This window comes from Demequina pelophila (assembly GCF_000971175.1).
Classification (GTDB): Bacteria; Actinomycetota; Actinomycetes; order Actinomycetales; family Demequinaceae; genus Demequina; species Demequina pelophila.
In genome coordinates, this window is the sequence record NZ_BBLY01000001.1 from 685,731 (window position 1) to 910,600 (window position 224,870).

At 72.1% G+C, this 224,870-nt stretch carries 208 protein-coding genes, 3 tRNA genes, 1 other RNA gene and 2 pseudogenes (2 of these 214 cut by a window edge); 104 read left to right on the plus strand and 110 right to left on the minus strand.

Features of this window, described 5'->3' with window-relative positions; translation table 11 throughout:
• Together AOM03_RS03165 and AOM03_RS03170 are read right to left on the minus strand one after the other, a co-directional pair.
• On the minus strand, positions 1-803 hold the 5' portion of the coding sequence (locus AOM03_RS03165; RefSeq protein WP_062378209.1) for an RNA polymerase sigma factor. The gene continues 580 nt to the left of window position 1, outside the view; only the first 803 of its 1,383 coding nucleotides appear in the window; it begins with the start codon at positions 801-803; the stop codon falls past the left edge of the window.
• Between the two features lie 356 nt (positions 804-1,159).
• Entirely contained in the window at positions 1,160-2,155 is a 996-nt protein-coding gene (locus AOM03_RS03170) for a DUF4192 family protein (RefSeq protein WP_062378211.1), read from the minus strand.
• A 108-nt stretch (positions 2,156-2,263) separates the two neighbouring features.
• Between AOM03_RS03170 and AOM03_RS03175 the strand changes: the two genes are divergently transcribed.
• Entirely contained in the window at positions 2,264-3,388 is a 1,125-nt protein-coding gene (locus tag AOM03_RS03175; protein ID WP_062378213.1) for a polyprenyl synthetase family protein, read from the plus strand.
• Positions 3,389-3,476: 88 nt separating this feature from the next.
• Here the strand turns inward: AOM03_RS03175 and AOM03_RS03180 are convergent, their stop codons facing one another.
• Positions 3,477-3,827, minus strand: coding sequence for an Rv2175c family DNA-binding protein (locus tag AOM03_RS03180; RefSeq protein WP_062378216.1), 351 nt, complete (start codon positions 3,825-3,827; stop codon positions 3,477-3,479).
• Between the two features lie 132 nt (positions 3,828-3,959).
• On the opposite strand from AOM03_RS03180, the gene AOM03_RS03185 reads away from it, so the two are divergent.
• Together AOM03_RS03185 and pknB are read left to right on the plus strand one after the other, a co-directional pair.
• On the plus strand, positions 3,960-5,252 hold the full coding sequence (locus AOM03_RS03185) for a lytic transglycosylase (protein WP_227589866.1): 1,293 nt from the start codon (positions 3,960-3,962) through the stop codon (positions 5,250-5,252).
• Between the two features lie 52 nt (positions 5,253-5,304).
• On the plus strand, positions 5,305-7,266 hold the full coding sequence (gene pknB, locus AOM03_RS03190) for a Stk1 family PASTA domain-containing Ser/Thr kinase (protein WP_062378218.1): 1,962 nt from the start codon (positions 5,305-5,307) through the stop codon (positions 7,264-7,266).
• A gap of 259 nt (positions 7,267-7,525) precedes the next feature.
• On the opposite strand, the gene AOM03_RS03195 is transcribed toward pknB, so the two are convergent.
• The 4 genes from AOM03_RS03195 to AOM03_RS03210 all read right to left on the minus strand — a co-directional run bounded on the left by AOM03_RS03195 (position 7,526) and on the right by AOM03_RS03210 (position 11,896).
• Positions 7,526-8,914, minus strand: coding sequence for a class II 3-deoxy-7-phosphoheptulonate synthase (locus tag AOM03_RS03195; RefSeq protein WP_062379135.1), 1,389 nt, complete (start codon positions 8,912-8,914; stop codon positions 7,526-7,528).
• Positions 8,915-8,918: 4 nt separating this feature from the next.
• Positions 8,919-10,118: a pyrophosphate--fructose-6-phosphate 1-phosphotransferase gene (locus AOM03_RS03200; protein ID WP_062378220.1), complete on the minus strand. Its 1,200-nt coding sequence runs from the start codon at positions 10,116-10,118 to the stop codon at positions 8,919-8,921.
• 72 nt (positions 10,119-10,190) lie between these two features.
• Entirely contained in the window at positions 10,191-10,919 is a 729-nt protein-coding gene (locus AOM03_RS03205) for a lysophospholipid acyltransferase family protein (RefSeq protein WP_062378224.1), read from the minus strand.
• A gap of 14 nt (positions 10,920-10,933) precedes the next feature.
• On the minus strand, positions 10,934-11,896 hold the full coding sequence (locus AOM03_RS03210) for an ROK family glucokinase (RefSeq protein ID WP_062378227.1): 963 nt from the start codon (positions 11,894-11,896) through the stop codon (positions 10,934-10,936).
• A gap of 83 nt (positions 11,897-11,979) precedes the next feature.
• On the opposite strand from AOM03_RS03210, the gene AOM03_RS03215 reads away from it, so the two are divergent.
• Both AOM03_RS03215 and AOM03_RS03220 read left to right on the plus strand, forming a co-directional pair.
• Entirely contained in the window at positions 11,980-13,770 is a 1,791-nt protein-coding gene (locus AOM03_RS03215; protein WP_062378229.1) for an AMP-dependent synthetase/ligase, read from the plus strand.
• 222 nt (positions 13,771-13,992) lie between these two features.
• Entirely contained in the window at positions 13,993-14,493 is a 501-nt protein-coding gene (locus tag AOM03_RS03220; RefSeq protein ID WP_062378236.1) for a hypothetical protein, read from the plus strand.
• 89 nt (positions 14,494-14,582) lie between these two features.
• On the opposite strand, the gene AOM03_RS03225 is transcribed toward AOM03_RS03220, so the two are convergent.
• On the minus strand, positions 14,583-14,819 hold the full coding sequence (locus tag AOM03_RS03225) for a hypothetical protein (protein WP_062378238.1): 237 nt from the start codon (positions 14,817-14,819) through the stop codon (positions 14,583-14,585).
• A gap of 263 nt (positions 14,820-15,082) precedes the next feature.
• Between AOM03_RS03225 and AOM03_RS03230 the strand changes: the two genes are divergently transcribed.
• Positions 15,083-16,822: a DEDD exonuclease domain-containing protein gene (locus AOM03_RS03230; RefSeq protein ID WP_082092055.1), complete on the plus strand. Its 1,740-nt coding sequence runs from the start codon at positions 15,083-15,085 to the stop codon at positions 16,820-16,822.
• On the opposite strand, the gene trpD is transcribed toward AOM03_RS03230, so the two are convergent.
• Together trpD and AOM03_RS03240 are read right to left on the minus strand one after the other, a co-directional pair.
• Positions 16,819-17,877 carry an anthranilate phosphoribosyltransferase gene (gene trpD, locus AOM03_RS03235; RefSeq protein ID WP_062378240.1) on the minus strand — a complete coding sequence of 353 codons (1,059 nt, stop codon included), beginning with the start codon at positions 17,875-17,877 and terminating at the stop codon, positions 16,819-16,821. The genes AOM03_RS03230 and trpD overlap by 4 nt on opposite strands.
• A 4-nt stretch (positions 17,878-17,881) precedes the next feature.
• Positions 17,882-18,313, minus strand: a complete 432-nt coding sequence (locus AOM03_RS03240; protein ID WP_062378243.1) for a response regulator — start codon at positions 18,311-18,313, stop codon at positions 17,882-17,884.
• A 134-nt stretch (positions 18,314-18,447) separates the two neighbouring features.
• Here AOM03_RS03240 and ctaE point away from each other — a divergent pair, with 134 nt between their 5' ends.
• The 5 genes from ctaE to AOM03_RS03265 all read left to right on the plus strand — a co-directional run bounded on the left by ctaE (position 18,448) and on the right by AOM03_RS03265 (position 23,437).
• Positions 18,448-19,077 (plus strand): aa3-type cytochrome oxidase subunit III, encoded by a 630-nt coding sequence (gene ctaE, locus AOM03_RS03245; protein ID WP_062378245.1) that lies wholly within the window; start codon positions 18,448-18,450, stop codon positions 19,075-19,077.
• A 22-nt stretch (positions 19,078-19,099) separates the two neighbouring features.
• On the plus strand, positions 19,100-19,888 hold the full coding sequence (qcrC, locus tag AOM03_RS03250; protein WP_062378247.1) for a cytochrome bc1 complex diheme cytochrome c subunit: 789 nt from the start codon (positions 19,100-19,102) through the stop codon (positions 19,886-19,888).
• Complete coding sequence (gene qcrA, locus AOM03_RS03255; protein WP_062378249.1) at positions 19,885-20,958, plus strand: cytochrome bc1 complex Rieske iron-sulfur subunit; 1,074 nt, start codon at positions 19,885-19,887, stop codon at positions 20,956-20,958. The genes qcrC and qcrA overlap by 4 nt, the downstream gene beginning before the upstream one ends.
• Positions 20,958-22,577 carry a cytochrome bc1 complex cytochrome b subunit gene (gene qcrB / locus AOM03_RS03260; RefSeq protein WP_062378251.1) on the plus strand — a complete coding sequence of 540 codons (1,620 nt, stop codon included), beginning with the start codon at positions 20,958-20,960 and terminating at the stop codon, positions 22,575-22,577. Before qcrA ends, qcrB begins: the two co-directional genes overlap by 1 nt.
• A gap of 239 nt (positions 22,578-22,816) precedes the next feature.
• Positions 22,817-23,437, plus strand: coding sequence for a superoxide dismutase (locus tag AOM03_RS03265; RefSeq protein WP_062378253.1), 621 nt, complete (start codon positions 22,817-22,819; stop codon positions 23,435-23,437).
• A gap of 182 nt (positions 23,438-23,619) precedes the next feature.
• On the opposite strand, the gene AOM03_RS03270 is transcribed toward AOM03_RS03265, so the two are convergent.
• Genes AOM03_RS03270 through ctaC form a run of 3 tightly spaced genes read right to left on the minus strand, consistent with a single transcriptional unit; the run spans position 23,620 to position 26,621 of the window.
• The gene (locus AOM03_RS03270; RefSeq protein ID WP_062378255.1) at positions 23,620-24,021 is read right to left on the minus strand and encodes a cytochrome c oxidase subunit 4; all 402 of its coding nucleotides are present in this window, start codon (positions 24,019-24,021) and stop codon (positions 23,620-23,622) included.
• 12 nt (positions 24,022-24,033) lie between these two features.
• On the minus strand, positions 24,034-25,746 hold the full coding sequence (gene ctaD, locus AOM03_RS03275; protein WP_062378258.1) for an aa3-type cytochrome oxidase subunit I: 1,713 nt from the start codon (positions 25,744-25,746) through the stop codon (positions 24,034-24,036).
• Complete coding sequence (gene ctaC, locus AOM03_RS03280) at positions 25,746-26,621, minus strand: aa3-type cytochrome oxidase subunit II (protein ID WP_062378260.1); 876 nt, start codon at positions 26,619-26,621, stop codon at positions 25,746-25,748. Before ctaC ends, ctaD begins: the two co-directional genes overlap by 1 nt.
• A gap of 32 nt (positions 26,622-26,653) precedes the next feature.
• Between ctaC and AOM03_RS03285 the strand changes: the two genes are divergently transcribed.
• The gene (locus AOM03_RS03285; protein WP_227589867.1) at positions 26,654-27,784 is read left to right on the plus strand and encodes a cysteine desulfurase family protein; all 1,131 of its coding nucleotides are present in this window, start codon (positions 26,654-26,656) and stop codon (positions 27,782-27,784) included.
• Complete coding sequence (locus AOM03_RS03290; RefSeq protein WP_062378262.1) at positions 27,781-28,002, plus strand: sulfurtransferase TusA family protein; 222 nt, start codon at positions 27,781-27,783, stop codon at positions 28,000-28,002. Before AOM03_RS03285 ends, AOM03_RS03290 begins: the two co-directional genes overlap by 4 nt.
• A gap of 16 nt (positions 28,003-28,018) precedes the next feature.
• Here the strand turns inward: AOM03_RS03290 and erpA are convergent, their stop codons facing one another.
• Entirely contained in the window at positions 28,019-28,369 is a 351-nt protein-coding gene (gene erpA / locus AOM03_RS03295) for an iron-sulfur cluster insertion protein ErpA (RefSeq protein WP_062378264.1), read from the minus strand.
• A gap of 52 nt (positions 28,370-28,421) precedes the next feature.
• Positions 28,422-29,519, minus strand: a complete 1,098-nt coding sequence (locus AOM03_RS03300; RefSeq protein WP_062378271.1) for a glycerate kinase — start codon at positions 29,517-29,519, stop codon at positions 28,422-28,424.
• A 40-nt stretch (positions 29,520-29,559) separates the two neighbouring features.
• On the opposite strand from AOM03_RS03300, the gene nadA reads away from it, so the two are divergent.
• From nadA to AOM03_RS03320, 4 genes are all read left to right on the plus strand, one after another.
• Positions 29,560-30,765 (plus strand): quinolinate synthase NadA, encoded by a 1,206-nt coding sequence (gene nadA, locus AOM03_RS03305; RefSeq protein ID WP_062378273.1) that lies wholly within the window; start codon positions 29,560-29,562, stop codon positions 30,763-30,765.
• 37 nt (positions 30,766-30,802) lie between these two features.
• Positions 30,803-31,375, plus strand: coding sequence for a DUF3043 domain-containing protein (locus AOM03_RS03310; RefSeq protein WP_062378275.1), 573 nt, complete (start codon positions 30,803-30,805; stop codon positions 31,373-31,375).
• Between the two features lie 201 nt (positions 31,376-31,576).
• Entirely contained in the window at positions 31,577-32,590 is a 1,014-nt protein-coding gene (locus AOM03_RS03315; RefSeq protein WP_062378277.1) for an aldo/keto reductase family protein, read from the plus strand.
• A gap of 235 nt (positions 32,591-32,825) precedes the next feature.
• Entirely contained in the window at positions 32,826-34,262 is a 1,437-nt protein-coding gene (locus AOM03_RS03320; protein ID WP_062378279.1) for a leucyl aminopeptidase, read from the plus strand.
• A gap of 105 nt (positions 34,263-34,367) precedes the next feature.
• Here AOM03_RS03320 and AOM03_RS03325 read toward each other — a convergent pair whose 3' ends face one another.
• A complete protein-coding gene (locus AOM03_RS03325; RefSeq protein WP_062378281.1) occupies positions 34,368-34,697 on the minus strand; it encodes a hypothetical protein in 330 nt (109 codons plus the stop codon).
• 157 nt (positions 34,698-34,854) lie between these two features.
• Here AOM03_RS03325 and lpdA point away from each other — a divergent pair, with 157 nt between their 5' ends.
• The 3 genes from lpdA to AOM03_RS03340 are packed head-to-tail and all read left to right on the plus strand — an operon-like array spanning position 34,855 to position 38,929.
• Positions 34,855-36,240, plus strand: a complete 1,386-nt coding sequence (gene lpdA, locus AOM03_RS03330; protein WP_062378283.1) for a dihydrolipoyl dehydrogenase — start codon at positions 34,855-34,857, stop codon at positions 36,238-36,240.
• Positions 36,241-36,262: 22 nt separating this feature from the next.
• Complete coding sequence (gene sucB, locus AOM03_RS03335) at positions 36,263-38,035, plus strand: 2-oxoglutarate dehydrogenase, E2 component, dihydrolipoamide succinyltransferase (protein ID WP_062378285.1); 1,773 nt, start codon at positions 36,263-36,265, stop codon at positions 38,033-38,035.
• Positions 38,036-38,041: 6 nt separating this feature from the next.
• A complete protein-coding gene (locus tag AOM03_RS03340) occupies positions 38,042-38,929 on the plus strand; it encodes a TIGR01777 family oxidoreductase (RefSeq protein WP_062378287.1) in 888 nt (295 codons plus the stop codon).
• Positions 38,930-38,956: 27 nt separating this feature from the next.
• Here AOM03_RS03340 and AOM03_RS03345 read toward each other — a convergent pair whose 3' ends face one another.
• A complete protein-coding gene (locus AOM03_RS03345; RefSeq protein WP_062378289.1) occupies positions 38,957-40,435 on the minus strand; it encodes a serine/threonine-protein kinase in 1,479 nt (492 codons plus the stop codon).
• Positions 40,436-40,514: 79 nt separating this feature from the next.
• Entirely contained in the window at positions 40,515-42,704 is a 2,190-nt protein-coding gene (locus AOM03_RS03350) for an MMPL family transporter (RefSeq protein WP_062378291.1), read from the minus strand.
• 101 nt (positions 42,705-42,805) lie between these two features.
• On the opposite strand from AOM03_RS03350, the gene lipB reads away from it, so the two are divergent.
• The 3 genes from lipB (at position 42,806) to AOM03_RS03365 (ending at position 45,332) form a co-directional block, all read left to right on the plus strand.
• Positions 42,806-43,513 (plus strand): lipoyl(octanoyl) transferase LipB, encoded by a 708-nt coding sequence (gene lipB, locus AOM03_RS03355; protein WP_062378294.1) that lies wholly within the window; start codon positions 42,806-42,808, stop codon positions 43,511-43,513.
• Complete coding sequence (gene lipA, locus AOM03_RS03360; protein ID WP_082092057.1) at positions 43,510-44,568, plus strand: lipoyl synthase; 1,059 nt, start codon at positions 43,510-43,512, stop codon at positions 44,566-44,568. Before lipB ends, lipA begins: the two co-directional genes overlap by 4 nt.
• A gap of 62 nt (positions 44,569-44,630) precedes the next feature.
• Positions 44,631-45,332 (plus strand): DUF4191 domain-containing protein, encoded by a 702-nt coding sequence (locus AOM03_RS03365; protein ID WP_062378296.1) that lies wholly within the window; start codon positions 44,631-44,633, stop codon positions 45,330-45,332.
• A gap of 125 nt (positions 45,333-45,457) precedes the next feature.
• Here the strand turns inward: AOM03_RS03365 and AOM03_RS03370 are convergent, their stop codons facing one another.
• Complete coding sequence (locus tag AOM03_RS03370; RefSeq protein WP_062378298.1) at positions 45,458-45,919, minus strand: HAD-IA family hydrolase; 462 nt, start codon at positions 45,917-45,919, stop codon at positions 45,458-45,460.
• Complete coding sequence (locus AOM03_RS03375; protein ID WP_062378300.1) at positions 45,916-46,332, minus strand: RDD family protein; 417 nt, start codon at positions 46,330-46,332, stop codon at positions 45,916-45,918. Before AOM03_RS03375 ends, AOM03_RS03370 begins: the two co-directional genes overlap by 4 nt.
• Before the next feature lie 225 nt (positions 46,333-46,557).
• On the opposite strand from AOM03_RS03375, the gene glnA reads away from it, so the two are divergent.
• The 3 genes from glnA to AOM03_RS03390 all read left to right on the plus strand — a co-directional run bounded on the left by glnA (position 46,558) and on the right by AOM03_RS03390 (position 50,078).
• Positions 46,558-47,991: a type I glutamate--ammonia ligase gene (gene glnA / locus AOM03_RS03380; protein WP_062378302.1), complete on the plus strand. Its 1,434-nt coding sequence runs from the start codon at positions 46,558-46,560 to the stop codon at positions 47,989-47,991.
• A 125-nt stretch (positions 47,992-48,116) separates the two neighbouring features.
• Positions 48,117-49,010 (plus strand): formate/nitrite transporter family protein, encoded by an 894-nt coding sequence (locus tag AOM03_RS03385; protein ID WP_062378304.1) that lies wholly within the window; start codon positions 48,117-48,119, stop codon positions 49,008-49,010.
• Between the two features lie 102 nt (positions 49,011-49,112).
• Complete coding sequence (locus tag AOM03_RS03390) at positions 49,113-50,078, plus strand: LysR family transcriptional regulator (protein WP_062378306.1); 966 nt, start codon at positions 49,113-49,115, stop codon at positions 50,076-50,078.
• Between the two features lie 99 nt (positions 50,079-50,177).
• On the opposite strand, the gene AOM03_RS03395 is transcribed toward AOM03_RS03390, so the two are convergent.
• From AOM03_RS03395 to AOM03_RS03425, 7 genes are all read right to left on the minus strand, one after another.
• Positions 50,178-50,606, minus strand: a complete 429-nt coding sequence (locus tag AOM03_RS03395) for a nuclear transport factor 2 family protein (protein WP_062378307.1) — start codon at positions 50,604-50,606, stop codon at positions 50,178-50,180.
• Entirely contained in the window at positions 50,599-51,765 is a 1,167-nt protein-coding gene (locus tag AOM03_RS03400) for an alpha/beta hydrolase family protein (RefSeq protein WP_227589900.1), read from the minus strand. Before AOM03_RS03400 ends, AOM03_RS03395 begins: the two co-directional genes overlap by 8 nt.
• An 18-nt stretch (positions 51,766-51,783) precedes the next feature.
• The gene (locus AOM03_RS03405) at positions 51,784-52,572 is read right to left on the minus strand and encodes an SDR family NAD(P)-dependent oxidoreductase (protein WP_062378311.1); all 789 of its coding nucleotides are present in this window, start codon (positions 52,570-52,572) and stop codon (positions 51,784-51,786) included.
• Positions 52,572-53,006, minus strand: coding sequence for a VOC family protein (locus tag AOM03_RS03410; protein ID WP_062378313.1), 435 nt, complete (start codon positions 53,004-53,006; stop codon positions 52,572-52,574). The genes AOM03_RS03405 and AOM03_RS03410 overlap by 1 nt, the downstream gene beginning before the upstream one ends.
• The gene (locus tag AOM03_RS03415) at positions 53,003-53,581 is read right to left on the minus strand and encodes a cupin domain-containing protein (RefSeq protein ID WP_227589868.1); all 579 of its coding nucleotides are present in this window, start codon (positions 53,579-53,581) and stop codon (positions 53,003-53,005) included. Before AOM03_RS03415 ends, AOM03_RS03410 begins: the two co-directional genes overlap by 4 nt.
• On the minus strand, positions 53,578-54,693 hold the full coding sequence (locus AOM03_RS03420; RefSeq protein ID WP_062378317.1) for an FAD-dependent oxidoreductase: 1,116 nt from the start codon (positions 54,691-54,693) through the stop codon (positions 53,578-53,580). The genes AOM03_RS03415 and AOM03_RS03420 overlap by 4 nt, the downstream gene beginning before the upstream one ends.
• Positions 54,694-54,794: 101 nt before the next feature.
• Positions 54,795-55,730 (minus strand): LysR family transcriptional regulator, encoded by a 936-nt coding sequence (locus AOM03_RS03425; RefSeq protein WP_062378319.1) that lies wholly within the window; start codon positions 55,728-55,730, stop codon positions 54,795-54,797.
• A gap of 171 nt (positions 55,731-55,901) precedes the next feature.
• Between AOM03_RS03425 and AOM03_RS03430 the strand changes: the two genes are divergently transcribed.
• Complete coding sequence (locus AOM03_RS03430) at positions 55,902-56,855, plus strand: VOC family protein (RefSeq protein ID WP_227589869.1); 954 nt, start codon at positions 55,902-55,904, stop codon at positions 56,853-56,855.
• Between the two features lie 29 nt (positions 56,856-56,884).
• Entirely contained in the window at positions 56,885-58,102 is a 1,218-nt protein-coding gene (locus AOM03_RS03435; RefSeq protein ID WP_156157593.1) for a multidrug effflux MFS transporter, read from the plus strand.
• Between the two features lie 58 nt (positions 58,103-58,160).
• On the opposite strand, the gene AOM03_RS03440 is transcribed toward AOM03_RS03435, so the two are convergent.
• The gene (locus tag AOM03_RS03440; RefSeq protein WP_062378323.1) at positions 58,161-59,780 is read right to left on the minus strand and encodes an ABC transporter substrate-binding protein; all 1,620 of its coding nucleotides are present in this window, start codon (positions 59,778-59,780) and stop codon (positions 58,161-58,163) included.
• A 266-nt stretch (positions 59,781-60,046) separates the two neighbouring features.
• On the opposite strand from AOM03_RS03440, the gene AOM03_RS03445 reads away from it, so the two are divergent.
• From AOM03_RS03445 to AOM03_RS03490, 10 genes are all read left to right on the plus strand, one after another.
• Positions 60,047-60,988 carry an ABC transporter permease gene (locus AOM03_RS03445; protein ID WP_062378324.1) on the plus strand — a complete coding sequence of 314 codons (942 nt, stop codon included), beginning with the start codon at positions 60,047-60,049 and terminating at the stop codon, positions 60,986-60,988.
• Complete coding sequence (locus AOM03_RS03450) at positions 60,985-62,928, plus strand: dipeptide/oligopeptide/nickel ABC transporter permease/ATP-binding protein (protein WP_062378327.1); 1,944 nt, start codon at positions 60,985-60,987, stop codon at positions 62,926-62,928. Before AOM03_RS03445 ends, AOM03_RS03450 begins: the two co-directional genes overlap by 4 nt.
• Positions 62,925-63,752 carry an ATP-binding cassette domain-containing protein gene (locus tag AOM03_RS03455; protein WP_062378329.1) on the plus strand — a complete coding sequence of 276 codons (828 nt, stop codon included), beginning with the start codon at positions 62,925-62,927 and terminating at the stop codon, positions 63,750-63,752. The genes AOM03_RS03450 and AOM03_RS03455 overlap by 4 nt, the downstream gene beginning before the upstream one ends.
• Positions 63,749-64,423: a nuclear transport factor 2 family protein gene (locus AOM03_RS03460; protein ID WP_062378330.1), complete on the plus strand. Its 675-nt coding sequence runs from the start codon at positions 63,749-63,751 to the stop codon at positions 64,421-64,423. Before AOM03_RS03455 ends, AOM03_RS03460 begins: the two co-directional genes overlap by 4 nt.
• 9 nt (positions 64,424-64,432) lie before the next feature.
• A complete protein-coding gene (locus AOM03_RS03465; RefSeq protein ID WP_062378333.1) occupies positions 64,433-65,200 on the plus strand; it encodes an SDR family NAD(P)-dependent oxidoreductase in 768 nt (255 codons plus the stop codon).
• 108 nt (positions 65,201-65,308) lie between these two features.
• Complete coding sequence (locus AOM03_RS03470; protein ID WP_062378335.1) at positions 65,309-66,724, plus strand: FAD-binding oxidoreductase; 1,416 nt, start codon at positions 65,309-65,311, stop codon at positions 66,722-66,724.
• Positions 66,724-67,215: an RpiB/LacA/LacB family sugar-phosphate isomerase gene (locus AOM03_RS03475; protein ID WP_062378336.1), complete on the plus strand. Its 492-nt coding sequence runs from the start codon at positions 66,724-66,726 to the stop codon at positions 67,213-67,215. Before AOM03_RS03470 ends, AOM03_RS03475 begins: the two co-directional genes overlap by 1 nt.
• Positions 67,212-68,135, plus strand: coding sequence for an NADP-dependent oxidoreductase (locus tag AOM03_RS03480; protein ID WP_082092061.1), 924 nt, complete (start codon positions 67,212-67,214; stop codon positions 68,133-68,135). The genes AOM03_RS03475 and AOM03_RS03480 overlap by 4 nt, the downstream gene beginning before the upstream one ends.
• The gene (locus tag AOM03_RS03485) at positions 68,132-68,917 is read left to right on the plus strand and encodes an SDR family NAD(P)-dependent oxidoreductase (RefSeq protein WP_082092062.1); all 786 of its coding nucleotides are present in this window, start codon (positions 68,132-68,134) and stop codon (positions 68,915-68,917) included. The genes AOM03_RS03480 and AOM03_RS03485 overlap by 4 nt, the downstream gene beginning before the upstream one ends.
• 9 nt (positions 68,918-68,926) lie before the next feature.
• Positions 68,927-69,634, plus strand: a complete 708-nt coding sequence (locus AOM03_RS03490; protein ID WP_062378340.1) for an SDR family NAD(P)-dependent oxidoreductase — start codon at positions 68,927-68,929, stop codon at positions 69,632-69,634.
• A gap of 114 nt (positions 69,635-69,748) precedes the next feature.
• Here the strand turns inward: AOM03_RS03490 and AOM03_RS03495 are convergent, their stop codons facing one another.
• Complete coding sequence (locus AOM03_RS03495; RefSeq protein WP_156157594.1) at positions 69,749-71,704, minus strand: hypothetical protein; 1,956 nt, start codon at positions 71,702-71,704, stop codon at positions 69,749-69,751.
• 291 nt (positions 71,705-71,995) lie between these two features.
• On the opposite strand from AOM03_RS03495, the gene AOM03_RS03500 reads away from it, so the two are divergent.
• The 6 genes from AOM03_RS03500 (at position 71,996) to AOM03_RS03525 (ending at position 78,787) form a co-directional block, all read left to right on the plus strand.
• The gene (locus tag AOM03_RS03500) at positions 71,996-73,204 is read left to right on the plus strand and encodes a sugar ABC transporter substrate-binding protein (protein WP_062378342.1); all 1,209 of its coding nucleotides are present in this window, start codon (positions 71,996-71,998) and stop codon (positions 73,202-73,204) included.
• Positions 73,205-73,453: 249 nt separating this feature from the next.
• Positions 73,454-75,028, plus strand: coding sequence for a sugar ABC transporter ATP-binding protein (locus AOM03_RS03505; protein WP_062378344.1), 1,575 nt, complete (start codon positions 73,454-73,456; stop codon positions 75,026-75,028).
• Positions 75,025-76,065 (plus strand): ABC transporter permease, encoded by a 1,041-nt coding sequence (locus AOM03_RS03510; protein WP_062378346.1) that lies wholly within the window; start codon positions 75,025-75,027, stop codon positions 76,063-76,065. Before AOM03_RS03505 ends, AOM03_RS03510 begins: the two co-directional genes overlap by 4 nt.
• Positions 76,066-76,147: 82 nt before the next feature.
• Entirely contained in the window at positions 76,148-76,441 is a 294-nt protein-coding gene (locus tag AOM03_RS03515; RefSeq protein ID WP_062378349.1) for a putative quinol monooxygenase, read from the plus strand.
• 4 nt (positions 76,442-76,445) lie between these two features.
• Positions 76,446-77,393: a fumarylacetoacetate hydrolase family protein gene (locus tag AOM03_RS03520; RefSeq protein ID WP_062378351.1), complete on the plus strand. Its 948-nt coding sequence runs from the start codon at positions 76,446-76,448 to the stop codon at positions 77,391-77,393.
• Complete coding sequence (locus AOM03_RS03525; protein ID WP_062378352.1) at positions 77,390-78,787, plus strand: NAD-dependent succinate-semialdehyde dehydrogenase; 1,398 nt, start codon at positions 77,390-77,392, stop codon at positions 78,785-78,787. Before AOM03_RS03520 ends, AOM03_RS03525 begins: the two co-directional genes overlap by 4 nt.
• Before the next feature lie 10 nt (positions 78,788-78,797).
• On the opposite strand, the gene AOM03_RS03530 is transcribed toward AOM03_RS03525, so the two are convergent.
• The 5 genes from AOM03_RS03530 to AOM03_RS03550 all read right to left on the minus strand — a co-directional run bounded on the left by AOM03_RS03530 (position 78,798) and on the right by AOM03_RS03550 (position 84,070).
• Positions 78,798-79,973, minus strand: coding sequence for a bifunctional 2-methylcitrate synthase/citrate synthase (locus tag AOM03_RS03530; RefSeq protein WP_062378354.1), 1,176 nt, complete (start codon positions 79,971-79,973; stop codon positions 78,798-78,800).
• A gap of 66 nt (positions 79,974-80,039) precedes the next feature.
• Positions 80,040-80,942, minus strand: a complete 903-nt coding sequence (prpB, locus tag AOM03_RS03535) for a methylisocitrate lyase (protein ID WP_062378356.1) — start codon at positions 80,940-80,942, stop codon at positions 80,040-80,042.
• Positions 80,943-80,956: 14 nt separating this feature from the next.
• The gene (locus tag AOM03_RS03540) at positions 80,957-82,489 is read right to left on the minus strand and encodes an MmgE/PrpD family protein (RefSeq protein ID WP_062378358.1); all 1,533 of its coding nucleotides are present in this window, start codon (positions 82,487-82,489) and stop codon (positions 80,957-80,959) included.
• Entirely contained in the window at positions 82,486-83,274 is a 789-nt protein-coding gene (locus AOM03_RS03545; protein WP_369345438.1) for a GntR family transcriptional regulator, read from the minus strand. The genes AOM03_RS03540 and AOM03_RS03545 overlap by 4 nt, the downstream gene beginning before the upstream one ends.
• Before the next feature lie 109 nt (positions 83,275-83,383).
• On the minus strand, positions 83,384-84,070 hold the full coding sequence (locus AOM03_RS03550) for a GTP cyclohydrolase II (RefSeq protein ID WP_062378360.1): 687 nt from the start codon (positions 84,068-84,070) through the stop codon (positions 83,384-83,386).
• Between the two features lie 267 nt (positions 84,071-84,337).
• On the opposite strand from AOM03_RS03550, the gene AOM03_RS03555 reads away from it, so the two are divergent.
• The 4 genes from AOM03_RS03555 to AOM03_RS12370 all read left to right on the plus strand — a co-directional run bounded on the left by AOM03_RS03555 (position 84,338) and on the right by AOM03_RS12370 (position 89,662).
• Positions 84,338-86,044 carry a glycoside hydrolase family 13 protein gene (locus AOM03_RS03555; RefSeq protein ID WP_062378363.1) on the plus strand — a complete coding sequence of 569 codons (1,707 nt, stop codon included), beginning with the start codon at positions 84,338-84,340 and terminating at the stop codon, positions 86,042-86,044.
• A gap of 4 nt (positions 86,045-86,048) precedes the next feature.
• Complete coding sequence (locus tag AOM03_RS03560) at positions 86,049-87,095, plus strand: LacI family DNA-binding transcriptional regulator (protein WP_062379151.1); 1,047 nt, start codon at positions 86,049-86,051, stop codon at positions 87,093-87,095.
• A 78-nt stretch (positions 87,096-87,173) separates the two neighbouring features.
• Positions 87,174-88,244, plus strand: a complete 1,071-nt coding sequence (locus AOM03_RS03565; protein ID WP_082092066.1) for a phosphodiester glycosidase family protein — start codon at positions 87,174-87,176, stop codon at positions 88,242-88,244.
• Positions 88,245-88,246: 2 nt separating this feature from the next.
• On the plus strand, positions 88,247-89,662 hold the full coding sequence (locus AOM03_RS12370; RefSeq protein ID WP_156157595.1) for a glycosyltransferase family 2 protein: 1,416 nt from the start codon (positions 88,247-88,249) through the stop codon (positions 89,660-89,662).
• Positions 89,663-90,164: 502 nt separating this feature from the next.
• On the opposite strand, the gene AOM03_RS03585 is transcribed toward AOM03_RS12370, so the two are convergent.
• Together AOM03_RS03585 and AOM03_RS03590 are read right to left on the minus strand one after the other, a co-directional pair.
• Positions 90,165-93,224, minus strand: coding sequence for a bifunctional [glutamine synthetase] adenylyltransferase/[glutamine synthetase]-adenylyl-L-tyrosine phosphorylase (locus AOM03_RS03585; RefSeq protein ID WP_062378371.1), 3,060 nt, complete (start codon positions 93,222-93,224; stop codon positions 90,165-90,167).
• 10 nt (positions 93,225-93,234) lie between these two features.
• Positions 93,235-94,569: a glutamine synthetase family protein gene (locus tag AOM03_RS03590; protein WP_062378373.1), complete on the minus strand. Its 1,335-nt coding sequence runs from the start codon at positions 94,567-94,569 to the stop codon at positions 93,235-93,237.
• Positions 94,570-94,642: 73 nt separating this feature from the next.
• Between AOM03_RS03590 and AOM03_RS03595 the strand changes: the two genes are divergently transcribed.
• The 4 genes from AOM03_RS03595 to AOM03_RS03610 all read left to right on the plus strand — a co-directional run bounded on the left by AOM03_RS03595 (position 94,643) and on the right by AOM03_RS03610 (position 99,628).
• Entirely contained in the window at positions 94,643-96,289 is a 1,647-nt protein-coding gene (locus tag AOM03_RS03595) for an NAD+ synthase (RefSeq protein WP_062378375.1), read from the plus strand.
• A gap of 242 nt (positions 96,290-96,531) precedes the next feature.
• Positions 96,532-97,548, plus strand: a complete 1,017-nt coding sequence (locus AOM03_RS03600; RefSeq protein ID WP_062378377.1) for a bile acid:sodium symporter — start codon at positions 96,532-96,534, stop codon at positions 97,546-97,548.
• A gap of 10 nt (positions 97,549-97,558) precedes the next feature.
• A complete protein-coding gene (gene panB, locus AOM03_RS03605; protein ID WP_062378379.1) occupies positions 97,559-98,368 on the plus strand; it encodes a 3-methyl-2-oxobutanoate hydroxymethyltransferase in 810 nt (269 codons plus the stop codon).
• Between the two features lie 663 nt (positions 98,369-99,031).
• Positions 99,032-99,628 carry a type IV toxin-antitoxin system AbiEi family antitoxin gene (locus AOM03_RS03610; protein ID WP_156157596.1) on the plus strand — a complete coding sequence of 199 codons (597 nt, stop codon included), beginning with the start codon at positions 99,032-99,034 and terminating at the stop codon, positions 99,626-99,628.
• Here AOM03_RS03610 and AOM03_RS03615 read toward each other — a convergent pair.
• The 4 genes from AOM03_RS03615 to AOM03_RS03630 all read right to left on the minus strand — a co-directional run bounded on the left by AOM03_RS03615 (position 99,625) and on the right by AOM03_RS03630 (position 102,900).
• Positions 99,625-99,966, minus strand: a complete 342-nt coding sequence (locus AOM03_RS03615) for a hypothetical protein (RefSeq protein WP_156157597.1) — start codon at positions 99,964-99,966, stop codon at positions 99,625-99,627. The genes AOM03_RS03610 and AOM03_RS03615 overlap by 4 nt on opposite strands.
• Positions 99,963-101,375 carry a TFIIB-type zinc ribbon-containing protein gene (locus AOM03_RS03620; RefSeq protein ID WP_062378385.1) on the minus strand — a complete coding sequence of 471 codons (1,413 nt, stop codon included), beginning with the start codon at positions 101,373-101,375 and terminating at the stop codon, positions 99,963-99,965. The genes AOM03_RS03615 and AOM03_RS03620 overlap by 4 nt, the downstream gene beginning before the upstream one ends.
• Positions 101,376-101,377: 2 nt before the next feature.
• Positions 101,378-102,634, minus strand: a complete 1,257-nt coding sequence (locus AOM03_RS03625; RefSeq protein WP_062378387.1) for an SPFH domain-containing protein — start codon at positions 102,632-102,634, stop codon at positions 101,378-101,380.
• 86 nt (positions 102,635-102,720) lie between these two features.
• Positions 102,721-102,900, minus strand: a complete 180-nt coding sequence (locus AOM03_RS03630) for a hypothetical protein (protein ID WP_062378389.1) — start codon at positions 102,898-102,900, stop codon at positions 102,721-102,723.
• 96 nt (positions 102,901-102,996) lie between these two features.
• Between AOM03_RS03630 and map the strand changes: the two genes are divergently transcribed.
• The 3 genes from map to AOM03_RS03645 are packed head-to-tail and all read left to right on the plus strand — an operon-like array spanning position 102,997 to position 105,456.
• Entirely contained in the window at positions 102,997-103,878 is an 882-nt protein-coding gene (gene map, locus AOM03_RS03635) for a type I methionyl aminopeptidase (protein ID WP_062378391.1), read from the plus strand.
• Complete coding sequence (ppgK, locus tag AOM03_RS03640; protein ID WP_062378393.1) at positions 103,875-104,741, plus strand: polyphosphate--glucose phosphotransferase; 867 nt, start codon at positions 103,875-103,877, stop codon at positions 104,739-104,741. The genes map and ppgK overlap by 4 nt, the downstream gene beginning before the upstream one ends.
• Positions 104,742-104,766: 25 nt before the next feature.
• Positions 104,767-105,456, plus strand: coding sequence for a YitT family protein (locus tag AOM03_RS03645; RefSeq protein WP_227589870.1), 690 nt, complete (start codon positions 104,767-104,769; stop codon positions 105,454-105,456).
• A gap of 72 nt (positions 105,457-105,528) precedes the next feature.
• Here the strand turns inward: AOM03_RS03645 and AOM03_RS03650 are convergent, their stop codons facing one another.
• A complete protein-coding gene (locus AOM03_RS03650) occupies positions 105,529-106,911 on the minus strand; it encodes an O-antigen ligase family protein (protein WP_156157598.1) in 1,383 nt (460 codons plus the stop codon).
• Between the two features lie 129 nt (positions 106,912-107,040).
• Here AOM03_RS03650 and AOM03_RS03655 point away from each other — a divergent pair, with 129 nt between their 5' ends.
• Positions 107,041-108,015 carry an oxygenase MpaB family protein gene (locus AOM03_RS03655; RefSeq protein ID WP_369345439.1) on the plus strand — a complete coding sequence of 325 codons (975 nt, stop codon included), beginning with the start codon at positions 107,041-107,043 and terminating at the stop codon, positions 108,013-108,015.
• Here AOM03_RS03655 and AOM03_RS03660 read toward each other — a convergent pair.
• Positions 108,012-109,016, minus strand: a complete 1,005-nt coding sequence (locus tag AOM03_RS03660; RefSeq protein WP_062378397.1) for a bile acid:sodium symporter family protein — start codon at positions 109,014-109,016, stop codon at positions 108,012-108,014. The genes AOM03_RS03655 and AOM03_RS03660 overlap by 4 nt on opposite strands.
• A 79-nt stretch (positions 109,017-109,095) precedes the next feature.
• Here AOM03_RS03660 and AOM03_RS03665 point away from each other — a divergent pair, with 79 nt between their 5' ends.
• Positions 109,096-111,792 carry a cation-translocating P-type ATPase gene (locus tag AOM03_RS03665; RefSeq protein ID WP_082092069.1) on the plus strand — a complete coding sequence of 899 codons (2,697 nt, stop codon included), beginning with the start codon at positions 109,096-109,098 and terminating at the stop codon, positions 111,790-111,792.
• 29 nt (positions 111,793-111,821) lie between these two features.
• On the opposite strand, the gene AOM03_RS03670 is transcribed toward AOM03_RS03665, so the two are convergent.
• Both AOM03_RS03670 and AOM03_RS03675 read right to left on the minus strand, forming a co-directional pair.
• The gene (locus AOM03_RS03670) at positions 111,822-113,246 is read right to left on the minus strand and encodes an HNH endonuclease signature motif containing protein (RefSeq protein WP_062378399.1); all 1,425 of its coding nucleotides are present in this window, start codon (positions 113,244-113,246) and stop codon (positions 111,822-111,824) included.
• A gap of 112 nt (positions 113,247-113,358) precedes the next feature.
• Positions 113,359-114,597 carry an LCP family protein gene (locus AOM03_RS03675; protein WP_227589871.1) on the minus strand — a complete coding sequence of 413 codons (1,239 nt, stop codon included), beginning with the start codon at positions 114,595-114,597 and terminating at the stop codon, positions 113,359-113,361.
• A 262-nt stretch (positions 114,598-114,859) separates the two neighbouring features.
• Between AOM03_RS03675 and AOM03_RS03680 the strand changes: the two genes are divergently transcribed.
• Positions 114,860-115,057 (plus strand): hypothetical protein, encoded by a 198-nt coding sequence (locus AOM03_RS03680; RefSeq protein WP_062378401.1) that lies wholly within the window; start codon positions 114,860-114,862, stop codon positions 115,055-115,057.
• Between the two features lie 21 nt (positions 115,058-115,078).
• Here AOM03_RS03680 and AOM03_RS03685 read toward each other — a convergent pair whose 3' ends face one another.
• Entirely contained in the window at positions 115,079-116,089 is a 1,011-nt protein-coding gene (locus tag AOM03_RS03685) for a LacI family DNA-binding transcriptional regulator (protein WP_062378403.1), read from the minus strand.
• A gap of 296 nt (positions 116,090-116,385) precedes the next feature.
• Between AOM03_RS03685 and AOM03_RS03690 the strand changes: the two genes are divergently transcribed.
• From AOM03_RS03690 to AOM03_RS03730, 9 genes are all read left to right on the plus strand, one after another.
• The gene (locus AOM03_RS03690; protein WP_062378409.1) at positions 116,386-117,912 is read left to right on the plus strand and encodes a sugar ABC transporter ATP-binding protein; all 1,527 of its coding nucleotides are present in this window, start codon (positions 116,386-116,388) and stop codon (positions 117,910-117,912) included.
• Positions 117,909-118,943 (plus strand): ABC transporter permease, encoded by a 1,035-nt coding sequence (locus AOM03_RS03695; protein WP_062378411.1) that lies wholly within the window; start codon positions 117,909-117,911, stop codon positions 118,941-118,943. The genes AOM03_RS03690 and AOM03_RS03695 overlap by 4 nt, the downstream gene beginning before the upstream one ends.
• The gene (locus AOM03_RS03700; protein ID WP_062378413.1) at positions 118,936-119,985 is read left to right on the plus strand and encodes an ABC transporter permease; all 1,050 of its coding nucleotides are present in this window, start codon (positions 118,936-118,938) and stop codon (positions 119,983-119,985) included. Before AOM03_RS03695 ends, AOM03_RS03700 begins: the two co-directional genes overlap by 8 nt.
• Positions 119,986-120,050: 65 nt before the next feature.
• Complete coding sequence (gene rhaS, locus AOM03_RS03705; RefSeq protein ID WP_062378415.1) at positions 120,051-121,112, plus strand: rhamnose ABC transporter substrate-binding protein; 1,062 nt, start codon at positions 120,051-120,053, stop codon at positions 121,110-121,112.
• 178 nt (positions 121,113-121,290) lie between these two features.
• Positions 121,291-122,457: an L-rhamnose isomerase gene (rhaI, locus tag AOM03_RS03710; protein WP_156157599.1), complete on the plus strand. Its 1,167-nt coding sequence runs from the start codon at positions 121,291-121,293 to the stop codon at positions 122,455-122,457.
• Between the two features lie 3 nt (positions 122,458-122,460).
• Positions 122,461-122,811, plus strand: a complete 351-nt coding sequence (locus AOM03_RS03715) for an L-rhamnose mutarotase (protein ID WP_062378418.1) — start codon at positions 122,461-122,463, stop codon at positions 122,809-122,811.
• A gap of 57 nt (positions 122,812-122,868) precedes the next feature.
• Positions 122,869-124,914: a bifunctional rhamnulose-1-phosphate aldolase/short-chain dehydrogenase gene (locus AOM03_RS03720; protein ID WP_062378420.1), complete on the plus strand. Its 2,046-nt coding sequence runs from the start codon at positions 122,869-122,871 to the stop codon at positions 124,912-124,914.
• Entirely contained in the window at positions 124,911-126,347 is a 1,437-nt protein-coding gene (locus AOM03_RS03725; protein WP_062378422.1) for a rhamnulokinase, read from the plus strand. The genes AOM03_RS03720 and AOM03_RS03725 overlap by 4 nt, the downstream gene beginning before the upstream one ends.
• A gap of 7 nt (positions 126,348-126,354) precedes the next feature.
• Positions 126,355-127,620: an alpha-hydroxy acid oxidase gene (locus AOM03_RS03730; protein ID WP_062379162.1), complete on the plus strand. Its 1,266-nt coding sequence runs from the start codon at positions 126,355-126,357 to the stop codon at positions 127,618-127,620.
• 55 nt (positions 127,621-127,675) lie between these two features.
• Here the strand turns inward: AOM03_RS03730 and AOM03_RS03735 are convergent, their stop codons facing one another.
• From AOM03_RS03735 to AOM03_RS03755, 5 genes are all read right to left on the minus strand, one after another.
• Positions 127,676-128,713: a LacI family DNA-binding transcriptional regulator gene (locus AOM03_RS03735; RefSeq protein WP_227589872.1), complete on the minus strand. Its 1,038-nt coding sequence runs from the start codon at positions 128,711-128,713 to the stop codon at positions 127,676-127,678.
• Between the two features lie 10 nt (positions 128,714-128,723).
• The gene (locus AOM03_RS03740; protein ID WP_062378425.1) at positions 128,724-131,318 is read right to left on the minus strand and encodes a family 78 glycoside hydrolase catalytic domain; all 2,595 of its coding nucleotides are present in this window, start codon (positions 131,316-131,318) and stop codon (positions 128,724-128,726) included.
• Entirely contained in the window at positions 131,315-132,211 is an 897-nt protein-coding gene (locus AOM03_RS03745; RefSeq protein ID WP_062378427.1) for a carbohydrate ABC transporter permease, read from the minus strand. The genes AOM03_RS03740 and AOM03_RS03745 overlap by 4 nt, the downstream gene beginning before the upstream one ends.
• Positions 132,208-133,092, minus strand: coding sequence for a carbohydrate ABC transporter permease (locus tag AOM03_RS03750; protein WP_062378429.1), 885 nt, complete (start codon positions 133,090-133,092; stop codon positions 132,208-132,210). Before AOM03_RS03750 ends, AOM03_RS03745 begins: the two co-directional genes overlap by 4 nt.
• Positions 133,093-133,174: 82 nt before the next feature.
• Positions 133,175-134,518, minus strand: a complete 1,344-nt coding sequence (locus AOM03_RS03755; RefSeq protein WP_062378431.1) for an ABC transporter substrate-binding protein — start codon at positions 134,516-134,518, stop codon at positions 133,175-133,177.
• 499 nt (positions 134,519-135,017) lie between these two features.
• Between AOM03_RS03755 and AOM03_RS03760 the strand changes: the two genes are divergently transcribed.
• Positions 135,018-135,842: a class II aldolase/adducin family protein gene (locus AOM03_RS03760; RefSeq protein WP_227589873.1), complete on the plus strand. Its 825-nt coding sequence runs from the start codon at positions 135,018-135,020 to the stop codon at positions 135,840-135,842.
• Positions 135,843-135,913: 71 nt separating this feature from the next.
• Here AOM03_RS03760 and AOM03_RS03765 read toward each other — a convergent pair whose 3' ends face one another.
• The 6 genes from AOM03_RS03765 to AOM03_RS13125 form a co-directional block, all read right to left on the minus strand.
• On the minus strand, positions 135,914-136,561 hold the full coding sequence (locus AOM03_RS03765; protein WP_062378433.1) for an MBL fold metallo-hydrolase: 648 nt from the start codon (positions 136,559-136,561) through the stop codon (positions 135,914-135,916).
• Between the two features lie 184 nt (positions 136,562-136,745).
• The gene (gene fucO / locus AOM03_RS03770; RefSeq protein WP_062378435.1) at positions 136,746-137,912 is read right to left on the minus strand and encodes a lactaldehyde reductase; all 1,167 of its coding nucleotides are present in this window, start codon (positions 137,910-137,912) and stop codon (positions 136,746-136,748) included.
• Between the two features lie 382 nt (positions 137,913-138,294).
• On the minus strand, positions 138,295-139,713 hold the full coding sequence (locus tag AOM03_RS03775; RefSeq protein WP_062378437.1) for a S1C family serine protease: 1,419 nt from the start codon (positions 139,711-139,713) through the stop codon (positions 138,295-138,297).
• A 56-nt stretch (positions 139,714-139,769) separates the two neighbouring features.
• Complete coding sequence (locus AOM03_RS03780; protein ID WP_062378438.1) at positions 139,770-139,973, minus strand: hypothetical protein; 204 nt, start codon at positions 139,971-139,973, stop codon at positions 139,770-139,772.
• Between the two features lie 597 nt (positions 139,974-140,570).
• Entirely contained in the window at positions 140,571-142,181 is a 1,611-nt protein-coding gene (locus tag AOM03_RS03790; RefSeq protein ID WP_062378442.1) for an LPXTG cell wall anchor domain-containing protein, read from the minus strand.
• A gap of 219 nt (positions 142,182-142,400) precedes the next feature.
• Complete coding sequence (locus AOM03_RS13125; protein ID WP_082092073.1) at positions 142,401-142,604, minus strand: hypothetical protein; 204 nt, start codon at positions 142,602-142,604, stop codon at positions 142,401-142,403.
• On the opposite strand from AOM03_RS13125, the pseudogene AOM03_RS12950 reads away from it, so the two are divergent.
• Positions 142,553-142,861, plus strand: a pseudogene (locus AOM03_RS12950) (recombinase family protein); the annotation flags it as partial. The gene AOM03_RS13125 and the pseudogene AOM03_RS12950 sit on opposite strands and share 52 nt — an antisense overlap.
• On the opposite strand, the gene AOM03_RS03800 reads toward AOM03_RS12950, so the two are convergent.
• The 3 genes from AOM03_RS03800 to AOM03_RS03810 form a co-directional block, all read right to left on the minus strand.
• Positions 142,839-143,282 carry a hypothetical protein gene (locus AOM03_RS03800; protein ID WP_062378446.1) on the minus strand — a complete coding sequence of 148 codons (444 nt, stop codon included), beginning with the start codon at positions 143,280-143,282 and terminating at the stop codon, positions 142,839-142,841. The pseudogene AOM03_RS12950 and the gene AOM03_RS03800 sit on opposite strands and share 23 nt — an antisense overlap.
• 172 nt (positions 143,283-143,454) lie before the next feature.
• Complete coding sequence (locus AOM03_RS03805) at positions 143,455-144,249, minus strand: DUF4386 domain-containing protein (RefSeq protein ID WP_062378448.1); 795 nt, start codon at positions 144,247-144,249, stop codon at positions 143,455-143,457.
• A gap of 110 nt (positions 144,250-144,359) precedes the next feature.
• Entirely contained in the window at positions 144,360-145,343 is a 984-nt protein-coding gene (locus tag AOM03_RS03810) for an NAD(P)-dependent alcohol dehydrogenase (RefSeq protein ID WP_227589874.1), read from the minus strand.
• Positions 145,344-145,509: 166 nt separating this feature from the next.
• On the opposite strand from AOM03_RS03810, the gene AOM03_RS03815 reads away from it, so the two are divergent.
• A complete protein-coding gene (locus AOM03_RS03815; RefSeq protein ID WP_062378450.1) occupies positions 145,510-146,517 on the plus strand; it encodes an AraC family transcriptional regulator in 1,008 nt (335 codons plus the stop codon).
• Here AOM03_RS03815 and AOM03_RS03820 read toward each other — a convergent pair.
• Complete coding sequence (locus AOM03_RS03820) at positions 146,514-147,806, minus strand: cation:proton antiporter domain-containing protein (protein WP_062378452.1); 1,293 nt, start codon at positions 147,804-147,806, stop codon at positions 146,514-146,516. The two genes, AOM03_RS03815 and AOM03_RS03820, sit on opposite strands and share 4 nt — an antisense overlap.
• Positions 147,807-147,961: 155 nt before the next feature.
• On the opposite strand from AOM03_RS03820, the gene AOM03_RS03825 reads away from it, so the two are divergent.
• Both AOM03_RS03825 and AOM03_RS03830 read left to right on the plus strand, forming a co-directional pair.
• Positions 147,962-149,218 (plus strand): flavin-containing monooxygenase, encoded by a 1,257-nt coding sequence (locus AOM03_RS03825; RefSeq protein WP_062378454.1) that lies wholly within the window; start codon positions 147,962-147,964, stop codon positions 149,216-149,218.
• Between the two features lie 160 nt (positions 149,219-149,378).
• Positions 149,379-151,055 carry an MFS transporter gene (locus tag AOM03_RS03830; RefSeq protein WP_227589875.1) on the plus strand — a complete coding sequence of 559 codons (1,677 nt, stop codon included), beginning with the start codon at positions 149,379-149,381 and terminating at the stop codon, positions 151,053-151,055.
• Positions 151,056-151,081: 26 nt separating this feature from the next.
• Here the strand turns inward: AOM03_RS03830 and AOM03_RS03835 are convergent, their stop codons facing one another.
• Positions 151,082-151,528, minus strand: a complete 447-nt coding sequence (locus AOM03_RS03835; RefSeq protein ID WP_062378456.1) for a MarR family winged helix-turn-helix transcriptional regulator — start codon at positions 151,526-151,528, stop codon at positions 151,082-151,084.
• 97 nt (positions 151,529-151,625) lie between these two features.
• On the opposite strand from AOM03_RS03835, the gene AOM03_RS03840 reads away from it, so the two are divergent.
• From AOM03_RS03840 to AOM03_RS03860, 5 genes are all read left to right on the plus strand, one after another.
• Positions 151,626-152,510 carry an amidohydrolase family protein gene (locus AOM03_RS03840; protein ID WP_062378458.1) on the plus strand — a complete coding sequence of 295 codons (885 nt, stop codon included), beginning with the start codon at positions 151,626-151,628 and terminating at the stop codon, positions 152,508-152,510.
• A gap of 1 nt (position 152,511) precedes the next feature.
• The gene (locus AOM03_RS03845) at positions 152,512-153,702 is read left to right on the plus strand and encodes an acyl-CoA dehydrogenase family protein (protein WP_062378459.1); all 1,191 of its coding nucleotides are present in this window, start codon (positions 152,512-152,514) and stop codon (positions 153,700-153,702) included.
• Between the two features lie 85 nt (positions 153,703-153,787).
• Complete coding sequence (locus tag AOM03_RS03850) at positions 153,788-154,735, plus strand: SDR family oxidoreductase (RefSeq protein WP_062378460.1); 948 nt, start codon at positions 153,788-153,790, stop codon at positions 154,733-154,735.
• 26 nt (positions 154,736-154,761) lie between these two features.
• Positions 154,762-155,226, plus strand: a complete 465-nt coding sequence (locus tag AOM03_RS03855) for a MaoC family dehydratase (protein WP_062378461.1) — start codon at positions 154,762-154,764, stop codon at positions 155,224-155,226.
• Between the two features lie 61 nt (positions 155,227-155,287).
• The gene (locus AOM03_RS03860; RefSeq protein WP_062378462.1) at positions 155,288-156,829 is read left to right on the plus strand and encodes an acyl-CoA synthetase; all 1,542 of its coding nucleotides are present in this window, start codon (positions 155,288-155,290) and stop codon (positions 156,827-156,829) included.
• A gap of 83 nt (positions 156,830-156,912) precedes the next feature.
• Here the strand turns inward: AOM03_RS03860 and AOM03_RS03865 are convergent, their stop codons facing one another.
• Positions 156,913-157,869 carry a carotenoid biosynthesis protein gene (locus tag AOM03_RS03865; RefSeq protein WP_062378463.1) on the minus strand — a complete coding sequence of 319 codons (957 nt, stop codon included), beginning with the start codon at positions 157,867-157,869 and terminating at the stop codon, positions 156,913-156,915.
• A 66-nt stretch (positions 157,870-157,935) separates the two neighbouring features.
• Between AOM03_RS03865 and AOM03_RS03870 the strand changes: the two genes are divergently transcribed.
• The 3 genes from AOM03_RS03870 to AOM03_RS03880 all read left to right on the plus strand — a co-directional run bounded on the left by AOM03_RS03870 (position 157,936) and on the right by AOM03_RS03880 (position 159,429).
• Entirely contained in the window at positions 157,936-158,622 is a 687-nt protein-coding gene (locus AOM03_RS03870; RefSeq protein ID WP_062378464.1) for a TetR/AcrR family transcriptional regulator C-terminal domain-containing protein, read from the plus strand.
• Positions 158,623-158,821: 199 nt separating this feature from the next.
• Positions 158,822-159,121, plus strand: coding sequence for an AbrB/MazE/SpoVT family DNA-binding domain-containing protein (locus AOM03_RS03875; RefSeq protein ID WP_062378465.1), 300 nt, complete (start codon positions 158,822-158,824; stop codon positions 159,119-159,121).
• Positions 159,118-159,429 (plus strand): hypothetical protein, encoded by a 312-nt coding sequence (locus AOM03_RS03880; protein WP_062378466.1) that lies wholly within the window; start codon positions 159,118-159,120, stop codon positions 159,427-159,429. The genes AOM03_RS03875 and AOM03_RS03880 overlap by 4 nt, the downstream gene beginning before the upstream one ends.
• A 94-nt stretch (positions 159,430-159,523) precedes the next feature.
• Here AOM03_RS03880 and rnpB read toward each other — a convergent pair.
• The 3 genes from rnpB to AOM03_RS03895 all read right to left on the minus strand — a co-directional run bounded on the left by rnpB (position 159,524) and on the right by AOM03_RS03895 (position 162,502).
• Positions 159,524-159,890: RNase P RNA component class A (rnpB, locus tag AOM03_RS03885), an RNA gene on the minus strand.
• An 85-nt stretch (positions 159,891-159,975) separates the two neighbouring features.
• A complete protein-coding gene (locus tag AOM03_RS03890; RefSeq protein ID WP_082092078.1) occupies positions 159,976-160,620 on the minus strand; it encodes a PadR family transcriptional regulator in 645 nt (214 codons plus the stop codon).
• Between the two features lie 58 nt (positions 160,621-160,678).
• Entirely contained in the window at positions 160,679-162,502 is a 1,824-nt protein-coding gene (locus AOM03_RS03895) for a SulP family inorganic anion transporter (protein ID WP_082092079.1), read from the minus strand.
• Between the two features lie 27 nt (positions 162,503-162,529).
• Between AOM03_RS03895 and AOM03_RS03900 the strand changes: the two genes are divergently transcribed.
• Positions 162,530-163,330 carry a YaaA family protein gene (locus tag AOM03_RS03900; RefSeq protein WP_227589876.1) on the plus strand — a complete coding sequence of 267 codons (801 nt, stop codon included), beginning with the start codon at positions 162,530-162,532 and terminating at the stop codon, positions 163,328-163,330.
• A 147-nt stretch (positions 163,331-163,477) separates the two neighbouring features.
• Here the strand turns inward: AOM03_RS03900 and AOM03_RS12380 are convergent, their stop codons facing one another.
• The 3 genes from AOM03_RS12380 to AOM03_RS03910 form a co-directional block, all read right to left on the minus strand.
• The gene (locus tag AOM03_RS12380) at positions 163,478-164,044 is read right to left on the minus strand and encodes a hypothetical protein (protein ID WP_082092080.1); all 567 of its coding nucleotides are present in this window, start codon (positions 164,042-164,044) and stop codon (positions 163,478-163,480) included.
• Between the two features lie 197 nt (positions 164,045-164,241).
• Complete coding sequence (locus AOM03_RS03905) at positions 164,242-164,601, minus strand: DUF3817 domain-containing protein (RefSeq protein WP_174441927.1); 360 nt, start codon at positions 164,599-164,601, stop codon at positions 164,242-164,244.
• Positions 164,602-164,824: 223 nt separating this feature from the next.
• The gene (locus tag AOM03_RS03910; RefSeq protein ID WP_082092081.1) at positions 164,825-166,423 is read right to left on the minus strand and encodes a bifunctional phosphatase PAP2/diacylglycerol kinase family protein; all 1,599 of its coding nucleotides are present in this window, start codon (positions 166,421-166,423) and stop codon (positions 164,825-164,827) included.
• Positions 166,424-166,658: 235 nt separating this feature from the next.
• On the opposite strand from AOM03_RS03910, the gene AOM03_RS03915 reads away from it, so the two are divergent.
• Both AOM03_RS03915 and AOM03_RS03920 read left to right on the plus strand, forming a co-directional pair.
• The gene (locus AOM03_RS03915; RefSeq protein ID WP_062378469.1) at positions 166,659-167,240 is read left to right on the plus strand and encodes a TetR/AcrR family transcriptional regulator; all 582 of its coding nucleotides are present in this window, start codon (positions 166,659-166,661) and stop codon (positions 167,238-167,240) included.
• 53 nt (positions 167,241-167,293) lie between these two features.
• On the plus strand, positions 167,294-170,032 hold the full coding sequence (locus tag AOM03_RS03920) for a cation-translocating P-type ATPase (RefSeq protein WP_082092082.1): 2,739 nt from the start codon (positions 167,294-167,296) through the stop codon (positions 170,030-170,032).
• Positions 170,033-170,424: 392 nt separating this feature from the next.
• On the opposite strand, the gene AOM03_RS03925 is transcribed toward AOM03_RS03920, so the two are convergent.
• Genes AOM03_RS03925 through AOM03_RS03940 form a run of 4 tightly spaced genes read right to left on the minus strand, consistent with a single transcriptional unit; the run spans position 170,425 to position 174,295 of the window.
• The gene (locus tag AOM03_RS03925; protein WP_062378470.1) at positions 170,425-171,870 is read right to left on the minus strand and encodes a bifunctional RNase H/acid phosphatase; all 1,446 of its coding nucleotides are present in this window, start codon (positions 171,868-171,870) and stop codon (positions 170,425-170,427) included.
• Positions 171,867-172,604, minus strand: coding sequence for a zinc ribbon domain-containing protein (locus tag AOM03_RS03930; protein WP_062378471.1), 738 nt, complete (start codon positions 172,602-172,604; stop codon positions 171,867-171,869). Before AOM03_RS03930 ends, AOM03_RS03925 begins: the two co-directional genes overlap by 4 nt.
• Positions 172,605-172,620: 16 nt before the next feature.
• Complete coding sequence (locus AOM03_RS03935) at positions 172,621-173,433, minus strand: Nif3-like dinuclear metal center hexameric protein (RefSeq protein ID WP_062378472.1); 813 nt, start codon at positions 173,431-173,433, stop codon at positions 172,621-172,623.
• Between the two features lie 10 nt (positions 173,434-173,443).
• The gene (locus AOM03_RS03940; RefSeq protein WP_062378473.1) at positions 173,444-174,295 is read right to left on the minus strand and encodes a potassium channel family protein; all 852 of its coding nucleotides are present in this window, start codon (positions 174,293-174,295) and stop codon (positions 173,444-173,446) included.
• Positions 174,296-174,422: 127 nt separating this feature from the next.
• On the opposite strand from AOM03_RS03940, the gene AOM03_RS03945 reads away from it, so the two are divergent.
• Both AOM03_RS03945 and AOM03_RS03950 read left to right on the plus strand, forming a co-directional pair.
• Entirely contained in the window at positions 174,423-174,941 is a 519-nt protein-coding gene (locus AOM03_RS03945) for a hypothetical protein (protein WP_062378474.1), read from the plus strand.
• A gap of 1 nt (position 174,942) precedes the next feature.
• A complete protein-coding gene (locus AOM03_RS03950) occupies positions 174,943-175,398 on the plus strand; it encodes an HD domain-containing protein (protein WP_062378475.1) in 456 nt (151 codons plus the stop codon).
• 76 nt (positions 175,399-175,474) lie between these two features.
• Here AOM03_RS03950 and AOM03_RS03955 read toward each other — a convergent pair whose 3' ends face one another.
• On the minus strand, positions 175,475-175,711 hold the full coding sequence (locus tag AOM03_RS03955; protein ID WP_062378476.1) for a thioredoxin family protein: 237 nt from the start codon (positions 175,709-175,711) through the stop codon (positions 175,475-175,477).
• 37 nt (positions 175,712-175,748) lie between these two features.
• A complete protein-coding gene (locus AOM03_RS03960; protein ID WP_227589877.1) occupies positions 175,749-176,837 on the minus strand; it encodes a permease in 1,089 nt (362 codons plus the stop codon).
• An 83-nt stretch (positions 176,838-176,920) separates the two neighbouring features.
• Here AOM03_RS03960 and AOM03_RS03965 point away from each other — a divergent pair, with 83 nt between their 5' ends.
• Positions 176,921-177,286 (plus strand): ArsR/SmtB family transcription factor, encoded by a 366-nt coding sequence (locus AOM03_RS03965; RefSeq protein ID WP_062378477.1) that lies wholly within the window; start codon positions 176,921-176,923, stop codon positions 177,284-177,286.
• A 75-nt stretch (positions 177,287-177,361) separates the two neighbouring features.
• Here the strand turns inward: AOM03_RS03965 and AOM03_RS03970 are convergent, their stop codons facing one another.
• The 8 genes from AOM03_RS03970 to AOM03_RS04000 form a co-directional block, all read right to left on the minus strand.
• Positions 177,362-177,829 carry a GyrI-like domain-containing protein gene (locus AOM03_RS03970; protein ID WP_062378478.1) on the minus strand — a complete coding sequence of 156 codons (468 nt, stop codon included), beginning with the start codon at positions 177,827-177,829 and terminating at the stop codon, positions 177,362-177,364.
• 489 nt (positions 177,830-178,318) lie between these two features.
• The gene (locus AOM03_RS12640; protein ID WP_156157602.1) at positions 178,319-178,522 is read right to left on the minus strand and encodes a hypothetical protein; all 204 of its coding nucleotides are present in this window, start codon (positions 178,520-178,522) and stop codon (positions 178,319-178,321) included.
• 33 nt (positions 178,523-178,555) lie between these two features.
• Positions 178,556-178,966: a hypothetical protein gene (locus tag AOM03_RS03975; protein ID WP_062378479.1), complete on the minus strand. Its 411-nt coding sequence runs from the start codon at positions 178,964-178,966 to the stop codon at positions 178,556-178,558.
• 260 nt (positions 178,967-179,226) lie between these two features.
• Positions 179,227-179,300 (minus strand) — tRNA-Val (locus tag AOM03_RS03980).
• Between the two features lie 136 nt (positions 179,301-179,436).
• Positions 179,437-180,150, minus strand: a complete 714-nt coding sequence (locus tag AOM03_RS03985) for a hypothetical protein (RefSeq protein ID WP_062378480.1) — start codon at positions 180,148-180,150, stop codon at positions 179,437-179,439.
• On the minus strand, positions 180,147-180,788 hold the full coding sequence (locus AOM03_RS03990; protein ID WP_062378481.1) for a SatD family protein: 642 nt from the start codon (positions 180,786-180,788) through the stop codon (positions 180,147-180,149). Before AOM03_RS03990 ends, AOM03_RS03985 begins: the two co-directional genes overlap by 4 nt.
• A 181-nt stretch (positions 180,789-180,969) precedes the next feature.
• On the minus strand, positions 180,970-181,434 hold the full coding sequence (locus tag AOM03_RS03995; protein ID WP_369345440.1) for a peroxiredoxin: 465 nt from the start codon (positions 181,432-181,434) through the stop codon (positions 180,970-180,972).
• Positions 181,431-181,829 carry a DUF3052 domain-containing protein gene (locus AOM03_RS04000; RefSeq protein WP_062379183.1) on the minus strand — a complete coding sequence of 133 codons (399 nt, stop codon included), beginning with the start codon at positions 181,827-181,829 and terminating at the stop codon, positions 181,431-181,433. Before AOM03_RS04000 ends, AOM03_RS03995 begins: the two co-directional genes overlap by 4 nt.
• A 230-nt stretch (positions 181,830-182,059) precedes the next feature.
• Here AOM03_RS04000 and aceE point away from each other — a divergent pair, with 230 nt between their 5' ends.
• The gene (gene aceE, locus AOM03_RS04005) at positions 182,060-184,855 is read left to right on the plus strand and encodes a pyruvate dehydrogenase (acetyl-transferring), homodimeric type (RefSeq protein WP_082092085.1); all 2,796 of its coding nucleotides are present in this window, start codon (positions 182,060-182,062) and stop codon (positions 184,853-184,855) included.
• A gap of 69 nt (positions 184,856-184,924) precedes the next feature.
• On the opposite strand, the gene AOM03_RS04010 is transcribed toward aceE, so the two are convergent.
• Positions 184,925-186,118, minus strand: a complete 1,194-nt coding sequence (locus tag AOM03_RS04010) for a hypothetical protein (protein ID WP_062378484.1) — start codon at positions 186,116-186,118, stop codon at positions 184,925-184,927.
• 157 nt (positions 186,119-186,275) lie between these two features.
• On the opposite strand from AOM03_RS04010, the gene AOM03_RS04015 reads away from it, so the two are divergent.
• The 5 genes from AOM03_RS04015 (at position 186,276) to fabF (ending at position 191,029) form a co-directional block, all read left to right on the plus strand.
• On the plus strand, positions 186,276-187,445 hold the full coding sequence (locus tag AOM03_RS04015; RefSeq protein WP_062378485.1) for a PucR family transcriptional regulator: 1,170 nt from the start codon (positions 186,276-186,278) through the stop codon (positions 187,443-187,445).
• Positions 187,446-187,523: 78 nt separating this feature from the next.
• A complete protein-coding gene (locus tag AOM03_RS04020; protein WP_062378486.1) occupies positions 187,524-188,438 on the plus strand; it encodes an ACP S-malonyltransferase in 915 nt (304 codons plus the stop codon).
• Positions 188,435-189,436, plus strand: coding sequence for a beta-ketoacyl-ACP synthase III (locus AOM03_RS04025; protein ID WP_062378487.1), 1,002 nt, complete (start codon positions 188,435-188,437; stop codon positions 189,434-189,436). The genes AOM03_RS04020 and AOM03_RS04025 overlap by 4 nt, the downstream gene beginning before the upstream one ends.
• A gap of 83 nt (positions 189,437-189,519) precedes the next feature.
• A complete protein-coding gene (locus tag AOM03_RS04030) occupies positions 189,520-189,768 on the plus strand; it encodes an acyl carrier protein (protein ID WP_062378488.1) in 249 nt (82 codons plus the stop codon).
• Between the two features lie 28 nt (positions 189,769-189,796).
• On the plus strand, positions 189,797-191,029 hold the full coding sequence (gene fabF / locus AOM03_RS04035; protein ID WP_062378489.1) for a beta-ketoacyl-ACP synthase II: 1,233 nt from the start codon (positions 189,797-189,799) through the stop codon (positions 191,027-191,029).
• 126 nt (positions 191,030-191,155) lie between these two features.
• Here fabF and AOM03_RS12790 read toward each other — a convergent pair whose 3' ends face one another.
• Both AOM03_RS12790 and AOM03_RS04045 read right to left on the minus strand, forming a co-directional pair.
• On the minus strand, positions 191,156-191,722 hold the full coding sequence (locus tag AOM03_RS12790; RefSeq protein ID WP_062378490.1) for a TetR family transcriptional regulator: 567 nt from the start codon (positions 191,720-191,722) through the stop codon (positions 191,156-191,158).
• A 107-nt stretch (positions 191,723-191,829) separates the two neighbouring features.
• Complete coding sequence (locus AOM03_RS04045) at positions 191,830-192,327, minus strand: DUF3145 domain-containing protein (RefSeq protein ID WP_062378491.1); 498 nt, start codon at positions 192,325-192,327, stop codon at positions 191,830-191,832.
• Between the two features lie 141 nt (positions 192,328-192,468).
• Here AOM03_RS04045 and AOM03_RS04050 point away from each other — a divergent pair, with 141 nt between their 5' ends.
• Positions 192,469-193,173 (plus strand): NAD(P)H-hydrate epimerase, encoded by a 705-nt coding sequence (locus AOM03_RS04050; protein WP_062378492.1) that lies wholly within the window; start codon positions 192,469-192,471, stop codon positions 193,171-193,173.
• Between the two features lie 56 nt (positions 193,174-193,229).
• Here AOM03_RS04050 and def read toward each other — a convergent pair whose 3' ends face one another.
• A complete protein-coding gene (gene def, locus AOM03_RS04055) occupies positions 193,230-193,730 on the minus strand; it encodes a peptide deformylase (protein ID WP_062378493.1) in 501 nt (166 codons plus the stop codon).
• A 47-nt stretch (positions 193,731-193,777) separates the two neighbouring features.
• On the opposite strand from def, the gene AOM03_RS04060 reads away from it, so the two are divergent.
• Positions 193,778-194,335 (plus strand): GNAT family N-acetyltransferase, encoded by a 558-nt coding sequence (locus AOM03_RS04060; protein WP_062378494.1) that lies wholly within the window; start codon positions 193,778-193,780, stop codon positions 194,333-194,335.
• A gap of 30 nt (positions 194,336-194,365) precedes the next feature.
• A complete protein-coding gene (locus AOM03_RS04065; protein ID WP_062378495.1) occupies positions 194,366-195,223 on the plus strand; it encodes an NAD(P)H-hydrate dehydratase in 858 nt (285 codons plus the stop codon).
• A gap of 50 nt (positions 195,224-195,273) precedes the next feature.
• On the opposite strand, the gene AOM03_RS04070 is transcribed toward AOM03_RS04065, so the two are convergent.
• From AOM03_RS04070 to AOM03_RS04080, 3 genes are all read right to left on the minus strand, one after another.
• Positions 195,274-195,840, minus strand: a complete 567-nt coding sequence (locus AOM03_RS04070) for a hypothetical protein (protein ID WP_062378496.1) — start codon at positions 195,838-195,840, stop codon at positions 195,274-195,276.
• Positions 195,841-195,946: 106 nt separating this feature from the next.
• On the minus strand, positions 195,947-196,540 hold the full coding sequence (locus AOM03_RS04075; RefSeq protein WP_156157604.1) for a hypothetical protein: 594 nt from the start codon (positions 196,538-196,540) through the stop codon (positions 195,947-195,949).
• A gap of 130 nt (positions 196,541-196,670) precedes the next feature.
• A complete protein-coding gene (locus AOM03_RS04080) occupies positions 196,671-196,973 on the minus strand; it encodes a DUF1905 domain-containing protein (protein ID WP_062378498.1) in 303 nt (100 codons plus the stop codon).
• Positions 196,974-197,251: 278 nt separating this feature from the next.
• Here AOM03_RS04080 and AOM03_RS04085 point away from each other — a divergent pair, with 278 nt between their 5' ends.
• The 4 genes from AOM03_RS04085 to AOM03_RS04100 are packed head-to-tail and all read left to right on the plus strand — an operon-like array spanning position 197,252 to position 201,750.
• Complete coding sequence (locus AOM03_RS04085) at positions 197,252-197,896, plus strand: 2-oxoacid:acceptor oxidoreductase family protein (protein WP_062378499.1); 645 nt, start codon at positions 197,252-197,254, stop codon at positions 197,894-197,896.
• The gene (locus tag AOM03_RS04090; protein WP_062378500.1) at positions 197,889-199,118 is read left to right on the plus strand and encodes a pyruvate ferredoxin oxidoreductase; all 1,230 of its coding nucleotides are present in this window, start codon (positions 197,889-197,891) and stop codon (positions 199,116-199,118) included. Before AOM03_RS04085 ends, AOM03_RS04090 begins: the two co-directional genes overlap by 8 nt.
• A complete protein-coding gene (locus AOM03_RS04095; protein WP_062378501.1) occupies positions 199,115-200,110 on the plus strand; it encodes a thiamine pyrophosphate-dependent enzyme in 996 nt (331 codons plus the stop codon). Before AOM03_RS04090 ends, AOM03_RS04095 begins: the two co-directional genes overlap by 4 nt.
• Positions 200,107-201,750 (plus strand): NAD(P)-binding protein, encoded by a 1,644-nt coding sequence (locus tag AOM03_RS04100; RefSeq protein ID WP_062378502.1) that lies wholly within the window; start codon positions 200,107-200,109, stop codon positions 201,748-201,750. The genes AOM03_RS04095 and AOM03_RS04100 overlap by 4 nt, the downstream gene beginning before the upstream one ends.
• A 23-nt stretch (positions 201,751-201,773) precedes the next feature.
• Here the strand turns inward: AOM03_RS04100 and AOM03_RS04105 are convergent, their stop codons facing one another.
• The 13 genes and pseudogenes from AOM03_RS04105 to AOM03_RS04160 all read right to left on the minus strand — a co-directional run bounded on the left by AOM03_RS04105 (position 201,774) and on the right by AOM03_RS04160 (position 215,044).
• On the minus strand, positions 201,774-202,142 hold the full coding sequence (locus tag AOM03_RS04105; protein ID WP_062378503.1) for a type II toxin-antitoxin system death-on-curing family toxin: 369 nt from the start codon (positions 202,140-202,142) through the stop codon (positions 201,774-201,776).
• On the minus strand, positions 202,139-202,342 hold the full coding sequence (locus AOM03_RS04110; protein WP_062378504.1) for a CopG family transcriptional regulator: 204 nt from the start codon (positions 202,340-202,342) through the stop codon (positions 202,139-202,141). Before AOM03_RS04110 ends, AOM03_RS04105 begins: the two co-directional genes overlap by 4 nt.
• A gap of 127 nt (positions 202,343-202,469) precedes the next feature.
• Positions 202,470-203,678: a DNA polymerase IV gene (gene dinB / locus AOM03_RS04115; RefSeq protein ID WP_062378505.1), complete on the minus strand. Its 1,209-nt coding sequence runs from the start codon at positions 203,676-203,678 to the stop codon at positions 202,470-202,472.
• 260 nt (positions 203,679-203,938) lie between these two features.
• Complete coding sequence (locus AOM03_RS13075; protein WP_062378506.1) at positions 203,939-205,354, minus strand: Fic family protein; 1,416 nt, start codon at positions 205,352-205,354, stop codon at positions 203,939-203,941.
• A 580-nt stretch (positions 205,355-205,934) separates the two neighbouring features.
• On the minus strand, positions 205,935-207,506 hold the full coding sequence (locus AOM03_RS04125) for a glycoside hydrolase family 3 protein (RefSeq protein WP_062378507.1): 1,572 nt from the start codon (positions 207,504-207,506) through the stop codon (positions 205,935-205,937).
• An 83-nt stretch (positions 207,507-207,589) separates the two neighbouring features.
• A pseudogene (locus AOM03_RS13130) lies at positions 207,590-207,883 on the minus strand (glycoside hydrolase family 3 C-terminal domain-containing protein); the annotation flags it as partial.
• Entirely contained in the window at positions 207,884-208,147 is a 264-nt protein-coding gene (locus AOM03_RS04130; RefSeq protein ID WP_062378508.1) for a hypothetical protein, read from the minus strand.
• A gap of 69 nt (positions 208,148-208,216) precedes the next feature.
• A complete protein-coding gene (locus AOM03_RS04135) occupies positions 208,217-210,148 on the minus strand; it encodes a glycoside hydrolase family 127 protein (RefSeq protein ID WP_062378509.1) in 1,932 nt (643 codons plus the stop codon).
• A gap of 1 nt (position 210,149) precedes the next feature.
• Positions 210,150-210,911 (minus strand): carbohydrate ABC transporter permease, encoded by a 762-nt coding sequence (locus tag AOM03_RS04140; RefSeq protein WP_062379185.1) that lies wholly within the window; start codon positions 210,909-210,911, stop codon positions 210,150-210,152.
• Positions 210,912-211,041: 130 nt separating this feature from the next.
• The gene (locus AOM03_RS04145) at positions 211,042-211,998 is read right to left on the minus strand and encodes a carbohydrate ABC transporter permease (protein WP_062378510.1); all 957 of its coding nucleotides are present in this window, start codon (positions 211,996-211,998) and stop codon (positions 211,042-211,044) included.
• Between the two features lie 97 nt (positions 211,999-212,095).
• Complete coding sequence (locus tag AOM03_RS04150) at positions 212,096-213,397, minus strand: sugar ABC transporter substrate-binding protein (RefSeq protein WP_062378511.1); 1,302 nt, start codon at positions 213,395-213,397, stop codon at positions 212,096-212,098.
• A 37-nt stretch (positions 213,398-213,434) separates the two neighbouring features.
• On the minus strand, positions 213,435-214,475 hold the full coding sequence (locus AOM03_RS04155; protein WP_062378512.1) for a LacI family DNA-binding transcriptional regulator: 1,041 nt from the start codon (positions 214,473-214,475) through the stop codon (positions 213,435-213,437).
• A gap of 495 nt (positions 214,476-214,970) precedes the next feature.
• Positions 214,971-215,044: transfer RNA gene (locus AOM03_RS04160), tRNA-Ile, on the minus strand.
• Between the two features lie 115 nt (positions 215,045-215,159).
• Here AOM03_RS04160 and AOM03_RS04165 point away from each other — a divergent pair.
• A tRNA-Asn gene (locus tag AOM03_RS04165) sits at positions 215,160-215,235 on the plus strand.
• A gap of 79 nt (positions 215,236-215,314) precedes the next feature.
• Here the strand turns inward: AOM03_RS04165 and AOM03_RS04170 are convergent.
• The 7 genes from AOM03_RS04170 to dnaG form a co-directional block, all read right to left on the minus strand.
• On the minus strand, positions 215,315-215,755 hold the full coding sequence (locus AOM03_RS04170; RefSeq protein WP_062378513.1) for a hypothetical protein: 441 nt from the start codon (positions 215,753-215,755) through the stop codon (positions 215,315-215,317).
• A 47-nt stretch (positions 215,756-215,802) separates the two neighbouring features.
• Positions 215,803-216,243, minus strand: a complete 441-nt coding sequence (locus AOM03_RS04175) for a VOC family protein (protein ID WP_062378514.1) — start codon at positions 216,241-216,243, stop codon at positions 215,803-215,805.
• Between the two features lie 169 nt (positions 216,244-216,412).
• A complete protein-coding gene (phnE, locus tag AOM03_RS04180; RefSeq protein ID WP_062378515.1) occupies positions 216,413-217,297 on the minus strand; it encodes a phosphonate ABC transporter, permease protein PhnE in 885 nt (294 codons plus the stop codon).
• Positions 217,294-218,103, minus strand: a complete 810-nt coding sequence (phnE, locus tag AOM03_RS04185; RefSeq protein WP_062378516.1) for a phosphonate ABC transporter, permease protein PhnE — start codon at positions 218,101-218,103, stop codon at positions 217,294-217,296. Before phnE (AOM03_RS04185) ends, phnE (AOM03_RS04180) begins: the two co-directional genes overlap by 4 nt.
• Positions 218,100-218,867, minus strand: a complete 768-nt coding sequence (gene phnC, locus AOM03_RS04190) for a phosphonate ABC transporter ATP-binding protein (RefSeq protein ID WP_062378517.1) — start codon at positions 218,865-218,867, stop codon at positions 218,100-218,102. The genes phnE (AOM03_RS04185) and phnC overlap by 4 nt, the downstream gene beginning before the upstream one ends.
• A 69-nt stretch (positions 218,868-218,936) precedes the next feature.
• Entirely contained in the window at positions 218,937-219,980 is a 1,044-nt protein-coding gene (phnD, locus tag AOM03_RS04195; RefSeq protein ID WP_162197257.1) for a phosphate/phosphite/phosphonate ABC transporter substrate-binding protein, read from the minus strand.
• A 213-nt stretch (positions 219,981-220,193) separates the two neighbouring features.
• A complete protein-coding gene (gene dnaG, locus AOM03_RS04200) occupies positions 220,194-222,266 on the minus strand; it encodes a DNA primase (RefSeq protein ID WP_062378518.1) in 2,073 nt (690 codons plus the stop codon).
• A gap of 97 nt (positions 222,267-222,363) precedes the next feature.
• Here dnaG and AOM03_RS04205 point away from each other — a divergent pair, with 97 nt between their 5' ends.
• Genes AOM03_RS04205 through AOM03_RS04220 form a run of 4 tightly spaced genes read left to right on the plus strand, consistent with a single transcriptional unit; the run spans position 222,364 to position 224,691 of the window.
• Positions 222,364-222,831 carry a DUF6941 family protein gene (locus tag AOM03_RS04205; RefSeq protein ID WP_062378519.1) on the plus strand — a complete coding sequence of 156 codons (468 nt, stop codon included), beginning with the start codon at positions 222,364-222,366 and terminating at the stop codon, positions 222,829-222,831.
• Between the two features lie 34 nt (positions 222,832-222,865).
• Positions 222,866-223,255 carry a hypothetical protein gene (locus AOM03_RS04210; RefSeq protein WP_156157607.1) on the plus strand — a complete coding sequence of 130 codons (390 nt, stop codon included), beginning with the start codon at positions 222,866-222,868 and terminating at the stop codon, positions 223,253-223,255.
• The gene (locus tag AOM03_RS04215) at positions 223,252-223,683 is read left to right on the plus strand and encodes a hypothetical protein (RefSeq protein ID WP_082092091.1); all 432 of its coding nucleotides are present in this window, start codon (positions 223,252-223,254) and stop codon (positions 223,681-223,683) included. The genes AOM03_RS04210 and AOM03_RS04215 overlap by 4 nt, the downstream gene beginning before the upstream one ends.
• Positions 223,684-223,695: 12 nt before the next feature.
• Positions 223,696-224,691, plus strand: a complete 996-nt coding sequence (locus tag AOM03_RS04220; protein WP_062378521.1) for a DUF368 domain-containing protein — start codon at positions 223,696-223,698, stop codon at positions 224,689-224,691.
• On the opposite strand, the gene AOM03_RS04225 is transcribed toward AOM03_RS04220, so the two are convergent.
• Positions 224,667-224,870 carry the 3' portion of a deoxyguanosinetriphosphate triphosphohydrolase gene (locus AOM03_RS04225; protein ID WP_062378522.1) on the minus strand. The gene runs 1,086 nt beyond the window's last position, so 204 of the gene's 1,290 nt are visible here — the last part of the coding sequence; its start codon lies beyond the right edge, outside the window; its stop codon occupies positions 224,667-224,669. The two genes, AOM03_RS04220 and AOM03_RS04225, sit on opposite strands and share 25 nt — an antisense overlap.

Consider the following 224,870-nt stretch of genomic DNA (forward strand, 5'->3'; position numbering starts at 1 on the left):
TCGAACTTCTCGACCGCGCGAATGAGGCCCAGGTTGCCCTCCTGGATCAGGTCCAGGAAGAGCATGCCGCGGCCCGTGTAGCGCTTGGCGAGCGAGACGACCAGGCGCAGGTTCGCCTCGAGCAGGTGGTTCTTGGCGTGACGGCCGTCGTTCGCGATCCACTCGAGCTCGCGACGCAGCTTGGGGGCGATCTTCTCCTCACCCGAGAGCTTCTCCTCGGCGAACAGGCCCGCCTCGATGCGCTTGGCGAGGTCCACCTCCTGCTCGGCGTTCAGCAGCGCGACCTTACCGATCTGCTTGAGGTAGTCCTTGACCGGGTCGGCGGTGGCGCCGGCCGTCATCACCTGCTGGACCGGGGCATCGTCGTCGGACGAGCCGAGCACGAAGCCGCGGGCCTCGCCCTCCTCCTCGGGCTTACCGGACTTCGAGGACGCCTCATCGCCCGAGACCTCCTCGGCGCTGGGCTCGCGGTCGTCGTCGGCGGCCGCCTCGTCCGCGTCGTCGCCCTTCTTCGCGGAGGCCTTGGTGGCCTTCTTGGCGGCGGGCTTCTTCGCCGCAGGCTTCTTGGCGGCAGGCTTCTTGGGCGCGGCCTTGCGGGCCGGCGCGGTGGCGGTCGACTCGTCGGCGCCCGTCTCCGTCGACTCCTCGACGGCGTCGGTCTCGGCCTGCGCGGCCTTGGCCTTCGAGGCGGCCTTGCGCTTAGGGGCCGTGGTGGACGTGGATGCGGCTGCGGTAGACGTGGCCTGCTCCTTCAGGTTGGACGCGCCGATGCGCGGCGCGGAGGGCGGAGGGGGTTCGCTCATCGCGATGCCGGCGTGCCCGGTGTGAACGGACCCTCCGACGAGGCGATGATGCTGAAGCGACCCGGATTCCCTCTCGACCGGTCACGGAGTGGATGGTGAGCCTCCGCTGGCCGCCTCACGCAAATCCATTAGATTGTAGCGCCGAACCGCGACCGCGCAAGCCACGACACTCAGTGCACCGAGGCCGCAATGCGTCCGCGAGGCCCGACCCCCTCAGAACGCGGCGGACCGGTCCACTGTTCCCACCCGGCGTCGCGCGCATGCCGGACCCCAGGACCGCCCGGCTCCGCTCCGGCCGCCCCCGAGGACCCGTCACCGTCCCCACGCCGGGCGCGCATCGGGCGCACCCGGATGCGTCAGGAATCCGCCGGCGCCGAGTCCACCAGGGCGGTGACCAGCGCCGCCAGCCGGTAGTCCGGGTCCGCGGCGAGCGCCTCGGCGCACCATCCCAACGCGTCCTCGGGCGCGCCCTCCCACCAGGCGAGCACCCCGAGCATCGCGGCCGCCGGTGCATACCGATCCACCGTGGCGTGGGCGAGGATTCCGTGGAGCAGCGCCGTCGCGCGGTGCGTCCGGGCAGGACGAGGCGGCCTGGCCGGCCGCAGACCGGTGCCGAGCGCCGCTCCCACGGCCTCGGAGTCGGTGCCGGCCAGCGCATCCGCCACCGCGCGATCGGCCCCCGGCACCAGGGCGAGCAGCACGGCATCCCTCACGCGCACGTCCGCGATGCCGGCGGCGAGCCGCCCCAGCGCGGGCGCATCGGCCGGGGCATCTCCGTCGAGTGCCGCGACCCACTCCGCCAAGGATTCGTCCCGCCAGCTGGCGAGCGTTCCGCGCCTGCCCTGCCACCGCCGCGCCGCACGACCCGCCCGGCGCCGATCCTCCTGCGGAGCACGGGCCACGCCCCGGAGCCGACCCGCGCGGCGCATCCGCACGACGCCCTCGGGTCGTTCCTCCGGGATCGCCCGCCCGGCGGGCGGACAGCAGTCGGCGGCGCGGCAGCCGGGCGCGAAGTACGTGCGCCCCGCCACCGCCCACCGCGACACCTCCCCGACCGTCTCGAGCAGCGCATCCGCAACCGTGTCGAGGGCCGGACAGCCCCGGCGGACGTCGTCGTCCGTGTAGCACAGCGCGACCGCCTGACGCGTGGTCTCGCGGGCCGCCTGCGCCGCGATCGAGCGGGCGATGTCGGGCCCGTGCGGGCCGAGCACCTCGACCCTGTCGACCCGCATGACCGCGGCGAGCATCCCACCGGGCCTCAGGAGCACCACGACGACGCTCTCCTCGGGCACGAAGCCCAACAGGGTCGGCACGCTGGCGACGAGTTCTCCGGGACCGGTGATGGCTGGCATGGAGCCAGGCTCGCGCCGGGACGGCGGAGGGACGATGCGGCGACGGCCGTTCGTGGGATGGGCGCCTCGATGCACGGCCTGGGGACATCGCCCCGTAGCCTGGCCCGCATGACCGCCCGCCGCGACGACGCCCCCGAGACCAGGCCCGACGACGCCCCCGAGACCAGGCCCGACGACAGCCCCGCGACGACACTCGACGGCCGCCTCACGGCAGCTCTCGACCGCGCCCACCGCGCCATGGGCCCCGCGGGCGCCGCCGCAGACGACCTGCACCGGCACCTGGCCGCGTCGTCGGCGGGGGGCAAGGCCTTCCGCGCCCGCCTGCTCCTCGCGACGTTCGACGCCTGCGTCGCGGCGGACCCGGGCCCCGAGCCGGAGGCGGACCGCTCCCGCGCGCTCGACCTGGCCGCGGCGCTCGAGCTGTTCCAGACCTCGGCGCTCATCCACGACGACGTGCTCGACGGCTCCGACACGCGCCGCGGCAGGCCCGCCGCGCATCGGGCCTTCGAGGCCGAGCACCGCCACGGCGGCTTCACCGGCGACGCCAAGGACTACGGGCGCGCGGGCGCCATCCTCGCGGGCGACGCCGGACTCATCGCCGCCCTCGCGACGGCCGGCGCGGACCGCGTGGGCCCCCGCGCCGCGGCCCTGTTCGTGGAGATGGCGCTCGTCGTGACCGCGGGGCAGCACCTGGACATGCGGGTCGCGGTCGAGCCGTGGGGCGACGCCGACCAGCTCGAGGCCGGGATCATGCGCGTGATGCTGTCCAAGACCGCCTCCTACACGGCCGAGATGCCGCTCGCCATGGGTGCGGCGGCCGCCGGAGCCGACGGCGCCACGATCGACGCGCTGCGCGCCGCCGGGCGGCCCCTGGGCGTGGCGTTCCAGCTGCGCGACGACCTGCTGGGGGTCCTGGGCTCGCCGGAGGAGACCGGGAAGCCCGTGGGCGACGACCTCCGCGAGGGCAAGCGCACCCTGGCGGTGCACCACGTTGTCGCCCACGGCACCGAGAGCGAGCGCGCGGCGCTCCTCGCCGTGCTCGGACGCCACGACGCCTCGGACGACCAGATCGCCGCGGCGGTCCAGGCGCTGCGGGACGCGGGCGCCGTCGACGCGGTCGAGGCCCGGATCGAGGCGCTCGCCGGCGAGGCCCGCGAGGCCCTCGTCGCGGCGCTCGCGCACCCCGAGGGCGTGCTCGCCATGGTCGACGCCGCGACCCGCCGCCGCACCTGACGGCCAGGCCGCGTCACCCCCAGGCACCGTCTCGACGGACGATGCGCGGACGGGCCCTCCCTTGGGCCTCGCCGGAGGCGGGCGAGGGTTAGAGCAGCGCCTGGGCGAGACGTCGCACGTGCGCGCGGCGACCCTCGCACAGCGCGCCGAGCGGCGAGGTGCCCAGCTCCTCCTCGTGCGCCATCAGCCAGTCGGCGGCCTCCTCGTCGGCGAAGCCCGCGTCGCGCAGCAGCGTGAGCGTGCCGCGCAGGGTGGCGACCACCTCGGGGCCGTCCTCGCCTTCGACGATGGTGGCGGCCGGGATCTGGAGCGTGCTGCGCTCGCCGCGCCGCACGGCGAAGAGATACCCCTCGCGCAGGAGCTCGCGCACGTGGCTGGCGGTGGTGCCCAGGCGCTCCGCGTAGTCGGGAACGGTGAGCCAAGTGTCGTCGACGGTCATGGGACCAGGGTACAAACGCCCTCCCCTGGCCCGATGCCAGGCGGCGTGCCCTTGCCACGAGGGGCGCGCTCCCGTAGGTTCACAACTGCCCCACCTGTCACACCAGCCCCAGACGCCCCACCTGGAGACCCGATGACCGCGACCGTCCCTCCCCCGCGCCACGCCTCGGGCCCCCTCGTGCCCCTGGCCACCGCCGAGTTCCCCCGGCCCGACACCGCGGCGATCCGCTCCGCGGCCGTCCTCGCCGCATGCGCCGCCTCGTTCACCGTCGCGCCCGCCGCCATGGCGGACGCCGAGCACAGGATCGCGCCCGGAGACACCGTCTCCGCGCTGGCCCACCGCTACGGGAGCTCCGTCTCCGCGATCGTCGCCGCCAACGGACTCGACGCGCGCGCCACGATCTACGCGGGCCGCACCCTCACGATCCCGACCGGCGACGCGGCCGCGAGCCCGAACTCCGCCTCGACGTCGAACCCGGCCGCCGCATCGTCCGCCGCCCAGGCGACCACCGCATCGTCCTCCGCGACCCACACCGTCGCCCCGGGCGACACCGTGTGGGCGCTCGCGCGCCGCTACGACACCACGGTCACGGCGATCGTCGAGGCCAACGGCCTCGACTCGCGCGCCCTCATCCGGGTGGGGCAACGACTCACCCTGCCGGGGGCGGCGGCCACCTCCGCGCCCGCGCAGCCGGCGGACACGACCACCGCGACGGCGACCACGGCCACCCAGGCCACCGCGGCCACCCAGTCCACCTACACCGTCCGCGCGGGCGACACCCTCTCGGGGATCGCGGCGCGCCACGGGACCACCGTCGCCGCGCTCGCCGCGGCGAACGGCATCGACAACCCGGGCCTCATCCGCATCGGTCAGCGGATCGCCCTGTCCGGCGCGGCCGGCACCGCCGGCGCCTCCTCCACGGGGACCTCCTCCACGCCGCTGGTCGGCGACACCTTCCTGGGACGCACGTACCCGTCCGACGTGGTCGCCGCGGCCAACGTCAACAAGGCCGCGCTCCTCGCCAAGGAGGTGCCGTCCCGCGCCGCGATGCGCGAGATGATCGCGTCGACCGCCCGCGCCCACGGCGTCGACCCGGCGCTCGCGCTCGCGGTCGCGTATCAGGAGTCGGGCTTCAACATGCGCGCGGTCTCCCCGGCCAACGCGATCGGCGTGATGCAGGTGATCCCGTCGTCCGGCGAGTGGGCCTCCGGCATGGCCGGGCGCAGCCTCGACCTGCTCGAACCGCGCGACAACGTGCTCGCGGGAGTCCTCATCCTGCGCTCCCTCACCCGCACGTTCGACTCCGTGGACGATGCACTGGGCGGGTACTACCAGGGCGCCACCGCCGTGAAGAGGCACGGGCTCTATCCCGGCACGGTGACATATGTCGCATCCGTGAAGGCGCTCATGGGGCGTTTCCGCTGACGCGCGCGGCGGCGAGCCTGCGCAGCCGCGTCGCACGCCTAGAATGACACCCGTGGCGAACACGATCACGGATCCGCTCCTCGGCCGCGTCATCGACGGCCGCTACGAGGTGCGCGAGCGCGTCGCCGCCGGCGGCATGGCGACCGTGTATCTCGCCTTCGACCGCCGCCTTGAGCGCGACGTCGCACTCAAGGTGATGCACCGCCACCTCGAGATCGACCCCAACTCCGCGGAGATCGTGCGCCGCTTCCGCCGCGAGGCCAAGTCCGCGGCCCGCCTCACGCACCCGGGCATCGTGCACGTCTACGACCAGGGCGTCGACGACGACGTCTCCTACCTCACGATGGAGTACGTCGCGGGCGAGAACCTGCGCGAGCGCATGGCCCACGAGGGCACGCTCTCGCTCGGCGAGGCGCTCGCGACCGCGGAGCAGGTGCTCGACGCCCTCGCCTCCGCGCACCGCCAGGGCCTGGTCCACCAGGACGTCAAGCCGGAGAACGTCCTCATCGACGCCGAGGGCCGTCCGCGCGTCGCGGACTTCGGCCTTGCACGCGCCGTCACGGAGGTCACCTCGACCACCGCCGGCACCATCATGGGCACGGTCGCCTACCTGGGTCCCGAGCTCATCACCACGGGCGTCTCCGACGCGCGCACCGACGTCTACGCGGTGGGCGTCCTGCTGTACGAGATGGTCACGGGCCGCCAGCCCTTCACCGGCGCCACCGCGCTGGACGTCGCGGGCAAGCACGTCCACGAGTCCGTGCCCGCCCCGTCCTCCCACGTCGCGTGGCTGCCTCCGGAGGTCGACGCGCTCGTCGCCCACATGACCGCGCGCGACCCCGGCGCGCGGCCCGCCGACGCGGCCGCCGCCGTCGCGCTGGTCCGCCAGGCGCGCGAACTCATCGACGACCCGACGCTCGACCGTCGCGCGGACCCGCCGTCCGGCTCGATCCCGGCGCGCGCGGCCCAGGACGACGACGCGACCGCCGTCCTCAGCCCCACGCCCGCGGGCTCGACCGTGGCCCTGCCCATCGGGCTGGGCCACCCCTTCCCCGCCGTCGGGACGGACGTCGCCGTCGACGCGGACGACGATCCCGACGCTCAGGAGCCGCCCCAGCAGCGCAACCGCGCCGGCTGGTGGGTCGCGGCCGTCGTGGTCGCGCTCATCGCGATCGGCGCCGGAACGCTGTGGTGGTACAACGCGATCGGCCCCGGTGCCTACACCACCGTGCCCCCGCTCGAGCAGGAGAAGGTGGCGGACGCGGAGACCATCCTGCGCGCCGCCGACCTCGAGTTCACCGTCGAGCAGGTCAACGACGACGACGTGCCCGAGGGCGTGGTCATCAGCTCGGAGCCGCGCGCCCAGGCCCGCGTGCTCAACGGCACCGAGGTCACCCTGTACGTCTCGGACGGACCGCTCATGCTGGTCATCCCCGACGTGGTGGGCGAGCAGCGCGGCGACGCCGAGTCGGAGATCACCGAGACCGGCTTCCCGTTGGGCGAGGCCGTCGAGGAGTACTCGGACACGGTTCCCCAGGGCGAGGTCATGTCCGTCGAGCCCGCCGCCGGCACCGAGATCGAGCACTACACCGAGGTCACGCTCACGTATTCCGGAGGCCCGGCCCCCATCACCTTCCCCGACGTGACCGGCATGGTCGAGGAGGAGGCCCTCGCGGCCCTCGACGAGCACGCCCTGGTGGTCACCATCGAGCGCGCACGCACCGAGGAGGCGGAGGAGGGCGTCGTCTTCGCCCAGAGCCCCGACGGCGGCACGGACGGCCTGCGCCTCGACGCCATCACCATCACCGTCTCCGAAGGACCGCCGCTGGTCACCGTCGGCGACTACGTGGGCCAGCCCTACGACGAAGCCGTCGCGGCAGCGGAGGCCGCGGGCCTCGAGGTCTCCGTCCACGGCAAGTGGCCGTGGTCGAGCCGCGACATCATCATCGACCAGTCGGTCACGCCGGGTGCGCGCGTCGAGAAGGGCGAGGGCATCACCCTCCAGTACAACTGACGGGCGCCGCTCCCCCGTCCACGTCCTGACAGGGGACGATGCCCTGGCCGGGTCCGTGCATCGTCCCTGGTCGGGGCGGGGAGACTCCCGCCCGTGGACCGTGGCCCGTCGCGTCCGCGGCGGCCGCGGCGACCGCGACGGATCCACCACCTTCACCGCGCGACCCTTGCGCCCGTCAACGCAGAGCGCCCCGCCCGGAATCCGGGCGGGGCGCTCTTGACGGTCTCGAGCCGTCGCTCGTGCTAGCGAGTGGACTCGCTCATGCGAGCTCGACGGGCTCCTGACGGCGACGCTCGTCGACCCAGTGGGCCAGCAGGTCCGCGACCTGGAAGGCCATCTCCAGCGACTGCTGGTGGTTGAGGCGCGGGTCCACCTTGGTCTCGTAACGACGGGCCAGGCCCTCGTCGTCGATCTCCTCGGTGCCGCCCATGACCTCGGACACGTCGTCCCCGGTGAGCTCGACGTGCAGCCCGCCCGGGACGGTGCCCAGCGCGCGGTGCACCTCGAAGAAGCCGGCGACCTCGTCGAGGATGGTGTCGAAGCGTCGGGTCTTGTAGCCCGAGTCCGAGGTGAACGTGTTGCCGTGCATCGGGTCCGTCAGCCACGTGACCGCGGCTCCAGCGTCCCGCACGCCCTCGACGATCGGGGGCAGCGCGTCGCGCACCTTGTCCGCCCCCATCCGCGCCACGAAGGTGAGGCGGCCCGGGATGTTGTCGGGGTTGAGGCGCTCGGCGAGGGCGAGGGCGTCGGCCGCCGTGGCGGTCGGGCCCAGCTTCACCGCGAGCGGGTTGTGCACGCGCGACAGGAACTCGACGTGCGCGCCGTCGAGCTGACGGGTGCGCTCGCCGATCCACAGCAGGTGCGCGGAGCAGTCGTACGCGAGCCCGGAGCGCGAGTCGATCCGGGTGAGGCCCCGCTCGTAGTCGAGCAGCAGCGCCTCGTGGCTCGAGAACAGCTCCACCGTGCGCAGCGCGTCGAAGTCGCCACCGGCGGCCGCCATGAAGCGCACCGCCCGGTCGATCTCCGCCGCCGTCTGCTCGTACTTCGCGTAGGCCGGATTGGCGGCGAAGCCCTTGTTCCACTGGTGGACGCGGCGCAGGTCCGCGAAACCACCCTGCGTGAACGCGCGGATGAGGTTGAGCGTCGAGGCCGACACGTTGTACGCGTCGATGAGGCGGTTCGGGTCCGGGATCCGCTCCTCCTCCGTGAAGCCCGAGGAGTTGACGATGTCGCCCCGGTAGACCGGCAGGGTGACGCCGTCGCGGGTCTCCGTGTCGGCCGACCGAGGCTTCGCGTACTGCCCCGCCATGCGGCCGATCTTCACCACCGGCGTCGAGGCGCCGTAGGTGAGGATGACGGCCATCTGGAGGATGGTCTTGATCTTGTTCCGGATCCGGTCCGCGGTCGCCTCCGCGAAGATCTCCGCGCAGTCGCCGCCCTGGAGCACGAACGCCTCCCCGCGGGACGCGGCGGCCAGCTGCTCGCGCAGCTGGTCCGCCTCGCCCGCGAACACGAGCGGCGGCACCTGGGTGAGCCGCTCGGTGGCGCGGTGCAGCGCCTCAGGGTCCGGCCAGGCGGGCTGCTGGAGGGCAACCTTGTCCCGGTAGGAGTCGACTCCCGCCGCCTCGAGGGCGGCCTTGGAGGTCATCACGTCAGGCCTGCCCGATCTCCTCGAGGGTGCGGACGTACCAGTCGGTGGTGGTGTCGAACGGCTTGTGGCCCGCGATGCGCGGGAACGGGATCGCCTTGAGGCGGTCGCCGTCCTCCTCGTCGTGGCCGATGACGCCGGCCTCGCCGCGCAGCGCGCACTCGACCGCGTAGTCCGTCATCGACTTGATGAGGCGCAGGTCCTGCTCGTTCGCGGCCGCGGCGCGCGAGTAGTAGCCCGACTTCTGGACCATGACCTTCTCCGCGCCCAGGCGCTCCGCGAACTGCTTCGCGAACCACTGGCCGGGGTTGATGGTGTCCAGCTTGACGTGGCCGAAGGGGTCGCGCTCGACGGTGCCGCCGGCCTCCTCGATCTCCGCGATGATCTCCGGCACGCCGGCCCCCTCGGAGAGGAAGATGTTGACGTTGCCCACCTCGTCCATGACGGTCTTGAGGCGCGCGGCCTCGGCGTCGAGGTCGATCTTGCCCTCGGGCACGTAGACGGCGTGGATGTCCCAGCGCTCCTTGGTGAGGCCGATGCCCGGGAGGAACTCGCGGGTGTCGAGCCACTCGCGGTACTTCATCGCGGCGGCGGCGGTGAGCCAGCCGCAGGCACGGCCCATGACCTCGTGGATGATGAGCATGCGCGGGCCCGAGCGGTGCTCGCCGATGATGTTGCGGCCGAAGTTGGCGGCGTGCTCCGCGGCGGTCCACGCGCCGAGCGACTGGCGGATCGGCACCACGTCGTTGTCGATGGTCTTGGGCAGACCCACGACGGTGAGGCCGTAGTCGTTCTCCGCGAGGTACGCGGCGAGGTCCGCGGCGGTGGTGTTGGTGTCGTCGCCACCGATGGTGTGCAGGACGTCGACGCCGTCCGCCTTGAGCTGCTCGGCCGCGACCTTCAGCGGGTCCTGGCCCTCCTCGACGAGGCCGCGCTTGACGCAGTCGGCCGCGTTGGTGAGCTTGACGCGCGAGTTGCCGATGGGCGAGCCGCCGTAGCCGTGCAGCAGCGCGGCCTTCTTGCGGACCTCGTCCGTGATCTCGATCTTCTTGCCGAGCAGCAGGCCCCAGTAGCCGTGCTCGTAGGCGATGATCTCGATCTCGGGAGCGATCTCGGAGTAGCGCTCGATGAGACCGCCGACGGCGGAGGACAGGCAGGGGGCAAAGCCTCCCGCGGTCAGAAGGGCAACGCGGCGAACCGACATGACGGACCTTTCGTTACGGGCTTGGGATCGTGGGACATTCTAGGCGCGCGCTCGCACGCGCCGGTGGCGGGGCTAGGCCTGATCCGCCGGGGGGTTCTCGTTCTGCTTCTGCTGCTGCTTGAGCTCGCGCTTGAGCTGGGCGGCGTCCCGGTCGACGTAGGTCTGCCCGGACACCGCGGCGATGCCGCGCATGATGCGGTCGGTGGCCTCGCGCAGCGCGTTGCGGTCCTCCTGCATGCCGGCGAAGTCCGCCAGGTCGATCGCGGGACCGATGCGGGCACCGATCGGGTGCCGGGACGGCACCTTCTGGCCGATGGGCTGCGCGATGTGCGTGTCGATCATGCCCACCGGGATGACCGGGCAGCCGGCCTCGACCGCGAGCCGGGCGACGCCGGTCTTGCCGCGGTACAGGTGGCCGTCGGGGCTGCGGGTGCCCTCGGGGTAGATCCCCAGGAGCTGGCCGCCGCGGATCACCTCGAGGCCCGTCTGCAGCGCCGCCTCGGAGGCGCGACCGCCGCCGCGGTGGACCGGGATGGTGCCCACGCCCGCCATGAAGGAGCGCGTCGCCCAGCCCTTGATGCCCTTGCCGGTGAAGTACTCGGACTTGCCCAGGAAGACGACCTTGCGCTTGATCACGAGCGGGAGGAACACCGAGTCCGAGAAGGACAGGTGGTTCGACGCGAGGATCGCTCCCCCGGTCTCCGGGATGTTCTCCGCGCCCTCGACCCACGGCCGGTAGTACGCCTTGATGCCGGGGCCGAGCAGCACGTTCTTGACGAGCCAGTACTTGGTGTCGCTCATGAGGTCCTCGAGGGCTAGCGGCCCGCGGACGCGATGCGGGCCAGGTCCGCGGCGCCCACGATACCCGCGTCGTTGCCCATGCGCGCCGCCGTGATCGGCACGATCGGGCGGTGGCCGCGCGCGGGCAGGTTCTCGACGTAGGCCTCGCGGGCCGGCTCGAGCAGCAGGTCGCCGGCCTCGACGACGCCGCCGCCGATAACGAAGAGCTCGGGGTCGATGGCCGCCGCCATGGAGGCCGCGCCCTCGCCGATCCACCGGCCCAGCTCGCTCAGCAGCTCGATGCCCAGCTCGTCGCCGCCCACCGCGGCCTCGGTCACGTGCGGTCCGGCGATGTCCGCCGCGTTGCCGCCGGCGAGCTCGAGGAGCTTCGCGGCGCGCACCTCGCGCTCGACCGCGGCGCGGCGGGCCTCGCGGGTGAGCGCCGAGCCGGACGCGTACTGCTCCCAGCAGCCGCGCAGCCCGCAGCCGCAGGGGTGGCCGCCGGGGACCACGCGCAGGTGGCCCAGCTCCGCGGCGAAGCCGAAGCCGCCGCGGACCATCTTGCCGTCGATGACGAGCGCGGCGCCCAGGCCCGTGCCGATGGTCAGCATGACCATGTGCTTGACGTCCGCGGCCGCGCCGAAGGCGAACTCGGCCCAGCCGGCCGCGTTCGCGTCGTTCTCCACGACCACCGCGATGTCGTCGCGGCCGATGAGTTCGCGCACCTTCCAGGCCAGCGGGTAGTCGCGCCACGCGATGTTGGGCGCGAACAGGACGTTCTCCTGATCCGAGGAGACGAAGCCCGCCGCCGCGACGCCCACCGCGTGGAACTCGTGGTCCACGGAGAGCTCGGCCACCGCATCGGCGATCGCCTGGTCGATACTCGCAGGGTCCTGGGGCTTGGTCTTGCGCTTGGTCTTCGCGACGATCGCGCCGCCCTCGTCGACCACACCGACCGCAATCTTCGTGCCGCCGATATCTACGCCGATAGCGTGCATTCTCTGTTGCCTTCCGAAGTCTCTGGGGAACCCGGACAAGGCTATCTTGTGAAAAGTCCCATGATCTGCCACCGGAGTCACACATGAGCACCCCTCAGGGCGAGCCCACGGCCCGCAACATCGTCGACCTCATCACCCAGCGCTGGCGACAGCGCGCGGACCGCACCGTGATGCGCTACACCGACGCGCACGACACGTGGATCGACGTCACCGGCGCGGAGGCGCTCGCGCGCGTCACCGCCGTCGCGAAGGGACTCATCGCGCGCGGCGTCGAGCCGGGCCAGGCCGTGGGCATCATGGCACGCACCCGCGTCGAGTGGACCATCCTCGACGTCGCCATCTGGACGGTGGGCGCCCTGCCCGTCCCCATCTACGACACCTCGTCCGCCTCGCAGGTCGACTGGATCACGTCGGACGCGGACATCGCGCTGCTCTTCGTCGAGACCGCCCACCACGCCGAGCTCGCCCGCTCGGTCGCGGCCGACTCGGAGAGCCCCCTCGCGCACATCGAGGTCATCGACGACGGCGCGCTGGAGGATCTCGAGGCCGCCGGTCGCGGCATCCCGGACTCGCTGATCACCGAGCGCTCGGCGCTCGCCACGCTCGACGACCCCGCGACCATCGTCTACACCTCCGGCACCACCGGCCGCCCCAAGGGCGCGACCCTCACACACGGCAACTTCGTCCGCCACACCGCCGGCATCCAGCGCGAGCTCGAGGACGTGCTGATGTTCGAGGGCGCGAGCACCGTGCTGTTCCTCACCCTGGCGCACTCGCTCGCGCGGCTGGTCGAGGTGGTGCTGCTCGCCTCCGGCACCGTGATCGGCTACTGCCCCGACGCCAAGAAGCTGGTGCCGCTGCTGGGCACCTTCAAGCCCACCCTGCTGCTCGCCGTGCCGCGTGTGTTCGAGAAGGTCTACAACTCCGCCGAGCAGAAGGCGGCCGCGGGCGGCAAGGTGAAGATCTTCCGCTGGGCCGCGAAGCAGGCGATCGACTACTCGCGCGCCCTCGACACCGCCGCGGGCCCGTCCGGCGCCCTGAAGCTGCGCCACCGCATCGCCGACAAGCTGGTGCTGTCGAAGATCCGCGAGGTGCTCGGCGGCCAGGCCCGCCACGCGATCTCCGGCTCGGCGCCGCTGGGCGAGCGCCTGGGCCACTTCTACCGCGGCCTCGGGGTCATCGTGCTCGAGGGCTACGGGCTCACCGAGGTGACCGCCGCCTCGCACGTCAACCGTGTGTCGCGGTCGAAGATCGGGTCCGTCGGACCCGCGCTGCCCGGCTTCGAGGTGCGCGTCGCCGACGACGGCGAGATCCTCATGCGCGGCGACATGCTCTTCTCCGGCTACCACCGGAACGCGGAGGCCACCGCCGAGGCCGTCGTCGACGGCTGGTTCCACACCGGGGACATCGGCCACCAGGACGAGGACGGATACCTCTACATCACGGGCCGCAAGAAGGAGATCATCGTCACCGCCGGCGGCAAGAACGTCGCACCGGCGGTGCTCGAGGACCGCCTGCGCGGCTACCCGCTGGTCAGCCAGTCCGTGGTCGTGGGCGATGGCAAGCCGTACATCGGCGCGCTGCTCACCCTCGACGCGGAGGCGCTCCCCGGCTGGCTCCAGGGGCACGGACTGCCGGAGATGACCCCGGCCGAGGCCGCACGGAACGAGACCGTCCGCCAGCACCTCGACCGCGCCGTCGAGCGCGCCAACGGCGCCGTGTCCCGCGCCGAGTCGATCCGCCGCTGGGAGATCCTCGACGACGACTTCACCGTGGACAACGGCTACCTGACCCCGTCGCTCAAGCTCAAGCGATCGCTGGTGCTCAAGGACTTCGCGGGCGACATCGAGCAGCTCTACGCGCGGGAGCGCTGAGCCGCCCGACCCCTTTTGCGGATCCTTTGCCTCAGCCGAGGCATTCCGGGGCCCTTTCTGTGCCGAATCTTTGACACGGCACAGAAGGGGCCCCGCTTCTGTGCCGATCGTCCGGTCATTGTTGCGTCGGGTCGCGCGTTCGGGCCGGCGGGACCCACGGCCCTGCCCGGACCGACGGGCCTCGGCTCATACTTGCACGTCCACATCTGTGAGGAGACCTTCATGACCACCACGCGCTTCGCCGGCATCGTCGTCGGGCTCGCCGCCATCGCCCTTCCGCTGACCGCCTGCTCCGCGGGCAACGCCGCCTCCGATACCGACGCCGTCTCGCCGGCCGCGGTCGAGTCCGTCGCCACCACCGCCGCCGAGCGCACCGACCTCGCCGGCTGCGGCGCCATGTTCGACGAGGCCGACGGCGGCGCGCTCGCCGACCGCGCCGGCGAGATCGCCGAGCAGCTCATGGCCGCCGGCTCGATCGACCAGGTCGACGCGGACCTCGCCGCCGAGGCCGAGTCCGTCCACGACGAGCTCAACGCCGCCTACGGCGCCGCGCCCTACGGCTCGGACGTCGCCGAGGCGATCTTCAAGGTCATGTCGCTGCCGCGCCAGCTGGTCCAGCCGCTCGCCTCGGCGGGCGAGGACGCCGCGTTCGACGACTCCTCCGCCGTCCAGGGCGCCGAGGACCTCGCCGCCGCGTGCGACGCCGCGGGCTACTCGGCCTGACGCTCCCCTTCCGACGCCCCGTCCCGCATCCTGCGGGGCGGGGCGTCGTGCATCCCGGGCGACCCGCGCATCGTCCGCGGGAAGGGGGGCTATCCCGCCCGGCGTCGGGCGCGCTCCGCCGGAGGGGCGTCCCCTCCCCCGCCCTGGACGAGCCGCAGGGGCGGCACCAGGCCGCCGTCGGCGAGCGCGGCCAGCGCGCCGGCCTGCGCATCGTCGACCTCGACCGGCGCGCGGTCGGATGGCCTGACCTCGATGGTGAGGAAGGAGACGATGCAGTCTCCGCACTCGCGTCCGCGCATCTCACAGGTGTTGCAGTCGATCAGCATGGCACTGCCCTCCAGGGAAGAGTGGTCCGCGTCGACTCCGCGGACAGGCGTCGGGAGGCAGCGTCGCGCGCCATGCGCTCCGAGCCGTCGATCACCATGCCTCCGACGCTAGGGAGGGGGTCCGACACTCGCGCCCGACGCTCGATCCCGACGGTCAACCCCGGACCCCGGCACCCCCGCCGCCACCCGCCCGCCGGCCCGTGCCGCGCCGCCGCTACGAGGACCGATGCTCCGGTGTCGGAGGGCTGACGTACCTTCGTTGAGTGACCAGCCCCGCCTCGACCGTCGAAGAGCTCCTGCACCGCCAGGGCGCCCTCGAGGACTTCGGCGAGCCGCTGGCGGCCACCACGTTCGTCACGGTCGACCTCGAGACCACGGGCACCAGCCCCGCCTCCTCTCAGATCACGGAGATCGGGGCCGTGAAGACGCGTGGCGGCGAGGTGATCGGCGAGTTCCAGACGCTGGTGGATCCGGGCTCGCCCATCCCGCCCATGATCGTGGCGCTCACGGGCATCACGGACGCCATGGTGGTCGCCGCGCCGCGCATCGACGCCGTCCTCCCCGCCTTCCTCGAGTTCCTGGGCGACGCGGTGGTGGTCGCGCACAACGCCCCGTTCGACGTGGGCTTCCTCAAGACGGCCTGCCGCACGCACGGGTACGCGTGGCCCGGCAACGACGTGGTCGACACCGTCACCCTCGCGCGCCGCGCCACCACCAAGGAGGAGGCGCCCAACAAGAAGTTGTCGACGCTTGCGCGCGTGTTCGGTACCGCCGTCGAGCCCAACCACCGGGCGCTCGAGGACGCGCGCGCCACCTCGGAGATCCTGCACCGCATGCTCGAGCGGTGCGCCGCCTTCGGCATCACCCACCGGGAGGACCTCGAGGCCCTGCGCAATCCCATGCCGGAGAAGCTGCGCAGGAAGGCCACGATGGCCGATGCGGTGCCGGCCAAGCCGGGCGTCTACACCTTCCGCGGACCGCGCGGCGAGCGCCTCTACGTGGGCACGTCGAAGAACTTGCGCAGCCGCGTGAAGTCGTACTTCACCAAGGCCGAGCAGCGTCGGCGGATCCGGGAGATGCTCGACCTCGCCGTCGACGTCGACACCATCGTGTGCGCCACGGAGCTCGAGGCGAACGTGCGCGAGGTGCGTCTCATCGCGGAGCATCGGCCCCGCTACAACCGCAGGTCCGCGCGGCCCGAGCGCACCCCATGGGTGCGCCTCACGGACGAGCGCTACCCCCGCATGGGCGTGTCCCGCGCCCTGGCGCGACCGGCCGGCGCCCTGGGGCCGATGCGCAGCGCCGCGGACGCCCGCCTCGCCATCGAGGTGCTCCAGTCCGCACTGGGCGTGCGCACCTGCACCACGCGCCTGCCGATCACCCCGCGCGCGGGGGCGCGGGCCTGCCTGCTCAAGGACCTGGGCGCGTGCGCCGCGCCGTGCGTCCGCGGGGCGGAGTCCGGCTACGACGAGGCGGCGGCGTTCGCGCGCGCGGCTCTCGCGGAGGACCCCACACCGGTCGTCTCCGCGCTGGAGTCGCTCATCGCCGAGCGGTCCGCCGCGATGGACTACGAACGGGCCGCGGAGCTGCGCGACGGCATCAGCGCCGTGATCGAGGGCGCGATGCGCGCCCAGCGCCTCGACGCGCTGGCGCGGTGCGGCATCGTCGCCACGCGCGGCGACGGGGCGGGCTGGGACATCGTCGCGCTGCGCGGCGGCGCCCTGGTCGGCTCGGCGCGGGTGGAGTCCCGGTCGCAGGTGTGGGCCGCGGCGGACCGGCTGCGCGCGCGCACCGCGACGCTCGACCTCGAGGAGACGGTGCTGATCGAGGAGCGCGAGCTGGTGTCCCGGTGGATCGAGACGCCCGGCACGCGCCTGCTCCACGTCGACGGCGAGTGGTCGATGCCCACCGCCAGCGCCGGACGTCACGCCCGCTGGGTCGACGCGCGCCGCGCCGACCGCGAGGGGGCCTTCGAGTGGCGCCGGGGAGAACCCGCCCGCTAGGACTGGCTGGCCGCGGCCCAGCGCTCGAGCACGCCCGCGGCGGCGCCCGAGTCGATCGCACGCGCCGCATGCTCCATGCCGGCCACGAATCGCTCCACGAGCGTCCCGTCGCCGGTTCCCGGCAGCGTGCCGTCGGCGACCAGTCCGGCGGCGGCGTTGAGCACCACCGTGTCGCGCACCGGGCCGGGCTCGCCGGCGAACACGGCCCGCGCCACCGCGGCGTTCTCCTCCGCCTCGCCGCCGCGCAGGTCCGCGATGGTGATGGGCGCGAGTCCCAGATCCGCGACGGGGTCGAGCCGCAGCTCGGTGACCTCGCCCGCGCGGACCTCCCACACGGTCGCCGCCGCCGTGGGGGCGAGCTCGTCGAGGCCGTCGTCGCCGTGGAACACCAGCGCCTCGCGCCCCTGGGACGCCACCACGCCGGCGAGCACCGGGGCCAGGCGACGGCTCGCGCAGCCGATCGCCGTCGCGGCCGGCTGGGCCGGGTTGGTCAGCGGGCCCAGGACGTTGAAGGTCGTGGGGATGCCCAGCTCGCGACGGATGGGCATCGCGAACCGCATCGACGGGTGGAACACCTGCGCGAAGCAGAAGGTGATGCCCACCTCGCCCGCGAGCTGCGCGACCCGCTCCGCGGGAAGCTCGAGGTTGACGCCCAGCGCGGCCAGCACATCGGCGCTGCCGGACTTCGACGTCGCCGCACGGTTGCCGTGCTTGACCACCGTGAGACCGGTGCCGGCAATGACGATCGACGCCATGGTCGACACGTTGACGGTGTGCGCCCCGTCGCCGCCGGTGCCCACGATGTCGACGGCGCGCCCGGGCGCCTCGAATCGCTTGGCATGGCCGAGCATCGCGGACGCGAGGCCCGCGACCTCCTCGGCCGTCTCCCCCTTCGCCCGCAGCGCCACCAGGAAGGCGCCCACCGCGACCGGGGAGGCCGCGTCCGTGAGCACCTCGTCCATCACGGCGGCCGTCTCGGTGGCGGTGAGGTCCTCGCCCGCCACCAGGCGGGCCAGGAGGGACTGCACGGTGATCGTCGGCTCCGCGACGCCCATGCGCTCAGGCCTCCGCATCCGCGGGGGCGAAGAAGGCGTCGACCGCCTCCCGCACCTGGAACGGGTCGAGGGGGTGGGAGACCGCGGCCTCCGCCTCCGACCAGGTCGCGAGCCACGCGTCGCCCGGACGCCCCACGAGCAGGAGCACCGGCGGGCACTCGTAGATCTCCGCCTTCATCTGCCGGCAGATCCCCATGCCGCCCACCTTCGCGGCCTCGCCGTCCAGGATCACCAGGTCGAAGCGTTCGGCGTCGAGCAGGCCCATCACCGCGGCGTGCGTGGCGGTCTCGACCCAGTCGATCTCGCGCCCGTGCGTGCGCGGGCCGACGGCGAAGCGCACCTTCTCGCGCACGTTGCGGTCGTCGCTGTAGAGGAGGATGCGCGCCCTGCGCGCCGCCGGGGTGGTGCCGGACTCGTGCTTCGCCACGTCGCTCATGGCGGCCATTCTTCCACGGCCTCGAAACGCTCCCGACGAGGTCGCGGCGGGGCAAAAGGGACATCGGGAACCGATGTGGCGCCACATACGTATTATCGCGTGACACGCCTGCCAGTTGCGCTTTAATGGGACCTATGTCCCAGGTCACTGCTGCGCCGTCGCCCATCCACGCGACTCGGCCCAATCAGGTTGCCGTCGGCACCATGGTGTGGCTCAGTTCCGAGCTCATGTTCTTCGCCGGGCTGTTCGCCATGTACTTCACCCTGCGCGCGCAGGTGCCGGAGATATGGGCCGAGCAGACCGAGCTGCTCAACATCCCGTTCGCGACCGCCAACACGATCATCCTGGTCCTGTCGTCGTTCACGGCGCAGGCGGGCGTGTTCGCGGCCGAGCGCTACCAGCGCCGCCGCACGGGTGCGCTGTGGAATGTCAGGGCGTGGGGCATGCACGAGTGGTTCGTGCTCACCTACATCATGGGCTCGATCTTCATCGGCGGGCAGGTGTACGAGTACGCGGTGCTCATCTCCGAGGGCGTCACCATCTCCTCGAGCCCGTACGGCTCCGTCTTCTACCTCACCACGGGCTTCCACGGCCTCCACGTGGTCGGCGGCCTCATCGCGATGCTGTTCGTGCTCGCGCGGTCCTTCGCCGCGAAGAAATTCGGCAGCCACGAGGCGACCACCACGATCGTCGTCTCCTACTACTGGCACTTCGTCGATGTCGTGTGGATCGCGCTGTTCGCCGTGATCTACCTCATCCAGTAACAGGCAAGGGAGCCCCACGCACATGCATTCGCTCGCACGACGCCGCTACCATCGGGCCGCCCCGGTGGTGCTCGTCCTCCTCTTGCTGGGCCTCATCACCGGCATCGCCGCCTTCGTGATGTCGACGACGGAGGCGCGCGCCTCCGAGGAGGTCGCGGCCGACGACGTCACCGAAGGACAGAAGCTCTTCGCCGCCAACTGCGCCTCCTGCCACGGGCTCGACGCCCAGGGTCAGGACGGCGTCGCGCCGTCGCTCGTGGGCGTGGGCGCCGCGGCCGTGGACTTCCAGGTGGGCACGGGCCGCATGCCCATGCAGGCGTCGGGCCCGCAGGCGCCCGCCAAGGCGCCGCAGTTCGCCCAGGAGCAGATCAACCAGCTCGCGGCCTTCGTCGCCTCGCTGGGCGCCGGGCCGGCGATCCCCACGGAGGAGCAGGTCGACCCCGAGCTGGGCGACGCCGCCAACGGCATGGCGCTGTTCCGCACCAACTGCGCCATGTGCCACGGCTCGGTGGGCGGCGGCGGCGCCCTCACCCAGGGCAAGTTCGCGCCAGGCCTGTGGGAGACCACGCCGACGCACCTGTACGAGGCCATGCTGACCGGGCCGCAGTCGATGCCCGTCTTCAACGACGCGAACATCACGCCCGACGAGAAGCGCGACATCATCTCCTTCATCGCCGCGCAGGACGACGGCTCGCCGGGCGGCCTGCGGCTGGGCGCCATCGGCCCCGTGGCCGAGGGCCTGTGGGGCTGGCTGATCGGCCTCGGACTCATCATCGCCGCCACGGTGTGGATTGGAGCACGTTCCTCGTGAGCACCACCGACGACCAGACCGAGCCCACCTCGACCGGCGAGTCGCCGGGCGCCTTCGAGGACCCGGGCCTGCCGTACCACCGGCCCCGCAAGGCGGACGTCGACCAGAAGGCGGACAAGAAGGCGGAGCGCCAGGTCGCGGCGATGTTCGCGCTGTCGATCGTCGGCACCATCGTCGCGGTGGGCGGCTACTTCGCCATCGACATGACCGAGGAGATCGCCTCCATCCGCTTCACCAACATGGTGATCGGGCTGGGCATCTTCCTCGCGATGGCCGGCATCGGCTTCGGCGCGATCCACTGGGCCAAGACGCTCATGCGGGACCACGAGATGGTCGAGGAGCGCCACGAGCTGCGCTCGTCCGACGAGGCGCGCGAGGGCGCGATCCAGAACCTCAAGGACGGCGTCGAGGACTCGGGGATCTCCGGGGTCAAGCGCCGCCCACTGCTCGTGGGCACCGGGCTGTCGGCGCTGCTGCTCGCGCCCCTCGCGGCACTGGTGCCACAGCTGGGCAACATGGGCGGCGACTGGAACACCAAGAAGTTCGCGCACACCATGTGGCGCCAGGGCATGCGCCTCACGCGCGACCCGGATGGCACTCCCATCCGCGCGGCGGACGTCACCATCGGCTCGGTCTTCCACGTCATCCCCGACGGCCTCAACGACCTCGAGCACCACATGCTCGAGGAGAAGGCCAAGGCCGTCGTCCTGCTCATCCGCCTCGACCCCCAGGACCTCAAGGTCCAGGAGGGCAAGGAGGACTGGTCCTTCGACGGCATCGTCGCCTACTCGAAGATCTGCACGCACGTCGGCTGCCCCGTCGCCCTGTACGAGCAGCAGACGCACCACCTCCTGTGCCCCTGCCACCAGTCGACGTTCGACGTGGCCGACGGCGCCAAGGTGGTCTTCGGGCCGGCCAAGCGGCCGCTCCCCCAGCTCCCCATCGCGGTGGACGACGAAGGGTACATCGTGGCCAGGTCCGACTTCCACGAGCCCATCGGGCCCTCGTACTGGAACCGGCTGGGCCAGACGTCCGATGGACTCTCGGAGTCCGAGGGAGGCGATCACTGATGGCCGGCACGGTGCAGAAGGTCGCGGGGGGCACCGCGAACTACGTCGACGAGCGCACCTCGATCGGCGCGTTCGTCAAGTTCTTCGCGCGCAAGCTCTTCCCCGACCACTGGTCGTTCATGCTGGGCGAGATCGCGCTGTACTCGTTCGTCATCCTGCTCATCTCGGGCGTGTTCCTCACGGCATTCTTCGTGCCCTCCGTGACTCCGGTGATCTACGACGGTCCGCTCGAGACGATGCAGGGCACCGAGATGTCCGAGGCGTTCGCCTCGACGCTCCACTTGTCGTTCGAGGTGCCCGGCGGCCTGCTGATGCGCCAGATCCACCACTGGGCGGCACTGCTGTTCACGGCCGCGATCGTGACCCACATGGCGCGCGTGTTCTTCACCGGCGCGTTCCGCAAGCCGCGCGAGCTCAACTGGCTCGTGGGCTTCACCCTGATGATCCTGTCCCTCGCGGCCGGCTTCACCGGCTACTCGCTGCCGGACGACGTGCTCTCGGGCAACGGCCTGCGCATCATCGAAGGCGTGCTCCGCTCGATCCCGATCCTGGGCGAGTACCTCTCGTACTGGGTCTTCGGCGGCGAGTTCCCCGGCGAGGCCATCATCCCGCGCCTGTTCACCGCGCACGTGCTGCTGGTCCCCGGCCTCATCCTGGGACTCATCGCGCTGCACCTGTTCCTGGTGTTCCTGCACAAGCACACCCAGTACCCCGGCGGCGGCCGCACCCACCGCAACGTGGTGGGCCTGCCCCTGTTCCCGGTGTACGTCGCCAAGGCCGGCGGCTTCTTCTTCGTGGTGTTCGGCGTGGTTGCCCTGGTGGCGGCCGTCTTCACCATCAACCCGGTGTGGCACTACGGCACCTACGACCCGTCGCCGGTGTCCGCGGGCACCCAGCCCGACTGGTACATCCTGTTCATCGACGGCGGCCTGCGCCTCATGCCGGGCTGGATCTTCGGCCTCCCCACCGAGTGGGAGATCTTCGGCTACACGCTGTCGTGGAACATCCTCATCCCCGCGGTGATCCTGCCGGGCCTGTTCTTCGGCTTCCTCGCGCTGTACCCGTGGATCGAGTCCTGGGCGACCGGCGACAAGAGCGAGAAGCACGTGCTCGACCGCCCGCGCAACGCGCCGGTCCGCACCGGCATCGGCGTCGCGCTCATCACGTTCTACGTGGTGCTGGTGCTCGAGGGCTGCAACGACATCATCGCCAACCTGTTCAGTCTGTCGCTCAACGACCTCACGTACTTCCTCCGGGTCGCGATCTTCGTGTTCCCGCCGCTCTCCTTCTGGATCACCAAGCGCCTGTGCCTGGGCCTCCAGCGCAAGGACCGCGAGCTGGTGCTCCACGGCAAGGAGACGGGCCGCATCGTCCGCCACGAGCACGGCGAGTACGTCGAGGTGCACGAGCCGCTCGACGCGCAGGAGCTGTGGCTGCGGGTCAACTACGAGGACCGAGCGCCCCTCGACATCGAGCCCGAGTTCAACGACCGCGGCGTGCGCCGCAAGGGCTACCGCTGGGATCGCTTCAAGCAGCGCCTGTCGCGCTTCTACTTCGAGGAGCGCATCTCGCCGGTGACCCCGGAGGACCTCGAGAAGGCCCGCTCCGAGCACCACTGACGCACCCTGGCACACGGCGAGGGGCGCCCCGGCGACGGGGCGCCCTTCGCCGTTCCTGGCGCCCTCGTGCACAGGTGTGCCACGGGACGATGCGACGGTCACCCGGGGAGGGAATGCCCTGGCAGGTGCCGAGGTTGACACGGGTGCACCTCTGCGGCCGACGCCACCGCTAGGCTCGGAGACGTCCCCGGAAACAACCCCGTTCCGACGCCGGTTCGGGACCCCTGCATGGAGGAAGAATGGCCGACTACACGCTGCCCGATCTGTCCTACGACTACGGCGCCCTGGACCCGCACATCGCGGGCGAGATCATGGAGCTCCACCACAGCAAGCACCACGCCGCGTACGTCGCGGGCGCCAACACCGCGCTCGAGAAGATGGCCGAGGCGCGCGACACGGACAACTTCGGCCCGATCGCCGGCCTGGAGAAGGCCCTCGCCTTCAACCTGGGCGGTCACACCAACCACTCCATCTTCTGGACCAACATGTCCCCCGAGGGCGGCGACAAGCCCACCGGGGATCTCGCGGCCGCGCTCGACGAGCACTTCGGGTCCTTCGACAAGTTCCGTGCGCACTTCACGAACAACGCGATGACGATCATGGGCTCCGGCTGGTCGATCCTCGCGTGGGACACGATCGGCAAGAAGCTCGTCATCGTGCAGCTGTACGACCAGCAGGGCAACGTCCCCGTGGGGCTCATCCCGCTGCTCATGCTCGACATGTGGGAGCACGCGTTCTACCTGCAGTACCGCAACGTCAAGGCCGACTACGTCAAGGCCTGGTGGAACGTCGTGGACTGGGCGAACGTGCAGCAGCGCTTCATCACCGCGACCGCGACCCAGGGGCTCATCGTCATGTGACCCGGCGGCGCGCATCTCGCGCGACCTGCGCTTGGGGCGGTCCCTCCTCGCGGAGGGGCCGTCCCTTTTGCGTGCCCGGCCGAAACGACAACCAGCTACCCCTCAGGCGCACCGATTCGCCAGAAGCGACAATCAGCTACCCATTCGAGAAGGTGGCCGCGTGGGCCGGCGGGTGGGCGCGCTCAGTGCGCGTGCTGGCCCGTCGAGTACTCCATCACCCAGCCGATGAGCCCGATGGTGCCGACCACTCCCGCCGGGACCATGATCCACCAGCCCACGGCGAGCGCCACGAACGCCAGCGCGGCGCCCAGGGCGCACACCAGCGGCCACCAGCTCCACGGGGCGAACACGCCCTGCTCGCCGGCGTGGTCGGCGATCTCGCCGTCCTCGGAGTCCTCCGGCCGGGCGCCGTGGCGCCTCGCGAGCATCGTGAAGTAGACGCCCACCATCACGAACATCGCGAAGGTCAGCAGGATCGCCGTGAGCCCCACCCACTCGGAGAAGTCGGTGAAGATCCCGTACGCCACCCCGGACACGATGAAGAACGCGGCGGGGATGATGAAAATCCGGGCCTCGGTGCGCATGCGGCAGCTCCCTTACTGGACCGGCGCGTGATCGGTGTGATCGCGCTCCGCCTGGTAGTGGTCGCGCGCGGCCGCCCCCGGGTGATGGAGGTCGAACGCGGGGCGCTCGGAGCGGATGCGCGGGATGGACGTGAAGTTGTGGCGCGGCGGGGGGCATGAGGTGGCCCACTCGAGCGAGTTGCCGAAGCCCCACGGGTCGTCGACCTCGACCTTGGGCGCCTTGCGCGAGGTCGCGTACACGTTCCACAGGAACGGCAGCGTCGACAGCGCGAGGATGACGGCGCCCACGGTCGACACCTGGTTGAGGACCGTGAAGCCGTCCTCCGCGAGGTAGTCCACGTAGCGGCGCGGCATGCCGTCCATGCCCAGCACGTGCTGAACCAGGAACGTCGTGTGGAAGCCCACGAAGAGCAGCCAGAAGTGGATCTTGCCCAGGCGCTCGTCGAGCATCCGGCCCGTGAACTTGGGCCACCAGAAGTAGAAGCCTGCGAACATCGCGAACACCACGGTGCCGAACACGACGTAGTGGAAGTGCGCCACCACGAAGTAGGAGTCGGACAGCGGGAAGTCGAGGACCGGCGAGCTGAGGATCACGCCGGTGAGGCCGCCCAGCAGGAAGGTGACCAGGAAGCCGATCGACCAGAGCATGGGTGTCTCGAAGGTGAGTTTGCCGCCCCACATGGTGCCGATCCAGTTGAAGAATTTCACGCCGGTGGGCACCGCGATGAGCATGGTCATGAAGGCGAAGAACGGCAGCAGGACCGCGCCGGTGACGTACATGTGGTGCGCCCACACCGTGACGGACAGCGCCGCGATCGCGATGGTGGCGTAGACCAGGCCGTGGTAGCCGAACAGCGGCTTGCGCGAGAACACCGGCAGGATCTCGGAGACGATGCCGAAGAACGGCAGGGCGATGATGTACACCTCGGGATGGCCGAAGAACCAGAACAGGTGCTGCCACAGGATGGCGCCGCCGTTGTCGGGGTTGAACACCTGCGCGCCCAGGACGCGGTCGGCGCCCAGCGCGAACAGCGCGGAGGCCAGCGGCGGGAACGCGAGCAGCACCAGCATCGAGGTGACCAGCGTGTTCCACACGAAGATGGGCATCCGGAACATGGTCATGCCGGGCGCGCGCATCGTCACGATGGTGGTGATGAAGTTGACCGCGCCCAGGATGGTGCCGAATCCGCCCATCGCGAGGCCGAAGACCCACAGGTCGCCGCCCACGCCGGGCGAGTACACGGAGTTCGACAGCGGCGCGTAGGCGAACCAGCCGAAGGAGGCCGCGCCCTGGGGGGTGAAGAAGCCCGCCATGGCGATGATGCCGCCGAACAGGTACAGCCAGTACGCCAGCATGTTGAGGCGCGGGAATGCCACGTCGGGCGCCCCGATCTGCAGCGGCATGATGACGTTCGCGAAGCCCGCGAAGAGCGGTGTCGCGAACAGCAGCAGCATGATCGTGCCGTGCATGGTGAACAGCTGGTTGTACTGCTCGGCCGACTGCACCACGTTCATCCCGGGCTGGAACAGCTCCGCCCGGATCAGCAGCGCGAGCACGCCCCCCACGATGAAGAAGAAGAACGACGTGGCCAGGTACATGTAGCCGATGGTCTTGTGGTCGGTCGAGGTGATCCACTTGATCACCTGCGAACCCGACCGCGTGGGTGCGGCGGGGATGGTGCGGTCGCGGTCGTCGCCGCCGGCCTCGTAGGGGACGGTAGCCATCAGGCGTCCTCCTCCTCGTGCTCCTCGGTGATCCGGACCACCTGGTCGCGGCTGTACTCGTCGACGCCGATCTGCCCGGTGTAGCCCTCGTCACGCAGCTCCTGCATGCGGGCCTCGTATTCGTCGCGCGACACGACCGCGACGTTGAAGAGCATGGACGCGTGGTACTCGCCGCACAGCTCCGCGCACTTGCCCTGATACATCCCCTCCTCCTGGGGGATCACCTGGAACGTGTTGGTGATGCCCGGGATCACGTCCTCCTTGTAGAGGAACGCGGGGATCCAGAAGGAGTGGATGACGTCGCGCGAGTCGAGCGTGAACTCGACCCGCTCCCCCACGGGCAGGTACAGCGTGGGCAGCGTCTCCTCGACGCCCTCCTCGCCGGTGAGGTAGGCCTGCACCCCGGGGTCGTACACGTCGTCGTCGACGTAGTTGAAGTCCCAGCTCCACTGCTTGCCCACCACGTTGATGTGGACGTCCGCCTCCGCGGTGTTGTCCGTGATCTCCCAGGCGGCCTCGGCCGTGAACTTGAACAGCACGCCCACCATGAGCAGCGGCACGATCGTGTACATCAGCTCGAGCGGCACGTTGGCCCGCGTCTGGACGGGCAGCTTGTTGTCCGCCTTGCGCTTGCGGTACGCCGCGACGCACCAGAGCATCAGGCCCCAGGTGATCACGCCGACGACGATCGCCGCGATCCACGCCCCGTTCCAGAGCGTGATGATCCGACCCGTCTGATTGGTGATCTCCGGGGTGCTGGGAAGGAAGCCGTTCTCCATCTCGCCGGCGCATCCGGCGAGCAGGGACGTCAGTCCCAGACCGCCTGCACCTGCCAGGGACTTTGATAGCGCGCTGCGACGTCTTTGGGGGGACACATGGGCATAGTAGCGCGCATTACCCTTATGGCATGCAGGTCGCCCGAATGTTCCTCGATGCCTCCGGTTCCGCCCCCCTCACAAAGCGCACAATCGAGGCATTCCAGGCCGGATTGGCCGAGGGCTGGGCCGACCCGGCCCGCCTCCACACCGAGTCCCGCCGGTCCCTGGCCCTCCTCGACGGCGCCCGCGCCGCCTTCGCCGATGCGCTGGGCGCCCGCCCCGAGCACGTCCACCTCGCGCCGTCGGCCCACCTGGCCCTCGAGCGCGTCATCGCCGGCATCAATGCCGCCCGCCGGGGCCGCGACCGGATCCTCGCCTCCGCGATCGAGCGCGACGCGACGCTCCACGCCGCGCGGCACATGACCGCCGGCAACGTCACGCTGCTCCCGGTCGACTCCCTGGGTCACGTGGACCTCGACCGCCTCGCGGACGAGCTGTGCGTGCCCGACGTCGCGCTCGCGGCCGTGCAGCACGGCAACCACGAGATCGGCACGCTGCAGCGCCTCGAGGCGATCGCGGACCTCACCGCCGCGGCGAGGGTCCCGCTCGTGGTCGACGCGACCGCCACCCTGGGTCACGTCCCCGCCCCCGCGCGGTGGGACGCGGTCGTAGGCAACGCCGCGGACTGGGGCGGCCCTGCCGGGCTCGGCATCGTGGCGCTGCGCCCCTCGACCCGGTGGCTGCCCGTGTGGCCCGAGGGCGACGACTGGGCGCCCGGCGGCGTGAGCGTGCCCGGGACGCTCGCCGCCGCCGTCGCGCTCCAGGAGCGCCTCGAGACCATGGCGACGACGGACGCCCGCCTGCGGGCGATGGTCGACCGCATCAGGACGGCCGCGGCCTCCTGGCCGGGCGTCGATGTGGTGGGCGATCCGGACGAGCGCCTCCCGCACATCGTCACCTTCTCCTGCCTCTACGTCGACGGCGAGGCGCTGCTGACCAGCCTGGACCGCGAGGGCATCGCGGTGGGGTCCGGGTCCGCGTGCACGTCGAGCACGCTCGAGCCCAGCCGGGTGCTCGCGTCGATCGGCGCGCTCAGCCACGGCAACGTGCGCCTGGGCCTCCACCCGGGCGTCACCGAGGCCCAGGCGACGCGCTTCCTCGAGGTGATGCCGCGCATCGTCGCCCGGCTGAGGGAGCAGGCGGGGGCGCCGGCGCTGTGATCCAGGTCGACGCCCGCGGACTGCTGTGCCCGCTGCCCGTGATCGAGCTCGCGAAGGCGGCGAAGGGCGCCGCGCCCGGCACGGAGCTCACGGTGACTTGCACGGACGTGGCCGCCCGGCTCGACGTGCCCGCGTGGGCCCGGATGACGGGCCACACGTTCGTGGGGGAAAAGGAGACGGACGGTGGGGCTTTCGCCCTCACCGTCCGCCTGAGCTAGGAGCCGTCCGAGCGGCTCAGCTGAACGAGTCTCCGCACGCGCACGAATTCGCCGCGTTGGGGTTGTCGATGGTGAAGCCCTGCTTCTCGATCGTGTCCGAGAAGTCGATGGTCGCGCCATCGAGGTAGGGCACCGACATGCGGTCCACGACGACCTCGACACCGTCGAAGTCGCGGATCGCGTCCCCGTCGAGCGAGCGCTCGTCGAAGTACAGCTGATAGATGAGACCGGAGCAGCCGCCGGGCTGCACCGCGAGACGCAGACGAAGGTCGTCGCGGCCCTCCTGCTCCAGCAGGCTCTTCACCTTGGCCGCCGCGGCATCGGTGATGACGACGCCGTGGGTCGACTCGGTAGCCGTGTCAGTCATAGGCGCCTCCTCTCTCTCGGGGATGGTTCTACCAGCGTACGACGCGCGGGGGCTATTCCCTAGTTCCCGGCGTCCAGGTGTGGGCGAGGCGTCGCACCTGATCGGCGAGGCCCTCGAGGCCCGGGCGGCCCTCGTGCGCGCCGGCCACTCCCCCGGCCATCAGGTCGCGCCGGCCCACCGCCACGATGCCGGCGGCGGCCACGCACGGCACGCCGCGCGCGGCGGCGAGGGACGATGCGACGGCCACCCCGCGCTCGTCGAGCTCGCCCGAGTCGAGGGCCGGGACCACCGCGGCGACGAGGTCCGCGGCGGCGGCCGCCTCGGCCAGGCCGGTGAGGCGCGCGAGGGTGGGGCCGGCGGGGACGATGCGGGCGCCGGCCGCGGCGAGCGCGTACGCCAGCCCCCCGGCCGCGCCCGATCCGGGCTGGTCGGACAGGCGGGTGGGGCCGATGAGCGACCGGGCGGGCCCGGGGCCGGCGGCGCCCGCCAGCGCGTCACCCCCGCGGGCGAGTGCCGTCCAACGCTCCTCCTGGGCCTGGGCCGCGGCGGCCAGCGCCGCGTCGCCCTCGCGTCCGTCGCGGGTGGCGGCACTCATGCCCTGGAATCCCAGCAGGGGTCGGCGGGACGTGGTGAGCACCGTGACGCGCAGCCCGGCGAGCGCCGCGCGCAGTCGCTCGAGCCCCGCGACCGCGCCGCCCGATCGGTCGGCGCCGTCGCGGCGATCCGCCGCCCCCCGCGGCTCTACCGACTCCCCTAGCTCTGCCGCCTGCCACAGCGCCGCCGCGTCCCCGGCGGGATCCGCGTCGCCCACCGGGACGGCGATCGTCGCCGTCTCGCCGGCGACCGCCAGGGCGACCAGGGCATCGGCGAGCGCGACAGGGTCCCAGCGCCCGCCCGTGGCGGGCGCGAGCACCAGCGTCTCTCCCACCCTGAGCCCTTCCACCCCAGGGGACACTGCGGCGCGGACCCCGGCCAGCGCATCGGCGCTGGTAGGACCGCCGTCGGGGAAGGGCACGACCGTGAGATCGACGCCGGGCGTGGCGGCGAGCCACGCCTCACGCACGGCCTCCGCGGTGGCGGAGGGGCCGAGGACGGAGGGGTCGGAAAGGTCGTCGGAGGGCCACCCGAGGGCGGCGACGGCGGCACGCATGGCCACCAGTGTGCCGTGCCCGCCGTGAGACAATGCACGAATGACCCAGACGTTCCATGAGCCCTCGCTGTCCCCTGCGCTGCTGCTCCTGGGCGAGCGCCGCGACCCGCTGTCCGAGCGCGGAGTCGACTGCCCGGGCGGGCTGCCGCCGGCGTCGGACCCCGACCTCGTCGAGCGGGTGCGTGCCGCCAAGGAGACCCTGGGAGACCGCGTCTTCATCCTCGGCCACCACTACCAGCGCGACGAGGTGGTCCAGTTCGCGGACGTCACCGGCGACTCGTTCAAGCTCGCGCGCGACGCGGCGGCGCGTCCCGAGGCGGACTTCATCGTGTTCTGCGGCGTGCACTTCATGGCCGAGTCCGCGGACATCCTCACCTCCGACGACCAGGCCGTGGTGCTGCCGGACATGGCGGCCGGCTGCTCGATGGCGGACATGGCGAACATCTCGCAGGTCGACGACTGCTGGGCGCAGCTCGAGGAGGCCGGCGTGGCCTCCCGCACCGTGCCCGTGACGTACATGAACTCGACCGCGGCCATCAAGGCGTTCTGCGGCGGCCACGGCGGCGTGGTGTGCACCTCCTCCAACGCGGAGGTCGCGCTGCGCTGGGCGTTCGACCAGGTGGGCGGCGTCGACGGCGACGGCAAGGTGCTGTTCCTGCCCGACCAGCACCTGGGCCGCAACACGGCCGTCCTTCAGCTGGGCCTCGAGCTGGGCGACTGCATCGTGTGGGACCCGCGCAAGCCGCTGGGCGGCAACACCCCCGAGGCCGTCGAGGCCGCGCGCATGATCCTGTGGAAGGGCCACTGCTCCGTGCACGGCCGCTTCCGCCTCGAGAACGTCGAGGCCATCCGCGCGAAGGTGCCGGGCATCAACGTGCTGGTGCACCCGGAGTGCGCCAACGAGGTGGTCGCGGCCGCCGACTACGTGGGCTCCACCGAGTACATCATCAAGACCCTCGACGCGGCCGAGCCCGGCTCGTCCTGGGTGATCGGCACCGAGCTCAACCTGGTGCGCCGTCTGGCGAACGCGCACCCCGACAAGGACGTGCACTTCCTCGAGGACACGGTGTGCTTCTGCTCCACGATGAACCGGATCGACCTCCCGCACCTGGTGTGGGCGCTCGAGTCGCTCGTCGCGGGCGAGGTGCCCAACCGCATCGTCGTGGACGACGAGACCCAGCGCCTCGCGAAGGTCGCCCTCGACCGGATGCTCTCCCTCCCCGCCACCAACCCCGCCAAGGACTGACAGTAAGGATTGCCGGGGCGACGCCGCCCCTGACACCATGACCGAGCAGAACACCCCCGAGACCCCGGGCGCCGACGGCGCCGAGAACCCCGTCGGCAAGGGCCGTCCCACGCCCAAGCGCAAGGAGCAGGAGGCCGCGCGCCGCCGCCCCGTCATCGCCGACACCAAAGCCGCCAAGAAGGCCCAGCGGGAGCGCCAGCGCGAGATGCGCGAGAAGGAGTACCAGGCGATGCGCCGCGGCGACGAGCGCAACATGCCGCTCGAGCACCGCGGCCCGGAGCGCCGCTTCCTGCGCGACTACGTCGACGCCCGCACCGGCCTGGGCGAGTTCCTGCTGCCGCTGTCGATCGTCTTCGTGGTGCTGTCGCTGATGGTGCCGGCCTCAAGCTACGCCGGCTTCGGGCTCATCATCCTCTTCTACACGCTCGTGCTGGTCGTCGCGGTGGACACGTTCCTGATGATCCGTCGCATCCGTAAGGCGTTCGACGGCAAGTTCGGTGCCGGCCGCATGCCGCGCGGCTGGGTCTTCTACGTCATCGCGCGCCACCTCAACATCCGCCGCTTCCGCGTGCCCAAGCCCGTGGTCAAGCGCGGCGAGTTCCCCGTCTGAGTCTTCTCTCACCCAGATCACCCCTCCACACGCCAGGCCGTCGCACGGACCCGTTTCGCCCGCGTCGGGCGAGACACGCCGCGCGACACGCCGACGGCCGTGTGGAGGGGTGATTTCTTGTGTGGAGGGGTGATTTCTTGTGTGGAGGGGTGACGCGGGACGGTGCAGGGGCCGCCCCGCGGCCTCGCTAGGGTGGGCGGCATGGTCGAATACCGCTACCTCGGAAACTCCGGACTCAAGATCACCGAGCTCACCTACGGCAACTGGCTCACCCACGGCTCGCAGGTCGAGAACGACGCCGCGGCCGCGTGCGTCAAGGCCGCGCTCGACGTGGGCATCACCTCGTTCGACACCGCGGACGTGTACGCGAACACCGCCGCGGAGGCGGTGCTGGGCGACATCCTCAAGGGCGAGCGTCGCGAGAGCCTCGAGATCTTCACCAAGGTCTACTGGCCCGTAGGCCCCAAGGGCGCGAACGACACGGGCCTGTCGCGCAAGCACATCATGGAGTCCATCAACGGCTCGCTGACGCGCCTCCAGACCGACTACGTGGACCTCTACCAGGCGCACCGCTACGACCACGACACGCCGCTCGAGGAGACGATGATCGCGTTCGCGGACACCGTGCGCCAGGGCAAGGCCCTCTACATCGGCGTGTCCGAGTGGACCGCGGACCAGATCCGCGCCGCGTCGGTGCTCGCCAAGGAGCTCAACATTCAGCTCATCTCCTCGCAGCCGCAGTACTCGATGCTGTGGCGCGTCATCGAGGACGAGGTGGTCCCCGCGTCGCAGGAGTGCGGCCTGTCGCAGATCGTCTGGTCCCCCGTCGCCCAGGGCGTCCTCACCGGCAAGTACAAGCCCGGCCAGGCCGCGCCGGCCGGCTCGCGCGCGACGGACGAGAAGGGCGGGAAGCGGATGATCGCCCGCTTCCTCGAGGACCAGGAGCTGCTCGAGCGTGTCCAGCTGCTCCAGCCCATCGCCGACGAGCTGGGCCTCACCATGGCGCAGCTCGCCCTCGCGTGGGTGCTGCAGAACGACAACGTCGCGGCCGCGATCATCGGCGCCTCGCGCCCCGAGCAGGTGCGCGACAACGCCAAGGCGTCCGGCGTCGAGATCCCCGCGGAGCTGATGACGCGCATCGACGAGGCACTGGGCGACAAGGTGGTGCGCGACCCCAGGCTCACCGTCGAGACCAACCCCAAGCCGGGTCGCTGAGCCGCACCCTCCACCCACGACGAAGGCCCCGGGGAGATCCCCGGGGCCTTCGCGCATCAAAGGAGAAAACGCGTGCCCCTTGCGGCGCACGTGAAGTGAACGGTCGGCGGCGGGCCGGGGTTCCCGGCCCCGGCCCCGTTTCTCAGCGGCACGCGCCGTCCCGGCGAGGGACGATGCACGGGTTCCCGTCTCATCGTCCCGGGACGGCGCCGGTCGGCCCGGTTAGGGTTCTCCCATGACCTCACTCAGCACCACCAGCGAAAGCGTCGTCGGCCTCGAGGCCGACGCACTCATCGTGGGCCTCACCGCGGACAAGACCGTGGCCGCCCACCCGCAGCTCTCCGAGGAGGCCCGCGCCTCCATCGAGGCCGCCGCCACCGCGCTCGACGCGGCCGGCAAGGCCGGTTCCGTCGTCGTCGTTCCGGGCACGGACGTGGCCGCGCGCCGCGTCGTCGTCGTCGGCATCGGCGAGGGCACCGAGGCGGACCTGCGCGTCGCGGCCGGCGAGGCCTCGCGCCAGGTCGGCAAGAAGCCCGAGCGCGTGATCGTGGCCCTGCCCGCCGAGGGCGCCGCCGCGCAGGCCGTGGCCGAGGGCGCCGTCCTGGGCGCCTACTCGTTCACCGACTACAAGTCGGACGAGTCGCTCGTCACCGACACCGAGTGGACCATCGCCGGCGCCTCCGACGAGGCCATCGAGCGCGCCTCGATCCTGGTCGCCGCCGTCTCCGGCGTGCGCGACCTGGTCAACACCCCGCCGCTCGACCTGTTCCCGGGCTCCTTCGCGGAGATCGCCCAGGAGCTGGGCCAGGACACCGGCGTCGAGGTCGAGGTCTGGGACGTCGACCGCCTGGTCGACGAGGGCTTCGGCGGCATCCTCGCCGTGGGCATGGGCTCGGCCCGGCTCCCCCGCCTGGTGCGCGTCGCCTGGGCCCCGGAGGGCGCCAAGGAGACCGTGGCGCTCGTGGGCAAGGGCATCACGTTCGACACCGGCGGCATCTCGCTCAAGCCGGCGAAGTCCATGGAGACCATGAAGTCCGACATGACCGGCGCGGCCACCGTGCTGCACACGGTCATCGCGGCGGCCCAGGCGGAGCTCCCCATCGCCGTCACCGGCTGGCTCTGCCTCGCCGAGAACATGCCGTCCGCCACGGCCCAGCGCCCCTCCGACGTGATCCGCCAGTACGGCGGCACCACCGTCGAGGTGCTCAACACCGACGCCGAGGGTCGCCTGGTCATGGCCGACGGCCTGGTCCGCGCCTGCGAGGAGAACCCCGCCGTGGTCCTCGACGTCGCGACGCTCACCGGCGCCCAGGGCGTGGCGCTCGGCGTCCGCACCTCCGGCGTCATGGGCACCCCCGAGATCCGCGACGCGGTGGTCGCCGCGGCCGACGAGGTGGACGAGGCGATGTGGCCCATGCCGCTGCCCAAGCACCTGCGCGCGGACCTCGACTCCAAGATCGCCGACCTGCAGAACATCGCCGGCCCCGCCGGCGGCATGCTCTCCGCGGGCGTGTTCCTCAGCGAGTTCGTGGGCGACACCCCGTGGGCGCACCTCGACATCGCGCGCCCGGCCTACAACGAGGGCAAGCCGTGGAGCCTCAACACCGCGGGCTCGACCGGCGTCGCCGTGCGCACCCTGTTCCGCTACCTCGAGACGCGCGCGACCGCGTAACCGTCTCGCTCAGCGACGCGGCCCGGCTCCCCTCGCGGGGGGCCGGGCCGTTCGCGTTGTCGGGGGCGGACGCGGGACCCGTGCGAGGGGTCGCCGGCTCCTGCGTCAGAGACGCTTGCGGTTCTTCTCGTTCCACTCGCGCATCCGCGAGGGGTAGCCCGACAGGTTGACGTCGAAGGCGGGGATGCCGAACTGCTGCGCGAGCTTGCGCGCGGTCGCCTCGTCGGGGACGCGGCGCCGCGTCCACTCGCCCGAGTCCGCGACCACCACGACGGTGGTCTGGGTGACGCGCGTCGGCGGCTCGATGAAGGCCTCGCAGCCGGCGTGGGACTGCACGAACTCCTTGAGGTGGGCGATCGTCTCGCCCTTGGCCTCCTTCTGCCCGGACTGTGCGGGCGTGGCCTTGGCGCGTGGCTTCCTCGAGAACAGACCCATGGAGCAAGCGTAGCGAGGTGCGCCACCGGAGGGCGCACGCGGGGTGGCGCGGCGTGCCAGGAAGCGCGTTCCGGGACCGGCCGGGCCCTTGGTCCTGACATCCCCCTCTGAGGTGGCAAGATGGGCCGTGCCAGCTTCCCTACAAGGAGTTCTCATAGTGACCGAGTCCACCCCACGCTCGTTTGATGTCCTGATCCTCGGAGGCGGTTCCGGCGGCTACGCGACCGCGCTGCGCGCGTCACAGCTGGGCCTCACGGTGGGCCTCGTCGAGGAGAGCAAGCTCGGGGGCACGTGCCTCCACAACGGCTGCATCCCCACGAAGGCCCTGCTCCACGCCGCGGAGCTCGCGGACAACGCCCGCGAGGGCGCCAAGTACGGCGTCAACACGACGCTCGAGGGCATCGACATGCCCGCCGTCAACAAGTACAAGCAGGGCGTCATCGACCGCCTGTACCGCGGCCTGCAGGGCCTCGTGAAGTCGCGCAAGGTCACCATGATCGAGGGCACCGGCCGCCTCGTGGGACCCGACGCCATCGAGGTCAACGGCGAGCGCTACACGGGTGCGAACATCGTGCTCGCGACCGGCTCGTACGCGCGCTCGCTGCCCGGCCTCGAGATCGGCGGCCGGGTCATCACCTCGGACCAGGCGCTGGGCATGGAGTGGGTGCCGCAGTCGGCCGTCGTGCTGGGCGGCGGCGTGATCGGCGTCGAGTTCGCCTCGGTGTGGAAGTCGTTCGGCACGGACGTCACGGTCGTCGAGGCGCTCCCCCGCCTCGCCCCCAACGAGGACGAGGCGCTGAGCAAGGGCCTCGAGCGCGCCTTCAAGAAGCGCGGCATCACCGTCAAGACCGGCGCCCGCTTCTCCGGCGTCGAGCAGTCCGAGGCGGGCGTCAAGGTCTCGCTCGAGGACGGCAGCACCATCGAGGCCGACATCCTGCTGGTCGCCGTGGGCCGTGGCCCGCGCACCCAGGGACTGGGCTACGAGGAGCAGGGCCTGCGCGTGGACCGCGGCTTCGTCCTCACCGACGACCGTCTCCACACCGGCGTGGGCAACATCTACGCGGTCGGCGACATCGTCCCCGGGCTCCAGCTGGCGCACCGCGGCTTCCAGCAGGGAATCTTCGTCGCCGAGGAGATCGCGGGCCTCGCGCCGCAGGCGATCGTCGAGTCGAACATCCCCCGCGTCACCTACTGCGAGCCCGAACTCGGCTCCGTGGGCCTCACCGAGGCGCAGGCCAAGGAGCAGTACGGCGAGGACAAGGTCAAGGCGCTCGACTACAACCTGGGCGGCAACGGCAAGAGCCAGATCCTGGGCACGCAGGGCTTCATCAAGCTGGTGCGCGTGGTCGACGGCCCCGTGGTCGGCATCCACATGCTCGGCGCCCGCGTCGGGGAGCAGATCGGCGAGGCGCAGCTCATCGTGAGCTGGGACGCCCACCCCGAGGACGTCGCCCCGCTCATCCACGCCCACCCCACCCAGAACGAGGCTCTCGGAGAGGCGCACCTCGCGCTCGCCGGCAAGCCGCTGCACGCCCACGACTGAGAACGAACGAGGGAGTTCCATCATGGCCAACGACGTCACCCTTCCCGCGCTCGGCGAATCGGTCACCGAGGGCACCGTCACCCGCTGGCTCAAGGCCGTCGGCGACCAGGTCGCCGCGGACGAGCCGCTGCTCGAGGTCTCCACCGACAAGGTGGACACCGAGATCCCGTCCCCCTTCGAGGGCACGCTGCTCGAGATCCTCATCGACGAGGACGAGGACGCCCAGGTGGGCGCGGTGCTCGCGCGCATCGGCGACCCGTCCGAGCAGGGCTCGGCGCCCGCCGAGCCCGAGCCCGAGCCCGCCCAGGAGGCGCCCGCGGACGAGGCTCCGGCCGAGCCCGCGGCTGCGGAGACGCCCGCCGAGGCCCCCGCCGAGGAGGCCCCGGCCCCCGCCGCATCGTCCGGTGGCGGCCGCGACGTGACCCTGCCCGCCCTGGGCGAGTCCGTCACCGAGGGCACCGTCACCCGCTGGCTCAAGGCCGTGGGCGACGAGGTCGAGGCGGACGAGCCGCTGCTGGAGGTTTCCACCGACAAGGTGGACACCGAGATCCCGTCGCCGTTCGCCGGTGTGCTCACGGAGATCCTGGTGGCCGAGGACGAGGAGGCCGAGGTGGGCGCCGTGCTCGCGCGCATCGGCGAGCCCGGCTCGGCCCCCGCCCCGCAGGCGGCCCCGGCCCAGGAGGAGGCGCCCGCTCCGGCCCCCGAGCCCGAGCCCGATTCCGCGCCGACCCCGGCTCCGGCTCCCGCGGCGCCCAGCTCGCAGACGCCGCCCCCGCCGCCCCCGCCCGCGCCCCGGCAGGAGGCCGCTCCGGCCGCCCCCGCACAGTCGGCGCCCCAGGCCGAGGCGGTCGGCGCGTCGGCCCCCGCGTCGACCGGCTCGGGCTACGTCACGCCGATCGTCCGCAAGCTCGCCGCGGAGAAGGGCGTGGACCTGTCCTCGCTCGCCGGCACGGGCGTGGGCGGACGTATCCGCAAGGAGGACGTGCTGTCCGCCGCGGAGGCCGCCGCCAAGGCTGCGAAGGCCGCCGAGCAGCCCGCCGCGCCCGCGGCCGAGAAGCCGGAGGCCAAGGTCTCCGAGCTGCGCGGCCAGACGGTCAAGATGAGCCGCATCCGCAAGATCACGTCCGAGAAGATGATGGAGTCGCTGCACGGCATGGCGCAGCTGACCTCCGTGGTCGAGGTGGACTGCTCGAAGATCTGGGCGCTGCGCGCGAAGTCGAAGGACGCGTTCCAGGACAAGCACGGCGTCAAGCTGACCTTCCTGCCGTTCTTCACGCGGGCGGTCGCGGTCGCGCTGCAGGAGCACGCGTTCCTCAACGCCTCGGTCGACGGCGCGAGCATCGTCTATCACCCGAGCGTCAACCTGTCGCTCGCGGTGGACACGCCCAAGGGCCTCATGCTCCCGACGCTCAAGGACGCCGAGCACAAGACCGTCGCCGAGCACGCCGCGGCCATCACGGACCTCGCCCAGCGGGCCCGCGACGGCGGCCTGTCCTCGGACGAGATCTCGGGCGGCACGTTCTCCGTGACCAACACCGGGTCGGGCGGGACGCTCCACGACACGCCGATCGTCCCGTCGCCGCAGGTGGGCATCCTCGCGACGTGCGCGATCATCAAGCGCCCCGTCGTGGTCAAGGGCCCGAACGGCGAGGACGTCATCTCGATCCGCCCGATGGTCTACCTGCCCCTGAGCTACGACCACCGGATCGTGGACGGCGCCGACGCGGCGCGGTTCCTCCAGACGGTGCGCGCGCTCATCGAGGCGGGCGACTTCGCCGACGAGCTGGGGCTCTAGCCCATCATGCGCGTCGTGATCGCGGGGTCCTCGGGGCTCATCGGCACGGCGCTCAAGCACTCCCTGCACGAGGGCGGCCACGATGTGGTCGCCCTCGTGCGGCGTTCACCGGTCGGGCCCCACGAGTCGCGCTGGGACCCCGAGACCGGACGCATCGAGACGGCCGTGGTGGCCGGGGCCGATGCGGTGGTCAACCTGGCGGGCGCGTCCATCGGCGACCGTCGGCTCACCCCCGAGTACGCCGAGGTGGCGCGCTCCTCCCGGGTCGACTCCACGCGGACGCTCACGAGCGCCCTGGTCCACGGCGGCTTCGCCGGCGTGCTCATCCAGGGCTCCTCGATGGGCTTCTACGGCGACCGCGGCGACGAGGTGCTCACCGAGGCGTGCGGCCCGGGCCGCACCCTGCTCGCGGGCATCGTCCGCGACTGGGAGTCCGCGGCCCAGCCCGCGCGCGACGCCGGCATCCCGACCGCGACCGTCCGCACCGGGCTCGTGCTCGCTCCGCACGGCGGCTTCGCCGACCGCCTCCTTCCCCTGGTTCGGCTGGGCCTGCTCCGATCCCTCGGCCCGGGCAGCGCCTGGCATTCGTGGATCACCCTCGAGGACCACGTCCGGGCGCTGCGGGCGCTCATCGACGCCCGCCACGACGGCATCGTGAACGCCGTCGCACCGCGTCCGGCGCGCGACGTCGACCTCATCCGCGCCCTGTCCGATGCGGCGGGCACGCGACCGGGCTTCCTCGTCCCCGCCTGGGCGCTGCGGATCGCGGTCGGGCCGGCGATCGAGGATCTGCTGAGCTCGGAGCGGGGCGCGCCCACCGTGCTCCGGGGCCTCGGATTCGAGTGGCGCCACCGCACGGTGGAGGACGCCGCGCGCTGGGTCTTCGCCGGCTGAGTTCTACGGGCCGACTGAGTTCCACGGTCATTCGTCCGGGGACCTCCCCACGCCCGCGACCTTCCACTCCCCCAGCGTGCCGCCGCTCCACACGAGGGTGAGCAGCGCGCGCTCCTCGTACGCCGCGACCTCCCGCCGAGTGCCGTCGGGGTCGACGACCGTGTGGGACGTCCACGCGACGGTGAGCCGCACGGTCCGCACCGAGGCGCCGGTGACGGGCGCCGCCACAGGCGCGCCCGGCGTCGAGGCCTGCGCGCCCACCACGGTGGCGTCGAGGACGCGGCCGCCAAGTGCCTGGAACCGCGTCCCCTCCGCCAGCGCAGTCGCGGTGCGCTCGGCTGCGGCGCGCGCGGGCGTGCCGGGCGCGGTGAGCCCGACGAGCGCGGCGCCGTCGCCGGCGGACAGCGCGGCGACTCGCCGCTCCGTCAACGCGCGCGCCGCCTGAGCCGGCGTCGCGATGGGGCCGGTGGGAGGTCCGGGCTCTGCCGTGGGCAGGGCGGGCGCGGCGCCGGCGCTCGACTCGACGGAGGCCCCGGACGCGGTGGCCACGGTGCCTCGCACGGCGTCGGGCTTCGCATCGATGTCCCCTGTCCCCGCGGCCGTTTCGGGTCCCGCGGCCGTTTCGGGTCCCGCGGCCGTTTCGGTTCCCGCGCCCGTTTCGGGTCCCGCGGCCGTTTCGGGCCCCGCGGCCGGGTCGGTTCCCGCGCCCGACGTCGCCCACGGCCACGCCGACGGCACGGCCCAGCCGCCCGCCCACGCGCCCACGCCGGCCCCGCCCGCCAGCACCACTCCCGCCGCGATGATCCAGGCCCGCCGACGCAGCCGCCACGCCCAGGCCCCGCGATCGCGCTCGGTGCGCGCGCCCCGCGGGCCACGCACCCGCGCCGCGACCCCGACTGCCGCCGCCGCGGGCCCCGAACCGGCGTCCGGCCGCCACGGCTGCGGAGCCGCGCAGTCCCTGATCGCCTTGGCCACGGTCGCCGCGGCGGGCCGCTCGGCGGGGTCCGCGGCGACGAGCGGCGCCATCCACGCCTCTGCGACCTCGCGGTACCCGTCCCCGGCGACGGACAGCGCGACGCGGCCCAGCGCATGGACGTCGTCGGCGGGGCTCGGTGTGCTCCCCCGCTCCGGCGCCGCGAAGCCCGGCGTCCCGCGCTCGCCGCCCAGCGCCGGCCCCACGAGGTCGACCAGCAGCGGCCGCGAACCCACGAGCGCGTTGGCCGGGGACACGTCCCCGTGCGACAGGCCCGCCTCGTGCAGTGCCGCGAGGGCCTCGGCCACGCCCTGGACCAGCCATACCCAGGCGGCGAGGCTTGGCGGGGACCCGGCCGCGGCATCGTCCACCCGGGGCGCACGCATCCGCGGCGAGGCCACCACGACGTCGTCCCCGCGTCGCCCCACGTCGACCGGCACGACGAGCCCGGGATGCGCGACGTTGGCGAGCGTGGCCACGCGCGCCCGGGCCGCGCGCTCGGTCGCGGCGCCCGCGCCGACGACGCGTTCCACGCGATCGAGGCGAAGGGGTGCGAGCGTCACCCTCCCAGGGTGGACCCCGGCGGCTCACCCGCCCGGGTTATCCCCAGGGTCAGTCGGCGATGCCGCGGTTGGGCCACCACGCGCGCCGCCCGATGTCCCCGATGAGGCCGGGGACCAGGAGCGAGCGGACCACGAACGTGTCGATGAGCACGCCCACGGACACGATGAACGCGATCTGTGCGAGGAAGATCAGCGGGATGACGCCCAGCGCCGCGAAGGTGGCCGCCAGGACGATGCCCGCCGACGTGATGACGCCGCCGGTCACGGCGAGCGCGCGCCGGATGCCCTCGCGGCTGCCGTGGCGGAGCGACTCCTCGCGCGCCCTCGACATGAGGAAGATCGAGTAGTCGACGCCGAGGGCCACGAGGAACACGAACGCGAGCAGTGGCACCGCGGGATCCGTGCCCGGGAAGTCGAACACGGTGTTGAACACGATGGCCGCGAGGCCCATGGTGCCCGCGAAGCTGAGGATGTTCGCGAGGATGATGAGCACCGGTGCGAGCACGGAGCGCAGTAGCGCGATGAGCACCACCAGGATCACCACGAGGATCGTGGGGATGATGACGCGCAGGTCGCGCTCGGAGGTGAGCCGGGTGTCGAGCGACTCGGCCGCCTGGCCGCCGACGAGAACCTCGGGGTCCACGGCGTGCACGGCGTCGCGCACGTCCTGGACGATGTCCGTGGCCTCCGCGGAGGACGCGGACACCTGGGTGACGCCCACGACCTCGACACGCCCGTCGATCACGATCGGGTCCTCGGGCACGGCCCCGGCCGGCGCGCCCGCGGCGACCGCCGGGGTGAGGATGTACGCCTCGGTGATGCCGTCGATGCCGGACACGGCGTCGAGCACCTCGTCGGCCGACGCCTCCGGCGCGATGACGCGGATGGGCGACGTCGCGCCGGCGTCGAAGTGCGCCTCGAGCACCTCGAAGCCCTGGATGGACTCGACCTCGCCCATGAACACGTCGCGCTCGCCCAGGCCCCCGGACTTGAACGTGGGCAGGAAGGCGGCGAGCACCGCGAGGAACACGACCGCCGCGGCCCACACCACACGAGGCCGGCGGTCGACGGCGCGCGACCACCGCCCCCACACACCCGTGCGCTTCTCGAGCGCCTCGACGGTCTCGACGTCGGTCACCTCGCGCCCCTGGAAGCGCGGCATGGCGGGCCAGAACACCCCGCGCGCGTGCTTGCCGCCCAGGAGCAGGAGCGCCGGGAGCAGCGTGAGGGCGGCGAGGAAGGCGGCGGCGATGCCGATCGCGCCCGCCGGGCCGAGCGACGAGTTGGACTTGAGGTCGGACAGCAGCAGCACGAGCAGGCCCAGCACCACCGTGCCGGCGGAGGCGGCGATGGGCTCGAGCGACCGGCGCCAGGCCTTCCCCAGCGCCGAGTACGGCGACTCGATGCGCAGCAGCTCCTCCCGGTAGCGCGCGACCAGCAGCAGCGCGTAGTCCGTGGTCGCGCCCACGACCAGGATGAACATGATGCCCTGGGACTGGCCGTTGAGCGTGATGACGTCCGCGCTCGCCAGCGCGTAGACGGCGATGATGGCGCCGGTGAGGGCGATCATCGCGGTGGCGAGCACCAGGAACGGCAGCACGGGGCTGCGGTAGACGATGAGCAGGATGACCAGCACGACCGCGAGGGCCACGATCAGCAGGATGCCGTCGATGCCCGCGAACGCCTCGACCAGGTCCGCGACCAGTCCGGCCGGCCCGGTGACGTAGCCGTCGAGCCCGGTGTCCGCGGCCGCCCACTCCGCGCGGAGCGTGTCGACGTAGAGCTGGCCCACGGTGTCCTCGCCGGCGGACTCCTCGAACACCTCGGCGTCGACGGAGAAGGACACGAGGACGGCCTCGCCGTCCTCCGACGGGAACGCCTGCGGGCCCTGGCCCTGCGGCCCGGTGAGGGTCACGTCGCCCACGGTGCGTCCCGCATCGTCCCCCTCCATGGGCGCGGCGAGGACCTCGTCGACGAAGGACTGCACGGTCGCCACGTCCTGGGGCCCGGCCTCGACGACGAGCAGCGCGGGCACGGACTCGGTGGGGGCGAACCGCTGATGCCACTCGCCCGCCTCAGTCGACTCGGCGCTCGAGGGGAGGAAGGCCCCCGCGTCGTTCTCCTGGACCTCGGAGAGCTTGCCGAAGGTCTGGCCGCCGGCGCCTCCGACGGCCAGCCAGGCGACGATGACAAGGAGGACCGCCAGGGGGCGGACGAAGGGACGCCTCAGCACGTTCATGGCGGGTCCAACGCGCGCGCGAGGGGTGCTATTCCGTGTTCTACCTGTGGTGAAGGTCACGGGGAAGCGGCCCCGCCGCAGCGGCGCGCTAGCCTGAGCCGATGGAGTTCGTCGACTACGACCTGGGCGTCCGCCACGTGCCGTATCAGGAGGCGTGGGACCGCCAGAGGGCCGTCCACGCCCAGGTGGTCGCGGGCGAGCGCCCCGCCACCGTCCTGCTGGTCGAGCACGAGCCCGTCTTCACCGCCGGCAAGCGCACCGCGCCGTGGGACCGCCCGGTCGACGGCAGCCCCGTGATCGACGTGGACCGCGGCGGCCGCATCACCTTCCACGGCCCCGGCCAGCTGGTCGCCTACCCCATCGTGCGGCTCGCGGAGCCGGTCGACGTGGTCAGGTACGTGCGCCGCCTCGAGCAGGCGGTCATGGACGTCTGCGCGTCCTTCGGACTGGAGACGATGCGCGTCGAGGACCGCTCGGGCGTCTGGCTCCCGGCCACGGCGGACCGGCGCGAGCGCAAGATCTGCGCCATCGGCGTGCGCGTCGCCAAGGGCGTGACGATGCACGGGCTCGCGCTCAACTGCGACGTCGACCTGGGCTGGTACGACCGCATCGTCCCGTGCGGCATCTCCGACGCCGACGTCACGTCGTTGACGGCCGAGCTGGGCCGCACCGTCCCGATCGCCGAGGTGCGCGACCGGCTGGCCGGATTCCTGGAATCCGCGCTCGCGGACGTACAGTGGGCCGAGGCGCCCACCGGCGCCGAGGCCGCCGAGGCCCCCGTCCCCCTCCCCACCAAGGAGTCCGTGTGACCATCGCCCCCGAGGGCCGCAAGATGCTGCGCGTCGAGGCCCGCAACGCCGCCGTTCCGATCGAGCGCAAGCCGGCGTGGATCCGTACCAAGGCCGTCATGGGCCCCGAGTACAAGGACATGAAGGGCCTGGTCAAGGGCGGCAGCCTGCACACGGTGTGCGAGGAGGCGGGCTGTCCCAACATCTTCGAGTGCTGGGAGGACCGCGAGGCCACGTTCCTCATCGGCGGCGACCAGTGCACGCGCCGGTGCGACTTCTGCCAGATCGACACCGGCAGGCCCGCGGCCTTCGACGCCGACGAGCCGCGCCGCGTCGCCGAGTCGGTCCAGCAGATGGGCCTCAAGTACTCGACCATCACCGGCGTCGCGCGCGACGACCTCGAGGACGGCGGCGCGTGGCTCTACGCGGAGACCGTGCGCCAGATCCACGACCTCAACCCGGGCGTGGGCGTCGAGCTGCTCATCCCCGACTTCAACGCGGTCCCCGACCAGCTCGCGGAGGTGTTCTCCTCCCGGCCCGAGGTCCTCGCCCACAACGTCGAGACCGTCCCGCGCGTGTTCAAGCGCATCCGCCCCGCCTTCCGCTACGAGCGGTCCCTGTCCGTGCTCACCGCGGCGCAGGAGGACGGCCTGGTGACCAAGTCGAACCTCATCCTGGGCATGGGCGAGACGTTCGAGGAGTGCGTCCAGGCGCTGCACGATCTCCACGACGCCGGCTGCGACCTGCTCACCATCACCCAGTACCTGCGTCCCAGCCCCCGCCACCACCCCGTGGACCGCTGGGTCAAGCCGCAGGAGTTCGTGGACCTCGCGCAGGCCGCCGAGGAGATCGGGTTCCTGGGCGTGATGTCCGGCCCGCTGGTGCGCTCGTCGTACCGGGCCGGCCGCCTGTGGGGCCAGGCCATGCGCCGCAAGGGCCGCGAGATCCCCGCGTCGCTCGCACACCTGGGCGAGGAGACGGACTCGCGCCAGGAGGCCGCGTCGCTGCTGCGCGAGCGTCCCGAGCTCGCGGACGCCGAGGCGCCCGAGCCCGTCGCCGCGCCCGCCGCGGGCTGAGGCGAGCGCCACACCCCGCCCGCATTCCGGGCACTCCCCCACGCACTAGACTGTTCGGCATTATGGCGAAGGACAAGCAGCCCCAGAAGAAGCAGCGGTGGTACACGCTCATCGCGCAGGCCTACAAGGTCACGGCACCCCACGACAAGTGGCTGCTGCCCGGCATCCTCGCGATCGTCATCGGCGGCATCGCGGCCTTCGTGATCGCCGGCCTGCTGATCGGCGGCGTGTTCGCGATCGTCTACATGTCGATCTTCGGCGTGCTCACCGCGATCCTGGGCGCGCTGTTCTTCCTCACCCGCCGCTTCGAGTCGAACGCCTACGCGCGCATGGAGGGCCAGACCGGTGCCTCGCTCGCGGTCGCGCAGGCGATCCGCAACGGCTGGGAGTTCTCCGAGGACCCCGTGAGCATGGACCCGCGCGCCGGCACCGTGATCTTCCAGGGCGTGGGCAAGGGCGGCATCGTCCTGCTGGTCGAGGGCGGCCCCGCGGCCCGCAAGCAGGTGACGGCCACCCAGCGCCGCATCGAGAAGCTCGTGCCCGGCATCCCCGTCCACCCCATCTACGTGGGCACGCGCGAGGGCGAGGTGCGCCTCAACAAGCTGCAGAAGGCCATCCGCCGCCACAAGAAGGCCCTCAACAAGAACGACCGCGCCACGGTCGCGGCGCGCCTCAAGGCGATCGGCGGCACCAAGCCCCCGATGCCCAAGGGCATCGACCCGCTGCGCGCGCGTCCCGACCGCAAGGGCATGCGCGGCCGCTGAGCCTCACCCCCGTCGACAACCCCCTTCCCTCCTCCGCTCACCAGCGGAATGGGTAGGGGGTTGTCGCTTTTCCAGGGTCGGTGCGCGCCAGGGGTGGCTGGTTGTCGATTCGGCGGTGAACCCGCTCAGCCGGGCAGGTGCACGCGCACGCCCGACGGGCCGGGCTCGAAGGTCACGCCCGTGAAGTCGGGGATGCGGCGCAGGCCACGCGTGACGGGTGCGTCGACGCCGCCCACGATCACCACCGTCGCGCCGGACGCCACGGCCGCGGTGACGCCCACGACGGAGTCCTCGAAGACCACGCACTCCTCCGCGCGCGTCCCCAGCTGGTCCGCGGCGGTCTCGTACGGCTCCGGGTCGGGCTTGGTGTTGATGACATCCTCGGACGCCACCACGACGGGCGGCTCCGGGAAGCCCGCCTCGGCCACGCGGCGGCGGGTCGCGGCGTGCGGGGCGGTCGTCGCGATGCCCCAGCGCCCGGCGGGGATAGTGGCGATCGCGTCCACCGCGCCGGGGATGGCGCCGGTGAAGGTCAGCAGCGTGCCCTCCATGTCGCAGATGACGGCGTGGCAGTCGAGGGTGGTCATGAGGTCCCCTTTCTCAGGACGATGCGGGTGCCGGCGGCGCGGTCGTGCAGGCCCCGGCCATCGGGGCCCCACACGACGGCCGGGATCACCAGCGCGAGCAGCAGGGTGCGGGTGACGGCCCGCAGGCCGACGGTCGGGGCGCCGTCGGCGGAGATCACGCGCAGGCCCAGCAGGGCGTGGCCCGCGGTGGCGCCGAGCGTGGCGACCAGCACCAGGTGCTGGACGGCCCAGACGCCGAGCGCCGCGAACGGGGCACCGGCGAGCAGGACCCGCTCGGGCCAGGTGGCCGCCTCGAGGTCGAAGCCCGAGTCCACGAAGAACGCGGACGAGATGAGCAGGCACAGCACCCAGTCGATGCCGATGCCCACCAGCCGGCGTCCCACGTGCGCGCGGGCGTCGGCGGTCTCGGTCATGCGCCCCATCCTAAGGACGCGGAACCGGGCCCCCGGACCGCCACCCGGGACCGTGCATCGTCCCCCGACCCGGCCCCTGCATCGTCCCCCGGCAACCAGGGACGACCCCCGAACCGAGTGCCACAGTTAACCGCTTGGAAACATGGCGTGCATACGAAGGCAACCCCCCGGCCCTAGGGTGAGGACTGCCACTCCCGGCACGAATCTCGCTCAAGGAGTTACTGGATGTTCACTGACGCCAACGAGGCGCTCGAGTACGTGAAGTCGGAGGGCGTCGAGTTCATCGACCTCCGCTTCTGCGACCTGCCCGGCCAGATGCAGCACTTCAACATTCCCGCCTCGCAGTTCACGGAGGACTTCTTCGAGGAGGGCGCCATGTTCGACGGCTCCTCGATCCGCGGCTTCCAGGCGATCAACGAGTCCGACATGAAGCTCCTGCCGGACATCAAGACCGCCTACATCGACCCGTTCCGCAAGGCGAAGACCCTGGTCATCAACTTCGCGGTCGTGGACCCGTTCACCGACGAGCCGTACTCCCGCGACCCGCGCAACGTCGCCGCCAAGGCGGTCGAGTACCTCAAGTCGACCGGCATCGGCGACACCGCCTTCTTCGCCCCCGAGGCGGAGTTCTTCATCTTCGACTCGGTGCGCTTCGACACGAACCAGCACGAGGGCTACTACCACATCGACTCGGCCGAGGCCTGGTGGAACACCGGCAAGGAGACCGACCCCGACGGCACCCCCAACCGCGGCTACAAGACCCGCTACAAGGGCGGCTACTTCCCCGTGGGCCCCGGCGACCAGTACGCCGACCTGCGTGACGAGATCGTCCAGACCCTCGAGCAGGTGGGCCTGTCCGTCGAGCGCGCGCACCACGAGGTGGGCACCGCCGGCCAGCAGGAGATCAACTACCGCTTCAACACTCTGCTGCACGCGGGTGACGACATCATGAAGTTCAAGTACGTCGTCAAGAACGTCGCGTGGAAGCACGGCAAGACCGTCACCTTCATGCCCAAGCCGCTGTTCGGCGACAACGGCTCCGGCATGCACGTCCACCAGTCGATCTGGAAGAACGGCGAGCCGCTGTTCTACGACGAGTCCGGCTACGGCGGCCTGTCCGACATGGCCCGCTGGTACATCGGCGGCATCCTCAAGCACGCGCCGTCGCTGCTCGCGTTCACCAACCCCACGGTGAACTCGTACCACCGCCTGGTGCCGGGCTACGAGGCTCCGGTCAACCTGGTGTACTCGGCCCGCAACCGCTCGGCCGCGATCCGCGTGCCCATCACCGGCTCGAACCCCAAGGCCAAGCGCATCGAGTTCCGCGCCCCCGACCCGTCGTCGAACCCGTACCTCGCGTTCGCGGCGCTGCTCATGGCCGGCATCGACGGCATCAAGAACCGCATCGAGCCCCCGGCCCCGGTGGACAAGGACCTGTACGAGCTGCCCCCGGAGGAGCACGCCCAGATCCCGCAGGTGCCCGCGTCGCTGCCCGAGGTGCTCGACACGCTCGAGCAGGACCACGACTTCCTCACCGAGGGCAACGTGTTCACCCCGGACCTCATCGCCGAGTGGATCGACTACAAGCGCACCAGCGAGATCGACCCGCTGCGCTTCCGTCCCCACCCGCACGAGTTCGAGCTCTACTACGACTGCTGAGTCCGCCTCTCAGGCCGCTCGGAAGGCCCGTCCCGCATCGCGCGGGGCGGGCCTTCCGCCGTTGTAGGCGCCCGAAACGCACCGATGCCGCCACCTACCGGCCATGTCGCGACTACCGTGGGAGCATGAGCGACCAGAGTGCACCGAGCGACCAGGACCCGGACCTCGAACGGGACAAGCGCGAGCTGTTCCCCGGCAAGTACTTCATCTCGACGGTGCTGAACGCCCTCGAGACCAAGACCCGCATGAGCGGCGGACTCGCCCGCGTCTACCTCATGCGCGCGGCCATGGCGGGCATCATCATCGGCCTGATGTACCTGGTGTACTTCGCGATCGTCGCCGCGTTCGTGGCGGTGGGCGACGGCGAGCTCAAGACCCTCGGCCAGATCCTCGGCTCGCTGGTCTTCGGCTTCGCGCTGGTCTTCATCTACTACTCGAAGTCGGAGCTGCTGACGTCGAACATGATGATCGTCTCGATCGGCGCGTACTACCGCAAGACCACTCCCCTGCGCTCCCTGCGCATCCTCGCCATGTGCTACGGCGGCAACCTGCTCGGCGGCCTGCTCGTCGCGATCATGGTCGCGCTGTCCACGCTGGGCTCCGACGCGATGGGCGAGCAGCTCGAGGGTGCCGTCGAGCACAAGCTCGAGTACTTCGACCACGGGCTGTTCGGCATGTCCGACCTGTTCATGCGCGCGATCCTGTGCAACTTCATGATCAACCTGGCGATGCTGCTGGTCTACAACGGCCTCATCAAGGACGACCTGACCAAGTCGATGGCCATGATCATGAGCGTCTTCGTGTTCGCCTTCGTGGGCTTCGAGCACTCGGTCGCCAACTCCATCGTCTTCCTCATCGCGGGCCTGCACGGCACGCTCGACGTGGGACTCGCGCTCGCGAACGTGGGCATCGTCCTCGTCGGCAACTTCATCGGCGGCGGCCTCCTGATCGGCCTCTACTACGCGTACGCGAACGACGACCGCAAGTTCCTGCGCAAGCGGGGCGCCAAGACCGCCTAAGGACGATGCGGTGCCCGGGTGGTGACCGGGACCCCCGCTAGGATGCGACGCACGAGGCCCGTCACCCCGCCGGGCCCGGCTGCAACCCCTGGGAACGACGACGTGACCGACCACCGCAAGCCTGACCTCAACCTCAACCTGGTCTGGGTGCTCGAGGCGCTCCTCGAGGAGCGCAACCTCACGCACGCCGGCGACCGGGTGGGCATGACCCAGCCCACCGTGAGCGGTGCGCTCGCGCGCCTGCGGGAGATCTACGACGACCCGCTGCTCGAGCGCGACGGCCGCGGCTTCGCCCTCACGCCGCGCGCCGAGGCCCTCATCCCCGGGGTCGAGGAGTGCATGGAGCAGGTCCGGCGCACCTTCGAGGTGCTGCCCACGTTCGACCCGGCCACCTCCACGCGCACGTTCATGGTGTGCGCCTCCGACTACGTCCTCTCCGAGCTCACCGGCCCGCTGCTCGCGCTGCTCGCCCAGGACGCGCCGGGCACCCGGGTCGAGTTCACCTCGCTCCCGGTCGACGCCTCCGTCACCCCGGTGGACCTGCTCCGGCACGACGTCACCATCGCCGGCGCCGGCCGTGGCCTGCCCGGCAAGAACGTGTCCCTGTTCTCCGACTGGTTCGTGTGCGTGGCCGATGCACGGAACCCGGCGATCGAGGACGGCGCCCTCTCCCTGGGCGCCCTGCGGCGCCTGCGCCACGTGCGCTCCGAGTTCGGCGCGCACGCCGCGACGCACGTGGACGACATGCTCGCCGCCGCGGACGTCGCCCCCAGCACGGCGCTCACGGTCCAGGGATTCATCCCCGTCCCGTTCGCGGTCGCCGGCACGGACTGGATCGGCTGGGTGCCGGAGCGCACCGCGCAGCGCTATGGGGACATGCTGGGCCTGGCCGTGGTGAAGACCCCGCTCGCACCCAAGCTGCTGGTCGAGGCCGCCTACTGGCACCCGACCAAGACCGAGGACCCGGCGCGCCATTGGCTCATCGAGCAGCTGCGCCGCGCCTCGGAGATCGTCGAGTTCGGGTCCGAGGACGCGGACGCGGAGGACGTGGTGACCGACGACGCCTGAGCCGGGGCCCGGCCCGGCGGCTCCTCCCGTCCCGGGCTCCGGGGCTCCCGGGCTCCCGGGCGCCCCGGCTCCCGGCTCCCGGCTCCCCGGCTCCCGGGCTCAGTGCGGGATGCCCAGGTCCCGGGTGTTGCCCTCGAGGTCGGTGTGCACGAACGAGTTGTACGCGACCAGGATGTCCGCGAAGCGCTCGTGCTCGTCGAGGCGGTACATGATGAGCCCGTCGAACTCGAAGGTCTCCCCCTCGCGCACCGGCCCGAACAGCGACTCCGGGTTGTCCCGGCGCGCCGTGAACAAGGTGTTCATCTGGATGGCCACCGTGGTGTCGCTTGAGACGAACCGGGGGACGGTGAGCCGCTCCACGAAGTGAGGCCAGATGAGGTCCCGATAGTGATGCTTCATCCCCTCGATGCCGGTGAACTCGAGCGTGCCGTTCTTCATGTGCATGTCCGGCGCGAGGTAGTCGTCGAAGGCCGTGTGGTCCTCCTCGTTGAAGCGGCGGATGTAGTCGCGGAAGCGCTCCTCACGCATGCGGCTGCCCCATCTCCTCGAAGGTCTCGGCCACCCAGTCCGCGATGATCCCCGCGACGTAGGGCATGTGGTCGATCGAGATGTGCTCGGTGCCGCCCTCCGGCTCGTCGAACAGGCGCAGCTCCCGCTTGGGGCTGTTCACCGCCTGGTCGTACGTGTCGTGCGCGTAGCCCACCGGGATCTGGCGGTCGTTGACGCCGTGGGTCACCAGCAGGGGCACGGTGATCCTCTCGGCGACGCCGTTGAGGTGCATGTCCCGCGTCCGGGCGATGAAGTCGTCCATGTCCGCGGCGCCCCACACCCAGAACACGTGGTCCCAGTAGTGCGGCACGGGGTTCTCCCCCTCGCGGCGGCGCCGCGCCTCCTGGACCGCGGCCCAGTCGTGATTGGCTCCCCACGCCACGGCGAGCTTGAGCCGGTTCTCGAACGCCGCGGCGCGGGGAGCGTAGTAGCCGCCCAGGGACCAGCCGACGATCCCGACGCGGTCGGGGTCGACGCCGAAGTCCGCGGCGTTGGCCTCGACGTGGTCGAGGATCGCGGCGGCCCAGGCCTCGGTGTCGTGGCGGGCGGTGAGACCCCGCAGGCGCAGCGCCTCGCCGGACCCGGGGGTGTCGACCATGAGCGTGGAGACGCCACGCTCGGCGAGCATCCGCGGGAAGCCGGAGTAGTACATCATCTCCTTGGTCGAATCCAGGCCGTTCCACTGGATCACCAGCGGGTGCGGCCCGTCGCCCGGCGCGCGGTACAGGTAGGCCGGCATCGCCGAGCCCTCGTACGGGATCTCCACGGGGGTGAGCGGCACGCCGCTGAGCTCGACATGCTTGAGCAGCAGGTCGCGCGACTTCTGATAGGCCGCGGTGCGGCCGACCCAGGTGGGCGACTGCAGCCGCTCGGACTGCGACGTGTACAGGGACGCGCGGTAGTACGTCTCCCCCGCGCCGATGCGCCTGCCGCGCTCTTCGTCGTCCCTCGCCTTCGCGAGGAGCCGGTCGGCGACCGCCGCCCAGGAGGCGTAGAGCTCGGCCGTCCCCGCATCGTCCCCGTTCTCGGAGGCCTCGAGGACCGGCCGGCACGCGCGATCGACCTCGTCGATGTAGCCGCCGTTGTTCAGCGTGGCGACCACCGTCATCGACCACACGTAGTTGGTCGGGAAGTACATGAACACGGGTGGGGCTCCTCAGCTGGTCGGGGCGGCGGCCCTCGCCGCGGCGATACGGTCGGCCATGTACTTGACGCCGGACGACGAGGTGTACGCGCCGTCGACGGGGATCTCCGCGCCCGACACGTAGGCGGCGGCGTCCGACAGCAGGAAGACCGCGACGTGTGCGACCTCGTCCGCCTCGCCCATGCGCTCGAGCGGCGTCAGCTCGAGCTGGGCCCCGCGCATCGCCTCGGGCGCGCGCGCGGTCATCTCCGTCTCGATGAAGCCCGGGTGGATGGCGTTGACACGGATGCCGCGGGGCCCGTACTCGGTGGCGGCCACGTGCGTAAGGCCGCGCAGACCCCACTTCGACGCCGTGTAGGCGGCGGTGTAGTGCCCGGCGAGGGCGGCGGCGGAGCCGATGTTGACGATGGACGAGCCCGCGCCCAGGAGCGGCGCGAGCGCGCGGATCCCCAGCATCGGGCCCGTGAGATTGACGGCGAGGACGCGGTCCCACTCGGCGCGCTCGGTGTCGCCCAGGCGAGCCCGGTAGGTGACACCGGCGTTGTTGACGAGCCCGCGCAGCGGGACCTCGCCCAGGTCCGCGGCGAGGTCCGCCGCGAGCGCCGCCCAGTCGCCCTCGTCGCTCACGTCGAGGCGCCGGTAGGCGACCCCCGCGACGGTGAGCGCCGCGGGCGCCTCCGGCGCGACGTCCGTCGCGATCACGTGCGCGCCCTGGGCGGCGAGCAGGAGCGCCTCGGCCGCGCCCTGTCCCCCGGCCGCGCCGGTGACCACGACAGTGCGTCCCTCGAGCCCGGGGTACATCACGCCTCCCCGTCGCGCCAGCCCACCGGGCCGCCGCGGTCGAGCAGCTCGATCAGGTGACCCTCGGGATCGGCGACGAACGCCATGCGGACGCCGGGCTCGGGCGCGGGGCGCGGGGCCATGCGGTCCGTCGCGCCGGCGGCGATGAGGCGGTCGTAGGTGGCGTCGACGTCCTCGACCCGCAGGCAGATGTGGCCGTAGCCCTGAGTGAGGATCGCCTCGGGCGGGTCCGCGGCCTGGAGCCCGGGCCGCGACCCGGTGCGATGGAGCAGCTCGATCGCCCAGCCGTGCTCGCGATCGACCAGGAACACGCCGCGCAGCCCGAGCGGCTCGAGCGCGAACGGAGTGGACTCCTCGAGGTCGAGCGCCCCGGCGTACCAGCGCGCCTGCGCGTCGAGGTCCGCCACGGACAGGCCCACGTGGTCGAGATTCACGCGTCCTCCTTCACGGGGTGGTCGTGCGGGCCGCGGGTCATGAGCGAGTCGCGCGCGTCGGCCGGGAGCAGGTCGAGCAGCTCGTCGGTGAACGCGCCGCCCACCAGGATGAACGCCACCCGGCACACGCGGTCGGTGCGGTTGGCCCACGCGTGGTCGGTGCCGCGCTGGATGACCACGTCGCCGGGACCCAGCGTCACCTCGGAGTCGTCGAGGATGAGCACGATCTGCCCCTCGAGGACGATCCCGTAGTCGACGGACTCGGTGCGGTGCACCGGCGACTGTCGGCCCTCGGGTCCCACGTGGCCGGGGAAGAACTCGTTGATGCGGATCTTGGTGCCGCGCGGCTCGGGCGGCACGCGCAGGGTGCGCTCGGTGGGCTCGCTCGGCTCGGCGGGGCCGATGGGTGCGGGCGCGTCGTCGGTCTGCCAGATCTCGTAGAAGCCCACGCCGTCCTGGGGCATGAAGCGGTGGACCGGGACGATGCCGTCGGACAGCACGACGGAGGTGCCCGCCGCATCGTGCCCCGTCACCACCCGGCGCGGGACGGTCGCCCGGGGCCCCCCCGCCGTCACGCCGCCTCCGCGAGCGAACTCAGCGACCGCTGCATCACGCCGCCCGGGTCCGCGTCCGGGGCCGGGTGGAGCTCCCAGTCGACGAGCTGCAGCGAGGCGTCGACGACGAGCCGGACGCGCGGCTTGCGGCGCGCCTCAAACTCGGTGAGCAGCCGCTCCATGTCGCCGTCGCGGGTGAGGTAGTCGGCCAGCAGGATCGCGTCCTCGGAGCACTGCGCCGCGCCCTGGGCGATGAGGGGCGGGCAGGCGTGGACGGCGTCGCCGATCGCGATGACGCGCCCCTGGTGCCACGGCCCCTCGACGAAGAGCCACTCGATCTCTTGGAAGTTGAGGTAGGTGTCCTCGGTGATCTGCGAGCGCAGGAACTCGATGTGCCCGCCGTAGCCCTCCATGAGCCGACGCATCTCCTGCGCGTCGGTGAGCCCGTTGTCCGGCCGCACCGGGTCGCACAGCACGTACCCGTAGCAGAGGTCCGCGGAGATGGGGGTGAACCCCACCTTGTACTGGGGTCCGTGGTAGTACAGGCCAGAGATGTCCATGTCGGGCGTGCGGGGCAGCACGGCCCGCCAGATGCCCATGCCGGAGGGCTGCTTGTCCTCGGTGATGCCCAGCAGCGTGCGGGCGCGGGACTTGATGCCGTCCGCGGCGATGACCACGTCGTAGTTCTCCACGGTGCCGTCGGAGAGCTCGGCCTCGACGTGGGAGTCGATGTTCGCGAACGACACGAGCTCCGTGCCCAGACGCAGCTCGATGCCCAGCTCCTTGATCTTGTCGACCAGCACGCCCTGGATGTCGCTGCGGAGCGCGCCCAGGGTGGCCGGCAGGTCGGGGCCGCCGGTGCGGGCGACCGTGATGGTCGCGATGTCCTCGCCGGTGTACTCGCGCATGCGGACCCGGTCGAAGCCGTGGCCCTTCGCGAGGATCGGGTCGAGCACGCCGATCTCCCGGAACATCTTGAGCGCATTGCCCTGGACCGTGATCCCGTGGCCCACGCCGTGCCAGTCGGAGGCCTTCTCCACGAGGGTGACCTCCACGCCGCGCTGCGCCAGCGCGATCGCCGACACGCAGCCGGTGATCCCTCCGCCGACGACCAGCACCGTTGCTGCCGACATCGCTACTCCCCACGTCGTGAACTCGCGGCGGCATCGTCGCCGCCGTCACCGACGCTAGGGCAGGGCGCCTCCGAGGCGGAACGACAAGTCGGCGATGCCTGCTATCGGGACGATGCGACGGGCTCGGCCGGCTCGAGGGCGCGCACGGCGTCGAGCAGCCGGGTGCGGAACCAGGCGTGGGCGGGATCCGCCTCATGGCTCTCGTGCCACCACAGCTGCAGGTCGATGGGCACGATGCCGAAGGGCGCCTCGACGGCGACCGTGCCCGTGGCGGGCCCCAGCCGCTCGGCCAGCCTCCGCGGGATCACGGCGACCAGGTCCGTGCCGGCGACGATCGACGGCAGCGCCAGGAAGCTCGAGGTGGTCACGCGCGGCTCGCTGCGGTCGATGCCCAGCTCGCGCAGGTGACGGTCCGCGGGCGTCAGGTGGTGGCGGCCGAACTGCGCGACGGCCTGCGGCAGCCGCACGAAGTCCTCGAGCGAGAGCCTGCCGTCCACGAGCGCCGGGTGGGCCGCGTCGACCAGGCACACGTAGTGGTCGTCGATGAGCGGCTCGCGGCGGCCCTCGATGCCGATGCCGGGCACGGCGATGACCAGGTCGTGGTTGATGAGGTCGCGGTCGGCCTCCATGGGCCGCTCGGGCAGCGGCACCACGTCGATGGTCACGCCGGGCGCCTCGCTCAGCACGGTCGCGAGCGCGCAGTGCAGCCGCACCAGGCCGTAGTCCGTCATCATCACGGAGAAGGTGCGGCGCGCGGTCGCCGGGTCGAAGCCCTGCTCGCCCGCGAGGACCCGCTCGATGATGGGCAGGGTGGCCTGCACCTGCGGCAGGAGCATCCGCGCGAACGGCGTGAGCTCGTAGTCGCGGCCCACCCGCACCAGGAGCTCGTCGTTGAACACGGTGCGCAGGCGCGCGAGCGCCGCACTCATCGAGGACTGGCCCATCTGCACGCGCTGCCCCGCCCGCGTCACGTTGGCCTCCTCGAGGAGGGCGCGCAGGGGAACCAGAAGGTTGAGGTCGAGACCGTTGCCCGGCATAACGGGATCCTAGTGGCACGCGGGCGCACGGCCGCGCACCGGGGTGGCGGGCGGGCCGCGGCGCTCCGATGCCAGGTATCCGCGCGTCACGGTTCCCCCGCGCGCCGGGTCCCCCTAGGTTGAGGTCACGCGGGACAGCTCCCGCCCGCTCCACCCCGTCAAGGAAGGTCGATGATGACCCAGCGACTGATCTCGCACCTGCGCTATCTCGCGCTCTCCGTGCCGAACTTCGACGAGGAGCGCGAGTTCCTCACGACGTACTGGGGCCTGACGGAGGTGAGCACCGCCATCGCCGACGGCGGCCGCGTCAGCTACCTCACGGCCGAGGGCTCCCCCGAGCCGTTCGTCGTGCGCGTGCGCGAGGGCGACAAGCGCATCGACCTCATCGCCTACGGGGCGCTCACCCGCGAGGACGTGGAGACCCTCCACGCGAGGCTTGCCGGCGAGGGCGTCGAGATCGTGCACGCCCCCCGCGACCTCGACCAGTACGGCGGCGGCTACGGCTTCCGCTTCTTCGACGTCGACGGCCGCACCATCGAGGTGTCGACGGACGTGGAGCTGCGGGAGAACCGCAGGATTCAGCCGCGCGAACCGCTGCCGGTCAAGCTCTCTCACGTGGTGGTCAACACGCCCGACCTCGAGCGCACCACCCAGTGGTACATCGACCACCTCGACTTCGCGATCTCCGACACTCTGTTCTCCGCGCGCATGGGAGATCTCATGCACTTCATGCGCTGCAACAACGCGCACCACTCGTTCGCGATCGCGCAGGGCCCGCACTGCTCGCTCCACCACGCGTCGTTCGAGATGCGCGGCGTCGAGGAGTGGATGCGCGGGGCGGGCAAGATCCTGCGCTCCGGCGCCCGCATGGTGTGGGGACCCGGCCGCCACAACGCCGGCGACAACACGTTCGCGTACTTCCTCGACCCGGCCGGCAACACGCTGGAGTACACCACGGAGCTCGCGACGATCGACGACGAGGACCACTGGCATCCCTCCAAGCTGGACGTCAACCTGGTCACCACGCAGGACCAGTGGGGCACGGCGAACGAGATGAGCGAGCTGGTGGCGCGCGAGTCCTTCAACGACGTCGACCGCGGCCTGTTCGTCGCCCCGCCGGTCTGAGCCGGGCCGTGCGGCGGCCGCGCACCGGGGTGCGAACCCGGGTCCGGGCCGCCGCGTCGGCGCGCGTCGCGGGTGCGATCCCCGCCATCCAACTGGCGACGCTGGGCGCACTCACCATGCTGGGCCCCTTCGGCACCGATGCCTCCCTTCCCGCGCTGCCGACCATCGCCGACGAGTTCGGGTCACCCGCGGGGCAGGTCCAACTGACGCTCACCGGCTTCGTGACGGGGATGGCCGCCGGGCAGCTCCTCGCCGGCCCCCTGTCCGACATGGCCGGGCGACGCCGACCGCTCCTGTGGGGAACCGCGGGCGTGGCCGTCGCGGGCGGCCTCGCGGCCCTGGCACCGTCGTTGGTCGTGCTCATCGCGGCGTCCGCGTGCATGGGCCTGGGCACGGCGTTCGCGCTGGTGGTGAGCCGCGCCGTGGTCGCGGATCTGGCCAGCGGGCCCGCGCTCACGCGCTCCTATGCGTTGCTCGGCACGGTCACCGGGATCGGGCCGGTGCTCGGGCCCGTGGGCGGCGCGGCCCTGCTCGTCGCGTTCGGCTGGCGCGGGGTCTTCGCGGGCCTCGCCACGGCCGCGATCGTGGGCGTGCTGCTGGCGGCACGGCTGCTGCCCGAGAGCCTTCCTCCCGAGCGCCGCGTCGCGCGGGCGCCCGTCCGCCTGCCGGGGCTGGTGCGTCGCACGTTCCGCTCGCGCAGCTTCGTCACCGGCGCGGTGATCGTCTGGCTCACCTTCGCGGCCCTGTTCGCGTACATCTCCGCGTCCCCCTTCCTGCTCCAGAGCCTGCTGGGGCTCTCCCCCGGCTGGTACGCCGCCGTCTTCGCGGCGAACGGATGCGGGCTGATCGTCACCGGGCTGACCGCGGCCAGGCTGTCCTCGAGACTGAGCCGACGCACGCTCCTCGCGATCGGACTCGGCATGCAGGTCACGGGCGCGCTCGCCTGCCTGAGCCTCGTGCTGCTGGACGCCGTGACGCTGTGGACTCTGCTCCCGCCCCTGTTCCTCATCGCGTCGAGCATCGGCTTCATCTTCGGTCCGGCCCACGCTCACGCCCTCCACGACCTGCGAGACATGGCGGGCACCGCGCTCGCCACCATCGGCGCGGTCCAGTTCCTGGGCGCGGGTCTCGTGGCGCCGCTGGTGCAGATCCGCGGCGAGGGCGATCCGCTGCCGTTCGCGCTCGCCGTGACCTGCTGCTCCCTCGCGGCCCTCGTCACGCTCGTGGCACGCTCCGACGCCCGCTGACCCCGGCACGACGAAGGCCCCCGCCCGGCGGCGGGGGCCTTCGTCGTCGAGCCGCGCGTCAGTCGATGAGCTCCCACGAGTTCGCCGGGTCCGGCGAGAAGGCGTTCGGGGTCTGCGGCGCGAACTCCGTGGGCAGGTTGGCGACCCTGTCCGAGAACAGCTGGCCCTCCGTCGTGAGCACCACCGGGATCGACCAGAAGAGCTCGTCGTAGACGGTCGCCACCTCCTGCATGGCCGCGTCGAGGTCGGAAGCCGAGCCCGCCGTGGTGAGCGCCGCGGCCAGCGCCTCGTCGGTCGAGCCGAACGGGTTGGCGAGCGTTCCCGCGGGGACCAGGTTCTGCACGAACTGGTAGTACGTGTCGATGTCCGAGAAGCGCCACGCGGCGATGTCCGCCTCGCCGCCGAACAGGGGCTCGAGGAACGCCTCGAACGACCCCGTCGCCTGAAGGAGCTCCGCGTCGATGCCCGCCTCCGTCAGCTGGGCCTGCACGGCGGAGCTGAAGGAGAAGTTGGGATCGATGCCGTCGATCGCCAACACCGTGAGCGAGATGCCGTCCCCGTAGCCGGCCCCGTCGAGCAGCTCGGCGACCCGGTCGAGGTCGCGCTCGACGGCCGTGGCCCCGTAGTCGCCAGGCCGGCCCTCCTGGGCGAGCGAGCCGATGGGCACGGCGCTGCCCTGGAACGCCGCCGCGGCGATGCCCTCGCGATCGAGCGCGTAGCCGATCGCCTCCCTCACCGCGGGGTCGGACAGCGGTTCGTCGTCCCGGCCCACCAGCATGAGCAACCAGATGCCGCCCGAGCTGGGGACGCTGACGAAACCCTCGTCCACGGCGGTCGCGACCGTGAGGGTGTCGGGGTTGTTGGCGTAGTCGATCTGACCGGATTCGAGCGCCGCGAGCTGCGCGTTCGAGTCCGCCATGACGGTGAGGACCACCTCGTCGAACTTCACCGCGTCCGCGTTCCAGTAGTTCTCGTTCACCGTGTACGTGTACGCGCTGCCGTCGATGGTCGCCGACGAGTCGAGCACGTACTGCCCGGCTCCATGGCTCTCTGTGGCGAGCGCCTCGGGGTTCGCGACGCCGGTGGGCGACACGATGAGGCCGAAGCGCCAGTCCTGGCTGAGCGACAGCGCCGCCACCGGGAACGCCGTCGAGTAGTGGATGACCACCGTGTCGTCGCCGGTCGCCTCGATCGACTCGACCGGGCCGGCGTACGCGGCGTTCGGGCCCTCCGTGGTGAGGAAGCGGTCGAGCGAGCCCTTGACCGCCTCCGCGTCGAGCGCGTCGCCGTCGCTGAACACCACGCCCTCGCGCAGCGTCACCTCGAACGACGTCATCGTGTCGTCGGTGTAGCCCCACGCCGTCGCGAGCGCCGGCACGAGCGTGCCGTCGGCCTCCTGGTAGATGAGCGGCTCGTAGGCGGGGAACACGTAGCTGGGCGGGTTGGCCGTGGCCGGGTCGAGGTTCGTGGGCGCCTGCCGCTGGCCCACCGCGAAGGTGCCGCCGACGCTCGCGGCCGCGGTCGCGCCGTCGTCGCCATCGGCACCGGGAGAGCCGGTCGTCTCCGCCTCGCCGGGCGTGCACGCGGCGAGGGCGAGCGCCACGCTCGCCGTGAGCGCCGCGATCGAGGCGATCGGGCTGAGGCGCCTCCGTCGCGCCAGGATGGATGATTCAGACATCGTTGTCCTCTCGCTAGCTGGGCGACCGGAGCGCCCGGCGTCGAGCCGGGCGGCCACCCTCGGCCTGGTACGCCGTGCGCTCGACGCTACGGCGAGGCCCCAGGGGCCGGAATCGAGCGCCGTGAATAGGACGTATCGCCCCCGTTTGCTCCCGACCTCCCCCTCCGCGCTGCTAGCGTCCCGAACCAGCGCGGCGACGTCGCCGCGCCCCGGACCGCGGCGACGCGGCGGGCCCGCCAACACCAGGGACGGAGGCCGGCCTCGCGATGGTGAGACTCATCCTGCGGCGCCTCGCGTGGTCCGTCCCGCTGCTCGTGGTGGCGACCATGCTGGCGTTCCTCATCGTCGACCTCATCCCGGGCGACCCCGCCCGCGTCATCCTGGGCCCGACCGCCACGGCGGAGCAGGTCGAGGCGTTGCGCGTCTCGCTCGGGCTCGACCGGCCCTGGTTCGTCCAGTACCTCGCGTGGCTGGGTGATGCGCTGCGCGGCGACCTGGGCACCTCGGTGATCTCCAAGACCCCCGTCATCGACCAGCTCAACGCTCGGCTGCCCGCGACGCTGTCCATCGTCGTGGGAGCGACCGTCGTCAGCGCGGTGCTGGGAGTGGCGCTGGGCGTGTTCAGCGCGGTGCGGGGCGGCTGGGCCGGCCGCGCCGCGGACGTGTTCGCCATGCTCGGCTTCGCGATCCCCAACTACTGGCTGGGCCTCGTGCTCGTGGCAGTGGTCGCGGTCCAGCTGAGGTGGCTGCCGGCGACGGGCTACACGCCGCTGACGGAGTCGCCGTGGGAGTGGCTCAAGGCCCTGATCCTGCCCGTGATCACCCTGGCCGTCGGCGGCGTGACCATGATCGCGAAGAACACGCGGGAGGCACTGCGCGACGTGCTCGCCCGCGACTTCATCGACAGCCTGCGCGCGGATGGGTGGAGCGAGTCACGCATCCTGGTGCGCCACGCGCTGCGCAACGCCGGCATTCCCATCGTGACGGCGATCGGCGTCTTCTTCGTCGGGGTCCTCGGCGGCACCGTGCTGGTCGAGTCGGTCTTCGCCATCCCCGGCCTGGGCGGCCTCGCGGTCGCCGCCACCCCCGCTCACGACCTTCCCGTGCTGCTGGGCGTCACGGTGTACTTCTGCACGCTCGTCGTCATCGTCAACCTGCTCGTCGACGTCACGTACGGCGTGCTCAACCCGAAGGTGCGTGCGGCATGACGGCCCCGGACCGACCCGCGGCTCGCGGCCCCCTCCGGCGGGTGCTCTCCGACCCGATCGGGCTCTCCGCGGCGCTCGTGCTCACCGCGATCGTGGTCGCGTGCCTGGGTGCAACCCTGTGGGCGCCGTACGATCCGCTCGCGACCGACCTGACCGCGAGCCTGCAGGGCCCGTCGTCCGCGCACCTGCTCGGCACGGACCAGCTGGGACGAGACGTGCTGTCGCGCCTGCTCCACGGGGGGCAGCCGAGCCTCCTCGCCGCGGCCTGCGTGATGGCCGCCGCCCTCGTCGTGGGTGTGCCGGTCGCGATGGCCGCCGGCTACCACGGCGGCTGGCTCGACGCGCTGGTGTCGCGGGTGGTGGACCTGGGCATGGCCCTGCCGGCGATGATCATCGTCCTCCTGGTCCTCGCGCTCTTCGGCGACCAGTTGATCTTCTCCTACCTCGCGCTCGGGCTGCTGCTCGTGCCGGCGCTCGTGCGCATCGTTCGCTCCGCCACCGTGGCCGTGCGGGGCGAGCTCTTCATCGATGCGGCGAAGGTCTCCCGGGTCCCGCTGCCGCTGCTGGTCGCGCGTCACATCTTCCCGCGCATCCTGGGCACGGTCGTGGTGCAGGCGTCGATCATCGCGTCGATCGGCCTGCTGTTCACCACCGGACTGGCGTACCTGGGCTTCGGGGTGACCGCTCCCGAGCCCTCGTGGGGAACCATGGTCGCCGAGGCCTCCTCCGTGATGCGGCAGAACCCCACCATGCTGTGGGCGACCGGCGGGCTCATCGGCGTCACCGTGCTCGCGCTCGGCAGCCTGGGCGAGGTGGTCCGGGACGCGCTGGTCGAGCGCTGGGCGCCCGCCGCATCGTCCCCGGGACCGCGCCGTCCCCGGACCTCGGGTGTGGCCTCACGCCCCGTCTCACCGCGGGCGGCGACCGGCCCCGCTCCGAGGCCCCGGGACGATGCGGTGCTCGCCGTGGGGTCGATGACGGTCGCCTACGGGCCGGGCGAGGGAACCGCGGTCGTCGACGCCGTGAGCTTCGACGTGGGACCCGGAGAGATCGTGGGCCTCGTGGGCGAATCCGGCTGCGGGAAGTCGACGGTGGCGCGCGCCGTGCTCGGCCTGCTGCGGGGCTCCGGGCGCATCACGGGCGGGTCGGTGGGGTTTGCCGGCGAGGACCTCGCGGCCATGTCCCGACGCGAGCTACGGGCCCTGCGCGGCACCGGCATCGCGTTTGTCTCCCAGGAGCCGATGGTTGCGCTGGACCCCACGCGTCGCGTGGGAGACACCGTGGCGGAGGCGGTGCGGCTGCACACCGGATGCTCGCGGGCCCAGGCCCGCGCGCGCACCGAGGAGCTCTTCGCCCGGGTGCGCTTCGCGGACCCCGCCCGCGTATGCGGCCTGTACCCGCACGAGATCTCGGGCGGGATGGCGCAGCGCGTCGCGATCGCGCGGGCCCTGGCCGGCGGGCCCCGCCTGCTCGTGGCGGACGAGCCGACGACCGCGCTCGACGTGACGGTGCAGCTCGAGATCCTCACCCTGCTGCGCGACCTGCGGGACCAGACGGGGCTGTCGATCCTGCTCGTCACGCACGACTGGGGCGTGGTCGCGGACCTGTGCGACCGGGCGGTCGTCATGTACGCCGGCCAGGTGGTCGAGACCGCGCCGACGGACCGCCTGTTCACCGCCCCTCGTCACCCCTATACGGCGGGCCTCCTCGGGGCCAACCCGAGCCTCGCCGATCGCGGGGAGCGGCTGCGGACCATTCCCGGCTCGGTGCCGCCGCCCGCCGACTGGCCTGCCACCTGCAGGTTCGCGGACCGGTGCGCGCTCGCGACGGACCAGTGCCGCGCGACGCCGGTGCCGCTCGCCGCCGTCGACGCGCACGCGTCGCGCTGCCTCCACGCGGACCGCGTCGCGGCGCCCCGTCCCACGGAGCCCGCACGGTGACCGCGCCGGTGCTCGAGGTGCGCGGGCTCGAGGTGGCCCTGGGCCATCGGCGCGCCCGTCGGACGGTGCTCCACGACGTCTCGTTCGTGATCGAGCCGGGCGCCACCCTCGGCCTGGTGGGCGAATCCGGGTCCGGCAAGACCACCACGGGCCGCGCGATCGCCGGCCTCGTGCGGCCCGCCTCCGGCTCGATCCTGCTCGACGGCCACGACGTCTCGCGGGAGCGCTGGTGGCGCCGGCCCGGCGGCGGCACGCTCCAGGTGGTGTTCCAGGACCCCTACAGCTCGATGAACCCCGCGCTGCGTGTCGAGGACATCCTGCGCGAGCCCCTGCGCACGCTCCGACTGCCTCGGGCCGAGGCGCGGCGGCGCTCCGAGGAGATGCTCGCCCGCGTGGGCCTGCCCGTCGCCGCCCTCGACCGCTACGTGGCCGCGTTCTCCGGGGGCCAGCGCCAGCGCCTCGCGATCGCCCGCGCCCTGGTCTCCCGTCCTCGCGTCATCGTGTGCGACGAGGCCGTGAGCGCGCTCGACCTGTCCGTCCAGGCTCAGGTGCTCAACCTCCTCAAGGACCTCCAGGAGGAGCTGGGCATCGCGTACCTGTTCATCGGCCACAACCTCGACGTGGTCGAGTTCATGTCCCATCGCATCGCGGTGCTGTACGAGGGCCGCGTGGTCGAGTCCGGCGATGCCGCGGAGGTGCTGCGCCGTCCCACCCACGCGTACACGCGCCGGCTCGTCTCCGCGATCCTCAGCCCCGACCCGCGCGAGCAGGCTCGTCGCCGGGCGCTCGTCACCGCGACCCCCACCCAGGAAGGACCGTCATGACCGACACCGCCCAGCCCACGGCCGCGGCCACCGGCCGCAGCCTCGAGCACCGCCTCGCGCGGCTCGAGGCCGTCCAGGAGATCCACAACCTCATGGGCCGCTACTCCAACTGGCACTCCGCGAACATGCACCGCGAATGCCTGGACCTGTTCGCGCTGAGCCGTGAGGACGTGAGTGCGGAGATGATGTGGGGCGTCTACGAGGGCCGCGAGAGCCTCGAGCGGCTCTACCCCGGCTTCCACGTGTGGGCCGATGGCGACGCGCGCGGCAAGATGCATATGCACACCCTCACCACGCCCGTCATCGAGGTCGCCGACGACCTCCGGACCGCACGCGGCACGTGGGTCTCCCCCGGCCTCGAGACCATGTCCTTCGTCGAGGACGCCGCCAACGACGCCTTCTGGGCGTGGTGCAAGTACGGCGCGGACTTCATCCTCGAGGACGGCGTCTGGAAGATCTGGCACCTGCACGTCTTCGGGCTGTTCATGACCCCCTACGACAGGCCGTGGACCGAGGACCCGAGCGACCACGGCGACCCGCCGATGCCGGACGAGTTCCTGCCCGACAAGCCGCCGACCACGCACTGGATGTACGCCCAGGACCGCGTGTACCCCAACGAGCCCGCGCCGCCCGCGCCCTACGCTTCGTTCAACCCGACCGACCGCTTCTGAGGAGGAGACATGGCACGACTGGCAGGCAAGGTCGCACTCATCACGGGAATCGGCGGGGGCATGGGCCGAGCAGCGGCGCTGCGCTTCGCCGCCGAGGGCGCCACGGTGGTCGGCTGCGACATCGTCCCCGAGGGCGCCGAGGAGACCGTCCGGCTCGTGCGCGAGGCCGGCGGCGAGATCGAGAGCTTCGCTCCCGTCCAGTTGTCCGACGCGGCGGAGGCGGCGGCGTGGGTGGACCGGGCCGCAGAGGTGTACGGCGGCTTCGACATCCTCTACAACAACGCCTCCGCGCCGAGGTTCGGCCCGGTCGACGAGCTGAGCGTCGAGGACTGGGACTTCGTCATGGCGAACGAGCTCAGCCTCGTCTTCTACGCGACCCGTGCGGCCTGGCCCCACCTCAAGGCGCGCGGCGGCGGCGTGGTGCTCAACGTCGGCTCGATCGCCGGCACGCGCGGGGTCGAGTTCATGCCCCAGAACGCGCACGGCACCGCGAAGGCCGGCGTCATCAACCTCACCCAGCAGCTCGCCGTCGAGGGCGGGCCGCACCACATCCGTGCCGTGTGCGTGAGCCCCGGCTTCACCGTCACGCCCTCCACGGCCTGGCTGGTCGAGTCCGGGCCGCAGCCCTTCAAGGACAACATCTCGCGGATCCCGCTCGGGCGGGTCGGGCAGCCCGACGACATCGTCAACGCGGCGTTGTTCCTCGCGAGCGACGAGGCGTCGTGGGTCACGGGCGTCAACCTGGTGGTCGACGGGGGCGGCTCGGTCCTGGGCTGACGCCCGATGCCAGGTATCCGCGGACCGGTGTTCACCGGCGCCCCTCACTCCCCCTAGTCTCGAGCGTGACGGGGCCCACGCCTCGCATCCCTACCGAGGAGTTCGACGATGAACCCTGAGACCGGATTCTCCGGCCGCCTGGTGGTGCCCACCGACCCCGACTGGGACGAGGCCCGCGTGGGCCGCGTCTTCAACGGCCGCCGCCCCGACCGCCAGCCCGACGCCGTCCTGATGGCGGCCGACGTGGACGACGTGCGCCGCGGGGTGCTGCTCGCGAAGGAACGCGGCTGGACGGTCGCGGTGCGGTCCGGCGGCCATGCCTGGGCCGCGTGGAGCGTGCGCGACGGCGGCCTGCTCATCGACCTGGGCCGCCTCGACGACATCTCCTACGACGAGGAGACGGGCATCGTCTCCGCCGGCCCGGCCACCAAGGGCGGCGAGGTGCTCTCCCCGTTCCTCGAGGAGCGCGGCCGGTTCTTCAACGGCGGCCACTGCCCCTCCGTGGGTATCGGCGGCTTCCTGCTCCAGGGGGGGCAGGGCTGGAACCAGCGCGGCTGGGGCTGGGCCGCGGAGTCCGTCGTGGCGGTCGACGTGGTCACCGCGGACGGCGAGCTGGTGCACGCCGATGAGCGCGAGAACACGGACCTGTACTGGGCCGCCCGCGGCGCGGGTCCGTCGTTCCCGGGGATCGTGGTCCGCTTCCACCTGCGCACCCGGCCCATCTTCGGCTTCCTGGGTCACACCGTGCACGGATACGAGCTCGAGGACTTCGCCGAGGTGATGAGCTGGCTGTACGAGGCGCACCACCGGATCTCGACGGACGTGGAGATCGTCGCCATCTCGACCCCGGTGCCGTTGCCGGACGGCACCGAGCGCCGGCTGTTCCTGGTCACCGGCGTCGCCTTCAGCGCCGACCGCGCCGAGGCGCAGGAGGCGCTCGCGCCGTTCAACGAGTGCCCCGCGATCGACCGCGCGGTCTTCGTGCAGGACTGCCGCGAGTCCTCGTTGGCGGAGCATCGCGCCCAGCAGGAGATCCAGAACCCCGAGCACGCGCAGTACATCACCGACTGCGCGTGGATCGACGGGGAGAACACGCCCGAGGGCATCGCCAGGATGGTCGAGCACATCGCGCCGCTGTTCACCACGAACCCCACGCACAAGGGCTTCGCCATCTGGATGTCGAACGCGCCCATGCGCCGCGACCTGCCCGACATGGCATTCTCGCTGCAGACCGAGGCCTACGTCGCCAGCTACACCGTGTACGACGACCCCGCCGACTACCAGCGCAATCGGGACTGGCTCACCTCCGTCATGGAGCACGCGCAGCCGGTCACCGCGGGCCAGTACCTGGGCGACTCGGACATGACGCACCGGCAGCTCCGGTTCATGGCGCCGGAGAACTGGGAGCGGCTGCAGGCCGTCATCGCCTCGCGCGACCCCGAGGGCAGGTTCCACCGCTACCTCGCCAGGGACGCGGACGCGCTCAACGTCAACCACTGGGAAATCGAGAAGGCAGGGATCTGATGCGCATCCACATCGGCGCGAACTCCGAGGGATACCGGCTCGCGACGGACCTGCGCGGCCTCCTCGAGGCCGACGGCCACGAGGTGCACTGGCACGCCGCGCCGGCCTACGACGAGGGCGACGACTACCCCGGCATCGTCATCCGCACCGTCCAGGCCGTGGTGGCCGACGAGGATGCCGGCCTCGACTCGCGTGCCGTGCTCGTGGGCGGCACCGGCGCCGGCGAGGTGATCGCCGGCAACAAGGTCAACGGCGGGCGCATCGTCTCCGCGACCGCCGCGGCCTACGTCGCGGACGCGCGCACGCACGCCGACATCAACGGGCTCGTGATCCCCGCCGCGCACGTGTCTCCGGACGATGCACTGGGCCTGGTGTCCACGCTCGTCGAGACCGCGTTCTCGAACGGCCTGGACGACGCCCGGCGCCTCGTCAACGTCGCCGAGTTCGAGACGTCGGGCACCATCGAGGGCTGGATGGTCGAGGAGGCATGATGCAGCGCGCGATCCAGTTCGACCGCACGGGCGGTCCCGAGGTGCTCTACGTCGCGGAGGTCCCCCGCCCCCGGGCGGAGGCCGGCGGGCTCGTGGTCGAGGTGCGCGCCGTGGGCATCAATCCGTTCGACTCCAAGGCGCGCGCGGGCGCGTTCCCCATCGACGACCCCTTCCCCCGCACGCTCGGCACCAACTTCGCCGGCGTGGTCGCGGAGGTCGGCGCGGACGCGGCCTACTGGGACGGCGCGCCGGTCGCCGTGGGCGACCAGGTGCTCGGCTGGGAGATGGGGACGCTCCGCGAACTGCTCGCTGTGCCCGCGTCCCAGGTGGCGCGCAAGCCCGCGGACCTGCCCTTCGACGTGGCCGGCGCCCTGTGCACGCCCGCGCTCACGGCGCACGCGGCGATCGGCGTGCTGAACCCCGGTCCCGGCGACACCGTCCTGGTGAGCGCCGCCGCCGGCGCCGTGGGCATCCTGTACTGCCAGCTCGCCCTCGAGGCGGGCGCGCGCGTGATCGGCACCGCCGGTCCGGCGAACCACGCGCGCCTGCGCGCCCTGGGGGTCGAGCCCGTCGAGTACGGCCCCGGCCTCGCCGACCGCGTGCGGGCGCTCGCCCCCGAGGGCATCACCGCCGTCCAGGACAACTACGGCCGCGAGGCCGTGGACGCGGGCCTCGAGCTGGGGCTCCCGCCCGGCCGGATCTGCGCCATCGCGGACCATGCCGCGGTCGCGGAGCTGGGTCTGGCGAGCCCCGGCCGCTACGAGCGCCGCGCGGACGTGCTGGAGCGCCTCGCCGCACGGGTCGCGGCGGGCGAGCTGGTGCTGCCGGTCCAGGACGTGTTCCCCCTCGACCGCGCGGCCGACGCGTTCGCCCTGCTCGACACGCGTCACCTGTCCGGAAAGATCGTCGTCGCGCCGTGACCTCCTCCGCGCTCGCGCCCGAGGCGCTGTTCTCGTGCGCGGGCCAGGTCGGGCTCGTCACCGGCGGCGCGACCGGCATCGGCCGCGCCGCCGCGGAGGCGCTGGCCGCCGCGGGCGCGCGCGTGCTCATCGCGGGGCTGCCGGACGACCGGCCGCTCGACGCCGCCTCACGCCTGAGCGCGCGCGGCCTCGAGGTCGTCGGCGCCGAGTGCGACGTGACGGACGATGCGCGGCTCGCCGCGACCGTCGGGCAGGCGGTCGAGCGCTGGGGCCGGCTCGACACGGTCGTCGCGAGCGCGGGCGTCGCCCTCGACGAGCCCGGCGCGCCGGACGCGTTGGCGCGCATGGACCGCATGTACGCCCTGCACGTGCGCGCGGTCGCGCGCCTGGCCGAGCTCGCGCTGCCGGAGATGGCGCGATCCGGGGGCGGAGCGTTCCTGGTGATGTCGAGCCTGTCGGGGCTGCGCGGCAATCGCGTGCTCGGCGGCTACGGCGTGACCAAGGCGGCGAACGCGCAGATCGCCAGGAACATCGCCGTCCAGTGGGGGCCGCGCGGCATCCGCGCGAACGCCCTCGCCCCGGGGGTCATCGCCACGGACTTCGCGCGCCCCATCACCGACGACCCGCAGGCCTCCCCCGCCCGCCTGGCCCGGACCCCGCTGGGGCGCTTCGGCACCGTCGCGGAGGTGGCCGGGACCATCGTGTGGCTCGCCTCTCCCGCGGGGGCCTTCGTGTCCGGACAGACCATCGTGGTCGACGGGGGCACGCTCGCCTACGACTGAGGAGCACTCATGGCACGCACGGCGATCGTCACCGGCGGCGCGCAGGGCATCGGCGCCGCCATCGTCGCGCGCCTGGCGGCGCGCGGCGACCGGGTCGCGAGCCTCGACCTCGCCTCCGCGGCCGGCCCTCGCGAGGCGCTCGAGGTCGAATGCGACCTCGCCGACGCGGCGGCCGTGCGAGAGGCGGTGGCCCGCGTGGGCCGTGAACTCGAAACGCCGGACATCGTGATCCACTGCGCGGCCTTCCAGCTCATGCGGCCGTTCGCGGACCTGGACCGGGGAGACTGGGACCGCACGTTCCGCGTCAACGTCGACGGCGCCTTCCACCTGCTGAGCGCCGCCGTGCCCGCCATGCGTGCGGCCCGGTGGGGGCGCATCGTCCTCATCACCTCGTCGAGCTACTACCAGCCGCCGCCGGGGATGAGCCACTACATCGCCTCCAAGGGCGCGCTCACCGGGCTCGCCCGCGGCCTGGCGACCGAGCTCGGGTCGGACGGCATCACCGTGAACGCGGTCGCGCCGGGCCTGACACGCACGGACAACGCCGTGCGCCACGTCCCGGAGGATCACTTCGCGCTGGTGCGTTCGCGCCAGGCCGTGCCGCGGTCGGGCGAGCCCGAGGACGTGGCGGGCGCGGTCGCCTACCTCACCTCGGAGGACGCCTCCTTCGTCACGGGTCAGACGCTGCTGGTGGATGGCGGCGAGAGCCGGCTCTGACGGGCGAGGGGCGTACCGGAGGGTTCTGACGGGACGGGCTGACGGGACGGCACGATGCGCGAAGGAGGGGGCGCCTCGCGGCGCCCCCTCCCCGTCACGTCGTCGGGCGTTCGTTCAGACGCCCGGGACCACCATCACGTCCCCGGTGTAGGTGACGCCTGCGACCGGCACGGTCTCGACGCCGTCGACGTACACCGTGCCGTCCACCGTCGAGTCGCCGTCGACCGTCAGCGAGCTGAGGTAGGACGTGCCGGTGACCGTCCACCGGGAGCCGTCCACGAGCGACACGATGACGCCGTTGTTGACCACAGGAGAAGCCACGTTGGTCACCACGCCGAGCAGGCGGTAGTCGGCGGCCGTGATCGTCGGCTGGACGTGCGAGGCCTCCGAGGCGGACACGACGCCGACGAGCGTCGAGCCGTCGAGAGTGAGGACCAGGTCCTTCTGCGCCGGGAGGCAGACGGTGATCCACGGCGGGCAGCTGGGCACCACGTCGCCGCGCATGCCGTTGAAGAAGTCGCCCTCGAGCTCCATGTCCGTGAACGTCGCGAGCGTGTCGTCGGGATCCGCGACGCTCGGGTCATGGGTCGCGTCCTTCACGACCGCGCCGGTCGGCTCCACGTACACGCCGGTGTTGGTCAGCAGCGGCGGGACCGGGCCCGGGTCGTCGTTCTCGATCATCTGGAGGAGCACACCGTTCCCCGCGTTCAGCGTGGCCCCCTGGGAGCCGTCCACCGTGATGTCGGTCGCCTGCCCCTTGACCAGGAACGTGGACTCCCCGGTGGTGACAGACGTGCCGCCGGCGATGTCCACCGCACCGGAGTTGTGCCACATGAAGCCGAAGCGGTCGGAGGTGATGGTGCTCGACCGCTCGTCCAGCGCGGCGAGCTCCTTCGCGGACAGGCCCAGCGAGAGATCGGCGTTGAGCGCGGCCACGGCCTCCGGGGTGCTGTCGCCAAAGGCCACCGAGCCGCCGGTGATGATCGTGGCGTAGGTGGCGACATCGAACTCGGTGCCCAGGAAGGTCTCCGTCGCGTTGCCGATCACGTACGAGCCGTAGCCGTCGTCGCCCGTGTTGCGCACGGTGCTGTTGATGGCGGAGAGCTTCATGTCGGAGCCCGTGTCGACGGACAGCGCGCCCCAGTTCTCGCTCGTGATCGAGGAGCCGACGTAGGTCGCCTGGGTGTTCTCCCCCAGCACGTTGGTGGAGCGGTTGTTGCCGGAGATGCCGAGCATCCACGGCGCGTCCTGCATGTACGACAGGTTGACCGAGGAGACATAGTCGGAGGGCAGCTCGCCGTCCGACGTGGTGATCCGGGAATTCTTGACGATGACGTTGGCGCCGTCCGCCGCGACGATCGCCGGGCGCACCGCGCCCTCGGTGGTGATGGTCGCACCGTCGACCACGAGGGTCGTGTCACCGGCCCCGTACACCGCGGCGCCCATGCCGGCGAAGTCGGAGCGGCCGTTGCCGTCGAGGGAGATCGTGAGGTTCCGCAACGTGTAGTCCGAGTCCTCGACCACGACGCCGTTGAAGGCCTCGCCGGTCGAGCGGATGTGGACGTTGCTCGCCGCGGCGTCTGCGACGTCCTTGCCCTGCAGGGCCGCGAGCACGCTCGCGGCCTCGTCGACGCCGTCGGCTCCCACGTACAGCGCCTGCCGGAAGTCGTACGCGTTGTTGTCGAAGGTCACGGGAGTCTCGCGGGCGACGGTCAGGACGATGTCACCCCGATACGTGCCGGGCGTGAGCACGGTCTCGAACGCGCCGGTGGCGGCGATCTGCTGACCCGTCTCCACGCCGTTCACCGTGAGGGTGACGGTGTAGCCCTCCGGTGCGACGAGCGCCGCACCGTCGCCGATGGAGAGGGAGCGCAGCCTGGTGGTCTCCGCGATCTCGAAGGTCTGCCCTGAGGGCACGCTCAGCGACTGCGGGATCGCGCTCCGGTCCGGCGCGGCCGCCCCGGCCGGGAGGGTCGCGCCCAGTGCGAGCGTGCCGGCGAGCGCGGCGGCCGCGGCCGCGGCGCGCAGCCGCCCCGGCGCGATGCGAATGGTCGAGGGTGTGGTCTTCACGATGCTCCTTTGCCTCTGCCGGCACCTCGTCGTGCCCGCGTGCCGAGTCAATAGCGCTCACCGCGTCGCGCAGAACCGATCAGTGCGAATAGGACGTATCGGCGGCATTCGCACCCGGACCGGAACCGGCCGCGATCGGACGAAACGGACGTTCCATCGCGGGCGCCGATGCCACGTATCAGCACGCGATGCTTCCCACCGGGCCGCGCTCCTGGTTGGCTGACCCCAACTGGCAACGGTGCCAGGCAGGATCGAACCGCTGAGACAGGTTCACGACACGAGGGAGTGTCCATGATCATCACGAGGAAGTTGGGGGCGGTCGCCGCGTTCGCGGCGGCGGCGTTCGTCATGACCGCGTGCTCGTCCGGCGACTCGGACGACGGCGGCGCGACGGCGGCCGCCGAGGAGGCCGCCGAGACCACCGAGACCAGCGACGCGATGGAGAGCGAGGGCACGGACGACGGCGCCATGGAGAGCGACTACTCCGAGGCCCTCCAGATGGCCTTCGACGGCATCGGGTCGACGCTCGACGACCTGGAGCCGGTCACGGCCGAGTCCGGCCTGAGCCTGTACGTGGTGTCCTGCGGCGAGCAGGTGCCCGGCTGTGCCGTGCCCGCCGCCGCGGTCAAGGAGGCTGCGGAGACCGCCGGCTGGTCCAGCACCATCGCGGACGGGAAGCTCAACCCCGAGGGCTTCGCCACCGCGATCCGCCAGGCGGTCGCCGGCGGCGCGGACATCATCGTTCCCATCGGCATCGGCTGCGCGGTCGCGCAGGCGGCGTTCCAGGAGGCGGTCGACGCGGGCATCACCGTGATCGGCGGCGGCGGTGTCGACGACTGCGACCCCAAGCTGTGGGGCTCGGAGCGCCTGTGGCTCGAGGACTACACGCCGATCGAGCAGTGGGAGGCCTTCGGCGCCATGCAGGCCGCGTACGCCACCGGCGCCACCGACGGCGATGTCAAGGCCGTGGTGCTCAACTTCACCACCCAGGTGTGGGGCCAGTGGATCACCGACGGCTTCACCAAGGAGCTCGAGGAGCTGGGCGGCGGCGAGGTCGTCGAGGTCGTCGACATCAGCGACCCGGAGACTGCTGACGGCTCGTACATCCAGAAGGCCACGACGGCGCTGCTCAACCACCCCGACGCCAACGTGCTCATCGCGCCGGTGGACGGCTGGTTCACCAACGGACTGTCCGCCGCGATCGTTCAGGCGGGCGTGGACGACCAGTACACCGTGATCGGCCGCGGCGGCGACGAGCCGGCGCTCGCGCTCATCAAGCAGGGCGACGCCGGCCTCGACGCCACCGTGGGCTTCGCGGTCCAGTGGGGCGCGTGGGGCTCGGTCGACACGGCCGCCCGCATCCTCGCGGGCATGGAGCCGGTCTACATCGGCGAGTCCATCCAGGTGATCGACGCCGACCACAACATGCCCTCCGAGGGCCTGTACACCGGCAGCGTCGACTACCAGGCGCTGTTCAAGGAGGCGTGGGGCGTCAGCTGAGGACGCGCCCACCCGCCCACGGCGCCCCGCACCCGTCTCGGGTGCGGGGCGCCGTGCCGTCGCTGGCGCCGGATCCGAGCCGTCTCCGGTGCCGGATCCGAGCCGTCGTCGTGCGCACCGCCCGCTGATACCTGGCATCGGCGCGTGACCCTTCCCCGCACCCGGCCGCTCTGGTTGCATCGGAGACGCGGGAGCACCCGCATCGATCCGGCGGCCCGGCCGCAGGACGACGACAAGGGAGTCGACACGATGAACGATCCGACGAGCGCCGCCCCGACGCTCGCACTCGACGTGCGCGGGGTGAGCAAGCAGTTCGGCGGCACCAAGGCGCTGGACGATGCCTCGCTCGCCGTGAGGCCCGGCACCGTCCATGGCCTGTTGGGCGGCAACGGCTCGGGCAAGAGCACCCTCATCAAGATCCTGGCCGGCGCGTACCGGGCCGATGCGGGACGCGTCGCGGTCTTCGGCCGCGAGGTCGCCCTGCGCGACTTCAACGCGGCCGCCGCCGCCGAGGCCGGCCTGCGGTTCGTCCACCAGGACCTGGGGCTGTTCGACGACCTCTCGATCGAGGAGAACTTCGCCCTCGACGCCGGCTATCCGCTCAACTCCGCGCGAGGCGTCGCGTGGAAGGAGCTGCGTGCCCAGGTCGCGCGAGTGCTGGAGGAGTACGAGCTCGACGCGGAGCCCCGCACCCCGGTGCGGGACCTGCGGGCCTCGGACCGCACCATGGTCGCGATCGCCCGCGCGCTGCAGGGGGACGACGGCAAGCGCCTCATCCTCGTGCTCGATGAGCCGACCGCCTCGCTGGCGGCGCACGAGTCGCAGGGGCTGCTCGACCGCATCCGCCGCCGCGCGGACAAGGGCCAGACGGTCGTCATCGTGAGCCACCGGCTCCGCGAGGTGCTCTCCGTCGCCGACGACTTCACCGTGCTGCGCGACGGGGTGGTCCAGGGCACGCTGCGGGACGAACACCCCACCGAGGACGACATCGTCGCGCTCATGGCGGGCGGACTCACGGTGTCGCTGAGGCCCACCGGATCGCAGAGCCACACGACCGGCCGGCCGATGCTCGAGGTCGAGGACCTCCGCTCGGGCCCCCTCGAGGGAGTCAGCCTCACGGTCCACGAGGGCGAGATCCTGGGCGTGGCAGGACTGGTGGGCAGCGGCTGCAGCTCCCTGCTCCAGGCGCTGTTCGGCGCGTACCGGCCCCACGGGGGCACCATGACGCTCGCGGGCGAGGAGTACGCACCCGAGTCCATCGGCGAGGCCATGGATCGCGGCGTCGCGTTCGTGCCCGAGGACCGGGTCCACGAGGCCGCGTTCATGGACCGCTCCGTGCGCGAGAACATCGCGATCGCGATGCTCAAGGAGTACTGGACCACGAAGTGGATGCACCGCCCCCGCGAGGACCGACGCGCCTCCGAGCTCATCGACCGCTTCCACATCAAGGTCGACGGGCCGGGCTCCCTCTTCAGCTCGATGTCCGGAGGGAACCAGCAGAAGGTGGTGGTCGCGCGGTGGCTGCAGCGTGAGCCGCGCCTGCTGCTGCTCGACGAGCCCACCCAGGGCGTCGACGTCATGTCCCGCGCGGACATCTACGCGACCATCCGCGACTCCGCGAAGCACGGCACCGCCGTGATCGTCGCGTCCTCCGACATGAGCGAGCTCCACGCCCTGTGCGACCGCGTGGTGTTCCTCAAGCAGGGCCGCATCGAGCAGGAGGTCTTCGCCGGCCAGCTCGACGTCGACGGCCTCACCGCCCTGGTCCTGCGCGAGGGCCCCACCCCCACCCCCACCACCCTCGAGAGGACAGCGACGTCATGACCGAGACCTCCGCACCCCCGTCGGCAACGACGGCGCCCGCGCCCGAGCCCGGCACGGCCCCCCAGCGCAAGCGCCGCGCCACCGCGGTCGGGCACTTCTTCGAGAAGTTCGCGCTGCTCCTGCTCACGGTGGCCGTCTTCGTGTTCTTCACGTTCTTCCCGGCGTCGAGCACGGCCTTCCCCACCGCGAACAACCTCAGCGTGATCTTCGGCAGCCAGGCGGTCATCGCGCTCATCGCGATCGCCGCGCTCTTCCCGCTCGTGGGCGGCCGCTTCGACTTCTCGCTCGGCGCGGTCGCGGCGATGAGCCAGACGCTGGCCGCGGGCCTCATGGCCAAGTCCGGCTGGCCGCTATGGGCGGCGATCCTGCTCCCGGTGCTGCTGTCGAGCCTCGTGGGCATCGCCAACGGCTTCTTCGTCACCCGCATGGAGATGAGCCCGTTCGTCACCACGCTGGGCATGGCCATGCTCCTGTTCGGAATCAACATGTGGTACACCAGCGGCCAGACGATCATCACCGGCGTCGACCCGGCGATCGTCAAGTTCGGGTCGGCCCGATTCCTGGGGCTGCCGCTCGTGGTCTACGTGGTGCTCGTGGTCGCCGCGATCGCCTGGTACGTATTCACCCACACCCCGTACGGACGCTCGCTCTACGCGATCGGCTCCAACGCGGCCTCCGCCAAGCTGGTGGGCATCCCCGTTGAGCGCAACGTGTGGTCCACGTTCATCGTCTCCTCGGTGATCGCGGGCGTCGCGGGCATCATCCAGCTGTCCCGCCTGGGCAGCGCGACGGCCAGCGCGGGCAACGAGATCCTGTTCCCCGCCCTCGCCGCGGTGTTCCTGGGTGCCACGGCCTTCACCCCCGGCTTCTTCAACGTCATCGGCACCCTCGTAGGCGCCGTGTTCGTGTCGATCTCGGTGTCCGGCCTCACGCTCGCGGGCGCCTCCGGGTGGGCCTCGAACGTCTTCAACGGCCTCGCGCTGCTCATCGCGGTGGGCCTGTCCACCTACCTGGGCCGGCGCCGGAGGCGCGGCTGACGCCCGGCGTCCCCCGCATCGTCCACCGCCACCCGCACGACCGCACCCACGCTCCCCGCACGCCCCATCGAAAGGAACCCCCATGCCCGTCGTTCTGTCCGCCACCTGGATCGCCAAGCCCGGCGAGGAGGAGAAGGTCCGCGAGGCCATCGAGCACCTCTCCCCCGCGTCGCGTGAGGAGCCCGGCAACCTCTACTACCAGGCGTACCAGAGCCCCGAGGAGCCGAACGTGTTCCGCATCTTCGAGATCTACGAGGACCAGGACGCGGTGACGGCCCACACGCAGTACCCGCACTTCGTCACCTGGGCCGCGGGCCAGGCGCTGCCGGCGCTCGAGGAGCGTCGTCGCGACTTCTACCAGACGCTGGACTACTGACGTCATGAAGCTGGTCCGCTACGAGCACCACGGGTTCGCGCTGCTGGGCGTGATCAGCCACGACAAGGTGCAGTCGCTCCCGCAGGGCCTCAGCGCGCTCGACGTGCTGAACATGCCGCTCGCGGAGCGCAACCTGCTCGAGGCCCAGGCGGGGCGCCATCACCGCGCCCCGCTGGGGTCCGTGCGGCTGCTGCCGCCCATCGAGCCGCGCGCCATGCGCGACTTCGTGGCCTTCGAGCGGCACATCGCCGGCATGAAGAAGAACGAGCCCGGCGACGGCTCGGTCCCGGCGGCCTGGTACGAGGCGCCCGTGCACCTCTACATGAACCCGTGGTCCGCGGTGGGCGCGCACGACGACGTGCCGGCGCCGCCCGAGACGCAGGCGCTCGACTTCGAGATGGAGGTCGCCGCGATCATCGGCCGGACGGCGCGCAACGTGCCCGTCGAGGAGGCCGAGTCCTACGTCGCGGGCTACTGCATCATGAACGACTGGTCCGCGCGGGACATCCAGGGCCGCGAGATGACCGTGGGGCTCGGCCCCGCGAAGGGCAAGGACTTCGCGACCACGCTGGGGCCATGGATCACCACGGCCGACGAGCTCGAGCCGTATCGCGAAGGCGACCGCCTCGCGCTCGAGATGGTCGTCTCCGTCAACGGCGTCGAGGTGGGCCGCGACAACGCCCGCGAGATGTCGTGGTCGTGGGGCGAGATCGTGGCGCACGCCGCGCGCGGCGCCACCGTGGGGGCGGGCGACGTGCTCGCATCCGGCACCTGCTCGGGCGGATCGCTGGCAGAGATCTGGGCCCGCACCGGCAGCCGCACGCCCCCGCCCCTGACCCCGGGCGACGTGGTCGAGATGACCGTCGAGGGCCTGGGCACCATCAGCAACCGGGTCGTGGCGTCCGAGCCGCTGCCCGACCCCGTCCGTCCCCGTGTCAGGAGCCACGCATGAGCGAGACCGTCGTCGTCCAGGAGACCGTGACCGTCAACCCGGCCACCGGCGAGGAGCTCGCGCGCTACCCGCAGCTCGACGCCGCCGGTCGCGACGCCGCGCTGGACCGCGCCGTCGCGGCGCAGTCCGCGTGGCGCGAGGTGCCGGTGTCCGAGCGGGTGGTCCCGCTGCGCGAGCTCGCGCGCCTGCTGCGCGACGAGGCGGAGGACCACGCGCGACTCATGTCGCTCGAGATGGGCAAGCCCATCACCGAGGCGCTCGCGGAGGTGCGCAAGTGCGCGCTCACGTGCGACTACTACGCGGACCATGCCGAGGACTTCCTCGCGCCCCAGCCGGTGGCCACCGAGGCGGCGTCCTCGTTCGTCACCTACGAGCCGCTGGGCGTGGTGCTCGCGGTCATGCCGTGGAACTTCCCCTTCTGGCAGGTGATCCGCTTCTGCGCGCCCACGCTCGCCGCCGGCAACGGCGGCATCCTCAAGCACGCCTCGAACGTCACCGGCTCCGCGCTCGCGATCGCGGATCTGGTGCGCCGGGCGGGCTTCCCTGAGGACCTGTTCCAGACGGTGGTCGTGGGCCACTCGGCCATCGACGACATGATCGCGGACCCGCGCATCGCGGCGGTGACGCTCACCGGTTCCGAGGGTGCGGGGGCCTCGGTCGCCGCCGCCGCGGGCCGCGCGCTGAAGAAGACCGTGCTCGAGCTGGGCGGCTCGGACCCGTTCGTGGTGCTCGACGACGCGGACCTCGACACGGTGGTGCCCCTGGGCGTCAAGGCGCGTTTCATCAACACGGGCCAGAGCTGCCTCTGCGCGAAGCGCTTCCCCGTCGAGGCCGGCGTGCACGAGGAGTTCGTCGCGCGGGCCGGGGAGGCGGCGCGGGCGCTGCGCGTGGGCGACCCGCTCGACCCCGCGACGCAGATCGGCCCGCTCGCGAAGCCCTCGTTCGTGGACGACATCGACCGGCAGGTGCGCGAGTCTGTCGCGATGGGTGCGCGTGTGGTCGCCGGGGGTCACCGCATCGAGGGCCCCGGCTGCTACTACGCGCCCACCGTGCTCGCCGACGTCACGTCGGACATGCCGGTATTCCGCGAGGAGACGTTCGGCCCGGTCATGGCCATCGTCAAGGCGGCCGATGCGGCGGAGGCGATCGCTCTGGCCGACGACACGCGCTACGGGCTCGCGGCGAGCGTCTGGACCGCGGACATGGCCCGCGGACTCGAGCTGGGGCGCGGGATCCGCTCCGGGGCGCTGTTCGTCAACGCCGTGGTCGCCTCGGACCCGCGCCTGCCGTTCGGCGGCGTCAAGCTCAGCGGCTACGGCCGGGAGCTCAGCCGCGAGGGCATGCTGGAGTTCACCAACATCCGGGCCGTGTGGGCGATGGAGGGCGCGAGCTGACGCCGCTCCCCTACCCGGCCGGCTCCTCCTGGCGGGTCTGCGCCTGCCGGGCGGCCGCATCGGCCACATAGCCCTCGATGTGCCGCTCCGCCGGCCCGTCGTAGAGGCTGAGCGGCCGGATCAGGGTGTTCGAGGCGAGCTGCTCCTGGACGTGCGCGGTCCAGCCGGCGATGCGCGCCGCGACGAAGAGGGGCGTGAACAGCTCGGTGTCGAAGCCCATGAGGTGGTAGGCGGGGCCCGAGGGGTAGTCGAGGTTGGGGTAGATGCCCTTGCGGGAGACGAACTCGGTCTCGAGCGCGTCGTACAGGTCCGCGATGTCGTCCCGCCCATAGTGGTCGACGAGGGTGTCGAGCGCCGCCTTCATCGTGGGCACCCGCGAGTCGCCGCGCTTGTAGACGCGGTGGCCGAAGCCCATGATCTTGCGCCGCTCGGCCAGAGCATCGTCGAGCCACGGGCCCACGTTGGCGGCCGAGCCGATCTCATCGAACGTGCGCATCACGGCCTCGTTCGCGCCGCCGTGGAGCGGGCCCTTGAGCGCGCCGATCGCGGCGACCACCGCGCTGTAGTAGTCGGACAGCGTCGAGGCGACCACGCGGGCGGTGAACGTCGAGGCGTTGAACGAGTGCTCGGCGTAGAGCGTCATCGACACGTCGAAGGCCTTGCGCACCACCTCCGGCGGCTCCTCGCCGAAGGTCATCCACAGGAAGTTCGCGGCGTAGCCCAGGTCCTCGCGGGGCGCGATCTCCGGCAGGCCGCGCCGGTGGCGCTGGATGTAGGCGACCACGGCCGGAACCTTGGCGATGAGGATGAGCGCCTTGTCGCGGATCTCGTCGGGGTCGTGGCTCCACGCGGTCGGGTCCTCGCCGCCCAGGACGCTCACCGCGGTGCGCACCACGTCCATGGGGTGGGAGTCGTCGGGCAGGCGCTGGATCACCCCGCGCAGCCGGTCCCCCAGGTCCCGGTGCGCGTGCTCGATCGCCGCCACCCGCGCGCGCTCCTCCGGCGACGGCAGGTCGCCGTTCCACAGCAGGTAGACCACGTCCTCGAAGTCGCACATGGCCGCGAGCTCCTGCACGGGATACCCCCGATAGAGCAGCGAGTTGGTCTCCACGTTGACCTTGGAGACGGCGGTCCGGTCGGCGATGACGCCCACCAGGCCCTTCCTGACGTCGGTGCTGTCGCTCATGGTCACTCCTTCGTGATGGCGGTGGCGGGGTGGCGGGGTGGCTGGGTGGCGGGGTGGCTGGGCGCTTCAGTCCTTGACGACCGTGAAGTCGTAGACGTCGGCGTCGAAGTGCGCGTAGCCGGGGTAGTCGACCAGGTCGTAGAGCTCCGCGCGATGCTGCATCTCCCCCAGCCGGCCCTGGAGGGTGCCCGTGTCCGCGAGGGTCTCGAGGCCGCGCTGCGCCGCGCCCATGGCGAGCCGCAGCAGCGACACCGGCCAGATGATGATGGTGACGCCCACATCGCGCAGCCGGTCGACGCTGAACAGCTCCGACTTCCCGAACTCGGTCATGTTCGCGAGGATCGGCACGTCGACGGCCGCGCGGACGGCCTCAAACTCGGCGAGCGTCGCCATGGCCTCGGGGAAGATCGCATCCGCGCCCGCGTCGACCAGCGCCTTCGCACGGTCCACGGCGGCGTCGAGCCCCTCGACGCCGCGGACGTCGGTCCTCGCCATGATGAGCAGGTTGGGGTCGCGCCGGCCGTCCACGGCCGCGCGGATGCGGCGCACCGCGGTGGAGACGTCCACGACGTCCTTGCCGTCGAGGTGGCCGCACCGCTTGGGGTTGACCTGGTCCTCGATGTGCAGGCCCGCGACGCCGGCGTCCTCCATCTCCTGGACGGTGCGGGCCACGTTCATGGGCTCGCCGAAGCCGGTGTCCGCATCGACGAGCGCGGGCAGGTCCGTCATCCGCGCGATCTGGCGGGCACGGCCCGCCACCTCGGACAGCGTGGTGAGCCCGATGTCCGGCAGCCCCAGGTCCGCGGAGATCACCGCGCCCGACACGTAAACACCCTCGAAGCCGTGCCTCTCGATCAGCCGGGCGGACAGCGGGTTGAAGGCGCCGGGGAAGCGCAGCGTCTCGCCCGTGGCGAGGCGGGCGCGCAGCGCCGCGCGCTTGTCGGCGGCCGATGCGGTGGCGTAGAGCATCCGTCCCCTCCCCTTCAGAGCAGCCCGGCCGGGGCGGGAGCGGCGGCCCTCACCGCATCGTCCACCGTGAAGGTGAGGTCGCCCAGCTCGCGCGAGCCGAGCAAGGGCAGGCGCTGGGCAACGTCGAGGAAGCGCTCGATCTCCGGGTCGGGCACGATGCCCGCCGCGAGCGTGCGGAACTTGGCGACGTAGTCCGCGCGGGCGAACGGCCTGGCTCCCAGCGGGTGCGCGTCCGCGACGGCGATCTGGTCGCGGTAGACGCTGCCGTCCGCGAACGTGACCTCGATCGAGCCGCCGAAGGCCTTCTCCGCGGGGTCGTTGGAGTGGTAGCGGCGGGTCCACTCGGGGTCCTCGACGGTGGCGATCGAACGCCACAGCGCGACCGTCTCGGGGCGGGCGGCCCGCTCCGGCAGGTAGGAGCGCTCGTGGTCGAACTCGCCGTCCTGGAGCGCGACGGTGAAGATGTACGGCAGCGAGTGGTCGAGCGTCTCGCGCGACGCCGCCGGATCGTACTTCTCCGGATCCGCGGAGCCCGAGCCGATGACGAAGTGCGTGTGATGCGACGTCGCGAGCACGATCCTCTCCACGCGCGCGGGGTCGCCGATCTCCGGGCGCTCGCGGTGCAGGCGCCGTGCGAGGTCGATCCACGCCTGCGACTGATACTCCGCCGAATGCTGCTTGGTATAGGTGTCGAGGATGGCGCGCTTGGGCTCGCCCGGCACCGGGAGGGGCACCGCGTACTCGGCGTCGAAGCCGCCCAGCAGCCATGCGATCACGCCGTCCTCGCCCTCGTAGATGGGCGTGGGCGAGGTCTGACCGCGCATGGCGCGGTCGACGGCCTCTACCGCGAGCTTGCCGGCCAGCGCCGGGGCATGGGCCTTCCACGACGAGATCTCGCCCTTGCGGGACTGGCGCGTCGCGGTGGTGGTGTGGAGCGCCTGGCCGATGGCCTGGTAGATGGTCCCGACGGGCAGACCCAGCATCGCGCCCATGCCCGCGGCCGCGCTGGGCCCCAGGTGGGCCACGTGGTCGATCTTGTGCCGGTGCAGCGAGATGCCCTTCACCAGATCCACCTGGACCTCGTAGCCGGCGACGATCCCGCGCAGCAGGTCCGCGCCGGTGAGCCCGCGCGCCGCCGCGTGCTGGGCGACCGCGAGGATGGGCGGGATATTGTCGCCGGGGTGCGAGTACTCCTCCGCCAGGAACGTGTCGTGGAAGTCGAGCTCGCGGACCGCGACCCCGTTGGCCCAGGCCGCCCACTCCGCGCTCACGCGCGTGGCCAGCTGCTCGCCGCTGACCGTCGCACCCGCGCCGCCGGCCGAGGGCCCGTGCGCGAGCGCCTGCGCCCGGGCCGCGGAGGGGGCACCCCGGGAGTACGAGGCCGCCGCGACCGCGGCGTTGTCGATCACCCGGTTGACCACCATGTCCGCGACGTCGTCGCCCACAGGGACCGGGTCCGCGGCCACCCGGGCGATCTTCCACGCGAGCTGCTCCTCGCGAGGCAGCGCCTCGGCGGAGCGATGGGCACGGACGGCATGCAGTTTCACCGGGAGGACTCCTTCGTCACGGGGTGGTGGGCTCGGGTGGTGGGCTCGGGTGCGGGACCGGGTGCGGCCTCGGGTCCGGGCTCGGGTGCGGCCTCGGGTGCGGCCTCGGGTGCGGCCTCGAGCGAGGCGACGATGCTCGCGAGGCTACGGTGCAGGTGCAGCTCGGTCGCGTGGGCGGCCATCAGCTCCGAGCCGTCGATGATCGCGTCGAGGATCATGAGGTGCTCGTGCGTGGCCTCGCGCAGGCGGGCGGCGTCGTCGCGCGACAGCCGGCGGATGCGGGCGACGTGGGCGCGCACGCCGTTGAGCGCCGCGACGAGGTGCGGGCTTGCCGCCGCGGCGTCGATCGCCGCGTCCATGCGGCCCACCACCGCGTAGTAGGCCTCGCGGGACGATGCGCCGGCCAGGTCCTCGCCGGCCGCGCTGAGGGCGTCGCGCAGGGGCGCGAAGTCGGCCGGGTCGCGGCGCAGCGCAGCGAGGCGCGCGGCCTTGACCTCCAGCGCCTCGCGCAGGTCGAACAGCGCGCGGATGTCCGCGAGCGACAGCGGCGCGACCTCCATGCCGCGCCCGCCGCGAGCCGTCACGAGGCCCTCGGCCTGGAGCCGGGACAGGGCCTCGCGCAGCGGGGTGCGGGACACGCCCAACCGGGCGGACTGCTCCACCTCGGCCAGCGCGGCGCCGGGCGCGAGGCTGCCGTCGAGGATCTCCCCCCGCAGTGCGAGGTAGACGCGATCGCTCGAGCGCTCGCCTGCCACGGAGCGCTCTGTATGCATAACGGCGTCCATAGCGCCGAAAGTAGCACCGCCTGGGGTGCTGTGTATACAGCAAGCGCGAGCGGACCGGAGAACTCGGCCCCGATGCGGGACGCGGCGTGATTCGCCCGGCGAACCGGCTTCAGCCGCGCCCGGGCAGAGCCAGCGTGTGGGCCGTCCGCTCGACCTTGGCCGCGAGGTATCGCGCGTTCGCCGCGGTGAGGTGGGTGCCGGTGGCAACGCGCTCGTCGACCTCGACGCCCAGCAGCTCGAGCTGCGCCGCCTTGTCCGGGTTGTTGCTCAGCAGCCGGATCCGGGCCGCCCCGATCGCGCGCAGCATCTGCGCCGCGGGGGCGTAGTCGCGCTCGTCCTCGCCCCGGCCCAGGGCCGCGTTGGCCTCGTAGGTGTCGAGCCCCGCGTCCTGCAGCGCGTACGCGTCGAGCTTGGCGTACAGGCCGATGCCGCGGCCCTCCTGCCGCAGGTACGCGAGGAACCCGCCGGCCTCGGAGATCCGCTCGACCGCCTCCCGCAGCTGCGGCCCGCAGTCGCACCGCTCGGAGCCGAGCACGTCGCCCGTGAGGCACTCCGAGTGCGGGCGCATCAGCGGGGCCGGGCCGCCCGCGCGAGCGCCGGCGAGGGCGCCCTCCCAGTCGCCCAGCCCGATGAGCAGGTGCTCGCGGCCGTCCACGAGTCCGTCGAACGTCATGACCGTCGCTGTCGCGGTCACGCCCGCCAGGGACAGCGGCACCACGACGGCGGTTCGGACCGATGCGGCGGGCGGCTCGAGCACGCGCGTCGCGTCGTCGCGGCGGGGGCAGGTGGCGGTCATGATCGCTCCTCTTCGGTGGCGGCGGGGACTGGGGACTCCCCGCCGGGGACGTTGCAAGCAGGAACCGAAACATGCGTTCGCATATTTCCGTGGCGTGCCATGTCCCCGTGCGTCCGGTTTTCGGGGCGTCGCGACCGAGCACGCGCGACCCGGTTTGCCACGAGCGTCCGCAAGCGCTTACATAGGGGGTACACGGCCGCGCTCGACGCCGCGCGCGGCCGCATCAGACGACACGCGGCCGCCCAGGTGCCGCAGAAGAGGACCCTCGTGACCGACGCCGCCGCCCCGGCCACCTCCCAGACGACCCCTGCCACCGCATCGTCCCCCGCCGCGAGGACGCCGGAGGCCCCCGACTGGCGCCGCACGGCCGTGATCTACCAGGTCTATCCGCGCTCGTTCGCGGACTCGACCGGCTCCGGCGTGGGCGACATCCCCGGCATCACCGCGCGTCTCGACGCGCTCGCGGACCTGGGCGTCGACGCCGTGTGGCTGTCGCCGTTCTACCGCTCGCCGCAGAAGGACGCCGGCTACGACGTGTCGGACTTCAGGGACATCGACCCCTCGTTCGGCACGCTCGCGGACTTCGACGCGATGCTCGACAAGGCCCACGGCCTGGGGCTGCGCATCATCGTGGACATGGTCCCCAACCACACCAGCGATCAGCACCCCTGGTTCCAGGCCGCACTCGCCGCCGCCCCCGGCTCCCCGGAGCGCGCCCGCTACCTGTTCCGCGACGGCCGGGGCGAGCACGGGGAGCTCCCGCCCAACAACTGGCCCTCCGTCTTCGGCGGTCCCGCGTGGACGCGCGTCACCGAGGCGGACGGCTCGCCCGGCCAGTGGTACCTGCACCTGTTCGACTCGTCGCAGCCCGACCTCGACTGGACGCAGGAGGAGGTCCGCGCCGAGTTCGACGACGTGCTGCGCTTCTGGCTCGACCGCGGCGTGGACGGGTTCCGCGTCGACGTCGCCCACGGCCTGGCCAAGGCCCCGGGGCTGCCGGACCTCGACCACGACCCGACGGCCGACGCGCCCACCGTTCAGTCCGCCTGCTGGGGGCAGGACGGGGTGCACGAGGTATGGCGCCGCTGGCGCCGCATCACCGACGAGTACGACGGCGACCGCGCGCTGGTCGCCGAGGCCTGGATCTACCCGCTCGACTTCATGGCCAGGTGGGTGCGCCCGGACGAGATGCACCAGGCGTTCAACTTCCCCTACATGGAGACCGGCTGGTCGCCCGCGCAGATGCGGAGTGTGATCGACGAGTCCCTCGCCGCGTTCGGTGCCGTGGGCGCCCCCAGCACCTGGGTCCTGTCCAACCACGACATCGTGCGGCACACCACGCGGCTGGCCCAAGGCGTGGACTACCCGCAGGGCCACGGCGTGGGTCCGGAGACCCCTGGCCTGCCGGATGTCGAGTCCGGCATCCGCCGCGGCCGCGCCGCGACGCTGTTCATGCTCGGGCTGCCGGGCAGCGCCTACCTCTACCAGGGAGAGGAGCTGGGCCTGCCGGAGGCGGTCGACCTGCCGCCCGAGGCGCGCCAGGATCCCACCTTCGCCCGCACCGGCGGCGCGCGCTACGGCCGCGACGGCTGCCGGGTGCCCCTGCCGTGGGAGGCCGACTCCCCCGCCTTCGGCTTCTCCCCCACCGGAGAGAGCTGGCTGCCCCAGCCCGCCGACTGGCGCACGCGCGCCCGCGACGCCCAGCGCGGCCGGCCCGGCTCGACGCTGGAGATGTACCGGACCGCGCTGCGGGAGCGGCGCGCGAACGGCCTCGCGACCGGATCCATCGCCTGGCTCGAGGTCCCCGAGGGCGCGCTCGCCTACGTGAACGGGGACGTCGCGGTCGTGACCAACATGTTCGCCGCCCCCTTCGCGGTGCCCGGCGAGGTCCTGGCCTCCTCGGCGCCGTTCGGCGGCACGCTCGCCCCCGACACGACCGTGTGGGTGCGCCGGGACGATGCGATGGCCGGGTGACGTGATGGGCGCACCGACCATCCAGGGAGTCGCCGCGCTGGCGGGTGTCTCGACCGCCACGGTCTCGCGCGCGCTCGCCGGGAAGTCGAGCGTGTCCGAGGCGACGCGCGCCCGGGTGCGGGCCGCCGCGACGGAACTGGGGTACGTGGCCTCCGCCACCGCATCGTCCCTCGCCTCGGGACGCACCCGGAACGTGGGCGTGGTGCTGCCGTACCTGGGCAGCTGGTTCTACGCCCAGGTGCTGCAGGGGTGCCACCGCGCGCTCGCGGACCAGGGCTACGACCTGACCCTCTACCACCTCGAGAATCACGCCCCGGACAACAAGCGCGCGGCCGGTCGGCGCCAGCGGCTGTTCGAGGAGTTCCTGCATCGCAAGCGCATCGACGGGCTCATTGCCGTCTCCCTCGAGCTGACACCGGCGGAGCTCGAGGGGCTGCACCGCATCGGCCGCCCGCTCGTGGGCGTGGGAGGCCCGCTCGAGGGGGTGACCACGCTGAGCCTCGACGACCGTGCCGTCGCGCGCCTGGCCACCGAGCACCTGCTGTCGCTGGGCCACCGGACCATCGCGCACATCGGCGGGGCGGAGCGCTTCGACCTCGACTTCGGGCTGCCGGGGCGGCGGCGCGAGGGGTACGAGCAGGCGCTGGTCGCCGCCGGAGTGCGGCCCGACCCGGCCCTGGTGCGGGTGGGCGACTTCACCATTCAGGGCGGCTACGAGGCGGCGCTGCAGCTGCTGGGCGCGCCGCGGTCCCGCCCCACGGCCATCTTCGCGGCGTCGGACGAGATGGCGATCGGCACCATCCTGGCCGCCCGCGATCTGGGCCTGCGCGTGCCGGAGGACCTGTCCGTCGTGGGCATCGACGGTCACGAGCTGGGCGACTTCTTCGGGCTCACGACGGTGGACCAGTTCCCCCAGAAGCAGGGCCGGCTCGCCGCCGAGCGCCTGCTCGCGGAGTTGGGACAGGACGGCGCGTCGCACGTCGCCGTGCCCCTGCCGTACGAGCTGCGCGTGCGCCGCAGCACGGCCGTCGCGCCGGGCGGGAGCGCGTGAGCCGGTAGCGGTCGCGTTCCCAGCGGACCTGGAGCCGGATCACGGCGTTGTCCCTGACGCGCTTCCTAGCGTCGGAGCATGACCTCATCGACCCCGCCGCACGCCCCTTCCACGCCCGCCGATCCCAGGGGCGCGGCCGACGCCATGGACCGCGCGGATCCGGATGCGACCGCGCCGCGCGCGCGTCGGCGTCGCTTCCCCGGCCGTCGCACCACCGCGGTGGTCGCGGGAGGCGTGCTCGCCCTGGGCGTGCCCACGTTCTGGGCGCTGGACCGCTTCGTCATCGAGCACGTCGAGATCGCGAGCGTCTCCGACTACGAGGCGGCGCTGGCGGCCGACGGCACGGGCGCACTCGCGACCGACAACGCGTCCGCCGCGTCCGCCGCGGCGGCGAGCGAGGCAAGCGCCGTGGACGCGGACGCGACCGCGAGCGACGCGCAGATCACCATCACCGAGCACACGTACGGCACGGGCGAGGACGCCGCCACGTACTACGTGGCGGACGTGGTCCTCGACGACGTCACGCAGCTGCGCAGCGCGTTCGCGCAGGACGCCTTCGGCCTCAACATCATCGACGAGCCGTCCGACATCGCCGCCACCGTGGGCGCCGCGTTCGCCGTCAACGGCGACTACTACGGCTTCCGCGAGACCGGCATCGTCATCCGCAACGGGGTCGCCTACCGCGACCAGGGCGCACGCCAGGGCGCCGTCATCTACGCGGACGGCACCATGGAGATCTACGACGAGACCACCACGACCGCGCAGGAGCTGCTCGACGCCGGCGCCTGGCAGACCCTGAGCTTCGGCCCGGCCCTCGTGGACGATGGCGCGGTGGTCGAGGGCATCGACCAGGTCGAGATCGACACCAACTTCGGCAACCACTCCATCCAGGGCGACCAGCCCCGCACCGCGATCGGCATGATCTCCGCGAACCACTACGTCTTCGTGGTGGTCGACGGCCGGTCCGACACGAGCGCGGGCGTCACGCTGCCCGAGCTCGCAGCGATCATGGCCTCGCTGGGCGCCACCGAGGCCTACAACCTCGACGGCGGCGGCTCCTCCACCATGGTCAGTGGCGAGGACGTGGTGAACTGGCCCGGCGGCTCGGGCCGCGAGCGCGGCACCTCCGACATCCTGTGGGTCGGCTGACCATGTGGATCCTCATCCCGGCCTACGAGCCCGACGCGCGCCTGATCGGCCTGGTCGCGACGCTCCGCCCCGCGCATCCGGTGCTCGTGGTGGACGACGGGTCCGGCCCCGCCTTCGCGGAGGTGTTCGACGCGTGCGACGCCCTGGGCGCGGAGGTGCTCCGCCACCCGGACAACCGGGGCAAGGCGGCGGCCCTGCGGACCGGCTTCGCGTGGCTCGAGGACCACGCCCCCGGCCACGCCGTCGTCTGCGCGGACAGCGACGGCCAGCACCGTCCCGAGGACATCGCCCGGGTGGGCGCGGAACTGGCGCGCCGCGCCGCCGTCGGGGAGGACGATGCGATGCTCCTGGGCGTCCGCGCCTTCGAGGGCGACGTGCCGCTGAGATCGCGGGCGGGCAATCGCGCCACCACCGCCTTGGTGGCCGCGGTCGCGGGCACCCGCATCTCCGACACGCAGACGGGCCTGCGCGGCTACCCGCCGGGGCTGCTGGGGTGGGCGCGCGAGGTGCCCGGTGAGCGGTTCGCCTACGAGCTGCGCCTGCTGCTCGACGGGGCCCGCCGCGGCATCCCGATCGTCGAGGTGCCCATCGCCACCGTGTATCTGGACCACAACGCCTCGTCCCACTTCCGGCCGCTGGTCGACTCGCTCAAGGTGATGGCCCCGCTGCTGGCCTTCGGCGCATCGTCCCTGGTCGCCTTCGCGGTCGACACCGCGGCGGTGCTGGCCCTCACCGCCGCGGGGGCGTCGCTGCTCGCGGCCGTGGTGGTCGCGCGGGTCGCGAGCGCGGGCCTCAACTTCACGCTCAACCGCACCGCGGTGTTCCGCGCCGGCGGCCCGGTCGCGCCCCAGGTGGCGCGGTACGCCGCGCTGGCCCTCGCGATCCTCGCGGGCAGCTACCTGGGGGTGCGCGCGCTCACCGGGCTCGGGATGCCGCTGCTGGCGGCCAAGATCGTCACGGACGCGACCCTCTACCTGGTCTCCTACGGCGTCCAGCGGGCCGCGGTGTTCTCGCGTCGGGACGACGAGAGGCGCGGCGCACCCCATCGCCGCCACGCGAGCGCCGCCAGACCCGCGACCACGGCCACCGCGAGCGCCCACAGCGCCACGGAGGCGAGCCGTGCCTCCACGATCGGCGCGGCCGCATCGGCCACGGCGTCGACGACGAGCGCCGCGGTGCGGCCGCCCTCGCCCGCCGCGTCACCCGCCGCGTCATTCCCGGACGGGTCGCCGCCGGGCTCCCACGCGCGCACCGCCACCCATGCCACGCCCGCCACGGCCGCGGTCGCGAGCGCGGCCTTGGCCGGCACCCACGGACGCCGGATGCTCACGGCGATCGCGCCCATCACCAGCGCCGCCGCGAGCCACGGCGCCCACGCCGCGACCAGGCCCACGAATCCGTACCAGCCGCGCAGCTGAGCGAACTCGTCGGCATCGAGCGCCTCGATCTCGAGCGGTCGCAGCCGCAGGTCGGGCACCAGCGACCCCACGATGGGGATCCGGTCGATCTGGTCGTTGACGAAGGCGGAGACGTCGACCTCGAGGACCAGCGGGCCCTCCGCCTCGGGGGCGAGCACCTGAGCGACGAACTGGTCGCGGGCGCTCAGCGCCTGCTCGAGCAGGTGGCCGCGCAGCTCGTCGGACTCGAGCGCCCCGACGATGAACGCCTCGACGTCGTCGTCCAGGCCCCACCGTTCGAGGTCGAAGCCGGACTCGGCCAGGGCGGCCACCGCATCGTCCGCGATCGCGTCGCCGAGCGCGGCCATGGCCTCGTCGTCGGCGAGGGTGTCCTCGACGAAGCGGTCCAGCGCGGAGCCGTCCTCGACCACGTCGACCACGGCGCCCGCGACGGGCCAGGCGGTGAGCAGGACGGCGGCGAGGAGGATCAGCAGCGCCGAGGCGACGGTGCGGACGGTCCCGCTCATGCCCGTCCCTCCTCCCAGCCGAAGAAGATCCGCTCGGTGACCTGGCGCGCCCGGCGGGTGGCCCGCGTGAAGCGCTCGTCGAGCGCGGCGCCGGACTCGTGGGTGGCGAGGATCTCCGCGAGCAGCCCCAGCTCCCTGATGTCCGCGGGCAGCACGTCGCCGTCGCGCGCGTTGCCGCGCAGGGCGATCGCCCCGCGCAGGTCCGTCGCGAGCACCCACGCGTCGTGCAGCACGGCGGCGTCGGCCGCGCCGATCAGCCTCAGCGCGGCGGCCGCATCGAGCGCCTCGAGCGTGCGGGTGGTCCGCAGCTCCGGATGCGCGTGGCCGTGGCGCAGCTGCAGCAGCTGGACGGTCCACTCGACGTCGGACAGGCCGCCCGGCCCGAGCTTGAGGTGACGGTGCGGGTCGACGCCCCGCGGCAGCCGCTCCGACTCCATGCGCGCCTTGAGGCGCCGCATCTGGGACAGCGCACCCGACGGGAGCTCCGGCGGATAGCGGGCCCCATCGATCATGGCGACGAAGGCGGCGCTGAGCTCGGGGTCGCCCGCGCAGGGGCGAGCGCGCAGGAGCGCCTGCGCCTCCCACGCCTCCGACCACGTCGAGTAGTAGGCGGTGCACGAGTCGAGGGATCGGGTGAGCGGGCCGTTGCGGCCCTCGGGGCGTAGGTCCGCGTCGATCTCCAGGCCCGGCTGCGGGCCCACCGACTGGAGCAGCTTCCGCAACTCGCGGGCCACCTGGTCGGACATGGCCTTGGCGCCCTCGGCGTCGCCCTCGTAGACGAACTGGACGTCCGCGTCGGAGGTGTAGCCCATCTCGAGGCCGCCGTAGCGGCCCATCGCGATGACCGACGTGCGGATGGGCAGCTCGTCGAGGTCGCGCGCGCGGGCCACCATGTGGCGGGAGATGCGGTGGGCGCCCTCGATGAGCATGTCCGCCGAGTAGGACACGTATTGAGCTGCACGGGACGCGTTGATCATGCCCAGCGCGTCCGCCGCGGCGACGCGGGCGAGCTCGCGCCGGCGCAGCCCCCGCAGGGCGGTGATCGCCTGGTCGGGATCGTCGGACCTTCTGAGGATCGCGTCCGCCTCGACCCACAGCCGCTCGGGGTCGCGAGGCTCGAGGTCCGCGTCCCGGTCGAGCCACGTGATCGCCTCACTCGACGCGAGGAGCGCGTTCGCGACGAAGCCGGAGGTGGACAGCAGTCGCGCCAGGCGCTGCGCCGCGGTGAGCGAGTCGCGCAGCAGCTTGAGGTACCACTGGGTCCCCTGCAGCTGCTCGGTGAGCTTGCGGAACGCGAGCAGGCCCGCGTCGGGGTCCGCGCCCTCCGCGAACCAGCCGATCATCGCGGGCAGGAGCTGGCGCAGGATCGCCGCCGAGCGCGACGTGCCCGCCGTGAGGGACTGGAGGTGGCGGTACGCGCCGGCCGGGTCGCGGAAGCCGACGGCCGCGAGTCGCGCCCGGGCCGCCGCATCGTCCAGCCCCGCCTCCCCCGCGCTGAGGCGCGCGACCACGGGCAGGATGGGCCGGTAGAACATCTCGCGGTGCATGCGGCGCACGTCGCGGCGGATGTCCCCCCACACCTCGTCGAGGTAGTCGACCGTGAGGAAGCCGGACGCGCGGGCGAGCACGCGGCGCGAGGCCTCGTCGTCGGGCATGAGGTGGGTGCGCGTGAGCTTGCGCAGCTGGAGCCGGTGCTCCCACACCCGCAGCTGGCGGTACGAGCGGTCCATGGTGGCCGCATCGGCCCGTCCCACGTATCCCGCGGCGCTCAGCCGGGCCAGCGCCAGCAGGGTGTTGCGTTCGCGCAGGGTCTCGTCGGAGCGTCCGTGCACCAACTGGAGCATCTGGACGGTGAACTCGACGTCGCGCAGGCCGCCCGGGCCCAGCTTGATCTGGCGGCCGGCCTGGTCCGCGGGCACGTGCTCCTCGACGCGGCGGCGCATCGCCTGCGCGGACTCGACGAAGCCCTCGCGCTCGACGGCGCTCCACACGAACGGCCGGGTGCGCGCCACGTACTCCTCGCCCAGGTCGCGGTCCCCCGCGATCGCGCGCGCCTTGAGCAGCGCCTGGAACTCCCACGACTCGGCCCACCGCTCGTAGTAGCCCACGTGCGAGGCGACGGTGCGCACGAGCGGGCCGTCGCGGCCCTCGGGACGGAGGTTGGGGTCCACCTCCCACAGCGCGGGCTCGACGCCCATGGCTGCGCAGGCCTGGGCGGCGGCCACCGCCAGGCGGGCGGCGATGCGCAGGGCCCGCTGCTCGGCGCTCCCACCACCGGCCCCGCCCCCACCACCGGCCCCGGCACCGGCCCCGCCGTCGCCCTCGGCGGGCGCGGCCGGCTCCGCGACATAGATCACGTCCACGTCGGACACGTAGTTGAGCTCGCGCGCGCCGCACTTGCCCATGCCGATGATCGCGAGCCGCACCTGGTGGTGGCGCGGCTCGTCCCGTCGGGCGATCGCGAGCCCGGCGTCGAGCGCGGCCCCGGCCAGGTCCGCGAGCGCGGCGCTCACCGAGGGCAGGATGGACGTCGGATTCGCCTCGTGGAGGTCGGCGGCGGCGATCCGCAGCAGGGCCCGGCGGTACGCCACGCGCATCCGCGCGACCCCGTCGGCCCCGCCGGTCACGGCGACCGGCGCATCGGCCAGGGGGTCGGCCCCCACGGCCTCGAGCAGCGCCGCCCGCACGTCGACGGTCGCGAACGACTCGTCCTCGCGCCAGGCGAGGAAGTCGCCCACGAACTCGGGATGGCGCGCGAGGAAGTCGCCCAGGGCGAGCGATCCGCCCAGGACCGTCGCGAGCCAGTGGCGGCGCCCCGAGTCGAGCACGGCGAGCAGCTGGTCGCGCCGCCCGGACTCGCGCGCGGACTCGGCCAGGCGCAGCAGCTGCAGCACGCCGGCGTCGGGGTCGGCCAGGTAGGACACGAACTCGACCGGCTCGTCGAGCTCCCGGCCCAGCACCTGCTCCGCCTCGCGCAGCAGGGCCTCGACCCGCCGGGGATCGTGGGCCCCCGCGCGTCGCAGGAGCGTGGTGAAGGAGACTTCCCGCGCGCTCACGGCTCGCCCGTCAGAGGACCGAGAGGTAGCTCTCGAGCTCGTACGGGGTGACCTGCGCCCGGTACGCCTTCCACTCGCGCTGCTTGTTCTTCAGCACGAACTCGAAGACCCGCTCGCCCAGCGTCTCCGCGACCAGTTCCGAGCGCTCCATGGCGTCCGTGGCCTCGGACAGCGACGAGGGCAGCGGCTCGTAGCCCATGGCGCGACGCTCGGCGTTGGACAGCTCCCACACGTCGTCCTCGGCGCCCTCGGGGAGCTGGTAGCCCTCCTCGATGCCCTTCATGCCGGCGGCGAGCATCACCGAGAACGCGAGGTACGGGTTGGCGGCCGAGTCGATCGCGCGGTACTCGACCCGCGCGGACTGGCTCTTGCCCGGCTTGTGCACCGGGACGCGCACCAGCGCGGAGCGGTTGTTCGAGCCCCAGCACACGTACGACGGCGCCTCGGCGCCGCCCCAGAGGCGCTTGTAGGAGTTGACGTACTGGTTGGTGATCGCGGAGATCTCCGGCGCGTGGCGCAGCAGGCCCGCCATGAAGTGGCGTGCCGTGGGCGACAGCCCCAGCTCCCCGCTCGCGTCGTGGAACGCGTTGCGGTCGCCCTCGAACAGGCTCAGGTGCGTGTGCATGCCCGAGCCCGGCCCGTCCGCGAGCGGCTTGGGCATGAAGGAGGCGAAGATGCCCTGCTCGAGCGCCACCTCCTTGATCACCGCGCGGAACGTCATGATGTTGTCCGCGGTGGTGAGCGCGTCCGCGTACCGCAGGTCGATCTCGTTCTGGCCGGGGCCCGCCTCGTGGTGGCTGAACTCGACCGAGATGCCCATGTTCTCGAGCATCGTGATGGCCTCGCGGCGGAAGTTGTGCGCGGTGCCGCGCGGCACGTTGTCGAAGTAGCCCGCGCGGTCGACCGGGACCGGCACCTGGCCGGACTCGAACTGCTTGAACAGGTAGAACTCGATCTCCGGGGAGGTGTAGAAGCTGAAGCCCTGGGCCGAGGCCCGGTCGAGCGTGCGCTTGAGCACCTGGCGCGGGTCCGACATGGCGGGCTGGCCGTCCGGCGTGTGGATGTCGCAGAACATGCGGGCCGCGCCCTGGCGCTCGCCGCGCCACGGCAGCGCCTGGAACGTGGCCGGGTCCGGTCGCGCGACCATGTCCGCCTCGTACACGCGCGTGAGCCCCTCGACCGCGGAGCCGTCGAAGCCGATGCCCTCCGCGAACGCGTTCTCGAGCTCGGCCGGCGCGATCGCCACCGACTTGAGGATGCCCAGCACGTCCGTGAACCACAGACGGACGAACCTGATGTCGCGCTCCTCGACGCTGCGGAGCACGTATTCCTGCTGCTTGTCCATGCCCGCCATCTTGCCGCATCCGCGTTTCCGGCGTGTGACGTGACGCGCCCCCGCGCCCGCCTACCCTGGACCCATGTCGACGCTTCGCATCGCGCTCGCCCAGGTCAATCCCTGCGTGGGCGACATCGCTGGTAACACCGCCATCATCCGCGACCGCTGCCGCACCGCCCACGCGCTGGGCGCGACCGTCGTGGTCTTCCCGGAGATGGTGGTGACGGGCTACCCCATCGAGGACCTGGCGCTCCGCGAGAGCTTCCAGCGCGCCGCCGAGCGCGCCGTGACGGAGATCGCCGCGGGCCTCGCCGAGGAGGGCCTGGGCGACCTCATGGTGATCCTGGGCACCCTGGGCGTGTCGATCGGCGGTCGGCCGTTCAACCAGGCCGCCGTCCTCCAGGGCGGCGAGGTGATCGCCCGCTACAACAAGCACCACCTGCCCAACTACGGCGTCTTCGACGAGCGCCGGATCTTCGCCGCCGGCGAGGACGCGTGCGTCGTCTCCCCCGCATCGTCCCCCGTCGGGATCGTCGTGTGCGAGGACATCTGGCAGGACGGCGGACCCGTCGCGCAGCTGGCCGATGCGGGGCTGCGCCTGCTCGTGGTCCTCAACGGCTCGCCGTTCGAGGAGGGCAAGGGCCACGTCCGCACGGAGCTCGCCGCGCGCCGCGCGGCCGAGGTGGGCGCGCCGCTCGCGTACGTCAACCTGTGGGGCGGGCAGGACGACCTGGTGTTCGACGGCCACTCGTTCGTGGTGGGCGCCGATGGCGCAGTGGTCGCCGCCGCGCCCGGCTTCACCGATGCGCTCATGGTCTGGGACGTGCCGGAGGCCGGCGAGGCCGCCCCCGCCTCGGGCATCGAGGAGAGGGACGATGCGGACGCCCAGACCTACTGGGCGTGTGTGACCGGCCTGCGCGACTACGTGTTCAAGAACGGCTTCCGCTCGGTGGTGCTGGGCATGTCCGGCGGGATCGATTCGGCGCTGACGGCGGCGATCGCGGCCGACGCGATCGGCGGCGCGAACGTGGTGGGCGTGTCCATGCCGTCGGAGTTCTCCTCCGACCACTCGAGGGACGATGCGGCGGACCTGGCCAAGCGGATCGGCGCCGACTACCGGGTGGAGCCCATCGCGCGGCTCGTGGACGCCTTCCAGGACCAGCTGGCCCTCACCGGGGTGGCCGAGGAGAACCTGCAGGCGCGCGTGCGCGGGGTGATCCTCATGGCGCTGTCCAACCGCGAGGGGCATCTGGTCATCGCGCCGGGCAACAAGTCCGAGCTGGCGACCGGCTACGCGACCATCTACGACGCGGGCTCGATCGGCGGCTTCGCACCCCTCAAGGACCTGGACAAGACCCGCGTGTGGGAGCTCGCGCGGTGGCGCAACGCCTACGCTGCGGCGCGCGGCGAGGTGGCCCCCATCCCCGAGAATTCGATCATCAAGCCGCCCTCGGCGGAGCTGCGGCCCGGCCAGACGGACCAGGACTCGCTGCCCCCGTACGAGGTGCTCGACGAGGTGCTGGACGCCTACGTCGAGCACGCCGAGGGCCGCGCCGAGCTGCTCGCCCGCGGCTACGACGAGCAGGTGGTCGACAAGGTGCTGTCCCTGGTGGACCGCGCCGAGTGGAAGCGCCGCCAGTACCCGCCGGGCCCCAAGGTGACGGCGCTCGCGTTCGGCCGCGACCGGCGCCTGCCCATCACGAGCCGCTGGCGCGAGCTGGCCGAGTAGTCCGTCGGCGCGCCACCGACACGACGGGCCACGGCGCGCCACCGACATCACGCGCCATAACGCGGTATTCGGGGTCTGACCAGGCACCACGTCCGGAGGTCCCGGGTGGCGGCACCGAGGCGCGCCTACCGTGGGTGCAGGAGGTCCGGCGTGCGCGCGTCGCCGCGGGACCTCGGTCACCGTCCGACACCCTTCCTCCCCCGGAGAGTCATGCCCACGCCTGCCCGCGGCGAGGCGCGCCGATGAGCGCGCTCGTCTCGCGTGTCGCCCCGTTCGTCGTCGCGCTCGCCCTCGGCATCGCGCTGCCCGCCGGCGCGTGGGGCGAGCACCTGCGCGTCGCCGCCGTCGTCGCGATGTTCTTCCTCTACGGCGCGCGCCTGCGCCCGGTGGACGTGTGGGAGGGCCTCAAGCACTGGAACCTGCAGACCGCGACGCTCGTCGCCACGTTCGTGATCGGCCCCCTGCTGGGCGTCGTTCTGCACCTGGTGCCCGGCTCGGTGGGCGTGGCGCTGGCGTTCGTCGCATGCCTGCCGTCCACCGCATCGTCCTCCGTGGCCCTCGTGGGGCTCACCCGCGGCAACTCCGCCGCGGCCGTGTGCGCCGCCGCGTTCTCCAACACGCTGGGCCTGTTCCTCGCGCCCGTGGCGTTGATGCTCGTGCTGCACGTCCACGGCGCGGGCTCCCTGGGCAGCCTGCAGGGCGTCCTGCTGCACCTGCTGCTGCCGTTCATCGTGGGCCTCGCGGTCCAGCCCTGGCTCGGTCCCTGGCTGCGCGGCCTGGGCCGCAAGGTCGCGAAGATCGACCTCGCGGCCGTGCTGGTGCTCGTCTACGCGTCCGTGTCGAAGGCGACCGGCGACGGGATCTGGGCCGCCGCCGGCCCCCTGGTGATCCTCGAGATCGCGGCGGGCTGCGCCGTTCTGCTCGCGGCCCTGTACGCCATCACCACCGCGATGGCGCGGGCGCTGCGCCGCCACGGCCGCATCTCCCTGGCCGACTCCCCCGTCCTGGTGCTGTGCGGGTCCATGAAGTCCATCGCTGTGGGCGCGGGGCTCGCGTACGCCCTGCTGCCGGCGGACGTGGCGCCGGTCGCGACGCTCGCGATCATCGTCTACCACCAGCTCCAGGCGGCCTCCGGCGTGGTGCTGGCCTCGCACATCGCGCTGCCGGAGCCGGCGGCCGATGCGACGCCGGACGCGACCCCCGCACCCTCCGCCTCACCCGAGCCCACCGCGCCCAGGGAGGCCTCGGTGCCCGCGTAGGCTGTCGCCCATGAATGCCGTGAAGAAGGTCCGCATCCATCACTTCAAGGAGATGAAGGAGCGCGGCGAAAAGATCACCATGCTCACCGCCTACGACTACCCCACGGCACGCGCATTCGACGCCGCCGGCGTGGACATCCTGCTCGTGGGCGACTCGCTGGGCGACAACATGCTCGGCTACGACTCGACCGTGGGCGTCACGCTCGACGAGATGATCCCGTTCGCGCGCGCCGTCTCCCGCGCGGCCCAGCGCGCCTTCGTCGTCGCGGACCTCCCGTTCGGCACCTACGAGGTCTCGCCCGAGCAGGCCGTCGAGTCCTCGATCCGCATGATGAAGCTCTCCGGCGCCAACGCGATCAAGTTCGAGGGCGGCCGCCGCATCGCGCGCCAGGTCAAGGCGGTGACCGATGCGGGAATCCCCTTCTGCGGCCACCTGGGCTTCACGCCGCAGTCCGAGAACGCGCTGGGCGGCCACCGCGTCCAGGGCCGCGGCGAGCAGGGCGTGCAGGACCTCATCGACGACGCGCTGGCGCTGCAGGAGGCGGGCGCCTTCGCCGTCGTGCTCGAGATGGTCGTGGCCTCCGCGGCCGACGCCGTCACCGCCGCGCTCGACATCCCGACCATCGGGATCGGCGCCGGCTCGGGCACCGACGGCCAGGTCCTCGTCTGGCTCGACATGGCGGGCGTGGGCGACTGGCACCCGCGCTTCTCGAAGCAGTTCGGCGCGGTCGGCCAGGCCATGACCGATGCTGCGACCGCCTACGTCGCCGACGTCAAGGACGTCGCATTCCCCGGGCCCGAGCACACCTTCTCCACGTAGGTCGGGCGGGTCGCGGTTCGCGAGTCTTGCGTCCGGACCTCTGCTACGGGTCATAGCCGTCCCGGCCCATCGGCCCCTCCGCCGTGCACCCCGTCAGCGGGGAGCACGGGTATTGCCTCCGCGTCGCTAGCCGAATTCATGCAGTTTGGGACGCGGTGTGGCGCTCGGTGATCCCCAGTACCCGCAGACTGTCGCACGCTCCGGAGCCCGCCCACAACGCATGAATTCGGCTAGCGCGGCGACATCACTTCACCCGCTCCTCGTTGAAGGCGATTTCCCGCCTGCAACGGGCAGGCCGATGTCCACCGTCCCCCCATGCGCCGCGCTCCCACACGGTCGTGGCCGCGCCCAGATTCGGCGACGCCGCGCACGGCACTCTTGACACGAGTGGACAGCTGAGCGGACAGGGGGCGTGTACAGGTGTTCTGCCTCACCTCACTGGTGTCGGATGCCCGACCCCGACTCCCTCCCGCTGGCCCGGCGCCAGAATTCCGAGAAGCGGCACGATGGCAGGAGTTGACCGGCTGCGCCGATGTGTCGACGCCGGCGGCCTTCCCCCTGTTCTCGACGGCCGACCTCAGACCCTTCGCGTCCCGACCCGCGACCACCCTGGCGCGGTGGCGCGCCCAACGACTCACCGTCACGGTCGCTCGGGGAAGGCACGTGGCCGTGCCCGTCGGAGCGGACGCCGGCTGGGTGCCTCACGTCCATGAGGTTGCGATCCTGGCGGCGGCGCAGGTGTTCGGGTGGGACGCGCCGTACGTCGCCGGGGTGACCGCGGCGCGCCTGCACGGGGCGAGGATCCAGTCGATCGCTACGGCCCACGTGACGGTCCCGCGCCAGACTCGGCGCCTGAGACTTCACTCACCCGACGGCACAGTCGTGTTTCATCAGCGTGCGGAACGCGTCATCACTCCGATGTGGGAGTCGGAGGACCCGTGGTCGATCGACTCGACTCCCGCCGGTCCCTGGCTGGACGTCCACGAGGGTGAGCTGTGCACCTTCCGCCTCACGTCGCCGGTGCAGACGGTCCTCGACCTCATGCATGCACCGTCGCGCCTGGGCCACGCGACCGAGACTCACGAGGTCGCGTGGCAGCTCGTGCAGCGCATCGGCTTCGACGAGTGCCATGCCGCCGCCGGTGGCCAGCGCCGGCATCGCGCCGCGCATGCAGCGATGGATCTGCGCCCCACCGTGCCACCTCCGGAATTCTGGAGGAAGTTAGCGCCGCGGCCGGACGTCCCCGGTTCGCGCCCCTAGAACTCGACCCCGCTGTTGCGCAGGCGGTCGCGCACCCGGCCACGGTTGTCGCCGTTCATGCGGGCGTTGCGGGCGCCGCGGCGCCGGGTGGTGACGTCGTCGCGGACGCGCGGGTTCTGCACCTGGGCGTCCGTGGTGGTCGTGTACCGGTAGCGCTCCCCCGCGTTGCGGTAGCGGTTGTAGATCGCGATGTAGGTGCCCACCCCCGCCGCCGGGCCCGCCGCGAACAGCAGCAGCCCGAAGATGACGGCGCCGCCGGACCCGTCGCCCGAGGAGGCGAGCACCGTGGCGTCCGCCGAAGCGAGGGCGGAGACGGCGACGAGCACGGCGCCCATCATGCGCTCGCCATCGCTGCGAGGCCGAGCGGCATGGTGATCGCGGTGACGGGCACGCCGACCGCGAAGGCCGCACCCACGATCTTGCCCTTGTTGACCGGCACGGACCCCATGGTCTGGCCGTTGCGTCCGTTGACGGCGACGTAGTGCACCATGGGCCGTCCCCCCTCGACGTGGCGGTAGCTGTAGAGCCAGACCGGGAGCAGGACGGAGACCCAGCGCGAGCCCTTGACCAGGAGCTTCTCCGCGTCCCACCGCACGCCGCGGTCGTACTGCGCGGTCATGCCGTCGGCCTTGGCGCGCGCGATGGAGAGGAACATGTCGCCGGCGGCTCCGGCGACCTCCTTGACGTCGAGGTCGCGCTTCTCCGAGGTGCAGCCGCGCATGTAGCCGGTGTCGAACGCCACCATGTTCTTCACGTCGTAGGGCAGCAGCGAGTTGACGATGTTCGTGGTGCTCGAGGAGGCCGCGACCGCGCCGGCGAAGTCCTCGGAGGACTCGATCATGAGGTCGTCGACGTGGAGATCGAAGTCGCGGACCACCGCGTAGCGCGTGAAGTCGTAGCGCCGCTCATACGTGGTACGGGCATCCTTACCGTGTCCGCGCCGGACCGGGACCAGGTATGTCCGGTCCGTGATCTCGCCCTCGCCCAGCACCTGGGCGTGGATGTTGCCGTCGACGACCAGGTAGGGCAGGTACACCGGCAGCACGTTGTCGGTGGTGAACTCCTTCTTGAAGGTGGAGTCCGCGAACATGCGGCGCGCGTGGACGAAGTCGGCGATCCGCTTGACCGCGTCCTCCTTGGGCACGGTGAACGGCAGGATTCCGTCCGGCACGGCGCCGTTGGGGATCTGCGCCTCGATCGACAGCGTCGAGCGGCACCAGTGGCAGCGCGAGGCGAGGTTGTCGTCGGTGTCGATGACCACCTCGGCCCCGCAGCCCGAGCAGGACAGGGTCACCAGCGACTCGGTGTCGGTGATGGTCGACGACCCGGTCGATACGACGAAGCCGCGCAGCGACTCGATGCCCTCGGACAGGCCGAACCGCGCGTCGATCGCCTCCGGCGTCCACGTGTGGCGGCAGAAGGAGCAGCGCAGGTCCGCGCCGCCGACCAGATGCTCGACCTCGGTGGCTCCGCACTTGGGGCACTTGTCGAGGCCCACGCCCTTGCCGGTCGACATGTCGAGGACGGTGTGGCCCTCGTCGGTGGAATCCGGCGCCGAGTGCTCGACGGGCTCGGTCTCGGCCGGCCCGGGCTCGGCGGGCGGGGCGGGCTCTCCGGCCGCCTCGGGTGGGGTGGAGGCTCCGGATTCCCCGGCCGCGTCGGCGCTCGCGGAGTCGTCGGGGTCCGGCTCCTCCGGGGTCCACGAGCGACGAGCGGGCCCGGCGCCGCCATCGGGCGGTGTGGTCATGCTCAGAGCCCGAGCACCTTGTTCTTGACGGCGTCGAAGTCGTCCTGGGTGATGAGCCCGGCGTCGAGCATCTGCTTGGCCTGGGTGAGCCGCGTCATGGGGTCCTCCGGGGCGGGCTGGGCGGGCGCCGCGCCCGCGGCACCCGCACCGGCGCCCCCGGCGCCGGCAGGCGGAGCCGCCTGCTGCGCGGCCGGCGCCTGGTAACCCGGCGCCTGGTAGGGCGCCTGGGGCTGCTGGAACATGCCGCCCATCGCGTTGGCCGCGGCGTTCATGCCCATGCCCATGAAGGCGAGGCCGTCGCCGCCCCCGCCCTCGCCAGCGCCCTGGATGCCGCGCGCCGCCGCCTGACGCAGGAAGGAATCCCCGCGGGCCCCGGCCAGAGCATCGGCCTTCTTGACGTCCTCGAGCAGCTCGAGCGTGCCCTCGTCGTACTCGATTGCCGCGAGCGCGGAGGAGACGATCTGCAGGCCGCGCTGGCCCTGCCACTGGTAGGCGTCCTCGACCGCGGCCGCCAGCGCCTGCGCGAAGCCGATCGCGTCGGACTGGATCCGGGTGATCCGGTGGTCCTTGTCGGCGTCGTTGACGTAGCGGGAGAACGCCGCGGACAGGGAGCCGACCACCTCGTTGAACAGCTGGTCGCCGACGGGGTTGGCGTGGTCGCCCAGGTCGAAGACGGGCGCGTTCGCGGAGATGTACTGCGCGGGGACGATGGACTTGACCAGGAGGATGGGGTCCGTCACCCGCAGCGTGTACGAGCCGCGGGCGCGGGCGCCCACCTGGGTGCCCAGGAAGCGGTCGTCCCAGTAGATGGGCGACTGCGTGCCGAACCGGTTGTTGGGGATCTCCTTGAGCGACACGTAGAAGACCAGGTGCTCGACGCCGGGGCGGCCGCCGAACTTGAAGCGCTCCCATGAGGTCCCGATGGTGGGCGCGAGGATCCCGTCGCCGGCGAACAGGGACCGCGCGTTCGGGTCGGTGTCGGAGAACTCGTACGCGCCGGGCTGGGCCACCAGGTTGGTGATCGCGCCGTTCTGGAACGTGAGGATGCCGTAGCCCTCGGGCACGACGATGCGCGAGCCGTTGGTGATGACGTTCTCCGACTGGCGGGTGTTGGAGCCGCGGCCGGCGTTCTGCCCGACCAGTTCCGCGGGGAACACCACCGCCGTGGGCGAGACGGCCTGCGGCGGCCGCAGGAAGTCCTTCCACTGGTCGGCGAAGGTCCCGCCGACTGCTCCCGCGATCGCCTGAATGAATCCCATGAGACGCCTTTCTCTCCCTGCCTCAGCACTCTACCGGCGCCCACCGACACGACCCAGCCCCCGCATCGTCCCGGGAAGAGCCCGCGTCAGTCGCCGCGCTCCCAGTCCTCGTCGTCGCTGTCCCACCGCTCGTTGCGGGCCTTCGCGATCTCGAGCGCGTGGCGCGCCTCGGCCTCGGTGTCGTAGGGGCCCATGAGGTGCTCCCACGAGCTCCGGTGGCCCTGCTCGACCTCGCGGGTCTTGGTGTTGTACCAGTACTTGGTCATCGTGGCCCTCCCCCGGTCAGCCTGCCACGACGCCGGGCGCCACGCCGGACGCCCGTCGGTCGGCCCTCGCGCGCGGCCGTGCCTAGACTGCAAGGCATGAGCCCTGTTCGCGAGAGCATCGTCAAGGGCGCCGTGACGCCGTGGCGCGCCGTGCCCGACTCGATCGCCCGCCCCGAGTACGTGGGCCGCACCCACGCGGCCGGCTGGGACGGCGGCGACATCCACGACGCCGAGACCATCGAGAAGATCCGCATCAGCGCCCGGATCGCCGCCCAGGCCCTGGCCGAGGTGGGACGTCACGTGGCGCCGGGCGTCACGACCGACGAGCTCGACCGCATCGGCCACGAGTTCGTCCTCGACCACGGCGCCTACCCCTCGACGCTCGGCTACCCCGGCGCCGCGGGCCGCCCGCCGTTCCCCAAGTCGCTGTGCACCTCCGTTAACGAGGTCATCTGCCACGGCGTCCCCGACTCGATGGTGATCGAGGAGGGCGACATCGTGAAGGTGGACATCACGGCCTTCAAGAACGGCGTCCACGGCGACAACTGCGGGTCGTTCATCGCGGGCGAGGGCTCGGACGCCGCCAGGCAGCTCGTCGAGGTCACGCACGAGGCGATGATGCGCGGCATCAAGGCCGCCCGTCCGGGCCGCGAGGTCAACGTGATCGGCCGGGTGATCGAGAAGTACGCGACCCGGTTCGGATACGAGTCCGTCCGCAGCTACACGGGCCACGGCGTGGGCCCGGCCTTCCACACGGGCCTGGTGATCCCCCACTACGACGCGGCGCCGCACCACGACGACGTCATCGAGCCCGGCATGGTCTTCACGGTGGAGCCGATGCTGTGCATGGGGTCCGAGGAGAACCACGAGTGGGACGACGGCTGGACCGTCGTCACCGACGACGGCTCGTGGGTCGCGCAGTTCGAGCACACGATCGTCATCAATGAGGATGGACCGGAGGTTCTGACCCTGCCATGAGCAAGCACATCGCACTCGGAGTCGACATCGGCGGCACCGGCATCAAGGCCGCTCCCGTCAATCTCAAGACCGGCGAATTCGCCGAGGACCGCTACCGCATCCCCACCCCCAAGCCCGCGACGCCGGAGGCGGTCGCCAAGACCGTCGCCAAGGTGATCGCCAAGTTCAACCCGCCGCGCAAGATGCCCATCGGCGTCGCGTTCCCGGGCGTGGTCCAGCACGGCATCGTCAAGACGGCCGCGAACGTGGACGACGCGTGGATCGGCACGGACCTGCGCGGCATCATCCGCGACTACGCGGGCCACGACGTTCACGTCCTCAACGACGCGGACGCCGCCGGCTTCGGCGAGTTCAAGTACGGCGCCGCGCACGGCCGCCCCGGCTCGGTCCTCATGACCACGCTGGGCACCGGCATCGGCACGGCCATGATCGTCGACGGCACGCTGGTGCCCAACCTCGAGCTGGGCCACATCGTGATCGACGGCCACGACGCGGAGGATCGCGCCGCCGAGTCCGCGCGCGACCGCTACGACTACGACTGGGACCAGTGGATCGCGGAGCTCCAGAAGTACTACTCGGAGCTCGAGCGCCTCCTGTGGCCGGACCTCATCATCGTGGGCGGCGGCGTCTCGAAGAAGCACCACATGTTCCTCCCCAAGCTGCGCCTGCGCGCGCCCATCGTCCCCGCCGAGCTGCTCAACGGCGCCGGCATCGTGGGCGCGGCGGCCGCCGCCGCGGTCGCGGCCAAGCGGGAGAAGGACGAGGAGAAGAAGGCCGCCAAGAAGGCGGCCAAGGACGATGCGCGGGCGGCCTCCCATGCCGACGCCGAGTCGGAGGGAGCGCCCGAGGGCGAGGGGATCTAAGGCGTCCCCTGTATCCTCGTCCTTCGTGCCTGCGTCCGCCGAAACCCCCGCCACCGCATCGTCCCCCGTCGCGACCTCCCCCACGGTGGACTCCCCCACCGTTCAGGCGCCCACGCCCCAGCCGCGCCGGGGCCACCGGGCGTACGAGGACGTCGCCGCGATCGTCTCGGGCGCGGCCGTCATGGGCCTGGGCATGCACCTGCTGCACGCCGCGCAGGCGGTCACGGGCGGCGTGGTCGGCACGTCCTTCCTCATCACCTACGCCACCGGCTGGAGCCTGGGCGTGGTGTTCTTCCTGGTCAACATCCCCTTCTACGCGTTCGCGCTGTGGCGCATGGGCGTCAAGTTCACCGCCAAGACCATCGCGACGGTGGGACTCATCTCCGCGTTCAACACCCTGCACGAGCGGGTGCTGCCCGTGGACGGCCTGCCCGCGATCTACGCGATCCTGGTGGGCAGCCTGCTGGCCGGCATCGGCATGATCATGGTGTTCCGCCACGGCAGCTCCTCGGGCGGGTTCGGCATCGTCGCCGCCTACGCCCAGGAGCGGTACGGGTGGCGGGCCGGATACGTCCAGGGCGCGCTCGACGTCGTCGTCGTGTCGCTCGCGTTCCTGGTGACGTCGTGGCAGATCGTGCTGCTGTCCGTGTCCGGCGTGGTGCTGCTCAACCTCGTGGTCGCCATGAACCACAAGCCCGGGCGCTACCTGCCCTGACGATCGCCGGCCCGACGCTCGCCGGGTCGACGCTCGTCGGCTCGACGCTCGTCGGCTCGACGCGCCCCCGCGTCACCGCAGCCGGTCGGAGAGCACCATAACGGGGTCGTCGTCGACGGGCTCGTCGGGCGGCTCGCCCGTGCGCACCAGCTCGGGATCGACCACGGTGAGGGTGAACGCCTGCGGTCCCGAGCAGTACAGGACGATGAGCAGGAACCACCCGAGTTCGACGAGCATGCGCGACTCGGCGAGCGCCTCGAGCGACATCGCGGCCGTGAGCAGCACCCAGGCGAGCGGAATATAGGTATCCCCCTCACTTGCACGCTCGACGAGCCGCCAGCCGCTTCCGAAGGTCAGCGTGACGATGGCGAGCAGCAGCGCGAGGCCGATGAGGCCCAGCTGCAGCCACGTGTCGAGGAACGCGTTGTGCCCGTGCGGCGCGATGACGCCCACGCTCTCGACGATGCCGCGGTACGGCTCCTGCCATACGGGCCAGTAGGCCACGTATCCCCAGCCCTCGGGCCGCTGCATCGCGTGCTCGATGACCTGGTCCCAGATGTCGATGCGGTGCGTGGCATCCGCCCCGCGATCGAACAGCTCGAAGATCTCGGCGCGGAACTTGATGGTGATCACCGCGGCGATCGCGGTGCACGCGAGCACCCCGAAGGACAGCACCCGCTTGGTGCCGGGTGCCGACCGACGGATCACCAGGGCCGCCGCACCCAGCGCGGCGACATAGAGCGCCGCGATGGTCACGGTGGCGGAGAGCGTGAGCGCGTGCACGAGCCCCGCGGCCGCGAGCGTCCCGAATCCGTCGAGGCGGCGGATGCGCCGCTCGAGCAGCAGCACCACGGCGACGATCGCGACGAGCAGCGCGATCGAATCGAACGTGTTGCGGTTGCCCACGAACCCCTGGATGGGGCCGCCGGTGAAGAGCCTGTTCTCGGACCACGGATAGAACGCGCCCGGGTCGACGCGCGCGAGGTCCGCCAGGTCCGTGGACAGCCGCGGCAGCGGCTCGCGCAGCACGAGCGACACGTACAGCTCGAACAGCAGCCCGCCGAACAGGCTCACCTGGAGCCCGCGGTAGAGGTAGGCGAGGAACTGCCCGCGCGAGGTGCCCTTCTGGATGACCAGCGCGACCGCGGTGGTCACGACGAGCACCACGGTCGCCACCAGCGTCACCGCGCGCGTCGCGGACCACAGCACCGAGACGGCCGCCAGGCCCACGAAGGAGCCCACGAGCAGCGGCACGCGCACGCGGTGGAGCCGACGCCGGAACGCGATCGCGACCGCGCCGACGCCCGCAAGCACCAGGGCCGCGTAGCCCGGCACACCCAGCAGGTAGCGGAAGCCCTGACCGGAGCTGAGGAGCACGACGGTGCCCACCACCGCCCAGGCCCGGCCCCACGAGGTGGCGGTCCACCGCCACACCCGTGCGAGGGTCTGTCCCATCGTGATCGCCTCCGTCCGGTCCACGCCCACAACGCGGTCCCGCGCGCCATCGTACGAGGCACCCGCCCACGAGTACGCGAACCGGGCACGCGTCGCCGCCGAACCGTGACCCGGCATGGACCGGCGCCCGTGCGCGTTGTGCCCGGTGTGAACCGCGTCATCGGCCTGGCCCGGCGTCCCGTGGAGCGGGCCCGCGCCCGCCTGGGCAACGCCGTGTTCTCCCGCGTGGCCGGACCGGACGGCACCGCGGCGCACCGCCGCGTGCACGGCACCCCGGGACCGCGCCGGTTCGCTCCGGGCACGCCCATCCGGCGGGTCCACGCCGACTCGTCGATGTACGTGGGAGGGATCCGCGCGCTGCTGCTCCAGTCGCTCCACCCGCTGGCGATGGCCGGCGTCGCGGGCCACTCCGGCTACCGCGGCGACCCGTGGGGGCGCCTCGCGCGCACCGCCACCTTCCTGGCGTTCACCACGTTCGGGACGGTGGACGATGCGGACGCGACCATCGCGCGGATTCGCGCCATCCACGAGCGGGTTCGGGGTCGGGCCCCGGACGGGCGGGCCTACCGGGCCTCGGACCCGCACCTGCTCACCTGGGTGCACGTCGCGGAGGCGGACTCGTTCCTCGCGGCGCACCAGCGATTCGGCCATCGCCCCCTCGACGCCGCCGAGGCAGACGAGTACGTCGCCCAAACTGCCCTCATCGGACGCGCGCTGGGCGCCGTCGACGTGCCGGAGTCCGTCGAGGAGCTCGCTGCCACGCTGGACCGGTACCGCGACGAGCTCGCCGCCACGGACGCCGCCCGGGACGCCGCGGCGTTCCTCCTGCGCGAGCCTCCCCTGCCGTGGGCGGCGCGCGCGCCGTACGCGCTGCTCGCGGCCGGCGCGGTGGAACTGCTGCCTCCGTACGCGCGGCGGATGCTCGAGCTGCACCGGCCCCTCGCGGGAGGTGTGGCGGGCACGCTCGGCACCGCCGGGATCCGGTGGGCGATGGGCTCCTTCAGGCGGGCGGCCGAAACGGACCCGGCTCCGACACCCGATCAGGACCCAGTGCCCGACCCGGGACGGTCGCCCGACCCGACCCGTGCATCGTCCCCCAACTAGGAGGCCCCGGCCGTCGCCGGCTCGCTGCCCGCAAGGCGACGCGCAAGCACGGCGCACACAAGCAGCTGTATCTGGTGGAAGAGGATCACGGGCAGGGCGACCGAGGCGGCCATCACGGGGCTGAACAGCACGCTCGCCATGGGCAGGCCGGTTGCGAGCGACTTCTTGGAGCCGCACATGAGCAGGGCCACCCGGTCCGCGCGGTCGAGTCCCAGGCGCGCGCCGCCCGTCCACGTCAGGGCCAGCATGGCGGCGAGCAGCACCCCGCAGACCGCGGCCAGCGCGAGCAGCGTCCATGCGGTGACGCCGTCCCACGTGCCGGAGACCTGGGCCTCGGAGACGGCGCCGTAGGCGACCAGCACGATGGTGGCGCGGTCCGTCACCTTGGTGAGGGACTTGTGGCGGCGGATCCATGCGCCGATCCACCGTTCGACCACCTGCCCGAGCACGAAGGGCACGAGCAGCATCATGAGGGTCTGCGAGACTCCCCCGCCCTCGCCCGCATGGCGCCCCGTGCTCACGATGAGGGCGCCCACGAGCAACGGGGTGAGCACGATGCCCAGCACGTTCGAGACGGTGGCGCCGCAGATGGCCCCCGCGACGTTGCCGCGCGCGATCGACGTGAAGACCACGGAGGACTGCACCGTCGAGGGCAGCAGTGTCAGGTAGAGCAGTCCCGTGCGCAGCTCGGGCGCGAGGACGGCGTCGGGCAGGAACGTCAGCACGATGCCGAACACGGGGAACACCACATACGTGGCGGCGAGCATCGCCCCCTGCAGGCGCCAGTTCCGCAGGCCTGCGAGCACCTCCGTGGTGGGCATGCGGGCGCCGTAGAGGAAGAACAGCAGGACGATCGCCGCGCGCGTGACCGTACCCAGGACGTCGGCGACACCGCCGCTCGCGGGCAGCAGGAGGCCCAGGACCAGGACGCCGACGATCATCGCCACGAGGGGGTCGATCCACCCGACCGCCCTGCGCAGCACGCCGCCCCGTTCGTCCATGGGCCCCATCCAAGCGCATCGTCGCCTGGGACCGGGGCCACCTTTCGGGGCGGCCCCCGCCGCTTCCTAGGATGGGATCGTGACGCAGGCGACCCAGCCCTCGATCCCCTTCCACGCGCTGTCGGGCGCCGATGCGCTGACCCGGGTGGACGCCCCGCCCGAGGGCCTCACGGCGGCCGAGGCCCGCCGCCGCCTCGAGGCCGACGGACCCAACGCCCTCCCCGAGCCCGAGAAGCCGCACGTCCTGCGCCGGATCCTCAGCCATTTCAACGACATCCTGGTCTACATCCTGCTCGCCGCCGCGGTCGCGAAGGCGGTCCTGGGCGAGTGGCTCGACTTCGGCGTCGTGCTCGCCGTCGCCGTCATCAACGCGGCGGTGGGATTCATCCAGGAGGGTCAGGCGGAACGGGCCCTCGAGGGCATCCGGACGATGCTGTCGCTCGACGCCCAGGTGCACCGCGACGGCGGCTGGAACACCATCCCCGCGGAGGACCTGGTGCGCGGCGACGTGCTGCGGCTGGGCCCCGGCGACAAGGTGCCCGCGGACGCCCGCCTGCTCGAGGCCTCCAGCCTCCACGTGGACGAGTCGGCGCTCACCGGCGAGTCGGTTCCCGCGATCAAGCAGGTCGACCCGGTCGCCGCGGATGCGGGCGTCGGCGACCGCGCGTGCATGGTCTTCTCCGGCACCATCGTGACGCGCGGCTCCGCGCGCGCCGTGGTGACCGCGACGGGCACCGGCACGGAGATCGGCAGGATCCAGGAGATGGTGGCGCAGGCGGAGCAGCTCGACACCCCGCTCGCACGCCAGCTGGGCCGCTTCGGCACCGCGCTCGCGATCGGCATCCTGGGCATGGCCGTCGTCATGATGGGCGTGGGCTTCTTCGTCCACTCCTGGGCCCCGGCGGACCTGGTCGCGGCGGCGATCGGCTTCGCGGTCGCCGCGGTGCCCGAGGGCCTGCCGGCGCTGGTCACCATCACGCTGGCGCTGGGCGTGCAGCAGATGGCGCGCCGTCGCGCGATCACGCGCAAGCTCACCTCGGTCGAGACTCTCGGTGCCGTCACGACCATCTGCTCGGACAAGACCGGCACCCTCACCACGAACGAGATGACCGTGCGGGCGGTGGTCACCTCGACCTCCCGCTACGAGGTGGAGGGCCAGGGCTACGCGCCGGAGGGCGCGATCCGGGCCGACGGCGCGTGGGTGGATCCGTCCGAGCGGCCGGACCTCATGGCGCTGGCCTCCGTGGGCGGCGCCTGCAACGAGGCGCGCATCGTCCGCGACGGCGAGGCCTGGCGTCTCGTCGGCGAGCCCACCGAGGGCGCCGTGGCCTCGCTCGCGGCGAAGGTGGCCGCCCCCACCGCCGCCGCACGCATCGCGACCATCCCCTTCGACTCGGCGCACAAGTACCGCGCCTCCCTGGACAACGACCCCGAGCTGGGCCCGCGCGTCCGCGCGCTGGGCGCGCCGGATCGCCTGCTCGACCGGTGCACGCACCAGCGCGCGGCGGACGGCTCGCTCGAGCCGCTCGACCGCGAGTTCTGGGAGCGGGCGATCGAGGACCTGGCCGAGCGCGGCCTGCGCACGCTCGCCGCCGCGGACCGCGCGAGCGACGCCGATGCCGAGGCGACCGACTTCGAGCACGAGGACGTCAACGGCCTGGTGTTCCTAGGCCTGTTCGGCATCGTGGATCCGCCGCGCGACGAGGCGAAGGCCGCGATCGCCGCCTGCCACAGCGCGGGCATCCGCGTGAAGATGATCACCGGCGACCACGCGATCACGGCCGCCGCGATCGCGCGCGAGCTGGGCATCCTGCGCGAGGACTCCGGCGTCCTCACCGGCGCCGAGCTCGAGGCCATGAGCCAGGAGGAGCTCGAGGAGCGGGTGCGCGACGTCGCCGTGTTCGCACGCACCTCCCCCGAGCACAAGATCCGCATCGTGCGCGCCCTTCAGGCGCACGACGAGGTCGTCGCCATGACCGGCGACGGCGTCAACGACGCCCCCGCCCTGCGGAGGGCCGATGTGGGCGTCGCCATGGGCATCAAGGGCACCGAGGCCACCAAGGAGGCCGCGGACATCGTCCTCGCCGACGACAACTTCGCCACCATCGAGCGCGCCGTCGAAGAGGGTCGACGGATCTACGACAACATCCGCAAGTCCGTCATCTTCCTCCTCCCGACCAACGGCGCGCAGTCGCTCGTGATCCTCGTCGCGGTGGTCGCGGGCTTCGACGAGCTGCCCCTGTCCCCCATCCAGACCCTCTGGGTCAACCTGGTGGTGGGCGTCACTCTCTCGCTGGCGCTGGCATACGAGAAGGCCGAGCCCGGCCTCATGGACCGGCCGCCGCGCGGCTCCGGCGGCTCCGTCCTGTCCCGGAGGGCCTTCGGCCACGTGATCGCGGCGTCGCTGATCATCGGCGGCGCGACCCTGGTGGTCCACTTCATGGAGCAGTCCGCGGGCACCCCGGAGGCCGAGGCGCGCACCGCGGTGGTGACCATGCTGGTCCTGGGGCAGATCGTGTACCTGTTCAACTCGCGCTTTCTCAGCACCTCCTCGCTCACCTGGGCGGTGCTGCGCGGCAACCGGGTGATCTGGATCGCGGTGGGATCGCTCATGGCACTGCAGCTCCTGTTCACGTACGCGCCGTTCATGAACGCGGCGCTCGGGTCCGCGCCGATCGGCCTGCGCGAGTGGGGCATCTGCGCGGCGTACTCGGCGGGCGTGTTCCTCCTGGTGGAGGCCATGAAGGCGGCCGACCGCCGTATCGCGCGGGCGTAGCGCCCGAGTGCGGGCAGAGCTCTCTCCCATCACGCGAGAGCCGGTTGATCGAGGTCGAGGCGGATGGTTCCGCCCTGCAGCGCGCGCTGGTCGGGGGCATCGGGCGGCGGGAGGAACCAGGGCCTGCCGCCTCTCATCTCGAGCCGCCACTGGCTCTCGTGAAGCCTGACGTGACACCCGACGCAGAGCAGCACCCCGTTGGCCAGGTCGGTCGGGCCCCGGTGGGCCACCCATTCGTCCGCATGATGGGTCACGCACCATGACGGCGGCGCCAGGCACCAGGCACAGCCCCCGTCGCGCTCGGCCAGCGCCCGCCGCTGCTGGGCGGTGAACAGCCGCCTCGCGCGACCCCAGTCCAGCGGCACGCTCGCCCCGCCCATGACCGCGGGGCGGATCTGCGCGTCCACCGTCATGAGGCGCAGGGTGCCCATGGTGATCGGGTCGGTGAGGTCGTCCACGCTGCCGAGCGAGAGGTCGTTCCTCAGCGCGGCCTCGTCGATGCGCACGACCACCTCGGTCGACACGCCCGATCCCGGCGCCTCGCAGCCCATTCCATGCCGGGCGAGCGACACGAGCGCGTCGACCCGGATCTGGGCTGCGGTCCTCTCGTCGCCCGTCCGCTCGTCGCGCCTGGCCTGGAACGCGTGCCGCACCTGCGCGTCGCACCACGCCATCAGGGGCGCGGCCGACGCCGCGTCCAGTCGACCGTGCACCACGGTCATCCCGTCCGCGTCCTTCGTGAACGTGAGGGACCGCCGCGCGCGGTGGCGTGCCTCCCGATCGGCCGCCTGCTCCCGCCGGCGGTCCGCCAGCACGGCCCGGCACGCGCGCCGCAACTCCTTGACGCTCACTCGCGCGGCCTTCGCCACCAGGCGTCCCTCGACGGCCGGCGCCTCGCCTGCCAGACGTGCCGCCGTGAGAGCCGGGGCGTCGTCGCCGTCGACATCCTCGGCCAACTCCTCGAGCGTCGCCTTCACCACGGACGCGGCCGCGACCGAGATGGTGCCATCGCTCAGTGCCGCGGCCAGCACCGCCCAGCGGGGAGGCGCCTGCCGGCGGGCCGAACCCGCCCGATTCTTGTCGTCGCCCTGGTCCTTGTCGGCGCCCCCGTCCCCCGCATCGTCCCCACCCGGGTTCGACCCTCCGCCGCCCAGCGCGGAGCCGGCCTCGATCAGCCGGCGGGCCTCCGCCTCGTCGACGCCCAGCTTCTTGGCGACCCTCTGAGCGCCCGCGCTCTCGCGCCGACGCGCTCCGCCCCAGGGGGAGGTCTCACGCTCGCGGCGCGATGCATCGGCCGCGACGACCGCCGCCAGCACGTTGACCTGCCGGTGGAGGCACGCCACCGTCTCCTGCAGCACCTCGAATTCCTCGCCGGAGAGGTCCTCCATCTCCGCGCCGTCGAGCCGGCGCGCGGCGGCCACCGCCGTGACCAGTCGCGCCGTCGAGAACCTCATGACTCCATCCCATCACCACCCTCTGACATTCCCGACAAACCGGACGCCGGGTGTGGAAAAGGGGGATCGAGAGATAGAGAGAGGGAGGGAGGAAGGGAGGGAGAGCCCCGCCCTACCCGACGCCACCCACGGTCTCGCCGGGCTCGAACGCGCCCGCGGCGATGTCCGCCCAGAACGCATCCTCGAGATCCGGATCGAGCAGCACGGTCGACCCGACGCCGGCCACCGAGTACCCCATCGACCGGATGGGCGGCGTGCCGGTGACGGCGTCGCCGCCGAGCCCCGACCGCAGGTCCAGCGCCGCGCGTGCGAGATCGACCACGCCGGTCCCCTCGCTCACGGCGAAGGCATCGAGTCCCGCGGACGTCAGCCCCACCATCGTGAAGGGATTGAGCAGCGTCGCGGGGCTCAGCGCCTCGTTCGCGACCGCCGACACGACCTGGCGCTGGCGCTGCGTGCGACCGATGTCGCCCAGCGGATCCGAGTACCGCATCCGCGAGAACGCGAGCGCGGTCTCGCCGTCGGCCTCGTGGCAGCCGGCCTCCCACTCGAGGCGGCTGCGCCAGTCCGAGACGTCCTCGTCGTAGCAGAGCTCCACGCCGCCCACCGCGTCGACCATGTCCGCGACGCCGTTGAAGCCCACCTCGAGGTACAGGTCGATGGTGAGGTTGGTGACGCCCTCGACCGTCTCGACCAGGAGCGGCGCGCCCCCGAACGCGAAGGAGGCGTTGATCTTGTTCGCGCTGTGGCCCGGAATCTCGACATACGAGTCGCGCGGGATCGAGATCAGCGCGACCGGCCCCGACTCTGGCTTGTGCAGCACCATGATGGTGTCGGTGCGCGCGCCCTCGGTGCCGTCGTCGTCCCAGTCGTCGCGCGAGTCCGAGCCGACGATCAGATAGGTGCGCCCCGGCGTGTCCGCGGCGCCGCTCAGCGCGTCGACATGATTGATCTGCGAGGACGCCCAGAACGCGAAGACGCCCAGGCTGACCGCGACGAGCACCAGCAGCAGCGCGACGATCCTCAGGAACGACGGGCGCCTCCTGCGCGGCTTGCGCTGAGGAGCGGGCGCCGGGGCCGGCTGGGTGCGGGGCGCCTGCTCCGCCCGGGACCGGGGACGATGCGCGGCCCCCTCTGCCGCCCCGCGCCCGTACGCGGCGGGACGGCCCGGCGAGGGCTGACCCTGGCGCGGCATCACCTGGGTGCGGTCGAGGTCCTCGCGCGGCGCGGCCCCCTGGGGCCGCTGCGGACGCGCCTTGCCCTGCGGCTGAATGGACGGCGGCATCGCGCGCGGGAACGCGGGCCGGCGCGGCGGCTCCTCGGGACGGGGATCGCCAGTCGAGTCGGTCATTGCCTGAGGGTAACCCGGGCCGATGCACGGGCGGGCCAGGCGGGTCCGAGTCGCCTTCACCTGGGGACGGGTTCGTGCCGGCCGCCCCTCGGCAGGCGGCAAGACCGCACAGGGATGGACGCCCGGCCGGGCATCAGGCCCGATGCCGCGCACGGGACCGCCGAACGGCACCAAACGGAGCAAACCTCTTGCGCTCACGGCGCGACTCGGGCATGATTCTGCCGTCCCCCTCTCCCCCGTGATCGCAACGGAGCCCTCACACATGCCCGCTCTCGAGCACGCCTTCAGCCGCGGTGGCGCCGGCATCACCTATCTGCGACAGATCTCGGCCGCCCGAGGCATCCCGATCTCCCTGAGCTTCGTCGGCGGCAGCCTGCTGGCGTCGTCCCTGTTCTCGGCCTGCGAGACGCTCGGACTGCGCACCTCCGAGGTGCTCGCCCAGTTCGACCGCGCCGCCTAGTCTCCCCGCGGCGCGCGCCGCCTACCGCCCGGTCGACTCCCGCACCACCAGGTCCGGCGCGAACACCACGTGGCGAGGCGCCTCGCCCTTGGCCCGCGACGCCTCCTCCAGCATGAGCTCGACGGCGGTCGCGCCGATGAGCCCGCGCGGCTGCCGCACGGAGGTGATGGGCACCACCGCAGAGGCGGCGAAGGAGATGTCGTCGTAGCCGACGATCGCGACCTCGTCGGGCACGCGGATGGGATCGTCTCCAAAGAGCATGGCGCGCTCGACGCCGATCGCGAGCAGGTCGTTGGCCGCCACCACGCCGTCGATGCGCCCCTCCCGCACGAGCGGGCGCAGCGCCTCCCCGGCGCGACGGCCCTCCTCGAGGGACATCTCGTCCGTACCGAAGAGCTGGATGGTGCCGCCGTGGTGCGCGCGCACGGCGTCGGAGGCGCCCCTGAAGCGGTCGGCGACCTGACCGATGCGCAGGGGTCCGCCCACGAACGCGAGGCGCGTCCTGCCCGTGTCGAGCAGGTGCTGGGCGGCAAGGCCCCCGCCCGCGACATCGTCGACGGACACGGAGGCGAAACGCGGCTGGTCCGCGCCGCGGTCGACCAGCACCACGGGGATGCCGCGCCTGCGCAGCTCCTCGAGGCGCGCGAAGTCGTCCTCGGCGGGCGTGATCAGCACGCCGCTGACGCGCTGACGCTCGAAGACGTCCAGGTGCCGGGCCTCGCGCTCGGGAGACTCGTCGGAGTTGGCGAGGAAGACGGTCAGCCCCTCCTCCTCGGCGCGCGCCTCGGCGCCCCTCGCGACGTCGGTGAAGAAGGGGTTGCTCACGTCGAGCACGACCAGCGCGAGACTGTGGCTCCTGCCCACGCGCAGCTGCTGCGCCGCCGCGTTGGGGACGTATCCGAGCTCCTCGATCGCGGCGCGAACCTTCTCCACCGTCGCGGCCTTGACGTGGTCGGGGCGGTTGAGGACGTTGGAGACGGTGCCCACGGACACGCCCGCCAGCGCCGCCACCTCCTTGACACTCGCGGCCACGCCACCACTTCCTCGACTCGATCCTCCATGCACCGCACGCCGCGGGCATGCGGCGGTCATGAATGGTTTCACAGTCCTACCACACGCTCCCGAACCGGCGCGAACGCCTGCGCCCCGGCCGCGACCGCGTGGCGACAACCGGAGACGGCCCCCGTGCACCGCAAGCCACGCTCCCCCACATCGTTATGGCGCCGTGACATGCGAGAGTTGACCGGTTCAAGTGACCCACGCTAGGTTCGAACAATCCTGAATCGTTTCACGATGACGTGAGAGATTCCGCACGGGAAAGGTCGACGATGACAGATTCCTCAGCCGCCTCGAGGTCGGGCCCCACGCTCGTCCTGGACAAGGTGGCGAAGTCCTTCGGACAGGTCGTGGCGCTCAAGTCCGGCAGCCTAGAACTGGAGAACGGCTCGATCCACGCGCTGATCGGAGAGAACGGCGCCGGCAAGTCCACGATCGTGAAGATCATCGCCGGCCTCTATCAGCGCGACTCGGGCCGCTTCGAGTACCTGGGCGAGCCGGTGGACTTCACGACGACGGCCCAGTCGAAGGACGCGGGCATCGCGGTTATCTACCAGGAGCCCACGCTGTTCCCCGACCTCAGCGTCACGGAGAACATCTTCATGGGCCGCCAGCCCACCCTCTCGATGGGCCGCATCGACCGCAAGGCGATGCGCGAGGAGACCGAGCGCCTGTTCGAGCAGCTCGGGGTGCGCGTGGACCCCGACCACCCCACCCGCGGGCTCTCGATCGCGGACCAGCAGCTCGTCGAGATCGCGAAGGCCATCTCGCTCGACGCGCGCGTGCTCATCATGGACGAGCCCACGGCGGCCCTGAGCGGGGTCGAGGTCGAGCGCCTCTTCGCCGTCGCCCGTGGCCTCCGCGACGAGGGGCGCGCGCTGATGTTCATCTCGCACCGCTTCGACGAGGTGTTCGCGCTGTGCGACACCGTCACCGTGATGCGCGACGGCGAATACATCGCCACGTCCGCGATCGCGGAGACGTCCGTCGACGCCCTGGTGCGCCAGATGGTCGGCCGCGACGTCACCAACATGTTCCCCAAGGAGGTCGCGGAGATCGGCGAGGTCGCGATGTCCGTCGAGGGCCTCACCCGCACCGGCGTGTTCCACGACGTGTCGTTCGAGGTCCGCTCCGGGGAGATCCTGGCGCTCGCGGGCCTCGTCGGCGCGGGGCGCAGTGAGATCGTCCGCGCCGCGTTCGGCGTCGACCCTTATGACGAGGGCACCGTGACGGTCGCCGGCGCCCGACTGCGCCCGGGAGACCCCTCCGCGGCGATGGCGCACGGGGTCGCGCTCATCCCCGAGGACCGCCGCAAGCAGGGCGCCGTGCTGGAGTCCGGCATCGCACGCAACATCACCCTGGCGACGCGCGGCCGCCTCGCTCGCGGCGGCCTGATCTGGAACGCCCTCGAGAACGACTCCGCCCAGGAGTGGGCGTCGAGGCTCGAGGTCAAGGCCACCGCCCTCGACACCCTCGCCGGCACCCTGTCGGGCGGCAACCAGCAGAAGGTCGTCATCGCGAAGTGGCTCGCCACCGAGCCGCGGGTGCTCATCGTCGACGAGCCCACGCGCGGCATCGACGTGGGCACCAAGGCGGAGGTCCACCGCCTCCTGTCCGACCTCGCGGGCCAGGGCCTCGCGATCATCACGATCTCCTCGGAGCTGCCCGAGGTGCTGGGCATGGCGGATCGGGTGCTCGTGGTGCACGAGGGCCGGATCACCGGGGAGTTCTCGCGCGAGGAGGCCACCCCCGAGGCCGTGATGCATGCCGCGACCCACAAGCTGGAGGACGTCCGATGACGCTGACCGACTCGCGCGCGGCCGCCACCGGCTTCGCCTCACGCACCCTGTCGCTGCTCAAGCAGCGCGAGGTGGGGATCTTCGCGGCCTTCGCGCTCGTGGTGATCGTCACGACCATCAGGAACCCGAACTTCCTGTTCTCGAACGACGGCTTCCGCGACCTGCTCGTGACGCCGTCGCTGCTGCTGCTCGTCGCGGTCGGGCAGGCGATGGTCATCATCACGCGCAACGTCGACCTGTCGGTCGGCTCGGTCATGGGCCTGACCGCCTACCTGGTGGGCACCCTGTTCCGCGACTTCTCCGCGATGCCGTGGCCGCTGGCCTTCGTGATCGGCATCGCCTTTGGCGGCGCGCTCGGCCTGGTCAACGGGCTGCTGGTGGCGTTCGCGAAGGTGCCCAGCCTGGTCATCACGCTGGGCACGCTGTACGCCTATCGAGGCATCAACGTGATGTGGACGGGTTCGGACCGCATCAACGCCTCGGACATGCCCGCCGACTTCCTCGCGCTGGGCACCAGCTCGATCGCGCGCATCCCGTACATCACGATCATCGCGCTCGTGGTCCTCGCTGCCGCCGGCTGGTACATGTTCACCCAGCGCGCCGGCCGGGAGTACTACGCGATGGGCTCCGACCCGGACGCGGCGACGCTCTACGGGCTCAAGGTGCGCCGCCGCCTCATCACGGCGTTCGTGGTCTCCGGCGCGCTCGCCGGCCTCGCCGGCGTGGTCTACGCCGCGCGATACGGCACCGTGAGCTCCCAGGTGGGCGTGGGCTACGAGCTCCAGGCCGTCGGCGCGGCGGTGATCGGCGGCGTCGCGATCTTCGGCGGCTCCGGCACGGTCTTCGGGGCCGCGATCGGCGCCTTCCTCCTCATCACCATCAACCGCGCCCTGCCGGTCGTCGGGGTCCAGGACTTTTGGCAGCAGGCCGTGGTCGGCACGCTCATCATCGGCGCGATCGTGCTCGACCGCCTCGCCGCCAACCGACAGGAACGCCAGCTCGCGGCGGATAGGGAGAGCTCCCGTGACTAGCACCATCCTGACCTCGTCTCAGGCGCGGTCCTACGCCGAGTTCCAGCAGCCGCTGTGGAGGCGCATGCTGTTCACGCGCGAGATGGCCGTGTACGCCGCTCTCGTCGCCGTCATGCTGGTGGCGAGCCTCACGGTGAAGAACTTCGCCGCCCCGATCACCGCCACCTACCTGCTCCTCGACGTCGCGGCGATCCTGCTCATGGCGCTGCCCATGACCCTGGTCATCACCACCGGCGAGATCGACCTGTCCGTCGCCTCCGTGGTGGGGCTGTCCTCGGTGCTCACGGGCGTGCTCTACGAGGCCGGGCTGCCGTTCGCCCTCGCGGCCCTGCTCGCGATCGCCGCGGGCGCCGTCGCCGGCTCCATCAACGGCCTGCTCGTCACCAAGGTGGGCCTGCCGTCTCTCGCGGTGACCATCGGCACGCTCGCGCTGTTCCGCGGCCTGGCCGTGGGGCTGCTGGGCACCACCGCGATCACCAGCTTCCCGCAGGAGTGGCGCGACCTCGCCACCTCCAAGATCCCGGGCACCCCGATCCCGAGCGTGATGATCCTGTTCGGGGTCCTCGCGGTCGCCTTCGCGGTGCTCCTGCACTTCACGCCGTTCGGCCGCGGCATCTACGCGATCGGCCAGTCGAAGGAGGCGGCGCACTTCTCCGGCGTCCGCGTCGAGCGGACCAAGCTGATCCTGTTCATCCTGAGCGGCGCCGTCGCGGCCCTCGCCGGCGTCTACTACACCCTGCGCTACGGCAGCGCGCGTGGCGACAATGCGATGGGCCTGGAGCTCGGCGTGATCGCGGCGGTGCTGCTCGGCGGCGTCTCGATCTTCGGCGGCCGCGGCGCCCTGCACGGGCCGATCGCCGGCGTCCTCCTCATCGGCGTCATGGCGAGCGCGCTGCGCCTCGCGAACATCACCTCCGACGTCATCAACGTCATCACCGGCACCCTGCTCATCCTGTCGGTGGTGTCGCCAAGCGTCCTCGCCTGGAACAGTTCGCGCCGCGCGCGGGCACGGGCGAGGAAGGAAGGGTCCGCGTCCGGATAGGACGCGCGTCCCGGGCAGTCCCCCTTGCACGACCGTGCGGGGCCCACAAAGAAGGAGAGAGAACGATGAAGTTCCCCACCAAGACCACGCGCGGGGGCGTCGTGGCGGCGGTCGCCGCGCTCGCCCTCGTCCTCGCCGGCTGCTCGTCCAGTGACGACGACACGGACGCCGGCGCCACTGCGGGCGGCGGCGACGACGGCATGGCCACCGAGGCCAACCTCGACATCGTGTTCCTGCCCAAGAACCTGGGCAACGCCTACTTCGACACCTCCAACGCCGGCGGCGCGGACGCGATCGCCGAGTTCGGCGGCAGCTACTCCGAGGTGGGCCCGCAGGAGGCCTCGCCCGACGCCCAGGTGAGCTACATCAACACCGCGACCCAGCAGGGCGTGGGCGCCCTCGTCGTCTCGGCCAACGACCCGGCCGCGATCTGCGATGCCCTCAACGAGGCCCGCGACGCCGGCGTGAAGGTGGTCACCTTCGACTCCGACACCAACCCCGAGTGCCGCGACCTGTTCATCAACCAGGCCACGGCCGAGGGCATCGCCCGCATCCAGGTCGACCTCATCGCCGAGCAGATCGGTGACGCGGGCCAGGTCGCGGTCCTGTCCGCCTCCGCCAACGCCACGAACCAGAACGCCTGGATCGAGATGATGGAGGAGATGCTCGCGGCCGACCACCCGGACATCGAGCTCGTCGAGGTGGTCTACGGCGACGACGACGACCAGACCTCGTTCGACAAGACCGCGGCCCTGCTGCAGACCTACCCCGACCTCAAGGGCATCATCTCCCCCACCACGGTCGGCGTCTCGGCCGCGGCCCGCTACCTGTCGACCTCGGAGTACAAGGGCCAGGTCATGCTGACCGGCCTCGGCACCCCGAACCAGATGCGCGCCTACGTCGAGGACGGCACCGTCGAGGCGTTCGCCCTGTGGAACCCGGCCGACCTGGGCTACCTCGCCGCCTACGCCGCCAAGGCCCTCATCGAGGGTGACATCACCGGCGCCGAGGGCGACACCTTCGAGGCCGGCGACCTCGGCTCCTACACCGTCGGCGCCGACGCCACCGTCCTCCTGGGCGACCCGTACGTGTTCGACGCGGACAACATCGGCGACTTCGACTTCTAGGAGTCGCCTCTCATGGGCCCGGCCTCGCGCGGCGACGTCGCGGGGCCGGGCCCGACCCCGCTCCCGAGCCCACCGGTTTGACGCGCCCCCTCGACCCGGACTAGATTTGAATCGTTTCAGAACCGCTCGATCCGCCGATGGACCGCATCGTCCCGGATCCCGCTCAAAGGAGAGAATGATGGCCTTCAGCAGCCACGTCGCCAGCCGCCTCGAGGAGCAGGCCATCGAGCTGCCCTCGTGGGCGTTCGGCAACTCGGGCACCCGCTTCAAGGTGTTCGGCACCCCCGGGACGCCGCGCGACCCGTTCGAGAAGATCGCGGACGCGGCCCAGGTGCACAAGCACACGGCCCTGTCGCCGTCCGTCGCGCTCCACATCCCGTGGGACAAGGTCGACGACTACGCGGAGCTGCGCAAGCACGCCGAGGACCACGGCGTCGCGCTGGGCACCGTCAACTCGAACACCTTCCAGGACGACGACTACAAGTTCGGCTCGCTCGCCCACCGCGACGATCGCATCCGTCGCAAGGCCATCGATCACCACCTCGAGTGCATCGACATCATGGACGAGACCGGCAGCCGCGACCTCAAGATCTGGCTCGCGGACGGCACCAACTACGCCGGCCAGGACGACATGCGCGGCCGTCAGGACCGCATGCACGAGTCGCTCCAGGAGATCTACGCGCGCATCGGCGAGGGCCAGCGCCTGGTGCTCGAGTACAAGATCTTCGAGCCGGCGTTCTACCACATGGACGTGCCGGACTGGGGCACCTCGTACGCCCAGGTGGCGGCGCTCGGCGAGCGCGCGACCGTGTGCCTCGACACCGGCCACCACGCCCCCAGCACCAACATCGAGTTCATCGTCATGCAGCTGCTGCGCCTGGGCAAGCTCGGCTCGTTCGACTTCAACTCCCGCAACTACGCGGACGACGACCTCATCGTGGGCGCCGCGGACCCGTTCCAGCTGTTCCGCATCCTCGTCGAGGTGATCCGCGGCGGCGGCTACGGCAAGGACGGCGACACCGCGTTCATGCTCGACCAGTGCCACAACATCGAGGACAAGATCCCGGGCCAGATCCGCTCGGTGCTCAACGTCCAGGAGATGACGGCCCGCGCGCTGCTGGTCGACCGCGAGGCCCTCACCGCCGCGCAGATCGAGGGCGACGTCCTCCAGGCGCACGGCATCCTCATGGACGCCTTCTACACCGACGTCCGCGCGGACCTCGCCGCCTGGCGCGAGGAGCGCGGCCTACCCGCCGACCCGATGCAGGCCTTCGCCGAGTCGGGCTACCTCGCCACGATCGCCCAGGAGCGCGTGGGCGGCGTCCAGGCGGGCTGGGGCGCCTGACGCATGCCCCGCGTCTGCTTCACCCTGCAGGTGGACCCGGTGCGACTCGACGAGTACGTCGAGGCGCACCGGGCCGTCTGGCCGGAGATGCTCGCGGCCATCCGCGACGCCGGGCGTCGCGACTACTCGCTGTTCCTCCGGCCCGACGGGCTGCTGGTCGGGTACTACGTGACGGATGACGATGCGGCGTCCGCCCGGGCGCTCGCCGCGGACCCCCGCACGGCCCGCTGGGAGCAGACCATGGCCCCGTTCTTCGTCTCGCTCGACGGCGAGCGCGCGGATCAGGGCGCGCCGCAGCTCACCGAGGTGTTCAACCTCGCCGACCAGCTCGAGGCCGCCGGCCTCGAGGACTGAACCACCGCATCGTCCACCCGTCCGCAGTCCCCCCAGACCCCACCGAAAGGAACGACCGTGCCAGTCCCCACCACCTCCACGGCCCTCGCCCTGCTGGACCGCTCGCACCGGCTGGGCGCCGACCCGCGCAACACCAACTTCGCCGGCGGCAACACGTCGGCCAAGGAGACCGCGGTCGACCCGGTCACGGGCGCGCCCGTCGACCTGCTGTGGGTGAAGGGCTCGGGCGGCGACCTGGGCACCTTGGGCACGGACGGACTCGCGACGCTGCGGCTCGACCGCTTGCGCGCGCTCGTCGACGTCTACCCTGGCGAGGAGCGCGAGGACGAGATGGTGGCGGCGTTCGACTTCTGCCGGTTCGGCCTGGGCGGCGCGACCCCGTCGATCGACACCGCGATGCACGGCCTGGTCGACGCGCCGCACGTGGACCACCTCCACCCCGACGCGGGCATCGCCATCGCGACCGCCGCGGACGGCGAGGAGCTCACCGAGCGCATCTTCGGCGACCGCGTCGTCTGGGTGCCGTGGCGCCGGCCCGGCTTCCAGCTGGGCCTCGACATCGCGGCCATCAAGGCAGCCAACCCGCAGGCGATCGGCTGCATCCTGGGCGGCCACGGCATCACCGCGTGGGGCGACTCCTCCGCGGAGTGCGAGGCGCGCTCGCTCGAGATCATCGAGACGGCGACGCGCTACATCGCGGAGCACGGCAAGGATGCCCCGTTCGGGGCGCCGCTCGAGGGCTACGGCCCGCTGGGGGACGATGCGCGGCGCGCCAAGGCGATCGCCCTCGCCCCGGTGATCCGCGGCCTGGCCTCCGTGGACCGGCCGATGGTGGGCCACTTCACCGACGCGGACGTGGTGCTCGACTTCCTTGCCCACGCGGAGCACCCGCGCCTGGCCGCGCTGGGGACGTCCTGCCCCGACCACTTCCTGCGCACCAAGGTCAAGCCGCTGGTGCTCGACCTGCCCGCGGACGCTCCGGTCGAGGACTGCATCGCGAGGCTCAAGGACCTGCACACCCAGTACCGGGCCGACTACCAGGCCTACTACGACGCGCACGCGACGGAGGACTCCCCCGCGATCCGCGGCGCGGACCCCGCGATCGTGCTGGTCCCCGGCGTGGGCATGTTCTCCTTCGGCGCGAACAAGCAGACCGCGCGCGTGGCCGGCGAGTTCTACGTCAACGCCATCAACGTGATGCGCGGCGCCGAGTCGCTGTCCACCTACACCCCGATCTCCGACGCGGAGAAGTTCCGCATCGAGTACTGGGCGCTCGAGGAGGCCAAGCTCCGCCGGTTGCCCGCCCCCAAGTCTCACGCCACCCGCGTCGCCTTCGTCACCGGGGCGGCCTCCGGCATCGGCAAGGCCGTCGCCACCCGCCTCGCCAGGGAGGGCGCGTGCGTGGTCATCGCGGACCTGGACCTGGACAAGGCGCGGGCCGCCGCGGCGGAGCTGGGCTCGACGGACGTGGCCGTCGGCGTGGCCGCCAACGTGGCGGATCCGGACGCGGTCGCCGCCGCCATGGGCGAGGCGGTGCTCGCCTTCGGCGGCGTCGACCTGGTGGTCAACAACGCCGGCCTGTCCCTGTCGAAGTCCCTGCTCGACACCACGGAGAAGGACTGGGACCTCCAGCACGCCGTGATGGCGAAGGGGTCTTTCCTGGTGTCGCAGGCCGCCGCGCGCGTGATGATCGCGCAGGAGATGGGCGGCGACATCGTCTACATCGCGTCCAAGAACTCCGTGTTCGCGGGCCCGAACAACATCGCCTACTCCGCCACCAAGGCGGACCAGGCCCACCAGGTGCGCCTGCTCGCCGTCGAGCTGGGCGCGCACGGCATCAAGGTCAACGGCATCAACCCCGACGGGGTGGTGCGCGGCTCCGGCATCTTCGCCGGAGGCTGGGGCGCGAACCGCGCCAAGACATACGGAATCGAGGAGGACAAGTTGGGCGAGTTCTACGCGCAGCGAACCATTCTGAAGCGCGAGGTGCTCCCCGAGCACGTCGCCAACGCGGCCGCGATGATCACCGGCCCCGACATGACGCACACGACCGGCCTTCACATCCCCGTGGACGCCGGCGTGGCCGCAGCCTTCCTCCGATGACCGCGACGGTTGCCGCGGTCGACCTGGGGGCGACCTCCGGACGCGTGATGATCGGGCGCATCGGCCCGAACACCCTCGAGCTCGAGCAGACGGGGCGCTTCCCCAACGGCCCGGTCCGCACGCCGGACGGGCTGCACTGGAACCTCCAGCAGCTGTACGCCCACGTCCTCGACGGGCTGGGGGCGGCCGCGCGCGCGGGACACGCCGTGGCGTCGATCGGCATCGACTCGTGGGCGGTCGACTACGCGCTCCTGCGCGGCGACCGGGTGCTGGGCGAGGCGTTCCACTACCGCGACGAGCGCACCGCGCACGGCGTGGAGCTGGTGCACGCGGACGAGCCGTTCTCCCTGCTCTACGCCCGCAACGGGCTCCAGTTCCTGCCCTTCAACACGCTGTACCAGCTCGCGGTCGAACGCGAGGCGGGCATGCTCGACGTGGCCGACCGGATGCTGCTGGTGCCGGACCTGCTCGCCTGGTACCTCACGGGCGCGACGGTCGCGGAGGCCACCAACGCCTCGACCACCGGGCTCCTCGACGTGAGCACCCAGGAGTGGGACGGCGAGCTCATGGACCGCCTGCGCCTGCCGCGCGGACTGTTCCCGCGCATCGTCCACCCGGGCGAGCGGATCGCCGCCCTGCTCCCCCACGTCGCCGAGACCACCGGCCTGGCCGGGGGCACCCCGGTCATCGCGGTCGGCTCGCACGACACGGCCTCGGCCGTGGTCGCGACTCCCATGACCGAGCCGGGCGGCGCGTACATCTCGTGCGGCACCTGGGGGCTCGTGGGCGTCGAGACGGAGTCGCCCATCCTCACGGCCGCCGCCCGGGAGGCGAACTTCACCAACGAGGGCGGCGTCGACGGCCGCACCCGCTTCCTCCACAACGTCATGGGCCTGTGGATCCTGTCCGAGACCATCCGCGCGTGGGAGCGCGACGGCGACACGGTCGACCTACCCGCGCTGCTCGCGGCGGCCGCGGACGCGCCGGAGCCCGCTCACGTCTTCGACGCGAACGATGCGGTGTTCGCCCCGCCGGGCGACATGCCCGGGCGCATCGCCGCGTGGTTCGCCGACCGTGGCCTGCCGGCCCCGGCGACGCGCGCGGAGGTCGCACGGTGCATCGTCGAGAGCCTCGCGCAGGCCTTCGCCGACGCGGTGCACCAGGCGGGCTCGCTCGCGGGCCAGGAGGTGCGCCGCATCCACATCGTGGGCGGTGGCTCGCTCAATATGCTGCTGTGCCAGCGCACCGCGGACCGGGCGGGCGTGCCCGTGCTCGCGGGACCGGTCGAGGCCACCGCGATCGGCAACGTGCTCATCCAGGGCCGCGCCCTGGGCGCGGTGAAGGGCTCGCTCGAGTCGCTGCGCACCCTCGTCGCGGACACGTTCGCCCCCACGCTCTACCAACCGAGAACCGTCGCAACGAAGGGACGCTGACATGAGGATGGACCGCCGGGTGCCCCGACCCGCGGAGCTCGCACCGCTGCTGAAGTTCAAGAGGTTCGAGCCGAACGGGCGCACCCGCCGGCTCGCCAAGGCGCACACGATCGCGGACCTGCGCGCGATCGCGCGGCGCCGCACGCCGCAGGGCCCGTTCGACTACACGGACGGCGCCGCGGAGGAGGAGCTGTCGCTCGGGCGCGCGCGTCGCGCGTTCCGGGAGATCGAGTTCCACCCCGCGATCCTGCGCGACGTGTCCCACGTGGACCCGTCCGTGGAGATCCTGGGCGGGCGCTCCTCGATGCCGTTCGGCATCGCGCCGGTGGGCTTCACGCGCATGATGCACGCGGAGGGCGAGCGGGCCGGCGCGTCCGCCGCCGCCGCCGCGGGCATCCCCTTCTCGCTGTCGACGCTGGGCACCACCTCCCCCGAGGGCGTGCGCGACGCGAACCCCCACGGACGCAACTGGTTCCAGCTGTACATGCAGAAGGACCGCGACAAGTCCATGGAGCTCATGAACCGCGCCGCCGCGGCGGGCTTCGACACGCTCCTCATCACCGTCGACGTGCCCGTGGCGGGCGCGCGCCTGCGCGACCACTACAACGGGTTCTCCATCCCCCCGCAGCTGGGCCTCAAGACGGTCCTCAACGCGCTCCCCCGCCCCGAATGGTGGTTCAACTTCCTCACCACGGAGCCCCTCGCCTTCGCCTCGCTCACCGAGTGGGACGGCACCATCGGGGAGCTGCTCGACGCGCTGTTCGACCCCACCGTCGACTTCGACGACCTGGCGTGGCTGCGCGACCAGTGGCCCGGCAAGGTCGCGGTGAAGGGCATCCAGACGCTGGACGATGCGCGGCGCGTGGTGGACCTGGGCGTCGACGGCATCGTGCTGTCGAACCACGGCGGCCGCCAGCTGGACCGCGCCCCGGTCCCGTTCCACCTGCTGCCGTCCGTGGCGGCGGAGCTGGGCGACCGCACGGAGATCGTGCTCGACACCGGCATCATGTCGGGGGCCGATGTGGTGGCCGCCCTGGCCTGCGGCGCGGACTTCACGCTCGTGGGCCGCGCGTACCTCTACGGGCTCATGGCCGGCGGGCGCGAGGGCGCCGACCGCGCCATCGAGATCCTGTCGGGCCAGGTGGTGCGCACCATGAAGCTGCTGGGGGTGTCCTCCGTGGCGGAGCTCAACCCCGGGCACGTCACGCAGCTGCGCCAGATGATGCCCGTCGGGGCACCCGCTCCGGCGCGCACGGCGACCCGACGCCCGTAATCGAGGCCGGCGGGCCGGGCATGGGACGGCCCGGCCCGCCGGCCGGCGACGGCTCTCAGACCACCCGCTCGTCGACCGTCGAGCGCCGCACCACCAGGTGCGGCACGAGCGTCACCTGCCGGTGCGTGTGCCCGGGGTCCCCGATCTCCTCGAACGCGATCGCCGCACCCGCCGCGCCCAGCGCCTCGCCGGGCTGGCGGATCGTCGTGAGCGGCATCGGGCTGTCCCAGGCCGCCCGGTTGTCGTCGTAGCCGACGATCCCGACATCGCGAGGGATAGACAGCCCGGGCTCCACGCCGAACGCCTGTGCGATCCCCGCGGCCAGCAGGTCCGCGACCGCGAACACGCCGTCGACCTCGCCCGCGCCCACGCGCGGCGCGAGCCTGCGGCCCACGGCCCACCCGTGCGAGCGATCGATCTGGTCCACGCGCTCGACGCGCACCTCCACCCCGGCCGCCGCGGACTCCTCCGTGAAGCCGGCGAGACGCTCGGCGACGGGCTGCAGCTCGAGCGGGCCGGCCACGACGACGAGCCGGCGCCGCCCGGTGTCGATCAGATGCCGGGCGGCCAGACGCCCGCCCAGCCGGTTGTCCATGTCCACCCGGCAGTGGTGGTCCGAGTCCCCGCGGTAGTTGAGGAAGATCAGCGGGTGAGACGGCCTGTGCCCGTCGACGAGGCCGCGGAAGTGGCTCGCATCGTTGATGGTCACCAGGGTCGCCAGCGTCTGGGAGGCCTCGAACATCGCGAGGTACTGGCGCTCACGCGCGAGGTCCGCGTCGGTGTTCGCCATCAGCACGTACGCCTGGTGCTCGGTGGCGACCCGCTCGACCCCGCGGCTGATGTCGACGAACAGCGAGTTCGTGAGGTCGGACAGCACCAGGCCGAGCGCCCGCGTCGAGCCCGCCGCGAGCGAGCGCGCCGGACCGTGAGGGACGAAGCCGAGCGTCGCGATCGCCGCCTCGACGCGCGTCAGCGTCGCCTCGGACACCCGCTGGGGATGGTTGAGAACGTTCGACACCGTCCCCTGGGACACGCCGGCGAGTCGCGCGACGTCGCCGATGCCTACCCGACGCCCCACGCCCTCGCCCGCCACGCGCCCCATGCTAGGCCGTGCCCGCCGCCGATCCGCGCCCGCCCGGGCCGGCCTCCCCCGTGCGATAGCGATACGAGCCCGCGACCGCCCGGTGGACCGCACCGTCGGGCAGCACCACCGTCCCGGACACCCCGGGCGGCAGCGTCACGTCGAGCGTGAACTCCTCCCCGTCCAGGGTCCAGCCGACCGCGATCTCGCCGGCCGGGCTGAGGTGCCGGGCGGAGGCGGAGGTCAGCCCGCCGCCGGGGCGGGGCCGGATCTCGACCTCGCGGTAGCCCGGCGCGGACGGGGCGAGGCCCGCGACCACGCGGTGCAGGAAGTCCACCACCGCGCCGAGGGCGTAGTGGTTGAAGGACGTCATGTCGCCGGGATTGATCGAGCCGTCCGGGAGCATCGAGTCCCACCGCTCCCAGATGGTGGTGCCGCCCATCGACACCGTGTAGAGCCACGACGGGCACTCGGTCTGCAGCAGCAGCGCGTAGGCGTCGTCGAGATGTCCCGTCGAGGCGAGCGCGTCGCAGATGATCGGGGTGCCCACGAATCCGGTCTGGATCCGGTGTCCGCCCGCGCGCACGGCGCGCGACAGGAGGTCGCCCGCCCGCGCACGCATCGCATCGTCCACCGCCAGGTCGAACTCGATGACGAGCGCGAGCCCGGTGGGGGCGTCGGACAGCGACTCGAGGTCGGCGAGCCAGCGGCGCTGGATGCCTCCCAGTACCCGCCCGGCGAGGGCCTGGCAGCGCGCCGCCTCGGCGTCGCGGCCGAGCAGCGTCGCGGCCTGGGCCGCCATCCGTGCGGAGCGCACCGCGCAGGCGGAGGCGACAAGGTAGCGGTCGGTGCGGGCGTCGGCCGGGTCGTGCGGCGGGGCGGCGGGGTCGAGCCAGTCGCCCAGCTCCATCGACCCCTCGACCACGTCCGCGGCGCGCACGCGCTTCTCCACGTGGTCGAGCCACGCGAGCATGGACGGGAACTGCCGCTCGAGCACCCCGACGTCGCCGCGCCTCTCGTACATCACCCAAGGCACCACGACCGCCGCGTCGCCCCACGCCATGGAGGCCCCGCGCGGGAACCCGCACTCGACCCACGGCACGAAGTTGGGCACCCAGCCGTCCTCGCCCTGCTCCGCGGCGACGTCGCGCAGCCACGAGCTGAGCACGCCGTCCGCCCCGTAGAGGAACTCGGCCGCGGGAGCGAACACCTGAATGTCGCCCGTCCAGCCCATGCGCTCGTCACGCTGCGGGCAGTCGGTGGGCAGGTCGACGAAGTTGTCGCGCATCGACCACACGGTGTTCTCGTGGAGGCGGTTGAGCATCGGGTCGGAACACTCGAACCAGCCGCGCCGCTCCATGTCGGTGTGGATGACGACCGCCTCGACGTCGCCGTCGGCGAGGTCGCCCGGCCAATTCTCCAGCTCGGCGTAGCGGAAGCCATGGATGGTGAATCGGGGGCTCCACACGGCCGGGGTGCCGTCCGAGGTGTACGCGTCGATGGAGACGGCGCGGCGGAGCGGCCTGGTCCCCAGCGCATCGTTCTCGAGGACCTCGGCGTGGTGGAGCACGACGGTGTGGCCTGCCGGAGCGTCCACCCGGACGCGCAGCACTCCGGAGATGTTCTGGCCGAAGTCCAGCCGGATCCGGCCGTCGGGCCGGCGCTCGACCGCGACGGGCGTCAACGCCTCGATCGGTCGCACCGGCTCGTTGATCGCGGGCTCGAGGCGCGCGGCGAGATCCGAGACGTCGCGCCGCTCCGGCGCGGCCCAGCCCGCCGTGTCGTGTCCCGGCAGGTCCCACCCGGCCGGAAGCAGCCGCGCGTCGTAGCGCTCGCCCTCGTAGAGACCGGCGGCGGTCGCAGGTCCCGGGGCCGTGCGCCACGCATCCCCCAGGGGAACGATGCGGCGCTCGCCGGCGGCATCCTCCACCTCCAGCTGCGCGAGCAGGCCCACGTGCGCGCCGTACACGTCCCACAGACCGCCGTCGAAGCCGATGTTCCCGCGGAACCAGCCGTCGGCGAGCTCGGCGGCAAGCACGTTCGCGCCGGCGCGCAGCCGCTCGGTCACGTCGTGCACGCGGTAGCGGTGGCGGTGGGTGTAGCTGGTCCAGCCGGGCGCCAGGTGCTCGTCGGAGACGGGGGCACCGTTGAGTCGGCCGACGTGGACGCCCGCCGACGTCACGTACAGCCGGGCGGCGGCGGGCGCGGAGTCGAGCGTGAACTCGGCGCGCAGCAGCCACGACGGCCGGGTCACGTGCGGAGCGGACGCCGACGGCACCACGAGCGGCTCGACCCAGTCGGCGGGCGCATAGAGAGCACCCTCGACCGGCAGCGGAGCGGACCACTCGGTCCACTCCCCCGCGACCTGGGCGCGCACGCTCAGCTCGGTGCGCTCGCGCGACGCGAGCGGGGCGAACGGCCAGTCGATCAGGGTGTGGGCGTCCCCATCGACGTCTGCAGTGGTCTCGCCTCCGTCGCGGCGGATGCGGACCTGAGCCCGCTCCTGAGCTGACCCGGCGGGCGTCTCGGCGAGCCTCCACGACAGGCGCGGCGCCGGCAGCGGCGCCCCCAGCGCATCGTCCCTGAGGCCCGCCCGGACCCCGACGACGGCGCTCATCCCTTCACCGCGCCGGAGGTCAGGCCCGCCATCACCTTCTGGTTGAGGAAGATGTAGAGCCCGAGCGTGCCGAACACCGTCACCGAGATGGCGGCGAACAGGGGCCCGTAGTTGACGGCGCCGTACTGACCCGTGAAGTTGAGCAGGCCCACCTGGATGGTGCGCAGGTCCGCCTTGGTCACGAAGGTCATCGCGACCAGCAGGTCGTTCCACAGGAAGAAGAACTGCACCAGCGCGACCGTGAAGATGGCGTTCTTCACCAGCGGCAGGGTGACGTTACGGAAGATGCGCCACACGCTCGCGCCGTCGAGCGTCGCCGCCTCGAACACCTCGCGAGGGATGCCCCGCATGAAGGTGGCCAGCATGAAGACGGTCAGCGGCAGGCCGATCGCGGTGTAGGTGATGACGAGCGGCCACATGGTGCCCGTGATGCCGGCGCGGAAGTACATGGTGAACAGCGGCAGCAGGATCATCTGCGTGGGCACCATGATTCCCGCGAGGAAGAGGATGAGCACCACGCTCCGTCCCTTCCACACCAGGATCTGGAGCGCGAAGGCCGCGGCCGACCCGAAGATGATGACGAGAGCGAGCGACGGGAAGACGGCGAGCACCGAGTTCCGGATGTAGGTGCCCATCCCGCCATCGACGAACGCGGAGACGTAGTTGTCGAAGTTCCACTGCTGCGGCAGTGCCCAGAAGGGCTCCGACAGGAACTCCGGCTGCGTCTTGAAGGACCCCATGAGGATCCAGAACATCGGGTAGATCACGGTCGCGAGGACCAGCCCGAGGCCCACCCAGCCGGGGATGCGGCGCAGGCGCACGCTCAGAGGCTTTCCGGAGCGGCGTCGCTCCTGGGACCGGCCGCGGTCTGCGGGTGCCAGTGTGGTGGTCATGATTCGGTCACGTCCCGTCGCATCGATCGGAAGATGAAGATGGTGACGAGCAGGCAGAGGATCGTCAGCACGAAGGCGACGGTCGAGCCGTACCCGTATTGCCCGTACGCGAAGCTGGTACGGAACATGTAGAGCGTGAGCGGCGTGGTGGCGCTTCCCGGGCCGCCGTTCGTCAGGGCGACGATGCTGTCGAAGACCTTCAGTGTGCCGTTGATCGAGAAGATCACGGCGGACAGCAGCACGGGCAGCGACATCGGGAGGACGATGCGTCGGATGAGCTTCCAGGTCCCGGCGCCGTCGATGCGCGCCGACTCCATCATGTCCTGGGGGATCTCGACCAGGCCGGCGTAGAGCAGCACGCCGTAGAAGCCCATCGAGCGCCACACGTCCATGAGGATGATGACCCAGAACGCGTAGCTCGGCGTGCCGAGGAAGTCGGTCAGATCACCGCCCAGCCACTGCAGGATCGTGTTGACCGGCCCCTCCGTGGGCGCGGCCTCGAAGATGCGCGAGAACATCAGTGCCACGGCCACGGTGGGCAGGATCACGGGGAAGAAGATGGTGGTGCGCACCAGGGGCGACTTGTTCTGCAGGAAGAAGATGTAGACCAGCGCGAGGCCGTAGCCGACCGCGACCTGCAGCACGGTGGTCACCAGGGCGTAGCGCACGGTGAACCACAGCGCATCGATCGCGGTGGGATCGCCGAAGAACTTGATCCAGTTGTCGAATCCGACGAACTCGAACCCCGAGATCGCGTTGCCGGCCTGGAAGGTATAGGTGACCGACCACAGGATCGGGATCACCATGACCACCGTGTAGATGGCGAGGGCCGGGAGGAGCATCACCACCGTGGCGGTGCGATTGCGGAAGACGGTATCCACGAGAATCCTTTAGCGCGCAGAGTGTGAGGGGGGGACCTCGGGTTCCGAGCCCGTGCGGGGCTCGGAACCCGAGGCAGGGGCGTCAGCCGTTCTGGGCCTGGACCAGCTCCATGAACTCCTGGCCGGAGAGGTTGCCGCCGGCGAGCGCGCCGCCGTTGGTCTGCGACACGGTGGTCGCGGCCGGCGAGAACGCCGCCTCGAACCACAGGACCGAGCCCGTCGCGTTCGCGATCTGATCCTGGACCATCGTGGTGAGCTCGGACTGCTCGGCGGGGGCGTCCGTGATCTCGAAGCCGGTCACCTGACCCGCCTCGTTGAGCGCGACGTCGCCGTAGTTCTGCGCGATGCAGGCGACCCACTCGCCGATGTCGTCGGTGTACGCGCCCGCGCCGAACATCACCGGCACTCCGGCGTTCGCCGGCGTCTCGTCGATGCTTCCGGCGCCGCCCTCGACCTCAGGGAAGGGGAAGTAGCCGATGTTGTCGATGCCGATCTGGTTCTGCGACTCGTCGTTGAAGTTTCCGAGCGCCCAGCTGCCCATGTAGAACATGGCGGCGCCGCCCGTGAGGAACTGGTTCATCGCCGTGTCGTAGTCGATCGAGCCCGGCGCGGGGCCGAAGAAGCCGGACTCACCGAGCGCCGCCACCGCCTCCGCTCCCTCGACGTACTCCGGGTCGGTCAGGCTCGCCTCGCCGTCGGCGACCTTCTGCATCGCGTCGGCGCCGAGCGAGCGGAAGATGTAGTTGCCGACGAGCCGGGTGACGGGCCAGCCCTCGGTGCCGGAGGCGCTCAGCGGCTGGATGTCTGCGGCCTGCAGGGTCTCGGCGACCACGACGAAGTCGCCCCACGTCTCGGGGACGTCCACGCCGGCGTCCTCGAACAGCGCCTTGTTGTACCAGAATCCCTCGATGTTGTACTCGGTCGGGAGGGCGTAGAGGTCGTCGGACTGGTACAGCTGCTTGAGCGTGGCCTCGGCCGCGGGGAGCACCGCGCCCTCGACGCCCAGGTCGGCGAGCACCTCGGACAGGTTGACCACCAGTCCGGCCTCGATCCATTCGGTCATGAGCGACGGCGTGCCGGGCGCCATCTGCATCGCGGGCAGCGCGTCGTTGGCCGCGAGCACCTGGAGCTGCTGGTCCCACTGCTCGGCGGCGATCGAGTCGGTCACCAGCGGCGTGCCGTCGGCGGCAGCGGCGCACGCGCCGGCCTCCAGCGACTCGAGGGTGGCCGCGATGAGGGTGTTCGAGGTCTGGCCGGTGTAGGTGAACTCGTCGCTGGAGGTCATGGACTCACCGCCGTCGCCGGCGGCGGTCGAACTGTCCTCCGAGTCCGAGGACCCGGAGCACGCGGCGAGGGCCAGCGCGCTCGCCCCGATGAATGCCACGGCAGCGAGAGACCGGCGGCCGCGCCCAATGTGATTCTTCACGATTCCTCCTTGAATCGATTCCGAGGCGCTCCGGCTTTGAAGCGCTTCAAACGTCACCATAGGAGCGTTATGCAGTGGAGTCAAAAGGGACCCTCCCGGGCGTCGTGCTGCCTGAGGAGGGCGGGCCCGAACTTCGCGGCGCGATCATCACTCCTGGAAAAACGCCTACTCGCGCGAGGAGTTCGCCCGCCGCCCGGGGCGCGCGCCGCTGACGGAGAGGCACCGCGAGGGGTTGTGAACGTTCTCAGGAATGCCTCGTTACTGAATCGATACAATCCCGCAGCTCCGCCCCCGCTCGACACCCGCCGCGGTGCCCGGCGGCGCGCCCGCCCGGGAAGCCCGGGGCCCCGAACTGGCGCGCAGCCCCCGAACTGTGATTGAATCGTTTCAAGGCGGGGCTTGCACGTGCGGGACGCGCGCATCGGCCTCACCCGAGAAACGTGACGACGCAGCAGCGATGCTGCGCCGCTCCCCACCCAACAACCACAGGAGCACCACAGTGACCATCGAGAAGCCCAAGCCCACGCTCGACGAGATGATCGCCCAGATCGGCGAGTGCGGCTACCGCATCTGCGAGATCGACGCGTCCGAGGCCGGCGCCGGCAACATCTCCGTCTACATGGGCTGGGACGTGGAGGTCCGCCGCCACTTCCCCAATGCCGAGGAGATCGAGCTTCCCGTCCCCGCCCCCGCGCTCGCCGGCGGCACCGTGCTCGCGACCGGCTCGGGCCGCCGCCTGCGCCAGATCGAGGCCGAGCCCCTGTCCGCCATCGGCGCCGTGAAGATCCACGAGGGCGGCCTCACCGGCACGCTGTACACCGCGAACACCCGCAAGTTCGCCCGCCTGACCTCGGAGTTCAACTCGCACCTGGCCGTCCACCAGGACCAGGTCGAGCGCCGCGGCATCGACTTCCAGGCCGTGGTCCACGCGCAGCCCCCGCACCTCACCTACCTGTCGCACATCCCGGCCTACCGCTCCAACGAGCGCATGAACCGCGCGATCCTGCGCTGGGAGCCGGAGACCATCGTGTCGCTGTCGCAGGGCATCTGCGTGCTCGAGTTCATGATCCCGGGCTCCGAGGAGATGGGGAAGGCCAACGTCGAGGGCCTGCGCGACTACGAGATCACCCTGTGGTCCAAGCACGGCACCATGTCCCGCTCGGACGTCTCGGTCTTCCGCGCGGTCGACCGCGTCGAGTACGCCGAGACCGGCGCCAAGTACGAGTACATGGACCTGGTCGCCGGCGGCCGCGCCGAGGGCCTGTCCGCGGAGGACATCCGCGAGGTCGCCGACACCTTCGGCATCAAGTCGCAGTGGCTCTGAGCCGCTGACCGCCTGACTCCACGAGGCGCCGTCACCCGCGAGGGTGGCGGCGCTTCGTCGCGTCCGGACCCTCAGACCTCGGCCGGCTCCCCCACCGCCAGCCGTCGCACCTCGGCCTCGGGGCAGAACCCCGCCAGCATCCCAGCGTACTTGGCGGGATTGCTCGCCCCCGACTCGTGCATCGGCACCGCGACGCGCGGGCCCACGGCCCTCACGTAGTCGACGGCCTCGGCGAGCTTGAGCCACGGCGAGTCGATGGCCACCAGCAGCACGTCCACGGGCGCCTCCGGAACCGTGAACGAGTCGCCGGGGTGGAGCAGCGCTCCCCCGTCGACCAGGTACGCGTTGTTGGTGCACCCGGGCACCTCGCGGTAGACCGCCGCGTGGATCCCGCCCAGCACGTCCACCCGCGTGCCGCCGTGGCCGTTCTCGTCGCCGAAGCGCAGCACATCGCCCGGGCGCGCGACGTCGACCCCGGGCGGCAGGCCCTCGACGGACGATGCGGTGTCCGGGTCGACCACCAGCCTCGCCTGAGGATTGGAGGCCAGGAGGCCGGCCAGCCGGGACGTGTCGACGTGGTCCTCGTGCTGGTGGGTGATGAGCACGGCGTCGAGGCCGGTCACGCCCTCGACGTCCGAGTAGCAGCCGGGGTCGAACAGCAGCCGCGCGGCGCCCGTGTCGACGATGAAGCAGGCATGGCCCAGGTGGGTGAGCTGCACGGGACCCCCTCGTCCGTCGGGCCGCCCCGGAGACCGGGCGGCGCGTCGTCCCGACCCTAGCGGCCGGCGAGGCGCCGACGCCAGGGCTCCACGCATCGTCCCCTCGCACGTCCCCGAGCACCCTGGAAACGCGCAAGGGCGCCCCGGACCGTGAGGTCCGAGGCGCCCCGGGTGACGCGACGGGTCAGGCGACCGGCGCGCCCACGAGCGAGCGGAACAGCGTCTCGAACTCGGCGACGGTGGTCTCGCGCGGGTTGCCGCCGGCGCACACGTCGTCGAACGCGGCCTGGGCGAGGGCGGGGATGTCCTCCTCCTTGGCGCCGATCTCGTCGATGGTGAGCGGGTTGCCCAGGTCGCGCGTGAGCTGCGCGACCGCGGCGACGGCGGCCTCGCGGGCCTCCTCGAGCGGCATGCCGTAGGCGTTCTCGACGCCGAAGGCCGCGGCGATGTCGCGGTACTTCTCGCCCGTCTCCGGCGCGTTGAACGCCATCACCGGGGCCAGCAGGATGCCGTTCGCGACGCCGTGGGGCGCCGAGTAGAACGCGCCCAGCGGGTGCGCCATCGCGTGCACGATGCCCAGGCCCACGTTCGAGTAGCCCATGCCCGCGATGTACTGGGCGAGGGCCATGCGCTCCATGGCGTCGGCGTCGCCGTCCGCGGCGGCGCGCAGCGAGGACGCGATCACCTGGATGGCCTTGAGGTGGAACAGGTCCGACAGCTCCCAGGCGCCCTTGGTGGTGTAGCCCTCGATGGCGTGCGTGAGTGCGTCGAGGCCGGTGGCGACCTTGAGCGCGCGCGGGGCGGTGGCCATCATGTCCGCGTCCACGACCGCCATGATCGGGATGTCGTGCGGGTCGACGCACACGAACTTGCGGTTGTTCTCCACGTCCGTGATGACGTAGTTGATGGTGGTCTCCGAGGCGGTGCCCGCGGTGGTGGGGACCGCGATGATCGGGACGCAGGGGTTCTTGGTGGGCGCGACGCCCTCGAGCGAGCGCACGTCGCCGAACTCGGGGTTGGCGACGATGATGCCGATCGCCTTGCAGGTGTCCTGCGGCGAGCCGCCGCCGACCGCGATGAGGACGTCCGCGCCCGAGGCCTTGAACGCCTCGACGCCGGCCTGCACGTTCTCGATGGGCGGGTTGGGCAGGACGTTGTCGTAGATCTCGTAGGCGAAGTCCGCGGCGTCGAGGAGCGCGGTGACCTTGCCCGTCACGCCCGACTCGATGAGCACCTTGTCCGAGACGACGAACGCCTTGGTGAAGCCGCGCGAGGCCAGCTCGCCCGGGATTACCTCGATCGAGCCCGCGCCGAAGTAGGCCGTCTGGTTCCAGATCATCCGATGTGCCACGTCGCACCTCCATTGCCGGGCCCGCGCGCGGCGACTCCGCCGCTGGTGGTCACCGGCCCGTTCGCGTGAATCGTTTCAGGCGGGGGACGATGCGCGGGGGGCCTTTGGTCCCGGGCGCCCTGCTTGCGCTCCGCAGCCGCAGCGCTCCCGCCCCGCCTCGCCCCCAGCGCCCCAGGAGGTGCTCAGTGCCCAAAATCACTGATTCTGGGCACTGAGCACCTCCGGAGACGCACGGGCGAGGCGGCGGACCCACGGGCGAGGCGGCCGGCGCACGGGCGAGGCGGCCGGCGCACGGGCGAGGCGGCCGGCCCACGGGCGAGGCGGCCGGCGCACGGGCGAGGCGGCCGGCCCACGCGCGCACGCTCAGGCGCACGGGTCCAGCTCAGGCCGGGCCCGCGATGAGCGTGACGTCGGCGGTGTGGGCGTCGCCGCTCGCGTCGGTCCAGGCGAGGCTCACGGTGTCGCCGGGCTCGTACTCGGCGAGCGCCGTGGCCAGCTCGGAGCCGCTCGTCACGGCCGTCCCGTCGACCTGGGTGACGGTGTCGCCCGCGGCGAGCCCCGCATCGGCCGCCGGGGTGTCCGCGTAGACGTAGGCGATCTGGGCGCCGTCGTCGCTGGTGACCACGCCGATCCGCCCGTCCGCCGTACGTCCGAGGCCGGTGTCGGAGCTCACCGCGACGCCCAGGAAGGCCGGATAGCCGATCGAGACGCCGTCGGACTCGTCGCCCGCCTGGATCTGCGCGACGATCGCGAGCGCCTCGTCGATGGGCACGGCGAACGCGATGGTGGTCGAGAGCCCGGACGATGCGGCGGTGGTCATGCCCACCACCTCGCCCTCGTCGTCGAGCAGCGCGCCGCCGGAGTCGCCGGAGACCACGTCGGCGGAGAACTGGATCATGCCGTCGAGGGTCTCCCCCGCCACCGTGTACGACGAGGAGGTGGTGACGGTCGAGTCGAGGCCGTTCACCGTGCCGTCGGCGGCCAGCAACACGCCGCCGCCCTCGGAGTTGCCCACGGCGGTGATCGCGTCGCCCACCGCGAGTTCGTCGTCGTCGATCGCGACGGTCGCGAGGCCGCTCGCGCCGTCGAGCTGGAGCAGTGCGACGTCGTCCTCGGCGTCGGTGCCCAGCACCGTCGCGGCGTAGGTCTCCCCGGACGACGCGATGGTCACCGTGATCTCCGTCGAGCCCTCGATCACGTGGTTGTTGGTGAGGACCAGGCCGTCGCTGGTGAGCACCATGCCGGTGCCGGCGGCCTCGGCCTCCTGGTAGCCCAGGACGGTGTCGATGAGGACCACGCCGGTGGACTCGGAGTCGTCGGCCGCGGTGGCCTCCTCTTGCGTGGAGCCGTACGTGTTGCCGTACGCGGAGCCGCCGTAGGTGCCGCCGTTGGTCGCGCCGCCGTCGGCGCCGTACGAGCCGTCATTGCCGTACGAGCCGTAGCTCCCGTAGGCGCCCGGGCCGCCGCGCATGCCCGGCATCGCCTGGGGCATCGCGGCCGCGCCGCCGAGCGCCGCGCCACCGCCGTCGGTGCCGCCATCCGTGGTGCCGTCGAGCGCGAGGCCGTCCGACGCATCGTCCGCTGTCGCGACCTGCGCGGCCGTCGTCGCCGCATCGTCCTCGAAGGTGGCCGCGGCGCCGATGGTGAGGCCCGCGAGCGCGAGGACGGAGGCGCCCGCGAGCATGCGGGTGCGCGTGGTGCCGAACCGGCGGCGGGGCCGCACGTAGGCGACCGTCTCCGCGCTGACGGGGCTGTCGGGGTACCGGATCTCGCTCATGATCTCCTCCTCGAAGTTCCTCATACCTTCACTCCACTCCCCTGTCCGGGGAACGGACCCAGAGGAACCTGGGAGAACGCTCAGAGTGCGGACTCGCGCGCGCCCACCTCCCTGATCGCCTGCGGCACGGTCTCGACGGGACGCGAGCGCCAGCCGCCGCGCTGGGCGCGCAGGTCCTCGCCGTCACGCACGATCCACGCCGCGATGCGCCCGGTGGCCGTCTCGATCACCGCGGTCTGGCCCGCGCGATCGGCGGCGTAGTAGACGAGTTGCGGACCGAGCACCCCGCCATGGTCGGCGCGGGGGCCGACACTGTCAGGGCCACCAGGCCCTCTCCGTGTCCACGGAGGCCCGGAGAGCGGCAGCGTGGGGCCGTGTCTTCAGCGAGTCCCTCACCCGAGGCGAGGCGAGCACCGACGCGTGGCCCGCTGGCCACTCCGCGCACCCCGCCGACTCCGAGGACGAGTTCGCGGTCAGCCTGCGCAAGCAGGTCCAGCATCTCGACTCGATCGGAGGCTGACAGGCAACCGTCACACCGGAAGCGCGAACAGGTCGCCGACTTCCTGCATCAGGGTCTCGGACGCAACGAGATCGCCCGGCGCGCCGAGGTCTCCCCGGCCACGGTCGGCAGGATCGCCCGCGAGGAGGGGGGTGACGTTCGACCGGTCGCAGATGGTCGAGGCGACGAGAATCGCGAGCGCCGACGCCCGCTACAAGCGCCAGATGCTGGCGTCGAACCCGCTCGGTGCCATCGAGTCTGCTCGGATGCGGCTGGCGCAGCAGGACAGCGCGGCGGGCTGCTGCCCGGGCGAAGCGGTGTCCGGATACGACTCCGCCCCGACCCGTGAGGAGGGGCCGGGGCGGTGTCTGCCTGCGCAGGGTCAGGCGTCCTGGCGGCGGCGGGCGACGACGGTGAAGCCGGCGCCGGCGAGGATCAGTGCGGCACCACCACTGCCCAGGAGGAGCGTCGAGTCATCGACGCCAGTGTGGGCGAGGGACGATGCGGTCGTAGTGACCACCGCGTCCGACGAGCCGGTCTTGGCGACGGCCGCCTCCAGGTGGGCCGCGGCGGGCGTCGACGTGCGCTGGGCGATCGGCTGCATGGCGGTCGACGCGCTGTCCGCCTGGGCTATAGCCTCCTTGGCTGCAGCGGCCTGGGTGCCGCTGAAGGGAACCTCAAGCTGCGGCTCAGCGACCGTGATCGGCGTCGGCCTCGCGCTCGGAACGAGCGTCGGCGTCGCGGTAGGCGTTTTGGTCGGCACGAAGTACGGCGTCGCCTGCGAGAGCGTCGGCGCCGCCGCGGTGCCGATCTGCGACCCAGGGGTCGGAGAGGTGCCACCCGTTGAGACTCCGGGACCCGGGATCACGTACGTGGTGATCGGGCCGTCCGGCGTCCCGACCTGCAGCGTGAAGCCCGACTGGCCTTCCTGGTTCTGCGAGTCGTCCGACTTCGGGGGCGCCACGACCGGGGCGTCCGCCTTCGGCGGAATGAGGGTCGGCGAGGTCGGAGCCGGCGGCGCGTAGTTCGGGTCCTTGGCCGAGTTCGCATCATCCGGGACCGGCGACGTGCCACCGACGATCGAGCCCGGGGTGGGGATCACGATCGTCTGGTCGGCGTTGGGGTCCTTGGCCGAGTTCGCATCCGCCGGAACCGGCGAGGTACCGCCCACGGTGGCGCGGGTGTCGGGGATGACCACGTACTGGTCCTGGTCCGCATCCTGATTCTGCGAGTCGTCCGACTTCGGGGGCGCCACGACCGGGGCGTCCGCCTTCGGCGGAATGAGGGTCGGCGAGGTCGGAGCAGGCGGCGCGTAGTCGGGATCCTTGGCCGAGTTCGCGTCGGCCGGGACCGGCGAGGTGCCGCCCACGGTGGTGCGGGTGTCGGGGATGACCACGTACTGGTCCTGGTCCGCATCCTGATTCTGCGAGTCGTCCGACTTCGGGGGCGCCACGACCGGGGCGTCCGCCTTCGGCGGAATGAGGGTCGGCGAGGTCGGAGCCGGCGGCGCGTAGTTGGGGTCCTTCGCGGAGTTGGCATCGTCGGGAACCGGCGAGTCGGCGGAGATGGTCTGCTGCGGCTCCGGGGTGACGATGACCGGCGCGGGCGAGGTGTCGGTGACCGTGTCGCGGGTGTCGTCGACCACGACGGTCTGGTCGGCCTTCGGCGGCTCGACCACAGGGGTCGCCGACTTCGGCGGAATCAGACGGGGGGCGACGGGCGCCGGCGGCGCGTCGACCTGAGCGGGGGTCTTCTGCGACCCGTTCGGGTCGTCGAGCGTGTTGGTGGCCGGCACGCAGATCTCTTCGGTGCCGCCGTTGGTGGTGGTGGCCTCGACGGTTCCGCCGGCGGCGGCGCAGGCGCCGGCGTCCACAGCGGCCGTTGCGGTGGAGATCGCGAAGGGCGCGACCGTGAGAGCGGCCGCGGCGGCGAGGGTGCCGGCGGTGATGCGAATGGCGGGTCGTGCGGCGGTGGAACGTCGTGCGTGCCTCATTGAGCTACTACCTTCCTCAGCTGACAAGAACTGGACGCCCCTCGCCCCTTCGCGAGGGAGCGTCCGCTGACAACTATCGGCTGGCACCGCATGCCCGAACCCGGGACCGGCGTCTTGGCTTTCGTCAACTTTCGGTTAACTGCAAGTGACAACTCGTGCCGCATACGACATTTGCGCCAAGACGAGCTCTTGGGTGATGCGCGCCTGAGCCGAGAGCGCTCAGCCCGCGGGGCCGACCAGCCGCACCGCACCGCCTGGCCGCGCCTGCCCCAACGCCTGGAGCGACCCGAGGCGCACCAGCGCGACCACCGGATACCCGCCCGTGGTCGGGTGGTCCGCGAGGCAAAGGAGGCCAACCAGTCGCCGCCTACGTCGATGAAGGCCGCTCCGGCACCTGCTCCAACCAACCCCAATGGCGTGCACTCCTGGAGGACGCCAAGTCGGGCAAGATCGATGCGGTCGTGGTGGCCAAGTCCGACCGCTTCGCCCACAAGGCGCCGGATGCCATCGGCGAGACCGACCGGCTCGCCGAGTTCGGCGTAGTAGACGAGTTGCGGACCGTGCACGATGCCATGGTCGGCGCGGGGGCCGACACCGGTCGGGCGGCCGCCAACGGCACACGGAAGCCGGGCCGATCGCAACCGACCCGGCCTCTCGTCACGGTCGTGCCGTGGCCGTGAACTCGAGCCTCACCGAGCCCGGCGGGGCCTTGTCCAGGCTGTGCCGTCGCAGGGCGACGATACTGAGGCCCGCGATGAGCCATGCAATGGCCCCGGCGGCCGCACCCGCGATCACGTGCGTGTGGAAGTCACCGACCAGACCCTCGCTCACGACCGCGAAGACGCCGAAGGCGCCCAGCAGCACCCCTCCCACGAGGTTGGTGATCGCGTTCGCACGGCCGCGCACGAACACCGCGGCGACCGCGACGGCGAGCGGGAAGACCGCCATACCTGCCATGAACAGCGAGTCTCCTGTGGTGATCGGTTCGCCCTCCATGGTGCCGGCGACCGCCTCCTCGAGCACGCCGACCTCGTAGAAGAACACCACCATCGCGCCCACGAGAGCGACGCCTGCGGCGACCCACAGGATCGCGAATCGCATCCTTTCGAGTGTGGAGCCCATGTCGACCATCTCCTCTCCGACTCCACGGGGACGTCCTTGTCCCTCTCCCATTGTCCCGCCGCGCGCGGCCGGGCGCGCCGCGCGACGTCGCGCGGGGACCGCCCCCGTAGGAGCGGCCCCCACGCGACGGCGCGTCGCCTCGGACCTGGCCTCAGACCTGGGCCTCCCGCGCCCGAGCAGCGGCGGCGCGCCACGTGTCGCGGTCGACGCCCTTGACCAGCAGCCAGATCGCGAAGACCAGCTCGCCCGGGATCGCGAGCACGATCACGACCATCTCCCACGTACCCGCCAGCTCGGGGACCAGGAAGGTGCCGAAGCTCTGGAGCAGGTAGCCGGCGCCCGCGAGCGCCAGGAGGATGCCGGAGATGCGCGGCAGGAAGCCCGACCGGACCACCAGCCACCCGGTGATGAGCAGCGACAGCGCGAAGAAGAAGCCCCAGACGAGTACCAGGCCCTCGTTCGCCTCTTGGAAGAACAGCGCGAGGCCGTCGCGCTGCGCCGCGGAGAACGGGTCGAGCGCGCCGCTCTCGCTCAGCGCGTGGAGCGTGAAGACGCTGGTCGCGAGGCACCCGGCCGCCATCACGACGGCCTCGGCGACGCGGGCGAACGCTCCCGCGAGCGACATCGCCCGGCTCACCGGCCGCAGCAGCGCGTAGAGGACGGCTGCGAGCACGATCTCGATGAGGACGATCGCCGCCTCTCCCGCCAGGCCCCATCGGAACAGGGCCTCGTCGGCGCGGATCGCGTCGGCCGTGGCGGCGGCGTCGCCGGGCACCACGAGCGTCGAGCGCACGCTGGTCGCGAGCGGGTAGATGACGAAGATGGCCAGGTAGAGCACGCCCGCCAGGGTGGTGAGCCGGCGGAGGCGGCGGTCCGTTCCGTAGACCGGGGCCGATGCGACGGCCGGGTCGGGCGTGACGGCTGCGGTGGGGGTCGGGGATGACATGGCTGCTCCTTGTGCTGGGGGCTAGCAGGGTGGGGACTAGCAGGGTGGGGGGACTAGCAGGGTGTGGGGACTGGCAGGGTGTGGGGACTGCAGTGCGTCGGACCGGTCGCTCACGCGACCAGCACGACCTTGCCGCGGGCCTTCCCGCGGTGGACGAAGTCGACGGCGGTGGCGGCGTCCGCGAGGTCGTAGGCCGCCTCGACGGACGGACGCACCGCGCCGGCGGCGACGAGCTCGAGCACCTGGGCGAGGTCCTCGCGCTTGGGCGTGGCGAACAGCGGGCGCAGCCGCTGGCGGCCGAACGGCGAGAGCATCGCGGCGCCCGCGAACCGGCGCATCCCGGTGAGGGACCTCGCCTGCCCGCCGCCCACGACCACGTAGGTGCCGCCGGGCGCCGCGAGGCGTCGGGCGCGGACCAGCGGGAGCGTGCCCACCAGGTCGATCACCGCGTCGTAGCCGGTGAGGGCGGCGACGTCGGCGGCGGTGTAGTCGATGACGTGGTCGGCGCCCAGGGACTCGACGAGCGAGACGTTGCGGGTCGAGCACACGCCGGTGACCTCCGCGCCGAGCGCCTTCGCGATCTGGACCGCGAAGGTCCCGACGCCGCCGGACGCGCCGAGCACGAGCACTCGGCGGCCGGCTTCGACGCCGCCCAGGCGGAGCGCCTGGAGCGCGGTGACCGCGGCCGTCGGGAGGGCCGCCGCCTCCTCGAAGGCGAGGCCGGCGGGCGGGGCGACCAGCGCATCGTCCGCCGCGACGGCGAACTGGGCGAAGGCCCCGCTCGCCCAGCCGACCACGGGGTCGCCGGGCCGCCAGGCCGTGACGCCGGCGCCGACCGCGACGACCGTGCCGGCGACGTCCGTGCCGGGCACGGGACGCTTAGGGCGGGTGAGCCCGTAGGACAGGCGGGCCGCGTACGGCACGCCCTCGATGGCGAGCCCGTCGCCGCGATTGATGCCGGCGGCGCGGACCCGGACGACCACCTGGTGGTCGTCGGGGATGGGCATGGCGACCTCGTGCTGCTCGAGATCGGCGGGCGACCCGTAACGGTCGAGACGGACGGCGCGGATGGTGGTGGGGAGTGCGGTATTCATGTGCTTCACGCTAGGAATCGGCGGGGTGCCCGGTCTTGGCATCGCGGGCCGGTTCCTTGACCGTTCCGGCCACGGGCGGCCTACGGTGGGGTGACCGGGGCCGATGCACGGGCCCGGTCCGGTTCGGCGGCCCCTCTGGAGCGGGGTTGCGTTCGGGAGGGGGCGCATGAGCAGCGTGCGGAGCTCCGTGGTTCGGGTCATCGCGACCGTCGCGAGCGCGCCGGCCACCCCGGCGGAGCTGCTCGGGAGCATCGGGCTCAAGGCCGGCGTGGACCCGGCGCGCGCGGCCCAGGAGCGCGTCCCCGCGGACCAGTACTACGACCTCCTCGAGCGCGCGACCCTGCCCGACGACCACGGCCTCCCCTACCGCTACGGCGAGCGGCTGCACGCCGACGACCTGTCCGCGCTGGGGCTCGGGTTGAAGACCGCCGAGACGCTGCGCGATTCGCTGCGGCGGCTCGTGCGGTACATCGTGCTGCTGAGCGACACGCTCGAGTACGCGCTGCTCGACCTGCCCGACGGCGGGGCGACGCTCACGCTGTCCCGGCCGGCGCATCGGCGCGGGGCACGGCTCGCGAACGAGTGCGCGTTCGCGGCGGTCATGAAGGCGCTGTCCGAGGCGGCCGGAAGCCGCGTGGTGCCGCGCGAGGTGGCCTTCCGGCATCCGCGCCCGGCCTCCATCACCGAGGCGCACTCGTACTTCGGCTGCCCGGTCGCCTTCGGAGCCGAGCGCAACGCGCTCGTGTTCGGCGCGTCGACGCTGGCCACGCGGGGGCGGCTCGCGGATCAGGGGCTGTCGTCGTTCCTGCTCGCGCACCTCGAGGAGCTGAGGGCGGGCGAGGGCGAGCGCTCGCTGGTCGAGTCGGTGCACGCGACCGTCACCGACCTGCTGCCGGACGGGCCTCCCAGCAAGGCCGTGATCGCGCGGCGGCTGGGGCTGAGCGAGCGGACCCTGCACCGGCGCCTCGCCGAGGAGGGCGAGACGTATCAGGCGATCACCGCCCGCGCGCGGCGCGAGGGCGCCGAGGCGCTGCTGGCCGATGCACGGCACTCGCTCGCCGAGGTCGCTTTCCTCACGGGGTTCTCCGACCAGAGCGCGTTCCACCGCGCGTTCAAGGGGTGGACGGGGCGGACGCCGGCGGAGTTCCGGGGGTCGGTGGTGGAAGGGGTCTAGGGATCGTCCGTGGCGCCGGCGAGGTATTGCCGCCGCGCCTTGGGTCCGCCGCGCCGATCCGGCCCGGCAGCGCCGAAGCGCGCCGCGCCGGGTCCCGCCGAGATCCCGTGCAGCAGCACGCTCAGCAGGATCGTGAGCGAGACCGTCGCCACCACGGTGCCGACCACGGGCTCCTCGGAGGCGGCGAGCGCCTCGACCGCGAACAGGGCGAAGATCACCGAGGCGAGCCCGCGCGGCCCGAACCAGCCGAGGAACAGGACATCCCGGCGTGGCAGGCCCGTGCCGATCAGCGCAATCGCGACGGGCACCATCCGCAGGACGGTCAGGGCGAGCAGCGCGTACAGGAACGCGGCGGGACTGCCATAGGCGACGATCACGGGCACGAGGCCCGCGCCGAAGAGGAACCACAACGCGAGCGCGAGCATCTCGCCGCCCAATTCGGGGAGCACGACCACGGACTCGGCGTCGGCCTCGGCCTCGGCGAGGCGCCCACGCGTGGCCCCGCTGAAGGCGAGGCCCCCGACGAACGCCGAGATGAAGGCGTTGCCGCCGGCCGCATGCGCCGCGGCGAACGACGCGATCGCGAGGGCCAGCACGGCGATCTGCAGCGCGCCCCGCGGGGCCCAGCGCCGACGCGAGGCGATGGTGGCGGCGAGGCCGCCCACGACCCCGACGACCAGGCCGATCGCGGCGCCGACCACGAGCTCGAGAAACGCTCGCTCCGCGGCGACCGACTCGCTCGCGGAGGTCACGCCGAGCGCGCTCGCGCTCATGACCAGCGCCAGCGTGACCACCGGCGTCGCGATCCCGTCGTTGAGGCCGCTGTCGACGTTGAGCGACCGCCGGAGCCGCAGGGGGACGCGACGGTCCTCGATCACGGGCGCGCTGAGCGCGGCGTCCGTCGGGGCCAGCGCCGCACCGACGAAGAGCGCGAGCGCCCACGACATGCCGGGGCCGAGGATCATTGCCGCGGCGGTGCCGAGCGCGATCGCGAGCGGCAGGCCGATCCCCAGCAGCCGCACCGGGAGGGAGGCCTCGCGTCGCAGCGCCCGGAGGTCGATCCGCGACGCGTCGGCGAAGAGGATGAGCGCGAGCGTCAGCTCCGCCACGGCCCGGGCCGAGGCCGCCTCGACGTCGATCGGGATCGGGCCCCACCATGGATTTGCGAGGAGCAGGCCCGCCGCCGTGAAGACCATGGGCCCGGTGATGTTGCGGCGCGACAGCACGCCCGACATGACCGCCCATCCCGCGATCAGCAGCGCGAGCGCGGTGGCGGAGGCGACGTTCACCGGCCCTCCCCTCCCCCGCATCGGCGGCTCACCAGGCCTGATAGCACCACGCTACGCCCGCGACTTCGGCGCCGCTCGGAGACGCGAGACCGCCCCGGGCGCTCGTGCCGCGGACGCCCGCGAGGGCATGGACACGGGCGCGTACCGTGGATGGGGTGTCGGGCGAACTGCCTCGCCGCACCGATCACGTGGTGATCGGTGCGGGCCAGGCCGGTCTCGTGGCGAGTTGGCACCTGCAGCGAGCCGGCCGCGACCACATCGTGGTGGATCGACGGGCGTCCCTGGGCGGCGGCTGGCAGGACCGCTGGGACGCGTTCCGCCTCGTCGGTCCGGCGTGGACCACCTCGCTGCCGGGAGCGCCCTACGCGGGCGGCGACCCCGAAGGATTCATGGGGCGCGATGAGGTGGTCGCGCGCATGGCGACGTACGCGGACGGCATCGGCGCGCCGGTGGCGCTCGACACCTCGATCTCCCGCCTGAGCCCTACGGACGACGGGTGGCACCTCGACACCAGCCGCGGCCCGCTGACCGCCCGCCAGGTGACGGTGGCGACCGGAGGATTCCACCGCCCGCACATCCCCCCGGTCGCCGCGGCGCTGCCCGCGAGCATCCGTCACCTCCACTCGCACGACTATCGGCGCGAGTCGGACCTCCCCGACGGAGCCGTGCTCATCGTCGGCACCGGGCAGACCGGCACGCAGCTCGCCGAGGAGCTCATGGACGCCGGCCGCGAGGTCTTCCTGTGCATCGGCCATGCCGGTCGGGCGCCTCGGCGCTATCGGGGCGAGGACATCTTCGTCTGGATGCGGCGCCTGGTCGACGACGGTCCGCGCGTGGGCGTCGAGCTCCCCACCGCGGCGCAACTGCCGGACCCGGCCATGCGGGTCGCGGGCAACGCCCAACTGTCCGGGCACAAGGGCGGGCATTCCCCCGACCTGCGTGCGCTCGGACGCGACGGCGCGCACCTGGTCGGACGGCTGGAGGCCTGTTCAGGCGACTGGTGCCGACTGGGAGGCGACGTGGCCGCGACGCTCGATCAGATCGACCGCTTCTTCGAGGACGGCGTCCAGCAACTCTTCGATGCCTTCATCGACGCCGCTGGCATCGATGCGCCTCCCGCGGCGCCGCAGGCGACGGCGGACTTCACGCCGAAGCCGGTCGACGAGCTCGATCTCGGCGCGGCCGGCATCGCGACCGTCCTGTGGGCCACCGGCTACCGCCAGGATCTGAGCTGGATCGACGCGCCCGCGACGGACGCGATGGGCTTCGCGATCCAGGAGCACGGGATCTCACCGCTCCCCGGGCTGTCCTTTCTGGGCGGGCTCTGGCAGCACGACTCGACGTCGTCCACCCTCGTAGGCCTCGAGCGGGACGCCCGCCTGTGGGCAACGGGTCTCGGGCTGCCGGCCTGAGCGATATCGCGGTGGCCGGTACGTGGCGAACCGCCTGCGCGCGCGGTTGATTCGCCCCGGGGCGCTCGGACTCCACGTGGCTCAGGTGGTGAGCCGTCTGCGGACCGGCCCCGATCCGGGCGCGGTGCTAGCGTCGTGAATGCCAGCGGAAGGAGTCCCGGTGACCGCACAGACGCCCTCCGGAACCGAGGCCCCCGCCACGCGCGGACCCATGAGCGTCATCGCGATGCTCGCCGCGGCGCAGTTCGTCATGGTGCTGGACACCACGGTGATGAACGTCTCCATCTCGCAGGTGGTCGCGGACCTGAACACCACCGTGCTGGGCCTCCAGGGCGCGATCACGATCTACACGCTCGTCATGGCCTCCCTCATGCTCCTCGGCGGCAAGCTGAGCGACCGCTGGGGCGCGAAGCGGGCCTTCGCGATCGGCCTGCTGGTCTACGGCGCGGGATCGCTGACCACGGCGGTCGCACCGTCGCTTCCCGTGCTGCTGGTCGGCTGGTCACTCCTCGAAGGAATGGGCGCGGCCCTGGTGATCCCCGCGATCGCCGCGCTGATCATCCGCACCTACGACGGCAGGCAGCGCGTGATGGCCTACGGCGTCCTGGGCGCGGTGGCCGGCGCCTCGGCGGCGGTGGGGCCGCTCATCGGCGGCTGGGTCACGACAGTGGCGAGCTGGAGGGTGGTGTTCGCCGGCGAGACCGTGCTCGTCATCATCATCACGCTCTTCCTGCGGCTCATTCCCGCCACGGCGGCGCGCAAGTCGCATCTGGACGTCGGCGGCGTGGCGCTGTCCGTCGCCGGCCTGGGAATCGGCGTCTTCGCCGTCCTCCGGTCGAGCCAGTGGGGATGGGTGCTGCCCGGGACGCAACTGCCCCAGATCGGCGGCCGGGAGATCGCCCCGCTCGGACTGTCCCCCACGATCTGGCTGCTCGTGCTCAGCGGATTCCTGCTGGTGTGGCTCCATCGCTATGAGGAGAAGGTCAAGGCCGCAGGCAGGGAACCCCTGGTCGACCTCTCGCTGCTGAAGATCCTCCCGCTGCGCGCGGGCCTCATCATGCTCGCGGCGCAGCAGTTCATCACGCTCGCCACCTTCTTCGTGCTGCCGCTGTACCTGCAGTCGGTGCTCGGCTTCGACGCGCTGCGGACCGGCATCACCATCCTCCCCTTGTCGATCGCCCTGTTCGTCTGCGCCCTCGTAGGCGCCTCGCTGTCCACCAGGCTCCGGCCCCGGCAGATCGTCGGGCTGGGAGTGTTCTCGATGCTCGCGGGCGAGGTCGTGGCCCTGGCGTTCGTGCGCCCGGCCCTGGACAACGCGGGCTTCGGAGTGGGGCTGGCGCTCATCGGCGCCGGCCTGGGACTGCTGGCGTCGCAACTGGGCAACGTCATCATGTCCTCGGCACCGCCCGGGCGCGGAGGCGAGGCCGGGGGCCTGCAGGGCACCGCGCAGAACCTGGGGGCATCGCTCGGCACCGCGGTCATCGGGTCGGTCCTCATCGGGGTGCTGGCGTCGCGCTTCTCCGAGGTCATCGGGGCCCAGGAGGGCCTGTCCGCGGACCTCCGTGTCGCAGCGAGCCAGGCGGTGGCCGAGAACGCCAACTTCCTCTCCGCGGAGGACGTACGGAGCGCGACCTCCGCCGCCGGTCTGAGCGAGACCGAGGTGTCGCTGATCGTCGAGTCGTACAGCGAGGCCCAGCTCAACGCGCTGCGCGGCGCGCTGGCCGGCATCGCGCTGTTCGCGGTCGCCGCGCTGGCCTACCTGCGCGGGTTGCCGCAGCGCTACGCGCAGTACGCTCCCGAGCAGGACCCGCCTCCCGCGCCCGAGCGGCAGGCGTAGCGCCGCCGCCGGGTCGAGGTGTCGCCTCAGTCGGCGAAGGCGACGCGGCGCAGCAGGGCGATCAGGGTCTCGCGCTCGGACGGCGTGAGCGTGGGGTGGAGGGTGCGCTCGGCCTCGAGCGCCGCGGCGCGCGCCTCGCCCGCGAGGGTGCGCCCCGCTGCCGTGGCGGTGACGGTACGCGCGCGGCGGTCGCGCGGGTCCGGGAGCCGCTCGATGAGCCCCCGGCCTTCGAGCGCATCCACCAGGCCCACCACCTGGCTGGGGTCCAGGCGCAGGAAGGCGGCGATCTCGCGCTGCGTGGGCGCGGGGTCCTCCCCCGCCACCAGGGCGAGCAGCGCGTAGGACCGCACGTTGAGGTCGAGCGGCTTGAGGACGGCGTTGGCGGCGGAGATCGACAGCGCGTTCGCCCGCGCGATCAGGAAGCTCAGGTCGTCGCCCAGTCGGCCGCCCTCGGCGGCACTCGTCCCCTCCATCCGGACCTCCCTCCCGCATCGGCGCCACAACTTGACAATCTCAACTATAGAGAATAGCAATGACTTGTCCAGGCCGCCTTACCTGCAGGAGTCGACGATGACCCGCTATGAACCGGCGATCGACGTGACCGCGCTCGACGCGATCGACGTCCACGTCCACATCGAGGCCGGCGCGCACGGCCACGCGTCGCTGCCGCCCGACCTGGTCGCGGCGGCGTCGAAGTACTTCGCGGTCGACGCCTCCGGCCTGGGCCTCGACGCCGTCGCCGACTACTACCGCGAGCGCCGCACCGCCGCCGTGGTCTTCACCGTCGACGCGGAGACCTCGCTGGGCCACGCGCCCGTCGACAGCGCCGAGATCGCCGCCGGCGCCGCCCGCCACCCCGACGTGCTCGTCCCGTTCGGCTCGGTGGACCCCCACCGGGAGGACGCGCTCGACCGCATGCGCCGCCTGGTCGAGGATCACGGGGTGCGCGGCTTCAAGTTCCACCCCACCGTGCAGGCCTTCGATCCGAGCGACGAACGCTGGTATCCGCTGTACGCGGCCATGGAGGACGCGGGTGTGGTGGCGCTGGTCCACACGGGGCAGACGGGCATCGGCGCGGGGATGCCCGGCGGCAGGGGCCTGCGACTCGCCTACTCGAACCCGATGCTGCTCGACGGCGTGGCCGCGGACTTCCCCACCCTGCAGATCGTGATGGCGCACCCCAGCGTCCCGTGGCAGGACGAGGCGATCTCGGTCGCGACCCACAAGCACAACACGTGGATCGACCTGTCGGGCTGGAGCCCCAAGTACTTCCCGGAGCAGCTGGTGAGGAACGCGAACTCGATCCTCAAGCGGCGGGTGCTGTTCGGCTCGGACTTCCCCATGCTCACCCCGGACCGCTGGCGCCGGGACGTCGAGCAGACGGCGCTGAAGCCGGAGGTGCTGCCCGGCATCCTCAAGGACAACGCGGTCCGCCTCCTGGGCCTGGGGAGCTGACGTGACCGCCGCGGCCGTCTCGGCCGGCCTCGCGACCGACCCCTACGGCTTCGCCGCGACCCACCTGAGCCCCGCCGCGCGCGCGGCGCTCGAACGGCTCGAGCGCACGCTCCACCAGGAGGTCCGCCCGCTCCTCGCCCAGGCATGGGACACCGGGACCATGCCCGACGCGATCCTCGACGCGCTCGTGCCGCTCGACCTGATGCACCCCGCCGGCGTCGACCCGGCGGAGGCGGGCTCGTCGATGTTCGCCGGCTTCCGCAACTACGTGCTCGCCCGCACGGACGTCTCGGTCGCGACGCTGTACAACGCGCAGTCGGGGCTGTTCCGCACGGCGGTGCGACTGGGCGGCTCGCCCGCGCAGGCGGCACGCCTCGACCCGCGCATCGCCGCCTTCACGCTGCGCGGCGTCTTCGCGCTCACCGAGCCCGACCACGGCTCGGACATCGCGGGCGGCATGGCCACGCGCGCCACGCGCGACGGCGACGCATGGACGCTCACCGGCGCGAAGCGGTGGATCGGCGGGGCGGCCGCGGCGGACGTGCTGGCCGTGTTCGCGCGCGACGAGGCCGACGGGCAGGTCAAGGCCTTCCTGGTGCCCCGGACCGCGCCGGGCGTGACCCTCACCCCCATGACCGGCAAGATCGCCCTGCGGCCCATGCAGAACGCGGACATCCTCCTCGACCGCGTGCGCGTGACCGAGGCCGACCGCCTTCAGGGCGTGAATGGGTGGCGGGACGTCGCACGGATGCTGGGCGCGATGCGCTCGGACGTCGCCTGGATCGCGACCGGCCTGCAGGCCGGCGCCCTCGACGCGGCCCTGCGCTACGTGGCCGAGCGCGAGCAGTTCGGCCGCCCGATCGCGGGCTTCCAGCTGGTCCAGGAGAAGCTCGCGCGCATGCTGGGCAATCTCACGGCGTCGCTGGGGATGGTGGCGCAGCTCTCGGCCCGCCAGGACGCGGGGACCTGGGACGATGCAGCCTCGGCCCTAGCGAAGATGCAGACCTCCCTCCTGGCCCGCGAGACCGTCGCGCTGGGTCGGGAGGTGCTGGGCGGGAACGGGATCCTGCTCGAGAACCACGTCGCCCGCTTCTTCGCCGATGCGGAGGCCGTCTATTCGTACGAGGGCACCCACGAGATCAACGCGCTGGTGGTGGGGCGAGCCCTCACCGGCGCCTCGGCCTTCGTGTAGACGACCCCCAGAAGTTGACCGCAACAATCATTGACGTTCTCAACTAAAGGTGCTTGACTGGCGCCACGGACAAAGGAGTTCACGGATGACCACCCACGCCACGCCCCTCGCGGGCAAGACCGCCATCGTCACCGGCTCCGGCCGCGGACTGGGACTCGCCTACGCGCAGGAGCTCGCCCGCCAGGGCGCCGCCGTGGTGATCAACGACGTCGACGAGGCCACCGCCGCGGACGCGGTCGCGTCGATCGAGGCCCTCGGTGGCCGCGCCACCGCCGTGGTCGCCCCCGTGGGCCCCACCGCCACGGCCGATGCGCTCGTCGCCGCGGCCGTCGACACGTTCGGCGGGCTCGACATCCTGGTGACCAACGCGGGCGTGCTGCGCGACACCGTGCTCTGGAAGATGACCGACGACGACTTCGACACCGTCATCTCGGTGCACCTGCGCGGCACCTTCACGTGCGTGCGCGCCGCCGCGACGTGGATGCGCGAGCACGAGGTCGCCGGCCGCATCATCTGCATCGGCTCGCCCACCGGACAGCGCGGCAACTTCGGCCAGACCAACTACGCCGCCGCGAAGGCCGGCATCGTGGGCATGGTCCGCACGTGGGCGCTCGAGCTCAAGCGCGCGGGGATCACCGCGAACGCGGTCATCCCCATCGCCGCAACCGCGATGACCGCCACCGTGCCGTACTTCGCCGCGGCCGTGGAGGCCGATGCGGCGGGCGAGCCGATGCCGCCGTTCTTCCGCCACGACCTGGGCTTCGGCACCTCCGACGACGTCGCGCCGCTGGTCGCCTACCTCGCCTCCGACGCCGCGGCCGGGTTCAGCGGCCAGGCCGTGGGCATCGGCGGCGACCGCCTCCAGCTCTGGTCGCACCCGGAGGCCGTCGTCACGGCCTACCGCGAGGGCGGCTGGACACCCCAGGCGCTCGCCGAGGACTTCCCGACCCTGATCGGCGACGCCCGCCAGAGCGTCGGCGAGAAGTTCCCCGCCCTGCCCGAAGACCTGGTCCGCACCCAACCCGTGGCCTGACGCCGCATCGTCCCCAAGGAGTCCCCATGACCGCCACCACCACCATCGTGAAGTACACCGACATCCCCTCGCTCGCCGGCCAGGACCTGGGATGGTCCTCCTGGCTCGAGGTCACCCAGGAGCGGGTGAACCTGTTCGCGGACGCGACCGACGACCACCAGTGGATCCACACCGACCCCGAGCGCGCGACCGCGGAGAGCCCTTTCGGCGGACCCATCGCCCACGGCTTCCTGTCGCTGTCGCTCGCGACCCGGTTCTGGACGGAGCTGCTCGACGTCGAGGGCGTGACCACCAAGGTCAACTACGGGCTCGACAAGGTCCGCTTCGTGTCCCCCGTCGCCGTGGGCGCCCGCGCCCGCATGAACGCCGTCATCGCCGAGGTCACCGAGGTGCGCGGCGGCTACCAGCTCACCGTCGACCAGACCATCGAGGTCGAGGGCGGCACCAAGCCGGCGGTGGTCGCGCGCGGGCTGTACCGCTTCTACGCCTGACGGCACCAGCCCACCCGGCCGCGCGCCGGAGCCACCCTTCTCACGCTGCAACGAGGCACTCATGAGGAATCAAGGACTGGGCGACTGGATCGCCCGCCGCCGCATCAAGTCCGCCGGCGACCTCGCCCTCATCGGCGAGGACCGCACCTACCGGTACGAGGAGTTCGCGGACAGGATCGCACGGCTGGCCAACGCGCTCGCCGACCGCGGACTCGCCAAGCGTGACCGCCTGGTCTACCTGGGCAACAACCACGCCGACTTCCTCACCACGTTCTTCGCGTGCGGCACGCTGGGCGCGATCTTCGTGCCGCTCAACACCCGGCTCGCGCCGCGCGAGCTCGAGTACATGATCGAGGACTCCGGGGCCGTGTTCCTGGTCACGCACCACTCGACGCGGGACCTCGCGCGCGCCGCAGCCTGGTCCAGCGGGATCCGCAAGCGCCTGGTGGTCGGCGGGCCCGCGGAGCTGCCCGCGGTCGAGTCCTTCGACGAGGTGGTCGAGGCGGCCAGTCCCGCGCTGCGCGACGAGGAGGTCTCGCTCGAGGATCCGGCGATGATCCTCTACACGTCCGGAACCACCGGCCGACCCAAGGGCGCGGTCCTCACCCACGGCAACCTCACCTGGAACGTGTTCAACGCGATCGTCGACTACGACGTCACCTCGACGGACGTCTCGCTCATGATGTCGCCCATGTTCCACGTCGCCTCGCTGTCGATGGGGGCGCTGCCGGCCCTGCTCAAGGGCGGCGCGGTGGTGCTGCAGGAGAAGGTCGAGCCCGGCGCGGTGCTCGCCGCGATCGAGGAGCACGGCGTCACCAGCCTCTCGGGGGTGCCCACCACCTTCCAGTTCCTGTCGGAGCATCCCGCCTGGGACACCACCGACCTGTCGAGCATCCGCAAGCTCACGTGCGGCGGCTCGGCGATGCCGCTGCGGGTGATCGAGGCCTACGAGGCGCGCGGGTTGGCGTTCTCGAGCGGGTACGGACTCACCGAGTCCTCCCCCGGCGCCACGTCGCTGCCGGTGCGAAAGGCGAGCGAACACGTGGGCACCGCGGGACTGTCGCACTTCTTCACGGATGTGCGCATCGTGGGCCCCGAGGGTGAGGTGCTGGCCCCCGGCGAGCAGGGCGAGATCCAGATCTCCGGCCCCAACGTGATCCGCGACTATTGGCGTCGCCCCGAGGCGAGCGCGGAGGCGCATGACGGCGCGTGGCTGCGGTCCGGGGACGTCGGCTGGCTCGACGAGGACGGCTACCTCACCGTGACCGACCGGCTCAAGGACATGATCATCTCCGGCGGCGAGAACGTGTACCCCGCCGAGATCGAGCAGCTGATCATGGAGAACGCGGGGATCCGCGCGACCGCGGTGATCGGGGTGCCCGACGACCGCTGGGGCGAGGTTCCGCTCGCCGTCATCGCCCTCCACGAGGGTGCGACGGTGACGGCCGACGAGGTACTCGCGCATCTCAAGGGTCGGCTCGCCCGCTACAAGCAGCCCAAGGCCGTGGTGATCGTCGAGGACCTGCCCCGCACCGCGAGCGGCAAGGTCCGCAAGGTGGACCTGCGGCGGCAGTTCCCGGCGCTGCCGGATCCCGCGCGCTGAGTCCGGCGGCTGAGCTCGCCTGCCGAGTCAGCGCGCTGACTCCGCCTCCCGAGCCAGCCGCCCGGCCCCGCCCCCGGGCGGGGTCAGCGCACCAGGAGCGGCTGCGCCTCGGCCGTCGGCAGCCCCGCATGGCGTCGGCGACCCGCGCGGACCACGACCGCGAGCGCGGCGACGTGGATGGCGGTGAACAGCACGCTGGGAACGTACGCGATCTCGATCTGCGCGGCGAACGCGAGCCCGATGTCCCACGCGTGGAGCACCACCGGCACGGCGAAGATGATCCCGTCGCGACGCAGGTCCAGCGGGCGGTCGAGCTTCGCGTACCGGAGCACCAGGAAGGTCGCGACGCTCAGGTTGAGCACCAGCATGACGCTCTCCGCGACGAGCGTGCCCTGCGGGGCCAGCGGCCACGCGTAGAGCAGGAACAGGTTGATGGGCGACACGAGCACGATGAGGGACGGGACGATCGCGACCAGCGGCCCGCTCGTGCGCAGCCATCCGATGTTCTTGCGCTCGGCGAGACGCTGGACCAGCGCCACCGCGAAGCAGTAGTAGAGGATCATCGTGAACCATCCCGAGAAGTTGAACACCGGGATGCCGAAGAAGCCGCCCTCGTAGGTCATGGTCCAGTTCCACTGCCCCGACGCGACGCCGTCGATGGTGTGGACGTCGAAGACGTTGGCGGGGTCGATCGTCATGTCCTGGATCGATCCCCAGAGCCCGGCGAGGAACGGCGCCACCCACCACGGCAGGCGCAGGTGCTCGGCGAGCCACAGCGCGCAGTACACGCCGACCGCTTCGACGAGCAGGATGCTGAGCGGCACCTTGCCGATCATCATGATGCGTTCGGCGCTGTAGTCGTAGATGTTCTGCCACACGCCGACGTTCTCGAACGTCGCGGCGAAGATGACGAAGCCGAGCAGGGTGAGGACATGGCGCGTCGCCGCGGGGCGCGCGGTCGCGTGAATGAGACACGCGACGAACACCACGAGGGAGAGCATCTCGTAGAGGAACCAGGACACGGGCGTGCCGAAGATCATGAGCCGTCCTTGATCTGATCGATGAGCGGGAGTTTCTGTCGGACGGCAAAAAGTTACCATGGCGTCGTGACGATCACAGACGGCTCGACCGAGTCCGGCCGAACCGCCCAGCCCGCCCGCGCCCGGATCGGCCGACCCCCCAAACTCAGCCGCGACAGCATCGTCGCCGCGGCGCGCGGGCTCGACCGAGCACAGATGTCGGTGACCGCGGTCGCGGACGCGCTGGGCGTCGCGCGCAACGCCGTCGCCTACCACGTGGGCGGCCGCGACGAGCTGGTCGCGCTCGTGATCGAGAGCGAGCTCGAGGAACGGCTCGCGCCGCTCGAGGTGCCCGTGGACGACTGGAGGCGGGCAATCAAGGTCGCATCGGAGGGCATGCTCGACGCGCTCGTCGCGTGCGGCCCGGCCGCGCTCGCGATCACCCGCGCGCCGCGCACCGGGTTCCTGGGACCGTCGGAGCAGCTCCTCGTGGCACTCACCCGTGCGGGATTCTCCGATGCGGCGGCCGGCCGCGCGCTCGCTCTGCTGTCCGAGGTCGTCTACGCGGCCGCGCGGTACACGCTCGAGACCGAGCCCGGGCACGGCCGCCCGCGCGACGAGGAGCTGGCTTCGGTGAGCGCGGCCGCCGCGCGCCGCTTCCCCACCTTCGTGCGCGTATTCGAGGAGAGCTGGACACCTCGGGAGCAGCTGGACTTCGCGCTCGAGGTCATCATCGCCGGGCTGGAGGCGAGCCGGGCAGGGGCTGCGGACTGACCAGTGCACGGTCAGGTGCGGGAGAGGAATCCTGCGCGAGGGCGCTCGGCCCTGCCGCCCGAGGGGGCGGACGGGCTCGCCGATGCGCGGGGCAACGCCGCCGCACAGGAAGCCATCCGGGCGGTCCACCGCGCCTACCGTGCGCAGCGAGGGGTTCGGCTGTATTGCAGCCCTGCCGCGTTGCTGGGATACTGAGGGCATGTCCTCCGCATCGTTCCACGGCTACGTCGGCGTCCAGCGCCGCGGATTGATCGCGCTGCCCACCGATCTGCGTCGCCGGCTCCATCTGGACGAGCCGGGTGCCCAGGTGGAGGTCACCGAGCGCTCCGACGGCGTGATCGAGTTGCGCCCGGCACTGCCGGTGGATGCCGCGCAGGCCTGGTTCTGGACCGAGCGCTGGCAGGAGCGCGAGCGGGAGGTCGACGATCATGTGGCGGCCGGCCGCGTCACCGTCCACTCGGATGGCGACGACTTCCTCGCCCACCTCGATCGCTTGTGAAGTTCGAGACCACACCGGCCTTCGATGCTGACGTGCGACGGCTCAAGCCGGAGCACCTGGTCGAGTTCCGCAAGGTGCTCCGGGACAAGTTTGTCCCCGCGTGCGACGCCTTCGCGGCAGACCCCGCAACGTCGTGGCCAGCGTCTCTTCGCGTGAAGTCCGTGCGCTCGGCACCGGGCGTCCTCGAGATGACGTGGTCGTTCTCCTCGCCAGACGGGCGCGCCACCTTCGAGCTGCTCACGGTAGGCGGCGAGTTGCGCATACGGTGGCGCCGGGTCGGCGACCATGCCGTCTTCAGGGATCCTTGAGCCTGACCGCCACGAGGCTCGGCTCATGGCGAGAGAATGGGGCGGCAAGCGGCAGGCCGCCATTCACCGGATTCCAGCCGAGGACACTCAGAGGCGGATGAGCTGGCCGATACGCCGGGTTCTGTCTCTCACGCCGAGGCGCGAGGGGCGGCCATCCATCTAGGCCCTGGATTGCTCCAGGGCTCGAGCAACCTACCCGAGTACTCGGGCGAGCAGCCCTCGTACGCACTCTGTCTGGTCTTGCTCCGGGTGGGGTTTACCTTGCCGCTCCTGTCACCAGTCGCGCGGTGAGCTCTTACCTCACCCTTTCACCCTTACCCCGCCGCCGAGGCGACGTGGCGGTCTTCTCTCTGTGGCACTGTCCCGCGGGTCACCCCGGGTGGCCGTTAGCCATCACCCTGCTCTGTGGAGCCCGGACGTTCCTCGGGATCCGAAGATCACGCGGCCGCCTGGCCAACTCATCCGCCCGGCAAGGATAGCGAAGGGACGATGCAGGGGTCGACTCTCGTCGAGCCCCGCACCGTCCCTCGGGTCGAGTCGGGCCTGTCAGCCCTCGTCGGTCAGCAGCCGGTAGAGGTCCCTGCGGGCTCCCGCCAGGATCTGGGCCACCTTCTGGGCGTCCTCCTCGGAACGCGACTGGCGCGTCACGTGGATGGCCGCGTCGCGCAGCTGCATCATCTCCTCGCGCACCCGGGCCGAGCCGTCGTCGGCGCGGGGGCCGGCGAACAGCGCATCGGCGTCCGGCGCGTTGTCCTGGACCCAGGTGCGGCCGGCGTCCGTGAGCGAGGCGACCTTGCGGCCGTCCACCTGGTCGATCGCGACCAGGCCCTCGTCCTCGAGCGCCTGCAGCGCCGGGTAGATGGAGCCGGGGCTGGGCGACCAGGCGCCGGAGGTGCGCTCCTCGATCGCGCGGATCAGGTCGTAGCCGTGGCGCGGCTGCTCGGCCAGCAGGACCAGGATCGCGGCGCGCACGTCGCCGCGCGCCCGCCCCCCTCGTCCCCCGCGACCGCGGCCGCGAGGTCCGGGGCCGAAGCCTCCGCCCGGGCCGAAGCCTCCGGGTCCGGGGCCGAACCCCGGACCGAAGCCGTGCTCGTCGCCGTGACCGTGACGGCCCCGGTGATGCCTGCCGTGGGATCGGTCGGTGCCGCCCCACTCGCCGCTGGACCAGTTGTTCGTGTCGATGTTCGTCATGTCGAACTCCCTTCGATATTCGTCGACACGCACACGATATATCGCGTAAGTGACGGCGTCAAGGGTTCGACTCGGGGCCCTCGTCGCTCTCGGAACGGCCCGCGCCCTCACCCTCAACCTCAACCTCGACCTCGCCCGCAGCCCCCTCTTCACCGCCATCGGCCGCGACGTCCCACCGCGTCCCCTCGAGGTCCCCGCGCAGCACGCCCGTCACGCGGTCCACCGCGGCGCCGACGGTGGGCGCGAAGCGGTCGGCCGGGAACCGGTCGGCCACGCCGTAGCGACGCAGCGTGTCCACCACCGGGTCCTTCATCTCAGCAAACACGAGCGTCACGCCGTGCTTCGCCAGCCACTCCTCGAGCTCGACCAACTGGTCCACGGCCGTGGTGTCGACCGCCGTGATGGGCTCGGAGGCCAGGATGACGGTCGTCACGTCCGGCCCCGCGGCCTTCACCCTGGCCCGCACCCAGCGGGCGAACGCCTCGCCGTTGGCGAAGAACAGCGGCGCGTCGAACCGCACGATCACCAGGCCGGGGATCCGCTCGCCCTGCTCGGGGAAGCGCGTGAGGTCGTGATAGCCGCGCAGCCCGTGCACGCGCCCCAGCTCCGCCCGGTACGGCCGCCACGACCGGCGCACGAACGCGAACATCGACAGCACCACCGCCGCGCCGATCCCCTCGAGCACCCCGAACACCAGCACTCCCGTGAGCGCCGCCATCGACAGGCCCAGCTCGATCTTGTCGATGCGCCACAGCGTCCTGACGGCCTTGACGTCGATGAGCGTGATGACGGCCGCGATCACTACCGCGGCGAGCGTGGCCTTGGGCAGCACCACGGTGAGCCCGGGCATCAGCAGCATGAAGACCACGAGCAGCACGGCGCCCACGACGCCGGTGAGCTGGCTCTTCGAGCCGGCCTGCTCCGCGACGGGCGTGCGGGACGAGGAGGCGGAGATGGGGAAGCCGCCCATCGCTCCCCCGGCGATGTTCGCGATCCCGATGCCCCGGAGCTCGTCGCTGCCGCGCACCGTCTCGCCGCGCCGCGCGGCGAGGGTGCGCGACAGCACCGCAGAGTCCGTGAAGGCCACGAGCGCGATGCCCAGCGCGGGGATCGCCAGGTCCTTGACGTCCGACCACTCCAGCCCGCCCAGGGCCGGGGCCGGGAGGCCCTGGGGCAGGGCGCCCACGGTGGGTAGCGCATCGGCCAGAGAGAAGGCCCATGTCACGACCATGGCGACCACGACCGCGACCAGCACGCCGGGCACCGGGAACTTCACCCGCCGCAGTACCAGGATGATCGCGAGCGAGCCCACGCCGATCGCGGCGGCGGTGGGGCCCACGGCGCCGTCGGCGAGGGCGCGTCCGATCTCCACGACGCGCGCGCCGATGCCGTCCGCGTCCACCGAGAATCCGAGCAGCGTGGGGATCTGGGACACGATGACGATCAGCGCGATCGCGTTGAGGTATCCGAGCCGGACCGGTTTGGACAGCAGATCCGTGACGAAGCCCAGGTTGACCACGCCGGCGAGCAGCATGACCAGGCCGACCATGATGGCGAGGAGGCCCGCGAGGGCGACGGCGCGGTCGTCGTCGCCCAGGGCGAGCGGCAGAATGGCCGCGCCGATGATGGGCGCGAGCGCCGAGTCCGGGCCCAGCACCAGGATCCGCGACGGCCCTACCAGCGCGTATGCGAGCAGCGGGATGACGGTCGCGTACAGGCCGGTCACCGGGGGCAGGCCCGAGACCTGGGCGTAGCCCATGCCCGCGGGGATGAGCAGCGCGGTGACCACGATGCCCGAGCGGATGTCCGGCCACAGCCACGCGCGCTTGTATCGCCGGGCGGTGCGCACGCCCGGCAGCCAGCGCTCGAGCGTCGTCGCCAAAGTGGGCCTCCGCCTCCATCCTTGCGCATGTCCGGGCCCACTACCCTGGCGACCGTGCTCATCCTCCTGCCGCCCTCCGAGGGCAAGACCGCGCCCGCCGCCGGCGACCCCGTCGACCTCGCCGGGCTCTCGCACCCCGGCCTCGAGGAGCCGCGCCGGCGTGTGGCCGATGCGCTGGCCACCGTGAGCGGGCAGCGCAACGCGATGGAGGCGCTGGGCGTGGGCGCGTCGCTCGCCGCGGAGGTCGAGCGCAACCGGACGGTGTGGGGGAACCCGGCCGCCGCATCGGCCACGGTGTATTCAGGCGTCCTCTACGACGCCGCGGGCATGGCGACCTGGGACGATGCTCGGCTCGCCCGGGCGCGGACGCACGTGCGCACGGTGTCCGCGCTGTGGGGCGCGGTCTCCCCCGCGGACCGTATTCCCGCGTACCGGCTGTCGATGGGGATCTCGCTGGGGCGACTCGGCGGGCTCGCGACGTTCTGGAAGCGGCACCTGCCGGCGGAGCTGGACGCGCTCGCCGACGGGCGCCTGGTGATCGACTGCCGCTCCGCGGCCTACGTCGCGGCCTACCGGCCCGCCGATGCGCCGTGGGTGAGCGTGGGCGTGCAGCGCGAGCTGAACGGCAGGCGCGCGGTGGTGAGCCACATGGCCAAGCACACGCGCGGCCTCCTCACCGCGCACCTCCTGGGGGACGATGCGGTGCCGGAGACCGCGGCCGACCTCGCCGACGCTGCGGCCGGGATGATCGGCGACGCGCTCGTCGACGTGGCCTTGGTCCGCAAGGCCAAGGGGCCGGACGAGCTGACGCTGGTCATCGCCGGTTGAAGGGTCGGCTCCTGCGGCGACCGGGGCGTCTCCTCCCCCACCTCTTTGCTCGACAGAGTCGCCCACGTAGAATGGTGGTCGCGGCGGGCCATCGCCCTCGGAGCCCGGCAGTCTTCCGGACGGTAGACGAGCCGGGCTCACGCACGTTCAGAGTCGGATCACACGACCCTCGACCAGCGCGCCGGCTCGCCTCGACCAGTCGCCACCCTTCTGGTGGCACCACGCGACGGCGTCGCTCACCCAGAGCAGCGGCTCGTCGTAGGGGCTGGCGTGTCGATACGCGAATCCCGATGGCGCGCGACGCGCTCGCAGCACGCCTCCAACGGTGCGGCGGTCCGCAGCTTCGAGGGACGCATCGCGTTCGAGAACGAGCTCGCTTGCGCCTGCATCGAGCGCCGCTCCAGCCGCGGCTTCGAGACACAGTGGCCGGGCGATGCGGTCGGGCTTCCCCGAGACCTGCCAGACCGTGGCTCGCACCGACAGGCCAGCCAGCTCGGAGAGCAGCGCCCGGCGCCGAGGATCACTCTCGCTCTTGAAGTGCAATCGGCGCTGTCGCTTCGGGAGCAAGCGCCGCAATCGACGTCGCGCCTCGCCCCTGTCGACCGGCGCCACCGCGACCGCGGCAAGAATGTAGCCCCGCGCCTTCGATTCGTCGATGTAGACGGCATCGCCGGGCAGGATGCCGGAGTTCGCCCGAAATCGTGCAGCGGCCATAGGCGCAGTTCAGCAGACCGCGCGAACGCGGGTGCCGCCGTCCACAGGCGCCGTCTCCGCCGAGCGTGTCGGATCGCTTCCGAGCACGCTCCGCCACCTCGCGCTGCGGCCACGCCCCCGTCTCGGACGCGACGTTCATCGACATAGAACAGTCGGTGGTCGAGCGGGCCGAGCGAATCATCGCCGGTTGAGAGGCGTCACGATCCGCTCGTCGATGCGACGCGGACCGCTCGCGCGGACGCGTCGTCGCGCGGCGCCAGGCGTCCCGTGCGACGCATCCAGGCCTCGAGAGGGAGCGTCACGAGCGGCGGCACCGCCGCCACCAGCACGAGCGCGAACGTGCCCAGGCCCCACCGCAGCCTGATCCACGCGATGGACGCGACCACCAGGTAGACGATGAACGCCGCGCCGTGGAGCCGGCCGAAGACCGCCACGCCCAGAGCGGTGGTCTCGGACACGTGCTTGAGGTACATCCCGGCGAGCAGGCCCGCCCAGGTGAAGGCCTCGGCGATCGCCACGACGGCGAACCACCGTCCGATGCCGCTGATGCGCTCCATTGCCGCTCCTCACGGGTCGCTCCGACGCCGGGGCGCATCGGGGCTTGCCGGCGAGGATAGCGGCAGTGCCGACGCCACCCGTCCACACACCCCCACCCGAATGGGTAGCTGGTGGTCGCTCTCAGCAGGTTTCTGCGCGCCACGGGTAGCTGGTTGTCGTTCGTGTGTGGACAGGTGACGCCGCGGGCGACCGTGCGCGCCAGGTGACGCCGCGCGGCAGCACTCAGCGCCGCGGGACCTTGACCAGCAGCTCGCCCGGGACCACCTCGGCGGAGAACTCCGCGGTCTCGCCGCCCAGGTCCCCGTCGATCTCGAAGGGCACCGCGCGGTCGAGCCGCACCGTCACCTTGCGACCCGCGAACCGTCGCAGCGGCGAGGACGATCCCCGGCGCCCCAGCGCGGAGAGCATGCGCATCGCGCCCGCCAGCCCGCCACTGCTGCGCGCGACCAGCACGTGGAGTCGCCCATCCGCCGCATCCGCCGCCGGCAGCAGGTCGACGCCGCCCTGGAGCCGACCCACATTGCCCACGAGGGTGAGCACGGTGTCGCCGTCGTAGACCTCCTCGCCGTCGAGCGTGACCGTGGCGTGGAACGGCTCGGCGCCCACCTGTCGCACGCCCGCGACCACGTAGGCGCCGCCCTTGACGAGGCGCTTGAGGCGCGGGTCGGTGTCCTTCATGATCTGCGCGTCGAGCCCCACGCCGGCCATCACCACGTAGGACTCGCTCGACTCCCCTACCGTCCAGCGGACCACGTCGATGGGACGCACCACGCCGTGCAGGGCGACCTCGAGCGCCTCGTCCTCGTCGAGCGGGATGCCCAGGTTGCGCCCCAACAGGTTGCCCGTGCCGGCCGGAATGATGCCCACGGCCACGCCTGTGCCGGCGAGCTCGGCGCACACGGTCCGCACGGTGCCGTCGCCGCCGGCGACCAGGACGAGGTCGACGTCCTTCGCCAGCGCGTCCTGGGCCATGCCCCGCCCCGGATCGTTCTGCTCGGTCTCGATCCACAGCGGCGGCTGCCAGCCGGCGCTCGCCATGGCGAAGGTGACACGGCGGCGGAACAGGTCGAACTCGACCACCTTGGTGGGGTTGTAGATGACGGCGGCCCGGTGCCCGGTGTCGGCCGGCACGCGGCGCGCGTTCCGCACCAGGACGATCGACTCGATCCCCACGATCCAGAGGGCCGCGGTCGCGATCACCACCCCGAACAGCCATCCGCCCACGATGTCCGAGGGACGCACGGTTCCCATCGCCCACTCGTCGAGCGCCGTCATGACGACCAGCAGCGCCACGGCTGCGCGGCGCCACATGCCCGCGGCGTGCGACCGGCGCTCGGCGTTGGCGACCGCGAGCACCATCCACAGCAGGATGGTGACGGCGGCCAGGTGGCCGGACGGATACGCGCTGCCGATGGCGGCGATGGAGTCGTCGAAGCCCGACGCGGGCCGCGGCCGGTCGATGAGGAGCCGGTTCACGTGCCACAGCGGGATGCCCAGCGCCGCGATCGCCAGTGCCGCGGACAGGCGCCGCTGCCGCTGCTGATACGCGGCGATCGCGAGCACCACTGCGACGGCCATGATGAAGAACGGGTTGGTGATCAGGGAGAACGCCTCGGCGATCTGCCCCCAGTACGACCTCGGGTCCATGCCGGAGGCCGGGATCCGGTCGTCCAGGTGGGTGCCCAGCCACCCGGACATCACGCCCGCGGTCCAGGCCGCGTAGGTCGCCAGCGCCACGGCGAAGACGATGGGCTCGAACACGCGCCGATGCATGGCGACGGGCGCCCTTCCGCGTCGCTCCCCGCCGCTCGGCTGAGTCATGACCACCCCCGCGCCCAGGCTAGGCGATCGTGCGCCGTTGCGACGCGCCCGCAACGCAGGGATGTTGCGCGGCGGTCTGGGCGGGAGTGTCCGAAATCACACGGCTCGGGCACCGCTTTCGCGACTCCACCGCCCCCGCCTTAGATACAGTACGTACCGTATCTAAGGGCCGGAGATCCCGGCCACGGAGACCACACCACTCGATCACCGCGTCACCGACCACCAAGGAGGAACCGTGCCCCACACCCGCCGCTCCTCCGACGAGGTCCTGAGCGCCATCCGCGACGCCGTCCACAGCGAACTCGCCGCGCACGGCTACCAGGGCATCACCTTCGAGGGCGTCGCCCGGGCCGCGGGCACCTCCCGACCGGTGCTCTACCGCCGCTTCCCCACCCGCGCCGCGATGGTCACGGACACCGTCATCGCGCACAGCACCGAGGCCGCGTCGACGCCCCCCACGGGCGCGCTCCGCACGGACCTCATCGACCTCCTCGAGGTCCTCTACGCGCAGATCGGCGCCACCGGCGTCGAGGTCTTCTCCGGCCTCCTCGCGGAGGTCGACCACGACACGGCGACCCGCGTCGAGGAGGCCACGCTCGGCTTCTTCATCGGCCGCCTCTCCACCATCGTCGACGCGGCCCGCGCCCACGGCGAGCTGGGCCCCGAGCGTCTCCATCCGCGCGTGCCCGGGGCGGTCCTCGCGCTCGCACGGCACGAGGCCACGCTCAGCCCGGAGGCACCGTCCCGCGAGGACGCCGCCTCGCTCGTGGACCACGTCATCGTTCCCCTCCTCCAGGTCTCGACCCAGGCGCGGTGAGCGCCCGCCGGTCGACCTTCCACCCCCACAAGTCCCCAGAAAGCAGCACCGCCATGACTGTGACCGCCGACCCCGGCGCGCCCGAGCGCGCCCAGGCCGCGCCCACCGGGAGCCCGACCGCGCACCCCGAGGCGCCCCATGCATCGTCCCCGGACCAAGTCCTCGCCCACCTGGCGAGCGCCGCGACGGGCCTGACCCACGCCGACGCGGACCAGCGCCTCGCCGAGCACGGCCCCAACGCGCTGCCCGAGCCGCCCAGGAAGCACCCCGTGCTGCGCTTCCTCGCGCACTTCAACGACGTCCTCATCTACGTCCTGCTGGGCGCCGCCGCGCTCAAGGCGTACATGCAGGACTGGGTCGACTTCTCCGTGGTGCTGGGCGTGGCCGTCATCAACGCGATCATCGGCTTCGTGCAGGAGGGCCAGGCCGAGCGCGCGCTCGACGGGATCCGCAACATGCTGTCCTCCGAGGCGCAGGTGCTGCGCGACGGCCACTGGGTCGCGGTCCCGGCCGAGTCCGTGGTGCCGGGCGACGTCGTGCGCGTGCGCGCCGGTGACCGGGTCCCCGCGGACCTGCGCCTGATCGAGTGCGCGAACCTCCAGGTGGACGAGGCGGCCCTGACCGGCGAGTCGGTCGCCGCGATCAAGGACACGGCTTCGGTCGCGGCCGATGCCGGCATCGGCGACCGCACCTCGATGCTCTACTCGAGCACCATCGTCGCGACGGGCACCGGCGTGGGCGTCGCGGTCGCGACCGGCACCGCCACGGAGATCGGTCGCATCCAGCAGATGGTCACCTCCGCGGAGACCATGGAGACGCCCCTGTCGCGCCAGCTCGCGCGCTTCGGCAAGCAGATCGCCTTCGGCATCCTCGCCATGTGCGCCGTCATGATCGTCGTGGGCACCGTGATCCACGACTTCGGCTTCAACGAGCTGGTCTCCGCGACCATCGGCTTCGCGGTCGCCGCGATCCCCGAGGGCCTCCCCGCCGTCGTCACCATCACGCTCGCGCTGGGCGTCGCCCAGATGGCGCGCCGCCAGGCGATCGCCCGCAAGCTCACCGCGGTGGAGGCGCTCGGCTCCGTCACCGTCATCTGCTCGGACAAGACCGGCACGCTCACCCAGAACGAGATGACCGTCCGCACCGCGATCACCCGCGGCGGCGAGTTCGCCGTCGAGGGCACCGGCTACGCGCCGGAGGGCCTCGTGCGGGTGGACGATGCGGTGGTCACCCTGGACACCCGCCCGGACCTGGCGGCCCTGGTGGTCGCGGCCGCGAGCTGCAACGACGCCCGCGTGGTCGAGGAGGACGGCCGCTGGCGCGTGGTGGGCCAGCCCACCGAGGGCGCGATCGCGACGTTCGCGCTCAAGACCGGCATGGACCTGTCCGACGTCACCCGCATCGCGGAGGTGCCGTTCGACTCGGCGCACAAGTACACGGCGACGCTGAACGCGACCGCGGAGGGCACCGTCCTGCGCGTCATGGGCGCCCCGGACCGCCTGCTCGAGCGCTGCACGCACCAGCGCGCCGCGGACGGCTCGCTCGAGCCGCTCGACGCGGACTTCTGGCACGCGCAGATCGACCGCCTCGCGGCGCAGGGCCTGCGCACGCTGGCGGGCGCGCACCGCCCCGTGGCGGCCGATGCCTCGGCCGAGCTGGACCACGACGACGTCGACGGCCTGGTGTTCCTGGGCCTGTTCGGCATCGTGGACCCGCCGCGGCCCGAGGCCATCGACGCGATCCGCGAGTGCCACTCCGCCGGCATCCGCGTGAAGATGATCACCGGCGACCACGCCGGCACGGCCACCGCGATCGCCCGCGAACTGGGCATCGCCCCCGCGACCGGCGAGGTCCGCCACCTCACGGGCGCCCAGCTCGAGGCCATGAGCCAGGACGAGCTCGAGGCCTGCGCGCACGACGTCGACATCTACGCCCGCACCTCCCCCGAGCACAAAATCCGCATCGTCAAGGCGCTCCAGGCGCACGACGAGGTCGTGGCCATGACCGGCGACGGCGTCAACGACGCCCCCGCACTGCGGAGGGCCGATGTGGGCGTCGCCATGGGCATCAAGGGCACCGAGGCGACCAAGGAGGCCGCGGACATCGTCCTCGCCGACGACAACTTCGCCACCATCGAGCGCGCCGTCGAGGAGGGTCGACGAATCTACGACAACATCCGCAAGTCGGTCGTGTTCCTGCTGCCCACCAACGGTGCGCAGTCGCTCGTCATGCTGGTCGCGGTGCTGTTCGGGCTGACGCTGCCCCTGGTGCCGGTGCAGATCCTCTGGGTCAACCTGGTGTGCGGCACCACGCTGTCGCTCGCGCTCGCCTACGAGAAGGCCGAGCCCGGCCTCATGAAGCGGCCGCCGCGCGGCTCCGGCGGCTCGGTGCTGTCGAAGTCCTCGTTCGCGCACATCGTGGTCGCGTCGCTCCTCATCGGCGGCGCCACGCTGGGCGTGTACTGGTGGGCCGCGGGCGCCGGGATCGACACCGCGCTCGCGCAGACCCTGACCGTCACCACCCTGGTGCTCAGCCAGGTGGCGTACCTGTTCAACTGCCGCTTCCTCAACGCCACGTCGCTCACGACGCGGGCGCTCACGGGCAGCGCGGCGGTGTGGATCGCGATCGGCGCGCTCATGACGTTCCAGCTGCTGTTCACGTACGTGCCGTTCATGAACTCCTGGTTCAACTCGGCGCCGCTGAGCCTCTCCGACTGGGGCCTCACGGCCACCATCGCGGTGGGTGTGTTCCTCCTGCTCGAGGGCTACAAGGCGCTGGCGCGCCGGCGCTGAGTCGCTGAATCGGGGCCCGCTTGGCCCCCGGCCCCCCGTTGATCCGGGCCCGCTTGGCCCCACCCACGCAGTCGCACGACGGGCGTGGACCTCGGTCCCCGAGGTCCACGCCCGTCGTGCATTTCCCCGCCCATTCCGGCGCCGGGGAGTGCCTCGAGGCTCCGTGCCGCGACTCGAACGAGCCGGAGGAGCCTCTTTCCGTTCGTGGTTCTACTGCGAGGGCTGAATCAGCGCGGCGTGTCGCGGCCGACACGCCGCTGCACCCCGCCCTGTTTCACTCCAGAGTGCAGAACGGGAAATGGAACGTGTCGCCCCCTCGGGATCACGGAGGGACCAGGAGGAACACGGAGAGGCCACGAGGACGCGCCAGCGCCGGGCCGACGCCGCCCCCTCTACTCGACCGGAATCCCCAGCGCGAGCAGGTGCGTCTCCGCGATCGAGCCGTCCTCGCGCGCGCGCACCTGCAGCACGGTGGTCGACGCGGGCGACGGCCAGATGGCGCCCCAGCCCGCGGGATCCATGTCCAGCGCCATGCCCACGATCGACTTGATCACCACGGCGTGCGCGACCAGCGCGACGCCGCGCGGCACGTCGCGACCGTCGACGCAGTGACGGGCGTGATCGGCGGCCACGTCGCCCACGAGCGACCAGCCCCGCTGCCCCACATCCTGAATGCGCTCGCCGCCGGGCGCCGCGATCTGGTTCGCGCGCCACCGGTGGATCGCGTCGCCGTCGCGCTCCGCGATCTCGGCGACGGTGAGCCCCTCCCACTCGCCGAACACGATCTCCCGCAGCCGCTCGTCCGTCTCGACGTGCGCGCCGAGGCGCCGCCCGATCGCGCCCGCGGTCTCCTGCGTGCGCACGATCGGCGAGGCGAGCAGCCTCGTCACGTGCGGCAGGTGCTCCCACGTGCGCCGGCCCATGCGGTACAGCGCATCCGCCACCTTGGCGGCCTGGACCCGGCCCGCCGCGGACAGGCTCGGCCCCGGCACCCCTCCGCCGGACATCCGCTTCGCGGTGGTCATCTCCGTCACGCCGTGGCGCACCAGCACCACGGTGAGCGGCGCGACCAGGTCCTCCTCGTTCGGGGAGAACGGGCTCTGCACCTTGGGATGGACCAGGGACGATGCCCCGGCCGGGTCGGTCGCGCCGTCCGGTGCGTCGTCGACGTCGGTCCCCTCCGGCAGGGGGTGGTCCTCGCGCTCGACGCGCGGCTCCACCTGCGTGTCGCTCGCGGGGGTCACGCCCTCGCCTCGCGCCGCGGCGAGTGCCGCGCGCACGCGGCTCGCGCCGGTGGGGTCGTGGCGCACGGGAGCCTCGTCGTCGCCCGCGCCGCCCGCCGCGCCGGCCGGCGTCTCACCGCCGGCGAGGCGCGAACCGCCCCCGGCCGCCGCATCGTCCCCGGGCAGGCGGTCGCGGCGGATGTCCTCCTCGCGCGTGTCCATCGCCTCGTTGGCGAGGCGGTCGGCGAGCTTGTTGCGCTCGCGCGGGATCCACGCGTACTCGACCTGCGCGCCGGCGACCAGCTGCTGGGCGCGGGCGGCGAGCGGCTTCATGTCGGGGTGCTTGACCTTCCAGCGGCCGGACATCTGCTCGACCACCAGCTTGGAGTCCATGCGCACGTCCAGGCGCGCGTCGGGGTCGATCGCGCGCGCGGCCTCGAGCCCCGCGATGAGGCCGCGGTACTCGGCCACGTTGTTGGTGGCGTGGCCCACGTAGCCGGCCCGCTCCGCGAGCACCGCGCCCGTGGCGCCATCCTTCACGGCCGCGCCGAAGCCGGCCGGGCCGGGATTGCCGCGCGAACCGCCGTCCGCCTCGATGATGAGGGTCCGGGTCACGCCTTCGCCTCGCGGACGAGGATGCGGCCGCACTCCTCGCAGCGCACCACGTCGTCCGCGGGCCGCGACTGGATCGCCGCCAGGTCACCCGGGTTGAGAGGCATGTGGCAGCCCAGGCACTGGTTGCCCTGGAGGGCCGCGGCGCCCACGCCTCCGTTCTGGTCGCGCAGGCGCTCGTAGAGCGTCACCAGTGCGGCATCGAGGCCGTCGATCGCGCCCGCGCGCTCTCCCGTGATGTCCTCGAGCTCCCTGTCGATCTGCGCCCAGGCCGCGTCGCGCTCGGCGGACAGCTGGTCCACCTGCGCGCGGATCGCGTCGACCTGGCTCTGCGCGGACGCGAGGGCCGCCTCCGCGCCGTCGAGCGCCTCCATGGCCTCGAGCTCGATGGTCTCGAGGTCGCCCTGGCGGCGGGTGAGCACCTCGAGCTCCGCCTGGAGCGCCTGCAGGTCCTTCGCCGAGCCCTGGCCGGACTCGAGGCGCGCGGTGTCGCGGGCGGCGCGGGTGCGCACGTTCTCCACGTCGTCCTCCGCCTTGGTCACGGCGCGGCGCAGGTCGGAGACCTCCGTGGCGCGCGCGACGCGCTCCTCGTCGAGGTCGGCCAGGCGCGCGGTGAGCTCCTCGATCTGCGCGAGCACCGGCATGTGGGTGCGGCGGTGCCGGGCCTGCTGGGCGCGCAGGTCCAGGTCCTGCACATCGAGAAGGCGGCGCTGATCGGCGGCGGGGGCAGTAGGCATGAGGCTCCTTCCGCGCTCAGAAGCGCGCGTTCCAGGGGTCGGTCGTGAGGGTGGAGACGATGGTGTCGATGCCGGCGGCGTCGCCCACGTACTCGGCGGCCGCGGTGAGCCACGTCCATTCCGAGGCGTAGTGCGCGACGTCCACCAGGTAGGGCCGACCGTCGCGCAGCATCGCGGACTCGCGGGCCTCGGAGGCGGGGTGATGACGCAGATCCGCGGTGACGTAGACGTCGGCGCCGGCAGCGGCGGCCGCGTCGAGGAACGAGTCGCCCGCGCCGCCCACGACCGCGACGGTCCGCACGTCCCCGGTGAGGTCGCCCGCGACCCGGACCCCGTGCATCGTCTCCGGGAGCGCCTGGGAGGCGCGTCCCGCGAACTCGGCGAGCGTCATGGGCGCGTCGAGGCGGCCGATGCGCCCGGTCCCCTGCTCCGCGTCGCCCGGGAGCGGGACCAGGGGGATGCCCCCGGTGACCCCGAGCGCGACCGCGAGGGCGTCCGCAACCCCGGAACCCGCCGCATCGGCATTGGTATGGGCGTTGTACAGGGCGATGCCGTTCTCGATGAGGCGGTGCACCACCGCGCCCTTCGCGGTGCCCGCGTGGACGGTGGTGACGCCGCGCAGCATGAGCGGATGGTGGGTGACGATCATGTCGCAGCCCTCCTCGATCGCCTCCTCGACCACCGCGAGCACGGGGTCGACGGCGAAGAGGATGCGCGTCACGGGGGCGTCGGGATGGCCCACGGAGAGCCCGTTGACGTCCCAGCTCTCGGCAAGGTCGAGGGGGAAGCGCCGCTCGAGCGCGTCCATCACGTCGGCCACTGTGGTCATGGCGCCCAGGCTACTCGCTGGAGGGCCTGGTCTCTCCGTCGGATGGGGGCGCCTGCGGGGTCTGGTGGGGCAGGCCGCTCGCGGGGCTCTCGGCGCGCTCGGGCGCCGTCGGCGTCGCGGGCATGCCCGCGTGGGCCGCGATCGCGTCGAGCTTGCCCTCGAGCTGCGCGATGCGGTCCAGCAGCTGGTTGCGGGTGACCTCCTCGCGCTCCTCGTCCTCGCCCTGCGTGAGCGAGACGAACCACGCCGCGACGGTGGCCGTGATGACGCCGATGAGCGCGACGCCCACGAGCATGATGACCGTCGCGACCACGCGTCCCTCGGGCGTGACCGGCGCGTAGTCGCCGTAGCCCACCGTGGTCATGGTGACCAGCGACCACCAGATCGCGTCGCCGAAGTGGGTGATCTGCGCGTCCGGAGAGCCTCGCTCGGCCTCGAGGATGGCGACGGCGCCGATCCACATGAGCAGCACCACGGAGATGAGGATCGCCTGCGTCGACTTCACGGCGCCCTTGCGGCTCGCGAGCATGGTGCCGGAGGTGAACACCGCGAGGATCTTGAGCGGCCGCGCGGCGGGGATGACCACCGCGATGACGTCGATGGGGTGCTGGCGAATGAACCTCCACCGCTCCTCGCTGAGCACCACGCGGATCACGATGTCGACCACGAACGCGAGCCAGATGGCTGCCTGCGCGGTGATGAGCACGCCCCGGATCGCACCGGGCACGACCCCCCAGAACGCCACTCGCAGGGACCACACCACCAGGAAGGCGACGGCGAGCACGAGCATGAGGAAGTCCGCTCGCTTGGCGTACGCGCGCAGCCGCTCGCTGTCGCCCTTGATCACGTCGGGCACCGCCACCGGTCGTCTCCCCTCGCCTGCCGCGGGCGCGACGCCCCCGCTGTGTCGAGGCTAGCGCGCGCCGGGGCGCGGTCCCGGAACGACTGTCAGAGGGTCGCGAGACAGTGGAGACGTCGAAAGGAGCGACATGACCACCATCACCACTGACGCCCCCGCGCCGGGCACGGGCACCGTCCCGGTCGAGGACCTCGACCTGGAGACGATGCTCGAGCTCGATGACGCCTTGTCCGGGGACGATGCCTCGGCCGGGTTGGGCGAGGAGGTCGAGCGATGGCTGCGAGCCAGGCCTCAGCGCGGCGCGCACATCCGCTGGAAGCGCAGCTCCGTGGCTCGGGACGCGGTGCGCACCCGCGCGCAGCTGCAGGCCAAGGTGGCCACCCTGTCCGTCAAGGGCCAGTTCGGCGTCGCCGACCTCGCCGCACTGCCCGAGGTGTGGTGCCAGACCATGCGGGTGGACGGCGGGTACATCGTCGAGGTAAACGGTGTGCCCGGACCCGAGTGCTTCGCGCGCCGCGTCCACCGTGACGGCGACAGCGAGGACGACATCTTCCCCACCGCCCAGGACGCCGGCACCGCCATGTGGAAGTGGCTGCATGGGACACTCCCGGCAGGCATGGTGCTACGCCAGCTGAGCGAGGAGGACTGACATGCACGTGGTGGAGATCGCCGCGGCGGCGCACGCCGGGCAGACGGACAAGGCCGGCCGGGCGTACATCGGCCACCCGATGCGCGTGGCCGAGCACGTGCGCCGGCTCTATCCGGAATGCGAGCGGGGCGTCGTCGACGCCGCGTGGCTGCACGACGTGATCGAGGACACCGGCTGGGACGCCGACCGGCTCCTGGCGCACGGGGTGGACCCGCGCACCGTGGAGGCGGTCGTGGCGCTCACGCGCGTCGCGGGTGAGGAATCCCACGCGTACTACGCCCGGGTGGCGGCGAACCCGTGGGCGGTCATGGTCAAGCACGCCGACATCACCGACAACACCGATCCCTCGCGCGTCGCGCTGCTCGCGGCCGCGGAGCCGGAGCGCGCCGCCACGCTCTCGGAAAAGTACGCGACGGCGCGCACGACGCTCGGCCTCACGGACGCGTGGGAGCGCTGATGCGTGGGAGCACTGACGCGAGGGAGGGCTGACGGCTCGCAGCGCTGACGCGTCGGGATGCGACGGCGCTCGGGCGTCACGACGACGGGATGAGCTCCTCGAGCCGCGCGACGGTCGGCACCTGACCGGCGATGACGAGCGTCCCGTCGACCACGAGCGCGGGCGTGCGCATCACGCCGGCCGCCGCGATCTCGACGTCGTCGGTGACGTGGGTGACCGTCGCCTGGGCGCCGCGCGCGGCCAGCACCTCGCGCGTGCGCGCCTCGAGGGTGTCGCAGTTCTTGCATCCGTGTCCCAGGATCGCGATGTCCATGGCTCTCTCCTTCGGTGGGTCGGTGTCGGGCGGCCCGCTACAGGACCGCGTTGAACAGGTAGCCGGCGAGCACGATGCCCGCGGCGACGATGGCGACGAACAGCGCGATGAGGCGCGGGCGGATCACGCGGCGCAGGATCACCAGCTCGGGAACGGAGAGCGCGACGGTCGCCATCATGAAGGCGAGCAGCGTGCCCATGGGGACGCCCTTGGCGAACAGCGCGTCCACCAGCGGCAGGACCCCGGCGGCGCCCGAGTACAGCGGGACGCCCAGCAGCACGGCGGCGAGCACGCCGAACGGGTTGTCGCCGCCCGCGATCCGGGCGACCAGATCCTCCGGCAGCCACCCGTGGATGGCCGCGCCGAGGCCGATGCCCACCACCAGGTACGGCCACACCTTGCGCAGCAGGGTCCGGGTCTCGGCGAGGCCCTCGGCCAGGCGGTCGTCCCAGGTGGGCCGCGTGCCGGCCGCCATCTGGAGGCCCCGCCCGCGCGGCTCGAGCACCCAGGGCTCCACCCAGCGCTCGGGACGCATGCGTCCGATCACCAGGCCCGCGATCACCGCGATCGCGAAGCCGGTCACCGCGTAGAGCAGCGCGGGGCCCAGCCCGAACGTGCTGAGCAGGAGCACGACCGCTACCTCGTTGACCAGGGGCGATGCGATGAGGAAGCTCATGGTGACGCCGAGCGGCACGCCCGCGGAGACGAAGCCGATGAAGCCCGGCACCGCGCTGCACGAGCAGAACGGTGCGGCCACGCCCAGGCCCGCGGCGATGACGTTGCCCACGCCCTCGCGGCGGCCGCCCAAGAGGGCTCGCACGCGCTCGGGCGTGATGAAGGTGCGCAGCACGCTCACCGCGAGGATGACGCCGGTGAGCAGCAGCAGGATCTTCACCGTGTCGAACAGGAAGAAGTGAATCGACTCCCCCGCGCGCGAGCCGGGCTCGAGCCCGACCACATCCCACAGCAGCCAGTCCCAGAACCGCTCGTTGAGCACGTAGACGGCGATGCCGACGGCGTAGGCCGCGAGCACCAGCGCGACCCTGCGCGACGGCCGGGGCATGCGACGGGTGGATGCGCGGTCCGGTGCGGGTCCCGCGCTGCGCACCTCAGCCTGCTCGGCCATCGTCCACCTCCTATTGACGTTCATCGATACGTCAAGCCTAGCAACGCATCGACATTCGTCAATACGAGCCGTAGGCTTGGCGCATGATCGAGCTCGAGATCGCCGAGGCGCCCTGCTGCACCCCCGAGGGCCCCGCCCTGCTCGACGCCGACCGCGCCGAGAGGCTCGCGGAGGCCTTCAAAGCGCTGAGCGACCCCACCCGCGTGCGCCTGCTGCTCCACCTCGCCGAGTCCGCGGACGGCACCGCATGCGCGTGCCACCTGCCCGACGAACTGGGCATCAGCCAGCCGACCATGAGCCACCACATGAAGCGGCTGGTCGACGCGGGCCTGGTCGATCGCGAGCAGCGCGGCCGCTGGGCGCACTTCACGGTGCGCGCCGAGGCCCTCGAGCCGCTGCAGGACATCCTCACGGCCGCCGCAGGCTCCACCGCCCCTCGCCAGCGGTAGATCCGCGCACGTCTCTGCGGTGGTTCGTGCGCTGGGCTACCACCAGGAGCGCTGAGAGGCCCTGCTGGCCCGCGCTCAGCCCTCGACCGGGATCACGAGCTGCGTCCTGAGGTCCGCCGGATCCATCCCCGGCACGGGCTCGTTGAGGTACACCTCCCAGAACGGTCCCGCCGGAGCCAGACCCTGATCCGCGGTCCACGCCATCAGGCGCCCCCAACTCTCCCCCACCGCGTCATAGGCGCCGGCGTGGATAGCCGTCACCGCGCGGCCCGCAGGCAGAGTGGATGGATGGACGTCGCCATCGACCTCGATCGGGGTCGCGACGGCCATCCCGACGTCCAGGTCGCACACGTCGGCGGGCATGCCGCGGTACCGCGCGAACGGCGCCTCGGCGGGCTCGACACCCTGCTTCTGGGTCGCCGCCCACACCGCGGCGAAGGCCTTGCCGAAGAATCCCCCCAGCTCCGCCATCGGCACCACGCCGGACACCACCGCGACGTGCTGCTCTGGCAGGTCGACCACCTGCGGATCCTGAAGCGTCATGGCCGATCCTCCTCGACAGCGAGCCCCGTCTTCGAGCCTAGGCGTCGGCCGCGGAGGCCGCGCGCCGGCAACTCGTCCATGTCCGCCGCCGATTCCGATAGCGACCATCGAGAGTCTGGCATTGGCCGGCGAGCACTAACTCGCCTGCAATGGCATCGACAGACCGGCGCGTCCAAGAACAGGGATGACGATGACGTCAGTGACCCCGGAGGGGCTCGAACGCACCGACACAGAGCCGCCCTCGCCGTGCGCCCCTGCCTCGTCTGAGCCGGCTACTGCCCCTGCTCGCGACGCTCACCGCGCTCGCGCCGCTGTCGATCGACATCTACACGCCGTCGCTACCTGGTACGCAGGAGGAGCTCGGGGGCGCCGACTGGCTCGCCCAGCCGTCCATCACCACGTTCCTGCTGGGGATCGGCGTCGGGCACCTGCTGCGGGGACCGTTGAGCGACCGGCACGGACGCCGCCCGTTCCGGTCGAAACCGCCGCTCAATTCCCCGAACGCTTGTTCGCGCGGGCGCCGGCGGGCGAGGCGTGCCGAGCGTTGTACCTCTCGGCCGAGGTCTGTTGGCGCGAGAGTTCGACGATCCACGGATCGGGATCAATGCCCAGCTTTCGCGCATTGCTGATGTTGAGTCGCGCGGCCTTGATACGCACATCCATCCGCCGCACGGCCTCAGTCCGCTCCTCCACCAAAGCCCCCTTTCACCACCGTCAGTATCGTGCTCAGCGGCGCGACGCGTCCACCGCTCCGGCACCGCTCAACGCGTCAAAGTAGAGCCGTTCGCGGGAACCGGTGCGGTTGTCGTCGCGTTCGAGGGCGGCGAGCAGGCCCACCGCGATCTCGAGCCGGTCGACGTCGCCACTGACGATGTACTCGCCGCACCGCTCGGCACGGCGCCACCATTCGGCACGTTGATCCGCCTCGGTTCGCTGCCGGAGCGTGCGCACACCGCCATATGCGCCGCCCAACGCCGCGATCGCCACCGCTGTCGAGTTCAACGACGCGGCCGCCGCGAGTGGATCGACGTCCACGAGCGCGGCTACCGCTGCCAAGGCGAGCGACGCGCCGATGAAGGCGCCGCCCAACGCCGCAATCGCCACGACCATGGCCTTGCGGGGCAGGCTCCTCCGCATGCAATGCCTCCGACCGCCCGCCGCCCGCATTCGTCGATGTGCCACGCGGCCGACGCTACGTGGCGGCACACGTCACCATCGAGTTGTCCACAATCGTGGGGGCGGCCGGGATGCACAGCGCGCCACAGGCGCTCAAGCGGCCCTGTACACGCAACATCGCGCCGGACTCCACGCCGCCGTCCCCGAATGGGTAGCTGGTTGTCGATTCTGCGGGATCCGTGCGCGCCACAGGTAGAACATGGTCGCCAACGCGCCGGGAGTGGGCCCTACCGGACTCGAACCGATGACACCTGCGGTGTAAACGCAGTGCTCTAACCAACTGAGCTAAGGGCCCGGGCGACCATTGTGCCAGGCGGCGCGGGTTCTCCGCCGCGCGGATTCTCAGCGGCGCGGGTTCTCAGCGGCACAGAGTCACAGCGACACGGGTTCGCAGCGGCGCCGGCGCTTCGGGCGCCCGAGAAGGCGGCAACTCAGCCGCGAAGCACCGCGAGCGCCGCGGCCGCGAGCCCCGCGAGCGCCCAGCTGACCAGGCTGCCCACCAGGAACTCCTCCGCGGCCGCGCCGCGACGGCGGTCACCGGAGATCTCCGGGAAGCGCCCGATGCCCTTGGCCGCCATGAGGCCCACGATCACCGCCTGCGCACCCACGAGCGCGAGCGCGGCGATGAGCCAGCGCTCGAGCGGCCCGATGAACCGGCCGCCCTTGAGATGGGTGACCGGGGTCGATGCCTCGGCGGGGTCGTCCTGCACCGCGCCGGCTCCCACCACGCCGGCTCCCGCCGCACCGGCTTCCACCTCACCGCCGGCCACCGCCCCGGCCCTCACGAGCACGTCGCGGCAGACGTCGTTGGCGGCATGCGTGAGCAGCACGGCAAGAGCCGCCCCGGCGACCACGAGCGGGGCCTGACCCCGAGCATCGTCCACCAGGAGCAGCGCGCCCGTCGCGACGACGAGCACCACGGCGGCCACGTCCGCGCCGAATGCCCGGCGCACCAGGATCCATGCGGCGGTCACGCAGGCGGCCACGCCGGCCCAGAACCACGCCACGTCGCCGAGCGCCACCGCCGCGACGAGGACGGCCGCGACCCACCCGCCGACCGCGAGCCCCGCACGGATCGACGTCCCGAGCCGCCACGTCACCAGGTCCGCGCCGGCGACCAGCGCGAGCAGCACCGCGGCGGTCATGCGGAATCCTCCGAACGCAGCACACCGGCCACCTGCTCCAGCGCCGCTCTCAGCGCGGCAGCCCCGGACCGGTGCGCGGCCTGCGACACGGCGCCCTGCGTGATCGACTCGTCGGCGGCGAGCTCCTGCTGGGACACGCCGCGCAGCAGCCCGGCAGCGATGCGGCGCTCGCGGGCCTTCATCCGCCCGACCACATGATCGCGGAGCAGCAGGAACGAGGAGGCCATGCCCGCATCGTCCCCCTCCCCTCCGACACACCACGACAGGACCGACCGCTCCCCCGCATCCTCGCGGCGATGCGCCTCCTGGATGGCCTCGCGGGCGCGCCACCAGCCGGAGCCGTCCGAGATGTCGCCGTCGACCTCGACCACCTCGCCCAGGCCGATGCCGGAGCGGACCCGGATCTCCTCGGGCAGCAGCAGCGGCGCGAGGGTGGTGACGGCAAGCGCGTCGGCCAGCGAGGCGTAGACACCCTGGAACTCGTCGCCCACGGTGCCCGCGAGGGGGCGCGCCGGCGCATCGTCCAGGGTGGCCTCGGCGTCGGCGAAGGCGGCGAGGACCGCCCGCTGGGCGCCTGCACGGTCGGCGAGCGTGCGGGAGCCGACGATGTCGACGATGACGGCGGCGACGTGCTCCATGCCGCCACAATAACGCTTATACCGTCAAGATATAAGCATTTTTGCGGACGATGTGGGGGCGGACGATGTGGGGCGGAGAGTGTGGAGACGAGAGAGGTGGGGGGCGGACGATGCGACGGGACCTTCGTGGGTCCGGGCACCGGCCCCGGGACCGCCGAACGGCCCCGCCCCGGCCCTCGCCTCAGCCCAGCAGGTGCTGGACGGCGGTCCGGTAGTCGTCGAGGTCGCGCGCCTCGCCCTCGGGGTTGATGATCGCCCAGCGCACCACGCCCTCGGCGTCGATGAGGACCGAGCCCCGCGAGGCGAGCCCCTTGCGCGGGTTGAACACGCCGTACGCGCGGGCGGCCTCGCCGTGCGGCCAGAAGTCGGACAGCAGGTCCGCCTTGTAGCCGTGCGTGTCGGCCCACGCCTTGAGCGTGTACACCGAGTCGCAGCTGATCACCACGATGCGCAGGTCGTCGCGGCCCTGCAGGTCCGCGGCATCGCGCAGGTCGATCAGCTCGTTGGTGCACGTGTCGGAGAACGCGAACGGCACGAAGACCAGCAGCACGGCCGTGCCGCGGAGGTCCTCGAGCGCGACGGCTCGTCCATGGGTGTCGGTCAAAGAGAACGCGGGGGCCGGGCGGCCCACCATGCGATGCGTCACTTGGAGCGGCCCTTCTCGACCAGATGGGTGGCGGACCACGAGCCGCCGACCACGAACGTGGACGTGGCGTGGAGCCCCGCGAGCGACGCGGACTCCTGGATGTCTCGGGGCAGCACGTGTCCGGCCGTGCCGGCCTTGGGGGTGCACAGCCACACGGGCGCGCCGTCGTCGAGCAGCGTCTGAGCGTCGACCAGCAGGTCGGTCAGGTCGTCGTCGCCGTCGCGGAACCAGACGATCACCGCGTCGGTGACGTCGCCGTAGTCCTCGTCGACAAGGTCCTCGCCGGTCGCCGCCTCGACCGCGGCGCGGAAGTCCGCGTCCGTGTCGTCGTCGTAGCCGTACTCCTGGATGATGTGCCCGGATTGGAGTCCGAGCCGCGCGACAACCCCCTCCATAGCGGTCTTCGCGTCCTCCTGCGTCGCCACGGCGGCGGCACCCCTTTCGTCGCTGAAGGCGCACCATTGAGCGCCTGGCGACAACAGTAGGGCCACGGCCCGCCGGGGTGCAATGCGCCGCCCTGCGCGGGGTCGAATCGGACACCCGGGCGGGGTGAGAAGAGTCACGCCGACGGGGCCGGATGCGCCGCCCGGAGGCTGGCGTGACATTCCCCCAAGTTGTGGCAAGAATGTGTCCGAAGGCGGCTTCGACCAGGCCGCGGATCCCCATTCACGCGCGCTACCCGCGCGCACCTTCAGGAAGGTCACCAGTGGCACACTTCGGTGCGGTAGACAAGGACCCGGGCGAGACCAACGAGTGGCTCGAGTCCCTCGATGGTCTGATCGAGGACGGGGGTGAGTCCCGCGCCGAATACATCGTCGACCAGCTCGTCGAGCACGCGTCGAAGCGCCAGCTCTCCGTCCCGCTGAGCCTCAACACGCCGTACGTCAACACCATTCACGCGGACGACGAGCCCGAGTTCCCCGGCGACGAGGAGATCGAGCGCCGCTACCGCGGCTGGATCCGCTGGAACGCCGCCGTCATGGTCACGCGCGCGCAGGCCGGCGGCAAGGGCGTGGGCGGCCACATCTCCTCCTACGCCTCCGTCGCGACGCTCTACGAGGTGGGCCTCAACCACTTCTTCCGCGGCAAGGACCACCCCGGCGGCGGCGACCAGGTCTACTTCCAGGGCCACGCGGCGCCCGGCGTGTACGCCCGCGGCTTCGTCGAGGGCCGCTTCCAGCAGGAGGACCTCGACTCGTTCCGCCAGGAGAAGTCCGGCCCGGGCCGCGGCCTGTCCTCCTACCCGCACCCGCGCCTCATGCCCGACCTGTGGGAGTTCCCCACGGTGTCCATGGGCCTGGGCCCCGCGTCCGCGATCTACCAGGCGTGGACCAACCGCTACCTGCACAACCGCGGCCTCAAGGACACCTCCGAGCAGCACGTGTGGGCATTCCTGGGCGACGGCGAGATGGACGAGCCGGAGAGCCGCGGCATGCTCCAGCTCGCGGCGACGCAGGGGCTCGACAACCTCACCTTCGTGGTCAACTGCAACCTGCAGCGCCTCGACGGCCCGGTGCGCGGCAACGGCAAGATCATCCAGGAGCTCGAGGCGTACTTCCGCGGCGCCGGCTGGAACGTCCTCAAGGTCGTGTGGGGCCGCGGCTGGGATCCGCTGCTCAAGCGCGACGACGACGGCGCGCTGGTCAACCTCATGAACACCGTCCCCGACGGCGACTTCCAGACGTTCCGCGCCGAGTCCGGCGCGTTCATCCGCGACCAGTTCTTCGGCGGCGACCCGCGCGCCAAGGAGCTGGTCAAGGACATGACGGACGACGAGATCTGGGCGCTCAAGCGCGGCGGCCACGACTACCGCAAGCTCTACGCCGCCTACGCCCGCGCGACGCAGGAGAAGAACGGCAAGCCCACGGTCATCCTCGCGAAGACCATCAAGGGCTACGGCCTGGGCGCCAACTTCGCCGCGCGCAACGCGACGCACCAGATGAAGAAGCTCGCGACCGCGGACCTCAAGGTCCTGCGCGACACCTTCGACATCCCGTTCACGGACGAGGAGCTCGAGGCCGACCCGTACAACCCGCCGTACTACCACCCGGGCTTCGACGACCCGGCGGTGCAGTACATGCTGGACCGCCGCCGCGCGCTCGGGGGCTGGGTGCCGGAGCGCCGCGCCGAGCCCGCGCCCATCGAGCTGCCCGAGGACCGCGCCTACGACCTGCTGGCCAAGGGATCGGGCAAGCAGGAGGTGGCGACGACCATGGCGTTCGTCCGCCTGTTCAAGGACCTGGTGCGAGACAAGGGGTTCGGCAACCGCATCGTGCCGATCATCCCCGACGAGGCGCGCACCTTCGGCCTCGACTCGATCTTCCCGTCGGCCAAGATCTTCAACACGAACGGCCAGAACTACCTGCCGGTGGACCGCGAGCTCATGCTGAGCTACAAGGAGTCCGAGGCCGGGCAGATCATGCACACGGGCATCAACGAGGCCGGCTCCGCCGCCGCGTTCCAGGCCGTGGGCACGTCCTACGCGACGCACGGCCAGCCGCTGGTGCCGTTCTACATCTTCTACTCGATGTTCGGCTTCCAGCGCACGGGCGACCAGTTCTGGGCGGCGGGCGACCAGCTCACCCGCGGCTTCATCATCGGCGCCACGGCCGGCCGCACCACCCTCGCGGGCGAGGGCCTGCAGCACGGCGACGGACACTCCCCCATCCTCGCCGGCACGAACACCGCGGTGGTCCACTACGACCCGGCATTCGGCTACGAGATCCGCCACATCGTGCGCGACGGCATCGACCGCATGTACGGGCCCGAGGACGGCCGCGACAAGAACGTCATGTACTACCTCACGGTGTACAACGAGCCGTACCAGCAGCCGGCCGAGCCGGAGAACGTCGACGTCGAGGGCATCCTCAAGGGCATCTACCGGTACGCGCCGGCGCCCGAGGGTCACGGCCCGGAGGCACAGATCCTCGCCTCCGGCGTGGCGGTGCCGTGGGCGATCGAGGCGCAGGAGCTGCTGCTCCAGCACTACGGCGTCCGCGCGGCCGTGTGGTCGGTGACGTCCTGGAACGAGCTGCGCCGCGACGCCCTCGCCGCCGAGCAGCACGCCTTCCTCCACCCCGACGAGGAGGCGCGCACGCCCTTCCTCACCCAGCGCCTGCAGGGCGCGAACGGCCCGTTCGTCGCGACCTCGGACTACGACCACCTGGTCACCGATCAAATCCGCGCCTGGGTCCCGGGCGAGTACGCGACGCTGGGTGCGGACGGCTTCGGCTTCTCCGACACCCGCGCCGCCGCGCGCCGCTTCTTCAAGATCGACGGCGCCTCGACCGCGGTCCGGGTGCTCCAGCAGCTCGAGCGCCGCGGCGAGGTCGAGCGGGGCACCACGGCGGACGCGATCGGCCGCTTCGAGCTCCACGACGTGACCAAGGGCACCTCGGGCAACGCCGGCGGTGACGCCTAGCGGGTCCGGCGCTCCACGCGCGAGAAGGGGGATCGGCCCGCGGGCCGATCCCCCTTCTCGCGTCTCAGGTCACGCGCGCGGCGCGTCCTCCTCGGTGGACGATGCATCGGTCGCCTCGGGCTCGTCTGTTGCCTCGGCATCGTCGGTGGACGATGCGTCGGTTGCCTCGGGCTCGTCGGTTGCCTCGGCATCGTCGGTGGACGATGCGTCGGCTGCCTCGGTCTCCGGGGCCGCCTCGGCCTCGTCGGCGACCTCGACCTCGGCCTCGTCATCCGCCGCGCCCTCCTCGCGCACGGTGCGCACGTCGACCTCGCGGGTGTCGTCGTCCAGGTCTCCCGACGCGGGCTCGACGACCGCATCGGCCGGCGGAACCGTCGCATCGTCCCAGGACGTGGTGGACGAGGCCTCGACGTCCGCGGCGACGTGGCCGCGCGTGACGCCGGCCGCGACCGCGGCGGTGGAGATGGTGCCGGTGTGGAAGCGCGAGGCCTCCTCGGCGGCGCGACGCGCCTTGACGAACGACGAGCGGACGGCGAACGCGCCCCACGCGGTGAGCAGGAGCAGGACGCCGAGCGCGATCCACAGGCCGATCAGCGTGTTAGTGGCCCAGGGCGACTCCGGCATGAGCACGGCGTAGCCCTCGAACGCGCACGCGCCCTCGTCGCCGGTGACCGAGCCGAACAGGTGGTAGACGCCCGAGACCTCGAGCGACGTGCGGTCCTCGATCCACGTGAGAGCTCCCGCGACGTCGAGCGAGCCGGACAGCGCCTCGACGGGCTCCGCGCCCGTGACGGTGACCGTGCGGACCGGCACGTCGAAGCCCGCGAGGGTGAGCCCGGCCTGGCGCTCGGTCACGGCGATCGGGGTGGCGGCGGTGGCGCTCCACTGGACCGCCTCGTCCGCCGTGACGGTGAAGCGCGACACGATCGACGTGTCCGCAGGCGTGGCGACCAGGCCGCCGGCGGTGGCCTGGAGGGTGCAGCCCTCGGAGACGGCACCGGTGCGGAACGTCTCCGGGATGCCCGTGAGGCCCACGCCGGTCAGGATGCCGGCGATCACGGCGACCGTGACGAAGCGCGCGCGGGCCGCGGACACCGAGCGGGTCAGCAGGCCGGCGGTCGCGAGGATGGTCGCGGCGAGGATGAGGAACACGGGGAGGCGGTCGGGCGGGACCATGCCTCCCTGCCACAGCAGGCCGAGCACCACGATCCCGAGGAGGAGTCCGAGCAGGGCTCCGGTGATCGGACGGGGTCGGGGTGTCATGGCGTCTCCTCGCAACAGGGAAGGGTGGGACAGGGTGATGCACGTCACGCTATCCCGGCCGTCCCGACAAATGCGGCAGGTCGCGCCACGCCTCGCGAGCGTGTCGCGGGACCGGAGGCTTGTCCGGTTCCCACAAACGCCCATTACCCTGAGGCCCATGGTCACCCCCGAGATGCGGGTCGAGACCCTGCGCCGCCTGCGCGGCGGCACGGGCCGGCTCGCCACCGCGGCGCTGAAGTCGCTCGACGCCGAGTTCCCCTGGTTCCGCCAGCTGCCCGCGCAGGAGCGCTCCTGGGTCGGGTCGGTCGCGCAGGCCGGCATCACGTCCTTCGTCGCGTGGTTCTCGGACCCGCACGCCCACCACCGCGGCGCCCTCGAGGTGTTCGCGGCCGCCCCGCCCGAGCTCACCCGTGCGATCTCCCTCCAGCACACGCTCAGCATCGTCCGCACGGTTGTCACCGTGGTCGAGGACCACTCCGACGAGTTCGCCGCCCCCGGCTCGGAGGCCCACCTGCGCGAGGCGGTGCTGCGCTACTCCCGCGAGATCGCGTTCTCCGCGGCGGAGGTCTACGCGCGGGCCGCCGAATCCCGCGGCGCCTGGGACGCGCGGCTCGAGGCGCTCGTGGTGGACTCCCTGGTACGCGGCGAGGTGGGCGACGATCTCCCCTCGCGCGCGGCGGCCCTGGGCTGGAAGCCCGGCCCCACGCTCGTCATGGTGGGCCGCACCGACGGTCCGCTGGGCGAGGTCCAGTCCGCGGAGCTGCGCCGCACCGTCCGCCGCGCCGCGCCGGGATCGCTCGTGGGCATCCATGGCGAGGATCTGGTCGTCATCGCCCGCTCGGATGCGGACCACGACCAGCTCGCGACGACGCTTCTGCCCTGCTTCGGCCCCGGTCCCGTGGTCACCGGGCCGCCGGCGGTCACGCTCGTCGAGGTCGCCCGCGCCACCCGCGCCGCCATGGCCGGCGCCTCCGCGGCCCCCGCCTGGGCGCTCGCCCCCCGCCCCGTGAGCGCGGACGAGCTGCTGCCCGAGCGCGTCCTGGTGGGCGATGCGAGCGCCGCCGAGCGCCTGGTCGCCGTCGCCTACGACCCCATCGCGGCCGCGGGCGGCTCGCTCCAGGAGACCGTCGCGACGTTCCTCGACTCGGGGCGGTCGCTCGAACTGGCGGCCCGCACCATGTTCGTCCATGCCAACACGGTGCGCTACCGGCTCAAGAAGGTGGCGGAGATGACCGGGTGGGACGTGCTCAGCACCCGCGACGCGCACGTGCTGCAGTTCGCCTTCGCGCTCGGTCGCCTGCGCGACGCCGACCACTCCCCTTTGTAGAGACCCCACAACAACACGGGCCGGACTCCGTAAGCACGCGCGGTCGCGGCCCCCGATCCGTGAGGCAGGCTTGAACCCATGATCGCTCTCCTTTGTCCCGGCCAGGGTGCCCAGGCGCCCGGGATGCTCGAGCCCTGGCTCGAGATCCCGAGCGTCGCCGCGCGCCTCGCCGCGCTCTCCGAGGCCGCCGGCGTCGACGTGGTCGCGCACGGCACCGTCTCGGATGCCGACACGATCCGCGACACCGCCGTGGCCCAGCCGCTCCTGGTCGCCACCGCGATCGCGACGGGCCGCGAGCTGCTCGGGGACACGGCGCCGGCGCTCGCCGCGGGCCACTCCGTGGGCGAGTTCGGCGCCGCCGCGCTCGCCGGCGTCGTCACCGACGCCGAGGCCATGCGCCTGGTCGCCGTCCGCGCGACCGCGATGGCCCGCGCCGCCGCTCAGGGAGGCCCCACCTCGATGGCAGCCGTCCTGGGCGGGCAGCCCGACGAGGTCGAGGCGGCGCTCGCGCGCCACGGCCTCACGGCCGCGAATGTCAACGGCGGCGGCCAGGTGGTCGCCGCGGGTGCCAAGGACGCGATCGCCGCGCTCGTGGCCGAGCCCCCCACCCGCGCCCGCGTGATCGAGCTCCAGGTCGCCGGCGCGTTCCACACGGACGTCATGCTCCCCGCGGTCGCGGACCTCCACGCCGCCGCGGCCACCGCGGTCCCCGCGGACCCCGCGCACGTGCTCCTGTCGAACGCCGACGGCCGCGAGGTCGCGGACGGGGCCGATGCGCTGGCCCGGATGGTCAACCAGGTCGCCAACCCGGTGCGCTGGGACCTGTGCATGGAGCGCATGCTCGCGCTGGGCGTCACCGGCATCGTCGAGGTCGCGCCGGGCGGCGTCCTCACGGGCCTCGCCAAGCGCGCGATGAAGGGGATCCCGAGCGTCGCGCTCAAGACCCCGGCAGACCTGGACGCCGCCCGCGAGCTGATCGAGGCCCACGCATGACCACCATGACCGTCCGCCGGGGACCCGAGTTCACCCGCATCCTGGGCCTGGGCGCCGCCCGCGGCGAGAACGCCGTGCCCAACGCGGACCTCATCAAGCCGATCGACTCCTCCGACGAGTGGATCCGCAAGATGACGGGCATCGTCACCCGCGTGCGCGCCAACCCCGAGACGTCCGTGATCGACCTGTCGGAGCGCGCCGCGCGCGACGCGATCGCCCATGCCGGCATCGACGCGAGCGAGATCGACGCGGTCCTGCTGTCGACCATCACGTACCCCCACATGACCCCGGGCGGGGCACCCGTCCTGGCCGACCGCATCGGCGCCACTCCCGCGGCCGCCTACGACATCTCCGCGGCCTGCGCGGGCTACTGCTACGGCATTGGCCAGGCCGATGCGCTGGTCCGCTCGGGCGCGGCCCGCAACGTCCTGGTCGTGGGCGCGGAGAAGCTCTCCGACATCGTCGACCCGGCCGACCGCTCCATCTCCTACCTGCTGGGCGACGCCGCCGGCGCGGTGGTCATCGGCGCCTCGGACGAGCCGGGCATCGGCCCCACGGTGTGGGGCTCGGACGGGTCCGGCGCGCAGCTGATCCGCCAGACCGCCTCGTGGCTCGAGTACGGCGCGGACCGCGACCTGCCCTACCCCACGCTGCGCCAGGAGGGCCCCAGCGTGTTCAAGTGGGCGTCCTTCAAGATGGCGCCCGTCGCCCGCGAGGCGATCGAGGCCGCGGGCCTCACGCCGGCGGACATCAAGGCCTTCATCCCCCACCAGGCGAACATCCGCATCATCGACCAGATGGTGAAGCAGATCGGCCTGCCCAAGCACGTCGCTGTCGCCAAGGACATCGTCGACTCGGGCAACACCTCCGCCGCGTCGATCCCGCTCGCCACCGAGCGGCTGCTGCGCGACGGGGCCGCCAAGTCCGGCGACCTGGCGCTGCAGATCGGCTTCGGCGCGGGACTCGTCTACGCCGCCCAGGTGGTGGTCCTGCCCTGACGCGCGGCCCGCGCGTAGAGTTCACAACCGTTCGACCCGAACACGGCGCCGCCGGCGCCACCTACCCATCAAAGGAGCACCCCATGGCACTGTCCCAGGACGAGGTCCTCGCCGGTCTTGCCGAGATCGTCAACGAGGAGACCGACATCGACACCGCCGAGGTCACCCTCGAGAAGTCCTTCACGGACGACCTCGACATCGACTCGCTGTCGATGATGACCATCGTCACCCTCGCGGAGGAGAAGTTCGACGTCCGCATCCCCGACGAGAAGGTCAAGGACCTCGTCACCGTCGGCGACGCGGTCTCGTTCATCACCGACGCCCAGGCCTGATCCCCCGCACCCCCTCCTAAGGAGCCCCATGAACGTCGTCGTCACCGGACTCGGCACCACCTCCCCGCTCGGCGGGGACGTGCCCTCCACGTGGGAGGCCGCGCTCGCCGGCCGCTCGGGCGTGCGCACGCTCGACAACGACTGGGGCGAGACGTACGGCGTGCCCGTGACCTTCGCGGGTCAGCTCGCCGTGCCCACCTCGGAGGTGCTGCGCAAGCCCGAGATGCGCCGCATGGACCCGTCCGCGCAGATGGCGATCGTCGCCGCGCGCGAGGCATGGGCCGATGCAGGGGCCCCGGAGGTCGACCCCGACCGCCTGGGCAGCGTGGTCTCGTCGGGCATCGGCGGCGTGTGGACGCTGCTCACGGCATGGGACACGGTGAAGGAGCGGGGCGCCGACCGCGTCCTGCCCCTCACCGTGCCCATGCTGATGCCCAACTCCCCCACCGCGTACGTGTCCCTCGAGTTCACGGCGCGCGCGGGATCGCACTCGCCCGTGTCCGCCTGCGCCTCGGGCGCCGAGGCGATCGGCATGGGCTTCGAGATGATCCAGTCGGGCCGCGCGGACATGGTGATCTGCGGCGGCACGGAGGCGGCGATCCACCCGCTGCCCATCAGCGCCTTCGCCTCGATGCAGGCGCTGTCCAAGAACAACGACGACCCGGCGGGCGCCTCGCGCCCCTACGACGTCAAGCGCGACGGCTTCGTCATGGGCGAGGGCTCCGGCGTGGTCGTCCTCGAGTCCGAGGAGCACGCCCGCGCCCGCGGCGCCCGCATCCGGGCCCGCGTACTGGGCCTGGGCATGACGGCGGACGCCCACCACATCGCGGCCCCCGAGCCCAACGGCGTGGGCCAGACCCGGGCCATGCAGTTCGCGCTCGAGCGCGCCGGCCTCACCCCGGCGGACGTCGCGCACGTCAACGCGCACGCCACCTCCACCCCGGTGGGCGACATGATCGAGGCCCGCGGCATCCGCTCCCTGCTGGGCGCCCACGCGGACCAGGTGCTGCTGTCCGCCACCAAGTCGATGACCGGCCACCTGCTGGGCGGCGCGGGCGCCCTCGAGTCCGTCTTCACCATCAAGGCCCTCGAGGAGCGCACCGCTCCCCCGACCATCAACGTGGACGAGCCGGACCCCGAGCTCCAGGTGGACCTGGTGCGCGACACCCCGCGCGCGCTGCCCGAGGGTCAGATCGCCGCGATCAACAACTCGTTCGGCTTCGGCGGCCACAACGTGGCGCTGGTGTTCGGCACCGTCTGACGCGCGCGGGGCGCGCTGCGCGGTCCTCAGTGTCCCGCAACGCGCTCAGCTCCCCCGGGGGCGGTCCTCACTGTCCCGGACTTGGGTGGGTGGGTGGCCGGGTGAGGGTGCGGGCGTCCGCGCCTGTCAGCCCAGGCCGTCGCGCAGCCGCACCAGCGCGGCGTCGGTGGCGTCGGCGAGCGACACCTCGTCCTGGTTCGCCCACCACACGGCCGCGACGACCATGCAGCTCACGGCGGCCGACGACGCGACCTCGGCCTCGAGCGCGCCCAAGGTCTTGCGGAAGTGCTCGGCCATCGCCTTGCGCAGCACCTCCATGGCCTCGGCGCCCGCGCCGAAGACGTCCGGGTTCGCGCCGATGATCTGCATGCGCGTGCGCAGCAGGCGCTCCTCCTCCGCGTCCATGGGGGGACCGCCGGCCGCCGACTCGCGGATGCCGTCGATCCCGTCGGCCACGCCCGAGTAGTCCGGCGCGCCCGCCTCGATGAAGCGCGAGCGGAAGTCGCGCCACACCAGGTCCTGCTTGTGCTCGAAGTAGCGGAACAGGGTCCGGCGCGAGATGTCCGACGCGGCCGCCACATCGTCCATGGTCACGGCGTCGTAGCCGCGTTCCGCGAACAGGTGGACGGCCTCAAGGGCGATCCGGTCGGGGTCGGCGATCTGCGGGCGTCCGGGGCGGCGAGGCTGATCCATGAACTCACCGTAGCGGCACGGCGTGCCGACGCAAGGGGACGCGCGGCGCGTGCCCCCAGGTAGGCGTGCGGCGGCGCCCGGACGCTCTTGGGTCAGGGGCGGCGGCCTCAGCCGACGCGGTGCAGCCAGCGCACGGGGGCGCCGTGCCCGGCGTAGCGGAAGGGCTCGAGCTCCTCGTCCCACGCGGTGCCGAGCGCGAGGTCCATGGCGCGGCGCACGTCGACCGCCGAGCCGGCGTTCTCGATCGCGGAGCGGATGCGGTCCTCCGGCACCACGATGTTGCCGTGCACGTCCGTGACGGCGTGGAAGATTCCCAGCGAGGGGGTGTGCGACCAGCGGCCGCCGTCGCAACCGAACGACGGGTCCTCGGTCACCTCGTAGCGCACGTGCTCCCAGCCGCGCAGCGCGGAGGCGAGCCGCGCGCCGGTGCCCTGCTGGCCCTGCCAGGCCACCTCGGCGCGGAGCAGTCCCGAGCCGGCGGGCTGGTCCGTCCAGTCAAAAGAGGCGCGCGAGCCCAGCACTCCCTGCGCGGCCCATTCGATGTGCGGGCACATCGCTCGGGTGGCCGAGTGCACGAAAAGGACACCACGGGAGATTGCAGCCATGACCCTTTTCCTTCCTGTGAGGTGCGTCTTCCCCTACGACCTCGAAGGAAACAACCATGACACCGGGTGTGCCTCCTATCCTGCACCATCCCCCGGCGGTTCGCCACAACCGTCGCGGGCGCGTCGTGCCAGGCTGGGGGCATGGCCATCACCGACGAGGTCCTGACGGTCGCGCAGATCCGTGCCGCGGAGGAGGCGACCATGCGCGCGGTGCCCGAGGAGGAGCTCATGCGCCGCGCGTCGCTCGCGGTCGCCGATGCGACGGCCGCCCTGGGCGCCGAGCACGGCATCGCCCTGCCGGGGCTGCACGTGTGCGTGGTCGCCGGGTCCGGCCACAACGGCGGCGACGCGCTGCTCGCGGGCGCCGAGCTCGCGCGCCGCGGCGCCGCACAGGTGGTCGCGGTGGTCCTGGGCGAGCGAGCCTACGAGCCGGGGGTGGCCGCGGTGACGGCCGTGTCCGGGGACGACGCGGTGGTCCGGGGCAACTCCCGCCTCGCCCGGGAGTACGTGGCCGGGGCGGACGTGGTGATCGACGGCTTCGCCGGGATCGGGGGCCGGCCGGGCCTGCCGGACGACGCCTGGAACCTGCTGGGGCGCGCGTCGTGCTGGTCGCTGCCCATCGTCGCCGTGGACATCCCGTCGGGGCTCGCCGCGGACTCGTCCGAGGTGCCGCCGCGCGGGCCGGGCGACTGCGCCGAGTCGCCGCCGCGCCACGTGCGCGCCGCCGTCACGGTCACGTTCACCGCGCGCAAGCGCTGCCTGGTCGAGCAGCCGGCGGCCCAGGCCGCGGGCCGGGTGATCGTCGCGGACGCGGGGATCGAGCTCCCGGCTCAGGCAGTCGTCTGACTCAGTCGGTCGATCGGCTCAGCCGGTCGTCCGACCGACCTGGGCGATCGAGCGGCTCAGCCGCGCTCCTCGAGGGACTCGCGCAGCTCGCGCATGGCGCGGCGCCGCACGTCCTTCTTGAGCCGGTCGAGGTAGAGCTTGCCGTCCAGGTGGTCGCACTCGTGGTTGATGAGGCGCGCCCAGATCTCCTCGCCCTCGATGACCACCTCGCCGCCGTCGAGGTCGGTGCCGATCGCCTTGGCGTAGGCGGGGCGCTCGCAGGGGTACCAGAGGCCGGGCACGGAGAGGCAGCCCTCCTCGCCCAGGTCCTGAAGTTCGTCGCTGACCTCGACGATGCTCGGGTTGAGGATGTAGCCGATCTCGCCGTCGATGTTCCAGGAGAACGCCTTGAGCGAGACGCCGATCTGATTGGCGGCGAGTCCGGCGCGGCCGTCGTGGTCGACCGTCTCGAGCAGGTCCTCGACCAGCTGGCGCACCCGGTCGTCGACCTCGGTGATGGGCTCGCAGGGGGTGCGGAGGACGGGGTCGCCGATCGTACGGATGTCTCGCATAGCCATGCGCGTATCATTCCACGCCGCCGCGCGCGCCCGGGTATCGTCGACACATGACGGTCGAGACCGCGAGACTCCTGCTACGCGCCTTCACCCCGGACGACGCGGACGACGTCCACGTCTACGCCTCCGATCCGTCGGTGTGCCGCTTCACCGACTGGGGCCCCAACACCTTCGAGATGACGCAGTCCTGGCTCGCCCAGGCGGTCGAGGCGGGCCTGCCCGCCCACTGGGCGATCACCACGCGGGCCGATGCGGTGGGCGCCGGCGGCCGCATCGCCGCCGGCACGGTGGTGGGCGGCATCGGCGTCTACGGCGAGGACCGCGGCCCGCTCGAGTCGACGCCCCACCTGCGCGAGCTCGGCTGGGTGGTCCGCCGCGACCTGTGGGGCCGCGGCATCGCCACCGAGGCCGTGCAGGCCGTCATCGACGCGCTGGCCGAGGACGAGGCGGTCACGGAGATCCACGCGCGCTGCCGGCCCGAGCACAAGGCCTCGGCCCGCGTCATGGGGCACCTGGGCATGGCGCGCACGCGGCGCATCGAGCGCGACCTCGAGCGCGACGGCCGATGGATGGACTCGGACCTCTACAGCCTCATCGTCCACCGATGACCGGACCGTGCCCGTGACAGGCGTGCGCCCGTGACCGCCGTCCGGCGCTGGGAGCGGGCCGACGTCGCCGCCGCCTGGCCCGTGCCGGGCGCGGCGGACGACAAGTACTCGCGCGGCGTCGTCGGCGTGGTCGCCGGCTCGGAGGCCTACCCGGGCGCCGCGGCGCTCGTGGTCTCGGGCGCGATCCGGGCCGGCGCGGGCATGGTGCGCTACGTGGGGCCGGAGCGTGCGCAGGATCTGGTGCTCGCGCATCGTCCCGAGGCGGTGGTCCACCATCCCGTCGACGCCGCGGAGCGGCTGCCCCGCGCGCAGGCCTGGGTGGTCGGCTCCGGGGTGGCCGACTACCCCGAGCAGGACGCGGCGATCGGCGCGGTCATCGCGGAGTCCGCGCCCATGGTGGCCGATGCGGGGGCCCTGGAGACCGTCACCCGTGCCCGGGCGGCGGGGGCCCGGGCGATCGGGCCGGACCGGGTGCTGCTGACGCCGCACGCCGGCGAGCTCCTGCGCACGCTCGAGGCGCTGCGCCACGATGTGACCGCGGCGGACCTCGAGCGCGACCGCGTGGGCCACGCGCGGCTGCTCGCGGAGACCGCGCGGGCGACGGTGCTGCTCAAGGGCGCGGTGACGCTGATCGTCTCCCCCGGCGGCGGCGTGATCGAATTGCCGCTCGCGCCCGCCTGGCTCGCGACCGCCGGGGCCGGCGACGTGCTCGCCGGCATCGCGGGAGCCCTGCTCGCGGCGGGCCTGCCCGCGGCGGAGGCGGGCGCATGCGCGGCGTGGATGCATGCGAGGGCCGCGGAGAGCGCGTCCGCGGGCGGCCCGATCGCCGCCCTGGACGTCGCCTCCGCGCTGCCGGCCGTGGTCGCGGAACTGCTCAGTTCGTCGTAGCCGGGCGAAGGACGCCGTCTGCCGGGCCGGAGACCCGAGGCCGGACTCTGTTAGCGTCCGACGCCGAACACCGCCACCGCGGTCCAGGCGATCACCACGAGGTAGCCGAGCGCCCCGGTCCACAGGGCGAGCCTGGCGGCGCCCGCGGCGAGCACTCCGGGCAGCACCGCGCGGGTCAGTCCGGCGGTGAGCCCGCACGGGAGGCCGACCGCGAGCGCGGCGTACAGACCGCCCACCAGCGGCAGCGACTGTCCCGTCGCAACGATCACGACCGGGATGATCGCGAGCACCGATCCCAGAACCGCGAACGCTGCGCCTGCCGCCGCCGGCGACCGCTCGCGCGTGCTGGCGAAGAGCGCCCGCCCCAGCGTGTGGGAGACGAGCGCGATACCGAACAACGCGATCACCGCGTTGGTGATCGCGACGGCGGAGAAGATCCACCCGCGCTCCTCGGCGTGCGCGTCCGGGGCGAGCGCGCCCACGAGGGGCGCGGCGGCGTAGGCCAGGATCAGCGCGCAGGCACCGAACACGGGGATGCCGATCGCGGTGGCGAGCCACGCGGCGCGGGTGGCGTCCACGGTGGCGACGGTCTCGGTGGCGGGCGGGGTGTCTGACACGTGATCCTCCTGGTGGCGCCGTCGGGGGGGCGCCTGCGCGCCCAGTCTGTCAGCGCTCCGGCGTCCGGCGACGAGGCGCGGCGCGTGCCACGAATCCCGGAGCCGCTCAACTCAGGAAGGCCCCGGTGGCCTCGAGCACGATGCCGAGGGCGAGCGCCGCGACCACGATGACGACCGCGATGCGCAGGGCGCGCGGATGCGTCACGGCGGGGCGCACGAGCGCGCCGGCCAGCGCCGCACCGGCGATCGCCGGGCCCGCGAACGCGAGCACCACGAACAGGTCGGAGGCCGGGATCGCCTCCCCGTTCTGGACGGCGGTCATCGCGACGAGCACGACGGGCAGCGGCAGTGCAATCGCGGCGGCGATGCCCGCGTGCACGAGTGCGGCGCGCCAGGCCGGGCGCGTGACCCCGCGCGCGGCGAGCCGGCGTCGCAACGCCACCGCCGTCACCGGCAGCCCGATCGCCAGGCCCAGCAGCGAGTAGACCGCGCCCACGACGAGCGTGACGCCCGCGACCTCGCCCGCGGAGCCGTCCGGGTAGGTCGCACCCGCCGCCCACGCGAACAGCGGCACCAGCACGACGGCAGAGCCCAGGTAGCTGACGATGCCCAGGGGCAGGGCGACGGACTCGATCTGCGCCGGCGTCACCCCGGCATCATCGGCATCGCGGGCTTCGTCTCCCTGCGCTTCCGCGTTCATGTCCGCCTCCCTCGCGACAGCCGGCGCGACGTCGTCCCGTGCCGTCGTCGCCACGCGACCGCCGCGCCGTCACCTCCATCCTGGCCCGGCAGCGACCCGGGCGCCACTCGAAGACGCGATCTGCCTGCGGCTATGGCGCGATGAGCTCGATCCTCAGCAGCGGCGCATCGCCGATCGCGAGGCCCTCCGCCTTGCGCACGGACTTCTTGATGGGGATCACCAGGGTGCCGCGCTCCTTCGAGGGGAACGCGGAGGTGTCCCAGGTCGACCCGCCCACGGTGACGCGCACCTTGACGGCCCCGAACCCGCGGCGGGGCCCGGTCTGCATGTCCTCGACCTCGTCGGCCACATCCTCGGGGACGGTGACGAAGGCCCACGAGTCGGAGCGCTCGTCCCACGGGAACAGCACGGACGTGAACTCGTAGGCGGTCATGGCTTCACGCTAGCCCGACCGCCGGCACGAGGCATCCGTTGCGCGCACGCTCAGCGAATTCATGCACGATGCACGGGCCCCGCGTGCGCCGTGCATCGTGCATGAATTCGCGGAGGAAGTCAGCACTCACACCCTTGGTCTCGCGGGCCGGCAGCGCCGGGACCTTCGTCCTGCGCGCCCTACCCCTCCCGGCATAGCGTGGAAGGAGCGGGCGTCGCCGACGACGTCTCCGCGCGACCCACGCGCGAGCCGCCGACGGCGCCCCGGGAGGCGCACGCATGACCCAGGTACGCATCCACGGCCGCGGCGGGCAGGGCGTGGTCACCGCCGCGGAGATGCTGGCCCGCGCGGGCTTCCTCGCCGGCCACGAGGTCCAGGCCATCCCCAGCTTCGGCTCCGAGCGCACCGGCGCCCCCGTGGTCGCCTACTGCCGCTTCTCCGACGCCCGCCTGCGCACCCGGGAACCGGTGCTCGAGCCCGACGTGGTGCTGGTGCAGGACCCCACGCTCCTAGGCCCCGCGCGACCGTTCGCGGGGCTCGCGCCGGGCGGCATCGTCATCGTCGACACCACCGCGGACGCGCCATGGGTGCGGGAGCACGCGGGCGCGCAGGACGCCGACGCCCGCGTGGTGACCGTCCCCGCCACCCGGATCGCCATGGACCTGCTCGGCCGACCCAAGCCGGCCGCGGCGATGCTCGGCGCGTACGCGGGCTGCGCGGACCACATCACGCTCGACGCGGTCCAGCAGGTGTTCCGCGCGCGCTTCCCCGGCGCCGTCGGCGAGGCCAACGCGGAGGTCGCCACCACGGCGTTCGCCCACGTCAGGGGCGACCTCTACACGCGCGACGACTCGCCCGAGAAGGGCGACGCCGCCGCCCCAGCCGGCCCCCGCATCGTCCCCCAGGAGGTGTCCCGTGCGTGAGGTGCTCGAGGGCTCGCAGGCCGTCGCCCGGACGGTGGCGCGGTGCCGGCCGGGCGTGGTGTGCGCCTACCCGATCTCCCCACAGACGCACATCGTCGAGGCGCTGTCCGTCATGGCGCGCACGGGCGAGCTGAGCGCGTGCGAGTACGTCAACGTCGAGTCGGAGTTCTCCGCGATGTCGGTGTCGATCGGCGCCTCCGCGGCAGGCTCGCGCGCCTACACCGCGACCGCCTCGCAGGGGCTGCTCTACATGGCCGAGGCCGTCTACAACGCGGCCGGCATGGGCCTGCCCATCGTCATGACGGTCGCGAACCGGGCGGTGGGTGCGCCCATCAACATCTGGAACGACCACTCGGACGCGATGGCCATGCGCGACGCCGGATGGCTGCAGCTCTACGCCGCGGACAACCAGGAGGCGGCCGACCTCCACGTCATCGCCTTCGCCGCCGCGGAGGAGCTGGGGATCCCCGCGATGGTGTGCATGGACGGGTTCGTGCTCACGCACGCGACGGACGTGCTCGAGCTCGCCACCCAGGAGCAGATCGACGCATTCCTGCCGCCCTACTCCCCCGCGCAGGCGCTCGACATCGAGAATCCGTCGACCATCGGCACGATGGCCGGACCCGAGTCCTTCACGGAGACCAAGTACCTCCAGCACCTGCGCTTCCTCGACGCGGCGGGCGTCATCGAGGCGTGGTCGGAGCGCTTCCGCAAGGCGTTCGGGCGCGAGGCCGGCGGGCTGGTCGCCCGCTACGACCCCGACACCCTCGACCGCGACGGCGACGCCCCGCCCGCGAGCGCGGAGGACCTGGCCGTGGTCGCGATGGGGTCCGTCGTGGGCACCCTGCAGGCGACGCTGGCGCCGATGCGCGCGGAGGGCCTGCCGGTGCGGCTCGTCGGGATCGGCGCGTACCGCCCGTTCCCGCGCGAGGCGCTCAAGGCCGCGCTGGGCGACTCGCGCCACATCGTGGTGGTCGACCGGGCGCTCGAGCTGGGCGCGGGCGGCGTGCTCACCGGGGACGTGGGGCGGGCGCTCGCGCACACGGGGTCGCGGATTCACTCCGTGGTCGCGGGGCTGGGTGGGCGGCCCATCCTCGAGGCCTCGCTGCGCGACGCGGTGCGCCGGGCCCTCGCGGACGAGCTGCCCGCGCTCGACTTCCTCGACCTCAAGGCCGGCGGCGTCCCCGAGCCGCCCGTGGGCGCGACGGAGGTGGCGCGATGAGCACCGTCCACATCCCCTTCCTGCAGACCGGCACCCTCGCGGTGGGCGGGCGCCTGCTGGACGATGCGGAGCGCTCGGTCCAGTCGCACGCGGACCGGCCGTCGTCCCTCACCAAGGGCCACCGCGCCTGCCAGGGCTGCGCCGAGGCGCTCGCCGCGCGCTGGGTGATGGACACCGCGGTCGAGGCCACCGACGGGAGGCTCGTGGTGGCCAACGCGACCGGCTGCCTCGAGGTGTTCTCGACGCTCTACCCCGAGTCCGCGTGGAAGCCACCGTGGATCCATTCGCTGTTCGCCAACGCGGCGGCGGTGGCGACGGGCATCGCCTCGTCCCTGCACGCGCAGGGCCGCGACGACGTGCGCGTGCTCGCCCAGGGCGGCGACGGCGGGACGGTGGACATCGGGCTCGCGGCCGTGTCGGGCATGTTCGAGCGCAACGACGACGTCCTGTACGTCTGCTACGACAACCAGGGCTACATGAACACGGGGGTGCAGCGCTCGTCGGCGACCCCCGCATCGGCCCGCACCGCGACCACCCCGGCGGTGGGCCGCCACCCGGGCGCCCCGCAGGGCACCGGCAAGTCGATGGTGAAGATCGCGATGGCGCACGAGATCCCGTACGTCGCCTCCGCGACGGTCGCGGACCTGCGCGACCTCGAGCACAAGGTGCGCACCGCGATGGCGATCCGCGGCGCGCGCTACCTCCATGTGCTGGTGCCGTGCCCGCTGGGGTGGGGCTCGCAGTCGTCGGAGTCCATCTCGCTGTCCCGGGCGGCGGTGCAGTCGGGGATCTTCCCCGTGGTGGAGGCGCGCGCGGGCGAGCTGACGGACGTCCAGCGCATCCGCGAGCGCGCGGACGTCGAGGAGTATCTGCGTCCCCAGGCCCGCTTCGCGCACCTGTTCAAGCCCGGCGGCGAGGACGGGCTGCAGCGGTGGCGCGCGCTCGCCGAGGCGAACATCCGGCACTACGACCTGCTGGGAGGGCGGCCATGAGCGACCACGACGCACCCCCGACCCTGGGGCTCAGCACCGGGCCCGCCACCTCGCTCGCCTATCACACGGGTGCGTGGCGCACCGAACGGCCCGTCTACGTGGACCTCGCTCCCCCGTGCTCGCTGGCGTGCCCGTCGGGCGAGGACATCCGCGCGTGGCTGGGCTCGACCCAGGAGGGCGAGGCCGGCTTCGAGGCGGCGTGGCGGCAGATCGTCGCGGCCAATCCGCTGCCGGCCGTCATGGGGCGCATCTGCTATCACCCCTGCCAGGCTGCGTGCAACCGCGGCGAGGTGGACGAGGAGGTGGGCATCAACGCCGTCGAGCGCTTCCTGGGCGACACGGCGATCGCGCGCGGCTGGGCGCTGCCGGAGCCCGGCGCATCGTCCGGGCGGCGCGTCCTGGTGGTCGGGTCCGGACCCGCGGGACTGTCCGCCGCGTACCACCTGCGCCGGCGCGGGCACGAGGTGGTGGTGCGCGAGGCCGCCGCCCAGCCCGGCGGCATGATGCGCTACGGGATCCCCGCCTACCGGCTGCCGCGCGACGTGCTCGCGGCGGAGATCCGCCGCATCGAGGCGACCGGGGTGCGGATCGAGTGCGGGGCGCGCGTCGAGTCGTTGGACGAGGCGCAGGCCGAGTTCGACGCCGTGGTCCTGACCGTGGGGGCCGGGGTGGCGCACCACGTCGACATCCCGGCGGGGGCGGCGGCGAAGATCGTCGACGCGATCGACGTGCTGCGCGACGTCGCGTCCGGCCATGCGCCGCTGCTGGGGCGGCGCGTCGCCGTGTACGGCGGCGGCAACACCGCGATGGATGCGGCGAGGACCGCGCGGCGGCTGGGGGCGCAGGACGCGGTGGTGGTCTACCGGCGCACGCGCGAGCAGATGCCGGCGCACCCCACGGAGCTGGAGGACGCCGTGGGCGAGGGCGTGCGCGTCCAGTGGCTGTCGACCATCTCCGAGGTCTCCGGGCCCACCGTCACCATCGAGCGCATGGAGCTGGACGAGGACGGGCGGCCGCGCGGCACCGGGGAGTTCGAGGAGCTCGACGCGGACACGGTGATGCTGGCCGTGGGCCAGGAGGCGGACCTGTCGCTGCTCGCGGGCGTGACGGACGTCGAGGTCCGCGACGGGGTCATCGCGGTGGATCCGGGGACGCTGATGACCGGGCGCGACGGGGTGTTCGCGGCGGGCGACGCCTCCCCCGGCTCGCGGACGGCGACGTTCGCGATCGGGCGGGGTGCGCGGGCGGCGGCGGCCGTGGACGCGTGGCTCGCGTCGCGGGTCCTGCCCGCCGAGCCCGTCCTCCGCGAGGCCACCGCCGACCGGCTCACCCCCTGGTACTACTCGGACGCCCCCCAGCAGCACCGCGCGGAGCTGGAGGCCGCACGGCGCGTCACGGGGTTCGAGGAGGTGCTGACGGGCCTCGACGCCGAGCATGCGGTGTTCGAGGCACGGCGATGCATGTCCTGCGGGTCGTGCTTCGAGTGCGACAACTGCTTCGGCATGTGCCCCGACGACGCGATCCGGAAGCTGGGCCCGGGGATGCGGTACGAGATCGACTACGACTACTGCAAGGGGTGCGGCATCTGCGCGGCGGAGTGCCCGTGCGGCGCGATCGACATGATCCCCGAAGTGAGGTAGTCGGCTCGCTCAGTCCGTCGACGTCAGGCAGTCCTGAGTAGGCCGAGCGCGGCCGCGAGCTCCGGCATTCGCAGGTTGCCCGTCGCGACGGCGATCACCAGGTCGTAGGAGTTGTCCTCGTCGGTGTCGATATCCACTCCGTTGAGATCGTAGAACACCGCCGCGGCGAGCCAGCCGAGCCGCTTGTTGCCGTCGACCAGCGCGTGGTTGATGACGATCGACTCGAGCAACGCGGCCGCCTTGTCGTCGAGTGTGCGATAGGCCTCCTGCCCGTACAGCGTCGTCGCGGGACGCTCGACCGCCGCCGAGAGCAGCCCGAGGTCGCGCACGGGGCCCACGCCGAGGTCGGCGGTGAGACCCAGGAGGTCTTCGAGCGAGAGGAACTCCGTCACTGGCCCAGCCGGTCCAGCAGCCCTGCGTAGCGCGCCCGCATCTTGGCCGACGACGCGTTCACGCGGTCACCGTGGAGGTGCCGCGCGGCCGTCTCTTCGATCGCCCGTGTCACGGCTTCCTGCTTGCTGACGCCCTGGCTCTCGGCCAGCGCGGTCAGAGTCTGGTCCTGAGCCTCGGTAAGTCGCAGTGTCATCGCCATCGTTTGATGGTAGCAAAGCGGTATCGCGGCGGAGGAGCCGAGTTCGCGGCGGGCAAGACTCGGAGTTGATAGACCAGGGGGCGTGCTCTGCTTCGAGAGCCCCAGTCCACGGCCTGCCTGCGCGTGTCTATTCGTGTTCCGGCAGCCGCGGCGCCGAAAGACCAGGGTCACGGCCGATGAGCGCGGCGCGCGTGACGGCGGCGGAGCCGAATCGATCGCGGACCGCATCGAGGGCGGTGTCGAGTGCGCTGTCGATGCGCGCCCCGTCGTTCCAGTCGATCGGAAGCTCGGGCTGCACCGTGCCGGCGCTAGTCAGTTGCGCGAGCGAGACGCCGATGAGGGTGACACCCCGACCGGAGAGGTCTGGACCCGCCGCAGCGAGCAGCTGCTGGGCGACGCCGAGCAGTGTCTCGGTGCGATCGGTAGGCGTGGCGAGCGTGCGCGATCGAGTCGCCTTCGTGAAGTCGCCGTAGCGAAGCCTCAGGACCACGGTGGCGCACGCCGATCCGCGATCGCGCAGGCGCTTGGCGAGTCCGTCGACGATCTGGGTGAGGATCAGCCCGAGCTCACCACTGGTGTAGGACCGATTGCCGAGCGCACGCTGCGAGCCGATGGATCCGTGGCGCGTGGTCGTCTCGACCGGCCGCGGGTCCCGGAGCCGGGCCAGCGCGTGCAGATGCGCACCGGCCGCCTTGCCGAGCCACTGCTCGGCGGTCGCCGCTTCGAGTGCGGCCAACTGCCCGACCGTGGAGATCCCATGGCTGTGCAACTTCTCCGCGGTCTTCGCGCCCACGCCCCAGAGCCGTTCTACCGGGAGCGGATGGAGGAACGCCTCCTCACGGTCCGGCTCCACCACGAGAAGCCCGTCGGGCTTGCTGACCGCGCTCGCGACCTTCGCGAGGAACTTCGTCCTTGCCACGCCCACCGAGATCGGGAGCCCGACCTCGGCACGCACGCGCTCCCGCAGGCGCACGGCGATCTCCTCGGGAGTCCCGGCAAGGCGGCGAAGTCCGCCCACCTCAAGGAAGGCCTCGTCGATCGAGACGCCCTCCACGTACGGCGTGGTGTCATGGAAGACCGCGAACACGGCACGACTCGCCGCGGAGTAGGCCTCCATACGGGCAGGGACGACGATGGCGTCGGGACACAGCGCGCGCGCCCGCTGCACCCCCATCGCGGTGCGCACGCCCCGGGCCTTCGCCTCATAGCTCGCGGCCACGACGACGCCGCCGCCCACGATCACCGGCCGTCCGCGCAGTGCGGGCTCGTCGCGCTGCTCGACCGAGGCGTAGAACGCATCGAGGTCGGCGTGGAGCACCGTCGCCTCGCCGCGCATCTCACACCTCCTGCCACCACACGGTCCTCAGGCCATGGTCTCACCGGCACCCGACACCGCATCGATGCGCCCCGGTGTTGGTTGACGTCGATCAACACGGAGGCAGACCCGACGCCCGAACGCCACGCGCTGGCCCGGACCGCACCCGCCAGTCCCGTCACGGTTGACGGCCGGCACGCCGACCCGTGCGCCGACGCTGACGCCGGTTGACGGCAACGACCCCGCGGCCGCCCCGCGACCTGCGCGGCGCAGACGCCGTCCTACCTCCTGATGTGGCGGTGGCCCTTGTCCGGCCAGCCGACGTGACCCTCGCGCATGGTGCAGTGCTGGCGCGAGCGCGGCATCCAGACACCGCACACCTTCGCGGGGTTGGCCCGCTTCGCACCTCTCGGCGCGCGCGAGGTATCGAGTCCTGGCAACACCAGTCCCCGAGCTTGGACCGCACGGCTCTCGCCTGCGGGTGCAGAGGCGACCGCGACATCCTTCTGCGAGCGGGAGACGACGTCCGCGACGTCTTCGGCGACGTAGACGAGCACTCCGTTGTCGAGCCGTGATGCGGTGACCGCGCCGATCTTCTCCAGGCGCGTCAACGCCGTGCGAGCGGTGTCTTCACCCGTTCCGAACTGCGCGGCGAGGTCGCGGGTCGTGGTAGCCATGGTGCCGGCGATGTAGGACACCGCCCGGCGCGCAGTGGCGCCTGAGCGGACTCCGATGTTGGTGAGACGGTCCATCCATTCGCGGCTGATGTCGGCGATCGCGGACGCTACCTCTGCGGCGTTGGCGGCTGAGGAGTAGGCGCAGTCGGCGAACATCTCCAGCCACCGGTTCAGCGCTTCCTGATGGGGAGCGTCACCGCCAAAGCGCACCGAGTTCAGCCCCTCGACGTAGCGCTCGGTGTTCATTGCCAGGTAGGGCGACAGAGGGAGCACGACGTGCACCACCACGCCGTCGCGACGCAGCATCCCCTGGATGAGTGCGCGACCGGTCCGGCCGTTGCCGTCAGGGAACGGGTGAATGGTCTCGAACTGGGCATGGGCGAGGGCTGCTCGCACGAGCGCGGGCGCCTTCACTGGGCCGGCGTTGATGTAGTCCATGAGGTCGGCCATGCCGGCTCCAACCTTGGAAGCTGGCGGCGGCACATGCGCAGCGCTGTCGATCGAGGCAGTCTCACCCCTGACCGCGCCCGGCGGAATCAGGACCGCCTGCGTGGTGCGCAGGCCCACGTACGGCGATCGCGCTCCCCCGCGGGGGTGCGTCTCCATCAGGTCGGACTGGATGCGGATGACATCCTCGATGGTGACGTCCCTGGTGTGGTCGCCCAGGGATCGGACCGCGCGCTGGGTGGCAGCGATGTTGCCGAGCACTGCGCGCACGTCAGCTGACGCGCCTCGGACGTCGCTCGACCCCCGAGCGAGGTCTCGCACCGAGATCTGGTGACCCTCGATATAGGACGAGGCGATCGACTCAGACTTCACGAGCGACTCGAGGGCAGGCAGGGACGGCGACTGACCTAGGTGCTTGTCAATCTCTGCAATCCTGCGGGACGACCGATCGATGCGTGCTTGCACCGCAGGGGTGATGGCGAGCTCGATGTCCTGCAGACGTCCGGGGATGTACGCGCGGTAAGGCTGACCGTCGTTGACCTGCTCGTCGACGATGCGCTCGAAGTGCCCCATTGCCCGCCCCCTCGTCCGTACTGCACGCGCTCAAGGTTCCTCACCATCGAATGTGCGCTAACATGAAACTGTTGAAGTAGTTTCATGTTAGCGCACGTTGACGCGGGGGATCCCTCTACGACTCGGCAGATTCGTGCCTGCGTCAACGGTGGGCACGACTCGGAACTCATGGACCAGGGGGCATGCCGCGCCCAGGAGAGGCCCCGTCCATGACCATCCGGCGCACAGTCCAATCTGCCTGACCCCACTCCTCAGCATGAGGCATCTACCGGCCGCGATGAGCATGGTGGAGGCGCCGCGCGGCCCGCCCCACGCGGATCATCGCACGAGACTTCGGCACAGACCATCGGCGCGGAAGCCCGCCCGATCTCGATCTGCCAGCGCGTCGCGGGCATTGCCGCGAGTTTCCGTGTCACGGGCCATGCCCCGTTCACGACCTGCGTCCTGGCCGAATCCATGACACCCGACCGCACCCAGCCCGCCGCGCCCTGACAGGCCTTCGCGCTCGCCCTCCCGAGCGGCGCCGGGGCCCTCAGCGGACGGCTGAAGGCCCCGGCGATGCGGGTGACAACACGATGCGTCAGGCAGCGCCCATGGCGGTGGACGTCGTGATCGTGTGCAGGATCGTGTGGACGCGATCGCGCAGGCCCGCGCCGACGCCGGCCGGGTCGGCCTGCGCGGCTTCCCTGATCGCCGACACGGTCACGGCCGGGAACGCGGAGAGCATCCAGTCGTTTCCGTGCAGCGCCGCCTGCGCGGGGTCCATCCAGCCGCCGAGCACCGCGTCCGTCGTGACGAAGCCGTCGAAGCCCCACTCGCCCCGCAGCACGTCCTGCAGCAGCTCCGGGTTTCCCCCGGCCCAGGTGCCGCCCAGGTTGATGAACGAGGTCATGGCGCCCGCCGCATCGGCCTCCTTGACCGCGATCTCGAAGGGGCGCAGATACAGTTCGCGCAGCGCCTGCTCCGAGGCGAACACGTTGACGCCGGTGCGGGCGTTGATCTCCTGGTCGTTGAGCACGAAGTGCTTGACGGTGGTGAGCACGCCCTGATCCTGCGAGCCCGAAATCGCCGCGGCGGCCATCTTGCCGGTCAGCAGCGGGTCCTCCGAGAAGTACTCGAAGCCGCGGCCTCCCATCGCCGTCCGATGCAGGTTCATGCCGGGGGCGTACCAGACGTCGATGCCGTACGCGATCGCCTCCGTCGCGACCGACTCGCCCCAGGCATAGGCCAACTCGTCATTCCACGTCGCGGCGATGACCACCTCGGTCGGGTACGCCGCGGAGTTCAGAGGCGAGAACAGCGAGTTGAGTCCGGCCGGGCTGTCGAGCATGGTGATCGACGGGATTCCCAGGCGGTCGATCGCCACGGACCTGTAGGCGCCGTGGGAGAACAGGTCCACCTGCTCGTCGAGCGTGAGCTGGTCGAGGAAGTCGCTCCAGACCGGGTCCGCGAAGCCGGCGCCGAGCAGGTCCTCCAGCACCAGCCCGTTGTCGGCGCCGTACGTGGGCGCCTCGCCCTCGGCGGGCTCGATCCGGGGTTCCATCCGCGCGAGCAGCTCGTCCGACGCGGTCTCGGTGCCGTCCGGGGCGGACGGGTAGGTGGAGTCCCAGTTCGCGCGCGAGAGGTAGGTGAGGTCGCCCTCGACGTAGTCGAAGCGGCTCGCGTACGCCACCCCCGTGTCGGCATCGGTGTCGTAGACCACGTCTGCCGTGACCGGCACCGCGAACGATGCGACCGGCGTGTGCACGTCCGTGCGCACGGGGACGTCGTACTCGCCAGCCTCGAGCAGGTGGTGGCCCGCCCCGGTATCCCAGGAGGCGAGATCCCTCACTGCGAACGCGACCGTGAGCGTCTGGGACTCGCCCGGTGCGAGTTCGTCGGTCTTCGCACAGCCGGCCAGCTCGATGGCCGACTTCTCGATCGCACCGGTGTACGGAGCCGAGAAGTAGACCTGGACCACGTCCTTGCCGGGAACCTCGCCGACGTTGGTGACCGTGACGTCGAGCGCGACCGTGCCGTCCGCGACGACCGGCTCGGTCGATTCCCACGCGAAGTCCGTGTAGCTGAGTCCGTATCCGAAGGGGAACTGCACCGCCGCGTCGTATCCGGTCTCGTCGCCGAACCACCGAGTCTCGTAGTACCGGTAGCCCACGTAGATGCCCTCCTCGTAGTCGAGGAACGAACGTCCGACGTTGGCGTAGTCGGAACGCCGATGTTCTGGGCCGCGGGGGCAGACGTCGCGTCGTAGGCGTGCGTCGACGGCAGATGGCCGGACGGGTTGACCGCACCGGTGACTGTCCGGACCAGGGCTGTCGCGCCATGCGGCCCCGGCGTGCCCATCCAGATCGCGCCGGTGATCTCCGGATAGTCGTCGAGGAATCCGAGCTCCATCTGGTTGCCCGCGTTCACCACCACGATCACGTCGCCCTGAATCGCGGCGACCTTGTCGAGCAGCTCATGCTGGTGCTCGTCGAGCTGCAACTGCTCCTGGGTCAGGTCGCCACCTTCGGAACCGTCGTTGCCGATCACCTAGATCGCAGTGCCGGAGAAGTCCCGCGCCTGCGCGAGCACCTCCTCGGTCAGATAGCCGGGGGCGGGCTCGCGTTCGCCGCCCAGCATCGAGCTCGCGATCTGGACGAGGAAGCTGCTCGAGCGTTCGGAGTGCTCGGCGCCCGCATCCTGCATCGCGGCATAGAGCTCCCGGTTGTACTCGACGCCCCCGGCCTCGAGCGCGTCGTACAGCGTCTCCGCGCCGGCGGTGTTCGAGCCTCCCGATCCGCCGCCTGCGAACACCTTTCCGTGTCGGTGAGGCCGGCGCCCCACCGCCGGCCGGCCCTGCCTCCCTTCCTGCGGCCGAGAGTCCTACGTACCAGGCGCGGTCGGCGCCAGCGGGATCATCACCCGCATCTGCGCCGGCCCCCTTGCACCCCACCGGTGATACGGCACCAGGGGGAGCTCGAAAGCCCGAAGTTCCGCGGCGGCAGGCGCCTCTGCGGTGAAGGGCAGCACACCGGCATCGTCCGGGGCCGATGCGGGGGCCAGCCCCGCAGCGATCGCGCCGTCGCCGTGGGCGCGCAAGGGCGCGGCCGCGTCGAGCAGCACGTCCTCGAACGCGACTCCGTCGGGCAGGTCGGTCGACTCGACGCACAACACCAGCGGTCCGCGCGTCACGGCGACCGTGCCGCGCTGCGCGTCGATCCTGGAGTCCGGCCATGCGAGGCGCGGCGACAGGTCGAGGTCGAGCACCACGCGGTCACCCGGGGCGAACGCTCGCGTCACCTCCCACCAGCCGGGCGCGAGCGCAACCTCACCGGCGGGAGACGTGCCGCGCGCATCGGCCGCCCATCCGGGCACCCTGAGCCGGAGCGCGACCTCTCGCGCGGGGGCCCGCTCGACGGTCACCTCGACGCGCCCCTCCACCGGATAGGCGGTGTCGACCCGGACCTCAAACGTCTCGCCGCCCAGGTCCGCCGCGATCCGGCCGGCGCCGTACAGCGACAGCGTCAACGCATCGGCGTCTACGAAGGCCGCGTACGCCTGCGTGGAGGCGAAGGTGCGGGACACGTTCGTGGGACAGCACGACACATCAAACCAGGGCGCGCGCACGCCGCCCTCCGCGCGCATGTTGACGCCCTCGCCCGCGTACTCGTGGCCGGCGACGCGCACGTGCAGGGGGTTCGCGTAGAAGAACGCCCGCCCGTCCTCGCTGGGGCCGGTCGCCACCACGTTGTGCAGCGTGCGCTCGATGAGGTCCGCGTACTTCGCCTCGCCGGTGGCCAGCAGGAGTCGCCACGAGAACATCACGGAGGCGATGCCGGCGCAGGTCTCGCAGTACGCCCGGTCCGGCGGCAACTCCCAGTCCTCGCCGAAGCCCTCGTCCTGGTGCCGCGACCCCATGCCACCGGTGACAAACGTGCGGCGCGCGACCGTGCGGTCCCACTGGCGGCGCAACGCGCCCAACAGGTCGTCGTCGCCGGTGTCCACGGCCACGTCGACGGCACCCGCGGACAGGTACAGCGCGCGTACGGCGTGGCCGCGCAGTACGTCAGCCTCGCGGATGGGGGTGTCGTCCTGGAAGTACTCGGCGGACAGCAGCACGCGCACGGGCAGCGTGCCGCGGCCGCGCCGCTCGAGGAAGATGCGCGCCTGCTCGCGGTAGCGCTCCTCCCCCGTGGCCCGCGCGAACTCGGCGAGCGCCACCTCGATCTCGGGATGCCCGCACAGCGTCGCGCGGGCGCCCTCGCCGAACTCGCGGCACACGTGGTCGGCGGCGCGACGCGCCACCTGGACCAGCGCATCGTCGCCGTAAGTGCGCAGCCGCGCAACGGCAGCCTGGATGAGGTGGCCCATGTTGTAGAGCTCGTGACCCTCCGACATGTTCGAGTAGCGCGGAGGCAGCCCCGGGTGGCCGAAGGCCGTGCCCTGGTAGCCGTCCGGGGCCTGCGCGGCGCCGATGCGGGCCACCAGGGAGTCGTACAGCGCCTGCAGGCGCGGGTTCGCGCGGCGCCCGAGTTCCCACGCAAGCCCCTCGAGCAGCTTGTAGACCTCGGAGTCCGCGAACTCCCATCCGGCGCGCTCGACGGTGGACTCGCCGCGCGCCACGCGGTCGAAGTTCTCCAGCCAGCCCAGGCGCTCCATCCACGAGGCGCAGTGCTCGAACGTGTGAGCGGCGTTGGTCTCCTGACGACGCCCCCAGAAGCCCTCGGGGTCCCAGGCGGCCTCACCGATCTGCAGGCCTCGGCGGGGCCCGGGGGCGTCGACGGGGACGCGCGGGTGCTTGGTCTCGGTGCTCACATCAGTCCTTCACTGCGCCGGCGGTCACGCCCGCGGCGACGTACTTCTGGGCGAACACCAGGAGGATCGCGGCGGGGATCGAGGCGACCATCGCGGTGGCCATGATCGCGTTCCACTGAGTGGTGTTGTTGCCGATGTAGTTGTAGATAGACAGCGTGATGGGGATCATGTCGCCGTTGCGGTTGAGCGTTGAGGCGAACACGAAGTCCGACCACGCCCACAGGAACGCGAACAGCGACACGGTCAGCGCGGAGTTGCGGCTGATGGGCATCACGACGGAGATGAAAGTGCGCCACGCGCTCGCGCCGTCCATCTTGGCGGCCTGGATCAGTTCGCGCGGGATGCCGCTCATGAACGCCGCGAACAGCAGCACGCCGAACGGCACCGCGATGGTCGAGTCCGCGAGGATGAGGCCCCAGATGGAGTTGAGCAGGCCCAGCCGCACGTAGATGGCGTAGAAGCCCATCGCCATGACGACGGCGGGGATCATCTGGGCGACCAGCAGGATGAAGTTGAGGGTCTTGCCGCCCTTCATTCGCAGCAGCGAGATGGCGTACGCGGCGGGCGCGGCGATCACGACGGTGAGCACCACGCAGCCGAGCCCCACCAGGAGACTGGTCCCCAGCGCGGGCAACTGCTGGTCGAACACGGCCTCGTACCCCTCGAACGTGGGGTCCACGGGGAAGATGTTCGGCGGGTTCTTGCGCAGGTCGCTGCGCTGGGTCAGCGAGACGTTGAAGATCCAGTAGACGGGGAAGAGCATGAGCGCGGTGAAAAACACGCCCAGCGCGGTCTTCCACCAGGTGCTGCGCTTCTTCACGGGCTTGTCGCGGCCCTTGCCGCGGCCCTTGGGGGGCCGGCGCGTGCCCGCGGGCTCGGCGAACGTCGCCATGTCAGTGCTCCTCTCGGCGCTGCAGGCGGACGTAGAAGAGTCCGAACACGAGCGCGATGATAATCAGCAGGTTTCCGATGGCCGCGGCCGGCGAGAACGCGGGCTGCCCGGTACCGAACGCCTCCCGGTAGGACCAGACGGCGAGCGTCAGCGAGCTGTTCGCCGGCCCGCCCTTGGTCATGATCCAGACGATGTCGACGACCTTCAGCGTGTACACGAGGCCCAGCAGGATGGTGATGGCGGAGACGGGCCTCAACAGCGGAAAGGTCACCCTCCAGAAGGTGGTCCAACCGTTCGCCCCGTCGAGGGAGGCGGCCTCGTAGACCTCGCCGGGGATGTTCTGCAGCCCCGAGTACAGGATGACCAGGTTGAACGGGATGCCCAGCCAGATGTTGGCGATGATGACGGCCGTCAGCGCCGTGTCGGGCGACGTGATCCAGTTGATCTGACCTATTCCGAACGCGCCCAGGAACGAGTTGATGATGCCGGAGTCCGAGTTCATCATCCACGACCAAGTCGAGGCGGAGACGATGAGCGGGAGTAGCCACGGCACGAGGAACAGCGCGCGCAGGATCCCCGACAGGCGGAACGTGTTGCGGAAGAACACTGCCAGCGCCAGGCCGATCGCGTACTGGAAGATGATCGAGATGCCCACGAACAGCACGGTGTTCCACAGCGCCTTGGGGAACAGCGGCGAGGTGAGGACGTCGATGTACTTCTCGAGTCCCACGAACTCGGCGTTGCCTTGGACGAAGGCGCGCACGTTGTAGTCGTGGATGGAGAGGTCGATGCTACGGATCAGCGGGTAGACGTAGAACGCCAGCAGGTAGGCGACGAGCGGGGCGGCGAAGCCGAAGGCTATCCAGGGCGATCCGTTGGGGTGGCGGACCTGCTTGACCCGAGAGGGCTTGGGCTGCGTGCCGTTCGGGGCGGGCGCGGCGGCAGACGCGACGGTCATGGTGAGTCCTTGCGTGCGGGGTAGGAGCGGGTCCACGGGGGTGGGAGGGGCGGCGAGCCCGCCCCACCCCCGTGGCTTCAGGGAATGCGGGGAGCGGTCAGTTGCCGGTAGCGGCGGCCGCGGCCTCCTGGGCCGCGTCCATCGCGTCCTGCGCGCTCATCGCGCCGGACATCGCCGCCTGGACGGCCGTCCACAGCTGCTCGGAGATCAGCGGGTAGTCGGTGCCCAGGTTGTCCGAGGTGCGGCCCTTGGCGGCGCGGACGGCGTCCACCCACACGGTGAGCTCCGGGTGCGCCTCGATGAACTGCTCCTGCCCCTCGGCGGTCGGCGGGATGTAGTACGCGAAGGTCTCCGCGGTCTCGACGAAGCCCTCGGGGGTGGTCATGCACTCGATGATCTGGCGCGTGACGTCGTACCGGGCCTCGTCCGACTGGGCGGGAGCCATGATGAACTCGCCGCCGGTCGGGGCCGGGGCCGCGCCGCCGTCCTTCGCCGGGAGGGTGATGTAGTCGGCCTCGAACCCCGCCTCGGCCGCCGAGTTCACCTGCCAGGTGCCGTTCTCGACGAAGCCGGTCTGCCCGTCCAGGAACTCCTCCCACGCGGTGTTCTGCGAGTTCTGGATCGCCGACTGCGGCGCCCAGCCCTTGTCCAGCCAGTCCACCCAGAGCTGCACGGCCTCGACCGCGGCGGCCGAGTTCAGCTCGGTGAGGTCCGCGCCGGCGCCCCAGAACCACGGCAGGAACTGGAACGAGCCCTCCTCGGTGCCGATGCCCGCGAAGGTGATCGCGCGCTTGCCGGACGCGTCGATCGCCTCGAGCGCAGTGTTGAGGGTGGCCCAGTCCGTGATGGACGCCGGGTCCACGCCGGCCTCGTCGAGGATCTCCGCGTTGTAGTACAGCGCGAGGGTGTTGGCGCCGATCGGAATGCCGAAGGCGGTGCCGTCGACCACGCCGGCCGCGAGCAGGTTCTCGTCGATGGCGCTGGTGTCGAAGCCCAGCTCGTCCATCGAGATGATGGCGCCCGTGTCCGCGAGCGTGGAGACCGCCGGGTTGTCGAGCAGCACCACGTCGGGCGAGGTGCCCTCCTGCGCCGAGAGCAGCAGCTGGTTGGTCAGTGCCGTCGTGTCGTAGGGCGTGCGCTGGATGGTGACGCCGGCCTCGTCGCCGCAGGCCTGGACGCGGTTGCCCCAGTCCGAGCCGTCGGTGTGCTGCGGGTACGGGTCCCACCAGGTGTAGGTGCCGCCGGCCGCAGTACCGCCGTCGTCGGCGCTGCCGCCGTCGGCGGCGCCAGTGGTGGCCTCGTCCGTCGTGTCGTCCGACGACGAGCAGCCGGCCAACGCCCCGACGGCGATGGCGGCCGCAGCGAAGGCTGCGTACCTGCGAGAGTGCTTCCGAATCATGCGTTCCTCCTTGAACGACGACCCGCTGGGGAGCGGATCAGTGGGTTGCGCCCATGCGGGCAGGTGATGGTGCGGCGATCGAGCCGCGGTCGTCGATCCGGGGCTGGATCAACTCGACAGTGTGCGGTTTAGCCGCATCGGGATCCCCCTCGATCCGGGAGACGAGCTGCTGCACGGCCCTCGCCCCCAGCTCGTCCGCGGCGCTGTCGATCGCCGAGAAGGGAAGTGAGAACGTCCGCGCGAACGCGTCCGAGTATCGCCCGATCACCGAGATGTCCTCGGGCGCGGACATTCCGCGGGCGGCGAGCACCGACGGCAGCGCGGCCGCCGCGGCCTCATTGTTGAGCAGCAGTCCCGTGGCCCGGGGGTGACGATCCAGGTAGTCGGCCAGGTCGCGGCCGATGCCCGGCTGACTCGAGTGGGCGTGGTACCGGTGTAGCGTGACGCCAAGTTCGTCCGCCCGGTCCCGCGCCCCGTTCGCGAGGCGCCACACGTACGCGCCGCCGCGGGCGACCACGTGCTCGGGCTGCGAGACCAGGACGAGCTCGCGGTGCCCCGCGTCGTACAACGCGTCGACCATCGCGCGGCCGGAAGCGACGAAGTCCAGGTCGAACACGTCGACCCCGTCGGGGTCCCCGGGCAGTCCCACGAGCGCGCCGGGCTGGCGAATGTCGCGCAGCAGCGGGAGCCTGTCGTCCCGCTCAGCGACGTTGAGCAGCACGAAGCCGTCGACCATGCGGGACGAGGACAGCCGCTTGAGCGCGGCCACGCCGTTCTCGTCGGACACCAGGAGCGTGTCGTAGCCCTTCTTCCGGGCGGTCTCCGACACCCCGAGGATGTACTGGAGCATCGCAGGAGCGAACTCGTCATCGAGGAACCGACCCAGAAGCGCGATGGTCTTGGTGCGAGAGGTAGCGAGGGCGCGGGCGCCCGCGTTGGGCGTGTAGCCGAGCTCCTCGACCGCGGCGAGGACGCGCAGACGCACCGCCTCCGAGATCGAGCGGTTGCCGCTGAGCGCGTACGAAGCCGTGCTGCGCGACACCCCCGCCGCCTTCGCTACGTCACCGATGGTGGCCAACCTGTCACCGTCCTATGAGGTCCTCGTCACTGAGAATCCTGGGAGTCGGCTCTACATCGAACCGATTCGAATCGAACTGGTTCGACAGTAGAGGAACTCGAGGGCCGGAAGCAAGCCGGCGATAGCGCCGTAATCGAATCGCAATACGACGCCGGCGCCTCGTGACCCCTGTCGTAGTGGATCCGCGCGCGCCTCCCATCCGGGCCGATCCTTCGCAAGTCACAACTCGGCGCCACGCGGATCCCGGCGCCCGCTGGCTCCAGCAGCACCCGTCCAAAGCCCGACGCCTGGATCGAGGCCTAGGCCGCCCCCTTGTCCGCCTACGGCCACGCCTGGCGCGCCGACAACGACCCGAACCACCAGTCCCACCGCATCACCGGTCGCCCCATGGCCACCCCCGATGAGCCCCCGGACGAGGCCCCGAAGGCCACAACGCCATCGTCACACCGAGTACCGAGTTCACGAACGCCCCAGATACCGAGTGCACGCCCGGAGTGGGCCAGGCGGGGCTCGAACCCGCGACCGATGGATTATGAGTCCACTGCTCTGACCGTCTGAGCTACTGGCCCGCGACCCCTCGCGAGGTCGGCGGCCATTCTAGCGGGGACAATCGCATCGTCCCCCGACCGGGACCTCCGGGTGGTCATCGGGACCGCGATCGTCCTGTAGAGTATTCCAGCGCGATCCCCTGTAGCTCAATTGGCAGAGCAGCCGACTGTTAATCGGCAGGTTGTTGGTTCGAGTCCAACCGGGGGAGCCACCCAGGGCCGGTCCTCACTGAGGACCGGCCCTTCTTCTTGCCCCCACCGAGCCCCTCGCCTGGGGACCGCGATGCACGCTCAGTCGCTCGCGCCGAACCCCGCGGCCCCGGCGGCCCCGCGGTACCGGCGATCGCCGAGCGTGTAGAGCGCCTCCGCCGCCGCGTACCGGTAGGCGTGAAGCAGCCGCTCGTACTCGCGCCGCTCCGCGCGGTTGAGCCGCGGCTCGGCCGCCACTCCCCACGCGAGCGCCCCGGCGCCGACGAGGAGCAGCGGCGGGCTCATGAACACCCAGGCCAGGGCGAGCGTCAGCGGCGCGACGAGCATCAGGACGGGCGTCCGGTCCCACCAGGGGCGCAGCAGGCCCGCCTCGCGCATCACACCGCGCACGAAGCGCGGCGCTCGGCGGGTAAGCGCCTCGACCTTGAAGTCCTGCAGCGCCCTCACCGTGGACATGGCGGTGCGCCCGAGCGCGGCCACGTCGGCGCGCGCACGCTCCTCCACCACGGCCGCGGCGTCCATCGATTCGACTGTACCGAGCGGGGCGGCGCGCGGCTCGCGCACCGCCCTCAGCCCTCTGCGTCCGCCCCAGGCAGCACCACGGAGCCGTCCGGCCCCGGCGGCGAGAACGGATTCATGGCGAGCTCCCACACGTGGCCGTCGGGGTCCGCCACGTACCCGGAGTACCCGCCCCAGAACACCTTCTCGGGCGCCTTGAGCGAGGTCGCGCCGGCCGCGAGCGCCGCGGCGTACACCTCGTCGACCTGGGCCTCGGTCAGGTAGTTCTGCGCGAGCGTCATCGCCCCGGTGCCCAGCGACGCGCCGGGGCGGCCCTGGTCGTCCGCGAGCGCGGCGAGACCGAACAAGGAGATCACCATGCCGTTGGCCTGGAAGAACACGACGTCCTGGGACGCCTCGGCGGGCTCCCACCCCCACGCCTCGTAGAACCGGCGGGCGCGGTCCAGGTCCGCGACCCCGAGAGTGATGAACGAGACGCGCGGCTGCGGCATGGCGGAACCTCCGTTCCCCTCGCACGCTAGCAGCGCGGTGGCAAGGCCGCGCCGCCGGCACCGGACGGGGCGGACAGAACGCCAGACGGGAGACACCGGACGGGCCGGGGACGCCACACGGGAGACGCCGGACGGGGGCGGCGCACGCCGCGCCCCGTCCGGCCCGCAGCTACAGGGCGACCTCCGCCTTGTCCTGCTCCCTCTCCCCCGCGTCCTTGCGGACGGCGCCGCCGGAGATGATGCGATGGCGGATCGACCCGGAGATCCAGTCGACCACGAGCGTCACCGCGATGATGACCAGGAGCGTGATGCCGATCTGATCCCACGCGCGCTTGGAGAACAGCTGGCTGAGCAGGGTGCCCACGCCGCCCGCGCCGATGATGCCCAGCACCGCCGAGGCACGGATGTTGATCTCGAAGCGGTAGAGCCAGAACGCGAGCACCTCGGGCAGCACCTGCGTCCAGTAGGCCCAGCGCAGGATCGCCGAGCGGGGCGCGCCGGACGCCTGCGCGGCCTCGACGGGCCCCGGGTCGATGCCCTCGAGCGCCTCGGCGGTGAGCTTGCCGAGCGTGCCCACCGCGCCCACGCCGAGCGCGATGGTGCCCGCGATGGGCCCGAAGCCGAAGATGGGCAGCATGATGACGATCGCGAACACGAGCTCCGGCACCGCTCGGATCAGGTTGAGCACGACGCGGGTGACCTGCACAGCCCACTGCGGGGCCACGTTGCGCGCGGCGAGGAAGCCGAACGGGATCGACAGCACGGCGCCCACGAGCGTTCCCACCCACGCCATGTAGACGGACTCCATCATGGCGTCGAACGCGCGCGTCCAGTACCCGCTCCACGGCTCGGTGAACGGGTTCTGGAGCACGCCCTCGGACATGAGCTGGAAGTACTTCCAGCCCTGGGTGAGCAGACCGGGGAGCTTGTCCCAGCGGGCGTCGGCGAGCCACACGGCGCCGCCCAGGAGGACGGCGAGCCCGATCCACACGAGCGTCGCGCGGGCCTTCGAGGGCTCCTGGGGGCGCGCGGTGCGCGCGGCGGGGGCGGTCACACGAACCTCCGGCGTAGGTACTGGGAGAGCTGGTCGATGGCGAGCACCACGATGAACATCGCGATGACGATCGCGGACACGTTCTCGTAGTTGAAGCGGGAGAACTGCACGTTGATGACCTGGCCGATGCCGCCGCCGCCCGCGAGTCCGATGACCACGGACGCGCGGATGTTGAGCTCGAAGATGTACAGGCAGTAGGAGAGGTAGTTGGGCAGGATCTGCGGGAGCACCGCCCAGCGGGCGCGCGCGAGCGTGCCGGCGCCGCCCGCATCGGCCGCCTCGAGGGGTCCCGCGTCGACGGCGTCGATGGTCTCGGAGGTGAGCTTGGCCGCGATGCCGATGTTGAACATGATCAGCGCGAGGATTCCCGCGAGCGACCCGATGCTCACCAGGGCCACGAAGATGAGCACGTACGCCACGTCCGGCAGCGAGCGGATGACGGAGAGCACGATCTTGACCGCGCGGTACAGCCACGGCGACCGGTTGGTGACCCGCGACGCCATGAACGCGAACACCAGGCCCACGACCACGCCGACCGCGCTTGCGACCACCGCGATCGCGACGGTCTCGACCCATGCGTCCCACACCCGGAAGATGTAGCCCCAGTTGGGCTGGAGGAACCGCTCGATGATCTGCCAGCCGTTCGCGAAGTTGGTGAACAGCGGCGCCAGGGTGAAGCTGATCTGATGGCCCGCCCACAGCGTGAACGCGAGCGCGGCCAGGAGGCCGCCCACCAGGGTGGGCGACGGACGCGGCTTGCGCGGGCGCGCGGGCGCCACGGCGGTGGACGATGCGGTGGTCGTCATGCGCCGGGAAGGACGTCGTCCGCGGTGAGCGAGCGGCCGTAGATCTGCTCGAACACCGCATCGTCCGCCTCGGCGCCCGTGCCGTCGAAGACGACCTGTCCGGCGCGCATGCCGATGACGCGCTGGCCGAACTGGCGGGCGAGGTCGAGGAAGTGCAGGTTGACGAGCGTGGTGATGGACAGCTCGCGGTTGATGCGCTGCAGGTCCTTCATCACCATCTGGGCGGTCGGCGGGTCGAGGGACGCGACGGGCTCGTCCGCGAGCATGACCGTGGGGTCCTGCGCGAGGGCGCGAGCGATCGCGACGCGCTGCTGCTGGCCGCCGGAGAGGTGCGAGGCGCGGGTCCAGGCCTTCTCCACGATGCCCACCCGCTCGAGCGACCGGTAGGCGATCTCCTTCTCCTCCTTGGTCCAGGCGCCCACGAGCGAGCGGTACGCAGGGACGTCGTGGAGCTGGCCCATGATGACGTTGTTCATCACGGAGGTGCGCTTGACCAGGTTGAATGACTGGAAGATCATCCCGATGCCCGAGCGCAGCCGGCGGAGCTCCCGCTTCGACGCGCCGGAGACCTCCTGACCGTCGACGGTCAGCGATCCGGACGTGATGGGCACCAGCCCGTTGATGGCCCGGATCAGGGTGGACTTGCCTGCACCCGACAGGCCCACGACCACGACGAACTGGCCGTCGGGGATGGTGAGGTTCACGCCGTCGAGGCCCACGACCCCGTTGGGGTAGCGGACGGTGACGTCCTTCAGTTCGATCATTCTTTCCACCTCGCTAGACACGGACCGGCGGCCACCCCCTCAGGGGTGGCCGCCGGGAACCGCTGGGGCTTACTCGCCGAAGTTCTCCTCGACGGGGCGGACGACGGTGTCGAACGCGTCCTGGTTCGCGACCTCGAGGCCGTCGATCGAGTAGACCGCGGACAGCGCCGCGGCGCCCTCCTCGGTCTCCGCGAGAGCGAGCAGCGCGTCGGTGATCGCCTGCGTCGCGTCGGCGTCCAGGTCGCCCGAGACCACGACGCCGTCGTTGGGGATGTTGCCGGTGTAGGCGAAGACGACGACCTTCTCGCCCACGTCCGAGAACTCGTCCGCGAGGCTCGAGCGCGCGTCGTTGAAGGAGATGCCCACGACCGCGTCGCCGTCGTAGACCGCCTGGACCGACTGCGGGTGGCCGCCGGCGAACAGCGCGTTCGGGATGTCGTTGATCGGGTCGATGCCGAGCAGGCCCGAGAGCTGGGTCGCCGGGAAGTAGTAGCCGGACGCCGAGCTCGGGTCCACGAAGGAGATCACCGAGTCCGCGCCGACCAGGGCGAGCGCGTCCTCGCCGGCCGGGCCGGAGCCGCCGGTGGCACCGTTGCAGAACGCGAAGCCGTCCTCGTCCATCTGGACCTCGTCGAGGCAGAAGGTGTCGGTGTCGGTGGTGAACCACTGGCCCACGTACTCCGACGAGCCGTAGCGCACGGACTGGAGGACGATCTGCGCGTTCGCCTCGTTCTCGGCCTGCACCATCGCGATGGGGCCGAGGAAGCCGATGTCGGCCTGGCCGGTCTGGAGCGCGACGACCACGGCGGAGTAGGACTCCGGCACGAAGACCTCGACGTCGATGCCCAGCTGGTCGGACAGCGCGGCGGCCAGCGCCTCGCCGTCGGTGGTGATCTGCTCGACCTCGTCCGAGGGGACGAGCGCGAGGGTCAGGGTCTCGGGCAGCTCGAGGCCGCCCTCGGCCGGGGCGTCCGTCGACTCGGGGGCGGTCGACTCGGCGGCCTCGGTGGCGTCGGTGGTCGACTCGACCTCGTCGGCCTCGGCCGAGCAGCCGGTCGCGAGCAGGGCGATGCCCGCGGCGAGCGCCATGGGCGCGAAGAAGCGGTTCTTCACTGTGTACCTTCCAAAGATTTCGGGTGGGGCGGCCGCGATGCGCGGCCTGACCTCCGCAGTTGCGCGGTGGCCACAGCCCGGAAACCTAGCGGCCGGCGTGCGACATATGTCCAGTTCAGCGGCCATATTCTCCGCCTCGTCACCCGCTGTTCACCCAACCGATGCGGGCCTGTGACACTCAGGCGCATAAACGTGGTGTAGGTCACACCGGCTTTACTGCTCCTTGAGCTCCCGCCGGCGGTTCTCCAGGCGGATCATCTCCGCGAACGCCTCCTGCGCCTCCGGCGTCCCCTGCCCGGCCCGCTGCATGCGGCCGCGCAGGTCCGCCGCCCGGCGGGTGAGGTCCAGGTCGAGCAGCTTGACCAGGATCGATCGCGCGTACACGCCCAGCTCCGTCGGCTTGTCGTGCGGCAGCGGCGTGACCGCGAGCTGGGACACGAGCGCCCTGAGGTCCGGTCCGGCCTGGTCGACCACGGCGCCCACCCAGTCGTCGTGCGCGCCCTGCGGGCCGCCGGCCGCGAGCATGGCGTCGAAGACCTGGGCGTAGGCGGGGGCGGTGAACGATGCACGGGTCAGCTCGCCGCAGACGGCCAGGGCCGTCGGGTCGGCCAGGATCTGGTCGCGCGCCTGCAGCAGCACGCCCAGTCCGAGCGCCTCCGCGCGCACCACCGGGTCGCGCGGGTTGGGACGCGAGACCGCGGCCGTCGCGATCTGCCCGGTCTCGGGGTCCATGGGCGGCGGACCGTCGTCGTAGGGCTCCTCCGGGGGCGGGGGCTCGTCGCCGCCCGGATGACCACCGTGATGACCGCCGGGTCCCGCCGAGCGCCCCGCGGGGCCGCCGCGACCGGCGGGCGCCCCCCCGGGCCTTCCGGGCCCGCCCGCTCCCCCGGGCCCGCGCCCCTGCGCTGCCGGCCGGGACGCGCCGCCCCGTCCTTCGGACCGGGTGCCGGCCGCGGAGACGGCGCGCAGCGCATCGGCCACCTCCATGCCCAGCCACCCGGCCAGGCGACGGCCGTACTCGGGCCGCAGCGCGCGGTCGCGGATCTGCGCCACCACGGGCGCGGCGGCGCGCAGGGCGGCGATGCGCCCCTCGGGCGTCTCCAGGTCGTGCGCGGCCAGTGTGGCCCTGATGACGAACTCGAACAGGGGGATGCGCCGCTCCATGAGGGCGCGCACCGCCTCGTCCCCGTCGCGCTGGCGGATGTCGCACGGATCGAGACCCTCGGGGTCGACGGCCACGAACGTCTGCGCGAGGAACTGCTGGTCGAGCGCGAAGGACTTGAGCGCGGCGTTCTGCCCGGCCTCGTCCCCGTCGAAGGTGAAGATCACCTTGGCGCCGGTCGAGCCCACCTTGAGCTGGGCGGTGCCTGTGTCGCCCATGAGGCGGCGCACCACCTTGACGTGGTCCTCGCCGAAGGCGGTGCCGCAGGTCGCGACCGCGTTGGTCACCCCCGCGAGGTGGCAGGCCATCACGTCGGTGTAGCCCTCGACCACGACGGTGGTGCGCTCGGAGCGGATCGCGCCCTTGGCCAGGTCGATGCCGTAGAGGACGTTCGCCTTCTTGTAGAGCGCGGTCTCCGGGGTGTTGAGGTACTTGGGCCCCTGGTCGTCGTCGTGGAGGCGGCGGGCGCCGAAGCCGATGACGTCGCCGGTGACGTCGCGGATGGGCCAGATGAGGCGGCCGCGGAAGCGGTCGTAGACGCCGCGCTGACCCTCGGAGACCAGGCCGGACTGCTTGAGCTCGGGCTCGGTGAAGCCCTTGGCGCGCAAGTGGTCGGTGAGCGCCTGCCAGCCCTGGGGCGCATACCCGCACCCGAAGTGCTGGGCGGCCTCGCGCCCGAAGCCGCGGCCCAGCAGGAAGTCGCGGGCGATGCGCGCCTCGGGGGTGACCAGCTGGGCGACGTAGAACTCGGCGGCGACGCGGTTGGCCTCGAGCAGGCGGCGGCGCATGTTGACGCTCGACTCCGAGCGCCGCCCGCCGGACTCGTAGCGCAGCGTCACGCCGGCGCGGTCGGCGAGGTACTCCACGGCCTCCGCGAACGGCAGCCCGTCCATGCGCATCACGAACTCGATGACGTCGCCGCCCTCGCCGCACCCGAAGCAGTGCCAGCGGCCCGCCGCGGGCCGCACGTGGAAGGACGGGGAGCGCTCGTCGTGGAACGGGCACAGACCCTTGAGGGAGCCCACGCCCGCGGACTTGAGGGTGACGTGCTGACCCACGATCTCCTCGAGGGGCGCACGCTCGCGGACCGTCGCGATGTCCTCCCGATTGATCGTGCCCGCCATGAGCGACAAGATTACCGGCGCGACGGGGTGCCGGAACCGCGGGTCCCGCGGCGATGACGCTAGGCTGGCCGCGGACCCCAGGAAAGGACTGGTTGTTGTGAGAGTTGACGCATTCCTCGCCGATTCGGCCGAGGTCGTCCAGAACAAGATCTACGCGCTCGGCGCGGGCTGGAACATCATCTTCGTGCGGCAGTTCCCCGCCGTGCACCGACGCCTCGCCGTCGGCGCGGTGGTGCACGTGCCGTTCACGCAGACGAACATGGCGCACCAGTTCGAGCTCAAGCTCCTCACCGAGGACGGCGTGGAGTACCCGATCGGCATCCGCCCCGACGCCGAGGGCAAGCCGGCCCCCGTGCGCGCCATGGGCGGCGAGTTCACCGTGGGCCGCCCGCCGCACCTGGTGGACGGCGACGAGCAGGTCGCGTCCTTCGCCTTCACCATCGACGGGCTGCGCTTCGACCAGCCGCGCCTGTTCTCGTGGGTGATCAGCGTCGATGGCGAGGAGATGACCCGCCTCCCCATGCGCGTGCAGCAGGCAGCGCAGCAGGCGGCCCCGCAGGGCTGATTTGGGCGTCTACTCGGGGGTCATCCTCCCCCTGGTGCTCGTCGTCTCCGGAGTGCTCGCACTCGTCGGGCTGATGACGCTCTTCCTGCCACGGCTTCACCGTGTGCTCGGTATCGCGACCGCCGCAACCTATGCGGCGGTCGCGGTCCATCTGGTGGCGGTGATCGTGGTGCTCGCGACCGGCAACGCGGCCGGGCTCGTGCTCACGCTCGGGTACCTGCTCGCGTCCGTCGCGCTCCTGCCCCTGCTGGGAATCGGCCGCCTGGGCACGCCCGAGGCCGCCGCCGGCGACGCGGACCCCGACCGCCCCGTGCTCGCTCCCGACCAGATCGCGCGGGTCGACGGCGGCGCGGCCGTCGTCATCGCCATCACCCTCGCGGTGCTCGCCTGGCGCGTCCTGGAGATCCTGGAGGCCGGCGCATGAACCCCATCGTCCGCATCGTCATCGTAGTGCTCTACGCGGTGCTCGGCCTCGCCGCGACCGGACGCTCGGTGTACCAGGTGCTCACCAAGTTCTCCGAGGCTCCGTTGCCGTACACGCTCTCCGCCGTGTCGGCCGTGCTCTACGTGGCCATCGCGATCGCGCTGTGGCGCGGCCGGCGCACGTTCGCGCTGTGGGGCACCGCGATCGAGCTCGTCGGCGTGCTCACCGTGGGCACGCTCGGCTACCTCGCGCCCGCGCTGTGGCCCGACCACACCGTCTGGACGGGCTACGGGTCCGCGTACGGCTGGGTGCCGCTCGCGCTGCCGGTGGCGGCGCTCGTCATGCTCGTGCGCGACCGGCGCGACCGCCGCGCGCGTGCGGCCCGGGCGGCGGTGGAGCCGGCGGCCCCGTCCGGGACCCTCTCCTGAGAGACTGCCGCCATGACCGAGACCCCCGCCGCAGCATCGTCCCCCGCCAAGGACCGCACCCCGGGCCGCCTGATCCTCAACGCGATCCGCGGCGGCCTCATCGGCACCGCCGAGACCGTCCCGGGCGTCTCCGGCGGCACGGTCGCGCTCATGACGGGCGTCTACGAGACCATCCTCACCTCCGCGGGCCACCTCATCGGCGGCATCCGCATCGCGGTGACGGACGGCGTGCGCGGGCGCGGCCTGGACCGGGCGCGGCCGGACCTGGCGCGCGTGCGCTGGGGCGTGCTGCTCCCCCTGGGCGTGGGCATGGTCGCGGCGCTGCTGGTCATGGCCCACTTCATGGAGGGTCTGGTCGAGGACCACCCGGAGACGATGCGCGGCCTGTTCCTGGGCCTGGTGCTCGCCTCGCTCGCGGTGCCGTTCCGCCTGGCCGCGCACTCCCCCGCCGCCGGGCGCCCGCGCGGGCGCTGGGGCGGCCTCGACGTGCTGGTCGCGGCGGTCGCCGCGGCCGCCACCGCGACCGTCCTGAGCCTCTCGGGCGCCTCGCTCGAGCCCACGCCCGCCGTGCTGGTGCCGGCGGCCGCGATCGCGGTGAGCGCCCTGGTGCTGCCGGGCCTGTCGGGTTCGTTCCTGCTGCTCACCATGGGCCTGTACGCGCCCACGCTCGCCGCGGTCAACGACCGCGACCTGGGCTATCTCGCCTGGTTCGCCCTGGGCGCGGCCATCGGCCTGGTCACCATCGTCAAGCTTCTCCAGTGGCTGCTCGAGCACCACCGCCGCCTCACCCTGGTGATTCTCACCGGCGTGATGGCGGGCTCGCTGCGCGCGCTGTGGCCCTGGCAGGACGAGTCGCGCGCGCTGCTCGCGCCGCACGACCCGGTGATCTGGCCCGTCGTCGCCTTCGTGATCGGCGTCCTCGTCGTGGTCGCGGTGCTGGTGCTCGAGCGCCGCTTCGTGCCCGCCGAGCCGACCGCCCCCGCTCAGTCGGAGGACGCCACTGCCTGATCGCGGCGGCGCACCACGTAGCGGTGGTGCCAGTCGTACGCCGACTTGTCGGTGAGCGACGCGATCTGGTCGATCACCACCCGGGTGCGCGCAGCATCGTCCCCCGCCTCCCGGTGCATGGCCGCGAAGTGCGGCTCGAGCGCTTCGTCCCCCAGCTCCACCAGGGCCCCGACCAGCTC

Excerpts from the sequence above, each read along its gene's own strand:
- lipB (WP_062378294.1), top strand. The coding sequence starts at position 42,806 with ATGGAGTTCGTCGACTACGACCTGGGCGTCCGCCACGTGCCGTATCAG.
- AOM03_RS03210 (WP_062378227.1), bottom strand. The coding sequence starts at position 11,896 with ATGCACGCTATCGGCGTAGATATCGGCGGCACGAAGATTGCGGTCGGT.
- AOM03_RS03975 (WP_062378479.1), bottom strand. The coding sequence starts at position 178,966 with ATGCGGAGGAGCCTGCCCCGCAAGGCCATGGTCGTGGCGATTGCGGCG.
- AOM03_RS03180 (WP_062378216.1), bottom strand. The coding sequence starts at position 3,827 with ATGACCGTCGACGACACTTGGCTCACCGTTCCCGACTACGCGGAGCGC.
- AOM03_RS04030 (WP_062378488.1), top strand. The coding sequence starts at position 189,520 with ATGGCACTGTCCCAGGACGAGGTCCTCGCCGGTCTTGCCGAGATCGTC.
- AOM03_RS03960 (WP_227589877.1), bottom strand. The coding sequence starts at position 176,837 with ATGGCCGAGCAGGCTGAGGTGCGCAGCGCGGGACCCGCACCGGACCGC.
- AOM03_RS03630 (WP_062378389.1), bottom strand. The coding sequence starts at position 102,900 with ATGACCAAGTACTGGTACAACACCAAGACCCGCGAGGTCGAGCAGGGC.
- AOM03_RS03265 (WP_062378253.1), top strand. The coding sequence starts at position 22,817 with ATGGCCGACTACACGCTGCCCGATCTGTCCTACGACTACGGCGCCCTG.
- AOM03_RS03500 (WP_062378342.1), top strand. The coding sequence starts at position 71,996 with ATGATCATCACGAGGAAGTTGGGGGCGGTCGCCGCGTTCGCGGCGGCG.
- AOM03_RS03450 (WP_062378327.1), top strand. The coding sequence starts at position 60,985 with ATGACGGCCCCGGACCGACCCGCGGCTCGCGGCCCCCTCCGGCGGGTG.
- AOM03_RS03900 (WP_227589876.1), top strand. The coding sequence starts at position 162,530 with ATGTCCGGGCCCACTACCCTGGCGACCGTGCTCATCCTCCTGCCGCCC.
- AOM03_RS12790 (WP_062378490.1), bottom strand. The coding sequence starts at position 191,722 with ATGGATCAGCCTCGCCGCCCCGGACGCCCGCAGATCGCCGACCCCGAC.
- AOM03_RS03225 (WP_062378238.1), bottom strand. The coding sequence starts at position 14,819 with ATGCTGATCGACTGCAACACCTGTGAGATGCGCGGACGCGAGTGCGGA.
- AOM03_RS12380 (WP_082092080.1), bottom strand. The coding sequence starts at position 164,044 with ATGGCCGCTGCACGATTTCGGGCGAACTCCGGCATCCTGCCCGGCGAT.
- AOM03_RS03395 (WP_062378307.1), bottom strand. The coding sequence starts at position 50,606 with ATGCGTGAGGAGCGCTTCCGCGACTACATCCGCCGCTTCAACGAGGAG.
- AOM03_RS03285 (WP_227589867.1), top strand. The coding sequence starts at position 26,654 with ATGCAGGTCGCCCGAATGTTCCTCGATGCCTCCGGTTCCGCCCCCCTC.
- AOM03_RS03320 (WP_062378279.1), top strand. The coding sequence starts at position 32,826 with ATGACCTCACTCAGCACCACCAGCGAAAGCGTCGTCGGCCTCGAGGCC.
- panB (WP_062378379.1), top strand. The coding sequence starts at position 97,559 with ATGAATGCCGTGAAGAAGGTCCGCATCCATCACTTCAAGGAGATGAAG.
- AOM03_RS03950 (WP_062378475.1), top strand. The coding sequence starts at position 174,943 with ATGCACGTGGTGGAGATCGCCGCGGCGGCGCACGCCGGGCAGACGGAC.
- AOM03_RS03505 (WP_062378344.1), top strand. The coding sequence starts at position 73,454 with ATGAACGATCCGACGAGCGCCGCCCCGACGCTCGCACTCGACGTGCGC.
- AOM03_RS03890 (WP_082092078.1), bottom strand. The coding sequence starts at position 160,620 with ATGACGAACATCGACACGAACAACTGGTCCAGCGGCGAGTGGGGCGGC.
- AOM03_RS03650 (WP_156157598.1), bottom strand. The coding sequence starts at position 106,911 with ATGGGACAGACCCTCGCACGGGTGTGGCGGTGGACCGCCACCTCGTGG.
- rhaI (WP_156157599.1), top strand. The coding sequence starts at position 121,291 with ATGGCCTTCAGCAGCCACGTCGCCAGCCGCCTCGAGGAGCAGGCCATC.
- AOM03_RS03690 (WP_062378409.1), top strand. The coding sequence starts at position 116,386 with ATGACAGATTCCTCAGCCGCCTCGAGGTCGGGCCCCACGCTCGTCCTG.
- AOM03_RS03775 (WP_062378437.1), bottom strand. The coding sequence starts at position 139,713 with ATGAGGAACTTCGAGGAGGAGATCATGAGCGAGATCCGGTACCCCGAC.
- AOM03_RS03240 (WP_062378243.1), bottom strand. The coding sequence starts at position 18,313 with ATGAGCGACGTGGCGAAGCACGAGTCCGGCACCACCCCGGCGGCGCGC.
- AOM03_RS03675 (WP_227589871.1), bottom strand. The coding sequence starts at position 114,597 with ATGACCGACTCGACTGGCGATCCCCGTCCCGAGGAGCCGCCGCGCCGG.
- AOM03_RS03520 (WP_062378351.1), top strand. The coding sequence starts at position 76,446 with ATGAAGCTGGTCCGCTACGAGCACCACGGGTTCGCGCTGCTGGGCGTG.
- AOM03_RS04100 (WP_062378502.1), top strand. The coding sequence starts at position 200,107 with ATGAGCGACCACGACGCACCCCCGACCCTGGGGCTCAGCACCGGGCCC.
- AOM03_RS03480 (WP_082092061.1), top strand. The coding sequence starts at position 67,212 with ATGATGCAGCGCGCGATCCAGTTCGACCGCACGGGCGGTCCCGAGGTG.
- AOM03_RS04075 (WP_156157604.1), bottom strand. The coding sequence starts at position 196,540 with ATGAACGCGGAAGCGCAGGGAGACGAAGCCCGCGATGCCGATGATGCC.
- AOM03_RS03905 (WP_174441927.1), bottom strand. The coding sequence starts at position 164,601 with ATGGAGCGCATCAGCGGCATCGGACGGTGGTTCGCCGTCGTGGCGATC.
- AOM03_RS03515 (WP_062378349.1), top strand. The coding sequence starts at position 76,148 with ATGCCCGTCGTTCTGTCCGCCACCTGGATCGCCAAGCCCGGCGAGGAG.
- AOM03_RS03920 (WP_082092082.1), top strand. The coding sequence starts at position 167,294 with ATGACTGTGACCGCCGACCCCGGCGCGCCCGAGCGCGCCCAGGCCGCG.
- AOM03_RS03990 (WP_062378481.1), bottom strand. The coding sequence starts at position 180,788 with ATGGAGCACGTCGCCGCCGTCATCGTCGACATCGTCGGCTCCCGCACG.
- AOM03_RS03430 (WP_227589869.1), top strand. The coding sequence starts at position 55,902 with ATGATGACCCAGCGACTGATCTCGCACCTGCGCTATCTCGCGCTCTCC.
- AOM03_RS03350 (WP_062378291.1), bottom strand. The coding sequence starts at position 42,704 with ATGAACGTGCTGAGGCGTCCCTTCGTCCGCCCCCTGGCGGTCCTCCTT.
- AOM03_RS03970 (WP_062378478.1), bottom strand. The coding sequence starts at position 177,829 with ATGACGCTTCAGGATCCGCAGGTGGTCGACCTGCCAGAGCAGCACGTC.
- AOM03_RS03955 (WP_062378476.1), bottom strand. The coding sequence starts at position 175,711 with ATGGACATCGCGATCCTGGGACACGGATGCAAGAACTGCGACACCCTC.
- AOM03_RS03405 (WP_062378311.1), bottom strand. The coding sequence starts at position 52,572 with ATGTACCCCGGGCTCGAGGGACGCACTGTCGTGGTCACCGGCGCGGCC.
- AOM03_RS04080 (WP_062378498.1), bottom strand. The coding sequence starts at position 196,973 with ATGACCGCCTACGAGTTCACGTCCGTGCTGTTCCCGTGGGACGAGCGC.
- AOM03_RS04010 (WP_062378484.1), bottom strand. The coding sequence starts at position 186,118 with ATGACACCCCGACCCCGTCCGATCACCGGAGCCCTGCTCGGACTCCTC.
- AOM03_RS04175 (WP_062378514.1), bottom strand. The coding sequence starts at position 216,243 with ATGCCGCAGCCGCGCGTCTCGTTCATCACTCTCGGGGTCGCGGACCTG.
- dnaG (WP_062378518.1), bottom strand. The coding sequence starts at position 222,266 with ATGGCGGGCACGATCAATCGGGAGGACATCGCGACGGTCCGCGAGCGT.
- AOM03_RS03545 (WP_369345438.1), bottom strand. The coding sequence starts at position 83,274 with ATGGACGCCGTTATGCATACAGAGCGCTCCGTGGCAGGCGAGCGCTCG.
- AOM03_RS03510 (WP_062378346.1), top strand. The coding sequence starts at position 75,025 with ATGACCGAGACCTCCGCACCCCCGTCGGCAACGACGGCGCCCGCGCCC.
- AOM03_RS03910 (WP_082092081.1), bottom strand. The coding sequence starts at position 166,423 with ATGACTCAGCCGAGCGGCGGGGAGCGACGCGGAAGGGCGCCCGTCGCC.
- AOM03_RS03300 (WP_062378271.1), bottom strand. The coding sequence starts at position 29,519 with ATGCGTGCCGCCGTCGCCGCCCTCGGGTGGCCCTCCGACGACCTTTCC.
- AOM03_RS13075 (WP_062378506.1), bottom strand. The coding sequence starts at position 205,354 with ATGGGGCACTTCGAGCGCATCGTCGACGAGCAGGTCAACGACGGTCAG.
- AOM03_RS04140 (WP_062379185.1), bottom strand. The coding sequence starts at position 210,911 with ATGCTCTTCCCCGTCTACTGGATCTTCAACGTCTCGCTGACCCAGCGC.
- AOM03_RS03220 (WP_062378236.1), top strand. The coding sequence starts at position 13,993 with ATGACCACCACGCGCTTCGCCGGCATCGTCGTCGGGCTCGCCGCCATC.
- AOM03_RS03615 (WP_156157597.1), bottom strand. The coding sequence starts at position 99,966 with ATGATGGGCGCCGTGCTCGTCGCCGTCTCCGCCCTCGCTTCGGCGGAC.
- AOM03_RS03315 (WP_062378277.1), top strand. The coding sequence starts at position 31,577 with ATGGTCGAATACCGCTACCTCGGAAACTCCGGACTCAAGATCACCGAG.
- AOM03_RS03420 (WP_062378317.1), bottom strand. The coding sequence starts at position 54,693 with ATGTCGGCAGCAACGGTGCTGGTCGTCGGCGGAGGGATCACCGGCTGC.
- AOM03_RS03660 (WP_062378397.1), bottom strand. The coding sequence starts at position 109,016 with ATGGACGAACGGGGCGGCGTGCTGCGCAGGGCGGTCGGGTGGATCGAC.
- AOM03_RS04110 (WP_062378504.1), bottom strand. The coding sequence starts at position 202,342 with ATGGCGATGACACTGCGACTTACCGAGGCTCAGGACCAGACTCTGACC.
- AOM03_RS04215 (WP_082092091.1), top strand. The coding sequence starts at position 223,252 with ATGAACCCCATCGTCCGCATCGTCATCGTAGTGCTCTACGCGGTGCTC.
- phnE (WP_062378516.1), bottom strand. The coding sequence starts at position 218,103 with ATGACGACCACCGCATCGTCCACCGCCGTGGCGCCCGCGCGCCCGCGC.
- AOM03_RS04095 (WP_062378501.1), top strand. The coding sequence starts at position 199,115 with ATGAGCACCGTCCACATCCCCTTCCTGCAGACCGGCACCCTCGCGGTG.
- AOM03_RS04020 (WP_062378486.1), top strand. The coding sequence starts at position 187,524 with ATGATCGCTCTCCTTTGTCCCGGCCAGGGTGCCCAGGCGCCCGGGATG.
- AOM03_RS03460 (WP_062378330.1), top strand. The coding sequence starts at position 63,749 with ATGACCGACACCGCCCAGCCCACGGCCGCGGCCACCGGCCGCAGCCTC.
- glnA (WP_062378302.1), top strand. The coding sequence starts at position 46,558 with ATGTTCACTGACGCCAACGAGGCGCTCGAGTACGTGAAGTCGGAGGGC.
- aceE (WP_082092085.1), top strand. The coding sequence starts at position 182,060 with ATGTGTCCGAAGGCGGCTTCGACCAGGCCGCGGATCCCCATTCACGCG.
- AOM03_RS03425 (WP_062378319.1), bottom strand. The coding sequence starts at position 55,730 with ATGCCGGGCAACGGTCTCGACCTCAACCTTCTGGTTCCCCTGCGCGCC.
- AOM03_RS03440 (WP_062378323.1), bottom strand. The coding sequence starts at position 59,780 with ATGTCTGAATCATCCATCCTGGCGCGACGGAGGCGCCTCAGCCCGATC.
- AOM03_RS04220 (WP_062378521.1), top strand. The coding sequence starts at position 223,696 with ATGACCGAGACCCCCGCCGCAGCATCGTCCCCCGCCAAGGACCGCACC.
- fabF (WP_062378489.1), top strand. The coding sequence starts at position 189,797 with ATGAACGTCGTCGTCACCGGACTCGGCACCACCTCCCCGCTCGGCGGG.
- AOM03_RS12370 (WP_156157595.1), top strand. The coding sequence starts at position 88,247 with ATGTGGATCCTCATCCCGGCCTACGAGCCCGACGCGCGCCTGATCGGC.
- AOM03_RS03865 (WP_062378463.1), bottom strand. The coding sequence starts at position 157,869 with ATGATCTTCGGCACGCCCGTGTCCTGGTTCCTCTACGAGATGCTCTCC.
- AOM03_RS03740 (WP_062378425.1), bottom strand. The coding sequence starts at position 131,318 with ATGAGCGCCGTCGTCGGGGTCCGGGCGGGCCTCAGGGACGATGCGCTG.
- trpD (WP_062378240.1), bottom strand. The coding sequence starts at position 17,877 with ATGGGCGTCGCGGAGCCGACGATCACCGTGCAGTCCCTCCTGGCCCGC.
- AOM03_RS04045 (WP_062378491.1), bottom strand. The coding sequence starts at position 192,327 with ATGGCTGCAATCTCCCGTGGTGTCCTTTTCGTGCACTCGGCCACCCGA.
- AOM03_RS04050 (WP_062378492.1), top strand. The coding sequence starts at position 192,469 with ATGGCCATCACCGACGAGGTCCTGACGGTCGCGCAGATCCGTGCCGCG.
- AOM03_RS03930 (WP_062378471.1), bottom strand. The coding sequence starts at position 172,604 with ATGCCTACTGCCCCCGCCGCCGATCAGCGCCGCCTTCTCGATGTGCAG.
- AOM03_RS03935 (WP_062378472.1), bottom strand. The coding sequence starts at position 173,433 with ATGACCACAGTGGCCGACGTGATGGACGCGCTCGAGCGGCGCTTCCCC.
- nadA (WP_062378273.1), top strand. The coding sequence starts at position 29,560 with ATGACCCAGACGTTCCATGAGCCCTCGCTGTCCCCTGCGCTGCTGCTC.
- AOM03_RS03325 (WP_062378281.1), bottom strand. The coding sequence starts at position 34,697 with ATGGGTCTGTTCTCGAGGAAGCCACGCGCCAAGGCCACGCCCGCACAG.
- AOM03_RS03670 (WP_062378399.1), bottom strand. The coding sequence starts at position 113,246 with ATGAGGTTCTCGACGGCGCGACTGGTCACGGCGGTGGCCGCCGCGCGC.
- rhaS (WP_062378415.1), top strand. The coding sequence starts at position 120,051 with ATGAAGTTCCCCACCAAGACCACGCGCGGGGGCGTCGTGGCGGCGGTC.
- AOM03_RS03810 (WP_227589874.1), bottom strand. The coding sequence starts at position 145,343 with ATGAATACCGCACTCCCCACCACCATCCGCGCCGTCCGTCTCGACCGT.
- AOM03_RS03600 (WP_062378377.1), top strand. The coding sequence starts at position 96,532 with ATGAGCGCGCTCGTCTCGCGTGTCGCCCCGTTCGTCGTCGCGCTCGCC.
- AOM03_RS03745 (WP_062378427.1), bottom strand. The coding sequence starts at position 132,211 with ATGACCACCACACTGGCACCCGCAGACCGCGGCCGGTCCCAGGAGCGA.
- sucB (WP_062378285.1), top strand. The coding sequence starts at position 36,263 with ATGGCCAACGACGTCACCCTTCCCGCGCTCGGCGAATCGGTCACCGAG.
- AOM03_RS03385 (WP_062378304.1), top strand. The coding sequence starts at position 48,117 with ATGAGCGACCAGAGTGCACCGAGCGACCAGGACCCGGACCTCGAACGG.
- AOM03_RS04025 (WP_062378487.1), top strand. The coding sequence starts at position 188,435 with ATGACCACCATGACCGTCCGCCGGGGACCCGAGTTCACCCGCATCCTG.
- AOM03_RS03565 (WP_082092066.1), top strand. The coding sequence starts at position 87,174 with ATGACCTCATCGACCCCGCCGCACGCCCCTTCCACGCCCGCCGATCCC.
- AOM03_RS03200 (WP_062378220.1), bottom strand. The coding sequence starts at position 10,118 with ATGTCGGTTCGCCGCGTTGCCCTTCTGACCGCGGGAGGCTTTGCCCCC.
- ctaD (WP_062378258.1), bottom strand. The coding sequence starts at position 25,746 with ATGGCTACCGTCCCCTACGAGGCCGGCGGCGACGACCGCGACCGCACC.
- AOM03_RS03800 (WP_062378446.1), bottom strand. The coding sequence starts at position 143,282 with ATGCGATTCGCGATCCTGTGGGTCGCCGCAGGCGTCGCTCTCGTGGGC.
- AOM03_RS03730 (WP_062379162.1), top strand. The coding sequence starts at position 126,355 with ATGGACCGCCGGGTGCCCCGACCCGCGGAGCTCGCACCGCTGCTGAAG.
- phnC (WP_062378517.1), bottom strand. The coding sequence starts at position 218,867 with ATGATCGAACTGAAGGACGTCACCGTCCGCTACCCCAACGGGGTCGTG.
- AOM03_RS04015 (WP_062378485.1), top strand. The coding sequence starts at position 186,276 with ATGGTCACCCCCGAGATGCGGGTCGAGACCCTGCGCCGCCTGCGCGGC.
- AOM03_RS03620 (WP_062378385.1), bottom strand. The coding sequence starts at position 101,375 with ATGACCACACCGCCCGATGGCGGCGCCGGGCCCGCTCGTCGCTCGTGG.
- AOM03_RS03445 (WP_062378324.1), top strand. The coding sequence starts at position 60,047 with ATGGTGAGACTCATCCTGCGGCGCCTCGCGTGGTCCGTCCCGCTGCTC.
- AOM03_RS03715 (WP_062378418.1), top strand. The coding sequence starts at position 122,461 with ATGCCCCGCGTCTGCTTCACCCTGCAGGTGGACCCGGTGCGACTCGAC.
- AOM03_RS03270 (WP_062378255.1), bottom strand. The coding sequence starts at position 24,021 with ATGCGCACCGAGGCCCGGATTTTCATCATCCCCGCCGCGTTCTTCATC.
- def (WP_062378493.1), bottom strand. The coding sequence starts at position 193,730 with ATGGCTATGCGAGACATCCGTACGATCGGCGACCCCGTCCTCCGCACC.
- ppgK (WP_062378393.1), top strand. The coding sequence starts at position 103,875 with ATGAGCAAGCACATCGCACTCGGAGTCGACATCGGCGGCACCGGCATC.
- AOM03_RS03855 (WP_062378461.1), top strand. The coding sequence starts at position 154,762 with ATGACCGCCACCACCACCATCGTGAAGTACACCGACATCCCCTCGCTC.
- AOM03_RS03340 (WP_062378287.1), top strand. The coding sequence starts at position 38,042 with ATGCGCGTCGTGATCGCGGGGTCCTCGGGGCTCATCGGCACGGCGCTC.
- AOM03_RS03205 (WP_062378224.1), bottom strand. The coding sequence starts at position 10,919 with ATGAGCGACACCAAGTACTGGCTCGTCAAGAACGTGCTGCTCGGCCCC.
- AOM03_RS03175 (WP_062378213.1), top strand. The coding sequence starts at position 2,264 with ATGACCGCCCGCCGCGACGACGCCCCCGAGACCAGGCCCGACGACGCC.
- qcrB (WP_062378251.1), top strand. The coding sequence starts at position 20,958 with ATGGCCGGCACGGTGCAGAAGGTCGCGGGGGGCACCGCGAACTACGTC.
- AOM03_RS03625 (WP_062378387.1), bottom strand. The coding sequence starts at position 102,634 with ATGGGATTCATTCAGGCGATCGCGGGAGCAGTCGGCGGGACCTTCGCC.
- prpB (WP_062378356.1), bottom strand. The coding sequence starts at position 80,942 with ATGCTCTACGCCACCGCATCGGCCGCCGACAAGCGCGCGGCGCTGCGC.
- AOM03_RS03680 (WP_062378401.1), top strand. The coding sequence starts at position 114,860 with ATGCCCGCTCTCGAGCACGCCTTCAGCCGCGGTGGCGCCGGCATCACC.
- erpA (WP_062378264.1), bottom strand. The coding sequence starts at position 28,369 with ATGACTGACACGGCTACCGAGTCGACCCACGGCGTCGTCATCACCGAT.
- AOM03_RS03560 (WP_062379151.1), top strand. The coding sequence starts at position 86,049 with ATGGGCGCACCGACCATCCAGGGAGTCGCCGCGCTGGCGGGTGTCTCG.
- AOM03_RS03850 (WP_062378460.1), top strand. The coding sequence starts at position 153,788 with ATGACCACCCACGCCACGCCCCTCGCGGGCAAGACCGCCATCGTCACC.
- AOM03_RS03370 (WP_062378298.1), bottom strand. The coding sequence starts at position 45,919 with ATGACCACCCTCGACTGCCACGCCGTCATCTGCGACATGGAGGGCACG.
- AOM03_RS03965 (WP_062378477.1), top strand. The coding sequence starts at position 176,921 with ATGATCGAGCTCGAGATCGCCGAGGCGCCCTGCTGCACCCCCGAGGGC.
- AOM03_RS04000 (WP_062379183.1), bottom strand. The coding sequence starts at position 181,829 with ATGGAGGGGGTTGTCGCGCGGCTCGGACTCCAATCCGGGCACATCATC.
- AOM03_RS03945 (WP_062378474.1), top strand. The coding sequence starts at position 174,423 with ATGACCACCATCACCACTGACGCCCCCGCGCCGGGCACGGGCACCGTC.
- AOM03_RS03595 (WP_062378375.1), top strand. The coding sequence starts at position 94,643 with ATGTCGACGCTTCGCATCGCGCTCGCCCAGGTCAATCCCTGCGTGGGC.
- AOM03_RS03400 (WP_227589900.1), bottom strand. The coding sequence starts at position 51,765 with ATGTACTTCCCGACCAACTACGTGTGGTCGATGACGGTGGTCGCCACG.
- AOM03_RS03310 (WP_062378275.1), top strand. The coding sequence starts at position 30,803 with ATGACCGAGCAGAACACCCCCGAGACCCCGGGCGCCGACGGCGCCGAG.
- AOM03_RS03790 (WP_062378442.1), bottom strand. The coding sequence starts at position 142,181 with ATGAGGCACGCACGACGTTCCACCGCCGCACGACCCGCCATTCGCATC.
- AOM03_RS03465 (WP_062378333.1), top strand. The coding sequence starts at position 64,433 with ATGGCACGACTGGCAGGCAAGGTCGCACTCATCACGGGAATCGGCGGG.
- AOM03_RS03365 (WP_062378296.1), top strand. The coding sequence starts at position 44,631 with ATGGCGAAGGACAAGCAGCCCCAGAAGAAGCAGCGGTGGTACACGCTC.
- AOM03_RS03475 (WP_062378336.1), top strand. The coding sequence starts at position 66,724 with ATGCGCATCCACATCGGCGCGAACTCCGAGGGATACCGGCTCGCGACG.
- AOM03_RS03195 (WP_062379135.1), bottom strand. The coding sequence starts at position 8,914 with ATGACCTCCAAGGCCGCCCTCGAGGCGGCGGGAGTCGACTCCTACCGG.
- dinB (WP_062378505.1), bottom strand. The coding sequence starts at position 203,678 with ATGCGCGGCGAGGCGACGGTGCTCCACGCCGACCTCGATGCGTTCTAC.
- AOM03_RS03170 (WP_062378211.1), bottom strand. The coding sequence starts at position 2,155 with ATGCCAGCCATCACCGGTCCCGGAGAACTCGTCGCCAGCGTGCCGACC.
- AOM03_RS03840 (WP_062378458.1), top strand. The coding sequence starts at position 151,626 with ATGACCCGCTATGAACCGGCGATCGACGTGACCGCGCTCGACGCGATC.
- map (WP_062378391.1), top strand. The coding sequence starts at position 102,997 with ATGAGCCCTGTTCGCGAGAGCATCGTCAAGGGCGCCGTGACGCCGTGG.
- AOM03_RS04150 (WP_062378511.1), bottom strand. The coding sequence starts at position 213,397 with ATGATTCGGAAGCACTCTCGCAGGTACGCAGCCTTCGCTGCGGCCGCC.
- AOM03_RS03215 (WP_062378229.1), top strand. The coding sequence starts at position 11,980 with ATGAGCACCCCTCAGGGCGAGCCCACGGCCCGCAACATCGTCGACCTC.
- AOM03_RS03725 (WP_062378422.1), top strand. The coding sequence starts at position 124,911 with ATGACCGCGACGGTTGCCGCGGTCGACCTGGGGGCGACCTCCGGACGC.
- AOM03_RS03875 (WP_062378465.1), top strand. The coding sequence starts at position 158,822 with ATGTCCTCCGCATCGTTCCACGGCTACGTCGGCGTCCAGCGCCGCGGA.
- AOM03_RS04145 (WP_062378510.1), bottom strand. The coding sequence starts at position 211,998 with ATGACCGTCGCGTCTGCCGCCGCGCCCGCCCCGAACGGCACGCAGCCC.
- AOM03_RS03530 (WP_062378354.1), bottom strand. The coding sequence starts at position 79,973 with ATGAGCGACAGCACCGACGTCAGGAAGGGCCTGGTGGGCGTCATCGCC.
- AOM03_RS03470 (WP_062378335.1), top strand. The coding sequence starts at position 65,309 with ATGAACCCTGAGACCGGATTCTCCGGCCGCCTGGTGGTGCCCACCGAC.
- ctaE (WP_062378245.1), top strand. The coding sequence starts at position 18,448 with ATGTCCCAGGTCACTGCTGCGCCGTCGCCCATCCACGCGACTCGGCCC.
- AOM03_RS04085 (WP_062378499.1), top strand. The coding sequence starts at position 197,252 with ATGACCCAGGTACGCATCCACGGCCGCGGCGGGCAGGGCGTGGTCACC.
- AOM03_RS03815 (WP_062378450.1), top strand. The coding sequence starts at position 145,510 with ATGAGCAGCGTGCGGAGCTCCGTGGTTCGGGTCATCGCGACCGTCGCG.
- AOM03_RS03185 (WP_227589866.1), top strand. The coding sequence starts at position 3,960 with ATGACCGCGACCGTCCCTCCCCCGCGCCACGCCTCGGGCCCCCTCGTG.
- AOM03_RS03590 (WP_062378373.1), bottom strand. The coding sequence starts at position 94,569 with ATGGACAAGCAGCAGGAATACGTGCTCCGCAGCGTCGAGGAGCGCGAC.
- AOM03_RS04060 (WP_062378494.1), top strand. The coding sequence starts at position 193,778 with ATGACGGTCGAGACCGCGAGACTCCTGCTACGCGCCTTCACCCCGGAC.
- AOM03_RS03525 (WP_062378352.1), top strand. The coding sequence starts at position 77,390 with ATGAGCGAGACCGTCGTCGTCCAGGAGACCGTGACCGTCAACCCGGCC.
- AOM03_RS04170 (WP_062378513.1), bottom strand. The coding sequence starts at position 215,755 with ATGGACGCCGCGGCCGTGGTGGAGGAGCGTGCGCGCGCCGACGTGGCC.
- qcrC (WP_062378247.1), top strand. The coding sequence starts at position 19,100 with ATGCATTCGCTCGCACGACGCCGCTACCATCGGGCCGCCCCGGTGGTG.
- AOM03_RS03375 (WP_062378300.1), bottom strand. The coding sequence starts at position 46,332 with ATGACCGAGACCGCCGACGCCCGCGCGCACGTGGGACGCCGGCTGGTG.
- AOM03_RS03490 (WP_062378340.1), top strand. The coding sequence starts at position 68,927 with ATGGCACGCACGGCGATCGTCACCGGCGGCGCGCAGGGCATCGGCGCC.
- AOM03_RS03860 (WP_062378462.1), top strand. The coding sequence starts at position 155,288 with ATGAGGAATCAAGGACTGGGCGACTGGATCGCCCGCCGCCGCATCAAG.
- AOM03_RS03695 (WP_062378411.1), top strand. The coding sequence starts at position 117,909 with ATGACGCTGACCGACTCGCGCGCGGCCGCCACCGGCTTCGCCTCACGC.
- AOM03_RS03985 (WP_062378480.1), bottom strand. The coding sequence starts at position 180,150 with ATGACCGCCGCGGTGCTGCTCGCGCTGGTCGCCGGCGCGGACCTGGTG.
- AOM03_RS03550 (WP_062378360.1), bottom strand. The coding sequence starts at position 84,070 with ATGACCGCCACCTGCCCCCGCCGCGACGACGCGACGCGCGTGCTCGAG.
- AOM03_RS03835 (WP_062378456.1), bottom strand. The coding sequence starts at position 151,528 with ATGGAGGGGACGAGTGCCGCCGAGGGCGGCCGACTGGGCGACGACCTG.
- AOM03_RS03805 (WP_062378448.1), bottom strand. The coding sequence starts at position 144,249 with ATGTCATCCCCGACCCCCACCGCAGCCGTCACGCCCGACCCGGCCGTC.